This is a genomic window from Bacillus sp. FSL M8-0049 (assembly GCF_038593355.1).
GTDB classification, from domain to species: domain Bacteria; phylum Bacillota; class Bacilli; order Bacillales; family Bacillaceae; genus Bacillus; species Bacillus safensis.
On sequence record NZ_CP151986.1, the window covers coordinates 2,989,263 to 3,219,948 of the forward strand.

Genomic DNA, 230,686 nt, shown 5'->3' on the forward strand with positions numbered 1-230,686 from the left:
TGGAACATATCCGAAGCTCAGACTAATCAAACGTCCAAAAAAAGAAGACCGGGCATATGCGTATCACTGTTTAGAAAAAGTCGGGATGCAGGACTTTGCCAAAAGACAAATCGGTGAGTTATCCGGCGGACAGCAGCAGCGTGTCTTCCTTGCAAGGGCACTTGCTCAAAACGCACAGCTCTTCTGTTTGGATGAACCATTTGTCGGGATTGATATGGCAAGTGAAGAAACGATGGTTCGCATTTTGAAGGAATTACGAGATGAAGGGAAAACCATTTTGGTTGTCCATCATGATTTGAGTAAGGCAGATGATTATTTCAGCCATCTTGTTCTGTTAAATAAAAAACTCATCAAAGCAGGGCCTGTACACGACATCCTTCGCCCAGAAATCATGCTGGAAGCATATGAAACACAGCTGCCATTCTTAAAATCAGCAGGAGGAGACGTGTAATGGAATTTTTAACCGGACTCTTTGAATATGCTTTTTTACAAAAAGCGCTATTTACATCTGTCATGGTAGGCATCATTTGCGGCGTTATCGGCTGCTTTATCATTTTACGCGGCATGGCCCTGATGGGAGACGCCATTTCACACGCCGTACTGCCAGGTGTCGCCATCTCTTATATGCTGGGAATTAACTTTTTCTTCGGGGCCGTTTTAACTGGGGTGTTAACAGCGATTGGGATCGGTTATGTGAGTCAAAACAGCCGCATAAAAAATGATTCTGCCATCGGCATTGTCTTCACAGCCTTTTTCTCAATCGGAATTATTTTGATCACATTTTTGAAAAGTTCAAGTGATCTATATCATATTCTATTTGGAAACGTTCTAGCTGTTCGATCATCTGATATGTGGATTACACTGGGAATCGGTATTTTTATTTTGCTAGCCGTCATAGTTTTCTACAAGGAATTGCTCATTAGTTCATTTGATCCGGTGATTTCTTCGGTTTACGGTTTGCCGAATCGTATGATTCATTATTTTCTCATGACCTTATTGACCCTTGTGACCGTTGCATCACTGCAAACCGTTGGGATTATTCTTGTTGTTGCCATGTTGATTACGCCGGCAGCCACCGCTTATCTCTTAACGGACCGGCTATGGATCATGATTTATTTATCTGCTTTTTTCGGTGCTGTTTCTGCTGTCGTAGGTCTAGGGCTTAGTTTTACGTATAACTTGTCATCAGGCGCTTCCATCGTGCTGGTCGCGACTATTTTATTCGGCAGTGCCTTTATCTTTTCACCAAAGCAAGGCATTCTATGGAGATCATTAAAATCTAAACGAAAACGAACGCACTTAAAAAAGGAAGCGTCTATGTAAAAGGAGGACATATATGAAGAAGGTATTTGCTATCCGTTTGACCGCAGTATTCATTGCCCTTATGATCATCGCAGGCTGTTCAACCCAGCAAAGTAATTCCGGTAAAGATGACGGCACATTAAAAGTTGTCACGACCTACTCCATTCTTTATGACATTGTGAAGGAAGTAGGCGGGCAGCATGTCTCTATTCACAGCATTGTTCCCATTGGTACAGATCCACACGAATTTGACCCGCTGCCAAAGGATGTTCAGTATACGACGGATGCAGACCTTGTTCTATATAATGGCTTGAACCTTGAAACAGGAAACGGCTGGTTTCAAAAGCTGCTTGAATCGAGCGGCAAGGACGGGGATGATGCACCTGTAGCCGAGCTGAGTAAAGGCGTCAAAGTGAAGCATTTGTCATCAAAAGGCCTTGAAAGCCAGCAGGATCCGCACGCATGGCTGAATGTCGAGAACGGGATCATTTATGCCCAAAATGCCCGAGATGCGCTCATTCAAGCAGACCCTGAGCATAAAGAGGATTACGAAAAAAATGCAGAAGCCTATATCAAAAAGCTTCAAGCGCTTCACGATGAAGCAAAAGACAAGTTTGATCAGCTGCCAAAAGATAAAAAGCTCCTTGTCACAAGTGAAGGGGCATTCAAGTATTTTGCAGAGGCGTATGGATTGAAAGCCGGCTATATTTGGGAGATCAACACAGAAAGTGAAGGAACACCAGGACAAATGAAGCGCATTATTCATTTTGTCAAAGATCATCAAGTTCCTGCGCTCTTTCTTGAAACAAGTGTTGATAAACGCAGCCTTGAAAGCCTCTCTGAGGAAACCGGGGTTCCGATCAAAGGAAAAGTCTTCACTGACTCTATTGGAAAAGAAGGTGAAGATGGAGACAGCTACTATAAGATGATGAAATGGAATATCGACACCATTTACAAAGGGCTGTCATCATAAGAAAAGACAGGTGGAGTAAATCCGCCTGTCTTTTTTGTCAGCCTGTTATATTTTCTGGATGTTTTTTCGGCCAAATGACGTAGCTGATGCTAATGATGAAATCAATAGTTAAGATCATCCCCCATGTATTGACAAGCTGCATCAGTGCTTCCGTCCGCTCTGGTGCTTGGATGAGATAGGTTAATCCATATAACAGCCCCGCTCCAATAACATAAGAAATGAAATGCCGCGCCCAGCCGACCATTTCATAAACAGACCGCTCTTTCCCGTACTTTGGTTTTCCCTTTGGCTTAGGACCTCCTGCAAATCGATAGGCAAACCTAGCATCTGCCCATTTCACCATTTGATGTCCGAAGGCAAGGCTCACACCAATATAAACAGCCGCAAGCCCGTGGATGACACTCGCCACAGCCCCTTGCCTTAAATCTATATAAGTAGCCGCAAGAAGTATGAGATCCAAAACCGGCGTACAGACAAGAAAAAAAGCACCCCACTTTTTCTGTTTAAACACATAACGCAGCGTTAAGCCCATTAGAATAAACAGCCAAAAACCAATTTCACATGCCACAATCAATAAACCGACCAATTTCTCCACATCCTTTTTAATACGATTGTATTAAATAAAAAATAACACAGATGTGTTAAAAAAACAACAGCTATGCTAAAATCAATGTATGCCAAAAATCGTCGATCACCATAAACAAAAACAAAAGGTCGCTCAAGCTGCAATGAGAGTGATTAAACAAGAGGGATTGGAAAGCGCTTCTGTACGAAAAATAGCAGTCGAAGCTGGAATTTCAGCCGGCTCTATGCGTCATTATTTTTCCACACAGCAAGAGTTATTTCTATTCTCTATGAATTTAATTCAAGAAAGAGTCAAGGAGCGGATTACAGGGCTTTCATTAAACGGTTCAACGGAGGAAAATGTCCTCACTTTATTGGAGCAGCTTCTTCCACTTGATGAAGAAAGAAAATTTGAAATGGAGGTGTGGCAGGCTTTTGCAATCAAGGCGCTGACTGAACCAGATCTACAGCCGCTCAATGCAAAGATGTATGACGAGCTTTTCCAAACGGTCCAATATTGTTTAATGAAATTGAAAGAGGATGAGCTGCTGCTAAATGATATCGATCTTTTATTAGAAACCGAACGGCTTTATGCGGTCATCAATGGGCTTGCATTGAATGGAATCGTGCAGCCCGAACGTATACCGCCTCAGCTCATACGCTCCGTACTGCAGATGCACCTGCAATCCATCACAAAAAAAGACATGTCTCCTTAATTGGAGAGCATGTCTTTTTTTAATCTTCCATAAAAATACGTTTCGCTTCGTAGTAAAGCACCTGCACAAATTTCTTCACATTGATGCGGGTGTGTTCTTCTCTTCCGCTCATCTCTTTCGTCAATTCGCTCATTTTCTTTCGTACGATGGTGAAATCGAAAAATTTAGATGCGTAATTTTCAAACGTTGGATGGGAAAAATCGGTAAGCCCAAGTGATGCGATGTGTTTCAATGATTGATTGATCGCACGCCTTACCCGCTGTTCGGCTGCCTTTGCTTCTCTTGCGATGTCTGCCGATGTGTAGGGCTCACTTAACTTATCCTCCGTAATCCCAGTGAAAATGATCTTTAAAGAAGGAAAGGAATCATGATGATCAGCATGCAGCGCTAAATACTGGTCTGTAAACAGAATCATATCTAATAAATCTTTAGACCCCTTCTCACCAACAATACCAAGCTCCGCCAGCAAAAACTGACCTGCCTCTGCAAGACTTTTCCCCCGCTGCTTCGTTTTCGTCTGACCGCGCTGCTGAAATTGCATGACTGATTTGAGTGAGTGCTGAATATTTTCAATTGAATGCTCTAAATGAAGACGTTCAATCATCAGATGGAGGACACTTAAGACCTCTACACGATTGATCGGCTTTGTCACATAATATTCGACGCCAAGCGTATACGCCTGTCCGATTAATTCCTTTGTTTCAACCTGTGACAGCATTAAGTATTTCCCATGAAACTCATCCTTGATCGCTCGAATCGTTTCAAGCCCGTCCCTTTCCGGCATCAATAGATCAATACATAAGATATCAATGTGCAAATCATTTAAGTAGCTGGCTGTTAACTCTGCGCCATCCTCTGCTTCCCCGGCCACAATGCCAAGCTCTTCATCTTCAATGAGCTGAGCCAGTGAAGAACGAACGGCTTCATCATCATCAACTATAAAAAATCTCATCTCCCAATCCCCTCTTTTCTACTGACTTGATCTACTGGTATCGTTAATGTGAAAATCGTTTGTTTATTTGGGATACTCTTCATCTCAACACTTCCGCCAAGCTTCTCCGCTGTATCCTTTACATAGGCAAGCCCGATACCGCTAGATGGATTCCCAGCCTGGTCGTATTTCAAAGTGAAGCCCGGTTTAAAAATCACATGATGATTACGTTCTTTTATGCCAGGCCCGTTGTCGCTGATCTGAAAAATCACGTGGTTTTCTTTCTGTGAAATAGAAAGTGACACCTCTCCATCTACAGGAATGGCTTCAACAGCGTTGGATACGATGTTATTTAACAAAGATAGAATGGTATACACGTGATAGGCGGGATGCTTCCCATCTTCATCATAATGAAAGACGATGTTTTTTTTAAGAGATTCTGCGTAATTTTCATGAATGCGAATGACAAGCCCAGCGATATGAGAAGGACTCTCATAAGCCTGGAAGTTTTCTTCATGAATCAGCTTTGATAAGGCAGAAAAAATCCGCTGGTTATCCTTTTTGATTTCATGCACCTCTCCTGCAATTTGCAAGGCGGTTTTACCGAGCTTTTTCAAATCCAATGATTCCGCATCCTTTGCGTGGTGAAGGGATTGATACAATTGATAGGATGTAGCCGTAATGTGCTCGGCATGTGCGAGTGTTTTATGAAAATATGTAGATTCCGTGTAAAGGTTGGACAGGAGCATCAGCAAATGTTCCTTTTCCTTTTTCATCTGACGCTCTCTCGCCTGCTCTTCATATAAGCGAATCATTGTATAACAAGCCAACACGAAAAAGCTTCTGAAAATCGCTAAAACAAATAATTGAAACAGCGTCCGCACCGTTAACATTTCATCCATCGTGCCTCGAAGTGCGATGATCTCAACAACGCTTGCGCACAGCTCCATGACGATGCCTGTTGCGCCAATCAGCCATGGCTGATCGCGGAAACGTCTGACCTTCAATAAATAAAAGAGTGTGCCATAGACAACATAATAAAGCAGGGAAGGAAATCTTAATGAAACTGCCTCTTCAAGCGGAAGATGCCCTGTCACAGCTGTATCAAGCAGCACGCGAAACGCAAAAACAGATATCCCAGCGATGATGCCGCTTGCCCATGCCGGAAATCTTTTCATTTGAAGCAGGATAAAGAAAAAGACAACGGTTCCAAAGCTGACCCGAAAGCTGTCCTCAAATGGATAAAATTTAAACTCTCCGCCAATCGGCGTCAGTACAATGAGCAGCACAATTAAATAAGGCTCTGTATTCAGCCATTTTTTCAGTAGATTCAAACGCAGTCACATCCCTAATAATTTACGATAGTATACTATGTGAGCTAAAGAAAAACAAACCTCCATGAAAAAGCGCACACCGGAACTTTGCCGGTGTGCGCTTCTCATGATGCCGCTTAATCTTCTAAACGATCCTTTTCTAAAAGTGATGCACCAGCAATACCTGGTTTTGTCATTTCAAAAGGATTTAAGATGACATCAAGCTCTTCCTCTGTTAACACATCATTTTGCAGACAAAGCTCACGTACAGATGCACCTGTAAGGATGGCTTCTCTTGCAATTCGTGCAGCCGCTTCATAACCAATGTGCGGGTTCACCGCCGTCATGACACCGGCACTCTTTTCTACATATTCTTTTAATCTAGATTCATCTGCTTTTAGGTCACGCAAGCAGTTGTCCACGAAGGACTCGAATACATTTTTCATCATGCTGAGAGATTGAAGCAGGTTGAACACTAACACTGGTTCCATAACGTTTAGTTCAAGCTGGCCAGCCTCTGATGCAAGACAGATTGTGTGATCGTTCCCAATAACTTGGAATGCCACTTGGTTCATGACCTCAGGCATAACTGGGTTGACTTTTCCTGGCATGATGGATGAACCTGGCTGTCTCGGCGGCAGGTGCAGCTCACCAAAGCCCGCTCTTGGACCTGAAGCCATTAGACGAATATCGTTCGCCATTTTGGACATGTTCATCATACATACTTTAAGCGCAGCCGATACTTCTGTATAAGCATCCGTATTTTGCGTTGCATCGACTAAGTCTTCAGCACCAACTAACGGTAATCCGCTAATGTCAGATAGGTAGCCAACCACTTGGCGAATATACTTAGGATCTGCATTCAATCCAGTTCCGACTGCTGTTGCACCCATATTGACTTCATATAAATGCTGTCTAGACTGCTTGATACGTTTAATATCACGAGCAAGAACTTTTGCATAAGCACTAAACTCTTGTCCAAGTCTGATTGGAACAGCGTCCTGAAGATGCGTGCGTCCCATTTTGATGACATGATCGAATTCCTGCGCTTTTTCGGTCATGACTTGATGCATGTTTTCCATCGTATAAAGTAGTTTTTCAATCATATTCAATGTTGAAATATGAATCGCTGTTGGGAAAACGTCGTTTGTTGACTGCGACATGTTCACATGCGTGTTTGGACTTAGCTCAGTATAAGCGCCTTTTTCCTTTCCTAGTAGTTCAAGCGCTCTGTTTGCAATGACTTCATTGGCATTCATATTCATTGAAGTGCCAGCCCCGCCTTGAATTGGATCGACAATAAATTGATTGTTCCATTTTCCTTCGATGACCTCATCTGCGGCTTGAACAATTTTTTCTCCAAGACCAGAATATAGTCGCTGTGTATCCATATTTGCAAGTGCGGCTGCCTTTTTGACAATCCCTAATGCTTTGATGAGTTCCTCATGAATACGGTAGCCTGTAATTGGAAAGTTCTCCACTGCACGTAATGTTTGAATTCCATAATATGCTTGAGTGTCTACTTCCTTTTCACCTAGAAAGTCTCGTTCGATTCGAACTTGCTTGTCCTGTAGCTTCGTCATTTGAAAAGATCTCCTTTTTTACGCTGCTTTTGTTTGTTGTTTTAATTCCTCAATATACTTCTTCGATTTCTCTTGATCAAATACTTTTTCCCACTTAGACATGACAATGGCTGCAAGTGAGTTACCAAATACGTTCACTGTTGTACGAACCATGTCAAGAAGTCGGTCGATCCCAACGATGAAGGCAAGTCCTTCAAGCGGCAGTCCCATGGCACCAAGAGTTGTGATGACAACAACGATCGATGCACCTGGTACACCAGCCATTCCTTTAGATGTCAGCATTAAAATTAATAGTAACGTAATTTGCTCATAGATGGAAAGCGGCATGCCGTACATTTGTGCAACAAATATCGCAGCAATGGATTGATAGATGGCACTTCCATCTAAGTTAAAGGTGTAGCCTGTTGGAATAACGAACGACGTGATCGCTTTCGGGCAGCCGAACTTCTCCATTTTGTCCATTAATCTAGGCAGTACAGCTTCTGAACTTGCTGTTGAGAATGCAAGAATGATTTCTTCTTTTAATACTTTAAATAGTGTAAAGACGCTTGTTCCAGCCATTTTCGCAATAATGCCAAGTACAACAATGACGAAGAATGCCATTGTACCGTAAACGACAAGTACCAGTTTGCCTAGCGGGAGAAGCGCTCCGACCCCGAATTTGATCACCGTCACACTGATGAGCGCGAATACACCAAATGGTGCAAACTTCATCACTTTATTGGTTACCCAGAACATGGCTTCGAGTATACCCTCAAAGAATCCTAATACTGGTTTTCCTTTGTCTCCAACTGCGGCAATTCCTAATCCGAATAAGACTGTAAAGAAGATGGTTGGTAATAGATCACCTTCTGCAATGGATTGGAAAACGTTTGTCGGTACAAGATGCACCAACGTTTCTGAGAAAGTCGCTTTTTCAGAAGAAGCCTTAGATGTCTCTTCATATTTAGAGATATCGCCTTTCTCCATGTTGCTCATATCAATTCCTGTACCAGGATGGAACAAGTTTGCTGCAAGCAGTCCAACTGCTAATGCAATCGTTGTCACAATCTCGAAGTACAGAATGGTTTTTCCGCCGAGTCTTCCGATCGTTTTCATATCTCCAACACCTGCAACTGCTACAATCAATGCAGCAATAACAATTGGAAGAACGATCATTTTAATTAAATGGATGAATATATCGCCAATCGGCGTTAACACATTAATAACGGTTTCATTTTGATAAAACAGCGCTCCCACGACAACACCCAGAACAAGTGCAATGAGTATTTGAGAAGCTAACCCTAACTTTTTCATACGTGAACCCCCTTTTATTGATAACGCTTTCTTTGTTGCTTAATCGCATCTTAACGACGAACCTACAAAAAACGACAAAAAAGAACAAAAAGAAGTGAATTTTTTATGAAAAATCTTTAAAAAGGTGGGTTTTTCCACAATATTGTTAAAAAAAGACTTTGCTTTTGGCGAAGTCTTAATGATTTTGCATCTGTTCACTTGGTGTATTTTGATTTTGATAAAATTCGTCATAAATCGCATATCCAATAAGTACAAGAGCAACATAGAGCAATGCACTAACGGTCCAAACCCATTTAACATTCATCTTCATTCTGCCACTCCCTCTCTGACTGGCTTCAATCGCTGCAATCTGAGCGCATTCAGCACAACGGACACGGAGCTAAAGGCCATTGCCGCTCCTGCAAGCCATGGCGCAAGGAAACCAAATGCAGCGATCGGTATCCCAATACAGTTATAGGCAAGCGCCCAAAATAGGTTTTGTTTAATGTTTCTCATCGTTTTTTTACTAAATTCCAGCGCATCTGCAATGGCATGGAGATTTCCTGTCATGAGCGTAATATCTGCCGCCTCCATGGCTACGTCTGTCCCTGTTCCAACCGCCATCCCAATATTCGCTGTTGCCAGGGCTGGGGCATCATTGATACCGTCTCCGACCATGGCGACTTTTTTTCCTTGTTCCTTAAGTGCCGTAATGTGAGCCGCTTTTTCTTCAGGAAGCACTTCAGCAATGACATGATCAATGCCCGCCTGTTTCGCAATCGCCTCTGCTGTCAGCTTGTTATCACCTGTCATCATCACAACGTGAATCCCCTGCTCTTTCAGACGAGCGATGGCTTGAGGAGAGGATGATTTGATCGTATCTGCCACTGCTACAATGCCGGCGACTTCTCCGTCAATCGCAACGAGCATAGCCGTTTTTCCTTGCTCCTCCAGCGTTGTGACAGATGCTTCGACTTGATCATATTGGATATGATGTTTCTGTAATAGCTTCCGTGTACCAATGAAAAGCTTGTGCCCAGCGGCTATTGCTTCAATTCCATGACCAGGATCTGCTTGGAAGGCTTCAACTTCGACCGCTTCAAGACCTTGTTCTTTCATACCGTTTGTGATCGCTTGGGCAAGCGGGTGTTCCGACTGCTGTTCTGCCGATCCTGCTAGCTGCAGCAGCTCATCTTCTGTCCGATTGGCATATGCGAGCACATCTGTCAGACTAGGCTCCCCTTTTGTCACAGTCCCTGTTTTATCTAACACCACCGTATCGAGTGATTGAGTCACTTCTAAATGCTCTCCGCCTTTAAACAGAATACCTGATTCAGCCGCACGGCCGCTGCCAGCCATAATAGAGGTTGGTGTGGCAAGACCGAGCGCACACGGACATGCGATGACAATGACAGCTATAAAGGTTTCAAGTGCTGACGTTACATTTCCTGGGTCAACAAAGAAAAACCATATCAGGAATGTGAGCACAGCAATTCCTACAACAATGGGAACGAATATTCCTGATATTTGATCTGCCATTCTTTGAATGGGTGCTTTTGAGCCCTGCGCTTGTTCTACGACTCGGATAATCTGTGAAAGAGCGGTCTCTTTCCCGACTTTCATCGCTTTTATTTTGATAAATCCATTTTTATTCATCGTTGCCCCGATGACCATATCTCCTGCTGTTTTATCAACAGGCAGACTTTCTCCTGTAATCATAGACTCATCTATCGCCGTTGTCCCCTCTATGATCTCTCCATCTACCGGCACTTTTTCTCCGGGTTTGACAAACACAAGATCATTCACTTTCACGTCAGAAATAGGCACAGTCATCTGTTTGCCATCACGCTCGATAACCGCTTCTTTCGCTTGTAAGCCCATCAGCTTTTGAATCGCTTCTGATGATCTTCCTTTTGCTCTTGCTTCCATTAATTTTCCGAGCACGATCAACGTAATGAGAACAGCACTTGTTTCATAATAGAGGGCCGCCTCATGTGTCCCTTGAACCGCTGACTGAATGCTTTCATATAAACTATAGAAAAACGCGGCAGATGTCCCAAGAGCGACGAGAACATCCATATTGGCACTTTTATTTCTTAAAGCCTTATACGCCCCTACATAAAAGGGCCAGCCGACAATGAACTGCACAGGCGCTGCCAACGCCAGCTGTACCCATGGATTCATAAACGCTTCAGGCAGCCAAATAAAGGACGTAATAGAAAAATGGCTGACCATTGCCCAAAGAAGCGGCAGTGACAAAATCATCGAGAATAAAAAGCGTGCCGTTTGCTTCTCTATTGCTGCTTGGCGGTGATCTTTCTTTCCTTCCTCTGCTTGATCTGCGGCTGGTTCAATTAAAGAATACCCAATAGACTGCACCGCATCTTTTATGTCATTTGTAGACGTTTGGCCCGGATGATATGTGACCTGAAGTGTCTCAAGTGCAAAATTTACAGACCCGTGATCGACACCGTCCATTCGGTTAATTTTTTTCTCGATTCGGTTTGCACAAGCCGCACACGTCATTCCCTCTATATCAAATTCTGCTTGCTCCATCACCACATCATAGCCAAGCGATTGAACTTTTCGCTTTAAATCATCTGGTGTTAGTTTCTCTGTTTCATAGACAATATGGGAAGTGTCAAGCGCCAAATTCACACTGGCATCCTCCACACCTTCCAGCCTGTTCAATCCCTTTTCGATACGGCCTGCACAAGCAGCACAGGTCATCCCCGTAATTTGAAAGTCAATTTCCTTTTTCATTGATCTCACCTCTCCATATACTCCATGGGGGTATTATTTTTTGAAAAAAATACGTGCTGTACTGCAGCACGTATACTTATTTATACGACATCATATCCCTGTTCTTCAATCACATCAGAAATACGGTGTAACGTGACTTGATCCGGATGAAATGAAACCTCCACCTGTCCTTTGTCTAAATGGACTTTCACAGATTCCACACCTGCTAATTCTCCTACATTTCCTTCGACTGCTTTCACGCAATGTCCGCAAGACATGCCCTGCACTTGAAGTGTTGCTTGTTCCACTTCTCATCGCCTCCATCAATCATTTTCTACAATTTACTATACCCTAGTAGGGTATGGATGTAAACATAAATGCTACGATTTTGTCAGTTTCGTAAAGACCGTCATTAACTCTTCAATGGCTTCATCCCCATTGCCGCTCTTGATAGCATCTGCAACACAATGATGTGTATGCTTTTCCATCAAATGAAGACTGACTTTTTTCAAAGCCGCATTGACTGCAGAGATTTGATTCACAACATCTATACAGTAACGATCGTTTTCAATCATTTGCTGGATCCCGCGAACTTGTCCTTCCACTCGTTTCAAGCGATTGATCAATTGGTCTTTTTCCTTTTCGGCTCTAGGCGAAGCCATATGTCTTTCTTCATGTTCTGTCATGTGATCACCTTTTTTTCATTATGACTTGTCTTTACCTAAATTAAAGCATATCTCCACCGAAAAAGGCAAAGATATGCTGAGCACCGCATATAAAGCTGTTTGTCCTAATTTGTTAATTGTTCGATATCCTGCAAAAGATTGACGGATTGCTGAAGCTGTTTCATCAATCCCTGCTGATCCTCCAGTATGGCGGCAACATCGATATCGCCTGCTTTCAATTGCTGTATATATGTTTGGATCTCCTCTGACAGCACTTTATTTTTTTCAATGATTTGTGCATGAAGGTCTTCTGCCATTTTTGGCGCTGTGACTTCATTAAAATCTTGAATGTCTGCCTTCAACGATTCAAGCTGCTGCGTTAATTCCGCCTTTTTGGCGGCGTTTTGCACAGCTTCTTCAGCGAGCTTTGGAAATTCCTCTGTAAATTGCTGAATGTCCGTCACATAGTCATTTGCCTCAGTGACATATGTCGTTGTATCGTTGACCTGATCAAGCAAGCCGGAGCAACCGCTTAATACAAGCGTGCCTGAAAATAGACAAGCCATCACGTATTTTTTCAAGATCGATCATCCTTTCATCTGTAGGATTAAAAGCATCATTTGTTCCGCTTCCCTATCACACAGATGCAAAAAGACCTTAAAAATAGCCAGACCTTTGCCTCATGTGTGATAGGCAAAGGTCTGGCTAACATTGTTCATGCCGGAATGGCCGAGAAACAACGAATGTTTCTGTAGTGACGACCAAAACCGTAAAAGCTACTCCCCTTTAGGAAACCGTTCAAATGTTATGTTTATCATATCGAATGTCAGGACAACAGTCAATGAGGAAGATCCTGCTCTTGATACAGCACATGGCCCTTACCAGTGGATGCATAAATCCGGTTCCGTCCTTGGCGTTTTGACATATACAAGGCCTGATCCGCTTCAAATAGAAGTGTCTCTAATACACAAGGATCATTGGCTGTGTGAGCAATTCCAAAGCTCGCTGTCACTCGCACTTTTTCCTTATCATTCGTAAAGAAACTTGCTTCAAACGAATGTCTTATTTGTTCCGCGATATGACATGCCTCTTTAAATGACTGATGAGGCAGACAAATGGCAAACTCTTCTCCCCCATATCGTCCAAATAAATCATCCATTTGTAAATGCTCCTGACAAATAGAGACAACATGACGCAGCGCTTCATCCCCGATATGATGTCCGTGTGTGTCATTGATTTGTTTAAAGAAATCAATATCAAACAGCATAACAGCGGTATCCTGCGCATCCTCTTCAAGGATCAACTGCGTTCGTTCGATGAAAGAAGATCGATTGAAAATATTCGTCAAACCATCGATATACGCACGACGCTCCAGCTCTTCCTGCAGCAAACGCTGCTCTGTAACATCACTGATCACTATTTGCCTGCCCTCAATCTCTCCTCTTCTATTAAATAGAGAGGAAGCGGTCAGATGATAATAATAGGACTGGTCTTTTTCTTTTTTCCACATTAAATCATATTGCGAATGATCCTGCGGAGAGCGCAGCCATTGAATGAACGCTGAATCTTTGATGATTACTGAGAAAATATCGTCGATCTTATAGCCAATTCCCTTTTTATTCGCAAGTGCTGGAATGATCGATGCAGCAGCGGGATTGTAATCAATGAGTGTCCGATATCGATCTAAAATCAAAACCCCTTCAGACATATGCTCAAACACACGCTCCATTGCAATGGGAGACAGCTTAAACAGCTGGAACGACATAATTGCCCATAAATAGAGTGCGTTGGTAATAAACATCACCACAGGAACCGGATCAATATGCAGGGGTGTAACGCCTAATAAATAAATAAAAGAAGTCAAAATTGGTAAGGACATTCCCACTAACAGTATCAGAATCTGCTTTAAATATTCTTTTTTTGTGACACGTAAAAACCAAAGCAGCATAAAAATAGCAAGCATCGAACAGCCAAACGTATAAACGCCATGAATGATATACCAATAGCCAATCGTAAAATCAGCCAATAAAAACCCATCTACTGGATTCATCGTGATGCTTCGATAAAAGAGTGAATGTAAAGAGTTGGTGAACACCATAATGGTTGTGAGAGTTGGAATCAATAAGATGAGAAGCACGCGGCGCTTTGTGAAATATTGATGGAACCCCGTAAATTGCAGCACAATCAGCAGACTGAGCGGTGCGATAAACGGAAGACCTATGTATTGAAAACAAACCCAGAACATGATTTCTTCAGGGGTACGAGCCAATAATTCAAACGTATGCCCAAAGATATAAATCGCAGTTGCTCCAGACATGTACATAAACAATTGACAGCCAATATACCGGTGGCGGTTCGCATGAGCAATGATTGATAATATCACGGACAGAATGCCAGAAACACTCATGATCACAATAAAATGTAAAACAATCGAATCCATGTAAACGCCCCAATTTCAGTTATTTAGAACTAGTCTAATCTTACTATATATGAGGACGTCTCAAATGGGAAGATGTGATTTTGAATTGGTTGGAGGTTTTTTGTAAAATTTCAGGCGTTATCTGTTTGTGATCCCTTATATTTTCACTACTTTTTGCTTAATTTGAGGGAGAAGTATGTTGCGTCTGTAGAAATATCTGTACAATGTGGAGATCAATGGAGAGGAGACTCGAAAGGAATATGACTTTTTGGATGATTATGACGGGGCTGTTTATGTTGATTCTTTTAGAAAAACCGTTTGAAAAGAGAAGTTCTGGATTGTTATTTTTGATCAGTTATTTACTGCTGATTGCGGTTTATGTGATTCAGACAACGTTTGTGGAACTTGTGCCGGATGGATTTTTGATGATGCTTGCGGTGGTTGTCGTTTTTCCTTTGTTTGTTCGGTTGGTGCAGTCTTCTTTGAGAAACCGTACATAAGAAAAGAGATGCCAGATGCGGCATCTCTTTTTCTGCTGTGAACCAAGTTCGGTGTATTCCCCTTAAAAGTTTCAGCATTATTTTTCTAAATCAAGGTTTTGATTTGTCCTTTGGTATATCTTTAGCTTTCTCATCTTCAATTTTACTAACTTCTGTTTTTGCATGGTCCATTTCTTCTAATTCTTTCTTCATTCTAGAATTTATAAAATTTAAATCTTTATCTACAACTTTAATTTGCTTTGTAACCTTTAAGATATCTTTTAAAAGCGGTTCGGCGTGACTGATCTTGAAAGGAAGCTTACCGAATCATCTATAGTTTGAGGCAGTTAGATGGATGAACTAAAACGGAAAACTGGTAAGGATGAGCCGACGATCCTAAAGGTGTTAAAAATCTTGTGTCAAGAAATGAATTTAGAATGGGATAAAGAGAAGAAGGAATGGTGGCTTAAGTAATGTAAAAAAGCCGCCCAGGTTGACGGCCAATTTCACATAATAATTTTATTCATATTGAGCAGGAGCAATTTTGGCTACTGGTGCACCACAAAACAGCATGAACGCGAATAATACGGGCGGCTTAATTGCAATATTCATAACTGCAAGAGCACCTAATACAGCTATCCAATCTCCTTTTTCAATTGATTTTTGTAGGTGCTTTAATGTGCCCTTAGCGACACCAATTGCATCCTCGACACAGCGAGTTACCGTGTTACTTTTCGTGGTCACTTCTTGATTCATTAATTTTGCAAAAGCGATCATTCCATCTTTCACTTCAGCCGAATAAGGTGACTTCGCAAGCTCTTTCTCATTAATGACGAAACCTTTTTTTTCAGAAACAATAATCTTTGTGAAGATATATTCAATTTCTTTTAATGACTTCTCAATTTGCTCTTCTGTCAAACCTTCTAATCCCTTTGTGCTTTGTGTCTTTGCAGCAGCAGCTGGCGCAAATGCAGTTACAGCCAAGACTAATGCTAACATTAAAAATAATAATCTCTTCATTTTAAAACCCCCTTTAAGTTTTCAAAATAACTTTATCATACAAATATAGAAAATAAAGGGTTTTAAGTGAGAGTTAAAGTCTTCTTACAAATATCGACATATTGTGACACTAACCCCACATAAATAGAAGGAAAAATGATAGCGCCCAAGCATATATACCAAGCATTACAAAAACTTTCAGGAAACTCTCGTACTTTGTAAGAGGACGTTCCTTTTTTAATTTCGACAATCGCCGGTGAAGAGCATAACCAGAGAACAAAAGAATTAATTGACCAATTCTTGATACGTTTTCTAATATATCTATACCATTCATTATAGTTCACCTCCCAAATCAGAGAAAAATCAAACATTCTACACATCTACTTTTCATGTATATCTAAGGTAATTTCAATTTATTATCTCAAATTTCCTTTCACCTTCCAACATTTATGTAAAAATAAGTAATAAGAAGCATTAAACAAGATAGATGTCTCTACGTGTTTTTTTATATTCTAAAAATACGGATGATAAATAGGTGGACATGAAGTAACTGAATTAACACAAAAAAGCCCCTCCAAAAATATGGAGGAGTTCTCATTTTACTTTTGTTTTACCTGAACATATTTTGATGAAGCAGTGATGAATAATCCTGATTTAAGTTTAAACATTTTCGATCCGTTAACCGTCACAGTCTTATCAATCTGTGTTTCGCTGATCAATTGGACTTATCGTAAACCATGTGTAATATTTAATAAATAAAAAATACAAGGCACTCAGGTGTTGCAGAAACACTAAACACTTATAGCCACCTATACACTTCCAAACAAAAGGAAGTTGTAGCTTTCATGGAAGAAGAAATTTTCTAAAATGATGCCAAAATGTTGCCAGACACGCACCAAGGGCTTTCAAACCCTTGATACGACTGCATTCTAAAAGTTTTGATGGAGACGGTGGGAGTCGAACCCACGTCCAGAGACATCGATTACTTAAGCGTCTACGAGCGTAGTCAACATATTTACGTGTTCACTCATCCTCATGCCTGCTGACGGGCGCTTGGAGAGCTAGTCTGATGGATCTCTTCTTACGTCCTCAGACGGAAACGTAAGCGTAGCCTACTTCATTGGGCTCCTCACAGACACATAGGCGATGTCAGGAAGAGCTCGCTGCGCTTATTAGGCAGCTAGTGCTAAGTTTTGGTTAAAACTTTTAGTTTTGCCAGTTACATTTAAGTGCGTGTTAACGAGATCGCCTCTCGGCTCGCAGCCTAAGCTCGAACCATCCCTGTCGAATCCGTAACGTCCCCTTGTAAAAGGGATATACGGGATGGAAGTTCAGCTTCACTGCTTCCGTATATAACTATTATAACAATCTCATCGCTTGAAACAACTGGTGGTTTCTGTAAAAAAAGCGGTGGTTGTTTACTGCATAACATATTGTAGCATAATGCTTCCGCTCTCAGCAAGCCATCTGCATCAGGCTAGAATTGCTTTTGACGATCGCGGAAGGCACGTTCGATTTCACGTTTTGCATCTTTTTTCTTCAGATCTTCACGTTTATCGTATTTCTTCTTCCCTTTTCCGATTCCGATCAGCACTTTGGCAAAGCCATTTTTCAAATAAAGTTTCAGAGGCACAAGTGAGTAGCCTTCTTCCTTTGTCGCACCAATCAATTTGCTGATTTGCTTGCGATGAAGCAGCAGCTTTCTCGTTCTCAGCGGATCATGGTTATAACGGTTCCCCTGTTCGTATGGGCTCACGTGCATATTATGAAGAAACACTTCTCCTCGTTCGATTTTGGCAAAAGAATCTTTTAAATTCACTTTTCCAGCACGAATCGATTTGATTTCAGTTCCTTGTAATACTAGGCCAGCTTCGTATGTTTCTTCTATAAAGTAATCATGATTTGCTTTTTTGTTTTGGGAAACAACTTTTCCCTCTCCCTTTGGCATTGGCGTACACCCTCCTTTTGACACAAACACGGTCCAAATCGTACGGATTATTTTATCAAACAATCCAGCTTTCGACAATGCTGACGCCATGTGGTCAAAAAGCAAATAGAGCGGGATGCCCTATTTGCTTTTTGGCACGTTACTTTTTCTTTTTGCGTTTTTGTTTCGGTGCGTTTTCAAATACGCGTTTTTTCTTTTTCTTCTTTTTACGGTTTGTGAACCAGTCACTTCCGCTTTTATCCTCTTTGCCTTTTTCCCCAGAGGCTTTTTGACCTCCACGCCCTTTTTTCGCTGGTGGATCTGTCCGTTTTTTGAACTTGAAATCTTTTGGAGATTTACGGCGAGTGCCCTTCATCCCGACGATTTCAAAATCAATTGAGTGCTCATCTTTATTAACATTAACAACTTTGACAGTGATTTCGTCACCGATACGGTAGACATTCCCTGTACGTTCACCGATCATGGCAAAGTGCTGTTCATCAAAGCGATAATAGTCGTCTGTCATGTAGCTGACATGGACAAGACCTTCTATCGTATTAGGCAGTTCAACGAATAGTCCGAAGTTCGTCACGGAACTAATCATGCCATCAAACTCTTCACCGATTTTATCTAGCATAAACTCTGCCTTCTTCAGATCATCTGTTTCACGCTCTGCATCGACTGAGCGGCGCTCCATTGTGGACGCATGATCTGCGATTTCAGGCAGCAGCTGGCCCCACTTTTCTAAGGTCGCTTCATCTGTCTTTTTCTGAATCAAATAGGTTCTAATCAGTCTATGCACGATTAAATCCGGGTAACGGCGGATCGGTGATGTGAAGTGTGTATAGAATTCCGTTGATAATCCAAAATGGCCAATGCTTTCTGGATCATACTTCGCCTGTTTCATAGAGCGAAGCATCACAGTTTGAATGACGACTTCTTCTGGTTGATCCCTGACAGCATCGAGGACACTTTGAAGTGCGCGCGGGTGAATGTTCGTTGACGTCCCTTTCACAATGTAACCAAACGTCGTTACGAACTCTAAAAAGCGCTGAAGCTTCTCAGGGTTTGGTTCTTCGTGAATTCGGTAAATGAACGGAACATTCATCCAGTGGAAATGCTCTGCAACCGTTTCGTTTGCAACAAGCATGAATTCTTCAATTAATTTCTCTGCAACGGAACGCTCACGAATGACAACGTCTTTCGCTGCGCCTTCATCATCTACAAGTACTTTTGCTTCCTTGAAATCAAAGTCTACAGCTCCGCGCTCCATTCGTTTGTCACGAAGAATCTCTGCAAGCTTCTCCATCTCTTGAAACATCGGCACTAGCGGCTCATATTTGTTTAAAAGCTCTTCGTCTTGGTCGACTAAAATCTTATTCACATCAGAATAGGTCATTCTCTCCGTCGTTTTGATCACACTTTGGAAAATCTCGTGTTTGACGACTTTTCCGTTTCGATCAATGACCATTTCACAAGACAGTGTGAGACGATCGACCTTTGGATTTAATGAACAAATACCGTTTGACAAACGATGAGGAATCATTGGGATGACGCGGTCGACGAGATACACACTCGTTCCACGTTCATAAGCTTCCTGATCAATCGGCGAATTCTCTGTGACATAATGAGAAACGTCTGCAATGTGCACGCCAAGCTTATATTTGCCATCATCCAGCTTTTGCACAGTTACAGCATCATCTAAGTCCTTCGCATCTGCACCGTCAATCGTCACAATCGTTTCATTGCGCAAGTCGCGTCTGCCTTCAAGGTCTTTTTCATCAATCGTTTCAGGTGTGTCTGCTGCCTGCTGAAGTGCTTCTTCTGGGAACTCACCTGGCAGACCGTGTTTATGAATGATCGACAAAATATCAATGCCAGGGTCATTTTTATGACCGAGGATTTCAGTCACTTCACCTTCTGCACTCATTCTTCCTTCAGGGTAGCTTGTCAGCGTCACAACGACTTTATGACCTTCGACCGCACCGTTTTTAGCGGATTTCGGAATGAAGATATCGTTTGTGATTTTTTTATCATCAGGAATGACAAAGCCAAAGCTTTTCGTTTCTGTGTAGGTACCGACAACCGTCTGAGTATTACGCTCGAGAATACGGATAACAGTTCCTTCTTTTTTCGTGCCGTTTGATTTGTGGCTGACACGAACCATGACGGTATCTCCATTCATCGCTGTGCCTAACTCATTTGGCGGGATGAAAATATCATCCTGTCCAAACTCTTCAGGCGTTACAAATGCAAATCCTTTTGCATGAGCAGACAGCTTTCCTTTTACCAAATTCATTTTTTCTGGTACACCGTAACGGTCGCTGCGCGTGCGAACGATGAGTCCTTGATCCTCCAGCGTCACAAGTGCTTTGACGAGCTCTTTATAATCATCAGGATTGGTAATCTCCATCATGACTTCCAGCTCTTGAACGGTTAACGGTTTATACGCTTCTTCTTTCATAAAAGCGAGTAATTCATCCATAAATTCTTCTTTTTGCACACTCTAACCCCCTATATATTTAAATTGACCAATCAAGTGATTCTAAGAATGCATAGACATCCTGATGAACCTTCTCCCGCTCTTTATCAAGCGTGATGACATGGCCTGATTCTTCATACCATTTCAAATGCTTATCATCTGTCTCTACTTCGTTATAAATGATATTCGCACTGTCTGTATTAATCATATGATCGTGACGTGCCTGCACAACAAAAGTAGGTGAATAGATCATGTCGACATTGTTTCTAACATCTGCAATCAGTTCTTGCAGGCTCCTCAGTGTATCCATTGGTGTTTTCTTGAACGATTCCATTTCTTGTTCAATTTGGTCCTCTGACTTACCCTCAAATTTCTTATAGTTACGGGCATAATCTAGTACACCCTGGTACATGACTTCTTCACTTTTTATGTACATAGGTGCACACATAGGTACAATTCCCTTTACAGGTACAGTGTAACCTAATTTTAATGAAAAAACTCCTCCGAGGGATAGTCCGCAAACTGCAATCTCCTCATAACCCTCATCTTTTAAGAATTGATAGCCTTCTTCAACATCTTTCCACCAGTCAGCCGGGCCTGTATGGACAAGCTCTTCTGGCGGCACACCGTGTCCTTTATATTGAGGTGCATGGCATGTATATCCTCTATCGTTCAAATAACGGCCAAGCATTCGAACATCGGCTGTATTCCCAGTAAAACCGTGAAGAAGAAGCACCGCCTTTTCTCCACCTTTAAACGTGAATGGTTTTGGTGTAACAACTTTCATGATGTGACTTCCTTTCCTTCTGGTATGGTTTATATTTTCCACTTGTATGTATGAAACAAACACAAAAGAGTGCTGATAATAAAAAAAGGTCTGAAAAAAGATCAGACCTTCTGTTACTCGCGCTTTACACGCCTAAATATGCCAATGCAAGTGTTAAGATGAAGAAAAGCACTGACAAAATAACCGTTAAACGGTGAAGAATCAAGTCAAGGCCTCTCGCTTTTTGCTTACCGAAAAGCTGCTCGGCTCCACCTGAAATAGCGCCTGACAGTCCAGCACTTTTACTTGATTGTAGTAATACAACGATGATAAGTGCGATACTGACAATTACGAGTAATGTGATAACAAATGCGTGCATGAAAACACCTCCAGACAAACTGGTACACATAACTTTATTTTACATGAAAACAAGGTGCATGTCACGAAACATCAAAATAAAGATTTCCTATATATTGTCGACTTGATTCGTTATTTTGATACAATTTCGTTCCAAAGTGCTGATTGCAGCATTTTTATATGAAATTTTTCGGTTAAAAACACATTTTAATGAGTTGCTTCTTCCTTCAATAGCTGTTTTAATTCTACTAACAAACGTTCAGCTCCTTCAGGACTCAGCATCACGTTCCCATTTCCATAGCTTTTGTTGTACTTCGTCACTTGTCCCGTTAACAGGCAGCTCTTATCTGCATCATATTTTTTCAGCATAATGGTTTGATCTTCAATGAAAATTTCTAACAGCTGCTCTTCTTTAATATTGAGTACCTTGCGCATTTCTGAGGGCAGTACAATTCTGCCGAGAGAATCAATGTGTCTGACCATCCCAGTCCTTTTCAATGACATTTCCTCCTTGATGATGATATGATGATATCACTCATTGACTTTTGTCAACATTTTCATAGTAAAATAGATCTTCAAATTTTTTATCAAAGTAATGAATCATTTTGCCAATGACAAGCTGTCCCGGTTTTCGGTGACCATTTAATACCCTGCTAAGTGTGGCAGGAGAGATGCCAATTTCATCAGCGAGCTGATTTAACGACATATCGTTCTCGATCATATACTGCATGACAAAAGCCCGCCTGATCTGAATCTTTTCGACCATCATTACAACCTCCTATGGAATCATTATGTACAACATGTAAGACTTTCACATCAAGCAGATTCATTAACTTATGTCAACACTTTTACCCCTCTGCTATTTCCTTTGGTCAATGATCATACTAAAATAAGTCATATACTGAAATGTGAGGTTCGATGTCATGAATCACTTTGGTGAACAATTACGCATTTTAAGAGAAAATAGAAAAATGTCGGTCAATCAGCTTGCCATGTATTCAGGTGTCAGCGCTGCTGGTATTTCTCGTATTGAAAATGGAAAGCGCGGTGTGCCAAAGCCTTTAACCATAAAAAAATTAGCACACGCTTTGAAGGTGCCTTATGAGGATTTAATGCTGCTTGCCGGTCATATTGAACAGGAACAAGTTCATGAAATGAAACCGAAATATGAGTCCATGTTAAAAATCTATCAAACGGCGCTTCAAAAGGATGTAGAACATCTCCCCATTTTTGACGGGGACAAATGGGAAAGGCTCTCCGCACAAGACATCAGCCAGCTGAATGAATACTTTCTCACGCTCATCAACCAAAAAAGGTGAACAAATAGCGGGGCATAAACCTAATGTACATCCACCATTAACTAATGTCAATATTTTCATGGTGCACTTATTGCCAATAGTCAACAAATCAAGTAAAATAGACATATCTAATCTATAACCATGTGAGGTTTTGCGTTAATGAACTTTGGTGCATATTTAAGAGCATTACGTGAGGAAAAGAAGCTGTCGGTGAACCAATTAGCGATGTATTCTGAGGTCAGCGCTGCCGGTATATCTCGTATTGAAAACGGGAAACGCGGCATTCCGAAACCTCCTACGATTAAAAAGTTAGCTGGTGCGTTAAAGGTACCTTATGAAGACATGATGCAGGCTGCGGGCTATATTGAGGAAGCCGCTTCTGTCCAACAGCTTAGGGAAGATGATCTTGCTTTATCCAAAATAAAGGAAGCCGCAGCGCAATATGAACTTGGTGATCTCGAAATATTTGATGGTGACATATGGTCAACCCTTTCGAAAAAAGAAATAGAGGACCTCAACCGCTATTTGTTATTTATGTTAAACAGCCGTTCGTCCTCATAAATGTTTAAGCTTTTTGCGCCGATTTATGACAGATTTACGGTATAATGGGTTCAGATTGGAGTGAAGAAAGATGAATCAATCTGACATGTGCCCGCGGTTTGAAAAAGCAGTTGAGTTATTGAGTAAACGCTGGGTGGCACTGATTGTTTTTCAGCTTCTCTCAGGTCAGCAGCGCTTTAGTGAAATTGAGGCGGCTCTGACAAATTTAAGCGGAAGAGTATTATCTGAGAGATTAAAAGAGCTGGAAGCAGCAGGTATTGTAAAACGGGAGGTTTTTGCTGAAACACCCGTGCGCATTGAGTATTCTTTAACAGATATGGGGCGTTCACTTGCACCCGTTTTTGAGGAAATTGCGAAGTGGTCCTCTGAATGGATCACGCTTGAATCATAAACCAGCATTCGAACCGCCTGATCATCATAAAACAACCTCCCTTACAGCGATGTAAGGGAGGTTTTGTCTTTTCAACTGCTTAAGCAGATGTGATGTTTTTTTCAGCTAACGCTTTTCTTTCTTTTTTCTTGTTTGTCGGGCTTAAATAGCGTTCGAGCCAGCCCATGACAAGGTCAGCGATAATAGCCATAAGTGCAGTTGGAATCGCACCTGCTAAAATGATGGCTGTTCCGTTTGTGGCGTTTGACCCTCTGATGATGATATCACCAAGACCTCCCGCGCCCACAAATGTTCCAATCGCTGTAATTCCGATGGCAATGACCAGTGCGGTTCTTAAACCAGCCATAATGACTGATAAAGCAAGCGGTAGTTCAACCATTCTCAGCACTTGCCATTTCGTCATGCCCATCGCTTTACCTGATTCTAAATAGGCATGTTCAATGCTGACAATGCCTGTATACGTGTTTCTGATGATCGGCAGAAGCGAATACAGAAAGAGTGATAGGATGACTGTATTTGCGCCAAGTCCTAATACAAGCATCAACACGGAAAGCATCGCTAATGCCGGTATCGTTTGGATGACGTTGGTAATGGCAAAGACCCAATTGCTCAGCTTGCGGTAATGCGCGACAAAGATGCCTACTGGAATCCCGACAATCGCCGCAAACAACACCCCATACGCCGACATGAGAAAATGCCGATAAAATTCTTCTAACACATATGACCCGTTCTGCTGATAATACGTCCATAATTGCTGCAGTGTGTCCATCAGCCGTGACACCTCCCCATCTTACTCAAAGTAATTGTGTTTTTTCAGGAAATTCTTCGCAACGGTTGCTGGTTCTTGAAGCTCTCCGTCGACTTGATAGTTCAGCTCTTGCATTTGTTCTGTATCGATTTTTCCGATCAGCCTGTTGATCACCTTATCAAGCCCTGGATTTTCTTTTAAGACTTTCTCCGGGACTACTGGCGATGCATCATATGGCGGGAAGAACCGTTTATCATCTTTTAAGATTTTGAGATTATAGGCTTTGATTCGTCCATCTGTTGAATAGGCAAGTACAATATCCATTTTTTCATTTTTTAATGCATCATAGACTAAACCAATCTGCATCGGATATGTGCTGCCAAATTTGATTCCGTATGTTTTCACAAATCCGTCATAGCCGTCGCCTTTCTTTTTGAGCCATATGTTATCGACCCCAAATCGGTAATTGGTCGCATTCTTTTTCAAATCAGAGACCGTTTCTAAATTATTTTCCTTCGCCATCTTCTGCGTTACGGCAAAGGCATACGTATTATCAAATCCATAAGAATCAAACCATTTGTAATCATAGCGTTTTTTAAATTCTTTTTGGACGATCTCCATCGCCCGCTCCGGGTCTTTTTCCGCATCCATTCCAAGCGTGCTTGTTAAATCTGTGCCTGAATATCTTGTGGCAGAAATGTCGACATCTCCGTTTTCCATTGCTTTCTGCTGCACAGTGTTGGAGCCTAGGTTTTTCACAATGGTCGTCTTTTTATCTGTGTAATGTTCAATCATATCGCCAACCATATAGGCCATAATTTCTGATTCGGTAAAGTTTTGTGCTCCAATTCGCAGTGTGCCCCCTGAGGAGCCGGCTAGTCCAGGAAGTGAACAGCCGCTTATCAATAGCAAGCATCCGGCAAGCAGTGCACTGATCCATTTTGTTTTTCGATTCTTCACATAAGCCAACTCCTTATGAAACTTCCTTCAATCCTTTTAAGCCTTCAGGTGTTACTTTTTTCTCCAGCTTCATTAATGATAGGTCGATGATGACTGCTAAAATTGTGACTGGGATCGCACCCGCAATAATGAATTCCGGCTGATACAGCTGAAGTCCAATCAAAATGTAGTCACCTAGACCGCCTCCACCAATAAAGGCTGCAAGTGTTGTCCAGCCAATCAAATAAATCGTTGACGTTCTAACACCTGCCATAATGACCGGTACAGCAAGCGGGAGTTCAACAAGACGAATTTGTTCCCATGTTGTCATCCCGATTCCTTTACCGGATTCAAGCAAGTTTTTGTTCACACCTTGTACCCCGGCATACGTATTTCTTAAAATAGGTAAAACCGAATAGAAAAAGAGAGCAACGATTGCAGGTATTTTCCCAACCCCCAAAATAGGAATAAAAAAGGCAAGAATCGCTAAACTAGGGAGTGTTTGAAAGATATTCACGATACCGATGATAAAACCTGCGCCTCGCTTCATTCGTGTGAGTACCACGCCTAAAGGAACGGCAACAAGAATACCGAGCACAACTGCAATTAAGGAAATATATAAATGCTCCCACATTTTTGTGAGGAGTTCCCCGCCATTTTTCTCTAGAAAGTCGATGATTTGATCCATGTGTACACCTCCCTTACTTCATTTCAGTGACAGCTGCTGGCGTATCGTCTCCCCAAATGGAGTCGTACACAACATCTACAAGACTTGCACGTGTCACAATGCCTTTTAAGTGCCCTTCTGCATCCACAACCGGTACATATTTAATGCCGCGTATTAAGATTTTCCGGACAGTGTCTCTTAGAAGTGCGCCTTCTTGTACGGTATAGAACTCTGTATTTAAAATATCACCAACGAAAGCTGCTTTTCTGCGGTTCGCATCAATTGTTTCAATATCGATATAGCCTTTTAGCACATGATGTTCATCTACTACAAGCAAGGAATCGACCCGCTTTTCTCTCATGATGTAGATGGCATCTGTTAATGTTTTTTCAACTGTAACGGTGACTGGTGACGTGTTCATCATTTGTTCTACACGTTCCATATTCGGATTTGATTGAAGCAGACGTTCTTTGCCGATGAATTCTTCTACGAATTCATTGGCTGGGTTTCGCAGAATATCGTCAGGCGTACCTACTTGGACAATCTCTCCATCTTTTAAAATCACAATTCGATCAGCTAGTTTAATAGCTTCGTCCATGTCATGTGTGACGAATACGATGGTTTTATTTAACGTTTTTTGCAGTTTCTTAAATTCTTCCTGCAATGAATCTCGTGTGATTGGATCAAGTGCGCCAAACGGTTCATCCATGAGGATCAGAGGGGGTTCCGCTGCTAGTGCGCGAAGAACACCAATACGCTGCTGCTGTCCTCCGCTGAGTTCATGAGGATAGCGCTCTAAATATTCCGGTCCCATGTCGACAAGCTTCAGCAGTTCACGCGCCCGTTCTTTTCGTTTTTCTTCCGGCCATTTTAACAGCTTCGGAACAAGTGAAATGTTTTGTGCGATGGTCATATGGGGGAACAGTCCAATTTGCTGAATCACATAGCCAATTTCTCTTCTTAATTGAACTGGATCTTTTTTCATAATGTTTTCTCCCTCGATGAAGATTTTTCCTGAGGAAGGTTCGATGAGTCGGTTGATCATCTTCATGGTTGTTGTCTTACCACAGCCACTCGGTCCAATAAAACAAATAAATTCTCCTTTTGCTATTTCTAAATCAATATTTTTGACAGCTTTTTTTCCGCCTTTATACGTCTTAGATACATTCTCTAGTTTCAGCAAATGAGACACCTCCAATTAGTCGGATCAATATTTTCAGAAAATTTACACCTTATTTATTATAGTGCAAACTTTATAAAATAAAAAGTTTACGATGTGTTTGTATTGCATAACATTTATTTAAAATTTTCAGTTAACGGCCCGATAGATAGAGATCTCTCCTTTTTCCTCCAAATTACGAGCAAATACTCAATATTTATTGTTTTCATCAACAAACAGGTATATGATATATTGTGTTACAAATTGTCAGTCGTGAAGGGATGAATCGGGGAGTGGACAAGCTAGCGTTAGGCGCCATTCAAAAAGCACAGGATCATTATATTGAAAAAGCTGCCGAGAACATGAATGCCTTTGGTCTTTCTTCTACAGTGGGTAGAGTGCTTGGTATCATTCACATGAACCGTAAACCAATGACGCTTGGGGAGCTATCAGAGGCGACAGGCATGAGCAAAACGAGAATGAGTCAAGTCGTTCGAGAAATGCTTGATTTGAATATTGCGGAAAAGGTTTATGAAAAAGGAATACGTAAAGATCTATATGACGTTGAGCAAGATCAATATCAAACGTTTATTTCCTTGTTTGCAGCCAATTGGTCCCGAGTTGTCAGCAAAAACCGCAAGGCACATAAGAAAACGTGCAAGGAATTGCTGGAGCTGCTTGAACAGGACGACCTGCCAGAAGAGACAGAGGATAAAATCAATCTGCTTCTTTCAGAAATCAAGGAAAGTCTTGATTACTATGATTGGATTAGCCGCTTAATTGAATTCTTTGAAAGTGAAGAAGTGTTTAAGCATGTGCCGAAACCTTAAAAAAAGCTGTTTTATTTTACATCATTGTAGAAAAAACAGCTTTTTTATATACACTTATTGCATAAACATTGGAAACATCCCTTTTAAGCCTGCGCCGATCATCTCAACTGCCACTACAGCAAGAATTAATCCCATTAACCGCGTCACGACATTCATCTCTGTTTTCCCCATTTTCCGCATAATGAAACTTGAATAATGAAAGGCATAAAAGGTCATTGCCAGAACGATGACAATGCCAATTACAATGGCAAACATGTGAAGCATCACTTGACTTCCCGGGGTTAAGCTCATCACTGTAGCGATTGTACCAGGACCAGCGATGATCGGGATCGCCAGCGGCGTAACGGAGACATCCGCTTTCTCTTTGCTTTCTGCCTTTTCTTCAGAATGTGGATTTTGGACATGTGACTCCTTTGCATTCAGTAAATTGTAAGCGATACCAAAAATAAAAATACCTCCAGCGATGCGGAGTGCATGAATATCGATCCCAAACAATTTGAAAATAAGCCTTCCTGCCAATAGAAAGGCAATCAGAATGATGAAAGAGACCACAATGGCTTTTTTGGCTGTCTGGGAGCGTTCTTTCTCTGTATATCCCTCTGTTAAGGTGATAAAAAGAGGCACGTTTCCAATGGGATTTGATACAGCAAATAATGAGACCACGACATGAATCATAAAGGAAATCAACAGACACCCTCCTTTTTTCATAGTGTCTGCCAATCTGATGTGAATATTCCCTTGTGATGTTAAAACCTGTATATATTTAACCGATGTTAATAGAGGTTTTATTGAAAGGGGAATCACACATGAAGAAAACAATCACTATCGTCCTTCTATCTGTTGCGGTTTTAGGCGCAGCCGGCTGGATGGTTTGGCAGCAGCAGACCATCAAAGCAGCAGAGGAAAAACATCAGCAAGAAAGCAAAACGAACACTGAGCAGCTTTCGCAGTTGAAATCAGATCAAGCGGATATGAAGCATGAAAACGAAGATCAAAAAAAGAAACTGTCGACCATGTCGAAAAAGCTCAAAAACGAAAAGAAAGCCTATCAAAAAGAAGTCAAGCAGCGTAAAGCGCTTGAGGCAAAAATTGACCAGCTTCAAAAAGAGCTGACAGCAGCGAAAGCCACTGCTCAAGCGAATAAGCAGAGAGCACAGGCTGCAAGGAAACCAACTGTCAAAAAAGATCCAAATGTCACCCACAATCCGCCCTCACAATGGGTACAGGATCAATATGATTGGGGTGTGAAACAAGGGTATATTAAAGAATAGAAAGGATGAAAAAACATGATACACGTTCAGCCATTGTCAGGTGATCAATCTGTCCCTATGGATCTTTTACTCTTAGCTGATCCTTCCAAGGAAAAGGTTCTTACTTATGTGCAATCCGGCTCTTGTTATGCCGCGTATCATGATCAGGACGTGATTGGCGTCTATGTGCTTTTATCTCTGTCTCAGCAGACAGTCGAAATCATTAATGTCGCCGTGAAGGAATCATGGCAAGGAAAAGGAATTGGGAAGCAGCTGATCCGCCATGCCATTGCTGAAGCGAAAGCCGCCGGATTTCACACAGTTGAAATCGGCACAGGCAACTCGAGCATTCAGCAGCTCGCACTTTATCAGAAATGCGGCTTCCGCATGACATCTATTGACCACGATTTCTTTCTAAAGCATTATGATGAACCGATTTTTGAAAATGGCATTCAGTGTATGGATATGGTACGGCTGTCACTCACTTTGCAAGCAGACTGATGTTTTGTTCCGTCTGCTTTTTTATGTTCTGCGCTTTTTTACCACATGCTTCACATATTGAATGAAGAAATAAAGGACGGCGCCAGCTAAAAAACAGACCACACATCCAAAGAGCGTCGCCTCTGAGCTGAATTGATACTCTTCAATTTTCATGATATAAAATGGCATGCCAAACAATGTTGGGCTTGATTCAACATGATTGACCTCTAGCAGCAGTAAAAAAACAGGGGTCATAAACACAGCAAATACATACAGCATCGCAAGTGTTATACCGCTGGAAAACGAATGAAATACTTTGATCATCTCTTTCTCTCCTTCATCTCTTTTAAACTGGCTGTGATATTTTTCCCGTCTGGACAAGCTGGATGCAGCATCACCGTATTTAGTAAAGAAAAAAACAGCAGCTGATGACTGACCGGATGCTTCCATATCATAAAAAGCACAATCGAACAAAGCACCGGAAAGAGCGGCCCTGCAAGTGCCACCATCATATTGAAGCTCGGCCGGCCAAACGTTTCATGGACGACCGCCACATGCTTCCAATCAATCGTGACCACAAAATCAAAGAGCGGCCTTTTTTCGATTTTGTTACACAACATGACCATCAGTATATGACCGAGTTCATGTATCACCACAACCGCTAGGAAACTGCACACAAGCTCTATCATCGCAAAACAGGCCTCTTTAACATGACAGCATATATACAGATAAAGAATGCAAGTGAACCTAGCAGATAGGCGGTGGCGAGAAGATACACATCTGATGAAAGCCACCTCAATAAAAGCATATCGATGAAGCTGAATACAGCAATCATCATCACGATGACAAACAGTTTATTAAACTCACTGATCTTCACGATAAACCCTGTACAGGCCGCCATGGCAGTGATCAACAAAATGGACAAACTTGCGAGGCCATGCCCTTCACTTTCAATGCCTATCACCATAGATGCAAGCCAAATAAACACAAAATATGTTAACAAATTAATAGCGTAATAAAATAAAATTCTCGACAATAAATAAGCACTCTTTGATGTATTTAACATAAAAATGGCCCTTTGATTCATATGATATTCTCTGCCAATCATCAGCGGAAGCATGATCAATATTTCCTTTAATGCATACTGCACAATAAAGGCATACATCCAGCCGGTTTCTACCGGTGTAAAAACAATAGGCAGCCCCGCCGTCAAACAAATGAGAAATAAAAACAAAATGCCCTGTTCTTTAAAAACAGCTGACCGGCTGAAATAGACCAATTCCTGCTGCAGGTGCGTCAGAAAGGAAGATTGCGTTCTGATTTTCTTGTAAGAAAACGACTTCACCTCTGTTTTCAGCTGCAAAAACATCCGATGGACATAAGAAGCCGCTACCCCCTTCAGCCAAAGCCAGCCAGCGCTTAGAAGGATCACCAGAAATATGAGATAGACTGATGGCCATACACGGATCATCTCCATTGCTTTTTTCAAAAGGAGAAACACCAATAGATTCAGCACCGCAAAGCCTAGCGTTTGCAGCAGCAAATGCTCTTTTGTTTTAGATACGAAATGGCTCACAGCAATCCGCATCACCATCCAAGAAGCAAGTGCAAGCAGCGCCAGTACACAGCAAGTCATGCATACAGCCGTTATCCAATACAAAGATGGCGTAACACCGCTGATCAAAAGGCCTAAGACAATCGGTAAAAAAAGCAGTCCTACCATGAGAAAACAAAAGAGCATCGGAAAGAAATACACACAAAGGACAAATGGCACACTTTGTATCGCACTATTCAAAAAGTAGAATTGATATTCCTGTCGCTTTAATTTATTGCGGGATAACAAAATAGCTGCACCTAAAAGTAAAAGCGTCATTTTCATCAATTGGAGGTATAGAGCAGCCGGCTCACTTTCTCCTGCCTGCATGAAAAAACGCAGGCTGATAACGACGTATATCGCGTACATGAGCAAGAAAAAAGCCGCGGCTGCGAGAAGCTGTATAGGGTACTTTTTTGCGAGCTGCTTTCCTTTCGTTGTCAGCATTCCCCATTCTATTTTATGAAGAACGTGTCGTGTCCAGATCATTGAGTAACCTCTCCACCTGCATATAGTAATCTCGATTCACTTCTTTATAAATCTCTTCAAGTGCCTGATGAGGAAATGTCTGATTCGTTTCTTGGCGAGACATATCCAGTTTGACGTCCCCATTTCTTAAGATCATGAGATGGTCATAAAGCGTATCACCAAAGCTCAAATGATGGGTTGAAATGAGAATGCCAGCGCCTTGATCTCTCAGCTTCATGAGCACCTTTTTTAAGATGATCATCATATCTGGATCAAGTCCGTTCGTTGGCTCGTCGAACACATAATAATCACATGGCCTGAGGAGCTGGGAAATGATCTGCGTTTTCTTTTGATTGCCATGAGACAGCTGAGCGATAGGCTGATCCATATATGAACCCAGCTCAAACAGTTCGATGAACGTCTCCTCCCGTGTGACATCTTGCTCATTTGGCAGCTGAAGTAATTGAAAGTATTCCCTCGGTGATAAATAATCGAACAACGAATGCTCGTCAGGAATATAGGAAACATGTTTTTTCAACAAGGAGATGTGTTCTGAGGATTGAAGGTTCAGCTGTTTACCGTGTAAAGTGACGCATCCTATAAATGGTGTCAGCCCAAACATGGATTGGATCATCGTCGTCTTTCCCGCACCATTATGCCCCAAAAGCAGCAGCATCTGCCCTTTCTCGACATTCATTTGAATATTACGGAGAGAGAAGGTGCGGCTATATGTTTTTTCTTTTAATTGTATTGTCAGCATCATATCCCTCCGTTTGTTTCAGATAGAACAGATGACCTTGCATCTGTTCTCATCCCTGTTAAAAACCGCACTGGATTTTAACGTACATGCCTAATAATTTGAACTCTCCTAAAAATTTCGAGCCCCGTCCAAAGGTCTTGCATGCCCAAATCAATGCTCCGAGTGAAATAATGCCTAATATAGCGGCAAGGACATAAATCCAAAATGCGTTTTTCTGTACATTCTTAGAAGTTAAAATTCGTTGCTTCCTTTCATCATATGCCGCCAATAGGTGAAGGACATACATATACACACCTACTGGAAAACGAAGGCTAAAAGGATTCAGCATCTCATCACCCCCTAATATATGTAAAATGATACCACCTCCTTACAGAAAGCATAAGTTCATTTCAGATCATATTTTTAGTCGATTTTTCATGATTTAGTGCTTATAAATGGAGAGGATTTTGGCTTCTTCTCTAACTGAAGGAGGATTTTTTACAGAAATAGGATAAGCCAAATGAATTAGCCACCGGATTTTCGCTCAACACAAAAAAAACGCTGCGTCCCGCTCTCATGAAAGAGCGGAACGCAGCGCATAGCTGACATTATTTATTCAAGTTATAGAATGTTGCAATGCCGTGATATTGTGCTGTTTCAGCCAATTGATCTTCGATGCGAAGTAATTGGTTGTATTTCGCCACACGGTCCGTACGAGACGGAGCACCTGTTTTGATTTGTCCAGCGTTTGTTGCCACAGCGATGTCTGCAATTGTGCTGTCTTCTGTTTCACCAGAACGGTGAGAGATAACAGCTGTGTATCCTGCGCGTTTTGCCATTTCGATTGCATCAAATGTTTCAGTTAATGTACCGATTTGGTTTACTTTGATCAGGATTGAGTTACCAACGCCGTTTTTGATTCCTTCAGAAAGCTTCTTCGTATTTGTAACGAACAAGTCGTCTCCTACTAGCTGAACCTTGCTGCCAAGGCGCTCAGTTAATAGTTTGTGACCTTCCCAGTCGTTTTCATCAAGGCCGTCTTCGATAGAGATGATTGGGTATTTCGATACCATATCTTCATACCAGTCAACCATTTCAGCAGATGTTTTCACAACACCTTCGCCTGATAAATGATATTTACCGTCTTCTTTGTTGTAGAACTCAGAAGATGCAGCATCCATTGCAAGTTTCACTTCTTCACCTGGTTTGAAGCCAGCTTTTTCGATCGCTTCAACGATTGTTTGAAGTGCTTCTTCGTTAGAACCAAGGTTTGGAGCGAATCCACCTTCGTCACCTACAGCTGTGTTTAAGCCTTTTGCGCTTAATACAGATTTCAGGCTATGGAAGATTTGAGCGCCCATGCGAAGTGCTTCACGGAAGTTCGGTGCACCTACAGGCATGATCATGAATTCTTGAATGTCTACGTTGTTATCCGCATGCTCTCCGCCGTTGACGATGTTCATCATTGGTACTGGAAGCGTTTTGGAGTTGAAGCCACCAAGGTATTGATACAGTGGAATTTGTAAGAAATCAGCAGCCGCACGTGCTACAGCGATAGATACGCCAAGGATTGCGTTTGCGCCTAATTTCCCTTTGTTTTCTGTTCCATCAAGTTCGATTAACATTTTGTCAATCGCTACTTGTTCTGTTACATCAAAGCCTAAAAGCTCTGGTGCAATGATTTCATTTACGTTGTTTACAGCTGTCAGAACACCTTTTCCAAGGTAACGGTCTTTGTCTCCGTCACGTAGTTCTACTGCTTCATATTCACCAGTAGAAGCACCACTTGGAACAAGCGCACGGCCAAAGCCGCCAGATTCTGTGTAAACTTCTACTTCAACTGTTGGGTTACCGCGAGAGTCTAATACTTCGCGTGCATATACGTCAACAATGTATGGCATGTTTAATTTCTCTCCTTTTGAATCAATTTTTTTATTTCTGAATTAATGATGTTCCTGTCATCTCTTTTGGTTTTTCAAGACCAAGTAAGTCTAAAAGCGTTGGAGATAGATCGGCTAAAATACCGCCTTCTCTAAGCGTCGCACCTTTTTTCGTCACGATGACTGGTACAGGATTCGTTGTATGTGCAGTATGCGGCTTTCCTTCTTCGGTAATGAGCACGTCTGCGTTACCGTGGTCTGCCGTGATGATGGCATGTCCGCCTTTTGCCAGGATTGCGTCGACTACAGCTCCTAAGCACTCATCTACTGCTTCAATAGCTTTGATTGTTGGCTCAAGCATACCTGAATGACCAACCATATCCGGGTTAGCAAAGTTCAGGATGATCGCATCATGCTTGTCAGCATTGATGTCTGCAACAAGTGCATCCTTTACCTCATAAGCGCTCATTTCCGGCTTGAGGTCATAGGTTGCCACATCTGGTGAATTGATTAAGATGCGGTCTTCACCAGGAAATTCTTCTTCACGTCCACCACTCATAAAGAACGTCACGTGAGGATATTTCTCTGTTTCAGCAATCCGCAGCTGTTTCAATCCGTTTTGAGAAAGCACTTCTCCTACTGTGTTATCCAAATTCACTGGTTTGAAGGCAACATAACCATCAACCGTTTCACTGAAGTGTGTGAAGCAGACGAAGTGTAAATTCTTCGGATGAGCTTCTCCGCGGTCAAACGAGCGGAAATCTGCATTTGTGAAAGTGTTCGAGATTTGGATGGCACGGTCTGGACGGAAGTTATAGAAAATCACAGAGTCACCGTCGTTTACTTTGGCAACCGGCTCACCATTTTCTCTCGTAATGACAGATGGAATAACGAATTCATCGTAGATTCCATTTTCATAGGAGTCATCAACGACATCATAAATGTTTTGATAACTTGGGCCTTCACCATATGCCATCGCGCGGTACGCTTTCTCCACACGATCCCAGCGTTTGTCACGGTCCATTGAGTAATAGCGTCCAGAAAGTGTTGCCACTTCACCGACACCGATTTCTTTGATTTGATCTTCCAGCTGTTTCAAGTACACTTTGGCTGTCTTCTGACCAACATCACGTCCGTCCAAGAAGCCATGAATGTATACCTTTGTTAAGCCTTCTTTTTTCGCCAGCTTCAGCAGGGCAAAAAGATGCTGGATGTGACTGTGCACACCGCCGTCTGACAAGAGTCCAAATAAATGAAGCGCCTTGTCATTCTCTTTTGCATAAGTCATTGCATCTAGGAACGTTTCGTTTTTCTCAAATTCCCCTTCACGGATGGCAACATTCACCCTTGTTAAGCTTTGATACACAATACGTCCTGCACCGATGTTCAAATGCCCAACTTCAGAGTTTCCCATTTGACCTTCTGGGAGGCCTACTGCCTCACCTGAAGCCGTTAAGGTTTGATGCGGAAATTCATTCCAGTAGCGGTCAAAGTTCGGTTTTTTTGCTTGTGCGACAGCGTTACCGACTGTTTCGCCTCTTAAACCGAACCCGTCTAAGATGATTAATGCAGCTGGTTTCTTACTCATATTGACCTTCCTCCAATAATTGAACGAAAGACTGAGGTTCTAAGCTTGCGCCGCCTACCAAAGCACCGTCAATATCGGATTCTGCCATATATTCTTTAATATTTGCCGGCTTCACGCTTCCGCCATATTGAATGCGAAGGCTGTCTGCCGCTTCTTGACCAAATTCGCTTGCAACGGTTTGGCGGATGTGTGCGCAAACGTCGTTTGCATCTTTCGCTGTAGAAGATTTTCCTGTACCGATCGCCCAGATTGGCTCATATGCAATCACAGATTCAGCGACTTGCTGCTTCGTTAAACCAGCTAGTGCTTTCTTCACTTGATCAGCGACAAGTTCATTTGTTTTGCCAGCTTCACGCTCTTCAAGCGTTTCACCTACACAAATGATTGGAACGATGCCATGCTTGAATGCAGCATGTGCTTTTTTGTTCACTGTTTCATCTGTTTCAGCAAAGAATTCACGGCGCTCTGAATGCCCAATCACTGAATAGCCGATGCCTAAATCTTTTAGAGCAGCAGGGCTGATTTCACCAGTGAATGCACCATTTTCTTCAAAGTGCATGTTTTGTGCACCAATTTTAAGGTCTGTTCCGTTTGAAAGGCTGTTTAACTTTTCAAGGAAAAGAGCTGGCGCACAGACAATGGATTCCACTTTGTCAGGAGATGGAATAGATGACTTGACTTCTTCAACGAAGCTGACTGCTTCGCCAAGTGTTTTGTTCATTTTCCAGTTCCCAGCTATAATTGGTTTTCTCATGATTGACACTTCCTTATAGCAGTTTTGGTCTTATTTATCGTTTAATGCAGTAACACCAGGAAGTTCTTTGCCTTCCATAAATTCAAGTGAAGCGCCGCCGCCTGTAGAAATATGGCTCATCTGATCGGCAAGACCAAATTTCTCAACAGCTGCTGCTGAATCTCCACCGCCAATGACAGAATATGTATCTTTTGCTTCTGCCAGTGCTTCTGCGATAGCTTTTGTTCCTTTAGCGAATGCATCGATTTCAAATACACCCATTGGTCCGTTCCAGACAACAAGTTTGCTGTTTTTAATAACGTCAGCATACTTTTCTCTTGTCTCTGTTCCAATATCAAGTGCTTCTAGATCACTTGGAATTTCAGAGATTGGCACAATGCTTGTATTCGCATCATTTGAAAAGTCGTCGGCTACCAGAACATCTGTTGGAATCAGGAAGTTCACGCCTTTTTCTTTTGCACGGTCCATAAAGGATTTCGCTAAATCTACTTTGTCTTCTTCTAATAGAGATTTCCCTACTTCGTGGCCTAATGCTTTCACAAATGTGTAAGCAAGTCCGCCGCCGATGATGAGGTTGTCCACTTTATCAAGAAGACTTTCAATCACACCGATTTTATCCTTTACTTTTGCGCCGCCGATAATCGCTGTAAATGGGCGATCAGGGTTTGAAATGGCTTTTCCTAAAACCTCAAGCTCTTTTTGCATGAGGAAGCCTGAAACAGCCGGAAGATAAGCTGCAATACCAGCTGTCGATGCATGTGCACGGTGTGCAGCACCGAACGCATCATTGACATACACATCGGCTAAATCAGCAAATGCTTTTGATAATTCAGGATCGTTCTTTTCTTCACCAGGATAGAAACGAACGTTTTCAAGCACTAGCACATCTCCTTCTTTTAAGTCAGAGATTTGCTTTTTCACGTTGTCGCCGTAAGCTTCATCTGCTTTTTTCACTTCTTTTCCAAGAAGCTCTTGCAGACGTTTTGCCACAGGTGTCAGACGCAGTTCTTCAGTAACTTGACCCTTCGGACGACCCAAATGACTAGCTAGCAGTACCTTTGCGCCTTGTCCTGTTAAATACTCAATTGTTGGTAATGCTGCGCGGATACGAGTATCATCCGTCACTTCTCCGTCCTTCATCGGAACGTTAAAATCTACGCGGCAGAACACAACTTTACCTTTTACGTCAATGTCTTTTACTGATTTCTTATTCATGCTCGTCAGGAGATCCTCCTTTATTCTGGTTTCCTTACGCATTGGACAAGACTCTCTTTATCCTTTTCCCATTTTGCCCTCATCAAAACGAGAAATCGTGCAGAACGGATAAAAACAGAGAAAAAGGGAAAGGGATGCTTCCCCTTCCCTTGTCCGTCTTCATTATATCGTGTCTCTAGGAAAGAACCAAGTGAGTTCCTTCAGTGTGAGAAATTAAAGACCTTGTTTTGCAATGTAAGCTGCAAGGTCAACAACGCGGTGAGAATATCCGCTCTCGTTATCGTACCAAGAAATCACTTTCACCATGCTGCCTTCCATTACCATTGTAGAAAGAGCATCGATTGTTGAAGAGTTTGCATTACCATTGTAGTCACCAGATACTAATGGCTCTTCGCTGTAGCCAAGGATTCCTTTAAGTTCTCCTTCAGCTGCTTCTTTAAGTGCTGCATTTACGTCTTCAGCTGTTACATCTTGGTTTAATTCAGCCACAAGGTCAACTAAAGAAACGTTAGGTGTTGGAACACGCATAGCGCCGCCGTTTAATTTACCTTTAAGTTCAGGCAATACAAGTGAAACAGCTTTCGCAGCACCTGTAGAAGTTGGGATGATGTTTTCCGCAGCTGCACGAGCACGACGGTAGTCTTTGTGCGGAAGATCAAGAATTTGCTGGTCATTTGTGTATGAGTGAACAGTTGTCATCATACCGCGTTTGATACCAAATTTATCGTTAAGTACTTTTGCAAATGGAGCTAAGCAGTTTGTCGTACAAGACGCATTAGAGATGACATCGTGGCTAGCTGCATCGTATTTGTCTTCGTTTACACCCATAACGATTGTGATATCTTCTTCGTTAGCAGGAGCAGAGATGATGACTTTTTTAGCGCCAGCTTCTAAGTGTTTCGCAGCGTCTGCACGTTTTGTGAAGAATCCAGTAGATTCAACAACGATTTCTACGCCTTGTTTACCCCAGCTTAATTTCGCAGGGTCACGCTCAGCTGATACTTCGATTGTTTTACCGTTCACTACTAAGTTTGTACCGTCTACAGAAACCTCTGCATCTAGTTTTCCGTGAACAGAGTCATATTGTAAAAGGTGTGCAAGCATGTTAGCATCTGTTAGATCGTTAACCGCTACTACCTCAACTTCAGGATTATTTAATGCTGCACGAAATACGTTACGTCCAATACGTCCAAATCCGTTAATACCGACTTTTACTGCCATGATGTTTCCTCCTTTTATAGGTCACAATGTTTTATATTGAGGGATCAATTGACTCCCTTAATAACTCTTTTGCGGCTCCTTCGTCTGTGACGAGAACCGTTCGGCGCGGTTTCTTGAAATAAGCTTCAATCGCCCCCGCCTTTGATGATCCACCTGCAACAGCAATGATGTGTGGAATGCTTTCTAGATCATCTAGCTGCATACCGACGGAGTGCACTTTGTGTACGACCTCACCATCACGATTAAAGTAATAGCCAAAGGCCTCTGTCACTGCGTCATGCTCATCAATCTTTTTTAAATCTTCAGCTGGTGTATTTCGTCTCATCGCCATTGTTTTTGCTTCACCAATACCATGAATAAGCATCGTGGACGATTTAATCGTTTGAAGCACTTCTTTGACGGACGGCTCTTCAATAATGGAAGAGTAAGCACCTTCTGACAGCTGCCCTGGAACAAACAGCAGTTTGTAAGTACCGGAAGCTTTTTCAGCCATGTGGGCACAAATGGTGTTTGCCTGATTTTTTACATTCTCCCCAAGACCGCCTCTCGCAGGGACAAACATCATATCGCGGTTTTTGGCATCAGGGGTCATCATTTCGGCAACGGCTTCCATCGTCGTTCCGCCAGTGACGGCGACGATATTATTTCCAGTAAACCTTTTTTTCATGCATTGGACAGCAGCTCTTCCCATTTCTTGCTTCACCCACGGGGATTCGTCACTGTCACCAGAAACGATCATGACTTCTTCCAGGCCTAACTTTCTCTTTAATGTATTTTCCAAAAAGGTTAAACCTAAAACGTCCTTCATCATTCCTTCAAGCATTTCAAGCAAAGCGTGACCCTCACTCGTCAGCATCATGCCGCTCGTTTTGACATCCAGCAGATTTTGTTCTTTTAAAAACTGAACTTCAGCACGTAAGATGCGCTCGCTGAGACCAAGACTCGTCGCAAGGCTTCTGCGGCCAATTGGTTCAGCTAATCTGATGTACTGCAAAATGTCGTAGCGTTTTTGCATAACAATGAGAAGATCTGGCAATAATTTTTTTTGAGCTTCCAATAAATGATTCATGGCTAACGACCCTTTCTTTTCACGTTGGACCAAAAACGTCCCACTGTGACAAAAAACGTCCCGCCACAGCCAAAAAAATCAATCCCTGCTTTCTTTAATTATTTTAACAGGATAATCTTGCATTTTCAACTCTTACAAACACATTTAGACAAAAAATAGACACATTTTCACCGATAACCTGCTTGTCATCAAGGTTCTTGCTATGATATTTCTTTTCAAAATATTTATTTTCTTTTATATAGAATGTATTCACGATGCAAAATGTGCATGCTGGTGAGATCAGCATGCACATTTTTTTCAGGATTTGCTTATGTTTTTGTGATGGTTCCAAACTGTTTTGCCTCTTCTTTCGGTTTGATTTTGAGATAATAAATGATGTAACAGGCAGCCATGAACGGAATTCCGCAATAAAGACCGATCCGCTGATCCTCGATAAAAAACAAGCTGATGAGGACAATGCCAAATGCGATAAAGCCTGCTAATGGGACAAATGGATAGAGCGGTGTTCGGAAGACGAGATCCTTTACATCTCCGCCCGCCTTTATGAATTGTTTTCTAAAGAAATACTGGGACAAGCAAATAGACATCCACACCACAACAAGAACCATACCAGAAATAGAAATGAGCCACACATACACCGTTTTTGGTGCCACAACACTTGTCAGCAGAGATAGTGCAGATACGCCCATTGTGACCAATAGTGCATTGATCGGAATTTTACGCTTGGACAGCTTTTTCGTAAAGTCAGGTCCTTTCCCGTCTTTCGACAGTGCCCAAAGCATACGTGATGATGCATATAATCCAGAGTTTGCTACAGATAAGACCGCTGTGATGATGATAAAATTCATGATATCTGCAGCATACGGTATACCGACCTTGTCCAGCACGACGACAAACGGGCTGTCGACGGTGCCTGCTGTCTGCCACGGAAGAAGTGCGGCCAGAACCGCAATGGATAAAACGAAAAAGACCATCGTTCTCCAAATAATATTTCGTATAGATCGCGGCAATGTTTTTTCAGGGCTTTCACTCTCTCCTGCGGCAATCCCTACAAGTTCTGTTCCTTGAAAGGAGAAATTGACCGTGACCATGGTTAATAAAATAGCAAAAACGCCGTTAGGAAATAGTCCGCCATGATCCGTCAAATGACGAAATAGAGGAGCTGGTTCTCCATCTTTCAAATGAATCATTCCGAAAATTGCGCCAATTCCAATGATAATAAATAATAGGATGGCAGCGACCTTAATGGCTGAAAACCAAAACTCGGTTTCAGCGAAGCTGCGAGCTGAGATGGCATTCACGGCAAATAAAATCACGCTAAACGCAAGACACCACAGCCAAACAGGGATATCTGGGAACCACCTTTGGAGCAAAATGCCTGCTGACGTAAACTCCAGTCCTATTGTACATGCCCAGCTAAACCAATAAAGCCAGCCGATCATAAAGCCTGTGGACGGACCTATATATTTGGTTGCATACTCCTGAAAGGAACCCGCTGTCGGCATCGCCACTGCTAATTCTCCAAGACAGAGCATCACCAAATACATTAACAATCCGCCAATGATAAAGGATAGAATGGCTCCCCCGGGTCCAGCCTGATGGATAATGAGTCCTGACCCAAGGAAAAGACCAGTACCAATGACGCCGCCTAAGGCAATCATAAAGAGATGCCTGCTTTTCATGGAACGTTCTAGTTCATTATGCTGTTCTTGGTTCAAATCCGCTTCCCCACTTTCACTCTTCTATTCATCATCCTTTGACAAAATTCGCTGTTCGTTGAAAGAGAAAGGGAGAAAGTGAAGGTTTCTCCCCCTTTGACATTTATGCTTGAAATAATGCTTCAATATGACCAATCGCCCAGTCTAAATCTTCTTTAGATATCGTGAGAGGCGGTGCAAAGCGGATGACGGTCTCATGGGTTTCCTTACATAACAGCCCTGCTTGTTTCAGCTTTTCACAATAAGGTCTCGCTGCCTCTGTCAGCTCCATGCCGATAAATAATCCGCGGCCGCGCACTTCTTTGATGACAGGACTTTGAATGCGCGTGAGTTTGTCTTTTAAGTATTCGCCAAGCTCCATAGAACGCGCTGCAAGGTTTTCGTCGATTAAGACATCCAGTGCAGCCAGCGATACCGCACACGCAAGAGGATTTCCGCCGAAGGTAGAGCCGTGAGATCCAGGGTTAAACACACCTAATATATCGCGGTTTGCGACCACACACGAGATTGGGAATACACCGCCGCCTAAAGCTTTCCCTAGAATCAGCATATCTGGCTCAATGTCTTCCCAGTCACATGCAAACATCTTTCCTGTTCGCGCTAATCCAACCTGAATTTCATCCGCAATGAACAGCACATGTTCCTTTTCACAAAGCGCCTTCGCTTCCTTCAAGAAGCCTTCTGGCGGCATGACAATTCCCGCTTCTCCTTGAATAGGTTCGATCAGAAAAGCCGCAGTTTGTGGTGTGATGGCTTCACGTAACGCTTCAATATCTCCATAAGGAATCAATTTAATGCCTGGAAGCATTGGACCGAAACCTCTTTGATATTCTGCTTCAGAAGAAAGGGAAACAGCCGTCATCGTTCTGCCATGGAAGTTACCGACGCACGCAATGATTTCTGCGCGATTGTCTTCGATTCCCTTGACGTCATAGCCCCAGCGTCTTGCTGCTTTGACAGCTGTTTCTACAGCCTCAGCTCCAGTATTCATCGGGAGTGCCATCTCTTTATTCGTCAGTTGACAAATTTTCTCATACCAAGGACCAAGCTGATCATTGTGAAAAGCTCTTGAGGTCAGTGTTACCCGGTCTGCCTGTTTTTTGAGCGCCTCAATAATGCGGGGATGGCGATGCCCTTGGTTCACTGCGGAATATGCACTCAGCATATCCATATATCGATTGCCTTCAGGGTCTGTCACCCAAACCCCTTCAGCCTCTGAAATCACAATTGGCAGCGGATGATAGTTTGCCGCACCGTATTGTTCGGTTTGTTGAATCAATTCATTTGTCTGTGTCATCGTCTATTCCTCCTTCTATAAGCTAGCCTCTTTTTCATTAGGTTCATCTACACACATATGATATGCAAGGATCGTGCCAACTTTCTGCCTGCATTATGGCGGTGATTGATCTGGTTTTTTATGCAAAATATTTTTGCATCTGCCAAATTTTTTAGAGGAAACCGCAAAATTTTTCATGTAAAATAGAGGTAACGTCTGGAGGTGGCGCAATGAAAGAAGATTCGTATACTGCAAAGCTCGAAAATGAGATTGATCTGTATAAACAAATGCTCGATTTAATTGATGTCGGGGTTCATGCAATTGACGAGAATGGCAACACTGTTGTCTATAATAAAAAAATGATGGAGATTGAGTCTTTGAAACGCTCTGATGTTCTCCATAAAAATGTATTAGACCTCTTCGTCTTCCAAGACGACATGCACAGTACGCTTGTCCAAGCGCTGCGTACTGGGAAACAAACCGTTCATGCAAAGCAGACGTATCATAATTACAACGGAAAAGAAATCACAACGATTAATCATACATACCCGCTCGTTCGAGACGGCCTCATCCAAGGAGCGGTTGAAATTTCGAATGATGTGACCAAGCTGGAACGGCTGATCCACCACAATATGAAGAAAAAAGGAAGCACACGCTTTACCTTTGATTCCATTATTGGACAAAGTCCTGCGTTTTTAGAGGTGATTGAGCATGCAAAACGAGCGACACGCACCTCTTCCTATGTGCTCATTGTTGGAGAAACAGGGACAGGAAAAGAACTATTTGCGCAAAGCATTCATAACGGCAGCAGCCGGTCATCTGGACCATTTATTACCCAGAATTGCGCGGCACTGCCTGATAATCTCATTGAAAGTCTGCTCTTTGGTACACAAAAAGGGGCTTTTACAGGCGCAGCTGATCAGCCCGGCTTATTTGAACAGGCGCAGGGAGGTACACTGCTGCTTGATGAGATCAACTCATTAAATCCTGGTCTTCAAGCAAAACTGCTGCGTGTTTTACAGGAGAAGCGTGTGAGAAGGCTTGGCAGCACAAAAGAAATCGCTGTTGATGTAAGAGTCATTGCCAATATGAATGAGGATCCTGTAGATGCAATCGCAGGCGGACGCATGCGCAAGGATTTATTTTATCGGCTGGGTATTGTCACATTATTTATTCCGCCGCTTTCTGAGCGAAAAGAAGACATTCCTACGTTTGTCAGTCATTTTATTCAAAAATATAATGAGCTGTTTCAAATGAAGGTGAAAGCGGCTGACGAAGAGGTACTAGCCCTTTTTCAAGCGTATGATTGGCCGGGTAATGTACGAGAACTGGAGCATGTGATTGAAGCGGGGATGAATATGATGATGGATGAGGATTACTTAAGCCTGCATCACCTTCCATATCATTTTAGATTTAAGCATGGGGAAGGGCGCCCTGCAGCGCAATTACAGACGAATCCTTTGCAGCATACCGCAGCAGCTGACACGTTTATTTATACAAGCCAAGAACATACGACTGATTTTCAAACCCAAATGGAACGATTCGAAAAACAATACATCGTCCATTACTTAGAAAAAATGGACGATAATATTTCACAGACTGCAAAGATACTGGGCATGAGCAGGCAAAGTCTGCAATATCGCATGAAAAAGCTGCATATTTCTCGTTAATAATAGAGCTGTGCCCTTATTCGGCACAGCTTACTGTGGTTCTGACTCTTCTGCCGGTTCTTGAATCACGTCACTCAGCAGTTTTTCTACATTTTTTAAATGCGTGAGCATCGCTCTTTCTGCTTCTTCTGGCTGTCTTGCCAAGACGGCTTTGTAAATGTGTTCATGTTCTTTGTAAAGCTGCCGAATGGAGGCTTTTTTTGAAAACAAGACGGCTTTTCTCGTCTCACGCATCGTTTCTACCAGCAAGGTGGAGACCTGATTCATTAATGCTTTTAATAAATCATTCTTTGAGGCTGTGGCTATGGCGAGATGGAAGGAGAGGTCTGCCTCTTCACCAGTTTCTTTATGTGCTTCTGCGAGTTTCATTTGTTCGAGTGCCTCACGCAGCTGATGAAGGTCATCGTCCGTTCGGAGCAGCGCTGCCTTTTTGACAGCACCCGTCTCAATAATGGTCCTTAATTCAAGGAGCTGCGTGACATCATGCTGCTTCATCAAAAATGCAGGAGACAGACTAAATGTGAGCTGTTCAGGATCGAACTGCTTCACATATGTACCTTCCCCTTGCTTCATCTCTATTAATCCGATCGCTTTGAGAGCAGACAGCGCCTCTCTTACAGCAGAACGGCTGACTTGAAAGCTTTCTGAGAGCGCTTGAACCGAATCTAATTTTTCCCCCGGAAGAAGCTCACCTGTACGAATGGATTCAATTAATGCATCCGCAATTTCTTCATATATTTTTTTCGTTTTGATTTGTTTATATTTCAATTGGTCTCACCTCATCACTGTTGTCTAACCCTATCGGCTCATGCCCTATCTTATACTTTACCCCAAAATTTCCGATCACACGTCTCCCCTCTTTAATTTTCAAGAAATCTTCGGGCTGCCTTGCTTTCAACAAAAAAAGAAGCACGTGCCATGTTCTGGCAAGTACTTCTTTTTAATCGTATCGCTTCCGCAGCGTAGAGGACGGAAGATTCATTTGTTCGCGATATTTTGCAATGGTTCTGCGTGACGCCCGGATGCCAAAGGTTTGCTGAAGCAGCGTCATGATTTGCTGATCTGAATACGGTTTTTTCTTATTTTCCGTTTGGATGAGTTCTGCAATGTGCGTTTTGACAGTGTAGCTGGACGCCTCTTCTAGTGAATGCCCTTCTAATTTTGCTTGGAAAAATTGTTTCATTTCCATGAGACCATAAGGGGTTTGCACCATTTTCCCTTTTACAGTCCGGCTGACTGTTGACTCATGCACTTGCAGTATATCTGCGATCCGCTTCATCGTAAGCGGTTTCATTTTATGTTTCCCTGTTAGGAAAAAATCTGTCTGATGTGAGATAATCTCACGAACGACATGAGTCATCGTTTGCTTTCTTTGCTTCAGCGCTTGGACAAGCCAATTGTACTGCTGCTCTTTTTCCTTTAAATACGTGTATGCTTCATGCCGCTTTTGTTCTTGAATCATGGCGAAGTAGCCTTCATTCATTTCAACGTCTGGAAAAGCGCGCTGATTCAGCTCAAATGTGATGTGATCCTGCATCACAGTAATCGTCACATCAGGCTCTATATACAGATGCTCTTCATCATATGAGAAATGAAGGCCTGGTCTTGGTTCAAGCTGAGACACTACATCTTGTACCGCTTGGAGTGTTTTCATTGAAACACCTGTTTTCGCCGCAATTTCCTTCCAAGCCTTTCTGGCAAAAAGAAAGAAATGCTCTTCGATGATCAGCTCGGCTTCATACCAGCGTTCCTTTTTTCTTCTCAGTTGAAGGAGGATACATTCCTGCAATGATCTTGCGCCAATACCGGCAGGCTCTAGGGATTGCAGCTGATGAAGGACGGCTTCTACTTCTTCAGCTGGGACCTCTAAGACAGCTGCCATTGCGTCAATCGGTTCATTTAGATAGCCATTGGAATCAATGGACTCAATCATAAAGTAAAAGATTCTTTGATTCTTTTCACTTAAATTTAAATCAATCGCCTGTCTCTTTAAAAACATTTGCAGGCTTTCTTTTTGATGCGTTCGATACGGCTCTGTCATTCGATCGTGTGATTTTTTATGATAAACTGGTTGGTAGCTGTCCGTGTCTTTCCGCTCAATCAGAGGGTTCTCAAGTGCTAACTGGTCAAGATACTCGCCGAGCTCTGTGCAATTCAGCTGCAGCAGCGTAATGGCCTGCCTGAGTTCTGGTGTGAGCACCTGCTTTAATACCTGTTCTTGTTGCAGTTTAAGGCTCATTGTCTCCCCTCCCTCTCATCATTTTACATGAAGATTGACGGACCGTATATACGAAATAGGAGTGATTTCTATGTCTGAACTTTTTTCCGTTCCATACTTTGTCGACAACTTGAAGCAGCACATCGCCATGAACCAAAATGAAGACAAGGTTCATGCCATGAATGCCTATTACCGCTCAGTGGTGTCAACGCTTGTTCAAGACCAGCTGACCAAAAATGCGGTTGTATTGAAGCGAATTCAGCATCTTGATGAAGCCTATCAAAAGGTGAAAAAAGAAAGCGAATGAACGAAAAAGAACACCCTTTGTCAAGATGGCAAAGGGTGTTTATCATATGCGAAAAGTTTCTGATCCAGCCTCGATTTATACATCATCAAAAAACCAGACCGCCCGACAGTATAAATGATAAAGGCAAACCATAGGCCATGATTGTGCCAAAGGGGCGTGACTGCGGTTTGAACGACGATAAACAAAATCATCGCAAACAGCATCGAATTTCTAACAGGGGCAATTTCTGTCGCACCTGTAAATACGCCGTAAATGACCAAACCGAAACAAGCCGCAAACGGATAAAGAACGAGCCAGTCTGCATAGCGTAATGTCACATCAAGCAGATGAGGGAGATTGGTAAACAAGCTCAATATCGGCTCTTTTAATAGAAAATAAACCGCCGCAATGACACATGCCATGACAAGTGCCCACTGCCTTGAAAGGGTTAAGGTTCTTTCATAGAGGGTGCGGTCATTTGCACCAACTGATCGACCAACAAGGATGCTGGACGCATTGGCAAAACCATCGAACAAATAAGCCATGATGTAGTGAATTTGAAATAAGATGGCATTGGCTGCCAGCAGCTCTGTACCAAAAGAAGCACCTTTTGCGGTAAACATGTTGATGACCACTAGCAGACAGATCGTACGAATAAACAAATCCTTATTCACATGAAACATTTTCTGCACTGCCTGTGTATCCATGATTTTCTTAATGGAAGGCATCTGGAATCCGTTTGACGATTGCTTCATGATGATCCATGCCCCTAACACAAAAGCGGTTAGTTCAGATATCAATGTCGCAGCCGCAACTCCTTTGACTGCAAACGAAAACACATGAACAAGCAGAAATGCGAGCGCCATATTCATGACATTGATCAAGATTTGTAATGAAAGAGCTTCTTTCATTTTTGCCATCCCCATCAGCCAGCCCAATATGACATAATTCATTAAAGTAAATGGCGCTCCCCAAATGCGAATATGAAAATAGTCTGCGGCAAATTGACGGACATCAGCATCAGGAGAGATGACTAGAAAAGCAGATTGAATGATCGGCCATTGCAGAGCAATAAAACAAAGTCCGACGATGACGGCGACGAAAAAAGGTCTTAGAAAAGCAAGAACGCCAAGTTCCTCATTCTGCGCTCCGTTTGCCTGGGCGGCAAAAGCAGATGTACTGACCCGCAAAAAACCAAACAGCCAATATAATGTACTGAAAATGAGACTGCCGACCGCAACGCCTCCAATGTAAGCGGGATTTGCGAGCTGACCGACAACCGCTGTATCAACAGCTCCAAGTAATGGAGTGGTCATCGTTGAAATTGTTAAAGGAATGGCCAAAGCCAAATACGCTCGATGGTTCATCGCTGCCGCCTGCCTTTCATGAAAAATAGCCTCTTTCCTAAAAGAGGCGCAGATTGCCTGCAAAGGGCTAAAATCTTTCTTTTCGCCCTTTGTCTTTTTTTCAGCTTGAGACCTACACGCTGAGGTATTGATAAAATGAAGTTTACCGAACCGGTCTGCCAATCGTTCGTGACAAAGGATGGTCTGCGAGCATTGCATTTCTCATTTTCCGCACCGCTTCCTTTTCTGATGAAAAAAAATCATCCTTTGATTGAAACTGGGCAGCAAGCTCTCCTTGATCAAGAATCGCCAATTGATCACATAAGTGATAGGCTGCTGTTATATCATGTGTAATAAATAAGTAAGCCACACCCAGCTCCTTCTTTAATTCTACTAATAAATCTAAAATGACAGCCTGCGTCACCATGTCTAAGCTGCTGACAGATTCATCAAGCACAATGAGCTTTGGCTGGAGCAATAAGGCTCTAGCGATGTTGATCCTTTGCAGCTGGCCGCCGCTGAATTGGTGCGGATATTTAGACAAATCCTTTTCACCGAGCCCGACTCTTTCCAGCCAGTGAATCAGTATGTTTTTACGTTCCTTCCGGCTCATAGATTCATAGTTTTCAAGCGGCTCAGATAAAATTTGTTCGACTGTCCACCTTGGATTTACCGCCGAATAGGAATCCTGAAACACCGCTTGCACATGCCGGCGAAAATGCTTACGTGTTGGCTGATCTGCACGATAGACATCCTGACCTTCAAAAAGAACCTGTCCAGCTCTTGGTTTCTCTAAACCAAGTATGATGCGGCCAAGTGTACTTTTTCCTGCACCGCTTTGTCCCAGCAGCCCAAGGCAGGTGCCTTCTTCAATAGTTAAATCGACGCTTTTCAGAACAGGGGCTGCGCCTTTTTTTCTCACTAGAAATGACCGGCTGTTGTATGCATGACTGACTGCTTTCACTTCTAATAAATGCAAGGGACTTCTCACCTCAAATCGGACAAACAGCTGGGATGGATGGACGAGCTGCTAATAGTTTTTTTGTATAATCATGCTTTGGTTGTTCAAAAAGTTCAAGAACTCCCGCCTTTTCAACTATTTCTCCTTGTTTCATGACGACAACTTGATCTGCCATTTCAGCAATGACACCAAGATCGTGGGTAATGAGTAAAATGGCCGTTCCATGTTCATGACGAATTTGGTTCAGATGCTGAAGCACCCGTTTCTGATTGTGTACATCTAATGCGGTTGTCGGCTCATCTGCAATGATGAGGGGCGGGTGCATACAGGCAGCCATGGCAATCATGACACGCTGCAGCATCCCTCCGCTTAATTCAAAAGGATACTTATTGAACAGCTGGTCTGGCTGCGGCAGATTCATTTTCGCTAACGCATCTATTGCCTGTGATCGTGCCTTCCTTTTACTGACAGCAGTATGCCGGCGGATGGTTTCAACCAGCTGATGGCCGATTGTCCATACCGGCGTAAAGCTGTTCATTGGATTTTGCATAATATACGAGATGTCTTTGCCCCGAATGGAACGCATATCCTTTTCACTTATACCGATCAATTCTCGTCCCTGTAATGTGATACTGCCAGTGACTTCAGTTGTTTTTCGATCAAGCATCCGTAAGATCGACATACTTGTTACTGTTTTCCCGCAGCCGCTCTCACCGATTAATCCAAGAATTTGACCACGCCCTACTTCAAACGAGACTTCTTGAATAAGAGGGGTTGTCCCTTGAGGTGTTTTCGTCTGCACATGCAGGTTCTCTATTTGTAAAATGGACTCTTGCACATTGATCATTCCTTTACACACGGCGTTTGATGCCATATTTCTCTGAAAGGGCTTCTCCTAGTAAATTAAACAGAACCACCACAGCCATGATCACAAGACCTGGGTACAGCATTAACTGAGGATTCGTTTGAATGTACGACTTTCCTTCATGAATCATCGCTCCCCATTCAGGCATAGGAGGCTGAACGCCTAATCCGAGAAAGGACATCGCTGATATGTCCATAATCGCCCAGCCCATTTCAAGTGTTCCAATGACTGCTAATGGCGGCAGAACATTGGGAATCATATGCTTTCTCATAATGTTCCAGTGCGAGGTTCCACTGATCTTCGCAGCTGCAATAAAGTTCTGTTCTTTTAAACTGAGCACCATTCCTCGGAAGACGCGGGCATAATACACCCATTGCACAAGCATCAAGGCAAGTACGACTTGAGAAAGTCCCGGACCGAAGATGCCGACTAATCCAAGGATCAGCACAAGGTTTGGAAATGCCATGACGCCGTCACAGATTCTCATCAATACGTGATCGATCCAGCCGCCTTTGTATCCTGAAAACAGGCCGACAATTAAACCAATGAATAACGAAGAAAGAAAGATTAATAGCGCACAGCCGAGCGAAACGCGCGCACCATATAAAATACGAGATAAATTGCACCGCCCTAATTGATCTGTCCCAAGAGGATACTCCCACGAAGACCCCTTTAGCTTCATCGCTAGATTGACAGCTGCCGGATCATGTGGAGCGATCCATGGTGCACATATTGTCACAATCAGCAGGAGACCGAGCAGCAAAGCGCAGATCGAGATCATCTTTTGATGAGAGAAGAGATGTTTTACTTTTGTCATCATTGCTGGCGGCCTTCCTTTCTAGAAATACGGGGGTCAATGATCAGCTGAACTAAGTCAACGATCAAGCTGCTCAAGATAAAAATACAGGCTGACATGAGGACATAAAATTGAATGACAGGCAGATCCCGGTTAAAGATCGCTTCAATAAAAAAGCGGCCAAACCCCGGCCATGAGAAAACAGCCTCTACAATAATGGTTCCGGTCAAGAGCTTGCCAAGGTTCACACCAAGTCCGGTCAGCATCGGCGATATCGCCATTCTGAACACATGCTTGAACATGATCGATTGTTCCTTCAATCCTCTAATTCTCGCATATTGAACGAAAGGCTCTTGAAGCGCCTCACTCACACTTGACCGTAACAGCCTTGTATACGTAGCAATTAAAGGAACTGCCAGTGTGATCGACGGCAGAATGAGATGCTCCCATGTTCCAATCCCTTCAACTGGTAAGAGGTCAAGCTTCACTGAAAAAAAGAAGATGAGCAAATACCCCAAGACAAACGTCGGGATAGATGCTCCTAAGAAAGAAATAAGCCGGCTCACATGATCCACGGCACCATTTTTCCTCATGCCGCTGAAAAAGCCGAGCGGAATGCTGACACAAATAGCGATCAGCAGACTGGTAAGCGCCAATTGAATTGTCGCCGGTATTCGATAAATCACCTCATCAACGACAGGCTGATTGGACATATACGACTGGCCGAAATCAAGGTGAATGACTTTTTCAATGGTATGAAGATACTGCATATAAAATGGCTCATCTAAGCCGAATTCACTTCGTTTTTGCGCTAATATTTCATCCGTAGGCTGAATATGAGCCGCTGCTAAATATGCCTCAGCCGGGTCAACTGGCGAGAGGTGAATCATACCAGTTGTGAGCAGTGTGGCTAATAAAAATACAGGAATAATTGATAGCACTCGTTTGACGATATAGCGGCCCATTTCCTTACCTTCCTTCTGTTACTTCAGCTTAATGCCTGTGAAAGGATGTTCATCACGATTTGCAGGGAATTCAAAGTCCTTCACAGCTTTTTGATAAACGGCTGTCTTTTTAAAATAAGAGATTGGCACAATTGCCCCTTGATCCTGTAAAGAGGATAAGACGGACGAATACAGTACTTTGCGTTTCTTTTCATTTGTTGTGGATGGAATTTCCGTCATTTCTTTGATCAGCTTTTCCTTATTTGGGTAGGCTGAAATGGCTTCTTTGAATCCAAAACCATCTGATGAGAGAACGTTCATAAATGTATGCGGATCATACGGCGCTCCGTAGTTGCTAAAGAAGTTCATATCAAACTTATTGGCTTTAAAGCGCTGAACCTGTGTTGCCAAATCCACACCCTCAAGCTTAACGCCGACACCAACGGCTGCCCATTCTGCTTGCAGCGTTTCTGCCATCGCTTTTTGAATTGATTCCGCTGAGTCATACATCATACTAAACTCAAGCTTTTTCCCATCTTTTTCACGAACCGATTTTCCTTTTGGAAGTGTCCAGCCCGCTTCATCCAGCAATGCTTTGGCTTTGTCCACATCATATTTGAAAGACTTCACTTGAATGTGTGACGTATACGGCATGTTAGTCGGCAGGATGTGATCTGCTTCATCCTCTAAACCTGAGGTGACCCCTTCTACCATTGATTTTTTATTGAAGGCATATTGAAGGGCATGTCGCACTTTCTCATCTGACAGCTGATCCACTTTTGTGTTCATAACAAGCTGTCTCGTTGCAACAGGCTCTGACATTTTCGTTTCATACTTGCCGCTTGCCTCAAGCTGTTTGTAGGAATCAAGGCTAATGGTTCCTTCTCCGTAAAGTAAATCCACATCACCTTTTTCAAATGCCATGACTCTCGTTTCCGCATCTGGGATGACCTTTACCTTGATTTCTTTTACCTTTGGTTTTTCTCCCCAATAATGATCGTTTCGTTCGAAAATGGCATAATCATCTTTCTTATATGTTTTTAAAACCCAAGGGCCTGTCCCCACTGGTTTTTCAATTCCTTTTGACGTATCTCCGTTTTTAGGGAAACCTGCTTCACCTAAGAAACGAACTGGACGAACAACGGCTAATTCTTGCACAGTTGGATAATATGGTGCTGTTAATGTGAGTTTAAATGTCTTTTTATCAACGGCTTCTGTCTTTTTGATTTTCTTAATGACACCTAACCAGCTATGTAAATCTTTATTTTTTAAAATCGTATCGAAGTTCTTTTTGACAATGTCCGCATTAAATTTAGAGCCGTCTGAGAATGTCACTCCGTCTCTTAAATGGAACGTATACACCTTGCCATCCTTTGAAACATCCCATGATTTCGCTAATTCAGGTTTCAGCTTACCATTCTTTTGATAGCTGACCAATGGCTCATAAATCATTGATTGCGCAAATAATTGTGATGGGTTGTATACGTGTGGATTCATTTCACCAATATCTCTTGGCCACGCCATTGTGATCATATCAGGATGATCCTTATTGCCTTCTGCTCCATTGTTTGTTTGAGAGCATCCTACTAGTAAAAAGAAAATAAGCAGGAATGGTAATGTTGAATTTATTTTAATTTTCGGAAAATTTCTCCAAATAGACATAAGTTGTTCCTCCTAATTGATGCTGATAATCATTTTCATTTTAAGGAGGAAGGCACCTGTTGTCAATATCATATTTGATACGAAATGACAATGATTATTCCTATTTATTCCATAAATTGAGGAATTTGATAGAAAGAGAGGCAGGCTGCTTACGAATGAGCAGCCTGTGAAGAGGTAAATGTTTTTTCTCGCAGCATGTCATGGAGTATATGGATGATACGCTCCTGATCTGCATCTGTCATGCTCGTTCCAGACGGAAGACAAAGCCCCCGCTCAAATAACTGCTCAGATACAGGAGTGCCTTTTTCCGCAGTATAAAAAAGGCAATGACGAAAGAGCGGCTGCTGGTGCAGCGGCTTCCATACACGCCTTGCTTCGATTTGTTCTTTTTCTAAAGCACCAATGATATCTGCTGGAGACAATTGTGTGTCACGTTCAATGGTCAAGGCCGTCAGCCAGCGGTTGGATTTCGTTTCTTGATATTCTGGCATCAAATGAAGACCCTCTGATTTTGATAAAGCGTCCTGATAACGCTGGAAAATGCGACGCTTTTGTTCAACACGCTCGTCCAGCACTTCCATTTGAGCAATCCCGGCCCCTGCTAAGAGGTTGCTCATGCGATAGTTGTATCCCATCTCTTGATGCTCATAGTGCATCGCTTGTTCTCTGGCCTGTGAAGCAAGAAAGCGGCATCGTTCAATCGCAGCTTCATCATCACTCACAAGCATTCCGCCCCCTGATGTTGTAATGATTTTATTTCCATTAAAAGAATAGATACCGAACCTGCCCATTGAGCCGCTTTTTCTTCCTTTATAAAGCGCGCCTAACGATTCAGCCGCATCCTCAATGACTGGTACATCATATGCTTCACACAAAGCCATGATCTCGTCCATTTTTGCACTTTGCCCATATAAATGGACAACGATGACCGCGCGAGGTTTTTTACCAAGACGTTTTGATTCAACAAAGGCTTTCTCTAAAGCAAGCGGGCACATATTCCATGTCTCCCTTTCAGAATCAACAAAAACGGGCTCAGCTTGTTCATATAAAATCGGATTTGCCGTTGCAACAAACGTGAGGGTGGAACAAAAGACAATGTCTCCTTTTTGTACACCTATCAGCTTTAAAGCAAGGTGAATCGCTGCTGTTCCTGAGGATAAAGCAGCTCCTGACTTCACTCCTGCATAGTCCGCCACTGCCTGTTCAAATTCATTCACAAGCGGTCCAAGCGGCGCAATCCAGTTGCTCTTGAAGGCTTCCTCTATTTTGAGAGACTCTTTTCCGCTCATATGCGGAGGAGATAAGTAAATTCGTTTCCTTTCTTTCATCACTTCCCACCTTCTCTCCGGTCTTTGATTTCAATTGCAGGAATTCCTACAGCGACCTTATGATCATGTATATCTCTTGTCACTGCCGCTCCAGCGCCAATGACCGTCCAGCTTCCGATCGTTGTTCCGGGTGTCACCACGGCACCAGCCCCAATATGGGCACCTTCCCGCACGGAAACACCGCCAGTCAGCACCGCGCCTGGTGACAGGTGCACAAACGATTCGAGTTTGCAGTCATGCTCGACGATAGACCCTGTATTTATAATCGTATGCTCACCGATGGCTGCATCTGCTTGAACCACTGCCCTTGCCATCACGACAGTCCCCCTTCCAATGACAGCTGACGGACTCATCACCGCCTCTGGGTGAATGAGTGTGGCAAATGCTGTATCTTCAAATGAGAGGCGTTCCTTGATGAGCTGTCTGATCTCATTTTGTCCGATCGCAATCAGCCATTTCATATGAGGCATTGTCTCTCTCAGCTGCTCACTCATGGAGATCGGTCCATACAAAATCCCGCTTTGAGTGACCGCCTCTTCAAATTGATCATCTAACACCGCACATAATGAGTAATCGGCATGTGCAAAAATGAGATCTTGGATGACTTTGCTATGTCCTCCGGCCCCAATTAAACCAATGGTTTTCTTCTTATATATCGGTTCCTTTGAATTTTTCAGCTGTGGCATGATCCGGCTGCTGCACCCCCTCTGTTTTCATGACCTTCAGCAAGGTCATCCATAAAATTTTCATATCGAGCCAAAACGATTGATGCTCGACATACCAAAGATCATAGGTGAATTTCTCCTCCCAGGTAAGCTTGTTCCGGCCGTTCACCTGTGCCCATCCTGTTATGCCTGGCTTCACAAGATGACGCCTTGCTTGTTCTTCTGTATACATAGGCAAATACTCCATCAAAAGCGGTCTTGGCCCTACAAGACTAAGCTCTCCTTTGAGTACATTGACAAGCTGCGGCAATTCATCAAGACTAAGCTTTCGAATCAAGGCGCCGGTTTTTGTTAATCGCAGATGATCTGGTAGCAGCACCCCATGTTCATCGCGTTCATCGGTCATCGTCCGAAATTTATATAGCATAAAAGGCCGGCCATACAGACCAGGCCGCTTCTGCCGAAACACCACAGGCGTTCCAATTTTCCATCTAATCAGTCCATAGATGAGAAGAAAAAGAAGACTGCCTGCGATGAGCAGCGTCAATGCCACCGTCACATCTATCATTCTTTTCATCATTGCATCTCCTTTTCATATTAGCGGGAGACCGCATGTTTTACCTTACGCATCAGCTGCATCCGCTCTCGTTTCGTTCCTGCAAACAGATACAAGTAGCCCATATAGAGAATGAAACAAAGCCCGCCAATACAAAACAGCTCCCACCATGAAGTCACGTTATATACCGCCTGAATCCCCGCACAGATACCCCAAATAAATAGCCCTCCAGCAAGTGGAACCAGTGTATGCTTGTAAAAGATAGTGCGTTTCTGATTCGTGATCCTGGCTGTATAAAATGGCAGAAACACAATATTTTTAATCAATAAAACCATTGCCCCCGCTGATGCAATGCCATATAAACCAAGCTGCAGCATATGAGTCAATCCATAGGCAAAAAGCACATTAGAGACACCTAATATAAGGGTGACAACTGCAGGAACTTTCAATCGATTAAACACAGTCGGCACATATGTGAGCGGTAAAAACATCAAGGTCAAACATAAATAAGCCGCATGAATCATAAGAAGCCATTTCAGCTCTTCAAAGTCAGGCCCAAGCCATAAAAGCATGAGCGGACCAGCGAGACCTCCTAGAAGTGCGGCTGGGAACGCAACAAATAAGCCGCTCCACTTAATGGCGTTTGCAGCATATTGAATGAGTCCCTCTTTGTCCTGATTCGAATAAAATTTCGTGATCGTTGGTGCAAACACAACGGCCAGTGTCCCTGCCAGTGTGCGTAATAATAATGGGAACTGTAAAATTGCCGCATACTGGCCCGTCGCTTCCGCTCCAATGAGCAAGTTGGTCATCAATAAATCAATTTGTAAAAACAACAATATCCCCATTTGCTCAAATGAATGCCAGACCCCTGATCGAACAAGAGTGAGACTAGACGATAATGAGACGTGCCGCCACTTGAACGAAAACCAAGGGATGAGTTTCTTAAAATAATAGATACCGATTCCCATAGCCGCTAAGCTTCCAATAACGGCCGCAAGCGGGATATGCCAAATGGCTGGTGTCGTCCATGTAAACAGGATGACAATCATCAGCGCCCTCAAAAACATTTGAATCGCCTGTCCAACACTTGATACATAGAGCTTATTTGCATAAAACGGTGCAGCCCCAATGCCAGACATGACGAAATTGAGCATAAATAAAAGACCCCCTAAAATAAAGGCGGTCTGTGTGTCTTTCGCGAGATGAACAGGCACATGAAGCCACTCAACCAGCTGTTGAGACATGAAAAGACAAAGCAAAAAGAGACTGATCGATAGTAAAAACGAACTGACGAAATAGGAAGCGAGATAGCGCTGCGCCTTCTCCATCTCTCCTTTATGAGCCGCCACAGAAAAAAATCGCACAACAACCGCACTTAACGAAGCCGTAATGACCGATAAATAGTTGATCATATTTTGCGTCAGATGGATTAAGCCGAATGCTTCCACCCCAAGCGTATGAACAATATAAGGTGTTAAACAAACAGACATGAGCATCATTAGAACAAACGTAATTAAGTTCGCACTGGCATTGTAAAGAAACGCCCGATTCATTGTGCTTTCACGCAGCGTTTAAGAGCCCTCATCCAGCTTCCTCTCCCTTTTGACCGCTTGTTTTCATCAGCTGATGAACGGCCTCTTTCACAGCTACCTCATTTGGTTCTTTTAAAAGGGTCATAAACGGAAGGTGAGCCACCCACTCAAATCCCTCCATCACCTTATGATCAAACGATCTAAGGACAACACACGGTGTATGAGTGATCGCACAAAAGATCATGCCATGCAGACGATCTGTCACGACGACCTGCGCTTGTTTTAACTCCGTCCACAAAGACGTTAACTCCTCCAAGCGAGTCGTTCGATCGACTCGTCTGCCAATTGTCGTTGTGATCAAACCGACTTGATCATATGTCTCTTGGATATGCTGCTGCAGCTGCTGGCGCTCCTTCTTTGTGAGATACGCTTCTTGATCCTCACGCAGACAAAGCAGAACCCCTTCACGTGTTTCATCCTTTGATGATTCGTCTAATGACAGCACCATATCAGGCTGTTTCCACACATCTTGATCAGGAAAATGAAGCTTCATCCATTCATAGGTTGTTTGATCTCTTGCCATGAGAAGCATTCTTGGATGCTGACTATACGTGTGAATGGCGCGGCGCTCCTCTCGTTTCCCTCTCTTTGTTTCTGTAAAATGTACAGTAGCAGGCAGCTGGATCATGGGATAGGACTTGAAGGTCTTGATGATAAATTGTCTCGTCCATTCTTCGTACCGGTATAAATCCCCCATATTGCCCCCGCCGATCATACAGACGATGTCTTCTGGATGCCGGCTGCGCTTTAGCGGACGGGCAAGGCGATAGATATCCTTCATGTCCACTTCTATGATGTCATAGGCTGGAAAGTGTTTCTTTAAAAAACAATAACTCGCATAGGCAATCGCATGATCCCCTAAATTATCATGGCCCGGCAGCAGCGTGAGAATGATTTTCTTCTGATGACTCAGCTCTGGCAGCCTTTGGCGGCTCAGTCTATACTCAAGCGGATATTTGACCTTTAAAAGCAGCCACTCTGCGGTTTTTGCCTTCAATTGCTGCACTGTCAATCCCATCACCCCTATTTCCTTGTCTGATATTCGATCCATTTTTGATAGCTAGAAGCCGCGGCAGAAAGCGGATAAACCAATCGGCACTTAGCAAGAAATAAAATCATTCGCTTTCGAACCGTGAGCTTCGATAGTTCCACCTGTTTGACGGCATGCTGAAAAGCATCATGTGTGATCATTTCACGCATGTGATCAAGCTTTTCCTGAATAGAGAGATCATTTTGGCTCTTCCATTCGTTGAGCATACAATGAAGCGTATGATTGACGATAAAAAAGTCTAATGCTTTCTCATACAGAGAGATGTCATCATGCTCTTTTAAAAAAGAGCGCTGTGCATGATAAAAGCTCAGTCCATGATGAAAATACTGCTTCTGATATCGCTGCACAATAGATGACAGATGAACCCTGTAATAATAAAGGGGCTCATGAACAAAAGCGATGCTGCGTGATAAAGAAAAACAGCGCAGCGTCACATATTGATCTTCAATGTTCTCAAGTTCACCCCGCAGCGGAAATCGAATGTGGTGTTCCTCCATAAAGGCACGCCGATACAGCTTATTCCATGAGAATCCAGTCAAGTCTCCGTGTAATAACGCTTTGATTAAATCCGTTTTTTCGGCTGAGCGCTTGTCTAACAGCGTCGTTCCTATCGTTCGCTTTGACTGTTCAAATTGAATCCAATACTCGCTCACAATAAGATCTGCCCCGGTCATTTCGGCTTTTTCATACATAGCTTCACAGTAATGAGGAGCGAGAATATCATCTGAATCCACAAAGGCGAGATACGTCCCCTTCGCTTCCTCGATGCCCCGGTTTCTCACAGCGCCTAACCCTTGATTGGGTTGATGGATTACCCGGAAACGCTCATCACGCTCAGCAAATGCTTCAAGCCATTCACCGCTGCGGTCGGTCGATCCATCATTGATAAGAATGACTTCTATATCAGAAAAGCTTTGATCTGCAATTGATTGAAGACATTGCTCCACATATTGACTCGTATTGTAAACTGCGACCAATAGACTGATAGCTGGCATTACAGCATGCCCCACCTTTCTTCAAATCTACTTTGTAAATATCGTTCTATACGGCAAAACCGAAGAATCAAACGGCATCAGCATGATGCTGTACAGAATATAGCAAACAGCAATCCCTACATACATAAACACATTAGACCGCTGATCAAAAATGCGTGTGAAATATGGCAGTAAAATGAGCTGATACAAGCCAAAATAAATATGAAATCTTGCATAAATGACATCCTTCGTTGCAAGGATGCCAAACAAGAAACCAAGCAAACAAAAATTCACAATGTAATCACTCTCAGGCGTCAGCTCACGAAGTCGTTTTCGATAAAAAAAAGCAAGCAGAAGCGGCAAAATCAAGACACCGATTTTTGTCACATTCATTCCATTCGTATTCGTTGTGAGCCATTCCTCGTAATGACCATATGAACTGCCTTGCAGCATCACGACAAACACTGAGACAAAACGGTCATAAAGAGCGGTTAAGCCTAAGAACACCAGGCATAAGACCAGCATCATCCAAGACCAAGCCTTTGTTCTCACAATAAAATACACAGGAATCATGATGAGAGCGGATGAATGAAACAATGAACATACAAGGACGAGCGGAAAATACAATTTCCACTGTCCATTGATCACCAACCGGACGGCATAAAAAAGAATCGCTGCCACCATATACTGACGCATGCCATTAAATGACGCATAATAATGAAAGGTCCCAAGAAAAAGCAGCATACTCAGCTCAAATGGACGGCCATATTGAATAAGCGTCTTGATGATAAAAAAATAAGTAATGGCCCCGACTGAGATATACATGATTTGCGGATCATGAGACAGTTGATTAAGCATCCATAAAATAAACGTAAACCCTGGATCCGTTGCGGCCTTATCCACACCGAATCCAAATATATGCCAAGGCTTTTCGTAATTGATGGAGAACTCATACATCTGGCCATATGTGACAAAATCGGTTCCTACTTTATACCGAATACCAGCTACGATACAAAGAAACAGAAACGGAAAAAACACCAGAAGCTTATTAGGCCGCCATCCGCTTTGAATGGTATCATCACGCCTGCCGTAGAATGCGGCAAAGCTCGACCATAAATAGACCATGATCATGTTCACCAAATAAACCGCCATCTGCTCTTCCTTCCTTACAGTCCGTATAGATTCATCACACGTGTAATATTCTGTTTCACATCAAATCCTCTTTTTTCAAGCTGAGAGGTAATGGTCTCTTGAAGAGGAGGTTCTGCATGATATGCTTCAAGCACCGCCTTCATCCATTCATGCGCGGAATCTCGCAGCGACTTCCTTTTCACAAGCCCGCAGCCTAAATCTACTTCCTCTGTAATATGATCTGAAATCACACAAGGCAGACCAGACGCCTGGGCTTCCACTAATACAAGCGGAAGACCTTCAAACAAGGAAGGCATCACAAATACATCAAATGCTTTCATATACTGCGGAACGTCTGATACGACGCCTGTAAAGACAACGTCATCCATCAAGCCTGCCTTCTCTGCATACGATTCGACTACTTGCTTCAGCGGTCCATCTCCTACGAGGACAAGCTGAAATGAAACCCCTTGCTTCTTTAAGGTCTGTGCCAGCTCCATAAAAAAAACATGATTTTTTTGCTCATGGAACCGTCCAATATGACCAATGACCATGTTTTTTTCGCGAAGATGGAGGTGCTTTTTGATCTCCGCCTTTTCTTCTGGATTGGGCTGAAAAAAAAGGGATAAATCAATCCCATTTGGCAGCACCTCAACCTGCCCGTTCTGCATTTTTTTCTGTCCAAATAAAAAGACACCGGCATCCTCGCCGCATGCAACAAGCTGTGTAGAGAATGTAAAGATCAGCTGGCGAAACCCTTTGAGCATCATATGATCCAGCCAGTTTGGCGACGGCTTCCACGCTGTATTATGTGAATGGCAAATGCGCACCTTCACCCCCGCTAGTTTGGCAGCAAGTGCGGAGAAGCCTGTCTGAAAATCCGTATGTGCATGCACTGCCTGATAGGGCCCTGTTTGCCTAATTGTCTTGGTCAATGTTTTCACAAAAGCAACCGGAGAGGACGCCCCAATACTTGGGACGTAAAAGATGCGTCCCCCAAGCCGGCGAATTTCCTCATCATAATCACAGACGTCCTGCCGGTGGGTAATGAAATCAAATTGAAGGACATTCCTGTCGAGTGCACGATAAATGTTCATAATCATCGTTTCAGCTCCGCCGCGGTTCATCCCGCCCACAATATGAAGCACGCGCTTTGGCTCACTCATCCCGAACCGCCCTCCTCTTCAGCATAGACGACGCCAGCTTCCGGCGATGATAAAGCTTCATGATCTTCGGTGACAAGAAGGCACGGACCACCGGCTTTAGAGCAAATAAATAGTCAAGCGGCGACAGCTTTAATAGCCAGCATGCTTTCAAAACGAGCCAGGCATTATCTATCGAATATCGAAACTTCCGCCGCTGAAAAGCCGCATCATCCTCTCTCACCAGATATAACGGCTCTTGTAAATTAAAGCCTTTTCTCCCAGCAGCAAAAAAGCGGATCCAAAGATCGATATCTTCCATCCGCCTTGTTGTTTTCACAGAGCGATATCCATGTAAAGCCTTGTAAGCAGAAGCCCTCATCATAATGGTCCCATGACAAAAAGGAGTCCCTCTTGCCATCACCTTCCGATCGGGCTCTGAAACAAGTGCCCGTACACCCTTTGTTCCCGATTCATCAAAAACTGTCATCGCCGTACCAACCACATCATATTCAGGATATGTATCGAGGAAATGAACCTGTTTTTCTAAACGAACAGGCACAGAAATGTCGTCGCCATCCTGCCTTGCAATCAACTCTCCCCTCGCTTCAGCCAGGCAGCGATTGAGACTGGCAGCGAGTCTTTGATTTTGTTTATTGCGGATCAGGCGGATTCTTTCAGGATGTCGTTTTGTATAAGACAGCACTTTCTCATAAGTGCCATCTGTTGATGCGTCATCACATATGATGAGCTCCCAGTTTTCATATGTTTGATGAAGAATAGATTCAATGCTTTCTTCTACTGTCTCTTGGCAATTGTAGACGCCCATGATCATAGACACCTTTGGTTTATGCATGCTGTATCACCTTCTCTGCTTGATCCATATAGATTGTATAAATTTCTTCCATTGCACTTACCGTCTGCTCCTGTGCAAATGCATGAGCCATAGAGCGTCCCGCTTTTCCCATGAGAGGCAGCTGATCTTTTTTGTCGTAGAGCTGCTGCAAGTAATCAGCTAAACTATTCACATCTTGCGGTTTAACTAAAAAACCATTGACGCCATGTTTGACAAGCTCACAATGTCCTCTATTCTCCGTTGCAACCACAGGTTTTTCTGCCGACATCGCTTCAAGCAGGTTCATTCCGAGCCCTTCTCTCAAGCTGGTGGAAACACATACATCGCTCATATGCATCCATTCCTCTATTTGTTTGCAAAACCCAGCAAAGTGGACATGATTTTCAAGATGGAGCTGGCGGGTAAGCTTTTCATAGTTCGGCCTCATTGTCCCTTCCCCGGCAAACACAATCTTTATATTTGGTATTTTCCTAGACAGCTGCGCACATGCTTTGATGAGCATCCCTTGATTTTTATTCGTATTTAATTCACCAGCACACAGCACGATAAAATCTTCCGAGGAAAAGCCATAGGCTGCGCGAAGGCGCTGCTTCTCTTTTTCATCGACAGGTGCGAACCGCTTCATATCCACACCCATACCGGGCACATAATATACAGATGTCCGCTCTTTTGATAGACGGTCGGCTCTTTTAAAATCTTCTCCATTAATGGTGATCAGAGCGTCTGTATAGCGGGCTAGAAATCTCTCTATTGGATAATAGAGCAGCCAGTTTTGAAGCGGCGCCCCCTGCCAAAAGTGAAAGCCATGTGCCGTGTAGAGAACCTTCGTTCCTTTTTTGCGCGTACCTTTGGCTGCGAGCCTGCCAATGACACTTCCCATTGGTGTGTGGCAATGGATGAAATCATAGTGCTCTTTCGCTAACAGGTTCTTCAGTTCTACATACGCAAGCCGGTTGCGTACATGAAAAGGAGAGCGCTGAATCGGAATTGAGTGAGCTTGATTCACATAGGGCAGCTCCAGCTGGCCGTTTGCCGCTGTATGCACTTCCCATCCTTGTTCCTGAAACCACCGGAAATACGGAAGATGAAAGGCTTTAAAGTGATAATCAACCGTTGCGCAAAACAAGACTTTTTTCTTCATTGACAAGCGGCTCCTCCTCTCGTTTCATCTGTTCGGACAACATATCATGTGACTCAATGGCAGCAAATAATGCTTGTCTCATTTGCTCTTCGCTCATCATGTCAAATTCATGGATAAAGCGGTTCAGCACATATGGGTCACCATCCAGCGCATGGCCGATGTGAATTTTCGGGAAGATTTGCTCCTGTGCTTTTTCATGCTGGTTGAGTAATTCCTCGTACATTTTCTCTCCAGGACGAATGCCTGTGAAAGTGATTGGAATCTGGTCTGTGGTGTAGCCTGAGAGGTGAATGAGGTTTTCTGCGAGGTCCACGATTTTCACTGGCTCCCCCATATCTAAAACAAAAATCTGTCTTCCTTCTGCCAGTGCACCTGCCTGAATCACAAGCCTTGATGCTTCTGGGATGGTCATAAAATATCTTGTCATGGCTGGGTGCGTGACCGTCACCGGCCCGCCTTGCTCGATTTGTTTCTTAAAAATAGGGATGACGCTCCCTCTGCTTCCGAGTACATTTCCAAATCGAACGGCGACAAATTTTGTTTCACTGCTTGCCCCCATTTGCATGATCAGCATTTCAGCAAACCGCTTAGTAGCTCCCATCACATTAGCAGGGTTGACCGCTTTGTCAGATGAGATGAGGACGAATGTTTCAATACCGTGCTCGTGTGCGGCTTCTGCGACATTTTTTGTCCCGATAATATTGTTTTTCACGGCTTCTTTCGGACTGATCTCCATGAGCGGAACATGCTTATGTGCCGCAGCATGATAAATCATATCCGGCTGAAATTGACCAACGATTTCACTCATTTTCTGTTTATCTTGAATATCCGCAATTTGTGGATAGAGTCTGATGCTGCCTCCATACAATTCTTTCAGCTCTAGTAAAATAGAATGAATGCTAAATTCTCCATGTCCCACAAGTACAATCGCTTGAGGAGCAAACACACAAATTTGACGGCAGATTTCTGATCCAATCGATCCGCCTGCCCCTGTGACCATGATCGTTTTTCCCTTTAAATGAGCAGATAGACGGCTCGTATCTAATTGAATCGGTTCTCTCCCTAGTAAATCCTCTGGCTGTACATCCCGTAATTGATTCAGCGCATGGGTTCCTTTTAAAATCTGCTCCATTTCCGGCATGATCTGTGTTTTGACCCCGGTCGCGACACATTCCTTATACAGCCCTTTTAAGGTGTGGCTGCTTTTGGACGGAATGGCGATGATGATCTTCTGAATATCCATCATGACGACAGCCGTTTGAATTTGTTCTTTTCCTCCTATGACAGGCAGACCCATAATTTCAAGCCGATGTTTCGTCTTGTCATCATCGATGAAGGCGACTGGCTCAATATGTACATCACTCGATTGCTGAAGCTGACGAACGAGCATGGTCCCCGCTGATCCGGCGCCAATAATTAATGCCCGCTCTTTTTCTGCTTGAAGCCGTTTTGCCCCGTCATGAAATAGCCTAGAGGCCATACGAGATGCACCGATGAATAAGATATGAAAAAGCCACACGATGAATAAAAACCGAAATGGCCATGTCTGCACGAAAAGGTACAGCATCGTCATCGAAAATAAAAAAGAACACACAAAGGTCTTCATTAAAGAAAATAACTCTCTTACTCCTGTATAAGCCCATACTTGCTTGTACACATGAAACATGCAGGCAAATATATGGTGCCCAATGAGCAGACTGAGTGAAGAAATGGCGAGCATTTCAAATGTATAAACGGTTAAAGCCGCCTCTTGGACAAATTGAAAACCAAAAAAGACGGCAACTAAGATGAGATATGAATCTAGTGCTACGATGATTGATAATCTTTGGGCGTAAGTCAACGCTCCTCCCCCTTTTTAAAGCATCACTATTCTTACGTAACATGGGCATCAAACCCGTCCTCACATCCCACTACTGATGACGAGCATCTAAGGCACCGGTTATGCCCACAGCAGGATCGAGTGCCTCCATTGTTAAAGATTAGGAGACATCACCTATCAATCTTTTTAATACATATACAGCCTGCCCTTTTTCTCTTTCTTGCCATTTAGCATAGCTCCAAGCAGTTTACTTGTTGTTCCTTCTAATACTTCTTTTGATTTCTTCACAGCAGCAATCTTTGTTTTGCCGCTTAAGACAACGAGAATGCTCCCATCCGTCCGGTTCGCCAAGATCTTTGCATCTGCAACTGGCAGAAGCGGCGTGGAATCAACAATCACCATGTCATATTGCTGTTCAATCTCATAAAAGAGCTGCTTCATCACAGAAGAGGAGAGCAGCTCAGCTGGATTCGGCGGAATGGTTCCACTCGGAAGCAGCTCTAAATGCTCGATCGGTGTCGGTAAAATGGCTTCTTCCAAGCTGCAATTATTTAATAGCACATTCGTCAAACCGGTATGATGACTCAGATCAAAATATTCATGGACGGCCGGCTTTCGCAAATCAGCGTCCATGAGCAGTACCCGCTTGTTCTGCTGTGCAAAAACAGCTGCTAAGTTTGCAGCCGTAAATGATTTCCCTTCCTTCGGTAAGGAGGAGGTCACTAATATCGATTTCAGCCTTGTTTGGATCGATGTGAATTCGATGTTTGTTCGGATCGTACGGAATTGTTCCGCAATGACAGAGTGAGGATTTAATACAGAAATACAGGATAAATCTCTCTTTTCTCTTTTCTTCCTCTTAAAGATCAATGTTCTGTCCTCCCGTTATGACGGACTGCTTGTCTTTTTTGGCCCTCCTGTCTGCCTGCATCTGATAGACACTGCCAAGCGACGGCAATCCGATCTCTTCTCTTATTTGATGTGTTCGTTTTACAGTATCATCGAGTAAATTCATTAAGAAAATGAGTGTCATGCCTCCTAATAAAGAGGCGCCTAGTGCCAGAACGATATGAACGAATTTCCTTGAATTCATCAGAATCGTGTTGGACAGCTTGGCTTCAGACAAAACATTAATGCGATCCATATTCATTGTTTTTTTGATTTCTTCTTGCAGCACCTCTGTTGCGGTATTCGCAATGGCGACTGCCTTCGCGCGATCCTCATCTTGTACAGAAATATTGATGACCTCAGACTCATTTTCTGTACTTGTGGCAATTTTGTGCTTTAGTCCTTCAGCTGATTCTGTGAGATGGAGTGTTTCTTTTACTTTTTCAATGACGATTGGGCTTTTTAATAAAACTTGAAAGGTACGTGTATATTGAAGGTTCATCTGAATATCGTTTAAATCTGCTTGTGCGTCATTGCTGCGTTTATGAACAAGAATTTGAGTGGTTGCCTGATATACAGGAGTCGAGACATAGAACTGATAATAGGCTGAAATGCCCGTTACGATCAGGACAATCAGGATCAGAAGGGCCATTTTCTCTTTAATGACAGAAAACAGCTGCTTAAAACCTATATTCTCATTCATAGATACCTCCCGATTTCATCATAAAAAGGTTATATATGGTTTCTTTTTGTTAATGATTGGATTATAAAAGATAATACCCGCAAAGAAAAATGTCATAATAGGTCTTATAGTTCTTTTTAAAGAACGAAATCGTTCGTTTTCTTTTGTTTACTTCCTGATTCTTACGTTTTTGAATTTTATAAAGAACAATTTATTTCTTATAATGAACGAAAAGGTCGCAGAACTATTCGCCGGGGAGAAGGGAGATCATTGATCGAATGATAGGCAAGGTGATACGCATTTACCGAAAGAGAAAAGGATACTCGATTCAGCAGCTGGCTGAGGATGCTCATGTCTCTAAGTCATATTTGAGCAAAATTGAGCGTGGTGTCCACAGAAATCCATCTGTCCAGTTCTTAAAAAAGGTATCCTCTTCATTAGAGATCGATTTACAAGAGCTGTTTGATGCAGAGACGATGATGTTTCATTACGCTGAGGGTGGTGAACACGAATGGCGGGAGCATATTGTGAGTGCCGTCCAATCAGGCATGCCTAAAGAAGAGCTCTATCAGCTGCTCCAAACGTACCGAAAGGAGCAGGAAGAGAAGTCGTTACATGTCACCCATAGAAAGCTGACCGATTCAAATATCGCAGAGTGGAAGCGTCTAATGAGTGAAGCGAAGGCAATTGGTTTAAGCATTGAGGAAGTAAAAGCTTTCCTCAACAACATGGGAGAACGCCGGGCGTAAGCCTTTCAGGAAGAATGATTGCGGGGAGAGGCGTTTGACGCTTCGATGAAAAAGAGCCTTTGATTCATGAAAGGCTCTTTTTTCTTTTATTCTTCTTTTTTTGTTCGTGCTTTTTTCGTTATATCATTGTTTTTCCAATAGGCCCATAGTGATGTAATTCCCAGAAAAGCCAGCGTGATGAATTGCTGAACGCCTTCTTCATCAATAGGAATTGGGCTTTTTCCCGCAGCGGTTAGCGCACTGTTAACAAGCGCCAGTAAAAGCAGCACAAGCCTTGCAATTGTACCTGCACTAATTTTTTGAACCTCCAACTGTAACCCCTCCCTTTCCTCTTCTTACGGGCGGTATTGCTTGTTCTCTCTCATATGTATGCAGCCGCCGAATGAATAGAAGAACGAATCAAAAAAAGAGACATCATTCCTATATGCGGAATGATGCCTGATTTCATTTGCTATTATTTAGAGAACATCTCTTTTGCTTCATCCAATGCCATTTTATTGCCTAGAGCTGAATAATCGAGCCACGGCTGATCGGCAATCGGATAGACTTGGTTTTTCTTCACTGCTTTTAGACCCTTCCAAATCGGAGTCTTTTCTAATTGCTTGAATGCCTGCTGCGCTTTATCATCACGGTTGACAACGACAAAGATCGCATCAGCATCATAATCAGGAAGAACCTCTTGAGAAATCACTTCAAATGGGCGCTTGCTGTCCAGCTTTTTCACACCATCGACAGGTGTCAGGCCTAAATCCTCGTATAAAATAGGACCCATTGGGCGCTTCATGCTAAATACACGAAGCTCCTTTGCTGTCACACGGATGGCCATGACTTTTCCGTTTCCAATCTTTTTCTTGATGAGCGATTTGACTTCTTTTGCTTCTTGATTGTAATTCTTAATATATTGATCCGCTTCTTTTTCTTTATTGACGTGTTTGGCGATTTTTTTCAAATGATCCCGCCATGTGCCATCATTTAAATTAAACACTTCTGTTTTAGCGATCTTTTTATATTTCGATAAGTCTTGTCCGGCTAATTCTTCATCAACATAAATGACATCTGGTTGTAACGCAAGCAGTGATTCCATATCTGGATCAGCTGCAATGCCGAGCTTCTTCGTCTGACTCAGCTGCTTTTTCGCATGTGGAAGGAAATCTTTTAAGTCTCCTCCTACAACAGAGCCCGCCGGCTTGATACCTAGTGCTAATAAGTCATTTGTTAAATGAATAGACAAGGAAGCAATCTTTGGTGTTCCATTGGTCTTTTCATTTGTTGTATTCTTTGTTTCCTGTTGTCCGCCGCAAGCGGCAAGCAGCAAGAAACAGAGCGTTAATCCAAACACTAGTAATTTTTTCATGATGAGTTCCTCTTTCGTGTTTATTTCGTTTTAGTTAATAAATAAAGAAAATATGGGGCACCGATAAAGGCCACGACCACACCCGCCGGTATCGCATTTGGAGCAAAGATGGAACGTCCGATTGTATCGGCACTGACCAAAATCAACAAGCCAAGCAGCGCACTAACTGGTAAAAAATACTGATGCAATGAACCGACAAGTCGTCTAGCCAAATGCGGGGCGACGAGGCCTATAAAGCCAATACCGCCTGTCATTGAAACACTTGCACTCGCGAGGCCTACCGCTAAGGTCAGCAAAAGGAGACGTTTACGCTGGACACGTACACCTACACTTGAGGCGACAGCATCTCCTAATGTCAATGCATTGAGCGTGTTTGACTGCATCAGCGTAAGCGGCACAAGGCATACAATCCAAGGCAGAAGCGCCAGCACATGAATCCAGTCTCTCCCCCATACATTGCCCACTAGCCATCTTGAAGCAAACGTATATGTATCTTCATCCAGCTTCAATGACAAATATAAGGTGAGTGCACTAAATCCCGCAGCAACCGCAATGCCAACTAAGATCAGCCGGATAGGAACAAGCCCTTCATGCCGGTCATATGCAAGAAGCACGATGACCGCTGCCGCGAGCAGTCCGCCGCCAAACGTAAAGAGCGGAATAAGAAGAGACGGATTGCCTTCAAGTGCGTGAAAATATGTCACAAACACAATTAAGCCAAATGCCGCCCCTGCATTCAGTCCAATTATCCCAGGATCGGCCAGCGGGTTACGGGATAAGCTCTGCAAAATGCCGCCAGCAATGCCAAGACCAATACCAGCTAACATCGTCACCACAATTCGAGGCAGACGATAGTCAAACAGCACCGTTTCACTTTGAAAATCTCCAAAGCCAAATAACGTCTTGACGACCATGACAGGGTTTAGTTTCAGCGTACCGGTATTTAAACTATACAGCACAACAGCCGCACTCAGGCAAAGCAAAACGACTGTCACGACAAGAGCACGCTGTTTCTCTCTCATGACAGGTTCCTCCCTTCTTTTCTGGCAATGTATAAGAAGAAAGGAACACCAACAAGTGCCACCATCACGCCAATGGCAAGCTCTCTTGGCGGATTGACTGTACGGCTGGCAAGGTCTGCAAAGACAAGCAGCATGGCGCCTAATATCGCTGACATTGGAATGACGAAACGATAGTCTACACCAACAAGCTTTCGTGCAATATGCGGGATGACGAGACCGACAAATCCAATCGATCCAACTGCTGATACAGAAACCCCTGCTAATAACACAGCAGCGGCCATTCCTAGTATTCGCACTTGTCGTGTTTTCACCCCTAAATTTGCCGCTGTATCTTCACCGAGCGATAGTAAGGAAAGTGACCGGCCTAATAGCATGGCCCATACGATCACAATCAGAATAACCGGGACGAGAATCGTCAGCTGCGGCCATTTCACACCAGCTACCCCGCCTGCATACCAAAAAGCCAGATCCTGACTCAGGTCAAAATAAATCGCGATCCCAGAGCTGAGCGCATGAAGCAATGCAGCTACAACCGCTCCTGCTACAGTGAGGCGCAGCGGTGTCAATACGCCGCCAGCCGCTCCAATCGCAAAGATCAGCAGCGTACTGAGCACAGCACCAATAAAGGAAAAAAACATCAGTGCTGAATAAGGCATTCCTGGGAAAAAAGCAAAACAGAGAGCGACCACAAACATCGCACCGCCATTAATGCCCAAAATCCCCGCATCTGCCAGTGGATTTCTTGTGATGCCCTGCATAAGAGCACCCGCTACGGCAAACGCCGCTCCCACTAGAGCTGCCCCTAAAACACGTGGAAGTCTTAATTCATGGATGATCTGCTGCTCTGTGACATTTGACTGGTAGTCAAATACAGCTGTCCAAACCGTTTGCAGAGACAATGTTTTTGCACCGTATGACACAGCAAAAAACATGGCAGCCGCTAAACCAATGACGGCGAGAAAAAATATCAAAAAGAACAGAATATGTGATGATCGTTTTTGTTGAGGTTTTCGCTTATCCTGCAAAATCGGTGTCATCCTTTTCTTCATTAAAAGTCAGTTTGAAAATGAGAATCATAATCAACAAAATTATAGCCGTCAGCCTCTAAAAAATCAATGTACACCCCTTTTTTTAATTAATGAAGGTATGTCATCGAGGTGGGAGGTTCTTTTTGCCGCTCAGTACGGCCTATCATTTTTTCTCATAGTTTAATAGGAAAATAGTTGACAGTTCGCATGAATATCCCCTAAAATTACAAAAGTAAGTCAAATGTTATAAAAATATTACAAACAGATGTCAAACTAATAAAGAATGACCCGTCATGAGAGGAGATTTGAAAGTTGTGTCAGTAAAGGGAAAATGGAGTATCGTCCTATTTGCGCTTGCAGTCGTCATTGGAGCAGTTGCTTTCTTTCAAAATCAACAAGCAAGCGGTACAGAGAAAAAAAATGTAAAGCAGGATACGAACTATAAAGACGTAGAAATTGTCACTCTCGTAAATGACGGGAAATTTATGAGATATGCAGTCAACTATCCTCTTTTTCATCAAAAAGAGCTAGATGACAAGATTCAAAGCTATGCCAATTCAGCATTAGAGCATTTCAAAAAAACATTCAGTGAAGCAAAGGATATTGATGAAAATAAACGCTATGAACTGAATATTGATTATGAAATGGTGCATTATGCGAAGCAGTCTGCTGCCATTCGCTTTACGACCTATACGTATACTGGCCAGCAAAGTGGAACCACCAATCATCTCACGATTAACTTTGATTTTCAGAAAAAAACCTTTCTTGACACCAAAGATTTATTTCTGCCTAAAACCAATTATTTAAAGAAATTATCCTATATTACATATACAGAGCTTCGGAAGGACAAAACCTTATCTAAGGATCAGCCTCTCCTTCAGAAAGGAACAGCCCCTGATGCTCAAAACTTCAGTCAATTTGCCTTGAAAGACAAATATGTAGAATTTTATTTCCCTGCATCTCAAGTAGCCGCAGAGGATCTTGGTCCGCAAACACTCGCAATCAAAAAGACATTGCTGAAGGACATATTAAAGCCAAAATATATGGATAAACTCAAAAATAAAAATGAAATGAAAGAACCGAATCCAAAAAGAAAAGCCGTCAAGCTGCCGCAAAAATCAAAGCTTGACCCGAATAAAAAAGCCATCGCACTCACATTTGATGATGGACCGAATCCAGCGACAACCTCAAAAATTTTAGATGCGCTGAAGGCAAATAAAGGACATGCTACCTTTTTCGTATTAGGCAGCAGGGTGCAATATTATCCTGGAATGCTTGCCGATATTTTAAAAGGCGGGAATGAGATCGGAAACCATTCCTACAATCACCCTTTATTAACAAGACTGCCTTTAGAAGAAGCGGTGAAACAAGTGAAGGACACCCAGCAGCTGATTGAGAAAGCGAGCGGATATACACCTACGCACTTTAGACCACCATATGGCGGTACAAATCAAGATATCAATCATGCAATTGGGATGAAGGTCACTTTGTGGGATGTTGATCCTGAGGATTGGAAAATCCGCAACAGCCAGCAGATCACAAACCGCGTTCTCTCACATGCAGCCGATGGCAGAACAGTGTTAATGCACGATATTTATGAAAGCTCAGCCCAAGCAGCCGTAAAGATCATCCATGAACTCACCAAACAAGGCTACCAGCTCGTCACAGTGAGTGAACTTGAACAATTAAAAAAAGAACGACATGAACAAACCCCTGTAGAGTAAAAAGGGGTCTCAGATTGTTGACAAAGGGCTAAAATGATCTTTATTTTAGCCCTTTGTCTTCTTTTCAGCGTGATGGAAAACCTTTGAAGTCTAGGAAGGACGAGTACCGGAGCGGAGCGAATTGTACATTCGTGAGCACCGGCACGCAGGACTGACAAAGAATGCGAGGGTTTGTCCGCGCGCTGAAACCCCTGTAGAGTAAACAGGGGTTTTCTTTTATGACTCCAAAGACTTTTTTTGTTTCAATAATGCTTGAAATGTCTCTTCAAGCTCTTGCGACGGCTCAATACTTAAACGGCTGAGCACTTCAGACAGCTGCATATCAATTAACAGAAGCTCCTCTTCTCTATTTGTCACAGCTGGTTTTTCTTCCTTTTGTTTATAGGCTTCATATGTGCCGTCAAATGCTTCAATACGTTCCTCATGAATATGGAAAATACGAGTGGCAACCTCTTCAATCAGCCTGCGATCGTGGGAAACAAACACAACGGTACCTGGGTAATCCTTCAATAGACCTTCAAGTGCTTCAACTGCCGCCAGATCTAAAAAGTTCGTCGGTTCATCCAGCATGAGAACATTGGCATCACTGACGAGTAAGGACGCAAGCATCGTCTTCACCCGTTCTCCCCCGCTTAATACCTCAACAGGCTTGTGCACATCATCCCCTTTAAATCCTAGTCTCGCCAAAACCGTTCGAACCACTGTCTCATCTTGAACCGCCTCTTTGAGCGCATTTTGTAAAATCGATTCATTTGCCTTCAGTCCTGAAAGATCCTGACGAAAATAGGCTAGCTTGACAGCCTCTGAACGAGTAACTCCGGGGTGTCCATTCACTAACATGCGGAGAAATGTCGTTTTGCCGCTCCCGTTCTTTCCGATAATGGCAACCTTGTCTCCACCCCTCACTTCCACATTCGCCTGCTTCCAAAGCACTTTATCGCCCGCCTTGCCATCTACATTTTCCACTCGCAAAATGGTACGGCTTGCTACTTCCTTCATCGTATGCTGAGACATTTGAATCGGCTGAATGTCCTTTACCCTCTCCACCTTTTCTAATTTCTCCATCCTTGTTTCAATGGATTTGGCTGTTTTTTGCAGCTTTTTTTGCTTATTTGCATAGTAGGGCTTTGCAATTTTAGGCCCTGAGGATTTCACCTTTTGGGAGGGCTTTGTCGCTTTGTCCGCCTTTTTCTTTTTCTTTTCCAGTGCATGCTCTAACTGTTTTTTCTTTTGTGTATAGGCTTCATACGCTTCCACCTGCTGACGATGTGCCAGCTCTTTTTGCTGTGCAAAATGTGTGTAATTGCCTTTGTAATGATGAAGCTTCCCATGATCCAGCTCCCAAATCTCCGTACATATTGCATCTAAAAAAGCACGATCATGTGAAACAACAATGAGAGCTCCTTGATAATGACGCAGCTTATCTTCCAGCCACTCAATATGCTCCGTATCCAAATGAGTGGTCGGTTCATCTGCTAATAAAAGGGCAGACGGCCGGCTTAATGCTCTTTCAATATAAGTCTGGGTCATTTCACCGCCACTCTGTCTGCCGTCTCCTTGTTTCAATTGAGGAAGCAGCGTACAGACCGCTGTGGCGGCAACCGTGCCGCTGTCTGGTGTTTCCTGCCCCGCCAGCACATGCAATAAAGTCGTTTTTCCGCTGCCATTTGTCCCTACAAGACCAATGCGATCACCTTGATGGATGGCGAGCTCCTCAATATCAAATAACAAGCGATCTTTTCGAAATACCTTTAACTGATTGGCTTTTAATAACATCCAATCCTCTCCTTTCATATTCAGGAGACATGAAAAAGCCTCCCATTCTCAGAATAGGAGGCAAAATGGTGTACAAAAATAAGCGGATTGATCCAGTATGGAGTGCTGTTCCTATTTGAACACACACATCCCGCGTATCAATCACTTCATTTTTTGATTCCCAAGCTGTACCATCCTATTCCGAAGCTAAAAAATGAAAACGCAGCAAACATGGCAAACGGATCGTTTGCTCACTGCCTTCGTTCGTTCATTTTGCTTACAGGTCATAGGATTAGTACTTCATTGCATTGGGTCACCCTTCCGTCGTTTGTTACGTATACGATAAAAGATTGGTTATTTTTTGTCAAGCTGAAATGGCATAAGTGAGTCAATTAACTGGAGTGTAAATGGATGGGACACTTCAAACAGTTCGTCCTTTTTGCATTCTTCCACTAGGCTTCCTTCATGTAAAAATAGGAGGCGGTCACATAGATACACCGCTGCTTCTACATCATGAGTAATGAGAAGCATGGTCATGTCTAACTCTTGTTTTAATGTCTCAAGCAGCTCCAATATTTGTACTTGAACAGAGACATCCAGTGAGCTCAAGACTTCATCTAGTATGAGAATGGCTGGATGCGTCGATATGGCTCGTGCGATGCACACTCGCTGGAGCTGACCGCCGCTTAGCTGATGAGCATATTGATTCAGTACAGACGAGGGCAGCCTGACTTGCTCAAGTAATGACAAAACCTTCTGATCCAGATTCTGATTCTGCTTTAACAAACGCATCGGCTCTGCTATGATCTCTTTCACGGTAAAGGAAGGATGAACAGAAGATAGATAATCTTGAAAGACAACACTCATTTTCCCCCGATTCACCCTCCGCCATTTGTCAGCTGTCATACCATCAATCTGTACCTCTCCTCCATCTATTTTTTCTAAACCGAGCAGGATACGTGCCAATGTACTTTTGCCACTGCCGCTCTCACCGACTAATCCGGCACATTGTCCTTTTTCGATTTGAAACGAAACATTTGATATGCGGTCTTTTGGTTTCTTTTGTTTTGAAAAAAGACCTTTCTTCTCACCGTGTTTGACTAGATCGATAGCTGTGATCAACATGGAAACGCCTCCACTCTCTTCTGCTGCCGCAGTGCTTCAGTAGGGGCAGATAATCGAAGCCTCGTCTCAAGTAAATGCTTTGTTTGGGGATGCTCGGGTGATGTGAACACTTCCTTGGCTGACCCATGCTCAAGCATTACTCCTTGGTGCATAACCATCAATTCATCAGCGATTTCCTGAACGATGCCTAGATCATGCGTTATGACGATTAAGGTAACACCCGTTTCTTCCTTTAAACTGTGTAATTGTCTGATGACTTCACGCCGATTAAAGGCATCAAGTGATGCAGTTGGCTCGTCTGCAATGATCACATCTGGAGAAAGCATCATCGTGATGCCAATCATCACACGCTGAAGCATTCCTCCAGACAGTTCATACGGATATTTTTTCATCAAATCATATGGATTTTTTAAATGGACACGTGTAAGCCCAGCCATAGCATGTGCTTTCCCTTCTTTCCCTCGTAAGCCCAAATGCTGCTGAAATGTTTCCACCATTTGATGACCAATCGTTTCGATAGGGTTGAATGCATTCATGACATCCTGTGAGATGAAACCTATTCGTTTCCCCCGCCATTGATGCGCTTCTTGATTTGTTAATGTTTTGCCGTCAAAAATGATCGTTCCTTCCACTTCTAGCGAAGGAGCGACAAGATCAATTAACGCTTTGGCGACAGTTGATTTTCCACTGCCACTTTCCCCAATGATGGCTAAACAGCGTTGTTGATGTAAAGAAAATGTGATATTCGTCACTATATTCTTTTGCTGCTGTGGATCATGTACGGACAGATTTTTTACGGCGATTAAAGGCAAATGGCCTCACCCCTTTCTTTCTGGTATGATGCATGGCAGGATTCGCGGCATGCTGAAGGCTGTCTCCTAAAAAGCTCAACGCCATGACCACAAACAAGATGGCAAGTCCAGGCGCAAGCATATGAGCTGGATGTGTCACCATGACATTCTTCGCCTCGTTGAGCATCATGCCCCATTCTGGTGTAGGTGCACTCACACCTAATCCAAGAAAAGACAGTGCTGATATATTTAAGATCACCCAGCCCGCATCAAGTGTCGCAAAAACAGCCATTTCTCCTGAGATGCGAGGAAATAGATGTCTCCTCAATATGTAAAGGGGTTTGCCGCCTGTCACCTTTGCAAATTGAACAGAAGGTTCATTCGCATATTGAAGGACAGACGACCGAATCATTCTTGTATACCAGGCCCATTTCGCTAGGACATTGGCCAAAATAATATTGAATAGTCCAGGTCCGAGTATTCCCACAACCGCAAGAATCATCACCTCTGCTGGAAAGGACAGCATGACATCACACAGCCTCATCAAAACCCCATCCACCTTTCCTCGAAAGAAGCCTGCCATGAGTCCAAGTGCGCTGCCAATGAGCATCGTGATACACATCGTCAGCATAGCCGCAAGCATTGTTGTCCGAATGCCATATAAAAGCCGCGATAATACACATCTCCCCAGATGATCCGTTCCGAGTGGGTAAGTAAGACTGATACCGGCATATTTTTGAAGAATGTTCGTATTTGTTGGGTCATGTGGTGCTAACATTGGAGCAAACAGTCCAGCTAATGCGACAAGCGCTAACAGCCAGATTGAAAGAATCGCCATACGGTCTTTTCTTAATTGATGCCACCCTATCATTGTTGTCATACCTCCTTTCGCAATTGCGGATTCATGGTCATTTGCATCATATCAGCGATGAGATTGCACATAACAAACAGGAACCCCATCACAAACAAATAGGCTTGAATAATAGGGAAGTCAGCATGGAAAATAGCCGTTACACACAACCGGCCAACCCCTGGCCAAGCAAAAAGGTTCTCAATAATGACGGTTCCCGCAATGAGCTTTGGAATAGACATGCCAAGTGCTGTTACCGCTAATTGCAGGGCATGCCTCATGACTTTCAGTTGAACGGTTCGTTCCTTTAAACCACGTGCTCTTGCATAAAAAACAAAGGGCTCGTGCTGAAATTTTAGAATTTGATTACGTATGAGTCTCACATAGGTCGATAAGTAGCCTAATGATAATGTGACAGCTGGAAGAAGAATCGATTTGAACCCTTCCATTCCACTCGTATTAACCCAATTGAATTTGACAGAAAAAAGCCAAATCAACAAAATTCCCAGCCAAAAACTAGGCATTGAAGCGGCGATAAACACAAAGGCTCTCAATAAACGGTCCACCCAAGTGTGAGCAGCATATGCACAGATCCCCCCGAACAATAAACTGAGCACTATGATAAAAAAGAGCGCTGCTCCTGCAAGCTGCAATGTCGCAGGCAGCGCCTCCATGATAAGATCAAAAACGGGCTCCTGCGTGACATAGCTCCTGCCAAAATCACCTGTTAATCCATTTTTAAGCCATGTCGCATATCGGATGAAAAATGGCTGGTCTAAGCCTAACTCCTGCCGCATCGATTCAATCATTTCTTCTGTTGGAGTGACTTGATTCACCCGCAAAGCGACCTCTGCTGGATCACTTGCCCGCATCGTCAGCAGTACAAAAGCAAAGAAGGTGATGAAGATCATAAGCGGGAAAAGCATCATTATTCGTTTTAAGAGATAGCGAGTCATGTCTCTACCTCCGTTTTATGACGCAAAATACATACGGTCAAATGGGATTTCATACTGAGACACATGAAAACCTACGCCTTTCAGGCGCTTATTATAAACAGCCTTTGTCACAGAATAAGAGATTGGGAGGTAGACATTTTCATCATGGATATACGTTAATATTTCTTGATACATTTGTTTCCGCTTTTGCTCATCTGGTTCTACTAATACTTCCGTAATCGTCTCGTCCAGCCACTTTTTCTTTTTCAGTCCTAATTGAGCTTGATAATCAGCATGGGATGCTACACGGAATGAAGAGACATAAGTTTGTGGATCATAAGGAAGCCCCCAAGACAGCGAGTACATCAGATCGAACTTTCCTGTTTTTTGGCGATCTAAGAATGCCTGTTTTTCTTCTCCTCTAATATCCAGCTTGATCCCCACCTGCTTGAAGTCTTGTTGAATCGATTCACTGATCGTTCTTTCCCCTGCATTATCGGAATTATAGTAAATAGCCACACTCAGCAGTTTGCCATTTTTATAGCGATACCCGTCTTCTTTCATCCTCCAGCCTGCCTCATCCAATATTGCCTCTGCTTTCTTCTTTTGATAAGTTTTCTTTTTCAGTGGAATATCTGCGTAAGGGACAGAAGGAGCAAGCAATGTGTGTGCCACCTTTTCCGTTCCATTTAAAATGCCTTCAGTGATCATGTCCTTTTGAATGGCGTATTGAAAAGCTTCTCTTATTTTCGGATCTTTTGTGATTGTCTGGTTTGAATTAATCACAATCGATCTTGAACCAACAGGAGGGCTCATGGTGACACCATATTGCCCTGCTTCTTTTAAAGCCTGGAATGAGTCTCCATCAATCATGTCACCATCTGCTCCAAATAAAAGATCAATCTCTCCTTTTTGAAGCGCAAGTAAGATGGTTTGGTGATCCGGCATGACTTTCCATTTCACAGTTGAAATTTTCGGCTTTTGCCCCCAATAGTGGTCATTCATTTCAAAAACGGCATATTGATTTTTCTTATGTTCCTTTAGTACATAAGGACCTGTACCTGCATAGCTTTTAACTCCTTTTGCAGTCGTTCCATCAATGAAGCTTTTTGGAGAAATAAAACGGAAGGGGCGTGTTAAGCCCAGCTCTTCTAACGTAGGATAATAAGGCTCTTTCAACGTGAGAACAAATGTATCGTCATCTACCGCCTTTGTGGATTTGATTTCAGATACGAGATTAAGCCAAGCGTTCTTTTCAATATTTTTGACGACAGCATCAATATTCAATTTCACTGCCTTTGCATTAAAAGGCTCACCATCTGAAAAAGTCACACCTTTTCGAAGATGAAAGGTGTAGGTCCTTCCATCCTTTGATATGTCCCAGCTTTTCGCTAAGGCAGGCTGAACGCCCTTCTCTGTATTGACGACAAGCGATTCAAACACCATATTTTGAGCAGCCATCTCTCCACCGTATAGATGGGGATTGATGTCCCTGATATCTTTTGTACTTGCATACACGAGCTCATCTTCTTCTCTATCATTGCTGGAAGATGCTTTGTTTTCAGAGCATGATGCCAATAAAAAACAAGCCATCACTGAAAACAGCATCAAGGTGTATGTCACATAGGGATGCCTTTTCTCATATTTCTTTTTTATGTAAACAGGTTGATCCTTCATATGTACTTCCCCCAATTCAACATTATCGTAATCATTACGATTATTAATCGAAATGATTACGAATTGAATATTAGCATACAGAAATGGGAAATACAACGTCTTTTCATAAAAAAACAGACTCATGATTGAGTCTGTTTCGCTTGTATAAATTGGTCGATCACCTTTAATGCTTTTTCTGTTCCACCTGCCGCTTGGAAGCTTTCTTCAATTTTCTCAATCCCCGCACGGTACGTGTCACTGCCTAAAACCTTCTCAACAGTTTCTCTTAGCTGCTTTGGTGTCAGCTGATCTTTATCAAGTGTACAGGCAGCAGATAATTCGGTCAGTCTTTGTGCCACCATCGGCTGATCTTTATCGACTGGAATGACAACCATCGGAACGTGGTAATGAATACCTTCATTGACACTATTCATCCCGCCGTGCGTTATAAACACATCTGTCAGTTCGAGCACTTCAAGCTGCGGCACATAAGGCTCGATCAGAAAATGAGCAGGCGCCTCTTTTAAGAGAGAACGATCTACTTTTTCACCTGTTGCGATAATCACTTTTCCGTCAAAGTCTTCGAAAGCATCTATACACATATTAAAAAATGCTTCTGTATCCCCAAGAACGGTGCCCATGGAAATGAAAACGACTTTTTCTTGCTCAAGTGCTTCCAGCGGGAAATCATGCTGGTCGGCTCTTTTTAGAAAGCTCGGTCCAATGAAAACAAACGAATCGTTCAATGAATCAACAGAAGGCTGGAAATATTCACTTGTATAGACGATATTCAGTTCTCCACGGTTTTTCATAAATTGCATCAAACGCGTTGGCTGAACGCCAAAACGCTCTTGTATTTTTTCTAACAGATGATCGGCTTTCTCATCCTTTCTGTATAGCGGTGTATCAAAATGCGCCTCTTGCAGCACAAAAGATGGGTTGGAACCGATGCTTGGAATGTGCAAATAATCTCGAACAAGCTCCCCTGCCCCAAACATATCAAAATAGACCAAATCAAATGAATGCTTCTCAGAAAGTGTTTCCACCACCTCTAAAATATCATAGGATGTTTGCAGCATGGCATGAAAGAACGGCTGCATAGAATCTAAATCTCCTTCTTCCACATGTAATGTCCGAATATAGTCTGGATGTATATGTACGTGAGCGCCTAAGCGTTTGATTCGTTCCTCATAATGTACAGTTGTGACCGCATGCACTTCATCGCCTCGATCAGCCCATGCTTTAATCATTCCTAACATAGGGTTCACATGTCCTTCAGCTGGAAACGTAATCAATAAAATCTTCGCCACAAGAAATTCCTCCTCATTGTCAATTCCCTTCCATGTTAATCATATACAGCAAGCCGGCTCAACAAATACGCCTGAAAAGGGAAAAAATGAGGCTTACGTCCAGTATTTCATGGAGGGACATGAACATAACGCCTTCTCATGAGCAAACATCCAATATAACCCGTTATTATTTATTTTTGTATAATTAGTCATAATATTATTTTCAGCTTCATATTGGAGGGATATTTTGTGAAAGACTTGGAGAAATACAGTTATTTAATCATCATTCTTTGTCTGGCAGCAATGATTGTGACAAATTTCACCGTGAATGACAATACAATAAAAAATACTGTATCAGTGATCGGAAGTATCATCGTTCTTCTAACAATTATACCTGCGGCTATTTACAGGAAAGGCCAGAAAGGCAGGTAACTCCTTTATAGCAATAACCCCCATTCTTATGTTAAGAGTGGGGGTTATTTTATTATATTCGGATAGATGTTGCTGGCATGCAATCAGATCATTTTTTCACTTCCCTCACCCTAGTGAACGATAAACCCGAATGAAAACAAAAAAACCTCTCTCCATATGAAGAGGGGTTCATGAAAGACCTTTAACATCGTAAGCAAGGTCAAGTACGCGCTCGGAGGGATTCGAACCCCCGGCAGACGTGGTACCGGAAACCACCGCTCTATCCAACTGAGCTACGAGCGCACGATATGTTTTTTGAACGTCAGCATATCAAATTATAAGGGAAATGCTGCAAGAAAGCAATGATTAATCATTCGTCTTGATGATGTATTTTCTTCTTTTGGATACATAGAATAATATGCTGGTTTGAAGTGGAATGATTTTGGGGAAAATGGATAGGGGTATTTGAATTTAGGTCAGCGTTTTGTTTGACCTTTATTGACCAAAAATGTATCATTGAATTACATACTTACCTAAAAGGTGAAGGAGGAACATTATGAATTTAATACCTACAGTCATTGAGCAAACAAATCGTGGGGAAAGAGCTTACGACATTTATTCTCGTCTTTTAAAAGACCGTATTATCATGCTTGGTTCTGCGATCGATGACAATGTTGCCAACTCCATCGTGTCACAGCTGCTTTTCTTAGAAGCTGAAGATCCAGAAAAAGATATTTCTATCTACATTAACAGCCCTGGCGGTTCAATTACAGCTGGTATGGCCATTTACGATACGATGCAATTTATTAAACCAAAGGTATCAACTATTTGTATTGGTATGGCTGCATCTATGGGTGCGTTCCTGCTTGCTGCTGGTGAAAAAGGTAAGCGTTATGCTCTTCCAAACAGTGAAGTCATGATTCACCAACCACTCGGCGGTGCCCAAGGTCAAGCAACTGAAATTGAAATTGCGGCAAAACGAATCCTTTCTTTACGCGATAAACTGAACCAAGTACTTGCTGAACGTACTGGTCAGCCAATTGAAGTCATTGAGCGCGATACAGATCGTGACAACTTCAAAACAGCGGAAGAAGCACTTCAATACGGACTCATTGACAAAGTCTTGACCCGTAATACAGAAGACCAAAAATAATCATCACAACACAAACCGTCTGTTCCTGAACAGACGGTTTTTTGTTTTCATCATACTTTAAGACAGCTCCGTCCATTTCTGCTGAAGAGACGGTGTTTGATAAGAAGCCATCTGCGTGATTAGTTCCTCCGGTTCACTCGAAGCATGTAACAATTGAAGGTGTGATTCATTCGAAAACCCTTCCTGTACACTGAATTTCACCATGTCTATGAGCGGATTGAAGTAGTCATTCACTTGATACAATCCAATCGGCTTTTGATGGATGCCGATTTGTGCCCAGCACAGCACCTCAAATAATTCTTCATATGTACCAAAGCCGCCTGGCATCGCAATAAACCCATCGGCCAGCTCGCTCATTTTCGCTTTTCGTTCATGCATGCCTGTTACCTCAATTAGCTCTGTCAGCTCGTGATGCACGACTTCTCCTCTAAAAAGTCCCTTAGGCATGACCCCGATCACTTGCCCGCCATGTCTCATGACCTCATCGGCAATCGCGCCCATTAACCCAATACGCGATCCGCCGTAAACAAGACGAATGCCCTGCTTCGCCATATAAGCACCCAGCTCTACAGCCTTTTGTTTGTAGACATCATTTACACCTGGATTCGAACCAGCAAACACACAAATCGTTTTCATCAAAACAGCTCCATCTCTCTCTATGATTTCTTCACCCACTCATTCTACTATAATGATTTGTAAAGAAACAGCCGTTTCTTCTATATATAGTGTAAAATCAAAAGAGTGAACACCATATAAGGAGCTGTATAGAGAGAATGCAAACAACTGAGATGGAGAAGTGGATCAAGGATTTTTATCAAACGAGAAACTGGACAGAATACGGACCGTTTATCCGGTTAGGCTTCTTAATGGAAGAAACGGGAGAACTCGCTCGCGCTGTTAGAGCAATAGAAATCGGACGAGACCGGCCTGATGAGCAGAGACAGGAATCATCTGAGCTTAAGAAAGAACTCATTGAAGAAATGGGAGATGTTTTAGCAAATCTCCTCATTTTAGCGGATCAATATGATGTCACAGTAGAAGAGGTCTTCAGCGCTCATCAACAAAAACTCAACAAACGCTTTTCTGGAGAAAAAGAGCCAGTAAAAAACACGTGACCAAGCTGTCACGTGTTTTTTACGCCTTAAAGATGCTGTGGTGAGATGTCATCCGTTCGTTCAAAGAAATGCTGTTTTCCGATATGATGGAATAGACCCGTTCGATGCAAAAGCTCCTTAGGCTGTGATTGAAGTCCAACGATCATCAGCTTTCCATTATGATGCTTTAACCGATTGGAGATATTCATTAGAACCGCTTCTGCCGATGTGTCCATATAATTGACTTTATTCATAAGCAGAATGAGCGTTTTCGGTTTTGTTTGGACATGATCCAATATCGAATTTTCTAATGAATCTGTTGTTCCGAAAAAGAGCGGCCCTTCAATGGAATACATACTGATCCCTTTCTCCTCTGTCTGTTTTTCTAAAGCAGCTGCTGTTTCCATTTGAGGAACAGCGACATTGGTATGAATATTGGTCGTCTGGCTCATTTTTTTGATAAAGGCGATAAACGCTAAAATGAGACCAGCAGTGACGCCAATAATCAAATCACCGATGACTGTGAGCAGGAAGGTCACGACCAGTACAAGCGAATCAGCATTTTTCACTTTCAAAATATTGATAAACTCTTTTCTCTCACTCATATTCCAAGCAACAAACATTAAAATCGGTGCCATTGCAGCAAGTGGAATCATCGACGCATACGGCGCAAATACCATTAAGATCAGCAAGACGACAACGCCATGCACCACACCAGAAATCGGACTTGCCCCGCCATTTTTTATGTTCGTGGCCGTTCGGGCAATAGCTCCCGTCGCTGGAATTCCTCCGAAAAGCGGTGCCGCCATATTGGCAATTCCTTGCCCCACAAGCTCTTTATTGCTGTCATGCTTAGAGCCTTTCATATTATCAGCGACCATTGCGGATAAAATCGATTCCACGCCGCCTAAAAGCGCAATGACAATTGCTGGAGGCAGGAGGTATATCATTTTTTCAATCGTCAATTCAGGAAAAGCGAAGGTTGGCAGCTGACGAGGGATTTCACCATATGCAGAGCCAATCGTTTCAACTTGTCCTTGAAAAAAGAGAACGGCTAGAAACGTAGAAGCCAATAGACCTAATAGAGCACCAGGTATTTTGGGAATGTATTTTTGTGCCGCCAAAATCACGATGAGCCCGATGACGGCTGTGATGATGGCGAGACTGTTTGAGGTCCCAAGATGGACCACGATTTCTCTCATATTGAGGAAAAAGCTTTCATGTTTTTCAACACCCTTTAATCCGAGGAAGTTGGCAATCTGTCCTGAAAAAATAATGACAGCAATGCCAGCAGTAAAACCGATGATAACCGGACGAGGAATAAATTTCATGAGCTTTCCTAGTTTGAATATTCCGAATAATACAAGCATACAGCCTGCCATAAAACCGGCAATGAGCAAGTTTTCAATACCGTACTGGCTGACGATCCCGAATAAAATGGGAACAAACGCCCCGGTCGGCCCGCCGATCTGATACTTTGAACCACCAAACAATGAAATCAAAATGCCGGCAACGATGACTGTATATAATCCATATTCTGGTCCGACACCAGATGCTATGGCAAATGCCATGCCTAAAGGAATTGCCACAACCCCCACGACAAGCCCAGCGATTAAATCGCGTCTAAACTTTGATGAATTGTACCCTTCAAATCTTCCATAAAAACGCATGGTATGTGTTGGCCTCCTTCAAGTATGTGTAGATGATTTAGATATACTGCGGGTCAATCAGTTTATCTTTCACAACGACATCCAGCTTTCCTGTTGCTGGGTGAATCACCAGTCCATGAACAGCCACATCACTTGGCATCAGTGGATGCTCTTTCACTAATTTCACACTTTGGGCCACGCTCTCTTCAACTGAATCAAAGCCTGTCAGCCAGCCCTTTAAATCAACTCCTGAGTTTTTCACAATGCTTAAGCATTTCTCTTCGATTCCGCGTGCTTTCGCCTTTTCAAGTAAAGGGTCCGCCGCAAGACCTGCCATTCCGCATTCATGATGCCCTACAATGCATACTTCCTCTGCCTTTAGTTCATAGATGGCTAGCAGGATACTCCGCATCACACTGCCGAACGGATGTGTCACGATGGCGCCTGCATTCTTAATGATTTTTGCATCCCCGTTGCGCAGTCCCATAGATTGCGGCAATAATTCCAAAAGACGGGTATCCATGCACGTTAAAATAACCAGTTTTTTCTCAGGAAATTTCCCCGCTTTGTAAGGCTCATAATGTCTCTTATTCACAAACTCTGAATTGTGCCGAAGAATCTGTTCTAATTTTGACTCCATTTTGCCATCTCCCATCTTTTTTTAAGTAACGTAAGCTCGTGCCTGTCCTCCTTTTCTTTCTTGTGTTCTCAAGAATAGAGAAGAAAAATGATAGAAAAAAAAGAAAAAAATGAGAAAACGATGAGAAGAAATATCATCATTTTCTCTATTTTACGCTGCATCCCAACGGCTTCGCGGGTTTGTTTTCAATCTATTGTTCTCATCACACCAAAAGACAATAAAATGGTTTAGTAGAAAATGACCATCCCGTTTAATACATTTCAAATATAATAAATTTTCTACCAAAAAGTCTCGATCTATTTTCCAGTTTGTCAGATAATCTCTCGTAAAATTTTGCAATTTCACATGTATCATCTACTATCAGCTTATTTTTATATAGATAAAAAATGCATCAGATGGCATAAGAATCTACTTTTTCACTAAGAAAATGTCTTTCTTTACCGTTATTTCAGTATATTAAATATTGAGCTGCTAACATTCAAACGTGTTCTGCCGAAATCGTTGCTATATAATAAAAGGAGTAAGATGACCATGTGAAAGGAGCGAATTGACTGTGACACCACACATTTTTGTCGCCAAACCCTTACCTGCCTCTTTTGAAGAAATGCTAAAGGAACATTGTACATACGAGATATGGCAATCCAAAGACCCTATTCCAAGAGACATTTTGTTTGAGAAGCTGCAGCACGCTGATGGTCTTTTAACGTCTGGAACAAAAATCGATCAAGAGCTGTTAGATCACGCACCAAAACTCAAGGTGGTGAGTAATAACTCTGTCGGCTATGACAATTTCGATATAGAAGCGATGAGGCAAAGAGGCGTGATTGGTACGCACACTCCTTATACCCTCGATCATACCGTGGCTGACCTTGCCTTTTCGCTCATTCTCTCCTCTGCGCGAAGAATCGCCGAGCTTGACCGTTTTATCCGTGAAGGAAAATGGACGAAATTCGTACAGGAGGAAGAGATCTTTGGCATCGACGTACATCACCAAACGCTCGGTATTATTGGCATGGGACGTATAGGAGAACAAGTGGCCAAACGGGCAGCACATGGTTTTGATATGAACGTTCTTTATCATAACCGAAGCCGGAATGAAAAGGCTGAAACGGCGTATGGCGCTGTCTATTGTGCACTTGATGATCTTTTAAAACAAGCTGATATCATCGTGTTGATTACACCGCTGACCGAGGAAACATATCATATGATAGGGAAACGAGAATTGAAGTTAATGAAGCAAACGGCTTTATTTGTAAACATTTCCCGCGGGAAAACAGTGGATGAAAAAAGCCTCATTCAAGCACTTCAGGAGGGATGGATCAAAGGCGCTGGTCTTGATGTGTATGAGCAGGAACCGCTTCAAGAGGATCATCCTTTCAAAGAGATGAATAATGTCACCTTAGCCCCTCACATCGGTTCCGCTACTGAAACAACAAGGGATCTCATGCTGAAACGAGCCATTCATAATGTGATTCATGGAATAGATGGGAAGGCGCCTGTTGATGTTGTGAAGGAGCTTGCTTCATCTTGAACAGATAAGACGCAGAAACTGCGTCTTTCAGATTGTTGACAAAGGGCTAAAATGATCTTTATTTTAGCTCTTTGTCTTCTTTTCAGCGTGATAGAAAACCTTTGCAGTCTAGGAAGGACGGCTACTTTTGCGGAGCGAATTTGACATTCGTGAGCACCAGCGCGCAGGACTGACAAAGAATGCGAGGGTTTGTCTACACGCTGAAAGACGCAGAAACTGCGTCTTTTTATTTATTTCTTTTAGGAGACATCAGGAGAAAAGACTCATTTTAGCAAATATCCTGATTCTTTACATTTCCTTTATGTTCGGGTGCTATAATATGAGCTAGACAAGCATCAAGAGGACGGCATCCGATTTCCTTAATAGGAGGATGAAGATGAAAAGATTAAGTTCGATTTTTACTATGTTCGCTCTGATCGCTGCTATTCTGTTTTCTGGATTTGTCCCGCAGCAAGCTCATGCAGAAACACCTCTTACACCAACAGCCACAACTGAAACTGCTTCTATTCAGCTCACGCCGGATGTGCGTACCCTTGCCGTCATTAATACATTTGATGGTGTAGCAGATTATTTAATTCGCTACAAACGACTGCCTGATAACTACATTACAAAATCACAAGCAAGTGCTCTCGGATGGGTGGCATCTAAGGGAAATCTAGCCGAGGTGGCTCCAGGTAAAAGCATTGGTGGAGATATTTTCTCAAACCGGGAGGGACGTCTTCCTTCAGCAAGCGGCCGAACATGGCGTGAGGCAGACATCAACTACGTTTCAGGCTTCCGCAATGCTGACCGTCTTGTGTATTCAAGCGACTGGCTCATTTACAAAACAACAGACCATTACGCGACTTTCACACGTATTCGATAATCAATAAAAAAGACAGCCCCGTTTGATCTAGGGCTGTCTTTTCGTATGGTGGTTTACGGTATAAGCTTTTTCACATAATCCTCAAAAGGAATCGGAAGCGGCTTTTTCGACACTTCTTCATGCTCATGTGTGGTGACATGATCCTCAGTAACGACCACACGTCCTGTTGGCGTGAGCTTTGAGGCAAGCGGTCTTTTGTTAAAAGTAGAGGATTCATTTTCATAAATCTCGTGTCTCAATTGGCACAATGCATCCTCATCCACCTCGTTCAAAGTGAACGCATAGCCTGTTTCAGCGCCATCTCCTTTATCTAATTGGAGCAGATGTGTCCCTTTTTCGGTTTCCTTTGCTTTGACGCGAAACCGAATAGACGGTCCTTCCACCCAATCTTCTGTAAAAGGCACAGGCTGGAGAGGTAAATTCACACCAAATCCCGCATCAATGAGAAAGCGTTCGTTGTGATGCTTCAACATGATGGCTACATGCGTGCCATCAATGGCCCACGTATCCGCTTCTTTGATATACACTGTTCCTTGAAGAAGCTGTACAGAGAGCCCAGCCTCTTTTAACACATAGTATAAGAGAGGATTGAGATCGTAACAAAGACCTCCTCTGTTTCCTTCAAGTAGATGCTGCTTCAACCCTTCTTGATTCAAAGCGTAGGATTGTTTGTTCAGAACAGCTCTATTTTCAAACGGAAAGGTAAAGGCCATTTTTTTTAATACTACAGGCAAGTCATCAAAGGTGATGGACTGGCCTTCATATTCGATCTTCTGTAAAAAAGCTGATTGAATCATGACATTCCCTCCTAAAAAAACTGAGCCTTTGAAGAGACTCAGTTTTCTTGATTGATAAAATCCGTTAACGCCTCAATGGCTTCTTGCTCATCCGCACCATCTGCAATCAGTGTGACAGTAACCCCAGAGCTGATCGCAAGACTCATGAGACCCATAATGCTTTTCGCATTGACTTTTTTCCCATCTTTCTCTAGAAAAATATCAGCACCAAAGCGATTGGCTTCTTGTACGAACAAAGCAGCTGGACGTGCCTGCAAGCCTGTTTTCAGCTGGATGGTGACCGTTTTTTCCACCATATGATCTGCCTCCCTTTTTCATTCTCCTATTTGAGTGTAACAGCTTGTCCGTTTCGTAATTGTTCTGCGATTTGATCTAGCTTTCTTAAACGGTGGTTAATCCCTGACTTGCTGATCTTTCCGCTTTCTACCATTTCTCCAAGTTCCTTCAGCGTGACCTCTTGATAGTCGACTCGCAGTTTGGCAATTTCACGAAGCTTTTCCGGCAGGGCATCAAGTCCAATTTTTTCATCAATGAATTGAATGTTCTCGACCTGACGCAGTGATGCACCAATCGTTTTATTCAAGTTTGCTGTTTCACAATTGACGAGCCGGTTGACGGAGTTCCTCATATCTCGGACGATCCGCACATCTTCAAAGCGGAGCAGTGAGTTATGAGCGCCCACAACACTTAAGAATTCCGTGATTTTTTCTGCTTCCTTCATGTACGTAATGTACCCTTTTTTGCGCTCAAGTGTTTTACTATTGAGATGAAATTGATTCATCAGCTCACAAAGGGCATCATTATGTTCTTTATATAGTGAAAAAATCTCAAGGTGATAGGAGGACGTTTCTGGGTTATTCACAGAACCGCCTGCTAAAAAAGCACCTCTCATATAGGAGCGCTTGCAGCATCTTTTCTTCACAAGCTCTTCTGAAATATTGCGCTCAAATACAAATTGCTCACCTAATATTTTTAAATCCTCTAAAATGGTTCTCGCTCGTTCTACCAGTCTGACAATATACACGTTATTCTTTTTCAATCTCATTTTTTTACGGACGAGCAGTTCGACTGTCACATCGTATTTCTTCTTGAGCAGCGTATAAATCCGTCTTGCAATGGCTGCGTTCTCTGTCTGTATATCTAAAATCAATTTTCGATTAGAGAAAGATAATGAACCGTTCATACGGATGAGGGCAGAAAGCTCTGCTTTTGTGCAGCAGTCCTTCACGTCCAGATTAGTCAGCTCTTTTTTTGTTTCGGATGCAAATGACATCCTTGCCACCCCCATTCCTATTTTTTCTGATGCAGCAGGTCGACAAGCAGCGAGGCTACTTTCAGCGTGTCATGACGAATGACATGCTGGTCATATGTAATGATTTCTCCAGGAATCACTTCTAGTCCCATTGCTTTCAGTGCATCTGTGTCGAATTGGACAGGCTGTGCCTGTTCTTCTGCATATTTTGCTTTGATTTCTTCTGGAATTTCTTTATTGTTCACAAAAATCGTATCGATAAATGGACGATCCATATGATCATTTAATGCCTGAACATGATCAGCTGCACTGTAGGAAAGCGTTTCCCCCGGCTGCGTCATGACATTGCAAATATATACTTTTTTCGCCTTAGAGCGAATCACTTCTTCTCCAATATGCGGGACAAGCAAGTTTGGTAAAATACTTGTATACAGGCTGCCGGGCCCAATGACGATCAAATCCGCCTCCCGAATGACTTGAATGGATTCTGGCAGCGGTTCAATCGTATCGGGTGTGAGGAACACTCGTTTGATTCGCTCACCATAGGTGGGAATTTTCGATTCTCCTGTCACCATTTGCCCATTTTCTAATTCAGCATGAAGAACAACACTTGAATTTGCTGCTGGCAATACTTTTCCTCTCACATTTAAAACCTTACTCATTTCAGTGACGGCATGAAAAAAATCACCGGTTATATTTGTCATGGCCGCAAGAATGAGGTTGCCGAGTGAGTGGCCTGTTAAGTCATTCCCTTTGTTAAAACGGTGCTGAAATAGATCTTCTACTAGCGGTTCCACATCAGAGAGAGCCGCAAGGACGTTTCGAATATCTCCTGGAGGGGGAATATTCAAATCATGCCGCAGTCTGCCTGAGCTGCCTCCGTCGTCAGCAACCGTTACAATAGCGGTAATGTCCACTGGCTTCGTTTTAAGCCCTCTGAGCAAAACAGATAAGCCAGTGCCCCCGCCAAGAATGACCACCTTTGGTAGTGTCGTCATCTATTTTCTGCTTCTCTTTTCAATGTCCCGGTGAGTGACATGTGTATAGTAATCGTTTTTAAAATACTCCGATAAATAGTTGGCCAGTGTCACAGATCGATGCTGTCCGCCTGTACAGCCGATGGCAATCACAAGCTGGCTTTTTCCTTCCCGTTTATAGGACGGAAGCATAAAGCTGAGGAGATCGATTAATTTCTCTGTGAATTTTTGCGTTTCACTCCATTTCATCACATAGGAGCGCACTTCTTCATCGTTTCCAGTCTGTGGACGCATGCTCTCAATATAGTAAGGATTCGGCAGGAATCTCACGTCAAAGACAAGATCAGCATCAATCGGCAGGCCGTATTTAAAACCAAAGGACATCACATTTACTGTAAACACCTGTCCTTGATTGGTGGCAAAATGCGTGACAATTTTTTCTCGCAGCTGTTTCGGTTTTAAATCCGATGTATCAAAAATCATTTGAGACCGGCCTTTTAGCTCCTCTAACAGCTCGCGCTCCATTTCAATTCCTTCGAGCGGCAAACCTGTTGTCGCAAGGGGATGCGAACGTCTCGTTTCTTTGTATCTTGAGACAAGCACCTTATCATTTGCATCTAAAAATAGAATTCTTGGCGTGATCCAGTCAAGATCACTCATTTCATCTAAGGCGGCAATTAAGCTGTCAAAAAATTCGCGTCCGCGCAAATCCATCACAAGAGCGACCTTGCTCATCTTGGAATTCGATTCCTTCATGAGCTCTAAGAACTTCGGTAAAAGTGATGGCGGCAGGTTATCAACACAAAAGTAGCCTAAATCTTCAAAGCTTTGAATGGCGACGGTTTTCCCCGCACCTGACATTCCTGTAATAATCACAAGCTGAATATCTTCTTGTTTGTGTGTATTCATGCCTGCTTCCTCTCCTTCTTTATGAAAACGGTTCATGTATTATTCTCCCTGAGGATCTAACCGATAAGCAATCAGCTCAAAGTCGGGTGTATACGTAAAAGTGCCGTGCAGTAGTCCTTTTCCTTTAAGCATGAAATCAAGAATATGGGAATCTCCTGGGGCCATCGGCAAATCAGGCACATCCTTTACGTCATGCCATTTTAAAACGCCTTCCTCTGACTCTGTTACGTTTTTTCCGGTAAATGAATCTGCCATGAAGGTGAACATCATCCACTCTTGAACGATTTGATCGCCTTCTTTTATGATAAAGGTAAAAACACCTTTCAGCTGCGGATTTAAAATATAAATACCTGTTTCTTCTCTATATTCTCGAACGACTGAATCCTTGACCGATTCTCCGCTTTCCATTTTACCGCCCGGTGCTACCCACCAGCCCCGTCTTGGCTTTTGCAGCAAGAGAACTTGATCTTCGTGATGCAGCACACAATTGGTTACTCGTTGCATCAGCTGTCACCTACTCTTTTATGTCTTTAACTTATTATACAGGTTCAACCTGACTCCCACAATGAACATGCCCGTTCTTCCCCGAAAACAGACCGGTTTTCGTTTGAATCGTGTAACGGGCAATTTCTCTACTCTTTATTTTACAGCATCTAATGGTTCTCCATGCGTCATTTGTGAACATCTCGTGAATTTCTGATTTCAGGCAAAAAAAAGGACACGGATTCACATCCGTGCCAAACATGTATTCCTTATAAAAGGGGGTCAATTACTAGTTTCATCATAACGGAAAATTATTTCACCCGTGTTACATTCCAGTTAAAAGCCCATGACGCTATATTAAGGATTTACGACAGCCTTTTATTTCGTTGCTTTGAGTTTTTCAGCAAGCTCTTCTACATAATGCTGTGCGCTTTGTGCTGCAATACTTCCGTCACCTGTTGCTGTCACAATTTGACGAAGTGTTTTTTCACGAATGTCACCAGCTGCGAAAATACCTTCCACTCTTGTTTCCATTCTTTCGTTTGTCTCGATGTAGCCTTCTTTATTTGTAATGCCGAGATTTTCAAATGGTTTAGACAGCGGCAGCATTCCGATATAGATGAAGGCACCGTCTGTTTTAAACTCTTCTTCTTCACCAGTCACCGTATCAACCAATGTCACACTGCCGACTTTCCCGTTTTCTTCATTGATCTGTTTGACGGTTTTGTTCCACTTGAAGTCAATTTTTTCATTATCAAAGGCACGCGCTTGTAAAATGCTTTGTGCACGAAGTTTATCGCGTCTATGGATAATCGTTACTTTAGAAGCGAAGCGTGTGAGATACACACCCTCTTCTACCGCAGAATCACCGCCGCCAATGACGACAAGCTCTTTGTTTTTAAAGAAAGCCCCGTCACATACTGCACAATATGATACGCCGCGGCCGCCAAGTTCTTTTTCACCTGGTGCCCCGATTTTTTTGTATTCAGCCCCTGCCGCGATAATGACAGAGCGTCCTTTGTATTCTTTTGAGGCGGCTTTGACGATTTTGTATTCTTCACCGTTCACGATTTCTTTAATATCGCCATATGCATACTCTGCACCGAATTTCTTCGCATGCTCAAACATTTTATTTGAAAGTTCCGGCCCCAAAATGCTTTCAAAGCCAGGATAGTTCTCGACATCTTCCGTATTCGCCATTTGTCCGCCTGGAATTCCTCTTTCAATCATTAATGTTGAAAGATTTCCCCGTGATGTATAAACAGCGGCTGTCATTCCGGCAGGACCCGCTCCAATGATGATCGTATCGTAGATTTTTTCTTCTGACACAACTGTCACTCCCTCTTCAATTGCTGCTCGCATTTCTTATTAGAATGCCCTTGGGTGATGCTTCCATTCATGACAGAGAGCATCATTTCCACTCTTAGCTTTTATTCCTTACCCATATCCTATTAAATCTGCGGGGAATAAGCGAATCATTTGCTCATATCTTCAAAAAAAGAAAAAGCTTCCTTAAACTGCTGTTTAAGGAAGCCTGTTTACGGTTATATAAAAAGTAATGATTTATTCAACGACTCTTCTTACAACGCCATTGAAAGCTTTTTTCCAGTATACGTTGTTCATTGAGTCAACTGAAACACCGCGAGAGCTGTTGTCGTTCAAGAATGAACCGTTTCCTAAGTAAATACCAACGTGTCCATTTACTTTATACGTATCAAAGAACACAAGGTCTCCGCGTTTCATGTCAGATGCACTTACAGCTCTTCCTTTACCTACAAGCGTATCTGTTGTTGTACCGCCAACTGGTCCAAGGTTGATGCCTGCTGATGCAAATGCCCAGCGAACGAATGAAGAACAGTCAAAACGACGTGCGTCAATATCGGCTTGTGATCTGCCGCCGCCCCATTTATATGGAGATTGTCCAACAATCGTAGAACCTGTGCTGATCGCACCTTCAATTCCGCCTACGTTACTGCTGACAGGTGATCCACCGCCAGAAGATGGCTTCTTGCTTGGTGAACTGCTGTTGCTGTTATTGTTGTCATTAGATGATCCACTGTTACTTGAAGACGGGCTGCTATCGTTATTTGAGCTGTTGTCTTCCGCTTGAACACTAGCTTGACGCTGCTGCTGTTGTCTTTGCGCTTTTTCTTCTTTTGCTTTTTGAGCTGCTTCTCTTGCTTCTTTTTCAGCTTGTTTTTGAGCAGCGATTGTTGCGTCTTTTTCAGATGCAATGCTGTTAGCCTCACTGTTTAACTCGCTGATTTCAGAAAAAGCACTTCCTTTTTGCTTTTTCACTTGCTTGAATAGCTTGTCTTTTTCATCAAGCTGTTTATTCAAGTCTGATTGAAGCGTTTCAAGCTTTGCAAGTGTGTTTTGCACATTTTCAAGCTTTGTGTTTAATTCGTTTTCAGACTTTTGAAGTTCTGCTTTGTCTTTTTCCTGCTCTTTAATGATTTCACTGTCTGCGTTGATCAATGTAGATACTGCACCTGCACGACTGATGAAATCGCTAAAGCTTTTTGCTCCTAGTAATACATCTATGTATTTCGTAGAACCGCCGCTCTCTTGGAGTGCACGTACACGCTTTTTCAAGAATTTGTTTCTATCCTCAATACGTTTTTCTGTATCAGCAATTTCTTTTTTCAATGCTTTGATTTCTTTTTTTGTTTTTTCATTTTCTTTTTGTTTTTCTTCGATTTGATCACTTGTTTTTAAAGCTTTCTCATCAATATCTTTAAGCTTTTGTGCAAGTGCCTCTTGTTTTGCTTCAAGCTTTGAAAGCTCTTCTTTTTTCTTTTGAAGATTCTTGTTTACCTCAGACTGCTTGCTGTCTAGTTCTTGTTTCTTTTGTTCAAAGTTCTGTGCGTTTGCTTCATGCGTAAATGGAATAAATAAACCGCTCGCTCCGATCACCGAAGCTAAACCGAAAGTAATAAACTTTTTCACGAATAGTTCCTCCTTTGACAATTTCCCAAGCGACATTAGAAAGCAGCAAATTCTCTGCGACCAATCTGTGCTCTCTATGTCTTTCTTCCTGATTGTTCAGTCAGATGTTGACCAGATTGTTTCTATCACTAGGTGTTTCATTATGTATAGTAAAATATTTAAATATCTATCTTTGTTTTATCCACGAGTTTCATTATACATGAGACATCGACAAAATGAGCTAATATTTTTATTACATTTATGTTTCAAAAACATGTCGTGATTGTCATACTTCGCCAATTCCTTGCAAATCCCACCTTTTTATCCAAGAAAAAAGCATGACCTTTTCGGCCATGCTGCGATGTTCTGAATCTATTTACCTAATTTAATCGATTAACGTACAGATCTCTCGTTCGTATTTAGACAGTGTTTGAACACTGATCTGAAAAGCGGACGCAACATCTTTTTTGCTGAGAGCTGCTTCTTGTTCATTCATCCATAGATAATAAGATGCTGCTGCCCAGGCAGGTGCATTTTTCTTATCAATACCAGAAGCACGTGCCTGCTGAATAATATGGAATAACCAAAAATAAGGCATATGGCTGTCAGGCTGAACCGCTTCCTCCAGACTGGATGCCGCTTGTTTTGCAAAAACTGCATCTTCTGAAAAAGACTTTTCTTTCATTTCATCTTCATACAAAAGCAGTTCTATAAATTGCTGTTCAAAGGCTGTTTTGGCTGCGCGTGCATCAAGGACAGACTGCAGAACGTCACGTTCCCCTTTTTGTTTACTGACATAGTACGCAGTCAGCCGTTCCTCAATCGAGACCATTGGCTCAGTCTCCTCAGGTTTATCCTGCCACGGCTTGATTTCATCTGCGTCGATATCTTCTTCAACCATCTTATCCCAAACCGTTTGGGCGAGCGTTTTGTGGCCTGTATGATAGGCTGCGCTTGCAAGCCAGTATAAAAATGTACTATCTCCCTGAAAACCTGTTTTGTACAAAGAATAAAGCCATTTAAAGGCCCATTCAAATTCTCCCACAAGGGCAAATGTTGCGCCAAGCTTATAACGCTGTTCACTTAGTATTGGATACACGTGCGTTAATTGCTTCGCTAACATGTTGACCTTCTCTTCTTCTTTCTCATAATGGTAGAAGACAAGCTGATTGCAAAGGGCATGCAGATTACCGGGATTTTCAAGAAGGACCCGGTTCAACATTTCTTTCGCCTGATGGATTCGGCCAGAATAAAAATAGGCCAAAGCAAGATTATTATACGCTGACCAAAATTCTGGATACTCAACAATCATCTGTTCCAGCATCTCAATGGCTTCATCGAGTCTGCCGCTTTCTAGCAAATGGTTTGCTTGATCCTGCTTCATAATCAGGTCATCCTGATCATAAGGAAAATCTTCGTCCTCTTCGTCGCTCATATCGAGCAGGTCAAGAAGGTCTTCATTTTCATCCGCAAATTCCCCGTTCTCTTCCAGCGCGGCATAAGCAGTAGCTGATTTATATGCCTCTTGAAACAGTCCGAGATTCGCATAATTATTGGCTTTAAAATAGTGGCACTCAGACATGTTTTCATCGATGTGTTCAAGGATAAAATCAAGCAGTTCGTTTGATTGCTGGTAATGACCCATTTCAGTATAGATAATGGCAAGCTGTGACAGCATTTCTACATTTTCAGGCTCAAGTACGATGGCCCGCTGTATCAGCTTACTTGCTCTGGACAGATTTCTTTCTCTATATGCTTTAAGACCTTTATGAAAAAAGTAATGCCCATCTTGAAATAGCTGGACGACTTGTGTGTGATTATTTTGAGAAGTGTATTTACTCACCGATACCCTCCATTTCGAACAGTGTACCGTGTGTAGTATAACATACTTCACCAGTCGTCACATAGAACAAAAAGAAAGGAAGGATTTGTTTTTCATTTAAAATAAAAAAGCCAGGGATATCCCCCGGCTTTTCATTCACCTTGATGACGTTTTTTTAATACCTTTAATACATCATCAAGCGGCAATTGCTGTTCGCGTAATAATACAAGAAGATGATAGAGGAGGTCAGCAGTTTCCCATTTCAATTCTTCTTGATCCCGGTTTTTCGCTGCAATGATCACCTCGGATGCTTCTTCCCCTACCTTTTTCAGGATTTTATCAACCCCTTTTTCAAATAGATAGGTTGTATAAGCCCCTTCTGGCATTTCCGCCTGACGCTTTGCAATGACCTGTTCAAGTTCATTTAATATCGCAAAACGATCCTGCTCTTCGCTTTGGCGCTTCACGCCTTCTTCCGAAAAACAGCTATAGCTGCCAGTATGGCAGGCTGGGCCGCTTGGCGCGACAAGGACAAGCAGAGCGTCCTTGTCACAGTCATATCGAATAGAAATCACTTGCTGGGTATGTCCCGAGGTGGCGCCTTTGTGCCAAAGCTCGTTTCTCGACCGGCTATAAAACCATGTTTCACCTGTCTCCAGCGTTTTTTCATAGGATTCTTGATTCATATACGCAAGCGTCAATACTTCCTTACTTTGAGCATCCTGTACAATCGCAGGAATCAGGCCTGCCTCATTAAAGGTTAATTCATTTGCCTGTTTCATCTGACCTTCACCCCGTGTTCTCTCAAATATGTCTTCACCTCATGAATGGAGGTTTCTTTATAATGGAAAATAGATGCTGCTAATGCTGCATCAGCTTCTCCTTTTGTAAAGGCCTCGAGCATATGCTGGGCATTGCCAGCGCCGCCAGAAGCAATAACTGGCACATTGACTGCCTCTGATACAAGCTTTGTCAATCGATGATCAAAGCCTGTCTTTTCACCATCGGCATCCATACTTGTCAGCAAAATCTCTCCTGCCCCTCTTTGCACAGCTTCCTTCGCCCAGTCGCTGACCTCTAAATCTGTTTGACGGCGTCCTCCGTGTGTATAGACCATGTATGCTTTTTTCTCTTCATCGTATTTTGCATCAATTGCAACAACGATACACTGGGAGCCAAAAAAGTCAGCACCTTCTGAAATCAGTTCCGGCCTTAACACAGCTGCTGTGTTGACAGATACTTTATCTGCACCCGCTCTTAATATACGCTTCATGTCATCAAGGTGGTTAATCCCGCCTCCCACCGTAAATGGTATCGCAAGAGTGGACGCGACTTGTTTGACCACATCCACCATCGTTTTCCGGCCTTCATGAGAAGCGGAAATATCAAGGAAGACAAGTTCATCCGCCCCTTCCTCATCATAGGTCTGCGCTAATTCGACCGGATCACCAGCATCCTTTAAGCCTAGGAATTGCACCCCTTTGACAACACGCCCTTCCTTCACATCAAGACATGGGATGATTCGTTTTGTCATCATATGCGGTCAAGCCCTTCAAATGCTTCTGCTAAAGTAAACTGCTTTGTGTAAAGTGCTTTTCCAACGATCGCACCAGACACACCAGACTGTTTTTGCGCTGACAGCTTTTGAAGATCAGCTACTGCGCTGACACCACCTGAAGCAATCACTTGTTTGCCGGTTGCTTCTGCTAAGCGAACCGTGCTTTCTACATTGGGACCAGACAGCATGCCATCCATTTGAATATCGGTGAAAATAAAGACCTCTGCGCCTTCCTTTGCCAATTCCCTGCCGAGTTCCTCTGCCTTCACTTTAGACGTTTCAAGCCATCCTTCAGTCGATACAAAGCCATTTCGCGCATCAATCCCAATTGCGATTTTCTCTCCATATTGCGCCAGCATTTTTTTCACAAAGACTGGGTTCGAAACAGCTGAGCTGCCGAGAATCACTCTATCTACGCCGCTCTTTAAATAAAAGGCAACGTCTTCTTCCGACCGAATACCGCCGCCGATTTGTACCTTCACATCTAAGGAGGAAGCAATCGCCAGCACATGCTCATGATTGACACGTTTCCCTGCTTTTGCACCATCTAGATCGACAAGATGAATCCATTTAGCTCCTTCTTTTACAAATTGCGCGGCCATGTCGAGCGGTGAATCTCCATAAATGGTTTCTTGATCATAATCTCCTTGCACAAGACGTACACATTTGCCATTTCTCATATCAATCGCTGGATATAATGTAAACTCACTCATTTGTTCACCCTCTGTTCGTTTGCTAATTGAATAAATTGTTTGAGCAGCGCCATTCCCGTTGTACTGCTTTTTTCAGGGTGAAACTGTGCTCCAAGCACATTTCCCTTGCCAACAACAGCTGGTACTTGAACACCATAGTCCGCGCTTGCTAATTGCTCATCTGGATTCATATCACTCACATAATAAGAGTGAACAAAATACGCAAATCCTTCTGGCACACCGTCAAACAATGGGGCGGGCTGATGAAACGTGAGCTCATTCCACCCCATATGAGGTACCTTTAGCCTTTGCCCGTCCTGATCACGATCCTTTAAAAGAACGACACGCCCTTTTAACAGACCCAATCCTTTTGTGTGTCCTGCCTCTTCGCTTTCTTCAAATAACAGCTGCATGCCAAGGCAAATGCCGAATAACAGCTTTCCTTCCTCTACGACTTGATGGATAAACGCCTCAAGTCCAGTCTCTTTTAACAGCTGCATTGCATCATGAAACGAACCGACCCCAGGCAAAATATAAGCATCTGCTTTTTTCAGCTCCTCTACATCAGAGGAGACGATATAGCGGGCACCTGCTCGTTCCAGTGCTTTTGATACGCTGAACAAATTTCCCATTCCGTAATCAATGACTCCGATCATTAGAGCATCCCCTTTGTTGAAGGAATTCCTTTCACACGTGGATCAATGGTTGTTGCTTCATCTAAGGCACGTGCCATCGCTTTAAAAATGGCTTCAATTATATGATGTGTATTGGTTCCGTAGTGAACAATGACATGAAGGTTGATCCGGGCTTCAAGTGCAAATTTCCACAGAAACTCATGCACTAGCTCTGTATCAAAGGTACCAACCTTTTGACTTGGAAAGGCCGCTCTCATTTCCAAATGAGGACGATTGCTTAAGTCGACCACGACCTGGGCAAGTGTTTCATCCATCGGAACAAAGCTTGATCCATACCGCTTAATTCCCTTTTTATCGCCTAACGCTTCCTTAAACATTTGCCCAAGTACAATGCCGATATCTTCTGTTGTGTGGTGATCATCAACATCCGTATCTCCTTTCGCATCGACGGTCAAATTAAAGTGTCCATGCTTCGTAAATAAATCGAGCATGTGCGTCATAAAAGGGACATCTGTTTGAATATCCGCTTTTCCTTCTCCATCAATTTCTAGCGCTAATGAAATGTTCGTTTCATTAGTTTTTCTCGATGTTTTCGCCTGTCTCATTACGATTCCTCCCGCTTTCTCGCTTCAATCGACCTTGCATGTGCTTCAAGCCCTTCTAATCTGGCAAAAGCCGCAATGCTTTCCCGGTGTGTTTCAAAGGCTTCTTGACTATATGAAATAATGCTCGTTTTCTTTTGAAAATCAGTCACACCAAGCGGACTGGAGAATCGAGCTGTTCCGTTTGTTGGCAGCACATGATTCGGTCCTGCAAAATAATCGCCCACCGGCTCTGGACTATAGCGTCCCAAGAAAATTGCGCCAGCATGCTTGATTTGACCAAGAAGTGCTTCTGGGTATGCTGTCAGCACCTCTAAGTGCTCTGGTGCTAATTGATTGATGACGTCTACTGCACGATCGATTGATTCTGTCACGTAAATACGGCCATGATCTTGTATAGATTTTGCTGCGATTGATTTTCTCGGTAAACTATCAAGCTGCTTTCTTACTTCAGCCTGCACGCTTTCAGCAAGTGTCTTAGACGGTGTCACCAAAATACTAGATGCCAGCGCATCATGCTCTGCCTGCGAAAGTAAATCCGCCGCTACCTCATGCGCGACTGCTGTTTCGTCTGCTAGAACTGCAATTTCACTTGGACCTGCAATCATATCAATATCTACCTGACCAAATACTTCCCGCTTTGCCAGTGCGACATAAATGTTGCCTGGACCTGTGATTTTATCAACAGGCTTGATGCCTTCCGTTCCATAGGCAAGTGCCGCAACCGCCTGTGCACCGCCCATTTTATACATTTCAGAAATACCAAGCTCCTTCGCCGCAGCTAAGACAGCGTCAGAGAGACGGCCATCTTTCCCAGGGGGAGTCACAAGTACGATTCGTTCAACGCCTGCGACTAGCGCAGGGATCACATTCATTAATACAGATGATGGATAGGCAGCTGTTCCACCGGGGACATACACACCTACCGCATCAAGCGGTGTTACTTTTTGACCAAGCATTGAACCATCCTTTTGGTGATAAAACCAAGAAGAGGTCAGCTGGCGCTCGTGGTATGTGCGAATATGCTTGATAGCCGTTTGGATAATCAGAATCATCTCTTTGTCCAAGCGGTCACAGGCTTTTGTCATTTCCTCCTCTGTAACAAGTGGATCTTCAATCAATACCCCGTCAAATTGCTTTGTAAAAGACCGTACAGCTTCATCACCATTTGTTCTCACTTCTTGTATAATGCGCTGAACAGCCTGACGCTGCTCTTCTGTTCCTGTATCTAAAGACCGTTTGAGTGAGAGAGTATCTGTCTCACCTTCTTGTATGCAGGTGATGTTCATGATGATTCCTCCCCTTCTCCTTCAATGATTCTTGCAAGACGCTGCGCCATTTCATCGATCACCTTATCCTTCATCCTATAGCTCACAGGATTCACAATAAAACGTGACGTGATATCACAAATATGCTCCGTTTCCACAAGGCCATTTTCCTTTAGTGTTTGACCTGTGGAGACAATGTCCACAATGCGATCGGCAAGCCCAATGAGCGGTGCTAATTCAATGGAACCATTCAGCTTAATGATCTCCACCTGCTCCCCTTGCTCTCTAAAATAGGACGATGCAACATTTGGGTACTTTGTCGCCACACGCGGTGCGACACCCCCCCAGCTCGCTCCTGGCAAGCCAGCAACAGCTAAATGACATTTACTGATGTTTAAATCGAGCACTTCGTACACATCACGAGCTTCTTCAAGCATGACATCCTTCCCTGCAATGCCAACATCCGCCACGCCGTGCTCTACGTAGGTGGTCACATCCATTGGCTTGGCTAAAATAAAGCGGAGGTTTTCTTCTGGTACATCAATGATTAATTTTCTTGAATCCTCGAATTCCTCTGGCAGCTGGTACCCCGCCTGTCTTAACAGCCCTGCTGCTTCTTCAAATATCCGGCCCTTTGGCATCGCCATCGTCAACACTTTACCCATTTTGCTCTTCCTTTCTAGCGCCGATAAAATAAGTCACCTGCTCAAATGCCTTGGTCATCGCGTCAATATTTTCAATCCCCGCTAAGTCTTGCAGGACGATCTTTTTCCCTTTTGACCGCTCCTTTTCTGCAAAAGCAAAAGCTTCCAGTCTTTGTTCTTTGCTAAAAATCACAGCCTCCTGCGGCTCAACAATTTCTTTTGCATCGAGCGCTTCAAGAAGACGGTCTAGTCGAAGTCCGAACCCTGTAGCTGGTGCAGGTGCATCAAAATGAGCAAGCAATTGATCATATCTCCCGCCGCTTCCGATGACCGACCCAACATGATCTGCAAATACTTCAAACAAAATACCCGTATAATAGCTCATATGACTCACCATGCTTAAATCTAAACGGATATATTCTGTACAGCCGTAATCTTCAAGTGTCTCCCAAAGCGACTTTAACTGTGCGAGCACTTCTTTTCCTTCTTGTGAAACGACGATTTCCTCTGCCCGCCCTATAACCTCTTGGCCGCCTCTTAACTCTAAAAGCTGTAACAGCCTCGTTTTATCGATGGAGGAGAGCGGTAATTGTTTCACATGCTGACGGTATCCCACATAATTCTTTTCATATAAGAAGCGGCGAAGGACATTTGCACGCTCTGTATTTCCGAGTACATCGACAAATAACGTCTCTGCTAAAGCGACATGCCCGATCGCAATTTTGAAGGACCTTAGCCCGGCATTTTTTAAGGCAAATACGGCAAGCGCGATGACTTCAGCATCTGCACTAATCGAACCATCACCAATCAATTCAATTCCGACCTGCTCAAATTCTGACGGCCTTCCGCCTTCTCTTTCCTGCGCCCGGAACACGTTGGCTGCATACCCAACACGAAGCGGATACGCCTGCTGGTGAAGCTTGGAAGCCGCCACTCTTGCAATCGGACCCGTCATATCAGGTCTCAGTACAAGGGTTTGCCCGTTTTGATCAAGCAGCTTAAAGAGCTGTGTATCTGTAATCGCCGATTGAACACCGACTGTATCGTAAAATTCAAGCGTTGGTGTCTCCATCAAACGGAAACCCCAACCAGTCATGACCTCTGTTAAAGAATGTCTCACTTTTTTCTTCGTCTCATACAATCCAGGTAATGAATCTCGCATACCATATGGTTTTTCAAACATAAACATGTTCTTCCGCACCTCCAACACATTAAAACAAAAAATTCCGAATCCTTTAGTTCGCTAATATGATAATATGCTAACAAAATAAAGCGATTAAATCAATCATTTTTATTTCCCCCTATTTTCATCAACATATTCTGGAATTATTACATTCAAGTGACACCTGTGCCTTTTCTGTATGTTCGAAGAAAGAACGTGCTATAATACTTAAAAATATTGAATAACACAGGAGATTAACAGTGAAGTTCATCCAGACATTCATCTTAACTTTGTTGTGCGCATGTCTTGTTTATTTCGGCTTTATATACGTTTCGCAAATCGATCAAGTCAAGAAAACAGCTTCGCCGCAAAAAGCAGCAAAAGAAAACGATACGGCACTTGCAGCTGAAGAAACTCGTTCAACGAAAAAAGCAGAAACCACACATCATTCATTAAAAGGAAGCAAAAAAGCCATGGACGTCATCCTCTACAATCAAATGGATGCGCCAAGGCTTTATAACGGATGCGAAGTCACGAGCTTAGCGATGCTGCTTCATTACAGCGGCTATGAGCATGTAACGAAAAACAAGTTGGCAAATGAAGTAAAACGAGTTCCGCTCAATTATGAAAATGGCTTAAAAGGAGACCCTCATGACGGGTTTGTAGGCGATATGGAGAATGGGCCGGGTCTTGGTGTTTACCACGAACCGATTTATCAGCTTGCGAAAAAATATGCAGGCGATCAAGTTGTCGACTTAACCGGAAAGCCTGTTAAAAAGGCCATCTATCAATCACTTGAAAAGGGCTATCCTGTCTGGGTGATTACGACATCCACCTTTGACAAAACAGATAACATCGAAACTTGGAATACACCGAATGGCAAAATAAATGTAAGCTTTAATATGCATAGCGTGGTCATCACAGGCTATGACAAGGAGCATGTCTACTTGAATAACCCCTATGGAGAAAAGAATCAAAAAGTCGACCGTGATCAGTTTGAAGATTCTTGGGAACAGATGGGCAGTCAGGCGATTATCATTAAAGCGTAAAAAAACAACCTCTATCCGCATAGAGGTTGTTTTTGAATGATTTATTTTTCTAATAATTCCTTCAGGCGGTCTTCAAGCTTTTCAGCTGTCATCGCACCTCCGCCCAGGCTGAAGTATTCTTCCCCTCTTTTTAATAAAAGTGTAGGATAGCCGTTCACCTGAAGTTGATGAACCTTCGCAAAGTCGGCATACGCATCATTCATCGCTTCTTTTGTTTTCATGCGTTCTATAACTGCGTCAGGATCAAGATGATGCGCCAAAGCGATCTCCCGATACGTTTCTTCATCGCTCAGGCTTTTTCCGTCTTGATAAAAAGCCTTTTGCATCGATGAAGCCAAGTGCAATGCGCGCTCAGGTGCGATGGATCTTAATGCAGAAAAACCAATGGCCGCAGCCTCAGAGTCTAAAAGAAACGTTCCGTTTGCTAGCAGCTCCTGATAACGTTCACCAAACTCGACACCAGTCAGCTGACGAATACGCTGATTTGCTTCTGAAATGTGTGGATAATCCTTTATTGGAAGACTTCTTTCCCCTACAAATAAACCACCCGACACAAGTGTTAATGATATCTCCGGATGATTTTCATGCAAAGTGCGGATACTGTTTGAAAATCCATAACACCAGCCACAATATGCATCCCATACATAGATGAAAGACAATTCTTGCTCATTCATACGTTAGACTCCCCATTTATCATTTTTAGGCGGTCATGAAACTGCTTATTCAGCTTCAGATACAACGGTAAAACGTTCTCCAACATGGGCTGCCTGCTCCACCTCATCAACCAGCGCAATGGCGTAGTCAGCATAGCTCACATAGCTGTCACCTTTAGAATTGACAATCAGATGGTCTTTCCCTTTCACGTAAGAACCTGTACGTTTGCCAGCTGGATTAAAGAATGCAGCTGGACTGAGGAAGGTCCATTTTAATCCCTCTGTCTGTTGAAGATCTTTTAGGTTTTCTCCTTGCTGTGAAGCCGTAGCAGCATATTCTTTAGGAAACTCTGGTGTGTCCACTAGTCTTGTTGTTTTCGCCTCATCTACAAATAGACTTCCTGCTCCGCCCACAACGATCAAACGAGTCTCAGGTGCCTCTTTTAAAATATCGATCAGCTTTTTCCCAGCTTCTACGTGCAGGTGCTCTTTTCCAGCAGGTGCGCCAAATGCATTTACAATCACATCAAAGCCTTTGATGTCTTCTGCTTGCAAGTGAAACACATCCTTCTCAAGAACAGCTAGTGATGAATCTGTCACCTTTTGTGCATCTCGGACGATCGCCGTTACTTCATGTCCTCTTGATTGAGCCTCTTTCACAATTTCTTGTCCTGCTTTACCTGTTGCGCCAATAATTCCAATTTTCATGTTAACTCCTCCTGCAATATGGTTTTATGTTGATAAAGAAAGGTGTAACTAATATGGTTACAACAGAGGTAAAAAAAATTGAATAGATCATCCAATTTTTTTGATTAGCACATGCGTTAGTTCACTTAATTTGATCTCAGCAAGTACTTGCTCCATCGCACTTTGAGCGCGGCATAAAATTAATTCAAGCACCGCTTGAATATTTGCACCGATCGGACAGTCAGGATTTGGGCTTTCATGAATTTGAAACAATTCTCCCTCATCCACGACTTCAACCGCTTTATACACATCGAGCAGTGTGATGTCGTCTTCACTGCGGTTCAGCTGAGAACCACCTTTGCCAAGACTCGTTGAGATTAGGCCTGCTTTTTTTAATTTACTCATAATGCGGCGGATGACCACTGGGTTTGTATTCACACTTCCTGCGATATCCTCCGATGTCTGTAATGATCCTTTTTCAAGTGATAGCAAGGCCAGAATATGGACAGCGACAGTAAATCTGCTGCTGATTTTCATGTTTTCTCACCTCTGTTGTAATCATTATAGTTACACCATGTCACATTGTCAACAAAAAAGTCTGCCGAGCTACTCAGCAGACGTAGATTGACGTGCTTCCATTTCTTCTTTCGTATAAATCATGCGCATTGGGTTTCCTCCAACAAATGAGCCTGCTGGCACATCCTTATGAACAAGTGTACCAGCCGATACGATCGCACCATCCCCAATGGTCACACCAGGTAAAATAGTTGAATTAGCTCCAATTAAAACTTCATCACCAATATAGACTTCCCCAAGTCTGTACTCTTTAATCAAATACTCATGGGACAAGATGGTCGTATTATAGCCGATCACACTATTTCGACCGACAGTGATTTTCTCAGGAAACATCAGATCAACCATCACCATTAAGGCGAACGCCGTATCCTCGCCGACCTTCATACGAAGAAAGGTTCGGTATATCCAATTTTTCATTCCCATAAAAGGCGTGTACCTTGCCATTTGAATAAAAATGAAGTTTTTCACCACTTTGAAAAAGGGAACTGTCCGATAGACTTGCCGCAGTGAATTGACCCCTTTTACAGGATAACGATCTGTTTTTCTCAACTTAATCAGCTCCAACAATCGCCAGGAGATCACTCATTTTCTTCAGCATGAAATCAGGGCGATGCTTTAAAAGCGCCTCTTCTCCCTTAATAGACCAAGCAACACCTGCCGTTTTTGTCCCTGCCGCTTGACCAGACAAAATATCGTGATAATTATCACCGACCATCACCGCTTCATGCGGATCACTGCCAAGCTTTGATAATGCCAGCTGAACAGGCTCCGGATGCGGCTTCTCATTTTGCACATCATCGAGCGTCACAATGACCTCAAAGAACGGCTCTAAACCGGTCAGCTTCAATCCCATTAAAACCGTATCCCGTATCTTCGTTGTGACAATACCGAGCTTAAATCCTCGATCCTGCAGGACTTTCAATGTGTCTATAACGGTCTCATATTCAGTCACAAGCAGATCATGCTGCTTATGATTAAACGTGCGGTACATCTGAATCATATCATCCGTCAAATCAGGGTCCATCGCAGAGAATGTATCAAACAAGGACGGACCAATGAAATGAAGAATATCCTCACGGCTGTACTGACCAGGGTAATAATGATCCAGCGTATGCTGAAATGAAGCAATAATTAATTCATTTGTATTGATTAATGTGCCATCTAAATCAAATAGCACTGTGTTGATCGTCGATTCGTTCATATGGCTTCCTTTCTAACAGCTGCAAGTTCCCGCTTCCGCCAAATATAGCTAATAGCAGCTGTCAATAAAATTGCAGAAATCAGGCGGATGACAAGAAGCGGCCATACTGGAATACCAAGTGGTATAAAAATCAGCGTATCTTCGACCACCGCATGGCAGGCAACGAGGAAAATAAAGGCAAGAGTTAAGTCCTTTTTACTCACACCGTCCTCTTCCACTGCCTTCATCATCACGCCGGCTCCGTACGCCAGACCAATCGTTAATCCAGCCACCATCGTCATAGATGTATTTTCTTTCATTCCAAGCATTCTAGTAAAAGGTGACAGCCACTTAGACAGTGTATGAAGCCACCCTAAATCTCTCATGAATTGAATGATGATCATGAGAGGGATGACGATACAGGCGAGCTGGAGCACACCGAGTACAGCTTTTTGTAAAGCAAGAAGGACGATCATGTACCAGCTGGAAGGCACATCAGCCGCCTGAGCTGCCGTCAGTAGTCCATATTGCGCCGGCTCCTCGCCTCCCTGCCAAACGAGATGAATGACAATAGCCGAAATAACAGCAAGACTGATTCTGACCAACAAAATCACAGACACTCTCAGTCCAACCTTTGCTGCCACTGTCGATTCGATGATCAGGTTATGGCAAAAGGACAGCATCACTGCCAAAATAAACACTTCCTTCACAGGAAGCTCTAATGTCAAAATGGCTGCAATCCCCGCATACAAGTTCAGCATATTTCCTAATACAAGCGGAATAGCCGCTTCTCCCGAAAGACCAAACACCCCCATAAATGGCCGAATGAATTGTATGATCCAACCCATTACAGGCGTATGCTGCAAGATACTGACGAGAATGGTAACTGGAAAGATGACTTTGCCAAGTGTCCAAGTTGTCGATAGCCCTGCCTTCAAGCCGTTTTTCCATGTCTCTCCCATCTCTTATGATCCCCCCTGCTTAATTCGATGAGTTGTTCTCTTTATACGGAATCGATGCGTATCCTTTCATTCTTCTAAAGAAAATCAGTAGAACAGCCACTACGAATATCGCAATCGAAATCATCTGTGCGATTCGAAGATGCTCTGTCAGCATTAAACTGTCTGTTCTCATCCCTTCTATGAAGAAACGGCCGATTGAATACCAAATTAAATAAGACAAGAAGATTTCGCCTCTGCGCAGCGATGTTCTGCGTAGTAAAATCAATATGACAACACCGGCAAGATTCCATAATGATTCGTATAAGAACGTCGGGTGATAATAGGTCCCATCAATATACATTTGATTAATGATAAACTCAGGCAGATGCAAATTTTCTAAAAAGGTTCTTGAAACCGCCTCACCGTGCGCTTCTTGGTTAATAAAGTTCCCCCAGCGCCCAATTGCCTGCGCTAGTAAAATACTAGGTGCTGCGACGTCAGCTATTTTCCAAAAGGATACCTTTCTCACTTTTGTAAAAACGATGGCTGTCAGCACGGCACCGATCAGCCCGCCGTGAATCGCAATTCCACCATTCCAAATTTTAATGATTTCGTTTGGGTGCTGCTGATAGTAATCCCATTCGAAGGATACATAATAAATTCGTGCACAAATAATCGCTATTGGAATGGCAAATAAGATTAAGTCAATAAACATATCTTTATCGATTCCTCTTTTTTCACATTCTCTCAGTGCGAGCCAGAGTCCAAGCAAGGCCCCGACCCCAATAATCACACCATACCAATGAACCGAAATAGGTCCAAGCTGAAAAGCAATCGGATCAATTGGCTGAATTGCTTCGTTCATATAGTCAACTCCTATTCATCCTGGCCATTGTCTTCAATGACATCGGCAAGTTTACTTGTAAATTGTTCTGCTGCATTATGTCCCATACGTTTCAGCCTGAAGTTCATCGCAGCCACCTCAATGATGACAGCTAAGTTTCGACCTGGCCGTACAGGGATCGTCAGCTTCGGCACATCTGTATCGATGATGCGCATTTTCTCTTCTTCAAGTCCTAAACGATCATACTGTTTGCCTTGTTCCCAAAGCTCAAGGTTCATTACAATCGTAATTCTCTTATAGCTTCTAACAGCGCCTGCTCCAAATAAGGTCATCACATTAATAATACCTAACCCGCGGATTTCCAAAAGATGTTCAATCAGCTCTGGTGCGCTCCCGACTAATGTATCCTGATCCTCTTGACGGATTTCCACGCAATCGTCTGCGACCAGCCGATGTCCCCTCTTCACTAATTCTAAGGCTGTTTCACTTTTTCCAACTCCGCTTTTCCCAATTAATAATACACCTACACCATATACATCTACGAGCACACCATGAATAGCAGTCGTTGGTGCAAGCTTACTTTCTAAAAAGTTGGTCAATCGACTCGAAAGTCTTGTCGTTTTTAGGCTAGATCGTAAAACGGGCACGCCATTTTCATTTGATGCTTCGATTAATTCCTTCGGGACATCACGATCTCGTGACAAAATAATGGCAGGGGTAATATCTGTACAAAGAGACATCATTCTCTGCTTTCGTTCGCGTTCTGGGAGCTGTTCAAAAAAAGAAAGCTCTGTTTTCCCTAAAAGTTGAACTCTTTCTTTTGGGTAATATGTAAAATAACCAGCCATTTCAATACCTGGTCTGGAAAGATCACTGATTGTAATGGGACGATTAATCCCTTCTTCCCCACTTACCAGTTCAAGATGAAATTGTTCCATTATGTCCTTCGTACGAACTTTCGGCACGCTTCTTCCTCCTTTTATCACAGGCGATTCAGAAATACAGCTCTATTTTATCACTTTCAATGATGAACCCAAAACAGTATTTTATCCTGTTCCTGTTTGACCGCCCTAACTGGTATAGACAACTATACTTAAAAAGAGTAAACTTAAAGTAAAGATAACGAATAAGGGGGCTCAAACATGAGCGGTTCTTTATTGCTCTCCAATATTCATATTGTGACAAAGACAAAGATCATTGAAAACGGTTTTGTCGGTTTACGCGATGGCAAGATTGACTATATTTCAACATCTCCACCGACAGGAAATTATGAAAAAGTATATATTTCCCGGGAAAACTTTTATTTACTCCCTGGAATGATTGATATTCACATCCATGGCGGATATGGTGCAGACATGATGGATGCGACAGCAGAAGCAATGAATACACTCGCTGACAACCTTCCGTCCGAAGGAACGACAAGTTTTTTAGCGACAACCATCACACAAAACCATCATGAGATTGAGCAGGCACTTAAAAATGTCGCTCAGTGGAAACAAAGTAATGAAGAACAAGCAGGAAGTCAGGCACAATGTATAGGAATCCACCTAGAAGGTCCATTTATTTCTAAAGATAAGGCAGGGGCACAGCCTGTTCAATGGATTAAACAGCCCGATATTCCGCTTTTTAAAAAATGGCTGGATGCTTCTGAACAGCTCATTCGAATTGTCACGTTTGCGCCTGAGGAAGACACAGATTTTGCTTTCCTTTCCATGTTACAGGAAATGAACATGATCCCTTCTATTGGACATACGAATGCCCATCATGACATGATGAATTTAGCAGCTAAGCATGGTGCACGCCATGTAACACACCTTTATAATGCACTGAGTTCGTTTCAGCATCGTGAACCGAATGCTGTAGGTGCTGCTCTTACGAATGAGAACCTTTATACCGAGCTGATCACAGATGGGATTCACTCCCACCCTCTTTCCATCAAGCTTGCGTATTTGGCAAAAGGAAGTGATCGTTTGATCATGATCACAGACTCAATGCGTGCAAAAGGTCTTGGGAATGGAACATACGAATTTGGCGGTCAGACGGTCACAGTCAGCGGCGAAAAAGCATTGCTGGACGATGGGACACTTGCAGGATCAATTTTGCGAATGAAAGATGGCGTCAAACGGATGAAACAGCTCACAAATTGTGAATGGACAGAGATTGCGAAGATGACCTCAACTAATGCAGCCGCTCAACTGGGTCTTGACCAACAGCTCGGTTCCATCGAAATTGGAAAAATAGCAGATTTGGTGATTTGGGATGAATCTGGTGAACTGATCATGACGATCTGCCATGGACAAATCGTCTTTGAAAAAAAGGAGGCCAACCACTCATGAACATCATCGAATTTGAAAGCAAAGATCAATTAGGAAAAGAAGCAGCTGCCATTATTGCAAGGACAATAGCTGCTAAACCCGATGCCGTACTCGGCCTAGCAACGGGCGGTACACCTATTGAAACTTACAAAGAGTTAATTCAACTTCATCAAGAGAATCAACTGTCTTTCAAGCAAACAAAAACAATCAATTTAGATGAATATGCAGGACTCAATCCAGAACACGAAAATAGTTATATGACCTACATGAAACGTCATTTATTTGACCATATTGATCTCCCTCAAGATCAGTATTTTCTTCCAAATGGCAAAGCAGCTCATTTAGAAAAGGAATGCTTAAGATATGACCAGCTCATTGAGGATGTAGGCGGCATCGATCTTCAGCTCCTTGGAATCGGTCAAAATGGGCATATCGGTTTTAACGAACCAGGTACCCCTTTCAACTCAAAGACTCATGTCGTGCAGTTAGATGAAAACACGAGACAGGCTAACGCAAGATTCTTTTCTTCTATTGATGAGGTACCTACACATGCCATCACAATGGGAATCGCGAGCATTCTTTCAAGTAAAAAGATTCTCCTTCTTGCTTCGGGAAAATCAAAAGCGAAAGTGATACAATATTTAGAACAGGCAGAGATTCATCCGGACTTCCCAGCGTCTGCACTGAAACTTCATGAAGATGTAACGGTTATGATTGATCGAGAAGCTGGATCACTACGCTAAAAACGAGAGGATTTTCACATGTTTATTGATAAGCAGTCACCTATTCCGATGTACCATCAGATTATGGAGAACTTGAAAAAGCAGATTGAGGATGGAACATTAGCACCTGATACACTCATTCCTTCTGAAAGAGAATATGCCGAACGCTTTGGTATTAGTCGAATGACTGTCAGACAAGCCTTATCGAATCTTGTGAACGAAGGATATTTGTATCGTCAAAAAGGAAAAGGCACCTTTGTTAGCCGGAAAAAATTTGAACAGCCGCTTCAAGGCTTAACAAGCTTTTCAGAGGATATGCGCCAGCGTGGGCTCAAAGCATCAAGCCAGCTAATTGACTTTAAAAAAACCGCATGTCCAGAGCACTTGCTGCCCGTCTTACAGCTGACTAATAGTGATGCTGTATTTGAACTAAAACGGATACGCCTTGCAAATGATGAACCGATGGCGATTGAAACGAGCTATATACCTGAAAGATTTGCAGGAGATTTAACAAAGGAACATTTAACTGGCTCTTTATATGAATATATTGAAACTCACACTGGCCATGTCATTGCTCATGCCAAACAGGAGCTTGAAGCCAATGTTGCCTCAAAGGAAGAAGCACACTTGCTGTCTATTCTAGCAGGAGACCCTGTGCTGTCCATAACAAGAACGACTTTTTTTCAACAAGACATTCCATTTGAGTATGTTGTTTCCGTTTATAGAGGGGATCGTTACAAGCTCATTCATACAATGGAAAGATAAACAGTGCCCCTGACACGGAGCACTGTTTTTTTATTTCCTAAGAAATTTTATTTCGTCATCATCTTTTGTATGAATTTTCCATATTGGTGAAATGGCTTTTCCTTGAAAACGATCTTTTGCTACAGTGTACCAATAATAATCTTCATTTGGCTTTAAGCCCTTCCACTCAAAGCTTGCTTTTTTGCCGCTTTTTATGCCTCGAGCCTCTCCTAGAAGAACATTCGTATACACATTGAGTTCAAAATAATTGGTTTTGACAGATTTCATTTTCGGTGTCAAATCCACATCGATTGAAAATTCATCTTGATCTCCATACGTTTTAGGATCATAAAAATGCTCTTGATTCAAGTAAGGTGAGTATGTCGTAAAGTGAAGCTGATTTTTTTCTTGATCGGCTGTTATCACCCTCATAAACCCTTGACCACCTTCAGGTCCTGACTGATAATCGGCGAGTATTTGATATACTTTCCTGTCTACTTTTCCATCATGGTCATCATCAAGCTCATCTACTTTCCTGCTTGCTCCATGATAATGGCCGCTAAATACGGCCACAATATTAGGATGGCGTTTCACCACTTGGTGGAAGATGAGGTCGCCAATCGGGCTTCGGTTGCCGCTCACTAACAAATACTCATGGAAATTTAAAATGACGATACGATCTGGATGCTCAGAAATGACACGGTTTAACCAATCAATTTCATCTTGCTTAATCCCCCAGCCCATGTACACCATCATATAATCATTGCCGCCGGCAGAGATGAGATCATAATGACCTTTATTGTTTCGATAGGATTCACCATAGTAAGGCTTATCCGCAAAGCGTTTTTCCCCGAAATATTTTCCGTATTCCGCATATAAACCATCCTTGTGTCTAACATCATGATTTCCTGCTAAAACACCATAGGGAATGTGATTCTCATCTAATACACGCATAAACGTATCAGCACGGTGCCATTGCTTATCCTTTGAATCATCCACAATATCGCCTGTATGGAACACATATTGAATGTTTAATTTTTCCCTTTGATCTCTGATCCATTCGACCATTTGTTTAAAGATATGAGGATAGCTCTTTGCATAATATTGAGTATCAGACATCCATATCATCTTATATGGCTTTTGCGATTTGCTGATTTCATCCTGTACTAGCAAATCAAACGTTTGATTCTTCATGTACTGTCTGACTGACAGCAGCCCTTTCAGGTAAAATTCCTTTTGATCCTTGGCAAAGTGATGAGTGATTTTATCCCACTTTTCCTGCTGGTGATTCCACGCGTACATTGTCACCTTTCTCCCTGACAAGGAACTCCCTTTCCATACAGCTTCGACGACATCCTTTTCACGTACATCATGATGAACCTTAATTTGAAAACGATGATAAGGAAAGCGCTGTAAATCCTTCGTTTCAACTGACTTCCCATCAACAAATGCAATGCGGTTCCTTTCTTGATCAGAAAAAATCATTTCTCCTTTTTGGAGATAACTCTTAGGCGGTTCTGTCTCTGCTGCATACTTAAAAATCTTCATTAAAGGATGCAGCGATGTATATTGATAGGCACGATAAAAAGAGTAATCTAACTTATCATTCGTTGGATCCTTGGTTAGCACAGTTTGTTTTGATGATTTCATTTTCGTCTTATCTGCCACCCGCTCTGGTGTTTCAGGATGCTCATGTACCGTCTTGAACTCTTTTTTCAACGTCGACATGTTCCCGGCAGCGTCTTTTGCTTTAATTGTAAACGTGTGCTTTCCAGGCTTTAATTCACTAGAGGACGTCTGATATGGCAAAGAAACTGGTTTGCCATCTACATATGCCTTCAACTCCTCTATGTCACTCCAGCGATCCGTTACTTTTGCTTTTAATGTAAAGGCGCCTTTATATTGATCCTTTGCTTGTACGTTGGTCTTAATTCTCGGCCCAGTGTTATCAACTTTCACACGTACTGAAGCGTGCTCGTCTGAGGTTTTGGCCTCAATCAGGTGCGGCCCTTCTTTCAGCCTTTTTGTGTCCCACTTTATATAGGTTGAAACATACGCCTCTTTCGGAATCTCAAATTGAAACGTTCTCACCTTTTTTGCGTTCCCGCTGTCTCCCATTCTCCATTCTTTTAGCGGCTTCGCATTGATTGGCGGAATTTGTGTTCCATTTGATAAGATCATCCTGACGTTTTTCAATTCAAAATCATCATGATTCTCTCCAGGCAGCCGGTCCACCGGAGAAGACTTTGTACCAGCGTGAAAAGAGATCGTTTGGAGACCTGCCTTTTTTATCTCTTCTTCGGGTATTGGCATTGTATAGGTACGGTACACTTTTGTCGAATCATCAAAAATAGAAAGTAAACGCCTACCTATAGACACACCATTTTTAAAATATAAATTTGTTCCTTTGACATCAAATGCGATATATGGATCTGCTTCAAGGGCAGAGGATACTTGCTGATTCCGTTTTCCATCTATCCGTAATTCGATGCTTTTTTTCTGATCAGACGTTGCCTTTAATGAAAATAAACCTGATACCGTATCTCCCTCTTCTACATTGAATCGCAGACCGTGGGCTTTACTGACCTGCTCCACATCAATCGTTTTTTTCAACGTCTTGGCTTCATTTTCGCCGTCTGACGCTTCAAGCTGATATTCCAATTGTTCTTTCCCAATCAACTCAGGTGAATAAATAATATGATGAAATAACCGGTCATTATGGTCTTTTTGCAGCAGTATTTCCTTAAACGGATCTTTTCGATTCGTTCGATAGCGCAGCTTGACGGTTTTTACAGCCTGATCATCTTGGACATCTGCTTTAATCTCTACACTTTCAGTGGGTTTCACCGGTTTCCTTACCGTCATATCTTCAATCACAGGTTTATGGATATCTTGAGAAATTTCCTTTTTTTCAGTTGGAATTTGTGCTTTTAGCACTTTACCTGGAGTGGGTTCTTCCTCAATTTTCGAAATCAGCTTCGTCTGCGTAGTACCATCCATTGGATACTTAAACAGCAAGGATTTATGCTCACTAAACCATGATGGCTTCAAACGAAATGCGGCAGAAGAAATCTCTTCACCTATATTTGTTGTGATCGAAACAAGACGAGATTTTGAGTTGGACAGCCCTTTGCTCTCGATAATGGATAGATGCTCGCCCTCTTTTAATTGGCTTTTGTACATGGCATTAAAGTCCGCTGCCGTTAAATGCTCCTGCCCTTTTTTTCTCAGCCAGAATACATAAGGTTTTCCAGGTGAAATGGTGACTGGATTTGTGTGAAAGGAATATACATCATCCATTTCAATTCCCTGTGCAGGATTGCGGTAGCGGAGCTGATAATGTTTAAGAGAGATAGGCGCCTGTGTCGTGTTATACACTTCGATAAACTCAAAAGCATCTTTGCCTTTTCGGTTTTTTGAATTGACGACAATTTCTGTGATGAATAAGTCCGGAATATGTGAAAGATCTTCTTCAAATCCATTTAAATGAACCGATTTCTCTGCCGTTTTGATGACTGATTTTTGCGTTAGGAACTCTGTATAGTAACGAACGGTTGGATTCCATAATTGATCTGGCGGAATTTTCGCTGTAAATTCTGGCTTCATCCCTGGCAGCCGTTCCATTGGAATCAAGCGGTACCCCAGTTCATCACTTTGTTTATAATACAAGTTCGCAGACAAAATCTGTTCTTGGTCACTAATGGACGCACGAAACTGTAGATCATGGCTTTTTCCTAGAACCGGGCGGACGTCCACATGAAATTGGTCAAAGTTAAAAGGCGAAAAAGGCTTGTCCGGTACATTCACTTCTGTTTGAAGAAAAGGTCCTGCTGAAGCAGGCTGACTGAAACAAAAAAGAATGATAAAAAAACATAAAAGCATGATTTGTCTGCTCACGTTCACCATCTTGCACCGCCTCCCTTCGGATATTGTGTCTCCTGAAGGTCGTTTTTATGTCAGATGGAACGGAGAAACGATGCAAATTTGCACAAAAAAACCGTTAGCTTTTTTTCGCTAACGGCTCTACAATTCCTTTTTGTATCAACAGATGGAAAATGGATAAAATGACAGCCATCCAAATGGCCGTTCCGAATCCATCAATGTTAAAGCTATCTCCCATAAAGCTCGATGTCATCATGAGTGTAATCGCATTGATGACAAATAAGAACAATCCTAGTGAAAGAACGGTCACTGGAAGCGTTAAAATGATCAAAAACGGCTTCACTAAAATATTGAGCAAGGACAAAATGATACTTGCCACAATGGCTGCGCCAAAACCTTCAATATACACGCTCCCGAGTCCAGGCAGAATGCCCGAATCAAAATATCCAGCAATGACGATTAAAAGTAATGCATTTACTAAAATACTGACGATCCATCTAAGCATTTATTTAGTGCCTTCTTCCGGAACAACAAAATACCAGATGAAGTAGATCAGGAAGATCGGCATAAATGCTGTCAAAAATCCGATGATGACGGTTAAAATGCGAAGCAGGGATGCATCCACACTTAAATATTCTGCAAGTCCACCAACAACACCCGCTATTTTTTTATCTGTTGCTGAACGATAAAGCTTCTTCATGTAGAATCACTCCTTGTCTGATTGGTGCTTTACTTGTATTGAGCCTGTTTTTGTTTCTGCAAAAATGGATATACTGTGCACCGCTTGTTGATTGGCTTTGATCATTTTCTCTTTTTGTAATGTTTCATTTTTCTCTTTAATCATCTCTGCATCAAGTAAATCGTGAGAGATAGACCCGAGATTGCTTTTCAGCTCAGCGGTCACTGCACAAGCACGCGGGATTTGAACGTCCACACTGCCTGTTGTCGTTTTCGCATAGATGGAACGGCACTTTTCATCTGACAGCTGAACAGCAATATTTCCATTAAAGCTTTGGGCATCAATTGATTCACTTTTCCCACGCAGGTCTATGAGCCCATTGATGGTTTCTACTTCAATCATACCACACTCATGATCTGCCAGTTTGATTTGTCCGTTTGCTGTTTCAATTCCGACTTTTTCTGCTTGTAACGAAGCAAAAGAGACAACCCCATTTGTCGTTTTCGCGGCAAGTTCTTTTGTCTTTAGCTTTTCCCCGCGAATCGGTCCATTAAACAGCTTGACCTTAATCTTATCGTATTGGATACGAGGTACGTATAATGTAACATTGACTTTCATCGTCTTCTTTTCGGTTCGAATAAAAAATTTATCTCCTTCAAGCCCGCAGTCCAATTGATTGAGAAATTGCTGTCTTGCCTGCTCTCCATCCTCTGCACGGTAGATTTTCGCATGGCACTCAGCTCGAATATCTCGATCGTCCCAAGGCATCACGTTGAGACTGCCGTTCGCCAATTGAATATCTAAATGAGAAAGCGATGCATCTTTGAACTGAAAAATGTGCTCAACATCAACGGACTGTCCAAAGTTCAAATCAAGATCCACGTCTTTTACCTTTTTCACCGCAGAATCTAACCAGCCAAACAGCTTTGCACCAAGATTTTCGGTGCCATTTCCTTTGCTATCTGCTCCAGCTTTTTCTTCATGAAAGGTGTGCTCAGCTGTAGACTTTTCTAATGAGACTGACTGACTTTCTTCTAGTTTTTCCAGCAGCGTAATTGCTTCTTTTGCTGATAATATCCCGTCTTCTACTAATTTTAAAATTCGTTCTTTTTCATTCATACAAAGCCCTCCTAAGATTTGATGGATTGAAGTACTTTAATACCTTGAATGATATTCCAAATGACAGAGATCAAAAAGCCAATAACTACTAAAAAAGACAAGATGAACACCGTCATGACTGGAATGAGCGAGTCGCCTGCCTGTGTCGCCAATAAAAATGGGATAGACCCAAAAACCAACAGAATGCACGCTGCGACTGGCAAAAGATGTGACCATAATGCCCGCATCGCGTGCCGCTTCGTTTCCTTTTGATCTACTACAAAAAACGCCACGATCGGTACGATAAACGGCATAAACAATACACTAAAATAACAAATAGAAGCAATAATCGACTGATCTCTATTCATATATATTCGCTCCTTCATAACGAAAATTCCTTTCTAACTCATACGTTTATTGCGTATAAAAAGTTTCAAAATCATTCGATTTACATATGACCTTAGACACAAATTATTTCTTTTTGCACCTAAGAGTAGATTCTTCACAGATTACCCTTTAAAATATGTTGAAAAGATGGTGATTATCATTATAGGGGGTAATTATTTTGACAGATCATCATAATTCAAACCACACGGCTCAAACGCTTTTAGACCTTATACAGAAACAGAAAAGCATGAACAGCGATATGATCAAGGAGCTTGAGACCATTCATCCGTCTCATCCAAAGTATGGTGATATCCGTTATTTAAAGGTACTGCTCGACAGCAGCAGCACCCATATTTTAAAGGATTTAACGCACCTCAGTAATTTAATGCCGAAGGAAGATGTGCAATAAAAGAAAACCCCTCTTATCGAGGGGTTTTCTTTATGAAGAAGTCACACTTTCCGTTTCTTTAACCAGTTGTTTCATGCGTTTACGGTCACGCTCTAAAATAGGCTTCAAGTATTGACCTGTGTAAGATGCTTCTTCTTTTGCAATGTGCTCAGGAGTGCCAGAGGCAATGATCGTTCCGCCGCCTGCACCGCCTTCTGGTCCGAGATCAACAAGGTAATCAGCAGCCTTGATAATATCAAGGTTGTGCTCAATGACCAACACCGTATCTCCATTTTCAACCAAACGCTGAAGCACTTTTAATAAACGGGCAATATCATCCACATGCAAACCTGTTGTCGGCTCGTCCAAAATATAAAGAGACCTTCCGTTTGAACGGCGGTGAAGCTCAGATGCCAATTTCACGCGCTGCGCCTCTCCTCCGGACAATGTCGTTGCAGGCTGTCCAAGTGTAATGTATCCTAGCCCCACATCATAAATCGTTTGAAGCTTCCGCTTAATTTTCGGGATATTCTCGAAAAATTGGAGTGCATCCTCTACGGTCATTTCAAGCACATCAGCAATGTTTTTCCCTTTATATGTGACCTCAAGTGTTTCGCGGTTATAACGTTTCCCGTGACACACTTCACAAGGCACATACACATCTGGCAAAAAGTGCATCTCAATTTTAATGATGCCATCCCCGCGGCACGCCTCACAGCGCCCGCCTTTAACGTTAAAACTGAATCTGCCCTTTTTATAGCCTCGTACCTTTGCTTCGTTGGTTTGTGCAAACACATCCCGCACATCATCAAAGACACCTGTATACGTGGCAGGGTTGGATCTTGGTGTACGGCCAATTGGAGATTGATCAATATCAATGACCTTATCTAAATGATCCATTCCTTTGATTTCTTTGTGCTGCCCTGGCTTCGCTTTCGCTCTGTGCAATTTTTGCGAAAGTGATTTTAATAGAATTTCATTCACAAGCGTACTTTTCCCTGAGCCGGATACTCCGGTCACAGCTGTAAAAACGCCAAGAGGAAACTTCGCATTCACGTTTTTCAGGTTGTTTTCTTTTGCACCTTTTATCTCAATATAGCGGCCGTCAGGCTTTCTTCTCTCAATTGGCAGCGGGATAAATTTCTCACCAGATAAATATTGTCCTGTCAATGATTTCGGGTCCTTCATGACTTCTTCTGGCGTTCCAGCTGAAATCACTTCTCCCCCATGAACTCCTGCTCCAGGTCCAATATCTATTAAATAATCAGCGGCTAGCATAGTATCTTCATCATGCTCCACGACAATCAGTGTGTTCCCGATGTCGCGCATGTTTTTCAACGTCCCGATCAACCGGTCATTATCGCGCTGATGCAGACCAATGGATGGTTCATCTAATATATAAAGAACACCTGTCAGCCTTGAGCCGATTTGAGTTGCCAAGCGAATCCGCTGCGCCTCTCCGCCTGATAGTGTGCCAGCGGACCGGCTCAAATTCAGATAATCTAATCCCACATTATTTAAGAAGGACAAACGCTCTTTGATTTCACGTAAAATGAGCTGGGCAATCTGCAAATCTTTCTCAGACAACTCAATTTTTTCATAGAAATCAAGGGCATCAGAGACAGACAAATCGGTGATTTCTCCGATATGCTTGCCATTGATGAGAACCGCCAGCGTTTCTTTTTTCAGACGATATCCTTTACATGTCGGACATGGCTGATTGGCCATATATTTTTCCATTTGTTCACGAATATAATCAGAGCTGGTTTCCTTATAACGCCGTTCAATATTACGAAGAACGCCTTCAAACTCAATTTCATTTTCACGTACCTGTCCAAAATCATTTTCGTATTTAAAATAAATCCGTTCAGATCCGCTTCCATATAAAATTTTATCAAATAAATGCGATGGGATATCTTTCACTGGAATGTCCATGTCGATGCCATAATGTGTACAAACAGCCTCAAGAAGCTGCGGATAGTATTGCGAGCTTTGCGGCTCCCATGGTGCAATGGCATGCTGCCGTAAAGTCAGATCCTTATTAGGAATGACAAGCTCAGGGTCGACTTCCAGTTTTGAACCGAGCCCATCACAGCTCGGGCAGGCACCAAAAGGACTATTAAATGAAAACATTCTCGGCTCAAGTTCACCAATAGAGAACCCGCAATGCGGACAAGCATGATGTTCGCTGAATAACAGCTCTTCTTGTCCAATCACATCAATCATCACTCGGCCTTCGCCCAGCCGCAGAGCCGTTTCAAGGGAGTCAGACAGCCGAGCAGCAACGCCTTCCTTCACGACAATTCGATCAATGACTACTTCAATGGAATGCTTCTTGTTCTTTTCAAGCTCGATATCTTCTGAAAGGTCTTCCATCTCTCCATCGACTCTCACTCGTACATAGCCCTGCTTCCGAATTTGATCAAGCACTTTCACATGTGTTCCTTTGCGGCCGGATACAACTGGCGCAAGCACTTGTAATTTCGTTCTTTCAGGATACTCTAAAATACGATCTGTCATCTGCTCAATCGTTTGTGACGTAATTTCAATCCCATGTATAGGACAAATAGGTTTTCCGACTCGAGCATACAAAAGACGCAAGTAATCATAAATTTCAGTAACAGTACCAACTGTTGATCTAGGGTTTCGGCTCGTCGTTTTCTGGTCAATACTAATCGCCGGAGAAAGACCTTCAATGGCATCTACATCTGGTTTATCCATCTGCCCAAGAAATTGGCGTGCATACGCTGAAAGAGATTCAACGTACCTGCGCTGACCTTCTGCATAAATCGTATCAAAGGCAAGCGACGATTTTCCTGAACCAGATAATCCCGTAATGACTACTAGCTGGTCACGCGGGATATTCACATCAATATTTTTAAGGTTGTGGGCTCTAGCACCTTTCACCTCTATTCGTTCCATAGCCATCAGGCAATCATCCTTCCGCTTTTAGCTCTAGCAATAGATCTCTTAATTCTGCTGCTTTTTCAAAATCAAGCGCTTTTGCTGCATCTTTCATTTCCATCTCGACTTTTTCGATCACTTTTTCTCGTTCTTTTTTGCTCATTTTCGAAAGTTTTGGTGCTGCTTTTGTTTCATATTCTTCCGAATCCTCATGTATCTTTGTTGCCTTAATGACATCTCGAATTTTCTTATGGATCGTTTGCGGGGTAATCCCGAATTTCTCGTTATATGCTTCTTGCTGTTCTCGTCTTCGCTTCGTTTCTTGAATCGCAATGTCCATCGATTTCGTCATATTGTCTGCATACATAATGACCCGGCCTTCTGCATTTCTCGCTGCACGGCCAATCGTCTGGATGAGGGATCTTTCAGAGCGCAAAAAGCCTTCTTTATCCGCATCTAAAATGGCCACGAGCGACACTTCTGGAATATCCAGTCCTTCACGAAGAAGGTTGATTCCAACAAGTACATCATATTTACCGAGACGCAGATCACGGATAATCTCAATCCGCTCAAGGGTCTTAATCTCTGAATGCAGGTAATTCACCTTGATTCCGATTTCTTTTAAGTAATCTGTGAGATCCTCAGACATTTTCTTCGTCAGTGTGGTCACGAGCACACGCTCATTTTTCTCAACTCGTGCATGAATTTCTCCAATTAAGTCATCAATTTGTCCTTCAATCGGACGAACTTCAATAATTGGATCAAGTAATCCTGTTGGACGGATAATTTGTTCCACAACCTCTGGTGTTTTCTCAAGCTCATACGGACCAGGCGTTGCTGATACATGGACAATATGATTGATATGCTTTTCAAACTCATCAAAGGTGAGCGGTCTGTTATCAAGTGCTGATGGCAGGCGGAATCCGTGATCAACCAACACTTGCTTTCTAGCTTGGTCCCCGTTGTACATGGCGCGGATTTGCGGAATCGTCACATGCGACTCATCGACAACAATCATAAAATCATCTGGGAAATAATCAAGCAGTGTGTAAGGTGTTGAACCAGGAGGACGCAAGGTCAGATGTCTTGAGTAGTTCTCAATTCCTGAACAAAAGCCCATCTCTCTCATCATCTCAAGGTCATATCTTGTCCGCTGCTCAAGGCGCTGCGCTTCAAGCAATTTTCCATTTTCACGAAGCTTTTCAAGCTGTTCTTCTAGCTCTTGTTCAATATTGATAATGGCTTTTTCCATTTTTTCTTCTCTTGTGACGAAGTGAGATGCTGGGAAAATCGCCACATGATCACGATCACCAAGTATTTCTCCAGTCAGCGCATCCACTTCACGAATACGTTCAATTTCATCACCGAAAAACTCCACTCTGATACAATGCTCATCTCGTGAAGCAGGAAAAATCTCAACGACGTCTCCTCGGACTCGGAAGGTTCCGCGCTGAAAATCTATATCATTACGAGAATACTGAATATCCACCAGCTTACGAAGAAGCTGATTGCGTTCAATCTCCATTTCAGTACGCAAAGACAGCACAAGCTCTCTGTATTCCTCTGGCGAACCTAAGCCATAAATACAGGACACACTGGCAATGATGATGACATCTCTTCTCTCAAATAACGAGGACGTAGCCGAGTGTCTCAGCTTATCAATCTCATCATTGATGCTGGCATCCTTCTCAATAAATGTATCGGTCTGAGGCACATATGCCTCTGGCTGATAATAATCATAGTAACTCACAAAATATTCAACAGCGTTATTAGGGAAAAATTCCTTGAATTCGCTGTATAACTGACCGGCAAGTGTCTTATTATGCGCAATGACAAGTGTCGGTTTGTTCACTTCTTTGATCAGGTTGGAGACAGTAAAGGTCTTTCCCGTACCTGTAGCACCTAACAGCGTTTGATGCTGTTTCCCCTGATGGATCCCCTCAACAAGCTTTTCAATCGCCTTTGGCTGATCTCCTTGGGGCTGATAGTTAGAAACTAATTCAAAGCGGTCACTCACATCAAAGCCTCCGTTTCGTTTACGAAATCTATCTAATGAATATATTATCATAAAAGAACACAAAAATACGAACTAAAGTTCGGCTCTTACTTGATTTTTATTTCCAATACAGTCATACCCTCTCTCCCATGGCAAATAACCCTCTTAAGAAAACCTTCCTTTCAGTATGGAACATTTTGGAGTGAGATATTCGATGGGCAGAAAAAGAAAGCTGCGCTTACTAGAAATCGTAAGCACAGCTCTTGTTTAAAACATGTCAATTTTCAGCCATCATGCTCTTGATGGCGATGACATCATTGATTTTTTTCAGCTTTCTCTCTTTTTTCGATTTCTTTCTTAGCCATAAACAAAGCCCCAGCTACTAAAGAAATAATATCTAATCCCACAATAAAGTAGGTTTCTGTATATCCCTTCATGTACGAAGCAAATAAAAGCGCTGCTGTTAACGCAATGCCCACGTAATGATTGTAAGTAACCTTTGAAAATAAAATAACGAGCAGGAAAGGAAAAACTAGTGCAAATATGGCTTTTGTAATCACAAAAACCCTCCCTCTTCATGGTCTACTTCCTTGATTATAGTAAAGATTGGCATATTGAACAATTCACAGTTTTCAATTTCGCCTTTTTTCTTCATGTTCGGAGACTTTTGTTGTAGAAGAAGAAGGAAATTAGTGAGATTGTCCCCTTTGTAAAGATAGGTCTTTCCGTCTTTGACAATAACATCCAATCAATTCTATGATTAAAATGATAGTGCGCACTATCATTTTGAAAAATAGAGAGACATACAAACCATTGGCTATTTGGATAAGGGGGCATTCCCATGTATTCAGTTTTATTTCATGCGGCTGAAGAATCCGCATCACTCGCAGGGGCAAAAGGCCTGAATTTAATCAAATTAAACAATCACGGCCTGCCAGTCCCAGATGGATTTATTATCAAAACCAACAGCTTTGCAAGCTTTCTTTCATATCACAATCTGCAGCCAGCAGAACAAAACCTTTCTCAAAAAATCAAAGAAGCATCTTTTCCTTTACAAATGGAAGCAGAGCTGCTTTCGTCCTTTCAATCCTTGCGGAAGACTTACCCCTCAGTTGCAGTCAGATCCTCTTCTGTTGCTGAAGATCTCGAAGGCGCCTCATTTGCAGGACAGTACGAGACCTATTTAAATATCAAAACAAATGAAGAGTTTTTACAGGCAGTCAAAGAATGCTGGTCTTCTTATTTTGCAGCGAGGGTCACAGAATATAAGGAAGAGATGAATGAAAACGAGGAAGAGATGCCGCTCATGGCCGTTGTCGTTCAAGGATTGATCCATTCTGACGTCTCCGGTGTCATCTTTAGTGAGAATCCCGTATCGGGGAAAACAAATGAAATGATGCTGACCGCAAGCTACGGATTGGGAGAAGCAATTGTCTCCGGTCTTGTGACACCAGACACGTTTATTGTAGATAAAGAGAACTTTTCAATTGAAAAAACACTTGGGGCGAAAGAGCTGCAAATTGTTCCTTTCCAAGAGGGTGTCATCGAGGAGCCAGTATCGGAGGAAATGGCTGGCCAGTTTTGCCTGAACGATGATCAATTGAAAGAAATCACACAAATCACGAAACAAGTAGAAGAACTTTACGGACATGGAGTCGATATCGAATTTGGAATTGCAGGTGGGTCGTTTTATTTACTTCAAGCAAGGCCGATTACTACAGCTCTTCCAAAAGCAGTAAATGAAACAGCAGGTGCTTCTTTTCAAATGAAACCAGAAGAGCTTCAGGATTTCTGGATTTCAATGGATGATCATATGCCTGGTCCAACGAGCCCTCTTTTCTCAAGTCTGATCATACCAGCCTTAAAAAGCGGGATGAAGAAAAATGGAGAAAAGTATCAAGTACCTGATATGAACATCAAAGATATTAAGCTTTACAGAGGCCACCTATACTCAGCACCGGATCTGCCACAAGCGGAAGAGGGAGCTGCACCCGTTTTTGATGAAAGTATATTTGAGTTATTTCCACATTTAAGTGAACGGATGTATGAGATTCTAGAGAAAAATTTCTTTCCATTTTACGAAAAACTCGATCGCCAAATGAATGAACCTATGACCATTGAAAAAGCCATCATTGGCTTTGAAGAATTAAAGGATTTTTATATCCAAGCATATGATGATCATTTTGATATCGTCATACCACAAGTCATTCTATCAGCCATCATTGAAGACATGCTTGTCACGTATACTGGTGACCAAACCCAAGTCGTCTTGCTTCATGAAATGATGATAGGTGTGATGAACAAATCTCTTGAAACAGACAAGGTGCTATCTGATATCGCAAAGGATGTCCTTCAAGATCCAGAACTTCACCAAGCATTTATTCATCATGAAAAGAACTCGGAGCTGTTACATGCGCTCAATCACTCGGAAAAAGGAAGGCATTTCATTTCGAAATTGGAGGGTTTTCTCCAAGTTTACGGCTGGCGATCTATTAAAAGTCATGACCTTACAGATGAGACTTGGGCAGAAAACCCAGAGTTTATATTAGATATCATCAGAAATAATATCCATTGCCATTGTGATTTTGATGAAGAATTTGCAAAAGCAGTTATCAAAAGACAAGAGACGTATAAACATTTTATCAATCAAGTGAAGGATGAATCGTTTAAAACAAAATTTGAGACGCTGTATCAATTTGCCCTTCAAGCAGCGAATATCCGAGATGACCACCACTTCTACATTGATGCGATGTTAGATGCAAAAGCCCGGGTATATCTATTAAAAATTGGTGAGCTTCTTGCACAAAAAGGAGCTATTCCTCATCAAGAAGATCTTTGGTATCTCTACGATGAAGAGGTACAAAAAGCGCTCACAACGTCTATCTCATTTAATTCGGTTATCCAGCAAAGAAAGATAGAAATGAAGGAAAATGAAGACATTCAACCACCGGCTTACATTGGCACACCAACTGAAGCTGAACTGCAGCAAGTAGAAAGAATGCTTGGTTCATTAAGAGAAAATGAAAACAACACACACGATGTGATCCATGGAATTGGCGCATCCAGCGGTATTGTTTCTGGAAGAGTAAAAGTCATTACATGTGCTGACGAATTCTCACAATTTCAAAAGGATGATATTTTAGTTTGTAAAACGACCACACCTTTATGGACGAGCTTATTTAGAGATGCAAAAGCAGTCATCACCGATGCTGGAGGCATTTTATCTCATTCAGCTATTATCGCAAGAGAGTATATGATACCAGCTGTCTTAGGTACTAGAATAGCAACTGAAACACTTCAATCCGGTGACCTTGTGACAGTAGATGGCAGCAATGGACGCATTCAGATTTTAAAGCAGCATTCGCGTGTATAAACTTATCATTTTGGATGATATTGGCGGTCATAGGTTTTATCGGTATACTTACTTTGTTGCAAACACATTCATAACCTGAGGTGAGTATGCTTGTTAAAATCTACAAATCAACGAATCATTCGCGCAACAATGGATTTATTAACTGAAAAGGGCTATCAAAAAACAACAACCAAAGAAATAGCGACAAAAGCGAATGTGAGTGAAGCAACTATTTTTCGCAACTTTAAAAACAAACGCGGCGTCATTGCTGCCATTATGAAAATGAAATCAACACCGACAAAAACCCTAGAAGCAGAATTCAAAGGCGATTTATACACCGATTTGAAGTTTCTCGGTACCTATTTCCTTGAAGATTTGACTTCCAAAAAAGAATTTATTTATATCAGCATGCGAGAACCGGCTATGTTTAAGGATTTAACCAGTCATGAAAAGATTTACCCTCAAGAATTGAGAGAAATGCTCATACAATATTTCAAAAAGATGGGTGCCCAGCATCATGTATTAAAAGGAAATGAAGACATTTATGCAGACATTTTCATTAGTACGTATTTCGGATTTTTCATTCAGCAGCTAGAGCAAGATTTTCAACTTGTTCTCACACAAAAAGAAGATTTTATTGAAACATGCACACACATTTTCATGAGAGGAATTTCTCCCGCTTAAAGGGTGGAATTCTTCTTTTTTACAAAAGGTGGTATACACATTGAGGTTAAAAAAAGAGAGTTTCATCATCTATTCTTTGTTGCTTGGCGCTATACTAGTTCCCGTCAATTCAACGATGATCGCTGTCGCTCTATCATCCATATCAACTTATTATGATCAATCTCTTGCAAACATCACTTGGGTTGTCACGATTTACCTTATTGTCATGGCAGTCACTCAACCTATTGCTGGTAAGTTAGGAGATATATACGGACACAGGCGAATGTATTTAATTGGGGTCATGCTCTTTTTAATTGGTTCGATTGGATGTGCTTTAGCACCTAATCTAGCTTTTCTCATCACTTTTCGTTCCATTCAAGCAGCTGGCGGTGCTATTTTAACACCGAATAGCATTGCATTGATTCGTGCAACAGTATCCCCCGAAAAACTGTCTAAAACAATGGGGTATTTTGGATTTGGAGCCGGTATTGGTGCCGCACTTGGACCTTTTATTGGTTCGATTCTTATTCAGAGTTTTGATTGGCACTCTATATTCTTTGTCAATATCCCATTCTTGTTCCTTACACTTGTTACCGGCGTATTACTCATTCCGAAAACAAAGCATACACGCTTACAAGCAAATGTAGACATCACTGGTTCAATATACTTAACCATCGGGATTGCCACACTCATTCTATGCACTAAAAGCCAATTGCTAAATGAATACTTGATCTATGGAATTCTAGCGTTGATCGTCATTCCTTTATTCTTTAAACATGTACGAAAAGTAAAGAATCCGATCATCGATTTGTCGCTTTTTAAAAACAGTTCATTTACAAATGCAAACCTGTCGATCATGCTGAGTAATTTTGTGATGTATGCCATTCTTCTAATTATGCCGCTGTTTATGGAACAACAACTTGCACTTTCTCATACACAAAGCGGTATTATTCTATCAGTATTTTCTCTTTGCATGTCTATTAGCGGCTTGTTAGGGGCAAGACTCCATCCGAAAAAAGGCGCGAAAAAAATGATTCGCTTTTCATTTCTCTGCCTCACTTTATCAGGCATCATGTTAATCACACTGAGTCAGTACCCTACCTTACCACTGCTTATCGTGACACTTGTCGCAGGTGGAATTTCATCAGGTATTGGGATGACCAGTATGCAGATGGCTTCTTTAACGTCTGTTGATCAAAGCTTATCTGGTTCAGCATCTGGCATTTTCTCTACCTTTCGATATTTTGGCAGTATCATTTCGTCTACATTGATTGGGATCATGAGTGGTTTTCAATCTTTATTTATTGTATTAATGGGTGCAGGCATTCTTGGTTTCTTTTTATCTCAACGTGTAAGAACCAAATCCACCTCCCCATCATCCGAACATTCCGCCTAATGACTCCCTTGCTCTATGTTTCTTTAGAGCGGGGAGTTTTCGTCATTTGTATCACTGTAAACTATAGCGAGTGCATCCATCAAATCCTGAAAATCATCTTTTAAGAAAGAAAAAATGGCATATGATCCAGACAAAAAAGGAACTTCAGGTACAAATGGTCTCCCTCACTTACCTAAAAGCTTTTTTTCATTCTTTCAGCATAGATAACTTCAATTTTTTTTCACAATTTTTGTGGTATGATTTTGAAAATAGAGAACGCAAAGGAGCGGAAGAATGGTACGTGTGAAATATGTTTTGATCTGTTTATCAGCTCTACTTTTATTCGTTACAGGCTGTGGAAAAGAACAGCAATTTACGCCGCCAGGCAGCTCTCAATCCATCGCTGTCATCTCTCAATTAAAAAAAGCCTCCTTTTCAATAGTTGATATACAAAAAAATAAAATGCTCTCTTCTGTGGATTTAAAACACCCACTCACTGATCTTATTCAAATCAATAAAGACGTCATCATCGCTACTAGTAAAGAGGGAGAATCCCTTATCGAAATTAATCTAAAACACGGGACAGCAACAGATTATATGAATGTGGATAAAGGACTGACTTCCCTTACATATGATGCAGCTTCTCATACATTAATCGCTGCCAACTCACAGAAAAATGTCGTTTATTTTATTGATACGGAGCGCAAAAAAATAAAATCGACTGTAAAAACTGGAAAATTACCTTCTTCTATGACTCTTTCTTCGTCAGGTATTTTATTTGTTTTAAATGCAGAAAGTCATACTGTCTCCGTCATAGATATTGAAAAGGAAAAAAATATACGTACGTTTTCTGTACTTGAACGGCCTTCTGGGATTCATTTTGATGGACAGTCCATTTGGATCGGCGGTCATGGTAAACAAGGCACCTTAAATAAGAGTATTTTTGCTTATGACCCTAAAACAGGCAAGAAACAGCGAGAAATAAAGCTAGGCGTTATGCCTGTTGCATTTTTTCCAGAGAAAAATTCTTCTACTTTATATGTACTATGTCATGGAGATCATACGCTATACAAAGTAGATACCAAAACAAATAAACAGCTTGCTTCTGTTGAAACTGGTCAAAATCCGAATTATATCACTGCTGATACGTCATCAATTTATGTGAGTAACTTGGATGACAACTCAGTATCCATCATCGATAAACACTCATTTATCATGAAAAATCAACTGAATGTCCCATCAGGACCTTACGCTATCGTGTTGGAGGAAAAGAAATGAAGGAACAAATGCGTATTTTAATCGTAGATGATGAGCTTGATATGCTTGAGTTAATCGGATCTTTTTTAAAGAGACATGGCTTTCACATTATCACTGCGAATAATGGAAAAGATGCCTTGCATCAGCTTGAAAAGGAATCTGTTGATCTTGTTGTATTAGATATCATGATGCCTGACATGGATGGATTTGAAGTCTGTCAGCGTATTCGACAAACATCTCAAATACCGATTTTATTTTTAACAGCAAGGAGTTATGAAGAGGACCGAATTAGAGGACTTGAAATTGGAGCGGATGACTACATCATGAAGCCTTTCAGTCTGCGTGAGCTTGCAGCAAGAATTGAAACAACCCTGAGACGAATTAGAGGTCTTTCGCTAAAGCGCAGCCGAATACAGATTGGTGACATGGAGATTGATCAAGATGGCAGACAAGTTTACCTCCATCAACAGCCCGTTAATTTAACAAGAAGAGAATTTGATTTACTCATGTTTCTTTTGCTCAACCAAGGACAAGTGTTTTCACGAGAACACCTTTATCAAAAATTGTGGGAATCACATTCAATGAGCGGCTCTTTAAGAACAGTCGATACACATATCAAAACGCTGCGACTAAAGTTAAAGGAAGCAGAACGATATATTAAAACCGTTTGGGGTGTCGGCTATAAGTTTGAGGAGGAAGAATGAAGCCATTATCGATTAAAAAGAAAGTACTCTTCTTAATTCTTGCAGTGATCGGAATCGTTGCAGCCTCAGCGCTTGCCCTTACCTTTTACTTATACCAGCACTTATATATTGATAAACAGATTGATTCCTTAAGTTTGCAAGGTAAGAAGCTGGCAGAAATCTATCACACACACGGGAAAGACAAGTATTTTACCGACAGAATGAAATGGGCAAATGACTCAAGTCAGGCGAACGTTATTTTCACAGATGATCCAATGGAGCTTTCAAGTGGTCTTCCTTTTGATACGAACACAAATGATAATCTCATTACGTTCAAGGAACGCCAAAAGCTCCTTCAAGGTGAAACCGTCGTGTTAATTAGAGAACACCCACAGTTTCACCAAGATATTCTTGGCATCGCCATCCCTGTTTTCTCAAGCAATGATGATCTATCGGGAACTATTTTCCTCTCCATGCCATTATCAGATGTATATGAACCCTTTGTCCAAATTAGATTGACGCTGGGTATATCCATCTCATTGATTCTGCTCCTGATATTTTTAATCGGATATAAGAGCTCCAGTCACATTGTACAGACAATAAATAAAATGAAAGAAATTGCAATGGAAATGGAATCTGGTGATTTCTCAAAACGTATGGCCGTAACTAAAAAAGGAGACGAGTTAAACCAGCTTAGCCGCTCCTTTAATAAACTGTCTTCAACCCTCGAAAAAGTTGAGCAGCACCGCAGGGAATTTCTTGCGAATGTCTCTCACGAACTTAGAACGCCTTTAAGTTATATGAAAGGCTATGCAGAAGGAATTGAAGAAGGGGTCATTGATCAAAAAAAGGGGATGCAAATCATCCAAGATGAGGCCACACGTTTAAGCCGGCTTGTGCACGACCTTTTAGATCTTGCACAGTTAGAAGGTGACTCTTATCCACTTACGATGGAGCCAGTCGTCTTTGCACAGCTCATCCACGATGTTCTTGATCAAATGGCATTCATCGCTGACAAAAAAAGCATTATTTTCAAACGAACGCTTGAAGAGGATTGTATTGTTTATGGTGATAGCGACCGTCTCCAACAAGTGATACGTAATTTACTGGACAATGCCATTCATTACACGCCATCTGGGAAATCAATATCGATTGAATTACAAGTTCACCAAGGTGTTGCTGAATTGAAAGTGACCGACGAAGGCAGCGGTATTCCAAAAGAAGATCTTCCACATGTTTCTGAGCGATTTTATCGTGTAAATAAAGCACGAACAAGAAAGGATGGCGGCTCTGGCCTTGGACTAGCCGTTGTCTATCAAATCATCAAAAAACATCATGGAACATTCGACATTCAATCTGAGCCTGGCATTGGTACGACAGCCATCATTCAGCTGCCAAATACTCCTTTCACTGAAGACGTGCCAACCAAATAACAAATGAGATGAAGACTACCTATGAGAATCAGCTGTCTACATTTGAACAGTCTTCTTAACAACCACTATTTTTAATCCCTTTTTCATCACATATTCTATTTTTCAAAAGGGAGAGCTGAATGCTTCATTCACGAAATACTATCACAAAAAAAGCGTGCAAGACCTTCTTGAGAACGTCCTGCACGCTTTTAAATCAAACAGCTGTTTCAAACCGCTTTCTGTTGATGAAGAAAGAAAGAGTAATAATCAGATAAATGCCCATCGTGACCATCGTTCGTACAATTGGAGTTGTTGACACAACGCCGATGAAAATGGCAATGATCGCAATCACAGAAAACCATGTTGTGAAAGGATACAGCTTCACGCGATATCCTCCTGGTTCTGCTACACTTCGAGATTTTAAATGACCGACAGCAATAATAAACCAAATGAATAAGACCGTATAGCTTAAAGATCCCATTAAATAATTAAAGGTATGACTTCCTACAAAAAGAGAAATCAATACAGCAGCATACAATGTAGATGTACACACTAGGATCGCTCTGACAGGCACCTGCTGTTTTGATAGCTTTGAGAAGCCCTTCCATACACGCCCATCCATCGCTTGCGTATAAAGTACCCTTGAGGATGCGTACAGCCCAGAGTTCATAGAAGACAAGATCGCTAATAAAATGATACCGTTCATGATGTCACTTGCGTATGGCACGCCAATCGTTGCAAACACGGTGACGAATGGACTCACTTGCTCATTGTTTACTTGATTCCAGGGAATCAAGCTGACGATGATGAAGAACGGCAGTACATAGAAACCGATGATTCGTACAAATGTACTTTGAATGGCCTTTGGGATGACTTTTTCAGGGTTTTTTGTTTCTGCTAATGTGACCCCGATCATTTCAGTCCCGCCATATGAATACACCACCACAAGCATGGCCGCAATTAAGCCGCCTGTTCCATTCGGGAAAAATCCTCCGTGGTCGGTTAAGTTGGATAATCCCGGTGCAGCATGCTGACCAAATGAGACAAACAGCATGGTTAACCCAATGATAATAAATAAAATAATGACAGCAATTTTAATAGAAGCTAACCAGTACTCCGTCTCAGCAAACATTTTAACAGAACAAACATTGATCAATGTCACAACAAGTGAAATGATTAACACAAGTATCCAAATCGGCACCTGTGGGAACCAGTACTGAATAAAGATCGCAGAAACGATTGCTTCTGCTGCAATGTTCAGCACCCACATTTTCCAGTATATCCAGTCTAAGAAATAAGCCGGATATTTCCCTAACACCGGTTCAATTAAATCACGGAATGTTCTTGCGCCAGGTCGTGCAACCGTCATTTCGGCAAGTCCTTGCATAATAAATAATAAAATAAGACCACCAATCATATATGCCAAAATGACAGCAGGACCTGCGATATCAATAGCAGAGCTGCTTCCTTTAAACAGACCAGCACCTATTGCACCACCAAGTGCGAGCATCATAATATGCCTTGACGTCATTGTTCGTTTTAACTGCACATGTTCCTTTTCCATTTTCTATAGCTCCTTTAAATTTGAATCTTCAGACAAATATAGGATAAAAACATATAAAAAGGCCAGTCATCTCCTTGAAGAGACGACTGACCTTGCAACCGCGTTACCACTCTAATTGATTCAGCCATAGCTGAATCCAACTTAAAACCCGTTAACGGAGGTCACACGTAAAGACTTACTATTCATTCAGTCTTACCGCTCTTTGAGCGAGTTCAATGATTCGTTTTACTGCGTTGCACCAACCCGCAGCTCTCTTAAAAAAACGGATGTTCATCTACTATTCTCAAGTCAAAGCGTTTATAGTCAATTTATATATTCATCAAAGATTTTATTTTTTAAATATACTGACTAACCACGCAATTGTCAACATCCTTTTTCAGACATTCTCTTTTAACGAATCCAAACAGCTACTTCATCCATCGGACGGCGCGTTTTGCCGCGCTTTGGCTCGGTGACACGATACCCAAAGGCTGCCATGACAGAAATATCATACTGACCATCCTCAAGCAGCCCTTCTTCATCTAGAATGCGATGAATCTCATCGTAGCTGAATCCCTCGACTGGGCATGAATCAATGCCAATTTGTGCAGCAGCTGTCATCATGTTTCCAAGGGCAATATACGTTTGTTTTGAAGCCCAGTCAAAGAGCGTACGTTCATTTTCTAACAAATGAAGATCATTCTCTTGGAATTCTTGGTAGCGTCCCTTCACCATCTCGAACGTTTCGTCTGACATTCCTTTGATTTGCTTGTTGATGTATTCTGCATATGCTGAATCATAACGGGCGTCTGTTCTTGCCAAGATGATCACAAAATGGCTGGCAGTAGGAAGCTGCTTTTGCGCTCCCCATGTATACTCTTTTAATTTTTCTCTAAATGCTTCATTTTGAACAACGAGGAACTTCCAAGGCTCAAACCCTACAGAGCTTGGGGAAAGTCTTCCTGTTTCTAAAATAAATGCAAAATCATCCTCTGATATTTTTTTCGTTGGATCAAACTCTTTTGTCGCATGGCGGAACTCATACGCCTCAATGATTTCTTTTTTTAATTGCTCTTTGTCTCGCATTGTATTCATCCTTTCTATTAACCAATTAGGGCGTTAGTTTCATCAATCCAATTTCTTTCCATTCTCATTTAGAAATTGTTATGATAAAAAAACAACAGCCCGAATGTGTGATGTGATATCTCTATGGTATAAGAAAAGCTTCGAGTGATTCAAGTACGCACATTTTTGTTCGTTAGTTACCATCTTGTTCGTGTATCACCAAATTTGTCTTAGAAAGGAGTGTTAAGATGAGTGCACCATCCAATCCAGTCAGTATTGTCAATCATGGCTGTCCCGTTTCAGTGACGACAAGTGTCATCGGAGGGAAATGGAAAGGAGTGATCCTTTATCATTTGACTTGCGGACCAAAACGCTACAATGAATTACGCCGGCTGCTGCCAAGAATTTCTCAGCGTGTCCTCACACTGCAATTGCGTGAGCTTGAACAAGACGGCGTTGTCCATAGAGAAGTCTATGAGGAGGTCCCCCCTCGTGTCGAATATTCCCTCACTTCTCTCGGAAATACATTAAAGCCTATCATCTTCGCCATGCGTGAATGGGGCGAATCCTACGGGAAAGAAGCGCGCCCAAAAGAAAAAAGCTGCCATCTCTAGCAGCTTTTTTTAAGATGAAATTGCCGTTGGTTCTTGCTGTGGATCATCCTTCACAAACAGGATGCCAAGCTGATGATGCTCCCCTTCGTAAGAAGCACGTTTCTCAAATCTTGTCTGACCATTTAAGCCAATGATCTCGAGCTTTGTTAGAGCACGATTGGTTTGAAGGGCTTCATAAAATTCCGAAACGGTTTTGACTTCAATTCCATTCACTTTTGTGATGACTTCTCCGATCTCAAGCTTTAAATCAGCCGCTGGTGTATTTGGAATAATCCCCAGCACCATCAGCCCTTGATTACGCTTAGAGAAGTAGAACGGAGCAGCATTGTCATTGACCCTCTGTTTCCATGAGAGAAAGGCTCTTCCTATCACCGCAATCAATACAGCTCCCCAAGCAATCGGTTCAAACCAAATACTTGCAGCACCTATTAAGGCGACAGCGAGTCCGAGCATGAGAATACGCCGCGCTGTAATTTGAATACTAACAATTGGCAGTGAGCCTTGAATTCTCTGACCGAATCCGATGATATATGGAATCAAAATAAATGAAAAGCTTTGATCATGTACTTGAAGCACCGGCCACCATGGCAGAGAAGAAGTGAATTCACCTGCCGGCATCAGCAAAACAAGCGGTAAAAGCCACAGACGGTTTGCCCGCTGCTGACCAATTAAAAGTCCTCTCGCACTCATCACCATAGCAGGCGATGTACGTAAATGCGCCGTTCGATAGGCTAGAATCCCCTCCGTCATTAATAGAAGTCCTAGCAGAATGACAACGGCTGATGCATTCATCATTGAGAGCTGCGGCAGCCAAGAATGACTCACTTGGAAATGCATCAGTCCAAGTGCCGCAATAAAACTGAAACCGAGTGTGTATGCAGACGAAAGCGCACTCGCCTTAAAGAATAAAGAGAAAACGATGGTCACCGCTGCAATCAGCACGATGAATCCAGGGGGGAGGGCAATCCCTAAGCCTACTGAAATAACGGATAGGCAAATCCCTAGAATCCATCCCTTTGAATATGTAAATTTAAGTTCATCGTATACATCTTCTATTCTTGTTTGAAACGCTTTTCTCTCCCGCTTTACGCGGATGTAGCCATGCAATAGGCTGATTAATATCATGAAATAAAAAAGAGGATGGATTAAAAACAGACCGACCGCTTTTAATCCAGCTCCCATCCACTCCGAGCTCATTATCGTTCACCGCCCAAGTCAAGCATTTTCTCTTATTCTATCAAATAAATCGATGCTTGACATCAGGTTTATTTCTCCTGATTCATCCAAAGTGTGACATTCGACAGTGAAAAATCTTTTAAGTAGTGATTGACATCTACATCTAGTATGCCGCCGAGCAGCTGCATCGACCTCTTGATGTCGGTTAAGTTTATACCAAGTCTCTTATGATTATCCATTAAATAATTGAAGTATATCTCAGCACAGTCTTCATCGATTTCGTCGACTGATTCTACCGTTGTGTAATTGACCAAGTACCTGCTTAACAGCATGAGCAGACTTAATGCCTTTGTAGCGGAAAACGTCACATCTTTCGTACGACTCTTAAGTTCCTCTACCAACTCGTAATATTTTTTCTCTCTCACAATACTTGCCCTTTTCAATTGTGTACCCCCATTTACTAGTTCTTTTAAGAAAAGCGCAAACCTCGGTACAGCTTCATGCTCAAGCTGAATATCCGCAAAAAATAAAATATTTAAAATGAGTGCTACTTTTTATTGTAAGAATTATTTATGTAACATACAACTTTCAAAAGTTTCATTTTCATGACATGTTTAAATCAACAGAAAGTCTCTTATATACATATGTTATCGGGTAAAATTGAAGGAATGTTATGTTTTTTGTAAAATAAATGAATATATTTCTCGATATAATTTATTTTTAATCATAAATTATTACATGTTCATGACACTTATGAACCAAAAAAAAGAGGCTATTATTCGCCTCTTTATTTTTTAAGATATAGTGCTTTTAGTGCAGTCTGTAATTGAAGGTCATTTTTTTCGTATGATTTCACTTCATCCACCATTTTGTTCATCATTTCCGCTGTTTTCAAATCAATGACACCTGATTTATCGAGATTGTATGTGCTTTGGAAGGCAAGTACGGCCTTTTTCGTTTCTTCATCAAAGTATCCATCTACTCTGCCAGGGTCAAATGACAATCCCTTTAACAGCGTCTGCGCTTGTCTCACTTCTTCATTGTTCATATCAAGCTGAAGCGGTTCTTTTAGCTGAAGCGGACCTGCGGTAAAGTAATCCGGCTGATGAATCGCAATTGTCGGTACGACGCCTTTTTTGTGAATCCAATTGCCTTTTGGCGTGAGCCATTTATACAGCGTTAATTTAATATTACTTCCATCTCCCATCGGAACCGCCTGCTGCACAGTTCCTTTTCCAAAGGAGACATCACCGACGACTTCATACTTTCCAGCTTCTTTCATGGCCCCAGCAAGTATTTCCGAAGCGGAAGCACTGCCTTTATCAATTAAGACATTGACTGGATAAGGCTTTTGTTCTTTCAGTTTTGAAAAATACCGTTTCCGGTCGCCATTCCGTTCTGCGATTTGAATATAAGGCTGGTCCTTCGTAATAAAATGCTTCAAAATATCTTCCACACTTTGCAGATAGCCGCCAGGGTTTCCTCTCACATCCAGTACAAGGCCTTCTATGCCCTTTTTCTCGAGCTGTTTCAAGCTTGAAGTGAAATCCTTCGCCGTATCTTCAGAGAAGCTGGAGATCGCAATGTAGCCTGTTTTAAGACCATTTACCTCTTTTACAGAGGAAGTCACTGTTTCAAGCGGGATTTCTTCTCGTTTGATATGGAACGTTAGCTCTTTTTCAATCCCGTTTCGTTTGATTGTTAAGGCGACAGACGTTCCTTTTTTTCCTCTTATTTTCAGTACAGCATCGTTTAAGCTTTTTTCTTTCATCGGCTCACCGTCTATGCTGATGACTTCATCTTTCGGCTTTAGACCTGCTTTTGCCGCAGGGGATTTTTTAAAGGCGGAGACAATAATGATCTTTCCTTCATCCATCCCCACTTCTGCCCCAATTCCCTCAAAGGAAGAATCAAGCGAATCAGAAAATTGCTTTGCGGTTTGCTTGTCCATGTATACTGAATACGGATCGTTTAACGTCGAAAGCATTCCTTGGATCGCGCCTTCAAGCAGCTTTTGCCGATCCACTTCCTCTACATATTCATTTGAAATAAGGTCATAGGCTTTCTCGATCTTTTCCATCCCATTCTCTTTCGCTTTATCACTTGATTGAGCTTGTCCAGCCATTACAGCTGCTGCTTGCGGTGACTCCGCATGAGTTCCCTCTTTATGCGTCATCACACCTGCACTTATTAAGAGAACGACACTTGCCATAATAGATGCGATTTGTTTTTTCATATTTGGCCTCCTTCTTCAACTCTTCCTGATGACCTGAGTTATTATATGCCAGAAGAAGGGATTTCATGTAAAGACATTCTCTCGTGAAGGCTTGACGAATCATTTTATTAGGTGTAATTTTTATTTTGTTATGATTGAGAAGGAGTCTTCGCTATGTATATTATCTTGACGATGCTTTTATTAGGAATTTTATTAGGTTTTGTAGGAGCAGGCGGGGCAGGATTTGTCATCGCATTGCTTACGTTAATTTTTGATATCCCTATCCATACAGCCCTCGGGACGTCATTAGCCGCTATGGCATTTACGACACTATCAGGTGCATACAGCCACTACCGGGAAGGGAACATTCAGCTGAAATCTGGTTTGATTGTCGGGGCACTTGCTTGTATCGCTTCTTTTGCTGGGGCTAAGGTTGCTCCTTTTATTCCAGAAGAGAGTCTGCACTATTTAACAGCAGGGATGCTTTTTTTATCCGCTGTTTTTATGATGATCAAACTATTTGTTCTTAATGAAGAGGCTGAGCAGCAGCCGCTTTCTTCTCGTCAGCTGATGACAAGAGGCATTATTTTAGGCCTTGTGTCTGGGATGCTGTCAGGCATGTTTGGTATCGGGTCTGCACCATTCATTCAAGTAGGACTTTTGATTTTACTGAAGCTGTCGATAAGGCAAGCCGTTGGCACGACCATGCTTGTCATTATTCCGATTTCCATCGGCGGTGGAATTGGATATATTTCAGAGGGCTATGTTGATTTTATCCTGCTGATCCAAATATTAATTGGCACCGTATTAGGCGCATTTATCGGCGCGAAATTCACACGCCTTGCACCGAAGCTCTTATTGAAATCAGCTGTTCTGTTAACACCTATTATTGCCGGATTACTGCTGTTATTTTAATTCTATCTAGGTCAAAAAAGCCGATAACATCATGTTATCGGCTTTTTGATTAGCGGATATATTGCGCTGGATTGACTGCATTTGATTTTGCGCCATTCCATAATCCTTTATGAATTTCAAAGTGAAGATGCTGACCATGCGATTGGCCGGTATTTCCCATATATCCAAGGAATTGTCCTTGTTCGACTCTCTGTCCTGTTGACACACTTCTTGTAGACAGGTGGGCGTATACAGTTTGATATGTCTGTCCATTGATATTGTGCGTAATGAACACAACATTTCCGTAGCTCGATGAGTAGCTGGAGTTCGTGACTGTTCCAGATGCTGCTGCATAGACAGGAACTGTACCTTTTGCTGCAATATCTAATCCGAAGTGGTTTCCGCCAGAACGTCCGCCAAAGCCAGATGAGAAACGCCCTGCCGCTGGTTTAATAAAGCCTGAGCTGCTTGCTGGTGTATCAGATACTTGATCTGAGCCGCCGCTGTGAGATGCAGGTGCATTTTTTTCAGCTGCTTGTTTTGCTTTCTTCGCTTCTTCCTTTTGTCGGCGTGCTTCCTCAGATTTCACAGCCGCTTTTTGATTCGCTAGGATTTCTTGTTCATTCTCAAGCTTGCCTAGTTCATCATGCGCATGATTTTTTTTATCTGTCACATCACCTAAAATGTGTTCTTTTTCTTTGTGCTTCTTAGATAAATCTTTTTTCAGTGCTTCTAGCTCTTTCAGAGATGTTTCAAGTCCGCTTAGCTGATTATTTAGCTCTGCTTCTTTTTGCTCCACCAGCTTTAAATCATTTTCATGTTCTGTAATCATGTCTTTGTCTGCTTCGACAATCGTTGTGACAGCCCCAACACGACCGACAAAATCACTAAAACTGCGAGCACCTAGCAGCACATCTAAATAGTTGATCGTACCGCCGCTTTTTTGCATTGAACGAATTCGGTCTTTGAAAATGGCTTTTCTTTTTTCAATTCGCTCATTGATGACTTGAATGTCTTTTTTTAGCTTCTTGATTTCTTGCTTCGTTTTTTTAACTTCTTTCTCTTTTTCAGCGACTTTTTCAGTTGCAGTACTTACCTTTTGGTCAATTTGTTCAATTTCTTTCTTGAGCTTTGATTCTTTCTTTTCAAGCTTTGCCAGCTCTGACTGCTTCTTCTTCAAGCTTGATTCAGTCTTCGATGTTTTCTCTTCGATTTGTTGACGTTTTTGATCTAGGTCTTCGTATGCGAATGCACGATTCTCGTTCCCTGGAATGTATAGCCACGTTGTTCCAATAAACGCTGCCATTCCAGCCATCATCAGCTTTCTTTTCAAAACGATATTCCCCTCCCATGACAACTGTCGACATGAAGAGCCGACCGGATGAATTGGATCAACCGGTCACATCTTCTATAGAATCCTCGAATGCTGCCATCAAAATATATTTATACTTTTAAGAATTTACGGATAGACGTTAAGCTTCCCCATACACCAATGATTGCACCGATCACTAGCAGGACCAGTGATACTTGATAGACAAACGGATTGTATGGAAGCATTGAAATAAATGAGCCTTGTACTCTCGGTGCGACCCAGCCAACTGCATATTGATACGTGCCAAGCAATAGGGCAATTGGTATAATGGAACCAAATACACCAAGCAATAATCCTTCAATGAAGAATGGCCAGCGGATAAACCAGTTCGTTGCACCTACCAGCTTCATAATCTCAATTTCTTTACGTCTAGCAAAAATCGTAATTTTGATCGTATTGGAGATTAAGAACATAGCTGTAAATAACAGCCCAATAATGAGCACAATGCCGACATTACGCGCTACTCCAACTACATTGAAGAGTCGGCTGACCTCTTCTTTCCCATAGGTTACTTTATATGTACCCTTTAGGTTTTCTAATTTCTTCGCTACTTTTGGTGTATCGTGAGGATCTGTTGTTTTCACAATAAACGCATCGTTTAATGGATTTTCTTGATCAACAAGTCCCATGGATTGTCCATTTTCTCCAAAGCTTTTAATCAGCGCTTTCAGTTCGTCATCCTTAGATGAGTACTTCACATTACTGATTTCAGGAATCTTTTCAATTTCTGCTTTTAATTCATCCTGCTGCTTTTGATTCGCCGTTAATTCGATTAATACTTTTACTTCTACTTCTTTTTCAGCGTTCGATGCCATGTTATTCAAGTTGAGCATAATCACAAGGAAAACCCCAACTAAAATCAATGTGACAGTAACCGCACTAATTGATGCAAATGTCATCCACGTGTTTCTTCCAAGTGAACGGAAGCTCTCACGTAAATGCCGCGAGAGAGTTTTAATCATAAATTCCGTACTCCCCTCTTGCTTCGTCACGCACAATCATTCCATCTTCGATTGCGATGACGCGTTTCTTCATGGTGTTTACAATTTCTTTGTTGTGTGTCGCCATAACCACTGTTGTTCCGCGGTTATTAATCTCTTCGAGCGTCTTCATGATTTCCCAAGAAGTGTCTGGATCAAGGTTTCCTGTCGGCTCATCTGCAATGACGACCTCAGGGCTATTAACAATCGAGCGGGCGATAGACACACGCTGCTGTTCACCGCCGGACAGCTGATCAGGAAATTGACGCGCTCTGTGCTTTAGCTGAACCAGATCGAGAACATCAAGCACTTTTTTCTTAATGATATGAGGCTGTTCACCAATCACTTCAAGAGCAAATGCTACGTTCTCAAACACAGTAAGAGTTGGGAGCAGCTTGAAATCTTGGAATACTACGCCAATTTCTCTTCTTACGTAAGGAATTTCTTTTTCCTTCATTGAGCCTAAATCTTTGTTATTAATTAAGATTTGCCCTTTGGTTGGCTTCTCTTCACGATACATCATTTTGATGAAAGTGGATTTACCAGCACCGCTGGGACCAACAACATACACAAACTCTCCTGGATGGATAGAGACATTGATTCCATTGATCGCCTTTACGCCATTAGGATAGATCTTGTAGACTTCCTTCATTTGAATCATGTAATCACCTAATCTTTTCTTATTCGCTGACTAACAGCTTATCATGATGTTTTGACACTTCTCGTCAAAAAACGTTATGTATGGTCACGCACATACCCTTCGATACTTACTAACAATTTATGTCCTTTTCATCCAAAAAGATGAAATAATTGAATCGTCTAAATTTCAACAACTCCAATTATACGTCATGAATCGACGCAATGGTATTACATTTATATTTCAAAACTTATAAATAAAAGGTAAATAGAACAATCAAAACCGAAAAATATGCCTTTATACCCTTATTTTTTAAATAAAATTTAATATAATTCGTTTTCATACTATCCAAAAGTCTTTTTCTACATATAAAAAAACAAAAAAACCTTGTCGATTAGACAAAGGTTTTATTTTTTCTCTGCAAGCCATTTTGCTACTTCTTTTGCCTGCTTCTCATCTACCATACCGCTTGGCATAGAGCCTTTACCGTTTTGCGCAATATCTGCGATTTGGCTTTCATTATATTTCTTCCCTACTTCCTTCAGGCTTGGACCGCCTCCGCCAGATAGGTCTTTCCCATGACAGCCGATACAGTTTTGCTGATAGATCTCCTCACCACTGCTCACAGATGATGCACTTTTGCTGCCTTCTTTGTCGCTGCTGCTTGAATTTCCTCCACAAGCCGCGAGAACAAGAAGCATCGCTGCAAACAGCATCGTTAATCCGCTTTTTTTCATCTATTTCCCTCCCTTACAATCATTTGGTCAACGCTATTATATCCTTGTTTATGCCCTTTTAAAACCCTCACCAAGCACCTCTTTTGCATCCATCACAATGACAAATGCTGATGCATCGATTGCTTTCACCACTTGTTTCAACTTTGTGAATTGTGACTGTCCAACGACACACATCAAAATCGGGCGGTCATGATCGGTATATCCTCCGACTGCTGAGATTTTTGTCACACCGCGGTCAATTTGATCAAAAACCGCCTGTCTGACCTCATCTTCATGCCCTGTAATGATCATTGCCATTTTTGAATGACTGAAGCCAGCCTGTACCACATCAATCGTTTTACTAGAAATAAACACACCAATGACCGCGTACAGCCCCTCTTCGATTCCAAAGACCGTCATCGCAGCCAGAACAATCAAGCCGTCCATCATCGCTAAACAGGTGCCTAGCGTGAGTCCTGTGTACTTATTGATGATTTTGGCAGCGAGTGCTGTTCCACCCGTTGATCCATTCCCAAGGAACACGAGCCCTATTCCGATCCCAATGACCACACCGCCAAATATAGCCGCCAGCAGTGCTTCATGTGTGACAGGTGCAATATGTCTTGTGACAAACACCATGAAAGGTAAAAAAATCGAGCCAACGAGTGTTTTCACTCCAAATGTACCGCCTAATAAATAAAAGCCAGCGATAAACAGGGGAATATTAAGCCCCCATTGCACATACGCCGCTTCAAAGCCGAATGACTGCATAATGGTACTAATGCCGCTCACACCGCCTGCTGCAATCTGATTCGGTAATAATAACGTATTAAAACCAATCGCCACGATGGCAGATCCGATTAAAATGAACAAATAATTTTTCACTTCGATCCAAAATTGTGAATGTCCCTGCTTCATGTCTTTCTTCCTCCGTTACTTCTGAATGCACACCTATTTTAATCCCTCTTAAAACGATTGTAAATAACAGCCAAATGCAGTGCTAATGGATTAATACTTTATCACACAGACGGAATAGCGTACTTGCCGGTTGGCATAGGATGAATTGATGGTATATTTAATATGTACATGAGAAAGAAGGGGCATGCGATGAAGAAAATACTGAAGATAACAGGTATGACATTACTTGCACTGATCATCTTAGCTTTTGGTGCTTTCTATACATGGAGCCGCTTTACATATGGACCATCAGAAGCATTAAAAAAACAAGTAAACATGGAGCAAGTGGAACATAAAAACAATGTTTATACATTTGAAGCATCAAAAAGTGATACTGGCATCATTCTCTATCCTGGGGCAAAGGTGGAACCACTTGCGTATGCCTATATCGGGGATACGCTGATGAAAAAAGGCTACTCTGTCTTTATCCCTGACATGCCATTTTCCTTTGCGATCTTCAATCCAAACAAAGCGCAGGACATCATCAAAGATCACCAATCGATCAAACACTGGTATATTGGCGGACATTCACTTGGCGGGGCAGCTGCCGCTATGTTTGCAGAAAAAAATCAGAGCAAGCTCGATGGACTCTTTTTCCTAGCATCTTATCCAGCATCAGATGACCTGAAACAATCGTCACTAAAAATCCTCTCTATTTCAGGTGAAAAGGATGGGCTGGCAACACAAGAAAAAATCAAAAAATCGAAAACAAATCTGCCGTCTCAAACCGTTTTTCATGAAATAAAAGGCGGAAATCATGCGCAGTTTGGCATGTATGGCAAACAAAAAGGGGATCAGCCAGCGGACATTCCAGCCCTGTCGCAGCAAAATGATCTCATCCAGACAATGCTTGACTGGCTGAAGCCAGCAAAAAAGCTCCCATAATAGGAGCTTTTCATTTTTTATTTTTTTGTCACCTCTAAAAATTCTTCAGCATCTGCTACAGCCAAACGAATGGCTTCTTCCCAAAATGCTTTTTGGGTAAGGTCAACGCCTAGATGCTTTTTGGCTAAATCTTCTACTGTCATTGAAGCAGTATCCTTTAATAATGCAATGTATTTCTCTTCAAACGATGTACCAGCCTGCAATGCTTTTGCGTAAATTCCTAACGAGAACATGTATCCAAAGGTGTATGGAAAATTATAAAATGGAACATTCGTGATATGGAAATGCAGCTTAGAAGCCCAGAAATGCGGATGGTATTCATCTAATGAGTCACCGAACGCTTCCTTCTGCGCTTCGACCATCAATTCATTCAATCTGTCAGCCGGCACTTCTCCTTGTTTACGCTCTTCATAAAAGCGCTGTTCAAATAAGAAACGAGATTGAATGTTCATGAAGAAAGCTACACTGCGCTGCAGCTTATCCTCTAACAGGCTGAGCCGCTCCTCTTCATTTGCGGCTTCTTTTAATGAGGCATCAGCTACAATCATTTCTGCGAATGTCGACGCTGTTTCAGCTACATTCATTGCGTATTTGCGATTCAGTATGCGAACATCCTGCATCACTTCCTGATGGAACGAATGACCAAGCTCATGCGCTAGTGTCGCCACATTGGATGGACTTCCTGAGAAAGTCATAAAAATACGTGATTCTCCGCTGTCAGGGAAATTTGTACAAAAGCCGCCTACCCGTTTGTTTGGACGGTCCTCAGCTTCTACCCAGCGTTCATTAAAGGCTTTTTCTGTAAAAGCAGCGAGCTCTTCTCCAAATCCTGCGAAATGTTTCACAATAAAAGCAGCTGCTTCTTGATAAGGATAGATTTTGGTCTCACTGCCGATAGGAGCCCCAACATCGAACCAGCTCAGTTTATCCACTCCAAGCATGTCAGCTTTTCGGTGTAAATAATCAATGAATGGCTGCTTATGTTCATCAATCACAGACCACATTGCATCAAGGGTTTCTTGTTTCATCCGGCAAATTTCAAGCGGTTCTTTTAAAATGTGATCCCAGCCCCTTGCTTCATACACTTGCAAACGAAAACCAGCAAGGTGATTGAGCGTGCTAGCAAATAAATGTTCATCCTGCGTCCATGCATGCTCTAGGTTGTGATAAACGGCCTTTCTGACTTCACGATCTGAATCATCCATAGCATTTTCTGCTTGGCCTACAGAGATCATCTGCGTTTCTCCATGCTGTTCAAACGGAATGGTAATTTTATTCACTAAGCTGGAATAAAGCTCATCCCACGCATGGTACCCATCTACAGCCAGCTTTTGAATCAGCGTTTCTTGTTCAACAGGTAATTGATCCTTCACACGGTCTCTTCGCTCATTTAATATGTAGCGGACATCTGAAAAGGCTGCTGAATTCATCAATTCTTCCCACTTGTTTGCAGGGATAGCAGCTAGCGCTTGATCAAACAGTGCAAGGATGGTTCCTAAATCAGCTTCTAGGTTGGCAATCGTACCTCGAAGGCTGCCTGCCTTCATATCCTTCGTATTTTGAGCTTGTAGGCAGGATACAAATGAACCTGCTTGAGACAATTTTTTATATGTAGTTTCATACGCGTCAAGGACAGACGTTAATTGGCTTTCAATGTGTGTATTTTCTTTTGAAAAGGCCTCCACCTTTTGTCGTAATTCATCTAGTAGCTGCTGAATGTTTTGCAGGTATGTCTTAAATTCTGGTGAAGAACTGCCTCCTTTAAAAAAGGCATCTAAATCCCACGTTTCTTGCAATGGTGTTAATCCCAAAATATTTCCCCCTTTATTTGCTAATTTCATCATACAAAGGATATAGAATCAGTATGTCGTATATATACCTTTATATTCATTATATTTTCTCACAATTAAAAAAACCCGGCAAGAAGCCGAGTTTTTATGATAATTTCGAACGTAGGTACGCATCGATAAATGAATCTAAATCTCCATCCATCACCGCTTGAACATTTCCCATCTCCGTATTGGTTCGATGGTCTTTCACAAGAGAATAAGGGTGGAATACATAAGAGCGGATTTGGCTTCCCCAGCCAATTTCTTTCTGCTCTCCTCTGATTTCATCCAATTCTGCCTGCTGTTCTTCGATCCGTTTTTGATAAAGTTTCGATTTCAGCATTTTCATCGCACGTTCTCTGTTTTTAATTTGTGATCTTTCTGTTTGGCACGTCACGACGACATTCGTTGGAATGTGTGTGATACGAACAGCAGAGTCCGTCGTATTAACGTGCTGGCCACCTGCTCCGCTTGCACGGTACGTATCTACCTTGATATCCTCTGTCCGAATATCAATATCAATTTCTTCATTGAATTCCGGCATGACATCACAGGAAACGAAGGATGTATGTCTGCGGCCAGAAGAATCAAAAGGAGAAATACGAACCAAACGATGGACACCTTTTTCAGCTTTTAAGTAACCGTACGCGTTATGCCCTTTGATGAGCAAAGTCACAGACTTAATCCCTGCCTCATCACCTGGAAGGTAATCAAGCGTTTCGACCTTAAAGCCTCTGCGCTCTGCCCAGCGAGTGTACATTCGCAGAAGCATAGAACCCCAGTCCTGAGATTCAGTTCCGCCTGCACCTGGGTGAAGCTCCAGAATGGCATTGTTTTTATCATAAGGTTCGCTTAAGAGAAGCTGCAGCTCAAATTCGTTAAACTGCTTCGTTAAGTTCTTCAGCTCTTTTTCAAGCTCTGCATGAAGCTCCTCGTCATAATCTTCCTTTAATAAGTCATGCGTCATTTGCAGCTCTTCATGTGATTCACTGAGCTCATGGTAGGAATTCACAGAATCCTTCAGTGCATTGGCTTCATTGATAACGCCTTGAGCCTTTTGCTGATCATTCCAAAAATCAGCCTCTGACATCGTCGCTTCAAGCTCTGCGATTTTGGCCTCTTTTGTTTCTAAGTCAAAGAGACCCCCTAAAATCAGCTAGCCTGCTAGCCATATTTTCAAGCTCTTGTCTAATTTCTACTAATTCCATATCCTTCACCTCATAGATGTATGGGGGCTGACATGAATAGAAAGAGGTTTTCACCTCTTTCCATTACTTATTCTGTCTTCCCATGACAATTTTTGTATTTCTTGCCGCTTCCGCAGTGACATGGGGAGTTTCGTCCAATGTCTACGACTTTACGTACCGGCTTCTTCTTCACTGTCTTCTCCTCATCGCCCTCTTGCGGCTGATGAGCCGTTGTTTGACCTTGAACCACTTCTTCACGTTCTAGGTTGTTTTGGATTTCTGATTTCAAGACATACTTGGCCACGTCATCTTCAATTGAAGCAACCATATGCTCAAACATCGCAAATCCTTCCATTTGGTATTCACGAAGCGGATTCGTTTGTGCGTACGCACGTAAATGAATACCTTGACGCAGCTGATCCATTGCATCGATATGGTCCATCCACTTCGAATCCACCGCACGAAGAACGATGACTTTTTCAAATTCACGCATTTGTTCTTCGCCAAATGTTTCTTCTTTTGCATCGTATTTTTCTTTAATACGATCCATGATAAAGGTTGTGATTTCATCTGCTTCTTTACCGAAGATATCTTTGACCGTAATGGCACCTTCGTCTAAATAGTTCGTGTTGATTAATTCAACAAGACCATCTAGTTTCCATTCTTCAGGCAGCTCCTCTTTTGGCGTATAAGATCCCACCGCACGCTCAATTGAAGATTGGATCATATTGATGACAATTGATTTTAAGTTGTCAGAATCGATGACTTCAAAACGCTGTTTGTAGATTACTTCACGCTGTTGACGAAGCACATCGTCATATTGCAGAAGCTGCTTACGGGAATCAAAGTTGTTCCCCTCTACACGTTTTTGAGATGATTCAACGGCTTTAGACACCATTTTACTTTGGATTGGTGTAGAATCATCCATGCCAAAGCGGTCAAGCATCGCCATCGTCCGCTCTGCACCAAATCGGCGCATCAATTCATCTTCCATGGAGAGATAGAATTGGGTAATCCCTGGGTCTCCTTGACGTCCAGAACGTCCGCGAAGCTGGTTATCAATACGACGGGATTCATGACGCTCTGTCCCGATAACAGCCAGACCTCCAAGTTCTTTTACACCTTCGCCAAGCTTGATGTCTGTACCACGTCCTGCCATGTTTGTCGCAATGGTCACAGCACCTTTTTGACCAGCCTCTTCAATAATTTGTGCTTCACGCTCATGGTTTTTTGCGTTTAACACTTGATGAGGAATGCCTTTATTTTTAAGCAGCTTAGAAATAAGCTCAGATGTCTCAACTGCAACTGTTCCGACAAGAACTGGCTGCCCTGTCATATAGCGCTGCGCAACATCCTCAGCCACTGCTTTAAATTTACCATCCATTGTGCGGTAAATTAAATCAGGTCTGTCATCACGAACAACTGGCTGGTTGGTCGGGATTGAGACAACCTGCATGTTGTAAATGTTACGGAATTCTTCTTCTTCCGTTTTTGCTGTACCAGTCATACCAGATAATTTTTCATACATACGGAAGTAGTTCTGGAACGTAATTGTTGCTAGTGTCATGCTTTCGTTCTGCACTTCAAGACCTTCTTTTGCCTCGATGGCTTGATGCAGACCTTCACTATAACGGCGTCCTTTCATTAAACGTCCTGTGAAGGAGTCAACGATGACTACTTGGCCTTCTTCTACTACATAATCCACGTCTTTTTGCATCGCAACATGTGCCTTCAGCGCCTGAGCGATGTGATGGTTCAGCGCTACATGTTTGACATCAAACAGGTTCTCAATGCCGAATGCTTTTTCCGCCTTCGTCATTCCGCTTTCAGTCAGCTGCACACTTTTTGTTTTAATATCATACGTGAAATCATCTTCGATTTTTAATGTGCGGACAAATGCATTGGCTTGTACATAAAGCTTTGTTGATTTCGCAGCTTGACCTGAAATAATAAGAGGTGTTCTCGCTTCATCAATTAAAATGGAGTCAACCTCATCGATCACGGCATAATGAAGCGGTCTCTGAACCATTTGCTCTTTGTAAAGCACCATGTTATCTCGTAAATAGTCAAAGCCGAGTTCATTGTTTGTTGAATACGTGATATCAGCGGCATACGCTTCTCTTTTTTCATCTTTGTCTAAGCTGTTTAAGTTTAAGCCGACTGTTAAACCAAGAAACTCAAAAATTTTGCCCATTTCCTGCGCATCACGGCTTGCCAAATATTCGTTGACTGTCACGATGTGGACGCCTTTTCCAGAAAGAGCATTTAAATAAACAGGCATTGTTGATGTCAATGTTTTACCTTCACCTGTTTTCATTTCAGCGATGTTACCTTCGTGAAGCGCGATCCCCCCCATGAGCTGCACCTTAAATGGGAACATTCCTGTTACGCGGCGGGATGCCTCGCGAACCGTTGCAAATGCTTCAACCAGCAGGTCATCCACCGATTGTCCTTTTTCAAGTTTTTCTTTAAATTCAATCGTTTTATTTCGTAAAGCCTCGTCAGATAATTTTTCAAAATCTTGAGCGAGAGCTTCGATTTCATTTGCCTTTTTTTCATATCGGCTGATCGTACGTTTCGTAGGATCAAACACTTTGTTTAAGATTCCAAGCATATAATAACGCTCCTCTATTTCATGCAATTTTTCGGCATGTCCAAAAGTTTGACAGGTCCATATTTACCTGCATTTATCATACCATACCTTCTTTCATTTCCAAAGAATTTGCCATAATTTCGCACAAAAAACCCGCCCCTTATGAAGGGAACGGGTTTACTTTATTTAGGTTGTTTTTGAATCAGCATCAACTGATATTTAAGCGTTTGGCTCAATGAGTCCATATTTACCGTCATTTCGGCGATAAACCACATTGGTCAAATTCGTCTCAGCATTTGTGAAAACGAAGAAACTATGACCTAACATGTTCATTTGGAGAATGGCCTCTTCACTATCCATTGGCTTTAAGTTGAAACGTTTTTGTCTGACGATTTCTGTTTCATCAATCTCTTCGTCATCTTGAACTGCTACTTCAGCCGTACCATTTCCTCCAGCAAATAAGTGCTTTTTGGCACCTTGCTCGCGGAATTTACGGTTTACTTTTGTTTTGTGCTTTCTAATTTGACGTTCTAATTTACTGGCTGCTAGGTCTACTGCATTGTACATATCCTCATTATGCACCTCAGCTCGAAGTGCTAGATCAGTCATTGGAATGGTAACCTCAACTTTAGATTCTTGATCGTTGTAAAACTTCAAGTTCACGTTGACTGAAGCATCTACATCTGTCTCAAAATAACGCTCCAGCTTTCCAATTTTTTTCTCGACATGATCTCTTAGTGCAGGTGTTACGTCGATGTTTTCTCCTCTGACATTGTAATTCATGTAAAGAACGCCTCCTTTAAAATTAAGGATATGTAAACCTATTTCTACTTTTCCCTCCTTTTCTCCTGCTCAAACGTAAAAAAAATGTGAATATTTATTGAAATTTGTCGAATTTTGCGGTGCTTCAACTGTTGCTTGATAGGTGATGAATATATATTCGGCTGATTCTTGAAAAAGACCAGCGTACATTAAATGGTAAAAGATGAAATCGATGTTTTCAGCGATTGAGATAAGGATTTTAGATCCTCCGCAGCCGCTTTCATCTCTTCATTGGCCGCTAATGATTCTTCAACAGCAGCAGACATGTACTCTGTTTCTTCTGAGTTTCGTTTCGCACCTTCTTCAATGAAACCAACCGTTTGAGAAATTTCCTCTGTACTAGCAGAAATTTGTTCTGCAGTGGCTGACAGCTCTTCTGCTTTCATTGAAATATCACGAATAGATTCCAATATTTCATGGAAGCTTTGTTCAGATAATTGTGATACTTTTACACCCTCTGCTACATCCCGCTCAACCTTCGTCATCGATTGTGATGACCTTTCTGTATCTTTGTTCACGTTCTCGAGTAATTGACTAATTTGATCTGTCAACTGACTAGATTCTTCTGCCAGTTTCCTCACTTCATCTGCTACAACTGCAAAGCCTCTTCCATGTTCTCCCGCTCTTGCTGCTTCTATAGCTGCGTTTAAAGCAAGCAAATTCGTCTGGTCAGCAATGGCATGGATATGACCTAACAGATCTTGAATGCCTGTAAACTGCGCTTGCACATGGGCCATTGTGGAATGGTGTTCATTCACAGACTCTTTAATAGAACTCATTTGTTGCACAAATTGTTGAATAAGGGCGGCACCCTCTTCAGCCTTTTCAGTCACTGAAATTGAGTGACCCGAAACATCGGACGTGTGTACAGCTGCATTTTGCATGCCAGTCGACACTTCCTGAATGGCGGATGCCACTTTTCCGACCGCATCTGATTGTTCACGTGAAGCTTCACTGACCTGTTCAATCGAGCTAGATGTCTGCTCACTAGCCGATATCGTTTGACTGATGGTTTCCTCAAATTGAGCAGCAGAATCAGCAAGCTGTCTTGATCCGCTTTGCACCTGCAAAATAAGCTGACGCAAATGAGCCGTCATTTGATTAAAGGCTGTGCCGAGTTGACCAATCTCATTTTTAGAGGTCACTTCAATCTCTTCAAGGGTAAGATCACCATCTGCCATCCTTTTTGCGGCATTTGTGACAGAAACAATTGGTTTTGTCATGCGATGAACAAATCTGATCCCAATCACCAAAAGGCCAACAATAATCGCTGCACTGACCAAAATGAGTGTAAGCAATAATTGATTACTATCTTGATTGAGCTGATTGATTTTTTGATCACGTTGTTTTAGCTGATTTTGAGCGAATTCTTTTGTAAAGGTATGTATTTCTTGTTCGATAGGTTGTAATTCTTGACTAAGGCGGGTGTTGAATTCTTTTTGGTTTTGCATATTTAATGAATTAAATAATCGATTTGTTGAGGTGTAGTAGAGATAATTTTTTTCTGAGATTTGATCTAATAGATTTTTTGCTTGTTTGACCGTACTCATTTTAGAAGCTTCTGCTGTTTTCTTATTAATATCTTCATATGTTTGCTCAATTTTCTGTAAATTTTCAGCATCTTGCACGACGACATATGTTTTAATCTGTGCTTCCTGCTTTTGCAGAAGAGTTTCTAATTCCAGCGATGTCTGATAAAGCTTCACTTCCTTGCTTAATAGCGCTTTATAGGATTGATCTGTTTTGTAATAGAGAAAGCTTGAGAATCCTAACATACTGACAAACAATACACATATGACAATAAGCCCAAATAAAAATTGATTTTTTAGTCTCATAATTTCCTCCGAATGGTCTGAATTGGACAAAAATTAATGAATGACATACGGCCTCATACAGGCATGTATTTCATCCATCCACTTTCTATATTCAGGTATAAAGTATGTTTTCAGGAATGATTGGAAGTGATTTGAAGGGAATGTATAGAAAGCTAGTACATCAAAACTTAAAAATATTTGATCAAACGAACGAATCGTTTTGGCAAAGTGTTCATTTTCAATAATTGAAAGCAGAAGAGGATGTGTTGTGTCTAAATGAAAGAAGGCATGGATCAGATCATTAAAGATCCGATCCCCTTCTGTTTTGTCAAAATCCTTCTCAATTTCATCTAAATAGTTTAGACTCTCTTCTATCGTGTATAGAAGTTCATAATATGTGGTTAATAAAATATAGTCATTTGAACGATACGCCACAGGTCTCACCTATTTATTTCCGTTTATCGTAGTATACGCCGTCACTTGTTATGGGCTGGTATGGATTTTGATAATTCAGCTGTTTTGTTTTCTTTTTTTGTATGGCTTGAATATCTGCCTTTATTCCATTTTGGATAACCGTTAATTGCTTCGCCATCTGTTGATCTGTTTGGATGATTTCGCGGATTTTCTCTTTTTCTTGATCCGTCAATTCATGCTGTATATCTCTCATTAATTCGTCTCTCTCAATTAAAAAGGCATCAAAGTCTTCAACAAGTGTCTCACTTTGCGGATTTTCCGCTATTTCGGCTGCCATTTTTAATGTTTGATCATGCAGCTGGTCCACAATACTCATAGAGAGCCCCCGATAGAGTGGTGACGGCCTTTTCGATCGGTTTGAATGACTTCCTTCCACGCATCACGAAAATCAGTTACGTACTCTTCTACTTCATTCAATATCTCTTCGTCATTTTGAAGATTGGCTTCTATCAGTCTGCGATAAATGTAATCATACATACTTGCCATACTCTTTGATACGTCATAGGAACGATTTAAGGTGACATTTAATTCTTGAATGATGTTTTGAGCCTTTTTCAGGTTCAAGTTTCTCGTTTCTGCATCCTCTTTTTGAATGGCATGCTTCGCTATTCTGATGAACTTTAAGCAGCCTTCATAAAGCATAAGCGTCAACTCGGCAGGTGTTGCGGTCTCAATAGAATTTTTTTGATAGGCGGCATAAGGGTTCTGTATTGCCATATGTTATAAACCTCCAATTATTGTCCAAGCAGTTGAGAAAGGTAGCCAGATTGGTTGTTTAGCTTTTGAATTGCACTATCCATGGCGTTAAACTTTTTGTAGTAACGGGCTTCAACCATTTTTAAACGATCTTGGAATGTACTCATTCGTTTTGTCAAAGAATCAAGGTCCTTACCAAGTCCGTATTCCTTTGATTCCATTGTTATGCTGCCAGCCTTTTTTTGAATGCTCTTCGAAAAGTCTGATAAGGAATTTTTGATACGATAGATGATTCCTTGTTCTTGATATTGCTGCTGCGCTTTGTCTTTATCCTTTGAATCCACATTTAAACTACCCGAGATGAACATTTGTCTGACCTTCTCCGGGTCTTCTTCAATGGCTTTTTTTAATTTCTCTACTCCATCACTATCCTTAATAAATTCAAGCTTCCCACCATCTTTATAGCTGGATGATGTCGAAATACCGATTTGTGTGAGTTGGATTTTATTCGCATCACTTGTCGTAATATTAGCATACAAATCACTTCTTATTTTAGAGGCACCAGATCGTAAAATGGAATCACTTCTCAGCAAGCCAGACTTCGCGGTCGTTTCCCATAGCTCTATTTCTTTTTCAGACATCGCTTTTTTCTCTTCAGCCGTTAATGGATGATAGTCTCTGTTTTTCTTTTCATTGACTTTTCCATTAATCTGCTCAACGAGTTCATTATATTTATCAACAAATTGTTTAATTTTATCATATATTGCATCCACATCTGTTGAAACGTTTAAGCTGACGGGCTTATCTGTGGTTGCTTTAAGCTCGTACGTAATATCAGCCTGCGTGAATGTATTGTTGTTATTTTCCATTTTCAGACCATTAATCTCGTATTGCGCCTTCTGTCCTTGAGTGGTCGCAACTAATTTGTTATCTCCATCTACTTGGAAGCCTAATTGCGTTAAAAATGAAGCCGAATTGCCATCAGCTGCTTTAATACTGACGCCTTCACCCGTTGTTCGAGAAGTAAGAGCGATGGTATCCACGTAGTTAGTGCCATCAGAGATTTGGCCTTTGTAAGCCGTCACACCTAATTGCGCGCTGTTCAGCTTTTTCACGATGTCATCAATTGTATCGGTATCAGAAGTATTGATTGTCACCGTTTTTGGTTTTGTCGAATCTGGTGTCGTCACTTCAAACGTAAACGTTCCGTTTGTTGGTGTAAATCCAGATGTACCAGAGGATTTGAAGACGGAAGCTGTCGCTAGCTGAGTGACATGAATAGAGCCAGAGGTCGCATTTGTTGATCCAGTTGCTGTGACAGCAGATTCATTAGAGCTTGTCACCTTTTTGGCGCCATATGTACTTGGACGCGTTAAGTTTAAACTGTTAATCAAATCATCTAATTCTTTAATTTTCGAGTTAACCTCGCGATAGCTGTCTCTTTGCCATTCAAGCGTTTGTTTCTGACGCGTCATTGTATCAAGTGGTGCTTGCTCCGTTTTCATCAGCTTTGATACGATTTCATCAATATCGAACACATTTGAAAATCCAGTAATACGATTGACCATTATTTATGTTCTCCCTTCATTTACATTCTTTTATCTACAAATAAACCGACAATTTCTGTCATTGCTGCATAGAAATCAAGCCATTCCTTGGAAGGAATTTCTCTAATGACTTCATCTGTTTGGTTATCTACGACTTTGACATAATATTCGTTGAGTTTTTCATGTAATTCAAATTGAAGATGAAATTGAGTAGGTTCAATCAGCTTGTTTGCCCCTTGAAGCGTTTTTTCAATTTCTTCTTTTGAAACAGCCCTGCCATTTGCTTGTGAGTCAGAGTTTACATTGTCATTCTGGTTATTAGAAACACGGGTTTGAAATGCATCGATAATTGGCTCTAGCGATGTCAACTTACCAACAGACATAGTTATTCAGCTCCTGTGCTTTAATCTATCTTTTATATCGGCTTTGAATTTGCAAATTAAATATAGATGGACCGATTTGTTAAAGTTTCCTATAGATCATGAACATCTGTATCGAAACGCTTTCACACGGAGAAGGACAGCTGAATGCGATAAAAAAATCCTCACTTTTTTTGTGAGGATAATTGAGAGAGGAGATCTAAGGATAAACTCGCAGCACGATTGTTCTCTTCTTGAATTGACAGGTACACTTCTTTCCTGTGAATATCGATGTGCTTAGGAGCCTCAATCCCGACTTTCACTTGATCGCCTTCGATTGAAATAATCTTGACTTCAATATCATCGCCTATTTGAATCGACTGGTTTAATTTACGAGACAGCACTAACATGAGGATGCCACCTCTAACAAATGTTTTGTATGATAGGCTGAATCATGCAAAATCACCTGCTTGGCTTTCATGTTTTTCCGGTTCACAATAATAGGCGCTCTTAAATTGGCTGTTGTTTTTTCAATAGATGATTCCATTGTTAAAATAACCATTACTTCCACATCATTAGCATCTTCTACTTCCAGAATGTCTACAACCGTTTCGTCTAAATCAAATTCGTATTGATTGAAGAATAAAAACGGGCTGCTGACGATAAAACCTAATGCCGAGTTATTTAATGATTGAAGAACTAAAAATGGAGACTCTTCTGATAAAGGCAAAATGACAAACTGTTTTTGATCCAGAAATCCTGGTATCCCGTTAGAGAAGTGAATGATTTGCTCCTCTTTGATTGTCACTTCACCATGGTATTTTGTTTGAATGATCATAATTCACGACCTTTTTCATTTTTCTTAACTATACCTTATCACCATTTTGGCCCGTTTCGTCAACTTCTATTTTTAATTCTGGGTATTGTAACATATCAATATTGACCTTACCTGGCTGGTAGTTAACGATTGGTTTATGAGGTGTGGCCTCTATGATAGCTTTTTGCGGCTCCACATCAATTTGAAGCTCAGAAGGCTGATAGTGAATTTTCACACTAAAGAATGAAGGTATCACACCAATGGTGAATTGTTTTGCTGGGGGACTGCCATTGATTTTGGCAAACTCAGCAATCGCATTCCCACCATTCTCGATCTTGATGAGTTCACTTCCTTCTTCCGCTCTTCGACCCATTCCTTCTCCAACAGCACGCTTCCCCTCAGCTGCCCATTCCTCAGAACGTCTAAAAATTGACTTGATGTCCATATCGGCAAATGCCTCGGTTTGATCAATGGTTAATTTCGACGGTGTCCTTTTGATATTCATGACAGCTCGTGGCTGCTGAATCTCAAGATCAGCTTGTGGCTGCTCTACTTCTTGCCGGGAAGGAGTTGTCGACATTTGAAGCTTTGCATAGGTTTGCTGCATTAACAATCTAGGGATTTGCATATGTTCACCTCCATGATGCAAAAAAGCACCCATCGGATGCTTTTTATTATCTTAAGAAATCTACAAGGGATGGCTGAATGACTTTCGCTGTTGTCGCTAAAGCAGCTCTATTCACCGTCTCTTGTTGAAGAAGATCAAGAATTGCCTTTTCACTTTCAACATCTTCATTATCTGATTTAGCATTTTTCAGTACTTGAAATTGTGAAGTCAAACGACTTCCTACTAAGTCAACACGATTCGAACGCGCTCCTAGGTCAGATCGCTCAGCACTCATTACTTCTTTAAACTGATCGATACTTCCTAATGCATCATCAGAATTCGCAAACGTTCCATTTTTCAATGAGTTTTCTAAATCAGTCAGCATTTCAATGACATTTTGACCGTTAGCCTGTCCGCCAAACGCTGAGATTGGATTTGAGTTTACATTTAAAGTGATACCATCAGAAATATTCGCTTGAACAGCATTCGCATCTGTATAATTTTCGAAGTTAAATGTATACGTTCCGTCTGCATTCTCAACAACTGGTTTAACATTTGTATTTGTCCCATTAAATACGAACTTACCTAGCATTTGAGTGTTCATTGCATCAATGATTTGATTCTTCATCTGGCCAATTTCCACTCCGATAGCTGCTAAATCTTCGGGCTGCTTTGTTCCATTTGCCGCATCAAGCACTTTATCTCGTATATTTGACATAATATCAATGATTTCAGTGACACTTGTTTCAGATGTATCAATCCAGTTTTGTGCTTCATTTAAGTTATTTTTATATTGTTCATTTCGGAACAAGGCAGTACTATATTGAAGGCTTTTTACTGCTGCAACAGGATCATCAGACGTTTTTGTAAAACGTTTGCCTGTTTGTGCCTGCTCATTAATTTTAGAAAGTTTTTCATAACTTTTACTAATATTTCGAAGTGAGTTTTGAGAAATCATACCTTGTGTGACTCGCATCCGTTATCCCTACCTTCCTACGACACCCATGCCGTTTATGACCTTATCCAATACTTCATCTTGTAATGTCATAATTCTCGCAGCCGCATTATATGCATGCTGAAATTGGATCATATTCGTCATTTCTTCATCAATGGAGACAGCGCTAGTCGACATTCTACGTTCATTGGCTGAATTGACAAGAGCAGCTGAACTGCTTTCAAGCGTCATGTTCTTTTTCCCTTGTACCCCCATCTCAGCAATCACATTTTGGTAATAATCCTGAATTGTCGTTGTATTTCCGCCGATTGGTAACTTTAAGTCTTGTATATTAGCTAATTTCGTAGCATTCGAACCGTCACCTTGTGTTTGATTGAGAGATGCAGCAATATTATCTGTTGATGCTAAAATGACATCGCTCACTTTAATACGAGCTGCCAAACCTTTATTCAACTCATTGTTATTTTCGATATCAAAAAAGTCTTGTCCACTTGCACCATTTAACGTGTACCCCTGCTTATGTACATCGTTAAATGTATCCATGAATACTTTTGCTACTTCATCCAGCTCTGCAAGCATATCTGGATACATGCCTTTTTCAGCACCGTTTGACATGTAGCCATAAGCTTCAACAAGTGCTTTTACTTTACCGTTCACTTGTAATTGATCCGCTGCAATTGTTGTTGTTCCGAATTGAAGTGAGTTAACAAGTCCCGTTGTATTATCGTAAGAGATTTGCAGTTCAGACTTTTCGTTCGTAATACCATTCAAAATGTTTCCAGCAGATTGTCCATTTGCACCGATAATGTCGATGTTGACAGTTCCTTCAGCAATTTTGAGTGCATTACCACCAGGTGGATTGTAGCTGACCTTAATATCAACAAGTGAGGATAATTGGTCGACCAAAGTATCACGTGTATCATAAAGATCATTTGGAAGATATCCATTTGGCTCAACTGCTGCAATTTGTTTGTTCACTTCATCTATTTGAGATAAAAGAGTGTTTACATCTTTGGCTGTTGAATCGAGTTCCGTTTTTAAATTCTTTTGTATCGTTGTTAAAGAAGAATTGAGCAGACGGAATTGGTCAACTAAAGCCTGTGCACTTGTTTTAACAACTGTACGTGCAGAAGCCGTATCAGCATTTTTTGATTCCGATAAGACCTGTAATGATTTCCATAGATTATCAAAAGCTCTGTTCAAGCCCTCATCCGTCAAATCATTCATAACCCCTTCCATCTGTGAAAGGGCATCTGACTTCGTTGAGTAGTAAGATAAGTTATTATTATGATCTCTGTATTGTAGATCTAAAAAGCTGTCTCGAATTCTTTCAACGGTTCCAACTTGTACACCTGTCCCCATTTGGCCATACGTTTTGCCGTCATAAACAGAAATGACTGGATAAGGATTTTCTGCTTTAAAGGTCACTCTTTGTCTTGAGTAGCCCTCCGTATTTGCATTGGAGACGTTGTTTGATGTGACATAAAGCCCTGCACGCTGGGCTGTGATGCCTCTTTTTGCCGTTTCTAGTCCCATGAATGTAGAACCCATTGGTATCCTCCTTGTTTACGCCTTTGAATCAAACAAAGCCCTTTGCTGTTTAGGCTTTGAACTCTCAAGACCATTTTGTCCGTAATTCATATTTTCTTTATTAGGGTTAACGAGATCGAATGTCAGTGAAATAAATTGAAGTGACTGCTGAATAAGCTGCTTGTTCAGTTCATTTACATCTTTTAGTTCCACCATGATGTCATTTAGTTTCTCATATAATGAAATGAGCTCTTCTTGATCTGTACCTTCAGCCTTTTCGATACATGCAGTGATGGTTGGTGATTGATCACTTTGTAAAAATTGAACGGTCGCTTCAATTCGTTTTTCTTCTAATTGAGAAATGGCCTGAATATACTTTTGCTCTAAATTCAGGACCTCTGAAAGAGCATCAATCTCATTGCTTTTCAGCATTTCTGTTTTATCCTTAGACAACTTTAAAAGCTGTTCATGCAATCCATAGAGACGATGCAGTTCTTCAATAATTATTTTAACTGACATTCACGCTGCTCCCTTTTGTTATTGTTGTTTATAAAAATTCAGCATTTTATCTGCAATGCCTTTTGTATCTACTTGATATGTTCCGGCTTCAATGCTTTTTTTAATTTGGTCAATTTTATCTTGGCGTTCTCTCATAATATTCGGCACCTTTTGCATTTCGATTGCCTTTTTAGAAATTTCGACTTTATCAGTTGATTTAGCTTGATTCGATTGCAACGTTTGTTTCTCATATGTTTTCTTGTAAGGATTTACTGGTTGTGTTCCATATCGATTAATTTTCACGGGATTCCTCTCGCTTTCCGTTACAGTCTGTCTTGATTCTATCCATTTTATCGACCAAACTGCAACTTAGTTTAGGGAATCAGTCGTTTTTAGGATTAATGGCATAATAGGTGTCTTTTTTCCTAGATCCAATCTCCCTTTTACGCTCCTCTTCTTGGTTCATTTGGCTGATTTGCGAATGAATATCCTGTTCACATTGGCTGCATAGCTTGTTTTTCCTGATCGCTTTGCCACATCTTTCACAAGGATAATTAATATTTGGAAATTGACTAATTTGCAGTCTTTTCAAACGAATAAATTTCAAGATTAATTCTTCATCAACGTCTGTTGCTTCTACTATTTCAGCAATAGTTGATTGTCTATTACTTTGTTTTCTCAAGAATTTATATACGATATCAAAAGAACGTTCTTCTTCTTCAAAGCATTTGTTACAAACCGTTTGGATGGTGGTTTTTAAAAATAGCTGATTACATTGTGGACAGTTTGCCAATTGATTCATAACCAAAACCCCTTACGTTATTTTCTTTTCTTATTATCGGTTAATTATCATGATTTTTAACTACGTATCAACGTAAAAGAAGAAACACTTTTAGCACCTGCGTCTTTCAAAATTCTTGCCGCATCATAGATGGTTGCTCCCGTTGTATAGATATCATCAACTAATATAATATCCCTTTGAACAACCGCATCTGTTTGCTTGATTTGAAACAATCCTTTTTGATCTAGGCGTTCATTTTTCTTTTTTTTAGACTGCTTACTTTGATGTATTTTCACGAGTGGCTGCAATATTGGCTTATCTAGCAAAGAAGCGATTATCACGGACTGATTAAATCCTCTTTCTTTTAGTCTTTCATGACTTAAAGGGATCGGTATCAGCAATGGGTCTTTTATGCAGAAGGAATGTTTAAATGCTGCTTGTACATCTCTTTTAAACAGCTCAGCTAAAGCCGTATCACCCCGAAATTTAAAGCGGGCAAGGACATCTTTCATCAACTCGCTGTAAGTATAAACTGACCTATTTTTTACAAGGACTTTAATAGAATCAGAGCGTTCATTCCAACTATTACAGTCCTGGCATAATTGGTCATTTGACTGCGCCCTTCCGCATGTTGGACAAATAGGACGTTCAATCTTTACTAAGTGATTCTTACATGCTACACAAAGACGATCATCATTTAATAGTAGGAATGATTTCCATGTAAAAGCAGGCACAAAATGTCCCTCGCAAATTTGACAAATCAATTGGTTTCCTTGTTCAGCAGCAGACGATTTTCACACCTTGGAAATGCGGAAACCTTGGAAGCTGCTTCTGTCAGAATGACCAGCATCGCAGTATTCTTCTGTTTATCCACCATCTCAGATTTACTGTAAGATATTTTATCGATATCTGTTATATATTGTGGTTTCACTTGATTCAGTGAAATCGCTAATACATCTTCCATACACTTTTCACAATGACAAATCATGTTTAATTGGTTGAGATATTGATTGAGAATTTCCTTGAGTAGTATTTCTTTTGCATTGAGTAGCATATTTGTCTCTCCTGCCATTTGTGTATTGTGAATATAATGTACCATGATTTAGTTGAACCCACACTGTTTTTCAGAAAACTCTTTTGCAGCCGTATCATTCATTTTTGCGATATGCTTCTTTGCTTGTTTCATACTTCTCGTTAAACCAAAATGAAAAAGGAAAACATCTCCTGTACAATAATCCGGATGTCTGCCTACCCGTCCAGAAATCTGAACAAGTGCACTCTCTGTAAAAATAGTAGATTCCGAACCTAGTACCCCCACTTGAACATTTGGAATGGTTACGCCTCTTTCTAGAATAGTGGTTGTAACTAGTACATCGTATACGTAATCTCTAAAGTGCTGAACCTTTTGTTTCCTATCCGGATCATCGGCAGATACTCCCTCCACGTTTAAGGATTGTTCTCGAAGAATCTTCGTTACCTTCTTCATGACAGCAATTGAAGGAACAAAAAGTAATATTCTTCTCTTATTTGCAATATGTCTCTGCATCCAATTCATCACTTTAGGGGGCAGTTGGTTCTTTTTTAATTTCTTTTTCCAATGTCCGATCCAATGAAAGGTCGGTACGGGTAATGGGTGCTCGTGAAAACGCAAAGGAATTTTTATCGCTTCCAGTTTTCCGCGAGAAACCTCTCTCGTCATTTTTTTAGAGGGTGTCGCACTTAAATAAATCCTAACCCCTCCGTTCTTTCTCATCGCCTTTAGAACAGCAAATTGGAGTCGCTCATCCATTGAATAAGGGAAGGCATCGACTTCATCTACAATGAGCACATCAAAAGCATTTTTGTATCTCATCAGCTGGTGGGTTGTGGTGATCACAAGCGGTGCTATTTGAAACCTTTGAGAACTGCCTCCATAAAGTACGGTAATTATCACCCCTTGAAATGCTTTTCTAAGCCGCGGTTCGAGTTCAAGCACAACATCTGTTCTAGGTGTCGCAATACAGACACTCATTCCTTGATTTAATGCATATTCGATTCCGTGAAAAAGCACTTCCGTTTTCCCTGCTCCGCAAACCGCCCAAACAAGTAGATCAAATTTGTTTTTAATAGCTTCAATCATTCTTTCTGACGCTCTTTTTTGTCCTTTAGACAGCTCTCCCTGCCATGTTAATTCGGCTCGACCTGTTTCTACCATTTGTGGACCTGTCCATTCATAAAGAAACCCACATTCTGCTGCTTTTCCCATCATGATGCATGATCTACAGTACACACAATCCTTTTGACACACTTCACATGGAGAATGAGCGAAATACCGCTTGTGTGATACACCGCACCGGCAGCATGTAAAACCATTTGCTTTCCTCTCAATGGCTGGAGACCGATTGACTAAGCCCTTCTCCTCCAGCCAATCTAAATTGGACTGCGGGCACTTTGTTTCAACGGTGAGCAGATGGCGTGAATGCAGCTGCCCCATTAGTTCCATTGCTTTGTCCATATTCATCTTCACCAAACACCTTTCAATTGATGTTTGGCTATTATGCGCAAAGACATGACCTTTCGTCCAACAGTTAAAATCAAAAAACAAAACCTCTTTTCCATACGAAAAGAGGTTTTTTAGGAATTATCTAATCACCCAGCCAAGGGCTAAAGAGCCTTCACCTAGATGGGTGCCGATTACGGCACCAAAGTAGCTTTTATAAAATTCAACATGAGGATATTTTTCTGATAAGTGCGCAATTAATTCTTCTGCTTCTTCTTCTCTATTACCATGTATCAGTGTTGCTCTCATCGGAACACCACGTGATGCATCTTCATCAAATAATTCAAAAATACGTGAAATGGCTTTTTTACGTGTGCGAATCTTCTCAAAAGGAACAATTAGCTTGTTGTCAAAATGCAAAATAGGCTTTACCTTTAAGAGGCTTCCAATAAAAGCCTGAGCACCATTTAATCTGCCGCCTCTTTGCAAATGAGTTAAATCGTCTACCATAAAATACGCCCGCTGACTTTCTTTCAGGTAATTTAGATGTGCTAACACTTCTTCTAAAGAAGCACCTTCTTGGATTTTTTCAGCAGCTTCTAACACATAAAAACCTTGTGCCATACAGCTTGTTTCTGTATCAAACGGGTAAATATCAATCCCGTCAACTAGATCATTCGCTGAGACCGCACTATTATACGTTCCACTAATTCCACTTGAAAGGTGGATACTAATCACGGCGTCGTATGTTTCACTTAGTTTTTCATATAAGGCTATTAATTCACCAAAAGCAGGCTGAGAGGTTGTTGGAAGATCTTTGTGTTTTTTGATTTCTTCATAATATGTCTTCCAGTCCATTTCTATTTCTTCACGGTATGATTCACTGCCGAAGATGACGTTAAGGGGGATCATATGAATATTATGTTTATCACGCAGCTCTTGTGGTAGATAAGCAGTACTGTCTGTTACAACGGCTATTTTCATTCTTAAATACCTTCCTTATTCGTTAAGTTACTCTTTTTTATTTTAAAAGAATGATCATTTTTTCATTAGATTTATAATAGTAATCAAAAAAGCCTGCCTAATCAATAGGCAAGCCCTCTATATCCGAAAAAGAATCCTTACCCTGTCTATCATTTCCCTTCACCTAAAATGTGAGAGAATAAAAACAGGCGAAAAAGGAGTACTTGTCCGGAACACTATCTCATTTCTACCCAGCCGTTTTTAATAGCTACAACAACAGCTTGTGTACGGTCGTTTACATTCATTTTTTGCAAAATGTTACTCACGTGGTTTTTAACTGTTTTCTCACTAATAAAGAGCGATTCACCGATTCCTCTGTTGCTCTTTCCGTCAGCTAACATTTGAAGAACTTCACATTCACGTCTAGTTAAGATATGAAGTGGTCTGCGAATTTCAGGATATACCTCATGCTGTGGATGTGCTGAAACGCCGCTAGTCGCTAGGCGTCGGAATTCATTTACTAAGTTATGAGTGACTTTCGGGTGTAAATAAGAGCCTCCGTCAGCTACAACTTTCACTGCTTCGATGAGTGTGTCTGCATCCATTTCTTTTAACAGGTAGCCTCTCGCCCCTGTTTTCAATGCATGTGTTACATAGTTTTCATCGTCATGAATAGATAGAATAATGACTTTTGATTCGGGATAAAGCTCAACAAGCTGCTTTGTAGCCTCAACACCATTTACATTCGGCATATTAATGTCCATAATGACAACATCCGGATGATAGTGTTCTACGATACGTGCAGCTTCGTCACCGTCGTCTCCTTCTGCAACTACTTCAAAAGTAGGTTCAAAATCTAAAATCCGTTTGACACCTTCACGGAATAATTGGTGGTCATCAATAATTACAATATTTACTTTAGTCACAAGCTACGCCTCCCCATGTTTATTGTTCTACACCTGAACTTTATGGTCAATATGTCTTTTGACTCTATTTTACAATTTTATTTTGCAATGTTAATGGCACGCGAATCATGATGAATGTCCCTAGACCTATTTTTGAGTCTATGGTCATTTTACCTTCCAGTAAGTCTACGCGTTCTTTCATGCCAAGTAAACCGAAGGATTTGTTTTTGTTTGTTTTCACATCTTTCATATCAAAGCCTTTTCCATCATCTTTAATAATTAAGGTCACAAAGTCTTTCGTTACTTCTACTTTGACAGAGATTTCTTCAGCTTCAGAATGTTTTAATGAATTTGTGACAGCTTCTTGGGCTAGTCTAAACAGTGCTACTTCAAATTGAGAAGCAATTCTTTCGCTTTCTGTATCACCTAGGCATTGGAACGTAATTTTGGTTTTTCCATCATATTCTTCAATTGTGTTTAAGTATTTTCTCAGTGTCGGAATCAGTCCCAAATCATCTAAAGCCATCGGTCTTAAATCATAAATGATTCTTCTCACTTCGTACAGTGCATTTCGCACATTCTGTCTGAGACTTCTAATTTCTTTAAAACCTTCTTCTGTACCGCGGTCTCTAAAAATCCGTTCAATTAATTCGGAACGCATCATCACGTTTGCCAGCATTTGAGCAGGGCCGTCATGAATTTCTCGAGACACTCTTTTGCGTTCTTCTTCTTGGGCTTCAATAATTCTGAGACCAAAATCTTGTTTTGCCTGAGCATCTTCAAGTAAAACGCCGACCTGGCGTAAATCCTGGTTGAGATAGTTGAGAACCACTGTAATCTGACTCACAAGCGTTTCAGAGCGTTCAATGACGTCTTGTAAACTTAATAACCGTCTTTCCAAATCGTCTCTTCTTTCTCTCAGCTGCTTCTCGCGCTGCTGAATCATGGTGAGTTCCACTTGCAAGTTATGTGCTTTTTCGTAGGCCTCACGTATTTCTTCTTCGCTGAATTTGTTGAAGTTTCTGCTGACCTCAGATAAGCGGTTTCTAGCATGTCTTGTATGGACTTCCAGCTTATCCCCAAAATCAATTACTTCGTTTACTTGCTGTTTGATTTGCTTCAGCTCTTCTACTAGGCTTTCATATTGTTGACGGGACTGTTCGCCTATTCTAAATACTTCGTCCTTGCTGCCATCAACTGTACTTAGCATTTTCATGATGATTGAATCCAATAATTTCGGATCCATTTTGGGTGTTGTCATGGCTTTTCCCTCCCGTAACAGTGATGTCATCTTTTTTTATTATAAATGTCATTGATCTGCATTTTATGTCGAATTATAATGAAAGAATGCGTATAATCATGAAGTTTTTATGACGACCCTTTTTCCGCTCCTATCATCATAACAAAATACGCTGTAAAATTCTAAAACCAATGCAAATTTTCACTAGTCTTACAATTTGCTTGTCAGGAGGGTATGTCTTTTGCTGAATCGCTATCTTACAGTAAAAAGTCGTGGCGAGCATGAGATCGTCATTGAAAAATCACGTTTTATTTGTCATATACAGCGTGCTGTCTCAGAAGAAGAAGCACAAGCATTTATACAATCCATTAAAAAACAACATTGGAATGCCACACATAATTGTTCAGCCTATCTCATTGGTGAACATGACCTGATTCAAAAGGCGAATGATGATGGTGAACCAAGCGGTACAGCAGGTGTGCCAATGCTTGAAGTGCTAAAAAAACGGAAGCTGAAAGATACAGTCGTTGTGGTCACTCGTTATTTCGGCGGTATCAAGCTTGGTGCCGGTGGATTGATTCGTGCCTACGGAAAATCTGTATCAGAAGCTATCAACCATGTTGGAATGGTAGAGCGCTGTTTAATGCGTACAATGCACACAACAATAGATTATACATGGCTTGGAAAGGTAGAGAATGAGCTTAGAGCCTCATCTTTTCAGCTAAAAGAAATCCATTATGCAGAAGATGTTATTTTTGAGACATATGTCGAAGAAACACAAACAGAGCAGTTCATTGAGTGGATGACTGAGCTGACAAATGGAAAGAGTGTTACAAAAGAAGGCGAACTGATTTATTTAGAAAAGGACATTGGTCCGATAAAGGAGACAGATGAATGGCACAACGAGTAAAAGTGCGTGTACGAAAGAAAAAGAGTAAGAAGAAGAGAATTATCAAACGTATTCTGGTCTTATTTTTGCTTCTTATCATCTGCATGGGCGGATTTGCAGTATATAAAATCGTCAATACTCTTCAAGCTGCTGACAAAACATATGATGAACTAAACCGTGGAGAGAAATCGAATCTTCGTGATGCTGTCATTGATATTAAGAAAAAACCTTTCTCTGTACTATTTGTCGGAATTGAGGATTATGCCACAAAGGGTGATCATGGCCGTTCAGATTCACTCATTGTTGCAACGATTAACCCCCAAGACAAAACGATGAAAATGGTTAGTATCCCTCGTGACACACGCGTACAGCTTGCAAGTGATACAACAGGAAGTAAAGAAAAGATCAATGCAGCATTTGCTAAAGGTGGTAAAGACGAAACGATCGAAACTGTCGAACAATTCTTGCATATTCCGATTGATAAGTATGCAACCGTTGATTTTGACGGATTCAAGGATGTCATTGATGAAGTCGGCGGAATTGATATCGATGTTCCATTTGACTTCAATGAAAAAAGTGATGTTAAAAAATCGAAAAAGATTTACTTCAAAAAAGGCAATATGCATTTAAACGGGGAAGAAGCACTTGCTTACGCACGGATGAGAAAACAAGATCCACGCGGTGATTTCGGACGTAACGATCGTCAGAAACAAATTTTACGTGCAATGATTGATCAAATGGCGAAGCCAAATAACATTGCGAACGTCGATAACATTGCGAAAGAAGTCAGTGATCACATTACGACCAATTTCCGTATCACAGAAGGTCTTGCCCTTCAGCAAATCTACAGCGGATTTAAAGGAGACGACACAGAAACTCTTTCTATTAAGGGATCAGACCTTTATTTAGGGCCAAATCGCACGTATTACTTTGAGCCAGATCCGACCAATTTAGCTAACGTCCAAAATGAATTACGCACGCATTTAAAGCTTCCTGCTGAATCTTCAACAGAAACAGATTCACAAACCAATCCGTCCTCTGGTGAAACGGGGACAAGTGATACACCTAACTCATCGACCAGCACACCTGGACAATAATAAAAACAGCCCAGTTCCTAGGAACGGGCTGTTTTTTTACTGTCTTTTGACCATTCGTTTATAAAATTTCGTAAATGGTTTAAACTCTTCATTCACCAAGCCTGTGACTTCTGCAATCACTTGCATGAACATGACCAGTAAAAAGATAATAATCAGTGATAACCAAATGGTGGCGCTCGTCAGCAAAATGGCACTTAAGCTAAAGACTAAGCCAATCATATAAATCACGATGACAGCCATGCGATGAGACAAGCCAAAGGCCATCAGTCTATGATGAATATGAGATTTGTCAGGTGCTGAAATCGGCTGTTTGTTTAATATTCGTCTAATGATGGCAAAAGTGGTATCGAAAATAGGGACACCTAAGATGATCACTGGGACAACAACACTAAACAAAGTGACACTTTTGTACAGCCCTAATAGTGACAGTACCGAAATCATATAGCCTAAAAAAAGCGAACCGGTGTCACCCATAAAAATCTTCGCTGGATGAAAGTTGTAAAAGAGAAAGCCGATGGTACTGCCAATGACAACAAGGGATAATGAAAGAATCAAAATTTTATCAGCTGAAAATGCCATCACGGCAATAGTTGATAAACCGATGACAGAAATACCGGCAGCCAGTCCATCAAGGCCGTCAATTAAATTAATGGCATTTGTGATTCCGACAATCCATAACACGGTTAGGGGATATGCCATCCAGCCTAACTCAATTCGATCTGTTAAGAAAGGAACAGAGAAAAAGTCCATTTTTAAGCCTGTGCTTACAATCAGACAAGCAACAAGAACTTGTACGAGAAATTTAAATCTTGCACTTAAATTATATTTATCATCAAATATACCTAGAATGACGATAAGTACGGCACCAACTGAAATTGCTGTAATTTTATTATGTAGAAACAGCCCGCCTGCTAATGCTCCAGCCGCTACCCCAATAAAAATTGCCAAACCGCCCATTCGAGGCATTACTTTATCATGAACTTTTCGTTTATTCGGCTGGTCCACTGCACCAATCTTAATTGCAAACTTTTTGACGATTGGTGTCACAATTAAAACTGTAGCCAGAGAGACAAAAAACGCTAATAAGGCGCGTTCGTAATCCATAGGTCAGTCTCCTTCTAAATTGAAATCTGTATTTTGTATATTGGCCGCTCTTTCCATTATACAATTGAATAGAGGATGATCACAAGCTCCCCCTGTGAAGAAGAAACAAATAAAAACGCACAATCCCTGATGAATTATGCGTTTTCTTTAATATTCGTTAGTTCCACCATGTTTGTGAACAGCGCGTGCCAATCTTTTTTCTTCGCACGGCTTTGTCTTAGATGTCTATAGGTCATGTCGTCTTTTTTGCTGATCACTTTTTGGCAGGCTTCTACGAAGAGCGCAGGATCCTCGCCTTCTAAATATTCATACACATCATTCTCTTTTAGCCTTTCCGTTGACGGAAGATTTAAACCTACAACCGGTATTCCTGCGGCTAAAAATTCATATAGCTTGAGCGGAAACACAGCTTGATTGTAAGGAGATTGTTTGTATGGCATCATGCCTACATCAATCAGCTTCATATACGCAGGCACTTCTTCTGGTGCAACAGCACCTGTCCAAATCACATTCGGCAGTTTAAGTGCATGCTGAAAAGATGGATCACCATTTGTGCCATCCGGACCGACAAATAAAAATGTCCAATCAGGCTGCATGCGGGCAGCTTCTGCTATCATGTCAAAATCGAGCTTCGGCTTGATGCCTCCAATAAAACCAAGAACAGTTCCTTCTCTACCTTGCAGCACATCCTCCTTACATGGAAGATTGCTTTTTGCAAACACATCGTACTCGACGCCATTTTCAACTGTAAAGACATCTTTCGGTTCACCCATGAGACGCTTTTTGATTTGATCGTGTAAGTATTGAGAAGAACATGTAATGCTGTGTGCGTATTTGATGATTCGATTTTCTGCTTTCACAATGACACGCTGCCTCATATAAGAAAGCAAATTATTTTTGCCGCTTATCGGCTCTCCCCACAGGTCACTGCAATCATAGACAATATGTTTCCATTCAAATAAAGAAGATAAGAGCGGAAAACCCGGAAACGTATACCATAAGCAAACAGCGATTCCCTTCTTTTCCTCCTGCCGCAAATGCTCAAGAAGAGGGGACAATTTATGAATATAGAACATGTCTTGATATCGGCCAAAGCGGAAAAATTTGCTCTTGAGCACATCAGGAATGGTCAATTGCTTCATTCGATCGGTTATGGGCTGAAAGGGAGCTGTGTGACGGGATGCAGATGGACATACCCAGATAACCTCTTTCGTTTCTGGATCAGATGCTAGAAATTCCGCCAGTCGATGCCGTCTGTACCTCAGGCCGTCCTGTCCCCATTCTCCCGTCGCTACGATAACATGTATGATCGAGTCTGCTTTCACCTTTATCACCTTTTTTCCCTTCTGTTTATAAGCGCTTCTTCACAGCATTTGTCGCATAGTGCATAAAACACCAAGATGCTTTGACAAAATGAAGCTGCTCAATTTCTCTGTAGACGAACCACGTTTTTTTCGCTGCTTTCCACTTGTTACTAGAGATCGAGTTTCCAACGATGCGGTATTCACTGAGCGGTTCACTCATTCCATAGGCTGTAAATCCTCTTTTTAATATGGACAGCCATGTAGCTAAATCCTGTCTTGTGCGGATGTTCGGCATTTCTATATGTCCTATCTTCTGTACATCAAGCATCACCGTTAAACAGCCGATAATGGTATTTTTCAAAGCTTCATCATAAGTTAATCTTGCTGGTGCAGTGACGGTTTTTTCTAACGGTTCTCCATTTTCTGCAATGATGTCATATGCCGTGAATGTAAAGGCATAATCGTTTGTCAGCATGAAGTCTACCTGCTTTTCGAGTTTCGTCTCTTTCCACTTATCATCACTGTCTAAAAAAGCGATAAAGCGGCCTTTTGCCTGTTTGATGGCTGCGTTTCTGGCGATGGCAGCTCCCCCATTTTGCTCTAAATAAATGACGTTGATTCTGTCGTCTGCTTCACTTAAGTCCCCAAGCAGCTTCCTTGTTCCATCTGTTGAACAATCATCTGCGATGATCAGTTCCCAATTAGAATAGGTTTGGGCAAGGACGGAATGAACTGTATCCGTTAAATAACGTTCCGCATTATAGGCCGGTGTAATGATTGATACTAACGGTTGATTGTTCACCTAAGACTCATCTCCAGTTCATCATTAAGATTCTTTGAACACTTCGGGTAAGACCACAAACATGAGCGAGATGCTAAAGCCAATGACTAGTCCAAGCAGTGCCCGCTTTTTCGCTGACATGCCTTTATTGCCTTCATCAAGAACTTGGGCAGGGTCAACAATCTTCGCCTGCTTCATTCCAAGCTTTGTAGACTCCAATTCATATAAAAATCGTTCTTTATCTACTTTGGAATCGTTGCTGACAGATTCGTCTTCTAGAGCAGATAATCTACTTTCAATCACCTGCTGCCTTTTTGTAAATAATGCTTTGTCTTGCTTCAGAAATGTATCCGACACCTGCTTCACGACAGCTAAAGCATGATCCTTATCAGCATCTGTGAAAGACAGCTGTAATTGTGTATCTGATTGATTGGTGAGGATGAGGCGGCTTTTCACATCCTGCCTTTCTTCTTCTTTAACATCACTGAGTGCTTCATTCAAAAATGCATCGCTTTTTAATAGAGATGTCACTTCTGCGATATTGTTATACACTCCGTCATCATATTTACCAAGTGTGAGGGTAACGGCAGCTGTGTAACTAGACTGCTGCGCTGTTCCTTTGGCAAAAAAGAATCCAAAAGCGCCTAATACGACAGGCAGCAGCACGAGCCATACGATATACTTTTTGATTCGCTTCCCTATTCTAGATATGAAACCAGACATGTTCATTCTCCCAACATTGACGTATTTGCTTTTTCATTAGTGTAGCCATACCAGCGCAGCATCACACACGGTTTACCAAGAGCTGTTTGTTTTTCAACATATTCACCGCTGCGATTACGAGCCCTAAAAAGACCCAGTGGAAATATAAATTCGAGACCGAACTAGGACTGATACTTGAAACGAGAAAGCTCAGCATGGCAGCAAACAAACCTTCAATGATCATTTTTGCCGATCTTGTGTCAGCCCATTGGTATTGTTTATACAGCGTGAACATGAGATAAGCGTAGACGGAAATATAGCCCAGCATGACCGCAAATCCAAAGTTCGTCATCACTTCCAGCAGCCAATTGTGCACTTCAACGACTTGATCTGTATCAAAGATCGAAAAGTGGGCTAAGTAGTAAGACACATTACCCGCTCCGACACCGAACCCGTATGAATCCGTAAAGAAATGCCATGCATTTTTGATCAAATTCGCTCTCGCAATGTTGGATGGGAGTGGTTCACTAAAAGAATGCGCGACCTGAGAAGCGAGAAACAAGTCATAAAAGACCGAATAAATCTTGGCTGAAAAAACAGCGATACAGATGACACCAAGTCCGCCTGCTGCGATGAGTGACCACTTTTTGAGAAAGCGCGGCATGAGCAGCCACACATAGATGGCCGCTCCTGCAAATATGCCAAGCAGGCTCGCGCGGGATTCTGTTAACAAAATGAGATACAGTGCTGCGATGGCGCCAAATAATCCAAATGCTTTGATATAACCATTTTTCATTTGCCGCATACACGCTAAATACAAGAAAAAGCTAATCGATAAAAACGTCGCAAAGTCATTTTGATTAAAAAAGACAGCTGTAGGATAGTGCTGTTTATACGCCGGCCCAAGATACAGTGAAGTATTCGGTAAATGGTTCAAAGTTAAGTGATTATAAAACCCTATCCCCATGACAAATACAGTCATGACGAGCCAAATGCTATAAAAGGTGACCACTTGATCCATTCGCTGAATGTACATGACCACAAGAAAGACAAAACCCATCCCCATAGCAAGCAGGGACATATATTTGAGACCGTCTGTCACCGAATGAGCCCACAGCAGTGAGATGAGCCCGTAAAGAAACCATGCAGCGAAAAAACCAAGAATGCCTTTTACACGAATCTGCTGCCACTGCGATATGTACGTTCCCTTATCTCTCATCCGCCATATAAATAAAGCAAAGGCGGCAATGAGCATGATACGGTAGAGAAAAAGACTAAAGAACCCGGCACTAATTGAAAAGAAAGCGTTGTTGAGAAAGGTCAATGCAATTAAAAGATATATGGCTGACATGAACACTTGCTCACCGTTCATGTATAGCTTCATCAACACGAGAAAAGCTGTCAGAACCAAAAGCAGGACCGGAATGGCGACGATCTTTTTTAACCCGGCGGGCTGCGCAGACGCCATTTGTACAAGTCCTAGCCCTGCTGCAAATAATATACAACCGATCATGATTTGCCATGCTGTTTGTTTCACACTCATACCCATTTTCCTCCTAAGCAACCCATCCGATTTGAGGGATTAAGCCTTGACTTCCTGTTTATAGTAGGAAATGGTACGAGCCAAACCTTCCTGTAAACTCACAACAGGCTCCCATGCTAAGACTTGTTTCGTTTCCTCATTTGCCAATGTACTATGCACGATATCTCCTGCACGCTGCGGCTTGTAAATCGGTTCAAGCTGTGATCTCGTTACCCGTTTCATCGTTTGAAACAGTTCATTTACAGTGATGGAATCACCACACGAGATATTTAAACAAACGTTTGATTGGGCTGTTAAAGCCGCAACATTCGCTGCCGCTAGATCACCCACATAGATGAAGTCTCTTGTTTGTTCCCCATCTCCAAAGATAAAAGGGGCCTCATCCTTTGCAAACTTATCAGAGAAAATAGAGACAACACCGCCTTCTCCAAGTGCGTCTTGGCGCGGACCATATACATTGCTGTATCTGAGAATACAATAGTCCACATCATAGAGTGATTTTGCCATTTCTAAATAGCGCTCTACTGTCAGTTTTGCTAAGCCATATGGTGAACCAGGCTTCAGCCGGTGAGCGGTGTCCACTGGCAGATACACCGGGTCTCCATAGACAGCTGCTGATGAGGCAAAGATCACTTTCTCCACTCCTGCTTCAGCCGCGGCTTTTATGACGTGCAGAGATCCTTTTATATTAACTTCTTCGTCATATACGAAATCCTGAACGGAAACGGCTACACTTACTTGTGCTGCAAGGTGAATGATATAATCCGGTGCGATTTGTTTGATCAAATCAATCGTCGCTGGCTTTGTAACATCTGCCTCCATGCATTGCACGGAAAGATGGGCAATATTTTCTCGAGATCCAGTTGAAAAGTTATCAAGAACGATGGGCTCATAGCCATTTTCTAGTAAAGCCTCTACCGTATGTGATCCAATAAATCCGCTTCCCCCAGTAACCAATACTTTCTTCATCCAAGCTCCCCCTGTTATTGTGCCTTCGATACCAATTCTGCTTCCCATACACTCGGGCGGCCGATAGACTGGTAAATAAATCCTCTCTCTTTCATTTCTGCTGGATCAAACAAATTCCTTCCATCAATTACAATCGGTGAACGAAGCAGCTGCTTGATCTGGTCTTTATCCATCTTCTGTACGTCATCCCATTCTGTTAGGATGAGACAGGCATCCGTATCTTTTACTGTTTCATACAGATCATTGCTGAAGATCGCCTGCGGGCCAAGCTCACGTTCAGCTTCTACATAAGCAATCGGATCATAGGCTTTCACAAAAGCCCCCAGCTCTCTCAGCATTGGGATAATATCTAGTGCAGGCGCTGAACGCATATCATTCGTATTCGGTTTAAAGGCGAGGCCTAAGACAGAAATGGTTTTTCCTTTAATATCACCGAACACACTCATCAATTTGCTGACAAGGTGGGCTCTTTGGTTGTTGTTCGTTTCAATGACAGATTCGATCAGCTTAAAACGATACCCGGATGTTTCGGCAATTTTGAGTAGAGCCATCGTGTCTTTCGGGAAACAAGAACCCCCAAATCCAATGCCTGCTTTTAAAAATTTATGCCCGATGCGGCTGTCTAATCCAACTCCTTCACTGACTTTTTCAACGTCAGCGCCTACCCTTTCGCAAATATTTGCAATGTCATTAATAAATGAGATTTTTGTGGCAAGCATGGCATTTGCAGCATACTTAATCATTTCAGCACTTTCTAAGTTGGTCTCTACAACCTCTGTTTGAAACGGATCATGCAGTCTTTTGATGATGGTAGAGGCATGAGTGCTAGTCGAACCAATGACCGCCCGCTCCATATTCATCGTGTCTTGAATCGCTGAGCCTTCTCGGAGAAACTCTGGATTGGATACGACGTCAAAAGGATATTTGCTGCGCGATGCCTTTTCCACAATGGCTTGAACGAGACGGCCTGTTCCAACGGGAACTGTGCTTTTATTGACGATGATTTTATATCCATTCATGTGTTCACCGATCGTTTGAGCGACAGCCTTCACATACGTTAAATCTGCTTCCCCCTGTGGTGTCATCGGTGTCCCTACGGCAATATAGATAATCTCTGATTCCCTAATAGCGGCAGGAATATTCGTTGTAAAAAACAATCTTCCTTCTTCTGTATTCTTTTCAATCAATTCCTTTAAACCTGGTTCATAAATGGGAACGACACCACTTTTTAAGCTGTTGATTTTTGATTCATCAATGTCACAGCAGATGACACGATTTCCGATATCAGCAAAACAAGTACCCGATACTAACCCGACATAACCTGTTCCAATCACAGCAATTTTCTTCAACATTTTTCATCCTCTCAGTAAAAGCATATTGTCCGTTCCAAGCTGTTTATCTATCTATCATTCTTTGCACATTTCATCTTGTTTAAACGATGGATGTTGATTGATTGAGCACCTTCTCATATTGCTGGATGAGATGCTTCGCATTATGTTCTGATGAATATTCTGTATGAACTATTTCATGAAGAACGTTCTTCACTTCTTCATTCCAGCTGTTTTCATAAAGGCAGGCGTGAATCGCCTCTTTCAGCTGACGCGTCGAACGCGGTTCAACGAGCAGGTGTTGATAGGTTGAAAATAAGGATGGGAGACCACCAACCCTTGTTGCAATGACAGGTACCTTTAAAGCGAGCGCTTCTAGAACGACGGTTGGCATTCCTTCACTGTAGGAAGGGAGTGCAAACAGATCAGCTGCCATTAAGTAGTCTCTCACCTGCTCATTCGGCACCTGGCCTGGGAGTATAATAGATGCTCCCGCCCGTTCTGTGAGCTCCATTGCAAGGGGGCCTTTTCCAACAAAGACTGCTTTCACCCCATCCATGCTGCTGACAGCATCAGCTAATTCAAGCAAGCCCTTCTCTTTCACTAAACGCCCGACGAAAACAACGAGCTTATCTTGAAGCGGTAAACCTAAGTGCTTTCTGATGCCTTCTTGACCTTCTTCCGTTCTGGAAAATGATCGGAGCGGAATACCAAGCGGAAGACATTTTGCTTCTACCTTCGTCATCTCATTTGTCTTTTTAGCCAGCTCCTCACTCACTGTCAGAACAGCAGATGCCTGCCTCACCGCCGTTTCAAAGGCTGCCTTCGCCCCTTTGCTATAGTTCGGATATACGTTCACATCACTGCCGTGCAAGGTCAGAAGATAAGGGATTTTCGTTTCTTTCTGAATAACAGCCGCCGCTCCGCCAGACGGCATGGCAAAGTGCGCATGGATAAAATCTGGTAACAGCTGATGACGCTGCATTGCTCTGAGAACGGAAGCCGCTATTCGTTTACTCGGCTGCGCCCATTTCAGCTGTCCTGGGAGCGCTGGATAAGGCGGTCTGTAAACTGTGACTCCGCTTCTCACTTCCTGTTCAGGCAGATCCCTTTTCTGCCGATAGGATGCCTTCAGCATCCGTAAAACCGGCGGATTCACTGGATTTGGGCAAATGACAGTCACTTCTATTCCTTGTTTGAGCAGCTCCTGCACTTGCGTTTCATGAAACACGCCCTCACTCGGATGTTTTTCACTAGGATATACACTTGTCAGCCATAGCACCTTCATGACGAACGACCTCTTCTCAATAATTTGCCTGCAGCCTGCGGATACATTTTGATGAGCAGCAAGCCATACAATGCAGCACTGACACAAACAGTCAGTAGTAATTGAAGTGAAATATCTGCTGTCGTCAGCTTCATCCCTTGATGTAAAGCTACCGCACAGACAGCCATGAGCAGCGTCATGACAGCAGGTTTTCCAAGTGATTTTAAATACACCTTCATATCAAGCTGAATGACATATGCCATGAGCCATCTGCCGACAATAAAGTTGAGCAGGCTGACACCTGAGTAGATCCAAGCTACTGTGAGCAGACTGCCTGTAGTGACACCTGCATATAATGCGCAGCCATATACGACAAGCATCCCCGTATCCCAATAAAAGGCTAAGTCCGCTCTCCCTTTTGCAAGAAGTATTGAACCGTTTGGATTCATCAGCACACGCAGCAGGCCGACAATGCACAATATATTTAGAACCGGAACCGCTACTAGCCATTTCTCTCCAAACACGACTTCAATAAAGCTGTCTGATACGGCAGCAAGGCCGATTAATAATGGAAAACTAACCAATGCGAGCATATTCGTCATACTTAGGAAGCCCTCTCGCAGCATGGAGTGATCCCGCTGACTTTTTGCGAAAACCGGGAAAGCCACTCTCGTCACAATCGGATTTATCTTCAGCACGGGTATTGTTACAATTTGATACGCCAAGCTGTAAATACCTAACGCTTCCGCTCCAAGAAACCGGCCGATTAAAATCATGTCGATGTTCGATCCTGCTCGGTTGACCAGTCTGGAAGCGAGCTGGAAGGCACCGAATGAGAAAAATTCCTTCACCTCTCCTAATGCAAAAACAGGTGCTGGACGCCACTTCTTCCAATAAGCCGCTGCATACATGAGACCTTTTCCTGATTGCAGCAGCACTTGAGAAATGACATAGGCGATAATCGGATTCATGAAGAAGGCGAAAACGAGTAAAACGAGCAGCGATATGATGGTCGCAATGGCTTCAATGGTGCTTAATGTTTTAAAGGCTAAGTCTTTTTGCATCATATACTGGTACTGCTGGCCAATCGGTGCGATTAGAAACATGATCGATAATAGCTTGAGCAGACCCTCTAGCTCTGGCCGGTTATAAAAAGCGGCTATCATTGGGCTTAGCAGAATGAGCAGACAAAACAAGATAATCCCTGTGAGCAGGTTAATCCAATATAATGTAGATAATTGACGTTCTGTCGTTTGTTCCTTTTGAATGATTGCTGCCCCAATTCCTAGATCTAGTAAAATCTGCGTAAATATTGTGACAGTTGTGATCATGCCAACAAGTCCAAACTCCTTGAGTGTCATCACGTTCCCTAAAAAGGCGAACTGTGCGATTTGGATAATGGTGATGATCAATGCGGACAAGCTTGTCCATCTTGCCCCGCCTAGCATGCGTTTTTTCATACTTGCCATTTCTCTTCCCTACTTTACTTATCTGGCTCCGTCACCAGTCATGATGACTTTTAACGTTTTTACCATAATCTTCGTGTCGAGAGAAAATGTCAAGTTTTGAATATACTGTAAGTCATGTGTTAATTTTTCACTTGGACTCATTTCATATCCGCCATTTACTTGAGCAAGACCTGTCAGCCCCGGCTTTACCGCCAACCTTTTTGTGAAGCCTGGAATCGTCCGATTAAATTCTGCGGTAAACATCGGTCTTTCTGGACGAGGGCCTACGATACTCATTTCTCCTTTTAACACGTTGATAAATTGCGGAAGTTCATCAATTCTTGTTTTACGGATGAATGCCCCCACTTTGGTGATACGCGGGTCATTTTTTTGAGCCCATTTCGCTCCTCCGCTTTCTGCGTCAGTTCTCATCGATCTGAGCTTCCATAATTTAAAGTAAACACCGTCTTTCCCGACCCTTTCCTGCATATAAAAGGCTGGCCCTGGTGTTTCCAGCTTAATCAAAAGAGCAAACAGCAAAATGATTGGCGTACTCAACATCAATCCGATGAACGAGAACATTAAATCTATGAAACGTTTTGCAAATAAATAACGAACCATATGTTCTGTTAAGGCAAAAGAGTGATTTCGTCTCACTTCATATTCTCTGTAAAGATTCATCGCTTTCTCTGCACTCACTGACCTGCACCTCACCATTCAAAGTAGTTGTTGTGTAAAGAGATGTTCTATGAAAGTCAGTTTAGCAGAGCAACATTAAGCAAATGTAAATGCGCTGTTAAGTCTTGTAAAACTGTGTTAAGAATATGCACTTATATCAAGTTATGCCCTTTTGAACGTAAAAAAGACCCGCAATTCTGCGGGTCTCCGGGTCTTTTCTTTATTTTGCTTTTACAGATTCGATCGTTTTTAATCGAAGTGTTCCGTTTGCATCTTTTGTATAGGTTACTTTCACTTTTGATTCTTCTTTTAAGCTGTTCACTTGTTTAGAAAATGTATTTCCGAATTGAATAGCTACTTCTTTGCCGTCAATGTTGACAGCAATTGTATGTCCATCAGCCAAACCGACATATGTGCCTTCTTTGGTGATTTCATTTTTCTTACTAGCCGTTGATTCTTTCTTTGTTTTAGAGTCACCTTTTGAGTCAGCTTTTGATTGGTCTTTAGCAGGTTCTTCTTTTGTAATTTCTTTGCTTGAGCTGTCTTTTGCCTCTTCATCAGATTGACTTGCCGGCTCTTCTTTTTGAGCAGCTGTTTCTTTACTTTGATCATCTGCTTTTTCATTTGATGATTGATCTTCTGATTTTTCGTCCGCAGCCTTATCTTTGTTTTGATCGGCTGCTTCAGTTGTTTCTTTTTTGCTGTCATCCTTTTTGTTATCGCTTGATTGATTTGTTGTGCCGCACGCTGTGAGCAATACTCCTAGAAGCAATACTAGAAACGGCATTGTGATTAATTTTTTCAAGATCGTCACCTCTTCATGATTTGTCGGTTTGCTGTCGTTTGAAGATTTATGTGTAAACCATTCACCTTCTATGTTTCAATTATAACAAACATAACCAAAAATGAAATGTATTTTTAACTTGACACATCATTCATGATTCATTTTACGTCAAAGTAGTTGGACACACCCGTTGCAATTCCAGAAGACAGCCGATCCTTTGCAGCGGTAGATTTTAAAATACTCGCATCGATTGGACTTGTTACAAAGCCGGTTTCTAGCAAAATACTCGGCATTCTAGAATATTTGATGACGTAGAACCCTGCTGTTTTCACTCCGCGATCTTTTGTTCCAAGGGCACTGACCATTCGGGGCTGCACCTGTTGTGCCAGCTTGACACTATGAGCAGCCGCATATGTTGTATCATAATACGTCTCTGTTCCATTCGCACCGCTGTTATCATTTGCGTTGGCGTGGATACTGATGAATATATCAGCACTTGCCTGGGCTCCTTTACTGACACGTGTCTGCAAGGAGTCAAATGTATCAGAAGTTCTCGACATGACAATAAGGGCACCCGCCTGGTGAAGCCTTGACCGCAGCTTTAATGCTACTTCTAAATTGATGTTCTTTTCAAGCAGCCCATTCCCTATCGCTCCAGCATCTTGCGCACCATGACCTGGATCAATAAAAATTGTTTCGCCTAACACCGCATTTTTCAACTGTGTGATGACATTTGATTGAATGGCTGATGTTCCGCCTACCACAGAAAATGCTGACATCTGTTTGGCCCCAATGACTTTTCTGATAGCATCCGGCACCGTTTGAGCATCTGTGAGAAGAAGGGTTTGTCCCTGTTTCGCTGCTATACTTGCCGCAGCGGCTGCATCTGCATAGGCATACCCATGACTCATAAATGTGTGACTTGTCTTCATTGGATACGTTTTAGCAATTTGGGCAGCCACCTCATACCGATTGGCTCCGCTTATTCTGACTGGTGAGGGAAGCTTTTGAAAAGCAGTTTTATTGATACTTGCTTCTCCGCCGATCACAATGGTCCGCTTGACCGCTTTGTTTTTTAATAGATTAGCTGTTTCTTGGCGCAATCCTTTTTCATCTGTTAATAAAATGGGATAGCCTTGTTTGGCAGTGTACGGAGCAATCGCGACAGCATCAGCATAAGCAGAACCATTCACGACGACAGCTGCACTAGCACTCTTCATGTGCTTAGCCACATTTGCCGCCAATTCATAGCGGTTCTTTCCTTGAATACGGGAAACGGATAGATTCATCGCTTTTAACTGCTTCACGACTTTTTCAGAAATACTCGCAGTCCCGCCAAGAATCGTTACACGCTTCGTTTTCAGCTGCTGCAACCCTGTCTTTACAGCACCTGAAAGACTGCCAGCATTCGTTAACAGGACTGGGGCCCCTTGCTGGTAAGCATAAGGCACAGCACTCAGGGCATCTGCATAAGCATCACCGCCCACAAGAACAACGGCAGGCGCTTCCTGCCAGCCCCTTTTCGCGGTATTTACAGCCACCTCATATCGATTGCTTCCTTCTATCCTCGTTACAGCGTGCTGGGCAAAAACGGATGGTGTATATAAACATAGTGAAACAGCAATCAGTAACATACATTTGATATCAAAACGCATGAAGTCAACCTCCTTGGTTTGAACCCTTCTTCACCCAGGAGCTTCATGAACTTTTGAAAAAAGGCTGCCGAGTACGTTCTCGAGCAGCCTATCTGAGGCACCCCTCAGTTTTGTGTTTTCTTATCTAAAATAACCTGACACACCGCTTGAAATACCTGACGCTAATCGATCTTTATACGTAGCAGATTTCAAGATGTTTGAATCAACTGGACTGGAAACAAAACCAGTTTCTAAAAGAACGCTCGGCATCTTAGAATATTTAATGACGTAGAAGCCAGCTGTTTTCACACCACGGTCTCTTGTACCTAGTGCGCTGACCATTTTAGGCTGGATGTTTTGCGCCAGCTTCAGGCTGTTTGCAGCCGCATAGGTTTTGTCATAATACGTTTCTGTTCCATTTGCACTGCTGTTATCATTTGAGTTCGCATGGACACTGATAAAGATATCTGCATTTGCTGACGCACCTTTGCTCACTCGTGTTTGAAGACTATCAAATGTGTCTGATGTTCTTGACATGGCCACAAGTGCACCAGCGTTGTTTAATTTCGTATTTAAACGCTTTGCTACATCTAAATTCAAATTCTTTTCATATAATCCGTATCCTACAGCTCCTGAATCATGCGCACCATGACCTGGATCAATGAATACTTTTTTACCAACAGCCGGGTTTTTCAGCTGGTTCACAACAGTTGGTGTCACTGTATTTGTACTGCCTACGACAGTAAATTTGGTGATTTTCTTACTGCTCACTGTTGCTCTCGTTACTTTTGGCAGCGTCTTTTCATTCGTTAGAAGCAATGCTTTGTTTTGCTTCGCTGCAATGCCTGCAGCAGAAGATGAAGTGGCGTAACCAAATCCTCTTCCTACATAGGTATTATTGACACTCATATTGTACTTTTTCACAATATTTGCCGCGACATCATAACGAGTCGAGCCTTTGATCCGCGTTGGTGATTTCAATTGGTTATAAGCTGCTTTTGTGACGTAATTCTCTCCGCCGACTACAATGGTTTGTTTCACATTGCTTGCTTTTGCAACAGAAGCGATTTCAGAACGAAGTCCCTTTTTATCTGTGTATAGAATTGGGAATCCTTTTTGAGCTGCTACAGGTGCAATCGCAATCCCATGTGCATAGAAAGAACCCTCAACGACAACGACGCCTGCTGGCTTTTTCATTTTTTTCGCGATATTGGCAGATAGCTCATATCGGTTTTTTCCTGAAATACGCTGTGTGGAGATGCCCATTTTCTTCACTTGGTTGACCACGTTGTTTGACACACTTGATGTGCTGCCTAAAACGATTACCGTCTTTGTTTTTAATGAAGTTAAGGCTTTTTTTGTATCACCCGAAAGGCTTTTACTGTTTGTGTAAAGAACTGGTCCATTTTTTTGGTATGCAAGTGGAATTCCTGCTGTTGCATCTGCATACGCAGTTTTCCCTACTAAAACGACTGTACTTGCAGTTCCCCATCCTTTTTTCGCTACGTTTGCCGCTACAGCATATCTGCTCCCGCCATCAATTCGTGAGACTGAATTGTCTGCCAATGCTGTTGGAACGATAACGAAAATGGCGATGAGGCTGAGGATGGCTGTTTTCATCAATGAGCGCATCTTCTATGTCCTCCTTTTACCTTTTAATAGTTTGTTAGTTTTGTACCTGGATAGTAGAACGAGAGTATGGAAGAATACGAGTTTCCAGATTCCGCTCTCGCTTTGGCTCCGTATTGGCTCATACCAATGCCGTGGCCATATCCTTTTCCTGAAATCGTGAAGTCATTTGTATTGTTTTTGACTGACGCAAACGTGCTTTTCACCTTTGTTGCGCCCATGACTGATCGAAACTCGGTCATCTTCATACTTGCCGTTGTGCTTTTGTTTACCGAATATGTGCCTGTTTTATTTTTCAAATGGTATGTCAGTTTGATCGATACCGTCTTCGCACGCTGGCCTTTTGTTTTCCCTGAGAACGTCAGGCTTGAGATCGATGCGATTTTCATATCAGATGCAGCGGTTTCTTTGTTTTTGAGCAGCCATGATTTCAGGCCGGCAAGGTCAGCTGCATTTGTCTCTTTTGCTTTAGACCACTCAGATGCTGCTGTGCTGGCAGTCAATGTCGTGCCCAGCTGTTTCTTAGAGAGTTTCAGTGTCCATGGATTGACTGGATCTTTTGGATCCTTTTTGGCCACTAAGTATGGCAGTGCATTTCCCCATACTTCTTCACTCGCCTCTGTATAACCGCCATTGCTAGAGTAATAGGTTGCTGAAATAAGCTGATTGTTGTATTTCAGAACCTTTCCTTTTGTGGCATCGACAGCTTTTGTCGAATTTGTGTACCAGTTATATCCTCCATATACTTGGAAGGCTGTTGTATCAGGGACGACTTTTCCAATACTTTTCACCGAATACGTTCTAGCGGCAACCGCCTGTGCTTTTAACGCTTCAACATTCCAGCTTGCAGGCATTTCATTTGGCACTACACCTTTTAAATAGTCTTCAAATGGAATATTTTCGAGAGTCGGCCTGATATACCCTGATTCAATTGCAAAGTTTACGCTGCCTAAATACGGCTTTCCTGCAATTTGAAGGACATTTTTTGTTGAATATTTCTCAGGAACAACTCTTACTGTGTTATACGTCTTTATGCCTTTTAATGAAATTTTTCCGTTAGAAATATTCAATTGGTAGTTTTGATTTTTTTTCAGATAGACTTGTTTGGCTAATGAATTTTTCAAGCTATCTTTAATTGCACTTGTGCTGCCAGCAAGATGATAAGCATATGTACCTTTTTCCTTCAGCAGTGCTTTTAAAGACGCTGTGACAGAATCGGGTTTCACATACACAACCGTACTGTTAGATTTTGCAGCCAATTGCGACAGCGGCATCGCATAAATATAGCTAGAGGCTTTTGCCAAATAAACTTTATCTGCATTAATATTTAATTTCTTTATAATATTCACAGATAATTCATAGCGATTGGCCCCGCTGATTCTTGTCACCTGTGAGGTTTTTTTGATTTGATTTTCAACTTTTTGTCCAGTACTTTTCGTACTGCCGATGATGATCACTTTACTTGGCATTCTATAAGACGGAATGGAATCTTTTTTTGTTAACAGGATAGGGTATCCCTTTCTCGATGCGTAGGATGCAATGGCAATCCCATTCATAAATGAGTTCCCGCCGACAACGACAGCTTGCTTATAGTTACCCATTTCTTTTGCGATTTTTTGGGAGATTTCAAACTTATCTTTTCCACTAATACGTCTGACTTTGCCATACTTTTTAATAGACTTCTCAGCAGCTGTTGAAATGCTTTTCGTATTTCCGACAATCAGAATGTTATCCGGCTTCATTTTCTTCAGCTGGTTTTCTGTTGTTTTCGTCAGTTTTTCAATATTCGTATACAAAATAGGTGCGCCCAGTTTGTATGCTAACGGCGATACAGAAATTGCATGATCAAATGCATCACGACTGACAATGACAACAGTTGATGGGTTTTTCCAGCCAGCAGAAGCGATGCTGTTGGCTACTTCGTATCTATTTTTGCCGTCATATCTTTTTGTCACAGCAACATTTGATCCTGATAGCTTGTATTCCCCAGTTGTTGAGATATCCATACTTGTTTTGTTTCCGATATAATTAGACAATTTCACTGAAATTGCCGAGCTTGCCATGGCAGACTGAAAGGGTGCAACTAGTAGAGTCAGTATCATGAGAACGATTAGTGTAACGCCTGTTTTCTTCAATTTTGTTCATCCCGCCCATCTTTTTTACTTCTGTTTTTCAATCTTCTGGATTTCCTTTTGACCACTGTCATTAATAAAGTAAGAGATTTCTACTGTGTCTCCTGGCTTAAATTCATTTAACACATCTTTAAAATTATCCGTAAATTCATAGCTTAGGGTCGTATTCACTTTTTTCACTTCGACTGTATGTGCATCAGCCATTCCAATAAATTCAGCTTTCTCTTCCAGTACCTGAGGAGTTGAACTGCTTGTCTTGTTTTCTCCTGAGGACTGCTCGGCCGTTCCACATGCTGTGAGCACGATACCTAGTAGCAGTATTAAGAACGGTAAAACGACGATTTTCTTCATTTTTTTCACCTCATGTCTTTGTATCGTCTTATAAGTTATTATTTTAAGGTAAATTTAAGGTTTTTTGAAACCTTTTTTTTGTTACAACGTCTATATCTAGGTTCAGAGTAAAAAAATAACTTGTTTATCAAGATTCGTAAACCTATAATCATGGAAGAATCATAGAAAAGGTGAGGGACATTATGAGAGCTGAAAGAAAAAGAAAGAAGAAAAAGGTTCTTTGGATTGTTTTATCGATTATTGGCTTATTCGTATTAGCAACTGGCGGATACGCATATCATCTTTGGAACACAGCAGCATCGACCGTCGCAGGCATTCAAGAAAATTTAAAGAAGTCAGATAAGCGTGACAAAGATGTCGATTTAAGTAAGAAAGACCCGATTTCTATTTTAGTCATGGGTGTCGATGAACGAAAAAATGACCGAGGCCGTGCAGATACATTAATATACATGACAGTAAATCCGAAAACAAAAACGACCGAGATGGTGAGCATCCCGCGTGATACGTATACGAAGATTGTCGGAAAAGGCACAATGGATAAAATCAACCACTCCTATGCATTTGGCGGTACACAAATGGCAGCAGATACTGTAGAGGAACTGCTTGATGTACCTGTTGATTACTTCGTTAAAGTCAATATGGAAAGCTTCAAGGATATTGTTGATACACTTGGCGGTATTACAGTAAATAGCACGTTTGCATTTAGCTATGACGGCCATTCATTTGGTACAGGAGAAATTAACCTGAATGGCGATCAAGCCCTTGCCTACACAAGAATGAGAAAGCAAGATCCAAAGGGTGACTTCGGACGTCAGCAAAGACAGCGCCAGGTCATTGAAGGCATCATTGCAAAAGGTGCCAACATTTCATCTATTACGAAATTCGGCGATATGTTCAAAGTCGTGGAAAATAATATGAAGACAAACATGTCATTTGACGATATGTGGATGATGATGAATGATTATCGTGATGCAAGACAGCATGTGGAGCAGCACGAGCTGAAAGGATCAGGCACACGTATCAATAACATTTATTACTACCAGCTTGATGACAACAGTCTTGCGAATGTGAAGAAGGAATTGAAGGAAAGTTTGGAGCAGTAAAAAAGAAGACTACAGAAATGTAGTCTTCTTTTTTTATGATTGAAATGGAACTGGTTTTTCTTCACTTAATCCAAAACGATGGAGAAGCTCTTCGACAATTCGTTTTGACGCTTGTCCATCACCATATGGATTAGACGCCTTCGACATGTTGTCGTACTCTTTCTGATCGACTAACAGCTGTTTTGCCATGTTGTAAATGGTCTCTTCATCTGTACCAGCGAGCTTCAGCGTGCCAGCTTTCACACCTTCAGGGCGTTCTGTTGTATCGCGCAGAACTAATACTGGCTTCCCTAGAGAAGGCGCCTCCTCTTGGACACCCCCAGAATCCGTTAATATAAAGTGTGAGGCAGCAGCGAAGTTATGGAAATCAACGACTTCAAGCGGCTCAATTAAGTGCACACGATCAAGATCACTGAATTCTGTTTGAGCCGCATCACGAACGGCAGGATTTAAATGTACAGGATATACAACCTGAACATCTTCAAACTCTTCTACAATACGTCTAATCGCTCTAAACATGTTTTTCATCGGCTGGCCGAGATTTTCTCTGCGATGAGCCGTTAACAAGATCATTTTATCTGTGCCTATTTTCTCTAAAATAGGGTGTTGATACTGCTCGGTAACCGTTGTTTGCAATGCATCAATTGCAGTATTCCCCGTCACACAAATCGTCTCTTCTTTTTTATTTTCAATTAAAAGATTCTGCTTTGCCTCATTTGTAGGAGCAAAATGAATATCGGCAATCGTGCCTGTCATTTGTCGGTTCAATTCCTCAGGGAACGGCGAGTATTTATTGTGTGTTCTTAAACCCGCTTCAACGTGACCGACTGAAATTTGGTGGTAGAATGCGGCCAAGCTTCCTGCAAAGGTTGTTGTTGTGTCTCCATGAACAAGGACAATATCAGGTTTTTCCTCTTGAAATAGTTGATCTAGTTTCAAGAGTGCATTTGATGTGATTTCAGATAATGTCTGACGTTCTTTCATAATATTTAAATCATGATCCGGACGAATGTTAAAGGCTTTCAACACTTGATCAAGCATTTGCCGATGCTGTGCAGTCACAGTGACTGAGGATTTGATTTGCGGATGTTTTTTCAACTCAAGGACAAGGGGTGCCATTTTAATCGCTTCAGGCCTCGTCCCGAATACAGTCATTACATGTAATGTTTTCAATAGTCGATGCCTCTTTCCTTCTCATTTATCATAAGTGTATTATACAAAAGAATAGGAACGAATCCTAATCATTCTATTTTCAATTTTTACATCGCCTTTACTCTTTTCAACATAAAAATTTACACAAACTCTTTAGAATAGATAATGAATCAAATCATGCATTTATCGTAAATCATTTGTCATTTCTATCATTTGTAAGTTACACTTTATGAAAGATGAAAAATGAAGCCAAATCATTTTTTCTATATGTAAGGAAGGTGCAAAGTTCATTGAAAAAAGTACGTAAAGCCATAATACCAGCTGCAGGTCTTGGGACACGTTTCCTCCCTGCAACAAAAGCAATGCCTAAAGAAATGCTCCCAATCGTTGATAAACCAACCATTCAATATATTATTGAAGAAGCTGTTGAATCAGGAATTGAAGATATTATTATCGTCACCGGAAAAGGAAAAAGAGCCATTGAGGATCATTTTGATTTTGCACCAGAGTTAGAGCGCAACCTTGAGGAAAAAGGAAAGAGCGAGCTTTTAGAAAAAGTGAGAAAATCCTCTAACATTGCTGACATTCATTACATACGTCAAAAAGAGCCTAAAGGACTCGGACACGCCGTTTGGTGCGCACGCAACTTTATCGGCGATGAGCCTTTTGCTGTTTTATTAGGTGATGACATTGTGCAAGCCGAAACGCCTGGGCTTCGCCAGCTGATGGATGAATACGAAAAAACCCTTTCATCTGTCATCGGTGTTCAGCAAGTAGCTGACAGCGATACACATCGCTATGGGATCATCGACCCTCTTACACAAGAAGGACGCCGCTACCAAGTCAAAAACTTTGTTGAAAAGCCGCCGCAAGGAACAGCACCATCAAACCTAGCCATCTTAGGGCGCTACATTTTCACACCAGAGATTTTTATGTACCTAGATCAACAAGAGATTGGTGCAGGCGGAGAAATTCAGCTGACAGATGCCATTCAAAAGCTAAATGACATCCAGCGCGTATTCGCCTATGATTTCGAAGGGAAACGATACGATGTCGGCGAGAAGCAAGGCTTCATCGAAACGACGCTTGAGTTTGCTCTTCAGGATGAAGAATTGAAAAAGAAACTCATTCCATTTATGAAACAGCTTCTCGAAAAAGAGGAAGTGAATTAAAAAAAGCTGCCGGCATCGGCAGCTTTTTTATTTAATGACTGAAATAGTCAGTGTATGCTGTTCATTATCAATGACAAACAGGTTGTTTTCGCCCTTCACTGCGAACTTTGTTCGTTTCTCATTCATCCAGACATTTTGTTCCGTCAGCCCAAGTGTGGAAGGAGAGATTGGCATAATGCCGCGAAACATAATCGTGTTTGCCTGACCATTTTGAATGACATAGTCGGTTTTCTCTGTGGTCAATCGCTCAATCGTATCTCCTTGGTCATTTTTCACTGAACTCAGCGTCTGCATTCTCTGTTTCAGCACAGATTCTTCTTTTCCAAGGAAAGAAAGTAAATACTCATACGAACCTGCCGATGCAGGCGATACATAGGAATTAAACTGTCCTGGTCCAATGGATAATGACTTTAAATCCTCTGCATTTTGAAGCGCATCGGGTTTGACAAAATACGTTTCTGACGCTGTTTTAATTTGAACGGTTTGTTTATTTTCAGCCACAGCCTGTACTTCTTGTCCAAATGGCAAAGTGACATCGGCCTTTTTTTTCATGGCTTGGTCTTTGTAAACCTTGAGTGGATCAGCCGTGACAATCGCCTGTTGATCCACCTTTTTCATATCAGGCGATCCTTTGGTCTGCGGGTTCTTCGACTGAGGCGCTTCTGTCTTATCTGATGGGATTGCACCAAATGTCGCCAATGTACGAAGCGGGCGATCTGAAAACATCGATAAGGCTAGCAATAGCGTTAAGACCGCTAAAACTGTCACTTGAAATGCGGGTCCTAACAATGAGCGGCGGTTTCCGTTCTCTTGATAACGAGACACCTTCTCTGTCTTTTGTACGCCTTTTCTACCTTCTTTATGTTCCATTTGGTATTTTTGTTTCTCTTTCTTGGAAAGCTTGTTAAACCACTCAACAAACTCCTTATATTCCTTCACGACCTTTTTCGTATCATCAAACATACGAAGTTCACCATAATGCATCCAAGCCACCCGATCACAGATTTTTTGGATTTGGCTAATGGAGTGACTGACAAAAAAGATCGTCTTTCCTTGTTCCTTGAATTCTGTAATGCGGTCCACACATTTTTGATAGAAGGTTTGGTCTCCAACAGACAGTGCTTCATCAATAATCAGGATATCTGGATCGATATGCGCTGAAATGGCAAAGCCAAGGCGTGATTTCATTCCGCTTGAATAGCTCTTAACCGGCTGGTCAATAAAGTCACCAATATCCGCAAACTCTACGATTTTTTCATAAAGCTCGTCTATCTCTTTATTCGTCAGCCCCATCATTAAGCACTTTAAACGAATGTTGTCTTTCCCGCTTAATTGGTTGTTCAGCCCGGCAGCAATGGCAATTAACGAAGGCTGGCCGTCCATATCAATTTCGCCACTTGTCGGTGGAATGATTTTCGCTAGAAGGTTCGACATTGTCGATTTTCCAGACCCGTTAATCCCGACAAAACCAATTGTCTCGCCTTCATAGACATCAAAGGACACATCACGAACAGCAAAGAAACCTTTTTCATTTTTATTAGGTAAAAACAGCCCTTTAATCTTATCCGACTGTTTTTTATATAGGACGTATTGCTTGGATACGTTTCGAAACGAAACCTTTAGTTTCATCGTATAATCTCCTTACTTTTTAAAGAAAATCGACAAATTTATCCCTAAATTTCATATGAAGCAATGAACCGACTGTTAAAAGAAGAAGCGTGATCAGCCAAAAATAAAGTGTGTATTTGACATCATGGAAGAACCATTCTCCCTTTAATAAGCTATTTCTGAAACCATCAATAATGTAGAAAAGAGGATTCAGTCTTAATATGTCCCCAATCCACGCTTTGTCTCCAGTGAGCTTCTCTGAGATATTCCAAAAAATCGGCAGCAAAAAGAAAAGTAATCGTGTCACAGATTGTAAAAGAAATTGATAGTCTCTCACAAGTACACTAATCGTGGAATTAAACAAACTAAACGAAAACATAAACGCGATCATACAAATAAGATAGTATATATATTGCAGCCAATGCGCGTCAGGATAGATGCCATAGGAAATCAGCACAATCAGATAGACACCCATCATAACAAAGTAGCTGAACAAGTTTGACATAATCACCACAGACGGCAGCGCACTAATCGGAAAATTCATCTTCGATACCATATTAATGCGTTTAAACACACTGTTTGATCCATCAAGAATGGTCGGACTAATGAAGAACCAAGGGATTAAACCGGCAAGCATCCAGATGATAAATGGAACCTCCATGTCTCCAATGGCAATTGGCTGTCCTCCGCGAATGCCCATACCAAAAACAAACCAGTAAGCGAGCATCTGCATTAATGGATTTAAAAACTGCCACAAAACACCCAAATAATTCATCTGATATTTTGATTTTGTTTCATAAACAGCAAGTCGCATAATCAGCGGAAGTGAGCTGATTTGCTCTCTTAATATTGTAAACAATGCGTTCATTCTAATCTTCCTTAGATATAAGTTTTTGGGATTGCCTCTTTAAAAAAATCACCGCTCATAATTGTAACAGATGTTGAGAAATATTTCACTTTTCAAATCGAATGAGTATATTAAATAGTAGGGAATTTTGATCAAAATAAACACTGGTATATTCAGCTATTCTAGGTTACTAATTACCTTATTATATCATTGCTTTATAATTGTCATTAGAATATAATTATCAGGATAATTGCATTTCCAAAATAAATATCATTTTCCTATTATATATATTACATGAAGGGGCTTAACATTAATGAGAATCAAGCAATTCAAAAAAATCGTTACAAGAAAGATTAAATTTATTTTAAATCCACTAATTGAGTTTTCCAGAGATTCACGACTTCGTATTAGAAGTAAATACACCTCCTATTTAGAGAAAAATCCGGTTAGAAGTAATTATATTCTATATGAAGCTTATCATGGCAAAAGTATTTCTGGAAATTGTTACGCAATTTTTCTAGGCTTGATGAAAGATAGTACTTTTAAAGATTTACATCATGTTTGGGTCATTAATGATTTCAATGATCCAATGATTGCAGAATTAAAGCAGAAAACTTCTAATATTTCCTTTGTTAAAGTTGATAGCAATGAATATCTAAAATATTTAGCAACTTCAAAATATTTAGTTAATGATACGTCATTTCCTTTTTACTTTATTAAAAGAGAAGAGCAAGTTTATATCAATACATGGCATGGAACTCCTTTAAAAACTTTAGGGAAGGATATTAATAAAAGATCAATGTCTGGTCATAAAAATATCCAAAGAAATTTGCTTCATTGTGATTACCTTATTAGCCCGAATACTTTTACGTATGAAAAATTACTAAAATCAAATGATGTATTTGGGATATTTGCCGGGGAAATTGCAAATATCGGTTATCCTAGAGTAGATTTAACATTAAACACTAACAGTGAAAGTGTTAAAGAAAGATTAGACTTACCTTTTAATAAAAAAATTGTACTTTATGCTCCAACATGGAGAGGAACAATAGGGGCCGAAGAGGATACTTGCTATACATTGCATAGTGAAGTGGTGAAAATTCAGCAGGCGCTTGGTGATGATTACTTAGTACTTTTAAAATCTCATTACTTTTCTTATAAATTTTTTAAACAGAGTGGTCTTGAACATCTTTGTGTTCCAAACTGGATTGATACAAATGAACTTTTATCAGCTATAGACATTTTGATTACAGATTATTCAAGTATCTTTTTCGATTTCCTACCTTTAAAAAGACCTGTCTTTTTCTATATGCCTGACTTACGTGAATATGAATCAGAAAGAGGTTTTTATTTAGATATAACAAAACTTCCAGGACCTATCTGTGAAAATATAGTTGATTTAATTGACAGCTTAGGCCAACTAAACAGTTTAAATAACTTCAATAAACAGTTTGAAAGTCAATACAAAGAGTTTTTAGATGAATACTGCTCTTATGATGACGGAAATGCTACTAATCGACTCATTGACATAATATTTAAAGGGAAAAATCAAGATGAATTAATCAAGGTTGAAAGCAATAAACAAAAATTACTTTTTTATTGTGGGGGCTTCTACAATAATGGTATAACCGTTTCAGCGACTAATTTATTTGATCAGATTGATTACAACAAATATGAAGTTGTCGTCATTGATAACTCAAATTATCATAAAGATAAATGGATGAACATACAAAAGCTTCATCCTAATGTTCATATTATTTATAGACCAGGTTTTGTTAATAGAACATTAAAAGAAACATATAAACAGAATCTAATTTTCCGCCGTGGTTTATACAATAACAAAATGTTAAAATACACTCCAGTAAACTCATACAAGAGAGAATTAAAGAGAATTATTGGTAATACGAAGTTTGATGTAGGAATAGATTTTGGAGGGTATAACAAATTTTGGACTCTTCTTTTCGCATTCGGAGATTTTAAAGTCAAAAGTATTTTCCTGCATGCCGACATGATGAAAGAGTATAACAAGAAAGTGAATCACAAATATAAACATCGTGGTAACCTAAAAGTAATTTTCTCACTGTACAAGTTCTTCGATAGAATTGTTTCAGTTGCCGAATCGACTAACATAGAAAATCACTTGAACTTAAGCCCTTATATTCCTAATGCTTTAGAGAAAATGGTTTTTGTTAATAATGTAATCTCGCCTAACAAAGTCCTTCAAATGAAAGAAAATAAAGAGATTATAGAATTTAATAATGAGAGATATTTAATTACTTATCAAAATGATAAAAACGAATCCATCGGTCTTAATCTATCTGCGATTCCACTTCCAAATAAGGAGTACATCAACTTTATTACTGTAGGAAGATTATCTCCTGAAAAAGGGCAAAAGAAATTAATTTCTGCTTTCTCACAATTACACAAGCAATACCCAAAAGCTGTATTGTATATTGTGGGTGAAGGGCCTTTAAAAAGAGAATTAAAGGATCACACAAAAAAGTTACATCTAGAACATTGCGTGTTTTTTGTTGGACAACTCGAAAATCCATTTTCTTTACTAGATGAATGTGATTGTTTTGTCTTATCTTCAGATTATGAAGGGCAAGGCTTGGTTCTCATGGAAGCAATGATTTTAAAGAAACCAATTATAGCTACCGATGTAACTGGAGTACATTCCGTCTTAGAGGGTGGATATGGATTATTAGTTGATAATAATGAAACTGCGCTATTTAATGGTATGTCTGATTTTATCCAGAATAGTATGGAACAAAAATCCTTTGATTACGAAAAGTATAATAGCGAGGCGCTAGACCTCTTCTACAAAAATGTCTGTACAAAAACTAATTAACCACTTATATATAGAATAAAATTATATGTATTAAAAAACACCTTTGGATATTGGTCAAGTATTGAACTTGATACCTTCCAAAGGTGTTTTTCCATCTATAAGAAAACAATCAAAAGCGTTGCGAATTAAAAACTACTTCAACCACCCGCTTCGATGACGCCCCGCTCTCTAAGTAACAGAATTTTTCATAAAACGGTGCAAATGATTCTGGTAGTGTAAAGTCTGACTGTTCTGTTTCTCTCACCCAGTCAATGACACTTGCTGTCTCTTTCACAAGTGGTCCAGGTGCTTCTTGTTCAAAGTCGAAGTAGAAGCCTCTGAGCTTGTCACGATATGTTTCAATGTCTGGCACATAGAACAGCATCGGACGTTTGAGGTTTGCATAATCAAAGAACACAGATGAGTAATCTGTGATGAGCAGATCTGAAATCATATAAAGGTCTCTAATGTCTTCGTAATGAGAGAAGTCATAGGCAAAGCCTTCATAAGGCCCTAAATCAAAGTTTTCAGCAACTAGATAGTGCATACGCAGAATGATAATATACTCATCTCCGATAGCAGCTCTCATCTCATGCAGATCAAGGTCTAAATCAAATTTGTACTGCCCTTTTTTATAAAATTGATCGTCTCTCCATGTCGGTGCATATAAGATCAATTTTTTATCGAGCGGCAGGTTCATTTTTTGTTTCAGTGCTCTCATCGTTTCTTCATTGTTTTGATTATGAAGGAAGTCATTTCTCGGATATCCTGACTCAATCATGGTCTTTTGAAATTGGAATGCACGTGTAAAGATTTCAGTCGAGTAGGCATTTGGAGAAATGAGATAATCCCAATTCGATGCTTCTTTTGTGAAATTCTTTTTGTATTTCTTCGTGTTTGTTCCAGGCATATGCACCTCGTCCATGTCCATTGCCAGCCGTTTTAACGGCGTACCGTGCCAAGTCTGCAAGTATGTTGTGTGATCTGGCTTGGGGACCCATAGCGGCAAACGGCTGTTTACGACCCAATACTCGGCTCTTGCCATCGCAAATATCCATTTCAATGACAGACGATTGATATAGTAGATGCCTTTTTCCTTAAACGGTGCTTCATGACCCTTTTTAACGCTCCAGATCAGCGTATATTCAGGGTGATGTTCTTTCATATACTCATAAATCCCACGCGGGTTACAACTAAATTGTTTTCCATTAAAGCTTTCAAAAACAACCGTTTTCTTTTTCACAGACAGCTTACTCGCCAGTTTAAAGGTCGTTTTAAACGTTCTTGTCACAAGGCGGTTACGGACTTTTTTGATTTTACTGATCTTCTTTTTGAATTTCTTCCACTTGCTTTTGACGTAATACTTGGCACGTGTTTTCATTGTGTAATCATTAATACGGATGCCAAGCGTTTGTCTTTTTTTCTTTCGGTACACTTCATATCGAATCGGTACATCGTTTCGTTTATGAATTTGAACAAGTCCTTTGAGTTTGTTCGAGCGGTCTCCAAGCACTAAAGAAGTGGTTGTTAATGTTTCCTCTGCTCCGTTTACATCACAGATAAATTCAAGATAGAAGCGATATACAAAGCGTTTGTTTAATGAATAGGTCAATTCCTCTAAAGGGACTTCTGCTAAAAATTGATAAAGCTGTGGTACATGTTGATCATCACGGTATTCGATCACTTCGTCTTTTATATGGGTGATATTGACCGGAAAACGATGTTCAATTGGTTCTTCACCATTTTTCTTCAATAGAAGCTTTGCTTCTTTGATCTCATACGGATGTTCTGCACTTAGTACACCTGCATACCCGGATAAAGATAACATACACCCTTTGTTGAGCTCGATATGATTGAATTTCACAACCTTTAGCTCACGCTTGATTTTCAAAGAAGCATTCCCTTTGTCTGTACGGTATGGAATGATACACAGCATGGCGTCTTTATTTTCTAAAAAAGTCAGCTCAGGCTTTTCTATTTCCATTTTTAAGCGGCGTTTATAGTTTGACGTTTTCTCTTCAGATTCAATATCTGTATTGATATCCGCTTCTTTTACTTCTTCTTCCTCTTCTTCGGAATCAGAATCATAAGCTGAGTCCTCAAGCTCGTCCTCATCCTCTTCTTTGTTTGTGCTCAAATAGTCCGTGACATACAAGTTATATGTCTGGCCTTGCTCTAACGCAAGCGGCAGCGATGCTTCATTCAATACCAATTTGAATAGATTCTCTTCTTGATGAACAAGCGGAAGGAAAAGTTCTTGTTTCGAAACTCTCTCCCTCATAAACAAATAAAATTCTCTATCTGTTAATGGCATGTCATCGTTGATGCGAATCAGCATTTCTAGTTTCTCATGGTGATTTTTTAACCTTTCAACGACACTCTTCTTATGAATTCCCTCTTCAATCATTAATCGTTAATCTCCTCTGTTCAGAAATCTTACCGTTGTGTTATATCACTATTTTACTTTCCATGAATAGTTTCCTTGTTTCGTTTGATATGACCATCCATCGATCGAAGATGGTTTATTCGTAAGCAGCTCACCTTCTATTTCTAGACGCTGCAAAACCTCTTGAAGTTCTTCTGTTTTAAAACGAATGTAAAAATCCACAAATTTCGTTTGGTTGATTTCAATGTTTTTCTTTGTTTGAAAATGGCCGATTGGGAAGCTGACTTGATGGTTCTCATCGATTGTTTGAGAGATGATTTCAGCTCCATTCACTCGATCATATCCTGCGAAATCAATTTGCACATGATCCGCATGACTCATTTCATCTTTTAACTCGAGTTGAAGGTGAAGAACATGATGCTCAGAGCTTAGATCACGCAAGACCCATTTCATGCTGTCAACGATCCCTCTCAGTTCATCTTTATGCTCACGATTTTCGAGCATATGATGAATCGCCGTATTCCAAACAGTCTCTTCGTCAGAAGGAACAAGATAAAAATAGGCTTGTTCTCCCAATAGTTTTTCGACATCTTCTTTATGTTTAGTATCCCCAAAAAAGACAGCGTCCACTTGCTGTTTTCTTATTTGTTTAAATAATTCTCCATATTGAGAATTGACTTGATGCAGATCTTCTTCATAATGTGCGTGATGCACAAATGCAGCGTAATAAGTTGTTTCAGGCTGCTCAATTTTAAACAGGTGGCGGTCTTGATCACGGTCCTCTGTGATCATCAGTTTCAAACGGTCATTTTGTGATTGAATGCTGGATAGCCATAATTGTTTAATATCGGTCTTCTTTGTAAATGTTTGAATTCCTGTTTTTTTATACCAATTAATATGTCGCACTGGATTCTTTTTTACATCTCCATGGTAGATGAACTCCATATAAATACTGCCATCGTCATTGATCAATTCCTCTAAGTATAGTGCACCTGTATGGGGAACAAAGCTTTGTACTCTGCATAAAACGCCCTGCCAATTATATTCTTCCCTTTTCACCAATTGCTGCTCTTCATTATATTGTTCAATATAACAAATGGGAGAAGAAGATCGTTCATATCTCGTCACCTGAATCGTGGATTCATCTGCCGGAATCACTGCTTCATTGATCGAATGCGATGATTCACCGACAATAAATTCCGAGTAACGTCTCTTACTACCACTTTCCGGTAGAATATAGTGTTCATATACATTCAAGATGTCAATCTCAGAAGAAAAGATCTCTTCCATGCGGTGAATACGTTCCTTCACATTTGCATCATAATTCAAAGTTAAAATTGCAGTACGTTTATGTTGATCAGCCAAAGGCTTAATTTTTGTCTTTAAAGATTTTGTTAAGCTCTCATCCTGTTTTGGCACATCACCCATAATAAAGTAATAGTCCATATCAGGCACGTCCATTGATGCCATTGTTTCATGTTGTTCAGATTGATCCAATGTGTCTTCAACTTTTTTCTTCATCCAATTTTGAAACAAAGGAAGCTCTCCTTCATAATATTGATTGCTTACTCATTGTATTTTACATGAAAAAGTACTTCTTACCAAAAGATAAGAAGTACTTTTTTGATCTATTAAAGTCCAGCAATTTCTTCTTTAATTTGTGTTGTCGAGATACCTTCTGTTCTTTTCAAGTATACGACTTCGCAATGTTCTTTTAAAAAATCGAATTTGCCTTCCCAGTCATCTCCCATAACAAACACATCGATATCATGCTCTTGCACATCATGGACTTTTTGATCCCAGCTGTTTTCTGGAATGACTTCGTCAACATAACGAATGGTTTCAAGAATCAGCTTTCTATGTTCGTAACTGTGATAAGCTTTTTTAGATTTTTGTAAGTTAAACTCGTCTGTAGAGATGGCCACCACTAAGTAATCTCCGAGCTGCTTTGCACGTTCTAGCAGCTTAATGTGCCCCCAGTGTAATAAATCAAATGTACCGTAAGTAATAACTTTCTTCATTGCAAACATAAACTCCTTTCTTTCATCCTTATTCGTCTGCTTCAAGCAGTAATGTTATCCGTAATCTTATTATCATCGATCATTTTTCGCTCTTCGGAATTTCATTATATCACAACGCCTATGAAAGGTTAAGAAAATGTAAAGACAAACTATTTCCAATTTATTGGGCGCAGGAGGAAAAGTCCGAAGAATCAATGTTTCACAAAGGATCGTCGAGATGAAATGATGAAAATGTCATGAAATTTAAAGGTTTGTAAAGTTATTGTTAATATTTCGTGGAGCATCTGTGATAAAATGATGAGTAGGCGAAGAATGAATTTACAATGAACGTTCATAGATAACAAGTTAAAAAGGAGGTCTAAACAATGCAAACAGAAGTGGTCTCTAACCTTTCTTATGTAAACGGCGACTTAGATGAATTTATCAGCTATATGAACCAGCATCATATTTCTCAGAGAAGAGGCGCCATGATTGCGACTGTCAATCCAGAGATAGGCTATGCCGTCATGAAGGATCATGCGTACCATCAAGTCGTCTCATCTGCGGATTATGTACTGCCGGATGGCGTAGGCGTCGTATTGATGTCCCGCATGACCCAAAGTCCGCTTAAGTCAAGAATTGCCGGCTTTGATGTCTTCATGTCTATGCTTGACCTAGCAAACAAGCAGTCTAAAAGAATCTTTTTATATGGTGCGAAAAAAGAAGTGCTTGAGGCTGTGAAACAGCGAATTGATACGGAATATCCAAATGTGGTCCTCGCCGGAAGCTGTGACGGCTATCAAGCCGATAAACGTTTCGTAGCGAAGCAAATCGCGCGCTCGAAACCTGATATGGTGTTCGTTGCATTAGGTTATCCAAACCAAGAGAACTTTATTTACGAATACCGCCATTTATTCCCGCAGGCTGTTTGCATCGGTTTAGGCGGAAGCTTTGATGTATTTAGCGGAACGGTGAAGCGTGCACCACGCTGGATGATTAAGACAAATACAGAATGGCTGTACAGATTGATTGTGAATCCATGGAGATGGAAACGAATGCTCAATATTCCTAAGTACGCTTTTGCCGTATTGAAAGAAAGCAAAGGAAAAAAACGTTACTATCCTGAGCAGGTAAAGGATCAGACGAAGCAGCTGTGAGAGACTGATAAATGATGAATATACGCTCAATGATGATTTCATGTTACGCAGCTTTTATTTCTTTCATTGGATGGCTAATGAGCGGCGTGAAACCTCGTGAAAACCAGGTGACGCTGCTTGTTTCATTTCAAGAGAATGCGGCTGCTCTCATTCATACTTATCAACAACAGGCGAACATGACAATGAAGCTCACTATCCTCTATACGAAGCATGCTTCTGCGATAGAAAAGGACGGGCCTCATCTGTCATTTCGCTATTTTCATGAAAAAAATCCTCTCCATCTCATTCAATGTATATATACGATGTTTAAAAGCAAGGTTGTCGTGACGGATAATTACTTTCTCATGACGAGTGTGCTAAGAAAACGGCCTTCTACAACTTGTATTCAAGTTTGGCATGCCAATGGGGCTTTGAAAAAGTTCGGGCTTGAAGATGCTTCAAATTCTGACCGGAGTCCACGTGATATCAAACGCTTCAAACGCGTCTATGCGTCTTTCGATTACATCGTGACAGGCTCAGATCACATGCGTGAGATTTTCAAGACCTCGTTTGGGGTCAAAGATGAACGCTTTTTACCAACTGGTGTACCACTGACGGATGTGTACTATGAACAGCACCAGCCTTCCTTGAAGCTGCATGATGTTCCAAAAGGGAAAAAGATCCTACTCTATGCACCGACCTATCGAGACTTTGCAATGGACGGTCTTGTGCTGCCTTTTTCAAAAGAGCAGCTGCAAACTGAGCTGAATGGCGATTACATTCTGCTCGTCAAGCTTCATCCTGCGGTCAAACATTTAGCGAAAGCAGAAACTGACGGTGAATGGATATTTGATGTGTCCGATCAGCCGCTCTATCCATTGCTTTGTGCTTGTGATGTCCTGGTGACAGATTATTCGTCCATTGTGTTTGAGTATGCACTGCTCGAAAAGCCTGTCTTGTTCTTCACTTATGACTTAGACACTTATCGGGAGAAACGCGGCTTAGTCGACCGGTATGAAGACATCATTCCTGGTAAGGCTTGCGTCACTCAAGACATGCTCTTGCAGGAGCTTTTGCACCTAAACGCATTAAACAATAAAGAACGAATCAAAACCTTTGCTGAGGAATGGAACCAATATTCAAAGGGACAATCAAGTCAGCAGCTCCTCTCATTCATTGAACAGCAGCTGCTCCTACACAAAAAACGTCCGGCTTCTCATTAGAAAGCACGGACGTTTTTTTATTTGTTATACACCGGGATATCGTAATACAGCGTATAGTCATCAAGCAGGTTATACAAACTATACATGCGAGTGACTTGCTTAGAAGCCCAGCCAATATCTGTTGCATATTGATGAGTCGCTGCAGCCGACCAGCGCATTTTATAAATTGTATCTTGCTTGTATGTGGCATTATTGATATAGCTGTTGCCAATGAATTTTGCTCCGCCAATAATGGCAGCCTCTGGCGTGAACCATTGCTGTTCATACGCATACTTTGCACCAAGATAATTCGGATTGCTGTCATATGCGCCAATGCCATACATGTTATAAACTTTCTTTCCATTATACATTGTACCATTCGCTAAAATGGAACTTCCGTTACCCGTTTCAAGCAACGCATGAGAAATAAGATAAATTTCGTTGATATGATACGTTTTTGCTGCTGTAATAAAGGCCTGTCCTTTACCCGCAAGAATCCCTTTTCCTGCTAAAATCTTTGAATTGACCTCTGCTGGATTGAGATTCGCAGCTTCAGAGAGTTTCAGAAATTGAAAATAAGATTGCGTGCCTTCTGCAATATTAGCTGGATCTACATATTTTTGCACCTCTGCTGCACTTGCATTTCTCCAGCCGAGGTTGATCCTGATCCAGTTCCCTTCTTTCCCAAGCTGTTTTACTTTTGCTCCTTTATTGAGCTGTGCCACAATGTTGCTTGCAGAGCTCGAATCAGGTGTAGAACGGACATTTAAGCCATCCGTATTCACTGTCGATGTTGCTTCGTCTACATATGCTGCATAGACATAGGCCGCACCATCTGTCTGTGGCGACACCTTCATTTGTTTGTTGACCATCTCATTGACAGTAAGGTTGTAGTTCGTTTGCATAACCATTGGGCCATTTTTAATTTTTACGGCTGTGGCGGTCCAGCCATATTGGCTTTTCACAAAAGCAATGGCTTCATTTACAGTTGGTAATCCTGTAAATTGCTGCGTAATGTTGATTTTGTAAGCTGGTTTCGTTGTGGTTGTATACGCAGCGGTTTCATTCCGTTTTTTGAAAAATGCCATACCTTGATCACGCAGTGCAGCGGTTGAGATGGCACCTGTTTTGATCTGATATTGAGCATAATCGGCTGCGCCTGTTTTTTGTGCAGCGGCCTTCATTTTTTGTTTCGTCAAATAGCTGAGTGCTTGATTCAGTTTTGTCTGATTCACTGTCGGCTTTGTCGTGATACGGTATTGCTTGACCGCTTCTGTCAGCGTTTTTGTACTGCTGGCAACGCCATTTTTCTTGATAATCTCTTGAGCCTGCTTCACTTTACTTTGTTCATATACAGGTGTTGTCTTGAGACTATACGTTTTGCTGACAGCCTGTCCCTTACTTGTGGTTATGCTGCTTGTCAGCTGCTGCGTTTTTAAGTAGGCGGCCCCTTTATTCACTTTCGCTTGGTCCACTGCTTGATTGACGACGAGTCGATACGTGCTGTCTGATACCTTGCCAGTTTTTTTCGTTGTCGCAGATACTTTTTTCTTTTGGAAGAAAGCCGCTGCTTTTTTGACTTGGTCATCTCCTAAAAGGTTTCCCGTCACGACTTGATATGGCTGTGTAGAAGAAATCTTTTTGGACGTGTAGCGCCATTTCTTTTTCTTGAAAAAGGCTACCGTTTTGGCGTAAGCTGTATCGTTCAGTTGATTGAGCTTCACGATATAATTTTTTGTTTTTCCCACGCGCTGCACAGTACCTGCAGCACCGGTTTGTTTCTTAATCTGAGCTGCAGCTGAAGCTGCTTGTTTGTTGTCTTTAAAATAGCCTGATTCCAAGCTGTAGACATTTTTTAAAGCACCTGTCTTTTGAATCTTCCCGCTGATCTTTGCTTCCTTTTGCAGTTGAGTAAGAAGCGTCTGTGCTTTCGACTGGTTCGCTTGTGCAGCGGATGTGACGATGTAATACGGCTTACCTGCTGTCACCGTTTGAAGCACTGCTGTTAAGCCGGATGCCTTTTGAAAGCCTTGCAGAATGGTATTCGCCTTACTTTGTCCAACAATACCGCTTGAAATCAGCTGATACACAGTGCCAGCTTTCGTTTCGGTTTGGTATGTACTGGTGACGCCTGCCTGCTTTTGCAGCTCGGTTTGAATATTTTTCACTTTCGTTTCAGAATCAATGGCTCCTGATATGACCTGATAAGAAGGTTTGCTTTGATTGATGACTTCATAGGAGCTATTGAGCCCTGATGTTTTCGTTAGTTCGAGTGAAAGCTTTTTCGCCTGACTTTCATCATTAACTGGATCAGATACGACCTTTTGTAAAGGAAGGCGGTCACCTACTGGAGACACCGTACCGCTCATGCCTACTTCTTTTTTTAATGCAGCTGCACTTGCATTCGCTGCTGCTTGCGAATCATATCCTGAAGCAGTGAGCTGATAGGTCGACGTATTTCCTGAGGTTTGATAAGTGGCTGTCCACTTTTTGTCTTTCTTCAGTGTTTCCACTGCTTTTTTCACTTCTGCTTCTGTTGTAAATACTTTTGAGGTGTTCATCGTATAAATGGATTGATCGACATAGGAGGCTGCTTGCGCTTCTTTACCCGTGTGTAATGTCATACCAAAGGCAGCTGCGAGTAACATAATCTTGATGGTTTTTTTCACGTTCCCTGTCCCTCTCTTAACTTTGCATAATAGTCTACTAATCTCTTTATCGACAAAAACAAGTACTCTTTCAAGTCATTTATGCAATAGAAAAATAGAGGACCCCCTCGAAGTCCTCTTTTCCTTATATATGCGACACAATCAGTTCACAAGATCCTTCAATTGAGAAGCTTCCTGTTTCAGCCGGCAGAATAAAATGAGCGCCCTTTGGCAGTGGATATGTGTTTCCGTCATGCTCTAAAGACCCTTCTCCATGAATCACACTGCATAGCAAAAACGGATAATCCTGCGAAAGCTCTACTTTTTGATCAATTTCCCATTTATACACAGAGAAATATTCTGCTTCGACAAATGTACGAATGGTCACTCCCCGGCGTGTTTCAACTGATTCATCTGCATACCCGTCTACATGAGGAACCGTTGTGACATCAATCGCTTGCGCAAAATGAAGTTCACGTTCATTGCCATCCTGATCTTTTCGTTCATAATCATATACGCGATAAGTTGTATCTGAGCTTTGCTGCGTTTCAAGGACAAGCGTTCCTTCGCAAAGCGCATGAATGGTACCGCTTGGCACATAATAAAAATCACCAGGCTTAATCTTCACCCGCCGCAAAAGACCTTCCCAATCTCCACTATTCATCATGGTGACAAGCTCAGTTCTTGTTCTTGCATTGTGCCCATAGATCATTTCTGCTCCTTCTTTGCAGTCAATGATATACCAGCACTCTGTTTTTCCAAGCTCGCCATTTTCATGTCTTTCCGCATAATCATCATCTGGATGTACTTGCACGGACAAGTCTTGGTTTGCATCTAAAATTTTGGTTAACAGCGGGAATCGGTCGCCTTCTATCCCCCCGAACAATTCTCTATGATTGTCCCAGAGTTCGATCAGCGTTTTCCCTTTATATGGACCGTCTTGCACGACACTTGGCCCGTTTGGATGAGCAGAAATTGCCCAGCATTCTCCCGTTTGATCAGAAGGAATATCATAGCCAAATTGATCCCTTAAGGCTGTACCTCCCCATATTCTCTCCTTCAATTCAGGCAGTAAAAAAATTGGTGACTGCTTCATTCAGGATGACTCCTCCCTTTGCTACCCTTTGATAATCCTTACCTAGCTTGATGAAAACTAGTAAGTCTCAACTTTTATTATGACGCTATCTAAAGAGAAGTCAATCCTTTCAGTACACCGAATGAAAACGATAACACAAAAAATATTTTACCCTTTGACAGAGCCTGCGAGAAGCCCTTTGACAAAGTATTTTCCAAGAAGTATATAGACGAGCAGGGTCGGCAGCGCAGCCAATATCGCCCCTGCCATTTGGACGTTCCATTGCACAATTTGACTGCCTGATAGGTTTTGCAAGGCTACCATTACCGGCTGATGCTCCGCAGTGGTCATCGTAACCGCAAATAAGAATTCATTCCACACATTTGTGAACTGCCAAATGGCCACCACAACAAATCCTGTGATCGAAAGCGGCAGAATCATATGTCTGAAAATCCCGATAAACCCTGCGCCATCCATTTTCGCCGATTCAATCATTTCATCTGGGATGCTCACATAGAAATTTCGGAACATGAGTGTTGTGATCGGAAGCCCGTATACGACATGGACAAGCACAAGCCCTGGAATTGAATTATACAATCCGACTTCACGCAAAAATTGAATGAGCGGGATCAGAATACTTTGATATGGAATAAACATCCCAAACAGCATCAGCGTAAAGACGACTTCTGATCCTTTGAAACGCCATTTTGATAATACATAGCCATTCATTGCACCTAATACAGCTGACAATAAAGTAGCAGGAATGACAAGATAAAAAGAATTCATTAAATTGGGCGCCAGCTTTTCAAACGCGATTTGATAGCTTGAAAAATCAATAGTAGATGGCAGCGACCACATTCGCTCAAGGGTGACTTCACCTAATGGCTTCAAGCTTGTGACGAGCATGACATAAACAGGCATCAGAAAAAAGAGACTGCACAAAATCAATAAAGCATAAAGAACTGGACGGACAAACCATCTGGCTGTCATGATGATGCCCCCTTCCGGCTCGACAGGAGATATGGCACGATAAAGACCGCAACAGAGATCAGCATGACAACCGCAATGGCGGCACCGCCTGCATAATGGTTTCCTCTAAAGGTCATTTCAAACATATACACGCCTGGTACATCCGTGACAAAGTTCGCACCCGGCCCTGTCATCGAGTAAATCAAATCGAAGATCTTTAAAGAAATGTGAGCCATGATGATGACAACACTTGCAGTAATCGGTTTTAAAAGAGGGAAAATGATTTTCCAGTAAATCTGCCACTCCGTTGCACCATCCATTCTAGCAGCCTCTCTTACTTCCTCTGGAATTCCTCGCAGACCCGCCAAATACATCGCCAGAGAGAAGCCTGTCATTTGCCAAACAGCTGCAATCACAACAGCAATCATGGCCGCAGGTACACCAAACTCAATTTTCCCCCAGACAAATCCGGCCAATATATTCGTATCCGTATACCACTTAGGCTGGATACCAAGCGTTTTCAAAAATAAATTTACCCCAGTTGACGGGTTTAAAATCCATTGCCATACGACTCCTGTGACAACGAAGGAAAGGGCCATCGGAAAGAAGAATAAATTCCGAAAAAGAGATTCCCCCTTGATCTTCTGATCTAGTAAAATCGCAAGTGCAAGACCAGAGATAATGACAGCCCCAATAAAAAATAAAGTGAAAAAGACCGTGTTTCGAAGATCTGATTGAAAGCGGAAATCTTGAAACAGCATGACATAATTGCGAAGACCTGCGAAAGAGAAATCAGGAACAAGCGTGGTCCAGTTTGATAATGACACATATCCTGTCCAGCCGATAAAACCGTAAACAAAGATGAATAATAATACTGCTGACGGGGCTAAAAAGAGCAGCGCCAGCAGCTGGTCTCCATTCCGTTTTTTCCGCATACGTTTAACTTTGGGCACAGGTGTTTTTGCCATCGGCGATGTGTCTATGCGCATGAAGCTACACTCCTTTTTAAAAAAGAGGCGGTGCCTAGCCGCCGCCTCCTTCGTCTTTATTTCATTGCATCTTTTAATGATGAAACAAACTGACTGCTGTCTTTTTGTGTCACGAAGATATTGACGGCTTGATTCGCTTTTGTCACAAACCCTTCTTCAGCAGCTGAGCCATGAGCAAGAGACGGCGCCAGTTTTGACTCTTTAAATGCCTTCATCGCCGATTTTCCGTATTCATCATATTTTGATACATCTGCATCCACACGTGCTGGAATCGATCCTTTTAGCGGATTAAACGCATCCTGTCCTTCAACAGATCCTAAAACAGATAAGAATTTCTTCACGTTTTCTGGCTGTTTCACACCCTTTGGCAGTCCAAATGTATCGGTGATCACCATAAAGCTTCCTTCCGTTCCAGGAGTCGCCGCGTATCCAAAGTCTTGATTCACCTTCAAATCAAGATCATTCACAAAGTACCCCTTCGCCCAGTCGCCCATGACATTCATTGCCGCTTCTCCTTTTGCCACGAGCTGTGAGGCATCCTGCCAGTTACGTGAACTGTGATCGTCATTGACGTATTCGAGCATACGTCCAAAGATGTCTGCCGCTTCCTTCACTTTCGGGTCATCCATTTTCATCTCGCCAGCCCAAAGTTTTTGATAACCATCTGCCCCTAATACACCCAGCAAAACACTTTCAAACAAATGAGTCGCTGCCCAAGGCTCCTTATCTCCAAGTGCAAGTGGTGTGATTCCTTTTTTCTTTAATGCATCTGCTGTTTTGAAAAATTCATCAAATGTCGTTGGCGGCTCTAAGCCTGCATCATCAAATACTTTCTTGTTATACCAAAGCACATTGCCCCTGTGAATGTTCACTGGCACGGAATAGATTTTCCCATCTTTGCTGACAAGATCAATCAGTGATTTTGGAAATTTGTCTTTCCAGCCTTCTTTTTCATATAAATCATCCAGAGGCTCCATTTTGCCTGCCGCGACCCAGCTCTCATTCAGCTCCGCCCCGCCATGCACTTGAAACGTAGCAGGCGGATCATTTCCCTGCATCCGGCTAGTCAGGACAGCCTTTGCATTTGTACCAGCACCACCTGCAACGGCTGCATTTTCAATTGGAATGTCTTTATTCTCCTCTTCAAACAATTGAATGAGTGCCTTCAGCCCGTCTTCCTCACCCGCTCCTGTCCACCAAGAGAAAATTTCGAGCTTCTCCGCTCCGCCTTCTTTTTTTGCCTCTGAGTTCGTCGATGAGCTGCAGGCAGTGACGATAAGCATACAGAGTGCCAGCAGTGTAAAGCCTAATTTGAACTTCATAATTGATCCCCCTATCCCCATTTTGTGAGCGTTATCAAAATAAGTATAATGGCAGATCCTTGCTTATTTTCAGGCAAACTTCTTCACTTTTTTATGAAATTCTTCATTTTTTTACGGCCTGTTTTCGATATTCCTTCGGTGAACAGCCGACCATCTTCTTAAACACACGGCTGACGTAATTAGGATCTGTATATCCTGCCTGATAGGTAATTTCTTTTAAGCTAAGCGTGCTGTCTTTGAGGAGCTTTTTGATTTTATCCAGCCGGCAGGCTGTCACATACTCTTTAAATGTCAGACCCGTCTCGTCTTTAAATCGTTTTGTGAAATAGGTTGGACTTAAATCAACATAAGCGGCCGTTTGCTCAAGCGTGATCTGTTCACAATAATGCGTTTTGATGTAACGTTTTGCCCGCTCGATGTCATTGATGGTCTGTGTTCTCGCTTCATACACGTCAAATAGGTGTTCACAGCACTGGCGGCATTCAGCAGCGGTGCTGATTGTCAATATCGATAGGTCTGTACGGAGGCGTGATTTGAAGAGAATCAGCAGTTCTTTTACCTGCGAAATCGCCGCCCCCTCTAATTCAAAGGCATCAAATAAAGCCAGCGCATCCTCTCTTCTCCCTTCCTCGAGCGCCTGCATCATGCTGTCTGCAAGCTCCGGCAGATGAATCAATGGGCGGGGCTTCACTTCTGTTTGGTAAAAGCCATAACGAACAACGCCGCCACTCTTTTTTCGCTGATAATAGGAAAGCTTCGCCTCTGCTGCACTTTTCTGAAGATGAAGCGGGTTTGAGACTGGATGCCCTATGCCAACGACAGGTGAAGGCTGACCGTTTGTCATGGCAGCTCGAATGGCTTGCAGCACCTCTGCCTTTAGCTGACCTGGTCCCTGCTGACTATAAATGAGACATGTAAACAGTTCTCCCCCCATCTGAATCGGCACCGTATGAAATCGTGCAGATTTCTGTAAATCGATCAACAGCTGATCTCCTTCTGTCCGTTGCACAGCAATGATAAGACCTGCTTCATATTCGGAAAATAGTTGTTGAAACTCCATTTCGGTATAAGATTGACCGTTCATGACATGCGCTTCAAGCCACTTTGACTGCTGATCGGCCGCTGCCTCCTGCCGTAGAGACGCCTCCTGCTGAATCTCTGCTGCTACAAATCGAATGGCTGCGATGGTTTCATCCTTGTCAGCTGGTTTGACGAGGTATTGTTTCACCCCTTCCTGCATCGCTTGCTTGGCGTAATCGAATGTATCGTAGGCTGTCAGCATAATGAATTTTGTATGAGGACTGCTTGCTTTGATCTGTTTGATCGCTGTCAGTCCATCCATGCCAGGCATCTGAATATCCATGAGCACAAGATGAATGGGCTCAGACCGCACGAATTCAACCGCCTTCTTTCCATTTTCCGCTTCTCCTGCTATATGACACTCTGGAAGCCATTCGGTTAAGAACTTCCGCATCGCTAGCCGTTCTATTTTTTCATCATCGACAATCAGCACGTTCAGCATGCCGGTCCCTCCTTTATCGGAATAGCCAATTGTATGGTGGTGCCTTCGTTTGGCTTTGAATCAATTTGAAGGGCATCTTGCACCCCGTAAAACAAGCGCAGTCTTGACATTACATTTCGAAGACCGATTCCTGTCGAGTGGCCTTTACTCAGTATGTTCGGATCTTCCTCTTCTTTTTCTGACAGCAATCTTCTTTTCTCCTGTTCATTGATGCCCATTCCATTGTCCTGAATCTGAATCATCACATAGCCGCCTTCTTGATAGATCGAGAGCTCAACAAGTCCCTCTTCCTCCTTTGGTTCAACGCCATGAATGAAGGCATTTTCGACAAGCGGCTGTAAGGTAAGACTTGGGATATGCACAGATAAACATGATTCATCGATGGAGGTTTTGCACGTAATACGATCGGCAAATCTCGTTTCTTGTATATGAAAATATTCTTTCACCACTTTCACTTCTTGTTCCAATGTAACGGATGTACTTAGAGCAGACAGCGAATACCGCATCAGCGTGGAAACGGATTGAATCAACCTCGATGTGGCTTCTGCTGATTCTAAGTAAGCCATCCGTGAAACGATGTTTAATGTGTTAAATAAAAAATGCGGGTTCATTTGGTTTTGCAGCGTTTTTAGCTTCATGTCTTTGATTTTTTGATCTAATGCTGCCTTTTGTTTGATCTCTTCAATCATCATTTTCATCTCTTGCCGCATTCGCTGAAAGGCTTCATTTAAAACAGAGATTTCATCCTTTGTGGTAACATGCAAATTCGCTCCATCAAAATTTCCTTCTGATACTTCTTTTACACTTCGGGACAGATGAACGATGGGTCTTGAGATCCCGCCAGCAATCATATACGCCATCCATAAGGCGACCCCGATTGATAACGTAAACAGGCATAAGGTAAAGAGCGCATAGGTTTGATGCCTTTTTTGAAGAGATTGATAGAGTATCTGATACTCAGATAATTCATCATCAAGCAGGGTCATCGTCTGCTCTTGTATATAGGAGGAGACGGTTCTCACTTCCTTCACACTTGCAGCATATTCTTCGATTTTCCCTGCTTTCACATGTGTCATGGTCGCATCACTTTCATTGATGAGCGTCCGCATCATATATTGATATTTTTCAATAGAAGGAATTGCCGCATGAAGACCGGCATCCTTTCGCAGCGCTTGATCGTATGATTTCATTTTCTGTTTTGACGTAAGATATTCTTTGGCAAACTTCCGATCCTTTTCAATGGCATAGGCATTGACCTTTTCATACATCGTTTTCGCCTCTGTTGATATATCATTGAGCAAGAGAAAAGAACGGAAGCTCCGGCTATATTCTGATGTGATTTTTGAACTGCTCCAGTAGACAAAAAAAGCGGCTACGTTGCCAAGAAGCACAAGGATTAAAAATGCTAATAACAGCTTACTTCGAATCTTTCTCATGGCTGCATCCCCTGCTTTCTGTCTGTTTGCTGAAGAGGCAGATCCCCGCGCCGGATCACACTCGTTCCCGTGTACTGGAGCGGTTCTTCTTTTTCACCTTTCTGCAAACGAACAAGCGATTCAACCGCTTGATAGCCCATTTCATAAGGATGCTGCACGACGACGGCATCAATTGTCCCATCATCAAGCGCCTGAATCGTATCAGGCAATGTGTCAAATGCAAGCACATAAAAATCAGTGGATGATCGATACTGTGCAATTGCTTGGATGATGCCTGCACCATCTAATGCACTTGTGCCATAAAATGAGGTGAGCTTTGCATGATCGTTTAATAGTTTATAAGCGGCACCTGAGGCACCTGACTTCGTAATGGCTGATTCTTCTATTCCAGCAATATGAATGCGTTTTTCAGCAGAGACGGCATCTCGAAAGCCCTTGACGCGCAGCTTTTGATGAATGGCATCCAGCCTGCCTGTGACAATTCCTACATACTGTTCACCTTTTGTATCTGCGATGAGTGCCTGTCCTGCGATAAAACCTGAATAATAATTGTCCGTCCCTACATACACTTGACGCTTGCTCCCCTCTGCATCCGTATCGACGGTGACGACATCAATGCCTTTTTCCCTCGCCTTCTGAAAAAGCGGTTTGTATTTCTTAGCATCAAGTCCCTGCGTCATAATGCCATCAACATGCCCAGCGATCGCCATATCAATGGTTTTCAGATGATCGTCTACATCCGCCTGTTTTGGGCCCAAATATTCTAGATATACGTGATGAACGTCTGCCGCATCCGCAGCTCCCTTTTGTACAAGCTGCCAATATTCGTTATCAAGTTCCTCCGGTACAAGAACAAAATGGTATTGATACGTTGACGCCGTTTCATCGGAAGCGCTTTCAATTTTAAATAAATCTTGACCTAATAACGTTAAGAAGATGACAGATACCACACAAAATGTGAGAAATGCGCTCATTCCGATCCACTTAGATAATTTCACCGTGTCCTCCTCCTTCCCACTATTTCCGCATAAAAAAAAGAGCTGCTTATAAGCATACTCTCTCGACCTCTATAATTCCTTTGTCATAAATAAACTGTTTGGATCTTCTTGATATGTACCAAAAGGCGGACAATACTGAAATCCAGCGCTCTCATATAGTTTTCTTGCTGGTTCAAAGAAAGCCATTGCCCCTGTCTCTAAGCTGACACGTGTATACCCGCGCCGTTTTGCCTCTTGGAGAAGATGATTCAGCATATACCTCGCTACACCTTTTCGCATATGGAGGGCTGCGGTTCTCATCGATTTGATTTCCCCATGTTCACTTGACAGTTCCTTTAACGCTCCGCAGCCAAGAAGCTCCTCTCCATCCCGCACACTCCACACGGTGACATCCTGTTTTTTTAAATCAGTTAATGGAAGGGCATGAATGCTTTCTGGCGGCGAATGCTCCTTCATCTCTTCTATATGTGCGGTGATCAGCTGGTCAATTCGTCCATCTGTAAGTTCATCTTGTAGAATATACATTTTCAATCACTCCTTCACGAACATTGTACGTGAAGAGTTGAAATTTCATCTGCTGTTATGTCAGATAAACGAACAAACAACCGGCATCAACGAGCCAGTTGTTTGTTCGTTTGACAAGTATTTATGAAGAAAGAACTGCTTGTAATTCCTCTGCTGTACTGCTTTCAAGCTGACTTCCGACACCGACAGCCACCGCGCCTGCTTTGAGCCACTTTGGAACATCAGCTGGATGAATGCCGCCCGTAGGAATAAATTCAATCTCTGGAAATGGACCTTGCAGGTTTTTCATATAGGATAAACCGAAGGAGCCGCTTGGAAATAGCTTGAGCAAGCAGTAGCCATCTGCTTTCGCCTGCATGATTTCACTTGGGGTGAGGACACCTGGTACATAGAGTGTGTCGTAAAATGAGAGATGTTCACCAATCATAGGAAGATATCCTGGACTAACGATAAACTGTGAGCCTGCCTCAATGGCTGATTGTGCCTGCTCCAGCGTCGTAATTGTTCCCGCTCCTACAATGATGTCCTGCTCCTCTTGGAAGGATGCGATGATGCGTTCAGCATTTGGCGTGGTATACGTCACTTCAATGGCACGGACTCCTTTTTTCTTTAAACGCTCAATCATTTCAATACCTTCTGCTTCACTATCCGCTCTCACAACTGCGATCAATTTACAAGACGCTAGCTGCTTTTTAACGCTCAAACTTGCTGACTTTCCCATATCTCTCATCCCCTTTCATGTACTCCCGCCTTTGATATCGCTTGGCTTCTTTCATAAAAGCCTGAAGCTCCTCCCGGGTAGGCAGTCCATCCTTATCGCCCGGTGACATCACTGCAAGTGCCCCAACCGCATTGCCTCTTGTCACAGATTTTTCATCTGATAAGCCGTCAAGCAAGCCGCTGATGACCCCCACTGCAAATCCATCACCAGCTCCAACTGTGTCTACGACATCCTGCACATAAAAGCCATTCACAATTCCCTGACCGGCTGCACTTTTATAAAAGGCGCCTTCTGCCCCTAGCTTAATGACCACTAGCTTGACACCTTTTTGCAAATAAACATCTGCAATCTCTTCTGGCTCTTGATAACCCGTGAGCCTTTGCCCTTCTGCAAGCCCTGGAAAAAACCAATCCACTTGCGAAGCGATATGATTCACCGTATGAATCATATCTTCCTCCTCTTCCCACAGCTGAAGCCGAAGATTTGGATCAAATGAAATGGTTTTGCCCGCTTCTTTCATTTCTTGAAGGACACGAAAAGAAAACGCTCTCATTCCACTGGATAGGGCAGGTGGAATACCAGTCATATGAAGATGGCCTGCCTGTTTGAAATAGGCGGCGGGAAAGTCGCTTGGACTCATTGTGCTCGCAGCAGAGCCTTTTCGATAATACGTGACGTCAGGATCTCCATCCATCACTTTTGATTTAAGTAAGATTCCCGTTTGAGACCCATCATTTGAACGGAGTACTGCACTTGTATCGACTCCCTCTTTTTGAAGCTCTTCTAAAATAAATGTGCCAAGTGAATCTGCTCCAACTTTGCTCATCCATCCCACATGAAAGCCCAGCCTCGCCAAGCCGACAGCCACGTTACTCTCTGCACCAGCAAGCGCCTTTTGGAATGTATGCACTTGATGAAGCTCTCCGGCTTCCTCTGCATAAAACATCGCCATTGATTCCCCAAATGTGACCGCATCCAATGCTTTCACTCATTTCTCCCCTTCCTCGGTACCGGTTTCAAATCAGTTGAAAAAGAGAGAGCATGCACGTATGTATACTCTTCTCTGCCTATCGTTTATAAAGATTTCCTCACAATGATTTCTCCATCAAGCTGAATGGTTTGGGGCGCACTTTCATCCCCTTCTAGCCGTGTCTTGATTTTTTGCATGGCTGCTTTCCCCATTTCATGAGATGGCTGGGCAACCGTTGTGATTCCAGGTCCAATCAGCTTATACCATTCTGTATCATCAAACCCTGCAATGCCTATCTCTTTAGGAATCTTCACCCCAAGCTCTACAAGTTCACTAATCAGCTTCAGCATGAGTAATCCATTACCGGCTAAAATCGCTTTTTTCTGTTCGTTTGATTGTAAAAAACGGACAATCTCTTCGCGCATTTGTTCCTTTTGCTTTAAATCAATCTCTGCAATGATCGGCTTCTTCTGTTTACTCAAAGCTGTCTGTTCATATGCTTCCTTTCGTTCTTCACGAGGGCTGATTCCATCGACAGGCTCAGTAAAGAAAGCGATATGATCATAGCCTTTCTCATACATTTGTTGAAGCAGCCGGATGGTGATATCACGGTTATTCGTGGTCACTGTGTCGACTTTCAGTTCAGGCAGCTTCCGGTCCACAAGAACAATCGGCACACCATTTTTCTGAAAATCCTCCAGAATGTCATTGTTCTGTCCTGTCGTATTGATGATGAGCCCTTCAATATAATGTGCATTCAGCTTTAGGAGCATTTCCCGTTCTTTTTCTGGACGATTATCTGTGTTGCACACCATAATGCTGTATCCATATTCATCACAAATCTCTTCGACCCCGCGAAGTGTTGCCACAGAGAATGGATTCGTAATGTCGGCTACAATAAACCCAATGACCTTGCTTTTTCTGACTTTCAATCCTTGAGCAAGCTGACTCGGACGATAATGGAGTTCCTCAATGGCTTTCTTGATTTTTTTTACCTTTTCTGAAGAAATTTCATTTGTTCTGCCATTGATATATCTGGATACAGTTGATTTTGAGACCCCTGCATAAGCTGCAACTTCATTAATGGTGACTTTCGTTTGCTTTTTCTCTTTCATTCAAAAAAACTCCCACAATTGATCTTCTCATTTGGTTCGAAACCGATTTCAAATAAACTTAAAAAAAGCATATCATAATTGAATGCATTTCAGAAGATTTTTTTGCATGATGATGGCAAAAATTTGTCTAACCAGAGAAAAAGAAAGCGATTTCAAATTAACGGTTGACGGCGCTCTCTTTTTCCTCTAGAATTTTCCTTGAAACCGATACCAAATAAATATCAATATTTGTTTCAGATGGAAAGGGAGGCTTATCCAAATGGAAAATCGTTATGCTGTACATCCTGAGCAGGTCAAACGTTTTACAACAGAGGAACTTCGTCGTCATTTTCATATTCCTACGCTGTTTGTCAGTGGTGAATTAAAGCTCTATTACTCGCATGAGGACCGCGTGGTGATTGGCGGAGCGATGCCGGCAGCAGAGCCGATCACACTAGATGCCGGAGACTTTTTAAGGACGGAGTATTTTCTTGAAAGACGAGAAATCGGGATTGTGAATGTCGGCGGACAAGGAACGGTCACTGTTGATGGTGAGGCCTTTGTGCTGGAGCATAAAGATTTCTTATATATTGGCCTTGGTCACGAAGATGTACAGTTCGCTAGTTCATCAGGCAAGCAGGCCAAGTTCTATTTAGTATCAGCCACGGCTCACAGGGCGTACCCTACGCAAAAAGCAGCCATCGCTGAATTAACACCAAACCACTTAGGAGAAGCAGCTGCTTCCAACGTACGAAACCTGTATCAAGTCATTCATGCAGACGGCATCCAAAGCTGTCAGCTCATGATGGGCATCACTCAGCTTGAAACCAATAATACATGGAACACGATGCCCGCTCATATTCATGATCGCCGGATGGAAGTGTACTTATATCTTGATATCGAAGAGGATGCACGGGTTTTTCATTTTATGGGGGAGCCATCTGAAACGAGACATCTTGTGGTGGCAAATGAGGAAGCAGTCATTTCACCTGCCTGGTCCATTCATTCTGGCTCAGGAACAGCGAATTATTCATTTATTTGGGCAATGGCGGGCGAAAACTATACGTTCAAAGATATGGACTTTGTCCCAATGGATCAGCTGAGGTAGCGAGGGTGATGACAACTTCATATGCAGCGTCCCTCTTTTCTCTTGAAGGAAAAACAGCCCTTGTGACAGGCCCTGGAACCGGCATTGGGCAAGGCATTGCCGTGGCGCTTGCCAAATCAGGTGCAGATATCATCGGTACGTACCATCACACACCGCTTGAAGAAACAAAGGCGCTAGTCGAACAGGCAGGCCGATCATTTCATGCGGTTCAGGTTGACTTTTCTAATCCTCAGTCTGCAAAGCAGGCTGTCGATGCCATATTAAAGAAGCATACGATTGATATTTTAATCAATAATGCTGGAACCATTAAAAGAGAGCAGGCGGCTCACTATTCAGAGGAAGATTGGCATACGGTCATGGATGTGAATATCAACAGTCTCTTTTTCCTCACGCAAAAGGTTGGACAGCAGATGCTGAAAAATGGGCAAGGGAAAATCGTCAATATCGCCTCCCTTCTATCATTTCAAGGCGGCGTCTTTGTTCCCGCCTATACAGCAAGTAAGCATGCTGTCGCAGGGCTGACGAAAGCTTTTGCAAACGAATGGGCGCAGCAGCATATTCAGGTGAATGCGATTGCGCCTGGGTATATTGCGACCAATAACACACAAGCCATTCGTGACGATGAAAATCGAAATGAAGAGATTCTCAAACGAATCCCGGCTGGGCGCTGGGGAAAGCCTGAGGATCTAGCCGGTGCGGCTGTTTTCCTTAGCTCACCAGCTTCTGATTATATGAACGGCCACATTTTAGCCGTTGATGGCGGCTGGCTTGCAAGATAAATATACGAGAGAATTCCTATTAGGGGATTCTCTTTTTTCTATTTGCATAATTCTCCACCTTCCGAGTCACTCTATAAAAAACATGTGATGAGGGTGAGGTATTATGAAAAGTCGTATTGAACAAGATATAGCGTCCGTCATTAAGCGTGTCAAAAGCTTTGCCGGAAGAAGTGATGATATCGTGTTCCACTCTTTTTCATTTGGTCCTTCCACTATTTCTGCATGTCTCGTGTATGTTGAAGGACTCACAGAATTTGAGATGCTTTCTAAGCAAATCATTTCACCTATGCAAAAGGAACTCGACATCACCGAGGTTGGTTCTACTACACTTTCCTCCCTTTCAAAAACGTTCTTTGGCATTCAAAGTGATGTGCTGGATGATATGAACCTTGCCATCGAGCAGTTATATAGCGGCAGGGCTATTTTATTTGTAGATGGAGCGGCTCAAGCGCTTGCGCTCCATACGAATCTTTTTCAATTTAGAGAAGTAGAAGAGCCGCAATCTGAAGTTCTTGTAAGAGGACCGCGGATCGGTTTTATTGAAAATCTTGAAAAAAACACGGCTTTACTCCGTGAGCGGGCAAACGACCCTCACCTTGTAATTCAAAAGGTGAGTATAGGTACTCGAAATAAAAAATCCGCTGCTCTTGTGTATGTTCGTGATATTGCTGATCCTAAACTAGTAGAAGATGTGCTATCACGCATGACCGAAATCAAAATGGATGACATCCCTGAAACCGGCTATATTGAACAGCTGATTGAGGACAGTCATATCTCCATTTTTCCACAGATACAAAACACAGAACGTCCAGACCGAGTGATTGCATCTGTACTTGAAGGCAAAGTCTCGATTTTGCTCGATGGAACTCCTTTTGCCCTCATTTTACCTATGACAATTACAGCTTTGATGCAATCTCCGGAGGATTATTATCAGAGGTGGACTAGCGCAACTCTTTTACGTTTACTCCGTTATATCGCTGTTTTGCTCACGATTTTTTTACCCGGGCTTTACATTGCACTTGTCTCTTATCACCCAGGCTTATTACCAACACGAATGGCACTCACCATCGCAGGCAGCCGGCAGAATGTTCCCTTCCCTCCTGTTGTGGAAGCCATTCTCATGTCTTTTACGATAGAGCTGCTGCGGGAAGCTGGACTACGGCTTCCAAGAGCCATCGGACAGACAATTGGGCTCATTGGCGGCGTTATTATTGGTCAGGCGGCTGTCCAAGCCAATATCGTCAGTGCCTTAATGGTGATTATTGTGTCACTGACTGCATTGGCTGACTTCACGGCACCGTCATATGACTTTAGTTTTCCACTGCGTATTTTGCGGTTTATGGCGATTTTTAGTTCAGCATTGTTTGGATTATACGGTTTAATCATGTGTTATTTATTTGTGCTTTGCCACCTGATGCAGTTAAAGACCTTTGGTTTTGACTATTTCACACCAGTGCTTTCTTCACCGTTTTCAGATTTAAAGGATACGTACGTTCGTTTACCAATCGGGCTATTTAAAACTAGACCGAAAACAGCAAAAATAAAAAATCTCAAAAGACAAGGAGATTAAACGATGTACAGACCTGAAAAGCTATCATTGTTACAAGTCACCATTCTGTGCAGCTCTACAATGATAGGCGCTGGAATTTTAACCATTCCACGCAGTTCCGCCCATTCAGGAGTCCCTGATGGCTGGATCATTGTATTAATACAGGGAGTCATCTTTGCTTTCGTTGCTTTTTTGTTGGGCTGGATTGCTGAAAAGAATGCACCAGACACCATTTTTGAGTCAAATACAAAAGGAGCAGGGGCATTCTTTGGCACAATCTTTAATTTAATGCTAATTGCTTATCTTCTAGGAATTGTCGGCTTTGAAGCGCGTGTCCTCGGGGAAGTGGTTCAATTTTTCCTGCTGCAATCGACTCCCATGGCAGTGATTGTGATGATTTTTTTACTCGTAGCGATCTATCATTTGAAAAGCGGTATCTTTCCAGTTGTCAAAATGGTGACCTATATTTATCCAATCACCATGGTCATTTACATAGCGCTCATGCTGTTTTGTTTGAAAATATTTGATTTTGATTATTTGCGTCCTGTGATGGCGCATGGTTTTGAAGATTTTAGTAACCTGTTCTCTCAAACCTTTATTCAATTTACAGGCTTTGAAGTGATTTTGTTTGTCGTGCCGCTCATTTATAAAGACAAATGGTCGAAGGCAAAATGGGCAGCTGCCATCGGCGTTGGCATTACGTCTCTCGTGTACTCTCTCACACTCTTTATAGTGATTGGCTCCATGACCGTGGGTGAAACGAAATCTCTCACCTGGCCAACGGTTTCCCTCATTCAAGCGCTTGAACTTGAAGGGGTGTTTATCGAACGATTTGATATTTTCTTACTGACGATTTGGACCTGCCAGCAGTTCATTTGTATGCTGGGCTTTTTCCAATTTGCGATTAAAGGCTGCTTCACCGTTTTTAAAACGACCAATATAACGAGACTGCTCTGGCTGTTATTTTTAATTACATCAGCACTCTCACTTTTTCCAAGAAATATCAATGAAGTCTTTTACTACTCTACTTTACTTGGCTACTCATTGTTCGCGGTTTTAGCCATTCCTTTTATTACAGCTGTCCTGCTGATGATACGCAAAAAATGGGGAGGTCGTTCTGCATGAGAGGAAGACGTGTACTTTTATTCTTTTTGTCCTGCTTTCTTTTCCTTCTATCAGCAGGATGCTGGGACTTAAAGGATATTGAAAAACTATCGTTTGTACGCGGTGTTGGCATAGATGAGGAAGAAGAGAATAGAGTTAAGCTGACCTACCAAAACCTTGTACCGAAAACGGGCGGAACCCAAGAAGTCGATTCTCCCGGCTATGTGAATGTCGTCTCGAAGGGAAAAAATGTGCTGGAGGCTGTCAGTAATGTCGCCTTGAAGGACCCGCCGATCTATAGTGATCACCTGAAAATCTTCTTGTTCGGCAAAACCCAGGCGGAGCATCACGATATTCAAGGAACACTCAATCATTTTATTCGAGATGATGAGGTTCGGCGCAGCAGCTATCTCCTCGTGACACGAGGTGATGCGTCAAAAGTCATCAATCAAAAATTGAAATCACAGCAAAAGGTACCGGTTGAACATATCTTCGAAACATCCAAAAACCGAAGCTTTAACGGAAAGATTGCACTTCCAACACGTATTGGCCGGGCGTCTGATTACTTTCAGATGGGCGTTAGCTTTCTTGTGCAAAGTGTAGATGCGGTAGACGGTGAACTTATTTATGATGGGGCAGGTATCATTCACGGAAAAACAAGAAAGCTGATCGGTTTCATCTCTGCACAGGATGTACAATATTTAAACTGGGTGATGGACCGTATCGCAGGCGGCGTTGTACCTGCCACCTATAAAGGCTTTCCAATTACGTATGAAATTAAGAAAGCCAAAACCAAAATTGAACCCTACCTGAAAGACGGAAAGATTTCATTTAACGTTAGAGTACAAACAAATGGAAAATTGTCAGAGGATCAATATCCCCCTGAAAACTCATACGATGAACAGTACATTAAACGATTTGAGAAGATTTTTTCTCATAAAATTAAAGAGCGCATACAAAAAACGGTCAGTCATATGCAACATGAAGTAGGTGTTGATCCTATTTTTTTTAGCCGGCAGTTTCGTATTAAGTATCCTGAATATTGGGATCAGCATCGAGATGAATGGGACAAACTATTTCAAGAAGCAGACATAACGTATGACATAAAAGTGAGCATCTTGAATTTTGGTGCAGAAGGCGCAACGAAAAGCTTCAGATGGTAATGCAAAAAGGCGGTTATCCCAAAAGAGAGCCGCCTTTTTTACGTACGACAATGAGAAGCTGATACAAAGTCACTTGATCAGACAACGCTTTTGTTTGAAAGCCAAGTGATGCTCCTATTCTTGCCACCTCGTCAAAAAACAATTGGACGTTTTGATCAATCTGTACATTGATCCGCTGCTCGATCACGCGTTCAAATAATTGGTCTGGGAAAAGCGCACGCATGGTGTTTGGTGTGAAGAACCGTATATGGGTTCGGTCTAAGATTCCTACATCTTGATAAGTAAAATCACCTGTCATCAAAGGAAGAAGCACCTCTGCATGCATCATGTTAGGCAGGCAGCAAATGATGACGCCGCCTGGCTTTAAAGAGGCGTGCGCTTGCTCAATGATGTGCCAAGGATCTGACACATGCTCTAAAACATCCGAAAAAATGACCGCATCAAAAAAGGCCTCTTTTTCTGACCATGGGTATTCATCTGCATTTGCCTCGATGACTTCTTCATAATACGCCTTTGCGACCGCTGCTTTTAATGTATCTGCCTCTACCCCGTACATGTGTACAGACTGCCGATTCATCAGTTCAAGCCCAGTTGCGCCAGCTCCGCACCCAACATCCAGCACGTGTGCAGCGTCCTCAGGGAGTAATTCCGCAAAATACGGATGAGGAGTGATCAAATTTAGATCTATGCCCCACTTATCTAAAAATCGAAGTCTATTCTCAGTAAACAGTGTAGAGATGTTCGTATCTTGATTGGCATTGAAGGTAGCATGACCATGATGATGCACAAAGGAATCATGCACAATTTGCAGCTGATATCCTTTTAATAATGACCGCAAACATAGATCGTCATCCTCAAATGATCCATATACAAACCGCTCATCAAATAATCCCACATCCTCGATCAGCTTTCTTTTCACGAGCAAGCAAAACCCTACAAGCCGGTGCACATAAGTTCTCTGACCTTTTCTCTTAGACGTATACTCCTTAGCAAAGGCTGGGAGCTCCTTCACATCTGTATACGATGGCTGGACCATCTGAGGGCCGCTTACATAATTAGAGACGGGCCCCACCATCCCAATCTGTTCTGAAGCGAATAGCGCCTCTTTTAATGGAGGAAGCCAATTTTCCGTCACGATCGTGTCATTATTTAAAAAGAGAATGCTGTCTCCTGAAGCTTTTTTTGCCCCTTGATTACATCCCTTTGCAAAACCTTCATTCTCTTCATTATCAATGAAAATCACATCATCCAGCTCTCTTACATATTCCTTCGTGCCATCAGTTGACGCATTATCGACGACGATGAGTTCATATTGGCCGCTGTTCGTATGCTGTTTCATGCTCTCGATACATGTTTTCGTCAAATGCAGTTCATTGTACGTCAGCATGACAATGCTTGTTTTCCCTTTCATCTCATTTCCACCTTTCACCCGCCTGTTCCATATGTATGTGATAGGCAGCACGTTCAGAAGATGAGGGAATGTCCTTTCTTGATTAAACGTTTGTTTAACATAGAAAAACCAGCTGCACACGGCAGCTGGCCATCGTTCATACCGTTTTTCCTTCGCCACTTGTGACGGCACGATTTCTCTTTTTTAAATCTTCTTCAATTTCTTCAAGACTTTTCCCCTTCGTTTCGGTCACCAAGTATTTTACAAATAAGAAGGCGACTACGCCAATGACCGCATAAATGAGGAAGAGATTACTGATGCCAATCGCGCTTAATAAAGCTGGGAATGTCAGCGAGATGATTAAATTTCCTGTATGAAGAAGGAAGGTCGAGACACCTGTACCGATTCCCCTGACATGTACTGGGAACAGCTCTGGAAGCATCACCCAAACGACAGGACCCCAGCTGACAGCAAAGATGACGATAAAGAGACCCAAACAAATAACGGTTGTCCATCCTGCTGCTGTTGATCCTTCAAAAAATCGGTTGATCACTGACAGGACAATTAAACTAAGGACCATTCCTGCATTCCCAAATAGGAGCAGCGCTTTACGCCCTACACGGTCAATGATTTTAATGGCAACAAACGTCATGATGACATTCACTGCACCAATTCCGACAGTTCCTAAAATCGCTGCTGAATTCCCAAAGCCAACACTTGTGAATGTTTTTGGTGCATAGTAAATGATCGTATTTGTACCGATAAACTGCTGCAGAAAGGCAAGGCCGACACCAGCAATCAATGCTGGGCGTACCCATGGCTCAAATAATTCCTTAAAACCGCCTTTCTCTTCACTTTCCGCCTTTTGAATATCTGAAATTTCTTCTGCCACTTCTTGCTTACTTTTTCTGAGTTTAGATAATATCTCCTTCGCACGGTCAGCCTGTCCGTGGACAAACAGCCAGCGGGGACTTTCCGGCATAAACAAAATCCCGAATAATAAAAGAACAGAAGGAACAACCGCAATTCCAAGCATCAAGCGCCATGCCTCTGCATCCGCTAAAGCGTAGTTCACAATATAGGCAAGAAGAATACCAAATGTGATCATGAGCTGGTTTAAAGAGGACAGTGCCCCTCGTGATTCCTTTGGCGCAAGTTCAGATAAATATAATGGAACAATCGTTGTCGAGCACCCGACAGCGAGCCCTAGTACAATTCGGAATAAGATCATCACTTCCGTATTCGGGGCGAGAGCTGTACCAAATCCACCGATAATAAACAAAATAGCTGCGGCGATGATGGCTTTTTTCCGCCCAAATTGGTCTGTCAGCTTTCCAGAAAGAGAGGAACCAAGCATCGCCCCGATTAAAATCGAGCTGACGACAAGCCCCTCTGTAAACGCATTTAAACCTAAATCTTCTTTCATAAATAAGATGGCGCCAGAGATGACACCTGTATCATAGCCATATAAGGCACCGCCAAGGGCGCCGAAGAAATAAAGCCATCCATTCCGATTTTTCATATACATAACCCCACTTTTGTCTCTGTACTCTATGAAAAGTCATTTTCCTCACTTCCTGTCATTTCAAACATTTCGATGTTTTATGACAAATATATTTCATTTGTGTATCTTTGAAACTTTTTACGAGAAGGAAACGTCAATTAAGCGTTAGTGAAAAAAATGTCGCACTATATCCCGTTTTAAGGTATATTTGTTTTAGTTTGTAAGCAGAAAGAAGGACATCTTTACTATAAAATCATAGCGAGGGTTTAAAATATATGGATCAATCACGAAGTAAACGCAAAGGAAAAAAGCGTTTAAAACCATGGGTGAAAGTCACTCTTTTTATCATTAGTATTCTTTTACTGACAACGGCTTCAGTCACAGGCTATGCCTACTATAAAATAACCAATGCTGCTAAAAAGGCTCAAGTATCTCTTGATCGCGGCGCACAATCTGTGAAACGAATTGAAGCATTCGATCCAGGAAAAGACAGTTTTTCTGTCTTGCTGCTTGGAATTGACAGCAGACCGGGCGAAACAGTGAAACAAGCACGAAGTGACGCAATGGTGTTGGCAACCATTAACCGCACAAATAAAACCGTTAAATTATTAAGCATTCCTAGGGACTCATACGTTAATATTCCAGGCCACGGTTTTGATAAAATTACTCACGCACACGCATTTGGCGGTGCAGATTTAACAGTGAGCACAGTTGAAGATTTACTAGATATTCCGGTCGATTTTGTCATCCAAAGTAATTTCGTAGCGTTTAAAGAAATCGTCAACGAATTAAACGGTGTTCCTATTAACATCAAGGATGAGTATCTTGTGAAACAGATTAAAAAGGATACAAAAGGCAAGGTTGTGCTTCAAACTGGAACTCATACACTAGATGGTGATCAAGCGCTCGCATATGTGAGAACGAGAAAAGCAGATAGTGACTTAATGCGTGGACAGCGACAAATGGAAGTATTAAAAGCCATTTTTGATAAATCAAAATCATTAACATCTATTCCGTCATACGACAATATCATTGATACACTCGGTGATAATGTGTCAACCACCCTTTCTATGAAGGAGTTAGTCGGTCTTTTCCCGCTTCTGACTTCATTGAAATCGGTTGATACCATTCAGCTTAAAGGATCGGATTACCAGCCAAACGGCGTTTATTATTTCCAATTGGATCAAAACCAGCTGAACGAAGTAAAAACAGAATTGAAGAAGCAGCTTGAATTATCATAAATAAAAGCGTCCCTTTGGGGCGCTTTTAGATTGTTGACAAAGGGCTAAAATGATCTTGATTTTAGCCCTTTGTCTTATTTCCTTGATCATTCACTCATTTTTGTTTAGCCTTGATAGAGAGGAATCAACCTTCCTTTTTTATGAGAATGAAGAAAATCGTACATACTTTGAAGAGGCTATTGCATGAATGAAGGAGGATTTGACAGCGATGAAAAAAATGATTGCAATTGATTTAGACGGTACACTCTTAAATACAAAAAGTGAAATATCCGCTCAAAACCGTGAGGCATTGATTCGTGCAAAGGAAGCTGGATATATTGTGACCATCTGTACAGGGCGGGCAACTTTTGATGTAAAGGAGCTGCTTGGCGATTTGGACATCCCCATTATTGCGGCAAACGGCGGGACTGTCCATACAGAAGGATACGAGCTCTTCAGCCGTATCACATTGGACCAAGAAGCGGGCAATCGGGCTGCAAAGGCATTAGTGGAACGAAACATTTACTTTGAAGTCTATACAGATGATGCTCTTCTCTCTCCTTTTGATGGAAAAGAGAAGCTGAAAGCAGAATTTGATCTGATCAAAAGCGCAAACCCAAATGAGGATCTCGCTGATCTATGGGAAGGAGCCATGACGCAATTTAAACAATTTGGCATCAAACCAGTAGATGATATCCGTGAGATTTTTGAGTCGAACGAACCGACCTATAAATTACTCTGCTTCTCTTTTGATATGAACAAACTGAACGAAGCACGAAATCTTCTGGCAGACATGCCCGAGCTTTCATTGACCTCGTCTGGAAAGCATATTATTGAGGTGCTGCCAAAAGAGTCTGGAAAAGGACATGCCCTGAAAAAGCTCGCAGCCCATTATGGTGTAGAGCGCTCACATATTTATGCAATTGGTGACAGCCCAAACGACCTTTCTATGTTTGAAGAAGCAGGCCACCGCATTGCAATGGGGAATGCTGTTGATGTCATTAAAGAAAAGAGCACCTTCATCACAAAAGGAAATCATGAAGACGGTGTCGCTTATTTTATTGATCTTCTTTTACAAAATCAATTCCATGAAAAAAAGACGCTTGTCTGATCAGCGCCTAGAGAGAAGTCCAGAAGTCCGATACAAGTATTGATCGGGCTTTTTCTTTATTTTTTGATTCTAACAGCCGTTTCATATTTGTCCTTCCAGTACGTACTTGTTTTCATATTGGTTAAGACAACACCGTTTGAGACAGTCACATGAATGACTTGATTGGATCCTGCATATATCGCCGGCATCAATGATGTTCCGCTGAAGAAGAC

Annotated in this window: 223 protein-coding genes, 1 tRNA gene, 1 other RNA gene and 1 other annotated feature (2 of these 226 only partly in view); of the genes, 48 read left to right on the forward strand and 177 right to left on the reverse strand. The window is 41.9% G+C overall.

Annotated elements, in window-relative coordinates:
* The 3 genes in view from NSU13_RS15505 to NSU13_RS15515 are tightly spaced (at most 13 nt apart) and all read left to right on the forward strand, a layout consistent with a single transcriptional unit that may run on beyond the window.
* A protein-coding gene (locus NSU13_RS15505) for a metal ABC transporter ATP-binding protein (protein ID WP_342489615.1) crosses the window boundary here: on the forward strand, positions 1-451 show its 3' portion. Its footprint begins 293 nt before the window's first position; only the last 451 of its 744 coding nucleotides appear in the window; its start codon lies off the left edge, out of view; its stop codon occupies positions 449-451.
* The gene (locus tag NSU13_RS15510; RefSeq protein ID WP_024423468.1) at positions 451-1,323 is read left to right on the forward strand and encodes a metal ABC transporter permease; all 873 of its coding nucleotides are present in this window, start codon (positions 451-453) and stop codon (positions 1,321-1,323) included. Before NSU13_RS15505 ends, NSU13_RS15510 begins: the two co-directional genes overlap by 1 nt.
* Before the next feature lie 13 nt (positions 1,324-1,336).
* Entirely contained in the window at positions 1,337-2,275 is a 939-nt protein-coding gene (locus NSU13_RS15515; RefSeq protein ID WP_034280913.1) for a metal ABC transporter substrate-binding protein, read from the forward strand.
* A gap of 37 nt (positions 2,276-2,312) precedes the next feature.
* On the opposite strand, the gene NSU13_RS15520 is transcribed toward NSU13_RS15515, so the two are convergent.
* Positions 2,313-2,861 (reverse strand): hypothetical protein, encoded by a 549-nt coding sequence (locus NSU13_RS15520; protein WP_041108485.1) that lies wholly within the window; start codon positions 2,859-2,861, stop codon positions 2,313-2,315.
* An 88-nt stretch (positions 2,862-2,949) separates the two neighbouring features.
* Between NSU13_RS15520 and NSU13_RS15525 the strand changes: the two genes are divergently transcribed.
* The gene (locus NSU13_RS15525) at positions 2,950-3,555 is read left to right on the forward strand and encodes a TetR/AcrR family transcriptional regulator (RefSeq protein WP_342489616.1); all 606 of its coding nucleotides are present in this window, start codon (positions 2,950-2,952) and stop codon (positions 3,553-3,555) included.
* Between the two features lie 19 nt (positions 3,556-3,574).
* Here the strand turns inward: NSU13_RS15525 and NSU13_RS15530 are convergent, their stop codons facing one another.
* From NSU13_RS15530 to NSU13_RS15575, 10 genes are all read right to left on the reverse strand, one after another.
* Positions 3,575-4,507, reverse strand: coding sequence for a response regulator (locus NSU13_RS15530; RefSeq protein WP_034280916.1), 933 nt, complete (start codon positions 4,505-4,507; stop codon positions 3,575-3,577).
* On the reverse strand, positions 4,504-5,820 hold the full coding sequence (locus NSU13_RS15535; protein WP_034280917.1) for a sensor histidine kinase: 1,317 nt from the start codon (positions 5,818-5,820) through the stop codon (positions 4,504-4,506). The genes NSU13_RS15530 and NSU13_RS15535 overlap by 4 nt, the downstream gene beginning before the upstream one ends.
* A gap of 116 nt (positions 5,821-5,936) precedes the next feature.
* Positions 5,937-7,382, reverse strand: a complete 1,446-nt coding sequence (aspA, locus tag NSU13_RS15540) for an aspartate ammonia-lyase (RefSeq protein ID WP_024426050.1) — start codon at positions 7,380-7,382, stop codon at positions 5,937-5,939.
* Between the two features lie 18 nt (positions 7,383-7,400).
* Positions 7,401-8,678 carry a cation:dicarboxylase symporter family transporter gene (locus NSU13_RS15545; protein WP_024426051.1) on the reverse strand — a complete coding sequence of 426 codons (1,278 nt, stop codon included), beginning with the start codon at positions 8,676-8,678 and terminating at the stop codon, positions 7,401-7,403.
* 175 nt (positions 8,679-8,853) lie between these two features.
* Positions 8,854-8,988 (reverse strand): hypothetical protein, encoded by a 135-nt coding sequence (locus NSU13_RS15550; RefSeq protein ID WP_342489617.1) that lies wholly within the window; start codon positions 8,986-8,988, stop codon positions 8,854-8,856.
* Complete coding sequence (locus NSU13_RS15555; protein WP_342489618.1) at positions 8,985-11,420, reverse strand: heavy metal translocating P-type ATPase; 2,436 nt, start codon at positions 11,418-11,420, stop codon at positions 8,985-8,987. Before NSU13_RS15555 ends, NSU13_RS15550 begins: the two co-directional genes overlap by 4 nt.
* A gap of 80 nt (positions 11,421-11,500) precedes the next feature.
* Entirely contained in the window at positions 11,501-11,707 is a 207-nt protein-coding gene (gene copZ / locus NSU13_RS15560; protein ID WP_024423475.1) for a copper chaperone CopZ, read from the reverse strand.
* Positions 11,708-11,779: 72 nt separating this feature from the next.
* Complete coding sequence (locus NSU13_RS15565) at positions 11,780-12,085, reverse strand: metal-sensing transcriptional repressor (protein ID WP_012011272.1); 306 nt, start codon at positions 12,083-12,085, stop codon at positions 11,780-11,782.
* 104 nt (positions 12,086-12,189) lie between these two features.
* Entirely contained in the window at positions 12,190-12,645 is a 456-nt protein-coding gene (locus tag NSU13_RS15570) for a DUF6376 family protein (RefSeq protein ID WP_034280921.1), read from the reverse strand.
* Between the two features lie 257 nt (positions 12,646-12,902).
* The gene (locus NSU13_RS15575; protein ID WP_327827495.1) at positions 12,903-14,504 is read right to left on the reverse strand and encodes a histidine kinase N-terminal 7TM domain-containing protein; all 1,602 of its coding nucleotides are present in this window, start codon (positions 14,502-14,504) and stop codon (positions 12,903-12,905) included.
* A 239-nt stretch (positions 14,505-14,743) separates the two neighbouring features.
* Between NSU13_RS15575 and NSU13_RS15580 the strand changes: the two genes are divergently transcribed.
* Both NSU13_RS15580 and NSU13_RS15585 read left to right on the forward strand, forming a co-directional pair.
* The gene (locus NSU13_RS15580; RefSeq protein WP_034280923.1) at positions 14,744-14,983 is read left to right on the forward strand and encodes a hypothetical protein; all 240 of its coding nucleotides are present in this window, start codon (positions 14,744-14,746) and stop codon (positions 14,981-14,983) included.
* Between the two features lie 330 nt (positions 14,984-15,313).
* Entirely contained in the window at positions 15,314-15,436 is a 123-nt protein-coding gene (locus tag NSU13_RS15585; RefSeq protein WP_326135281.1) for a hypothetical protein, read from the forward strand.
* 45 nt (positions 15,437-15,481) lie between these two features.
* Here NSU13_RS15585 and NSU13_RS15590 read toward each other — a convergent pair whose 3' ends face one another.
* The 9 genes from NSU13_RS15590 to NSU13_RS15630 form a co-directional block, all read right to left on the reverse strand.
* Entirely contained in the window at positions 15,482-15,982 is a 501-nt protein-coding gene (locus NSU13_RS15590; RefSeq protein ID WP_327827496.1) for a hypothetical protein, read from the reverse strand.
* 109 nt (positions 15,983-16,091) lie between these two features.
* Positions 16,092-16,295, reverse strand: a complete 204-nt coding sequence (locus tag NSU13_RS15595) for a hypothetical protein (RefSeq protein WP_075621765.1) — start codon at positions 16,293-16,295, stop codon at positions 16,092-16,094.
* Positions 16,296-16,900: 605 nt separating this feature from the next.
* Positions 16,901-17,264, reverse strand: a transfer-messenger RNA (tmRNA) gene (gene ssrA / locus NSU13_RS15600).
* Between the two features lie 174 nt (positions 17,265-17,438).
* Positions 17,439-17,909: an SsrA-binding protein SmpB gene (smpB, locus tag NSU13_RS15605; RefSeq protein ID WP_012011279.1), complete on the reverse strand. Its 471-nt coding sequence runs from the start codon at positions 17,907-17,909 to the stop codon at positions 17,439-17,441.
* Positions 17,910-18,048: 139 nt separating this feature from the next.
* Entirely contained in the window at positions 18,049-20,391 is a 2,343-nt protein-coding gene (gene rnr / locus NSU13_RS15610) for a ribonuclease R (protein ID WP_041115651.1), read from the reverse strand.
* A 19-nt stretch (positions 20,392-20,410) separates the two neighbouring features.
* A complete protein-coding gene (locus NSU13_RS15615) occupies positions 20,411-21,157 on the reverse strand; it encodes a carboxylesterase (protein ID WP_034280925.1) in 747 nt (248 codons plus the stop codon).
* A 124-nt stretch (positions 21,158-21,281) separates the two neighbouring features.
* Entirely contained in the window at positions 21,282-21,515 is a 234-nt protein-coding gene (secG, locus tag NSU13_RS15620) for a preprotein translocase subunit SecG (RefSeq protein WP_003212746.1), read from the reverse strand.
* A gap of 185 nt (positions 21,516-21,700) precedes the next feature.
* Positions 21,701-21,991 (reverse strand): AbrB/MazE/SpoVT family DNA-binding domain-containing protein, encoded by a 291-nt coding sequence (locus NSU13_RS15625; RefSeq protein WP_024423481.1) that lies wholly within the window; start codon positions 21,989-21,991, stop codon positions 21,701-21,703.
* Between the two features lie 37 nt (positions 21,992-22,028).
* Complete coding sequence (locus NSU13_RS15630) at positions 22,029-22,262, reverse strand: helix-turn-helix transcriptional regulator (RefSeq protein ID WP_024719830.1); 234 nt, start codon at positions 22,260-22,262, stop codon at positions 22,029-22,031.
* 154 nt (positions 22,263-22,416) lie between these two features.
* Here NSU13_RS15630 and NSU13_RS15635 point away from each other — a divergent pair, with 154 nt between their 5' ends.
* The 3 genes from NSU13_RS15635 (at position 22,417) to NSU13_RS15645 (ending at position 23,743) form a co-directional block, all read left to right on the forward strand.
* On the forward strand, positions 22,417-22,812 hold the full coding sequence (locus tag NSU13_RS15635; RefSeq protein WP_034280928.1) for a helix-turn-helix transcriptional regulator: 396 nt from the start codon (positions 22,417-22,419) through the stop codon (positions 22,810-22,812).
* Between the two features lie 138 nt (positions 22,813-22,950).
* Entirely contained in the window at positions 22,951-23,352 is a 402-nt protein-coding gene (locus NSU13_RS15640; protein ID WP_034280930.1) for a transcriptional regulator, read from the forward strand.
* Positions 23,353-23,422: 70 nt separating this feature from the next.
* Positions 23,423-23,743, forward strand: coding sequence for a helix-turn-helix domain-containing protein (locus tag NSU13_RS15645; RefSeq protein ID WP_024423485.1), 321 nt, complete (start codon positions 23,423-23,425; stop codon positions 23,741-23,743).
* 79 nt (positions 23,744-23,822) lie between these two features.
* Here the strand turns inward: NSU13_RS15645 and NSU13_RS15650 are convergent, their stop codons facing one another.
* Genes NSU13_RS15650 through NSU13_RS15665 form a run of 4 tightly spaced genes read right to left on the reverse strand, consistent with a single transcriptional unit; the run spans position 23,823 to position 27,280 of the window.
* Positions 23,823-24,512: an ABC transporter permease gene (locus NSU13_RS15650; protein WP_034280931.1), complete on the reverse strand. Its 690-nt coding sequence runs from the start codon at positions 24,510-24,512 to the stop codon at positions 23,823-23,825.
* A 21-nt stretch (positions 24,513-24,533) separates the two neighbouring features.
* Positions 24,534-25,451, reverse strand: a complete 918-nt coding sequence (locus NSU13_RS15655; protein ID WP_120207697.1) for an osmoprotectant ABC transporter substrate-binding protein — start codon at positions 25,449-25,451, stop codon at positions 24,534-24,536.
* 13 nt (positions 25,452-25,464) lie between these two features.
* On the reverse strand, positions 25,465-26,118 hold the full coding sequence (locus NSU13_RS15660) for an ABC transporter permease (protein WP_034280933.1): 654 nt from the start codon (positions 26,116-26,118) through the stop codon (positions 25,465-25,467).
* 13 nt (positions 26,119-26,131) lie between these two features.
* On the reverse strand, positions 26,132-27,280 hold the full coding sequence (locus tag NSU13_RS15665) for a betaine/proline/choline family ABC transporter ATP-binding protein (RefSeq protein WP_025094044.1): 1,149 nt from the start codon (positions 27,278-27,280) through the stop codon (positions 26,132-26,134).
* A 269-nt stretch (positions 27,281-27,549) separates the two neighbouring features.
* On the opposite strand from NSU13_RS15665, the gene NSU13_RS15670 reads away from it, so the two are divergent.
* Positions 27,550-28,086, forward strand: a complete 537-nt coding sequence (locus NSU13_RS15670; RefSeq protein ID WP_034280936.1) for a GbsR/MarR family transcriptional regulator — start codon at positions 27,550-27,552, stop codon at positions 28,084-28,086.
* Positions 28,087-28,140: 54 nt separating this feature from the next.
* Here NSU13_RS15670 and NSU13_RS15675 read toward each other — a convergent pair whose 3' ends face one another.
* Positions 28,141-28,773: an NAAT family transporter gene (locus tag NSU13_RS15675; protein WP_034280938.1), complete on the reverse strand. Its 633-nt coding sequence runs from the start codon at positions 28,771-28,773 to the stop codon at positions 28,141-28,143.
* Between the two features lie 119 nt (positions 28,774-28,892).
* On the opposite strand from NSU13_RS15675, the gene NSU13_RS15680 reads away from it, so the two are divergent.
* Both NSU13_RS15680 and NSU13_RS15685 read left to right on the forward strand, forming a co-directional pair.
* Positions 28,893-29,357 (forward strand): hypothetical protein, encoded by a 465-nt coding sequence (locus tag NSU13_RS15680; RefSeq protein ID WP_041115645.1) that lies wholly within the window; start codon positions 28,893-28,895, stop codon positions 29,355-29,357.
* A 15-nt stretch (positions 29,358-29,372) separates the two neighbouring features.
* Positions 29,373-29,837 carry a GNAT family N-acetyltransferase gene (locus NSU13_RS15685; RefSeq protein WP_211043494.1) on the forward strand — a complete coding sequence of 155 codons (465 nt, stop codon included), beginning with the start codon at positions 29,373-29,375 and terminating at the stop codon, positions 29,835-29,837.
* A gap of 21 nt (positions 29,838-29,858) precedes the next feature.
* On the opposite strand, the gene NSU13_RS15690 is transcribed toward NSU13_RS15685, so the two are convergent.
* The 13 genes from NSU13_RS15690 to NSU13_RS15750 all read right to left on the reverse strand — a co-directional run bounded on the left by NSU13_RS15690 (position 29,859) and on the right by NSU13_RS15750 (position 43,359).
* A complete protein-coding gene (locus tag NSU13_RS15690; protein WP_024426069.1) occupies positions 29,859-30,140 on the reverse strand; it encodes a hypothetical protein in 282 nt (93 codons plus the stop codon).
* Positions 30,137-30,505: a metalloprotease family protein gene (locus NSU13_RS15695; protein WP_144496383.1), complete on the reverse strand. Its 369-nt coding sequence runs from the start codon at positions 30,503-30,505 to the stop codon at positions 30,137-30,139. Before NSU13_RS15695 ends, NSU13_RS15690 begins: the two co-directional genes overlap by 4 nt.
* A complete protein-coding gene (locus NSU13_RS15700) occupies positions 30,502-31,899 on the reverse strand; it encodes a hypothetical protein (protein WP_211043497.1) in 1,398 nt (465 codons plus the stop codon). Before NSU13_RS15700 ends, NSU13_RS15695 begins: the two co-directional genes overlap by 4 nt.
* Positions 31,871-32,638, reverse strand: a complete 768-nt coding sequence (locus NSU13_RS15705) for an ABC transporter ATP-binding protein (RefSeq protein ID WP_342489619.1) — start codon at positions 32,636-32,638, stop codon at positions 31,871-31,873. The genes NSU13_RS15700 and NSU13_RS15705 overlap by 29 nt, the downstream gene beginning before the upstream one ends.
* Positions 32,639-32,696: 58 nt before the next feature.
* Entirely contained in the window at positions 32,697-32,966 is a 270-nt protein-coding gene (locus NSU13_RS15710; protein ID WP_024423498.1) for a hypothetical protein, read from the reverse strand.
* Positions 32,967-33,225: 259 nt separating this feature from the next.
* Positions 33,226-34,518, reverse strand: a complete 1,293-nt coding sequence (gene eno, locus NSU13_RS15715) for a phosphopyruvate hydratase (RefSeq protein ID WP_003212752.1) — start codon at positions 34,516-34,518, stop codon at positions 33,226-33,228.
* Between the two features lie 31 nt (positions 34,519-34,549).
* Positions 34,550-36,085 carry a 2,3-bisphosphoglycerate-independent phosphoglycerate mutase gene (gene gpmI, locus NSU13_RS15720; protein WP_034280952.1) on the reverse strand — a complete coding sequence of 512 codons (1,536 nt, stop codon included), beginning with the start codon at positions 36,083-36,085 and terminating at the stop codon, positions 34,550-34,552.
* Positions 36,078-36,839 carry a triose-phosphate isomerase gene (gene tpiA / locus NSU13_RS15725; protein ID WP_017359213.1) on the reverse strand — a complete coding sequence of 254 codons (762 nt, stop codon included), beginning with the start codon at positions 36,837-36,839 and terminating at the stop codon, positions 36,078-36,080. Before tpiA ends, gpmI begins: the two co-directional genes overlap by 8 nt.
* A gap of 30 nt (positions 36,840-36,869) precedes the next feature.
* Positions 36,870-38,054, reverse strand: coding sequence for a phosphoglycerate kinase (locus tag NSU13_RS15730; RefSeq protein ID WP_024426073.1), 1,185 nt, complete (start codon positions 38,052-38,054; stop codon positions 36,870-36,872).
* 213 nt (positions 38,055-38,267) lie between these two features.
* Positions 38,268-39,275 (reverse strand): type I glyceraldehyde-3-phosphate dehydrogenase, encoded by a 1,008-nt coding sequence (gene gap, locus NSU13_RS15735; protein ID WP_007500174.1) that lies wholly within the window; start codon positions 39,273-39,275, stop codon positions 38,268-38,270.
* A gap of 31 nt (positions 39,276-39,306) precedes the next feature.
* Positions 39,307-40,344 (reverse strand): sugar-binding transcriptional regulator, encoded by a 1,038-nt coding sequence (locus tag NSU13_RS15740; protein ID WP_034280955.1) that lies wholly within the window; start codon positions 40,342-40,344, stop codon positions 39,307-39,309.
* Positions 40,345-40,652: 308 nt separating this feature from the next.
* A complete protein-coding gene (locus tag NSU13_RS15745) occupies positions 40,653-42,026 on the reverse strand; it encodes an amino acid permease (protein ID WP_051149965.1) in 1,374 nt (457 codons plus the stop codon).
* 139 nt (positions 42,027-42,165) lie between these two features.
* The gene (locus NSU13_RS15750) at positions 42,166-43,359 is read right to left on the reverse strand and encodes an ornithine--oxo-acid transaminase (protein ID WP_034280960.1); all 1,194 of its coding nucleotides are present in this window, start codon (positions 43,357-43,359) and stop codon (positions 42,166-42,168) included.
* Between the two features lie 209 nt (positions 43,360-43,568).
* Between NSU13_RS15750 and NSU13_RS15755 the strand changes: the two genes are divergently transcribed.
* Complete coding sequence (locus NSU13_RS15755) at positions 43,569-45,008, forward strand: sigma 54-interacting transcriptional regulator (RefSeq protein ID WP_120207715.1); 1,440 nt, start codon at positions 43,569-43,571, stop codon at positions 45,006-45,008.
* 30 nt (positions 45,009-45,038) lie between these two features.
* On the opposite strand, the gene NSU13_RS15760 is transcribed toward NSU13_RS15755, so the two are convergent.
* A complete protein-coding gene (locus tag NSU13_RS15760) occupies positions 45,039-45,776 on the reverse strand; it encodes a FadR/GntR family transcriptional regulator (RefSeq protein ID WP_046313158.1) in 738 nt (245 codons plus the stop codon).
* A gap of 172 nt (positions 45,777-45,948) precedes the next feature.
* On the reverse strand, positions 45,949-47,247 hold the full coding sequence (rpoN, locus tag NSU13_RS15765) for an RNA polymerase factor sigma-54 (RefSeq protein WP_111926754.1): 1,299 nt from the start codon (positions 47,245-47,247) through the stop codon (positions 45,949-45,951).
* Between the two features lie 70 nt (positions 47,248-47,317).
* Here rpoN and yvfG point away from each other — a divergent pair, with 70 nt between their 5' ends.
* Positions 47,318-47,533: a protein YvfG gene (gene yvfG, locus NSU13_RS15770; RefSeq protein ID WP_024423509.1), complete on the forward strand. Its 216-nt coding sequence runs from the start codon at positions 47,318-47,320 to the stop codon at positions 47,531-47,533.
* A gap of 20 nt (positions 47,534-47,553) precedes the next feature.
* Here the strand turns inward: yvfG and NSU13_RS15775 are convergent, their stop codons facing one another.
* The 19 genes from NSU13_RS15775 to NSU13_RS15865 form a co-directional block, all read right to left on the reverse strand.
* Positions 47,554-48,879 carry an MATE family efflux transporter gene (locus NSU13_RS15775; protein ID WP_342489620.1) on the reverse strand — a complete coding sequence of 442 codons (1,326 nt, stop codon included), beginning with the start codon at positions 48,877-48,879 and terminating at the stop codon, positions 47,554-47,556.
* A 142-nt stretch (positions 48,880-49,021) separates the two neighbouring features.
* Positions 49,022-49,837, reverse strand: coding sequence for a nickel import ATP-binding protein NikE (nikE, locus tag NSU13_RS15780; protein WP_034280968.1), 816 nt, complete (start codon positions 49,835-49,837; stop codon positions 49,022-49,024).
* Between the two features lie 13 nt (positions 49,838-49,850).
* Positions 49,851-50,666 carry a nickel import ATP-binding protein NikD gene (gene nikD, locus NSU13_RS15785; protein ID WP_183002022.1) on the reverse strand — a complete coding sequence of 272 codons (816 nt, stop codon included), beginning with the start codon at positions 50,664-50,666 and terminating at the stop codon, positions 49,851-49,853.
* Positions 50,667-50,670: 4 nt separating this feature from the next.
* A complete protein-coding gene (gene nikC, locus NSU13_RS15790) occupies positions 50,671-51,504 on the reverse strand; it encodes a nickel ABC transporter permease subunit NikC (protein WP_070326035.1) in 834 nt (277 codons plus the stop codon).
* Positions 51,501-52,445, reverse strand: a complete 945-nt coding sequence (gene nikB, locus NSU13_RS15795; protein ID WP_061110100.1) for a nickel ABC transporter permease subunit NikB — start codon at positions 52,443-52,445, stop codon at positions 51,501-51,503. The genes nikC and nikB overlap by 4 nt, the downstream gene beginning before the upstream one ends.
* Before the next feature lie 18 nt (positions 52,446-52,463).
* Positions 52,464-54,086: a nickel ABC transporter substrate-binding protein gene (nikA, locus tag NSU13_RS15800; protein ID WP_342489621.1), complete on the reverse strand. Its 1,623-nt coding sequence runs from the start codon at positions 54,084-54,086 to the stop codon at positions 52,464-52,466.
* A 149-nt stretch (positions 54,087-54,235) separates the two neighbouring features.
* Positions 54,236-55,414, reverse strand: coding sequence for an aminotransferase class I/II-fold pyridoxal phosphate-dependent enzyme (locus tag NSU13_RS15805; RefSeq protein WP_335370803.1), 1,179 nt, complete (start codon positions 55,412-55,414; stop codon positions 54,236-54,238).
* A complete protein-coding gene (locus NSU13_RS15810; RefSeq protein ID WP_081124855.1) occupies positions 55,414-56,100 on the reverse strand; it encodes an acetyltransferase in 687 nt (228 codons plus the stop codon). The genes NSU13_RS15805 and NSU13_RS15810 overlap by 1 nt, the downstream gene beginning before the upstream one ends.
* Entirely contained in the window at positions 56,063-56,656 is a 594-nt protein-coding gene (locus NSU13_RS15815) for a sugar transferase (protein WP_080943491.1), read from the reverse strand. The genes NSU13_RS15810 and NSU13_RS15815 overlap by 38 nt, the downstream gene beginning before the upstream one ends.
* A 20-nt stretch (positions 56,657-56,676) precedes the next feature.
* Complete coding sequence (locus NSU13_RS15820) at positions 56,677-58,191, reverse strand: MATE family efflux transporter (protein ID WP_342489622.1); 1,515 nt, start codon at positions 58,189-58,191, stop codon at positions 56,677-56,679.
* A 28-nt stretch (positions 58,192-58,219) separates the two neighbouring features.
* Positions 58,220-59,242 (reverse strand): polysaccharide pyruvyl transferase family protein, encoded by a 1,023-nt coding sequence (locus NSU13_RS15825; RefSeq protein ID WP_258521764.1) that lies wholly within the window; start codon positions 59,240-59,242, stop codon positions 58,220-58,222.
* An 11-nt stretch (positions 59,243-59,253) separates the two neighbouring features.
* Complete coding sequence (locus tag NSU13_RS15830) at positions 59,254-60,276, reverse strand: glycosyltransferase (protein WP_034280986.1); 1,023 nt, start codon at positions 60,274-60,276, stop codon at positions 59,254-59,256.
* A 27-nt stretch (positions 60,277-60,303) separates the two neighbouring features.
* On the reverse strand, positions 60,304-61,407 hold the full coding sequence (locus NSU13_RS15835; RefSeq protein ID WP_034280988.1) for an EpsG family protein: 1,104 nt from the start codon (positions 61,405-61,407) through the stop codon (positions 60,304-60,306).
* A gap of 14 nt (positions 61,408-61,421) precedes the next feature.
* Entirely contained in the window at positions 61,422-62,552 is a 1,131-nt protein-coding gene (locus NSU13_RS15840) for a glycosyltransferase family 1 protein (protein WP_041115625.1), read from the reverse strand.
* The gene (locus NSU13_RS15845) at positions 62,545-63,384 is read right to left on the reverse strand and encodes a glycosyltransferase (protein ID WP_034280992.1); all 840 of its coding nucleotides are present in this window, start codon (positions 63,382-63,384) and stop codon (positions 62,545-62,547) included. Before NSU13_RS15845 ends, NSU13_RS15840 begins: the two co-directional genes overlap by 8 nt.
* Entirely contained in the window at positions 63,377-64,525 is a 1,149-nt protein-coding gene (locus NSU13_RS15850; protein WP_327827507.1) for a glycosyltransferase family 4 protein, read from the reverse strand. The genes NSU13_RS15845 and NSU13_RS15850 overlap by 8 nt, the downstream gene beginning before the upstream one ends.
* A complete protein-coding gene (locus tag NSU13_RS15855; RefSeq protein ID WP_061110108.1) occupies positions 64,491-66,365 on the reverse strand; it encodes a nucleoside-diphosphate sugar epimerase/dehydratase in 1,875 nt (624 codons plus the stop codon). The genes NSU13_RS15850 and NSU13_RS15855 overlap by 35 nt, the downstream gene beginning before the upstream one ends.
* 165 nt (positions 66,366-66,530) lie before the next feature.
* Entirely contained in the window at positions 66,531-67,214 is a 684-nt protein-coding gene (locus NSU13_RS15860) for a CpsD/CapB family tyrosine-protein kinase (RefSeq protein ID WP_024423527.1), read from the reverse strand.
* Positions 67,204-67,935 carry a Wzz/FepE/Etk N-terminal domain-containing protein gene (locus tag NSU13_RS15865; protein WP_024423528.1) on the reverse strand — a complete coding sequence of 244 codons (732 nt, stop codon included), beginning with the start codon at positions 67,933-67,935 and terminating at the stop codon, positions 67,204-67,206. The genes NSU13_RS15860 and NSU13_RS15865 overlap by 11 nt, the downstream gene beginning before the upstream one ends.
* Before the next feature lie 257 nt (positions 67,936-68,192).
* Between NSU13_RS15865 and NSU13_RS15870 the strand changes: the two genes are divergently transcribed.
* Positions 68,193-68,663, forward strand: coding sequence for a helix-turn-helix domain-containing protein (locus NSU13_RS15870; RefSeq protein ID WP_024426096.1), 471 nt, complete (start codon positions 68,193-68,195; stop codon positions 68,661-68,663).
* Between the two features lie 86 nt (positions 68,664-68,749).
* Here the strand turns inward: NSU13_RS15870 and NSU13_RS15875 are convergent, their stop codons facing one another.
* From NSU13_RS15875 to NSU13_RS15890, 4 genes are all read right to left on the reverse strand, one after another.
* Complete coding sequence (locus NSU13_RS15875; protein ID WP_024423530.1) at positions 68,750-68,974, reverse strand: phage holin; 225 nt, start codon at positions 68,972-68,974, stop codon at positions 68,750-68,752.
* A 143-nt stretch (positions 68,975-69,117) separates the two neighbouring features.
* Entirely contained in the window at positions 69,118-70,017 is a 900-nt protein-coding gene (locus tag NSU13_RS15880) for an iron-hydroxamate ABC transporter substrate-binding protein (protein ID WP_080701164.1), read from the reverse strand.
* A 20-nt stretch (positions 70,018-70,037) separates the two neighbouring features.
* On the reverse strand, positions 70,038-71,039 hold the full coding sequence (locus tag NSU13_RS15885) for an iron ABC transporter permease (RefSeq protein WP_061110110.1): 1,002 nt from the start codon (positions 71,037-71,039) through the stop codon (positions 70,038-70,040).
* Positions 71,036-72,064, reverse strand: coding sequence for an iron ABC transporter permease (locus NSU13_RS15890; RefSeq protein ID WP_218012078.1), 1,029 nt, complete (start codon positions 72,062-72,064; stop codon positions 71,036-71,038). The genes NSU13_RS15885 and NSU13_RS15890 overlap by 4 nt, the downstream gene beginning before the upstream one ends.
* Positions 72,065-72,381: 317 nt before the next feature.
* On the opposite strand from NSU13_RS15890, the gene NSU13_RS15895 reads away from it, so the two are divergent.
* Complete coding sequence (locus NSU13_RS15895) at positions 72,382-73,791, forward strand: polysaccharide deacetylase family protein (protein ID WP_070326043.1); 1,410 nt, start codon at positions 72,382-72,384, stop codon at positions 73,789-73,791.
* A 216-nt stretch (positions 73,792-74,007) separates the two neighbouring features.
* On the opposite strand, the gene abc-f is transcribed toward NSU13_RS15895, so the two are convergent.
* The 8 genes from abc-f to NSU13_RS15935 all read right to left on the reverse strand — a co-directional run bounded on the left by abc-f (position 74,008) and on the right by NSU13_RS15935 (position 82,906).
* Positions 74,008-75,567 carry an ABC-F type ribosomal protection protein gene (gene abc-f / locus NSU13_RS15900; RefSeq protein ID WP_342489623.1) on the reverse strand — a complete coding sequence of 520 codons (1,560 nt, stop codon included), beginning with the start codon at positions 75,565-75,567 and terminating at the stop codon, positions 74,008-74,010.
* Positions 75,568-75,900: 333 nt separating this feature from the next.
* Positions 75,901-76,671: a dipeptide/oligopeptide/nickel ABC transporter ATP-binding protein gene (locus NSU13_RS15905; protein WP_061110113.1), complete on the reverse strand. Its 771-nt coding sequence runs from the start codon at positions 76,669-76,671 to the stop codon at positions 75,901-75,903.
* Positions 76,665-77,483, reverse strand: coding sequence for an ABC transporter ATP-binding protein (locus NSU13_RS15910; RefSeq protein WP_046313123.1), 819 nt, complete (start codon positions 77,481-77,483; stop codon positions 76,665-76,667). Before NSU13_RS15910 ends, NSU13_RS15905 begins: the two co-directional genes overlap by 7 nt.
* Entirely contained in the window at positions 77,446-78,333 is an 888-nt protein-coding gene (gene opp1C, locus NSU13_RS15915) for a nickel/cobalt ABC transporter permease (RefSeq protein WP_034281011.1), read from the reverse strand. The genes NSU13_RS15910 and opp1C overlap by 38 nt, the downstream gene beginning before the upstream one ends.
* Before the next feature lie 5 nt (positions 78,334-78,338).
* The gene (gene opp1B / locus NSU13_RS15920) at positions 78,339-79,268 is read right to left on the reverse strand and encodes a nickel/cobalt ABC transporter permease (protein ID WP_034281013.1); all 930 of its coding nucleotides are present in this window, start codon (positions 79,266-79,268) and stop codon (positions 78,339-78,341) included.
* Between the two features lie 15 nt (positions 79,269-79,283).
* On the reverse strand, positions 79,284-80,924 hold the full coding sequence (gene nikA, locus NSU13_RS15925) for a nickel ABC transporter substrate-binding protein (RefSeq protein ID WP_034281015.1): 1,641 nt from the start codon (positions 80,922-80,924) through the stop codon (positions 79,284-79,286).
* 119 nt (positions 80,925-81,043) lie between these two features.
* The gene (locus tag NSU13_RS15930; protein WP_070326049.1) at positions 81,044-82,213 is read right to left on the reverse strand and encodes a macrolide family glycosyltransferase; all 1,170 of its coding nucleotides are present in this window, start codon (positions 82,211-82,213) and stop codon (positions 81,044-81,046) included.
* A gap of 617 nt (positions 82,214-82,830) precedes the next feature.
* Positions 82,831-82,906 (reverse strand) — tRNA-Arg (locus tag NSU13_RS15935).
* A 253-nt stretch (positions 82,907-83,159) separates the two neighbouring features.
* Between NSU13_RS15935 and clpP the strand changes: the two genes are divergently transcribed.
* On the forward strand, positions 83,160-83,756 hold the full coding sequence (gene clpP, locus NSU13_RS15940; RefSeq protein ID WP_024427684.1) for an ATP-dependent Clp endopeptidase proteolytic subunit ClpP: 597 nt from the start codon (positions 83,160-83,162) through the stop codon (positions 83,754-83,756).
* Between the two features lie 57 nt (positions 83,757-83,813).
* Here clpP and NSU13_RS15945 read toward each other — a convergent pair whose 3' ends face one another.
* A complete protein-coding gene (locus NSU13_RS15945) occupies positions 83,814-84,392 on the reverse strand; it encodes a TIGR00730 family Rossman fold protein (RefSeq protein WP_034281020.1) in 579 nt (192 codons plus the stop codon).
* Positions 84,393-84,529: 137 nt separating this feature from the next.
* On the opposite strand from NSU13_RS15945, the gene NSU13_RS15950 reads away from it, so the two are divergent.
* Positions 84,530-84,871, forward strand: a complete 342-nt coding sequence (locus NSU13_RS15950; protein WP_034281021.1) for a MazG-like family protein — start codon at positions 84,530-84,532, stop codon at positions 84,869-84,871.
* A gap of 26 nt (positions 84,872-84,897) precedes the next feature.
* On the opposite strand, the gene NSU13_RS15955 is transcribed toward NSU13_RS15950, so the two are convergent.
* Together NSU13_RS15955 and NSU13_RS15960 are read right to left on the reverse strand one after the other, a co-directional pair.
* Positions 84,898-86,520 carry a SulP family inorganic anion transporter gene (locus NSU13_RS15955; RefSeq protein WP_034281022.1) on the reverse strand — a complete coding sequence of 541 codons (1,623 nt, stop codon included), beginning with the start codon at positions 86,518-86,520 and terminating at the stop codon, positions 84,898-84,900.
* 37 nt (positions 86,521-86,557) lie between these two features.
* Positions 86,558-87,139: a carbonic anhydrase gene (locus NSU13_RS15960; protein ID WP_034281442.1), complete on the reverse strand. Its 582-nt coding sequence runs from the start codon at positions 87,137-87,139 to the stop codon at positions 86,558-86,560.
* A 553-nt stretch (positions 87,140-87,692) separates the two neighbouring features.
* Here NSU13_RS15960 and NSU13_RS15965 point away from each other — a divergent pair.
* Entirely contained in the window at positions 87,693-88,670 is a 978-nt protein-coding gene (locus tag NSU13_RS15965) for a D-glycerate dehydrogenase (RefSeq protein ID WP_034281023.1), read from the forward strand.
* Positions 88,671-89,046: 376 nt separating this feature from the next.
* Positions 89,047-89,535, forward strand: coding sequence for a ribonuclease (locus tag NSU13_RS15970; RefSeq protein ID WP_041115611.1), 489 nt, complete (start codon positions 89,047-89,049; stop codon positions 89,533-89,535).
* A 53-nt stretch (positions 89,536-89,588) separates the two neighbouring features.
* On the opposite strand, the gene NSU13_RS15975 is transcribed toward NSU13_RS15970, so the two are convergent.
* The 17 genes from NSU13_RS15975 to NSU13_RS16055 all read right to left on the reverse strand — a co-directional run bounded on the left by NSU13_RS15975 (position 89,589) and on the right by NSU13_RS16055 (position 105,291).
* Positions 89,589-90,332: an arylamine N-acetyltransferase gene (locus NSU13_RS15975; protein WP_342489624.1), complete on the reverse strand. Its 744-nt coding sequence runs from the start codon at positions 90,330-90,332 to the stop codon at positions 89,589-89,591.
* A gap of 38 nt (positions 90,333-90,370) precedes the next feature.
* Positions 90,371-90,628, reverse strand: coding sequence for an HPr family phosphocarrier protein (locus tag NSU13_RS15980; protein ID WP_024423549.1), 258 nt, complete (start codon positions 90,626-90,628; stop codon positions 90,371-90,373).
* 26 nt (positions 90,629-90,654) lie between these two features.
* A complete protein-coding gene (whiA, locus tag NSU13_RS15985) occupies positions 90,655-91,605 on the reverse strand; it encodes a DNA-binding protein WhiA (protein WP_034281025.1) in 951 nt (316 codons plus the stop codon).
* A 17-nt stretch (positions 91,606-91,622) separates the two neighbouring features.
* The gene (locus tag NSU13_RS15990) at positions 91,623-92,582 is read right to left on the reverse strand and encodes a YvcK family protein (RefSeq protein ID WP_034281026.1); all 960 of its coding nucleotides are present in this window, start codon (positions 92,580-92,582) and stop codon (positions 91,623-91,625) included.
* Positions 92,583-93,470 (reverse strand): RNase adapter RapZ, encoded by an 888-nt coding sequence (gene rapZ, locus NSU13_RS15995; RefSeq protein ID WP_034281443.1) that lies wholly within the window; start codon positions 93,468-93,470, stop codon positions 92,583-92,585. It abuts the gene before it with no gap.
* Positions 93,471-93,509: 39 nt separating this feature from the next.
* Positions 93,510-93,974, reverse strand: coding sequence for an 8-oxo-dGTP diphosphatase (locus NSU13_RS16000; protein WP_034281027.1), 465 nt, complete (start codon positions 93,972-93,974; stop codon positions 93,510-93,512).
* Positions 93,975-94,331: 357 nt separating this feature from the next.
* A complete protein-coding gene (trxB, locus tag NSU13_RS16005; protein ID WP_342489625.1) occupies positions 94,332-95,282 on the reverse strand; it encodes a thioredoxin-disulfide reductase in 951 nt (316 codons plus the stop codon).
* A gap of 234 nt (positions 95,283-95,516) precedes the next feature.
* On the reverse strand, positions 95,517-96,902 hold the full coding sequence (locus NSU13_RS16010; protein WP_340890696.1) for an NlpC/P60 family protein: 1,386 nt from the start codon (positions 96,900-96,902) through the stop codon (positions 95,517-95,519).
* A 364-nt stretch (positions 96,903-97,266) separates the two neighbouring features.
* A complete protein-coding gene (locus NSU13_RS16015; RefSeq protein WP_342489626.1) occupies positions 97,267-98,724 on the reverse strand; it encodes a tetratricopeptide repeat protein in 1,458 nt (485 codons plus the stop codon).
* Positions 98,725-98,855: 131 nt separating this feature from the next.
* Positions 98,856-99,485 (reverse strand): bifunctional phosphoribosyl-AMP cyclohydrolase/phosphoribosyl-ATP diphosphatase HisIE, encoded by a 630-nt coding sequence (gene hisIE, locus NSU13_RS16020; protein WP_041115607.1) that lies wholly within the window; start codon positions 99,483-99,485, stop codon positions 98,856-98,858.
* Complete coding sequence (hisF, locus tag NSU13_RS16025; protein ID WP_070326053.1) at positions 99,482-100,240, reverse strand: imidazole glycerol phosphate synthase subunit HisF; 759 nt, start codon at positions 100,238-100,240, stop codon at positions 99,482-99,484. The genes hisIE and hisF overlap by 4 nt, the downstream gene beginning before the upstream one ends.
* Positions 100,237-100,974: a 1-(5-phosphoribosyl)-5-[(5-phosphoribosylamino)methylideneamino]imidazole-4-carboxamide isomerase gene (hisA, locus tag NSU13_RS16030; RefSeq protein WP_034281035.1), complete on the reverse strand. Its 738-nt coding sequence runs from the start codon at positions 100,972-100,974 to the stop codon at positions 100,237-100,239. Before hisA ends, hisF begins: the two co-directional genes overlap by 4 nt.
* Positions 100,971-101,609, reverse strand: coding sequence for an imidazole glycerol phosphate synthase subunit HisH (hisH, locus tag NSU13_RS16035; protein ID WP_041115605.1), 639 nt, complete (start codon positions 101,607-101,609; stop codon positions 100,971-100,973). Before hisH ends, hisA begins: the two co-directional genes overlap by 4 nt.
* Positions 101,609-102,193 carry an imidazoleglycerol-phosphate dehydratase HisB gene (hisB, locus tag NSU13_RS16040; protein WP_041115604.1) on the reverse strand — a complete coding sequence of 195 codons (585 nt, stop codon included), beginning with the start codon at positions 102,191-102,193 and terminating at the stop codon, positions 101,609-101,611. Before hisB ends, hisH begins: the two co-directional genes overlap by 1 nt.
* Complete coding sequence (hisD, locus tag NSU13_RS16045) at positions 102,193-103,479, reverse strand: histidinol dehydrogenase (protein ID WP_342489627.1); 1,287 nt, start codon at positions 103,477-103,479, stop codon at positions 102,193-102,195. The genes hisB and hisD overlap by 1 nt, the downstream gene beginning before the upstream one ends.
* The gene (gene hisG / locus NSU13_RS16050; protein ID WP_034281039.1) at positions 103,476-104,123 is read right to left on the reverse strand and encodes an ATP phosphoribosyltransferase; all 648 of its coding nucleotides are present in this window, start codon (positions 104,121-104,123) and stop codon (positions 103,476-103,478) included. The genes hisD and hisG overlap by 4 nt, the downstream gene beginning before the upstream one ends.
* Positions 104,116-105,291, reverse strand: a complete 1,176-nt coding sequence (locus NSU13_RS16055; RefSeq protein ID WP_034281040.1) for an ATP phosphoribosyltransferase regulatory subunit — start codon at positions 105,289-105,291, stop codon at positions 104,116-104,118. Before NSU13_RS16055 ends, hisG begins: the two co-directional genes overlap by 8 nt.
* 233 nt (positions 105,292-105,524) lie before the next feature.
* Between NSU13_RS16055 and NSU13_RS16060 the strand changes: the two genes are divergently transcribed.
* Positions 105,525-106,313 (forward strand): C39 family peptidase, encoded by a 789-nt coding sequence (locus NSU13_RS16060; RefSeq protein WP_034281042.1) that lies wholly within the window; start codon positions 105,525-105,527, stop codon positions 106,311-106,313.
* Between the two features lie 41 nt (positions 106,314-106,354).
* On the opposite strand, the gene NSU13_RS16065 is transcribed toward NSU13_RS16060, so the two are convergent.
* From NSU13_RS16065 to hprK, 8 genes are all read right to left on the reverse strand, one after another.
* Positions 106,355-106,987, reverse strand: a complete 633-nt coding sequence (locus tag NSU13_RS16065) for a DsbA family protein (RefSeq protein WP_342489628.1) — start codon at positions 106,985-106,987, stop codon at positions 106,355-106,357.
* 45 nt (positions 106,988-107,032) lie between these two features.
* Positions 107,033-107,674, reverse strand: a complete 642-nt coding sequence (locus NSU13_RS16070; protein WP_061110127.1) for an NAD(P)-dependent oxidoreductase — start codon at positions 107,672-107,674, stop codon at positions 107,033-107,035.
* Positions 107,675-107,761: 87 nt separating this feature from the next.
* The gene (locus tag NSU13_RS16075; RefSeq protein WP_024423567.1) at positions 107,762-108,190 is read right to left on the reverse strand and encodes an Rrf2 family transcriptional regulator; all 429 of its coding nucleotides are present in this window, start codon (positions 108,188-108,190) and stop codon (positions 107,762-107,764) included.
* Between the two features lie 69 nt (positions 108,191-108,259).
* Positions 108,260-108,778, reverse strand: a complete 519-nt coding sequence (locus tag NSU13_RS16080) for an acyltransferase (protein ID WP_024423568.1) — start codon at positions 108,776-108,778, stop codon at positions 108,260-108,262.
* A gap of 1 nt (position 108,779) precedes the next feature.
* Positions 108,780-109,430 carry a pyrophosphatase PpaX gene (ppaX, locus tag NSU13_RS16085; RefSeq protein ID WP_024423569.1) on the reverse strand — a complete coding sequence of 217 codons (651 nt, stop codon included), beginning with the start codon at positions 109,428-109,430 and terminating at the stop codon, positions 108,780-108,782.
* Positions 109,427-110,371: a nucleoside recognition domain-containing protein gene (locus NSU13_RS16090; RefSeq protein ID WP_070326061.1), complete on the reverse strand. Its 945-nt coding sequence runs from the start codon at positions 110,369-110,371 to the stop codon at positions 109,427-109,429. Before NSU13_RS16090 ends, ppaX begins: the two co-directional genes overlap by 4 nt.
* Positions 110,372-110,390: 19 nt before the next feature.
* On the reverse strand, positions 110,391-111,215 hold the full coding sequence (gene lgt, locus NSU13_RS16095) for a prolipoprotein diacylglyceryl transferase (protein ID WP_061110129.1): 825 nt from the start codon (positions 111,213-111,215) through the stop codon (positions 110,391-110,393).
* A gap of 11 nt (positions 111,216-111,226) precedes the next feature.
* Positions 111,227-112,159, reverse strand: coding sequence for an HPr(Ser) kinase/phosphatase (hprK, locus tag NSU13_RS16100; protein ID WP_024423572.1), 933 nt, complete (start codon positions 112,157-112,159; stop codon positions 111,227-111,229).
* A 177-nt stretch (positions 112,160-112,336) separates the two neighbouring features.
* Here hprK and nagA point away from each other — a divergent pair, with 177 nt between their 5' ends.
* The 3 genes from nagA to NSU13_RS16115 are packed head-to-tail and all read left to right on the forward strand — an operon-like array spanning position 112,337 to position 114,996.
* Positions 112,337-113,530 carry an N-acetylglucosamine-6-phosphate deacetylase gene (gene nagA / locus NSU13_RS16105; protein WP_061110130.1) on the forward strand — a complete coding sequence of 398 codons (1,194 nt, stop codon included), beginning with the start codon at positions 112,337-112,339 and terminating at the stop codon, positions 113,528-113,530.
* The gene (nagB, locus tag NSU13_RS16110) at positions 113,527-114,252 is read left to right on the forward strand and encodes a glucosamine-6-phosphate deaminase (protein WP_061110131.1); all 726 of its coding nucleotides are present in this window, start codon (positions 113,527-113,529) and stop codon (positions 114,250-114,252) included. The genes nagA and nagB overlap by 4 nt, the downstream gene beginning before the upstream one ends.
* 18 nt (positions 114,253-114,270) lie before the next feature.
* A complete protein-coding gene (locus tag NSU13_RS16115) occupies positions 114,271-114,996 on the forward strand; it encodes a GntR family transcriptional regulator (protein WP_061110132.1) in 726 nt (241 codons plus the stop codon).
* A gap of 30 nt (positions 114,997-115,026) precedes the next feature.
* Here NSU13_RS16115 and NSU13_RS16120 read toward each other — a convergent pair whose 3' ends face one another.
* The 5 genes from NSU13_RS16120 to NSU13_RS16140 form a co-directional block, all read right to left on the reverse strand.
* Positions 115,027-118,881 (reverse strand): metallophosphoesterase, encoded by a 3,855-nt coding sequence (locus tag NSU13_RS16120; RefSeq protein ID WP_342489629.1) that lies wholly within the window; start codon positions 118,879-118,881, stop codon positions 115,027-115,029.
* 94 nt (positions 118,882-118,975) lie between these two features.
* Positions 118,976-119,362 carry a phage holin family protein gene (locus NSU13_RS16125; RefSeq protein WP_024423577.1) on the reverse strand — a complete coding sequence of 129 codons (387 nt, stop codon included), beginning with the start codon at positions 119,360-119,362 and terminating at the stop codon, positions 118,976-118,978.
* Positions 119,363-119,557, reverse strand: coding sequence for a PspC domain-containing protein (locus NSU13_RS16130; protein ID WP_024423578.1), 195 nt, complete (start codon positions 119,555-119,557; stop codon positions 119,363-119,365).
* A gap of 6 nt (positions 119,558-119,563) precedes the next feature.
* The gene (locus NSU13_RS16135) at positions 119,564-120,655 is read right to left on the reverse strand and encodes a DUF4097 domain-containing protein (RefSeq protein ID WP_342489630.1); all 1,092 of its coding nucleotides are present in this window, start codon (positions 120,653-120,655) and stop codon (positions 119,564-119,566) included.
* Between the two features lie 11 nt (positions 120,656-120,666).
* Positions 120,667-121,002, reverse strand: coding sequence for a DUF4870 domain-containing protein (locus NSU13_RS16140; protein ID WP_081124890.1), 336 nt, complete (start codon positions 121,000-121,002; stop codon positions 120,667-120,669).
* A 197-nt stretch (positions 121,003-121,199) separates the two neighbouring features.
* Between NSU13_RS16140 and NSU13_RS16145 the strand changes: the two genes are divergently transcribed.
* On the forward strand, positions 121,200-121,430 hold the full coding sequence (locus tag NSU13_RS16145; RefSeq protein ID WP_034281058.1) for a hypothetical protein: 231 nt from the start codon (positions 121,200-121,202) through the stop codon (positions 121,428-121,430).
* Positions 121,431-121,460: 30 nt separating this feature from the next.
* On the opposite strand, the gene uvrA is transcribed toward NSU13_RS16145, so the two are convergent.
* The 3 genes from uvrA to NSU13_RS16160 all read right to left on the reverse strand — a co-directional run bounded on the left by uvrA (position 121,461) and on the right by NSU13_RS16160 (position 126,869).
* Positions 121,461-124,337: an excinuclease ABC subunit UvrA gene (uvrA, locus tag NSU13_RS16150; protein WP_034623782.1), complete on the reverse strand. Its 2,877-nt coding sequence runs from the start codon at positions 124,335-124,337 to the stop codon at positions 121,461-121,463.
* 7 nt (positions 124,338-124,344) lie between these two features.
* Positions 124,345-126,330, reverse strand: a complete 1,986-nt coding sequence (gene uvrB / locus NSU13_RS16155; protein WP_024423583.1) for an excinuclease ABC subunit UvrB — start codon at positions 126,328-126,330, stop codon at positions 124,345-124,347.
* A gap of 293 nt (positions 126,331-126,623) precedes the next feature.
* On the reverse strand, positions 126,624-126,869 hold the full coding sequence (locus tag NSU13_RS16160; RefSeq protein ID WP_034281059.1) for a CsbA family protein: 246 nt from the start codon (positions 126,867-126,869) through the stop codon (positions 126,624-126,626).
* 281 nt (positions 126,870-127,150) lie between these two features.
* Here NSU13_RS16160 and NSU13_RS16165 point away from each other — a divergent pair, with 281 nt between their 5' ends.
* From NSU13_RS16165 to NSU13_RS16190, 6 genes are all read left to right on the forward strand, one after another.
* Complete coding sequence (locus tag NSU13_RS16165; RefSeq protein ID WP_342489631.1) at positions 127,151-129,682, forward strand: PEP/pyruvate-binding domain-containing protein; 2,532 nt, start codon at positions 127,151-127,153, stop codon at positions 129,680-129,682.
* A 90-nt stretch (positions 129,683-129,772) separates the two neighbouring features.
* A complete protein-coding gene (locus tag NSU13_RS16170; RefSeq protein WP_046313085.1) occupies positions 129,773-130,345 on the forward strand; it encodes a TetR/AcrR family transcriptional regulator in 573 nt (190 codons plus the stop codon).
* A gap of 40 nt (positions 130,346-130,385) precedes the next feature.
* On the forward strand, positions 130,386-131,720 hold the full coding sequence (locus NSU13_RS16175; RefSeq protein WP_342489632.1) for an MFS transporter: 1,335 nt from the start codon (positions 130,386-130,388) through the stop codon (positions 131,718-131,720).
* Positions 131,721-131,993: 273 nt separating this feature from the next.
* Complete coding sequence (locus NSU13_RS16180) at positions 131,994-132,977, forward strand: YncE family protein (protein ID WP_034281067.1); 984 nt, start codon at positions 131,994-131,996, stop codon at positions 132,975-132,977.
* Positions 132,974-133,660, forward strand: coding sequence for a response regulator transcription factor (locus NSU13_RS16185; protein ID WP_034281069.1), 687 nt, complete (start codon positions 132,974-132,976; stop codon positions 133,658-133,660). The genes NSU13_RS16180 and NSU13_RS16185 overlap by 4 nt, the downstream gene beginning before the upstream one ends.
* Positions 133,657-135,072 (forward strand): ATP-binding protein, encoded by a 1,416-nt coding sequence (locus tag NSU13_RS16190; protein ID WP_342489633.1) that lies wholly within the window; start codon positions 133,657-133,659, stop codon positions 135,070-135,072. Before NSU13_RS16185 ends, NSU13_RS16190 begins: the two co-directional genes overlap by 4 nt.
* Positions 135,073-135,265: 193 nt before the next feature.
* Here the strand turns inward: NSU13_RS16190 and NSU13_RS16195 are convergent, their stop codons facing one another.
* The gene (locus NSU13_RS16195; protein WP_342489634.1) at positions 135,266-136,615 is read right to left on the reverse strand and encodes an amino acid permease; all 1,350 of its coding nucleotides are present in this window, start codon (positions 136,613-136,615) and stop codon (positions 135,266-135,268) included.
* Between the two features lie 75 nt (positions 136,616-136,690).
* Positions 136,691-136,916: a binding site (T-box leader), on the reverse strand.
* Between the two features lie 89 nt (positions 136,917-137,005).
* The gene (locus NSU13_RS16200; RefSeq protein WP_041107976.1) at positions 137,006-137,680 is read right to left on the reverse strand and encodes an NAD(P)H-dependent oxidoreductase; all 675 of its coding nucleotides are present in this window, start codon (positions 137,678-137,680) and stop codon (positions 137,006-137,008) included.
* 227 nt (positions 137,681-137,907) lie between these two features.
* On the opposite strand from NSU13_RS16200, the gene NSU13_RS16205 reads away from it, so the two are divergent.
* A complete protein-coding gene (locus NSU13_RS16205; protein WP_024423595.1) occupies positions 137,908-138,273 on the forward strand; it encodes a winged helix-turn-helix transcriptional regulator in 366 nt (121 codons plus the stop codon).
* Between the two features lie 9 nt (positions 138,274-138,282).
* Here the strand turns inward: NSU13_RS16205 and NSU13_RS16210 are convergent, their stop codons facing one another.
* From NSU13_RS16210 to NSU13_RS16220, 3 genes are all read right to left on the reverse strand, one after another.
* Positions 138,283-139,470: a PDZ domain-containing protein gene (locus tag NSU13_RS16210; RefSeq protein WP_342489635.1), complete on the reverse strand. Its 1,188-nt coding sequence runs from the start codon at positions 139,468-139,470 to the stop codon at positions 138,283-138,285.
* 68 nt (positions 139,471-139,538) lie between these two features.
* The gene (locus NSU13_RS16215) at positions 139,539-139,892 is read right to left on the reverse strand and encodes a swarming motility protein SwrAA (RefSeq protein ID WP_007500014.1); all 354 of its coding nucleotides are present in this window, start codon (positions 139,890-139,892) and stop codon (positions 139,539-139,541) included.
* 344 nt (positions 139,893-140,236) lie between these two features.
* Entirely contained in the window at positions 140,237-141,685 is a 1,449-nt protein-coding gene (locus NSU13_RS16220) for a S41 family peptidase (RefSeq protein WP_342489636.1), read from the reverse strand.
* 153 nt (positions 141,686-141,838) lie between these two features.
* Here NSU13_RS16220 and NSU13_RS16225 point away from each other — a divergent pair, with 153 nt between their 5' ends.
* Positions 141,839-142,579, forward strand: a complete 741-nt coding sequence (locus NSU13_RS16225; RefSeq protein ID WP_024423598.1) for a sulfite exporter TauE/SafE family protein — start codon at positions 141,839-141,841, stop codon at positions 142,577-142,579.
* A 49-nt stretch (positions 142,580-142,628) separates the two neighbouring features.
* On the opposite strand, the gene NSU13_RS16230 is transcribed toward NSU13_RS16225, so the two are convergent.
* The 5 genes from NSU13_RS16230 to NSU13_RS16250 all read right to left on the reverse strand — a co-directional run bounded on the left by NSU13_RS16230 (position 142,629) and on the right by NSU13_RS16250 (position 147,181).
* A complete protein-coding gene (locus NSU13_RS16230) occupies positions 142,629-143,891 on the reverse strand; it encodes a M23 family metallopeptidase (RefSeq protein WP_111926800.1) in 1,263 nt (420 codons plus the stop codon).
* A gap of 110 nt (positions 143,892-144,001) precedes the next feature.
* On the reverse strand, positions 144,002-144,892 hold the full coding sequence (gene ftsX, locus NSU13_RS16235; protein WP_034281079.1) for a permease-like cell division protein FtsX: 891 nt from the start codon (positions 144,890-144,892) through the stop codon (positions 144,002-144,004).
* Complete coding sequence (gene ftsE / locus NSU13_RS16240; RefSeq protein ID WP_024423601.1) at positions 144,885-145,571, reverse strand: cell division ATP-binding protein FtsE; 687 nt, start codon at positions 145,569-145,571, stop codon at positions 144,885-144,887. The genes ftsX and ftsE overlap by 8 nt, the downstream gene beginning before the upstream one ends.
* Before the next feature lie 383 nt (positions 145,572-145,954).
* Positions 145,955-146,284 carry a cytochrome c551 gene (cccB, locus tag NSU13_RS16245; protein ID WP_024423602.1) on the reverse strand — a complete coding sequence of 110 codons (330 nt, stop codon included), beginning with the start codon at positions 146,282-146,284 and terminating at the stop codon, positions 145,955-145,957.
* 48 nt (positions 146,285-146,332) lie between these two features.
* Complete coding sequence (locus tag NSU13_RS16250) at positions 146,333-147,181, reverse strand: YitT family protein (RefSeq protein ID WP_024426245.1); 849 nt, start codon at positions 147,179-147,181, stop codon at positions 146,333-146,335.
* A gap of 189 nt (positions 147,182-147,370) precedes the next feature.
* Between NSU13_RS16250 and NSU13_RS16255 the strand changes: the two genes are divergently transcribed.
* On the forward strand, positions 147,371-148,105 hold the full coding sequence (locus NSU13_RS16255; protein WP_326135848.1) for an alpha/beta fold hydrolase: 735 nt from the start codon (positions 147,371-147,373) through the stop codon (positions 148,103-148,105).
* Positions 148,106-148,122: 17 nt separating this feature from the next.
* Here the strand turns inward: NSU13_RS16255 and NSU13_RS16260 are convergent, their stop codons facing one another.
* The 24 genes from NSU13_RS16260 to NSU13_RS16375 all read right to left on the reverse strand — a co-directional run bounded on the left by NSU13_RS16260 (position 148,123) and on the right by NSU13_RS16375 (position 170,222).
* Entirely contained in the window at positions 148,123-149,916 is a 1,794-nt protein-coding gene (locus NSU13_RS16260; RefSeq protein ID WP_211043558.1) for a M3 family oligoendopeptidase, read from the reverse strand.
* 124 nt (positions 149,917-150,040) lie between these two features.
* Positions 150,041-151,142 (reverse strand): peptide chain release factor 2 gene (gene prfB / locus NSU13_RS16265; protein WP_098677688.1). Its coding sequence is split into 2 segments (ribosomal slippage): positions 150,041-151,069 and positions 151,071-151,142, totalling 1,101 coding nucleotides; the frame shifts between segments, so codons are not numbered across the junction.
* A 67-nt stretch (positions 151,143-151,209) separates the two neighbouring features.
* Complete coding sequence (gene secA / locus NSU13_RS16270; RefSeq protein ID WP_034281086.1) at positions 151,210-153,735, reverse strand: preprotein translocase subunit SecA; 2,526 nt, start codon at positions 153,733-153,735, stop codon at positions 151,210-151,212.
* 198 nt (positions 153,736-153,933) lie between these two features.
* Complete coding sequence (gene raiA / locus NSU13_RS16275) at positions 153,934-154,497, reverse strand: ribosome-associated translation inhibitor RaiA (RefSeq protein ID WP_024423608.1); 564 nt, start codon at positions 154,495-154,497, stop codon at positions 153,934-153,936.
* Positions 154,498-154,685: 188 nt separating this feature from the next.
* Positions 154,686-156,371, reverse strand: a complete 1,686-nt coding sequence (locus NSU13_RS16280) for a methyl-accepting chemotaxis protein (protein WP_046313069.1) — start codon at positions 156,369-156,371, stop codon at positions 154,686-154,688.
* Positions 156,372-156,404: 33 nt separating this feature from the next.
* The gene (locus NSU13_RS16285) at positions 156,405-156,785 is read right to left on the reverse strand and encodes a hypothetical protein (RefSeq protein WP_041115576.1); all 381 of its coding nucleotides are present in this window, start codon (positions 156,783-156,785) and stop codon (positions 156,405-156,407) included.
* 13 nt (positions 156,786-156,798) lie between these two features.
* Positions 156,799-157,140 carry a flagella biosynthesis regulatory protein FliT gene (gene fliT, locus NSU13_RS16290; protein WP_041115575.1) on the reverse strand — a complete coding sequence of 114 codons (342 nt, stop codon included), beginning with the start codon at positions 157,138-157,140 and terminating at the stop codon, positions 156,799-156,801.
* Complete coding sequence (gene fliS / locus NSU13_RS16295; protein ID WP_024423612.1) at positions 157,137-157,541, reverse strand: flagellar export chaperone FliS; 405 nt, start codon at positions 157,539-157,541, stop codon at positions 157,137-157,139. Before fliS ends, fliT begins: the two co-directional genes overlap by 4 nt.
* A 17-nt stretch (positions 157,542-157,558) precedes the next feature.
* Complete coding sequence (locus NSU13_RS16300) at positions 157,559-159,088, reverse strand: flagellar hook-associated protein 2 (protein ID WP_034281091.1); 1,530 nt, start codon at positions 159,086-159,088, stop codon at positions 157,559-157,561.
* Positions 159,089-159,108: 20 nt separating this feature from the next.
* The gene (gene flaG / locus NSU13_RS16305) at positions 159,109-159,450 is read right to left on the reverse strand and encodes a flagellar protein FlaG (RefSeq protein ID WP_034281093.1); all 342 of its coding nucleotides are present in this window, start codon (positions 159,448-159,450) and stop codon (positions 159,109-159,111) included.
* Positions 159,451-159,611: 161 nt separating this feature from the next.
* Positions 159,612-159,836, reverse strand: a complete 225-nt coding sequence (gene csrA / locus NSU13_RS16310) for a carbon storage regulator CsrA (protein WP_008360181.1) — start codon at positions 159,834-159,836, stop codon at positions 159,612-159,614.
* Positions 159,830-160,264, reverse strand: coding sequence for a flagellar assembly protein FliW (gene fliW, locus NSU13_RS16315; protein WP_024423615.1), 435 nt, complete (start codon positions 160,262-160,264; stop codon positions 159,830-159,832). Before fliW ends, csrA begins: the two co-directional genes overlap by 7 nt.
* A 28-nt stretch (positions 160,265-160,292) precedes the next feature.
* Positions 160,293-160,871 carry a DUF6470 family protein gene (locus tag NSU13_RS16320; protein WP_024426253.1) on the reverse strand — a complete coding sequence of 193 codons (579 nt, stop codon included), beginning with the start codon at positions 160,869-160,871 and terminating at the stop codon, positions 160,293-160,295.
* A gap of 46 nt (positions 160,872-160,917) precedes the next feature.
* Entirely contained in the window at positions 160,918-161,826 is a 909-nt protein-coding gene (gene flgL / locus NSU13_RS16325) for a flagellar hook-associated protein FlgL (protein ID WP_034281095.1), read from the reverse strand.
* A 9-nt stretch (positions 161,827-161,835) separates the two neighbouring features.
* The gene (flgK, locus tag NSU13_RS16330) at positions 161,836-163,356 is read right to left on the reverse strand and encodes a flagellar hook-associated protein FlgK (RefSeq protein ID WP_024423618.1); all 1,521 of its coding nucleotides are present in this window, start codon (positions 163,354-163,356) and stop codon (positions 161,836-161,838) included.
* Between the two features lie 15 nt (positions 163,357-163,371).
* Complete coding sequence (locus NSU13_RS16335; protein WP_024423619.1) at positions 163,372-163,854, reverse strand: flagellar protein FlgN; 483 nt, start codon at positions 163,852-163,854, stop codon at positions 163,372-163,374.
* An 18-nt stretch (positions 163,855-163,872) separates the two neighbouring features.
* A complete protein-coding gene (flgM, locus tag NSU13_RS16340; RefSeq protein ID WP_024423620.1) occupies positions 163,873-164,136 on the reverse strand; it encodes a flagellar biosynthesis anti-sigma factor FlgM in 264 nt (87 codons plus the stop codon).
* 79 nt (positions 164,137-164,215) lie between these two features.
* Complete coding sequence (locus tag NSU13_RS16345) at positions 164,216-164,635, reverse strand: TIGR03826 family flagellar region protein (protein ID WP_342489637.1); 420 nt, start codon at positions 164,633-164,635, stop codon at positions 164,216-164,218.
* Between the two features lie 56 nt (positions 164,636-164,691).
* Positions 164,692-165,348, reverse strand: coding sequence for a ComF family protein (locus NSU13_RS16350; protein WP_227001684.1), 657 nt, complete (start codon positions 165,346-165,348; stop codon positions 164,692-164,694).
* 26 nt (positions 165,349-165,374) lie between these two features.
* Complete coding sequence (locus tag NSU13_RS16355; RefSeq protein WP_024423623.1) at positions 165,375-165,668, reverse strand: competence protein ComFB; 294 nt, start codon at positions 165,666-165,668, stop codon at positions 165,375-165,377.
* A 48-nt stretch (positions 165,669-165,716) separates the two neighbouring features.
* Positions 165,717-167,114: a DEAD/DEAH box helicase gene (locus tag NSU13_RS16360; protein ID WP_254001458.1), complete on the reverse strand. Its 1,398-nt coding sequence runs from the start codon at positions 167,112-167,114 to the stop codon at positions 165,717-165,719.
* Between the two features lie 120 nt (positions 167,115-167,234).
* Positions 167,235-168,077 carry a DegV family protein gene (locus NSU13_RS16365; RefSeq protein ID WP_024423625.1) on the reverse strand — a complete coding sequence of 281 codons (843 nt, stop codon included), beginning with the start codon at positions 168,075-168,077 and terminating at the stop codon, positions 167,235-167,237.
* 215 nt (positions 168,078-168,292) lie between these two features.
* Complete coding sequence (gene degU, locus NSU13_RS16370; RefSeq protein ID WP_008348273.1) at positions 168,293-168,982, reverse strand: two-component system response regulator DegU; 690 nt, start codon at positions 168,980-168,982, stop codon at positions 168,293-168,295.
* 64 nt (positions 168,983-169,046) lie between these two features.
* A complete protein-coding gene (locus NSU13_RS16375; protein WP_003213166.1) occupies positions 169,047-170,222 on the reverse strand; it encodes a sensor histidine kinase in 1,176 nt (391 codons plus the stop codon).
* A gap of 220 nt (positions 170,223-170,442) precedes the next feature.
* On the opposite strand from NSU13_RS16375, the gene NSU13_RS16380 reads away from it, so the two are divergent.
* Complete coding sequence (locus tag NSU13_RS16380) at positions 170,443-171,111, forward strand: YigZ family protein (protein ID WP_012011434.1); 669 nt, start codon at positions 170,443-170,445, stop codon at positions 171,109-171,111.
* On the forward strand, positions 171,096-172,187 hold the full coding sequence (locus tag NSU13_RS16385) for an LCP family protein (RefSeq protein WP_034281103.1): 1,092 nt from the start codon (positions 171,096-171,098) through the stop codon (positions 172,185-172,187). The genes NSU13_RS16380 and NSU13_RS16385 overlap by 16 nt, the downstream gene beginning before the upstream one ends.
* A 36-nt stretch (positions 172,188-172,223) precedes the next feature.
* Here the strand turns inward: NSU13_RS16385 and NSU13_RS16390 are convergent, their stop codons facing one another.
* From NSU13_RS16390 to NSU13_RS16460, 15 genes are all read right to left on the reverse strand, one after another.
* A complete protein-coding gene (locus tag NSU13_RS16390; protein WP_024423627.1) occupies positions 172,224-173,291 on the reverse strand; it encodes an MraY family glycosyltransferase in 1,068 nt (355 codons plus the stop codon).
* Positions 173,292-173,425: 134 nt separating this feature from the next.
* Positions 173,426-174,622 carry a glycosyltransferase gene (locus tag NSU13_RS16395; RefSeq protein ID WP_041108506.1) on the reverse strand — a complete coding sequence of 399 codons (1,197 nt, stop codon included), beginning with the start codon at positions 174,620-174,622 and terminating at the stop codon, positions 173,426-173,428.
* A 19-nt stretch (positions 174,623-174,641) separates the two neighbouring features.
* A complete protein-coding gene (locus NSU13_RS16400; RefSeq protein ID WP_041115571.1) occupies positions 174,642-175,397 on the reverse strand; it encodes a glycosyltransferase family 2 protein in 756 nt (251 codons plus the stop codon).
* A 24-nt stretch (positions 175,398-175,421) separates the two neighbouring features.
* Positions 175,422-176,099, reverse strand: a complete 678-nt coding sequence (locus NSU13_RS16405; protein WP_048237565.1) for a hypothetical protein — start codon at positions 176,097-176,099, stop codon at positions 175,422-175,424.
* Between the two features lie 61 nt (positions 176,100-176,160).
* On the reverse strand, positions 176,161-177,621 hold the full coding sequence (locus NSU13_RS16410) for an O-antigen ligase family protein (RefSeq protein ID WP_252049849.1): 1,461 nt from the start codon (positions 177,619-177,621) through the stop codon (positions 176,161-176,163).
* 39 nt (positions 177,622-177,660) lie between these two features.
* The gene (locus NSU13_RS16415) at positions 177,661-178,590 is read right to left on the reverse strand and encodes an NAD-dependent epimerase/dehydratase family protein (protein ID WP_252049850.1); all 930 of its coding nucleotides are present in this window, start codon (positions 178,588-178,590) and stop codon (positions 177,661-177,663) included.
* 14 nt (positions 178,591-178,604) lie between these two features.
* Complete coding sequence (locus NSU13_RS16420; protein WP_034281112.1) at positions 178,605-179,942, reverse strand: UDP-glucose/GDP-mannose dehydrogenase family protein; 1,338 nt, start codon at positions 179,940-179,942, stop codon at positions 178,605-178,607.
* A 79-nt stretch (positions 179,943-180,021) separates the two neighbouring features.
* The gene (locus tag NSU13_RS16425; RefSeq protein WP_326483807.1) at positions 180,022-181,206 is read right to left on the reverse strand and encodes a glycosyltransferase; all 1,185 of its coding nucleotides are present in this window, start codon (positions 181,204-181,206) and stop codon (positions 180,022-180,024) included.
* The gene (locus NSU13_RS16430; RefSeq protein ID WP_342489638.1) at positions 181,203-182,654 is read right to left on the reverse strand and encodes an MOP flippase family protein; all 1,452 of its coding nucleotides are present in this window, start codon (positions 182,652-182,654) and stop codon (positions 181,203-181,205) included. Before NSU13_RS16430 ends, NSU13_RS16425 begins: the two co-directional genes overlap by 4 nt.
* Before the next feature lie 18 nt (positions 182,655-182,672).
* Positions 182,673-183,332 carry an exopolysaccharide biosynthesis polyprenyl glycosylphosphotransferase gene (locus NSU13_RS16435; RefSeq protein WP_034281119.1) on the reverse strand — a complete coding sequence of 220 codons (660 nt, stop codon included), beginning with the start codon at positions 183,330-183,332 and terminating at the stop codon, positions 182,673-182,675.
* Between the two features lie 199 nt (positions 183,333-183,531).
* Entirely contained in the window at positions 183,532-184,125 is a 594-nt protein-coding gene (locus NSU13_RS16440; RefSeq protein WP_231293933.1) for a hypothetical protein, read from the reverse strand.
* Positions 184,126-184,253: 128 nt separating this feature from the next.
* Positions 184,254-185,750, reverse strand: coding sequence for a cell wall-binding repeat-containing protein (locus NSU13_RS16445; RefSeq protein WP_342489639.1), 1,497 nt, complete (start codon positions 185,748-185,750; stop codon positions 184,254-184,256).
* A gap of 120 nt (positions 185,751-185,870) precedes the next feature.
* Complete coding sequence (locus tag NSU13_RS16450) at positions 185,871-187,361, reverse strand: N-acetylmuramoyl-L-alanine amidase (RefSeq protein WP_111926826.1); 1,491 nt, start codon at positions 187,359-187,361, stop codon at positions 185,871-185,873.
* A gap of 23 nt (positions 187,362-187,384) precedes the next feature.
* Positions 187,385-189,493 (reverse strand): SpoIID/LytB domain-containing protein, encoded by a 2,109-nt coding sequence (locus NSU13_RS16455; RefSeq protein WP_034281125.1) that lies wholly within the window; start codon positions 189,491-189,493, stop codon positions 187,385-187,387.
* Between the two features lie 24 nt (positions 189,494-189,517).
* Positions 189,518-189,841, reverse strand: a complete 324-nt coding sequence (locus NSU13_RS16460; protein ID WP_024423640.1) for a hypothetical protein — start codon at positions 189,839-189,841, stop codon at positions 189,518-189,520.
* Positions 189,842-190,023: 182 nt separating this feature from the next.
* Here NSU13_RS16460 and NSU13_RS16465 point away from each other — a divergent pair, with 182 nt between their 5' ends.
* Complete coding sequence (locus NSU13_RS16465) at positions 190,024-190,944, forward strand: LytR family transcriptional regulator (protein WP_070326081.1); 921 nt, start codon at positions 190,024-190,026, stop codon at positions 190,942-190,944.
* Positions 190,945-190,977: 33 nt separating this feature from the next.
* Here NSU13_RS16465 and wecB read toward each other — a convergent pair whose 3' ends face one another.
* Entirely contained in the window at positions 190,978-192,117 is a 1,140-nt protein-coding gene (wecB, locus tag NSU13_RS16470) for a UDP-N-acetylglucosamine 2-epimerase (non-hydrolyzing) (RefSeq protein ID WP_024423642.1), read from the reverse strand.
* 269 nt (positions 192,118-192,386) lie between these two features.
* On the opposite strand from wecB, the gene galU reads away from it, so the two are divergent.
* Positions 192,387-193,268 (forward strand): UTP--glucose-1-phosphate uridylyltransferase GalU, encoded by an 882-nt coding sequence (gene galU / locus NSU13_RS16475; protein WP_008343198.1) that lies wholly within the window; start codon positions 192,387-192,389, stop codon positions 193,266-193,268.
* Between the two features lie 27 nt (positions 193,269-193,295).
* Here the strand turns inward: galU and tagH are convergent, their stop codons facing one another.
* On the reverse strand, positions 193,296-194,897 hold the full coding sequence (tagH, locus tag NSU13_RS16480; protein WP_111926828.1) for a teichoic acids export ABC transporter ATP-binding subunit TagH: 1,602 nt from the start codon (positions 194,895-194,897) through the stop codon (positions 193,296-193,298).
* A 19-nt stretch (positions 194,898-194,916) separates the two neighbouring features.
* Positions 194,917-195,744 carry an ABC transporter permease gene (locus NSU13_RS16485; protein ID WP_034281130.1) on the reverse strand — a complete coding sequence of 276 codons (828 nt, stop codon included), beginning with the start codon at positions 195,742-195,744 and terminating at the stop codon, positions 194,917-194,919.
* A gap of 292 nt (positions 195,745-196,036) precedes the next feature.
* On the opposite strand from NSU13_RS16485, the gene NSU13_RS16490 reads away from it, so the two are divergent.
* Positions 196,037-198,574, forward strand: a complete 2,538-nt coding sequence (locus tag NSU13_RS16490; protein ID WP_034281132.1) for a glycosyltransferase — start codon at positions 196,037-196,039, stop codon at positions 198,572-198,574.
* A 109-nt stretch (positions 198,575-198,683) separates the two neighbouring features.
* Here NSU13_RS16490 and NSU13_RS16495 read toward each other — a convergent pair whose 3' ends face one another.
* The 3 genes from NSU13_RS16495 to tagD all read right to left on the reverse strand — a co-directional run bounded on the left by NSU13_RS16495 (position 198,684) and on the right by tagD (position 202,960).
* A complete protein-coding gene (locus NSU13_RS16495) occupies positions 198,684-200,960 on the reverse strand; it encodes a CDP-glycerol glycerophosphotransferase family protein (protein WP_342489640.1) in 2,277 nt (758 codons plus the stop codon).
* Between the two features lie 48 nt (positions 200,961-201,008).
* Positions 201,009-202,475: an alpha-glucosyltransferase N-terminal domain-containing protein gene (locus NSU13_RS16500; protein WP_034281135.1), complete on the reverse strand. Its 1,467-nt coding sequence runs from the start codon at positions 202,473-202,475 to the stop codon at positions 201,009-201,011.
* A 95-nt stretch (positions 202,476-202,570) separates the two neighbouring features.
* A complete protein-coding gene (gene tagD, locus NSU13_RS16505; RefSeq protein ID WP_034281137.1) occupies positions 202,571-202,960 on the reverse strand; it encodes a glycerol-3-phosphate cytidylyltransferase in 390 nt (129 codons plus the stop codon).
* A gap of 365 nt (positions 202,961-203,325) precedes the next feature.
* On the opposite strand from tagD, the gene NSU13_RS16510 reads away from it, so the two are divergent.
* Together NSU13_RS16510 and NSU13_RS16515 are read left to right on the forward strand one after the other, a co-directional pair.
* Positions 203,326-204,096, forward strand: coding sequence for a WecB/TagA/CpsF family glycosyltransferase (locus NSU13_RS16510; RefSeq protein ID WP_024426277.1), 771 nt, complete (start codon positions 203,326-203,328; stop codon positions 204,094-204,096).
* Between the two features lie 11 nt (positions 204,097-204,107).
* Positions 204,108-205,298, forward strand: coding sequence for a CDP-glycerol glycerophosphotransferase family protein (locus tag NSU13_RS16515; protein WP_274608052.1), 1,191 nt, complete (start codon positions 204,108-204,110; stop codon positions 205,296-205,298).
* 17 nt (positions 205,299-205,315) lie between these two features.
* On the opposite strand, the gene NSU13_RS16520 is transcribed toward NSU13_RS16515, so the two are convergent.
* The 12 genes from NSU13_RS16520 to NSU13_RS16575 all read right to left on the reverse strand — a co-directional run bounded on the left by NSU13_RS16520 (position 205,316) and on the right by NSU13_RS16575 (position 219,567).
* Complete coding sequence (locus NSU13_RS16520; RefSeq protein ID WP_342489641.1) at positions 205,316-207,946, reverse strand: N-acetylglucosaminidase; 2,631 nt, start codon at positions 207,944-207,946, stop codon at positions 205,316-205,318.
* A gap of 124 nt (positions 207,947-208,070) precedes the next feature.
* Positions 208,071-209,021 (reverse strand): mannose-6-phosphate isomerase, class I, encoded by a 951-nt coding sequence (manA, locus tag NSU13_RS16525; RefSeq protein ID WP_065214842.1) that lies wholly within the window; start codon positions 209,019-209,021, stop codon positions 208,071-208,073.
* Positions 209,022-209,168: 147 nt separating this feature from the next.
* Positions 209,169-209,990 (reverse strand): carbohydrate ABC transporter permease, encoded by an 822-nt coding sequence (locus NSU13_RS16530; protein WP_342489642.1) that lies wholly within the window; start codon positions 209,988-209,990, stop codon positions 209,169-209,171.
* Positions 209,987-210,958 (reverse strand): sugar ABC transporter permease, encoded by a 972-nt coding sequence (locus NSU13_RS16535; protein WP_326135865.1) that lies wholly within the window; start codon positions 210,956-210,958, stop codon positions 209,987-209,989. Before NSU13_RS16535 ends, NSU13_RS16530 begins: the two co-directional genes overlap by 4 nt.
* 56 nt (positions 210,959-211,014) lie before the next feature.
* Entirely contained in the window at positions 211,015-212,280 is a 1,266-nt protein-coding gene (locus tag NSU13_RS16540) for an ABC transporter substrate-binding protein (protein WP_326135866.1), read from the reverse strand.
* Positions 212,281-212,383: 103 nt separating this feature from the next.
* Positions 212,384-213,802: a response regulator gene (locus tag NSU13_RS16545; protein ID WP_252049858.1), complete on the reverse strand. Its 1,419-nt coding sequence runs from the start codon at positions 213,800-213,802 to the stop codon at positions 212,384-212,386.
* Positions 213,796-215,238: a sensor histidine kinase gene (locus NSU13_RS16550; protein ID WP_268412554.1), complete on the reverse strand. Its 1,443-nt coding sequence runs from the start codon at positions 215,236-215,238 to the stop codon at positions 213,796-213,798. Before NSU13_RS16550 ends, NSU13_RS16545 begins: the two co-directional genes overlap by 7 nt.
* Positions 215,235-216,236 (reverse strand): sugar-binding protein, encoded by a 1,002-nt coding sequence (locus NSU13_RS16555; RefSeq protein ID WP_034281148.1) that lies wholly within the window; start codon positions 216,234-216,236, stop codon positions 215,235-215,237. The genes NSU13_RS16550 and NSU13_RS16555 overlap by 4 nt, the downstream gene beginning before the upstream one ends.
* Positions 216,237-216,305: 69 nt before the next feature.
* Positions 216,306-216,761, reverse strand: a complete 456-nt coding sequence (locus tag NSU13_RS16560) for a GNAT family N-acetyltransferase (protein ID WP_024423655.1) — start codon at positions 216,759-216,761, stop codon at positions 216,306-216,308.
* A gap of 121 nt (positions 216,762-216,882) precedes the next feature.
* Entirely contained in the window at positions 216,883-217,482 is a 600-nt protein-coding gene (locus NSU13_RS16565; RefSeq protein WP_041115555.1) for a bifunctional 4-hydroxy-2-oxoglutarate aldolase/2-dehydro-3-deoxy-phosphogluconate aldolase, read from the reverse strand.
* Complete coding sequence (locus tag NSU13_RS16570) at positions 217,454-218,470, reverse strand: sugar kinase (RefSeq protein ID WP_211043573.1); 1,017 nt, start codon at positions 218,468-218,470, stop codon at positions 217,454-217,456. Before NSU13_RS16570 ends, NSU13_RS16565 begins: the two co-directional genes overlap by 29 nt.
* Positions 218,471-218,556: 86 nt before the next feature.
* Complete coding sequence (locus tag NSU13_RS16575) at positions 218,557-219,567, reverse strand: LacI family DNA-binding transcriptional regulator (protein WP_041115553.1); 1,011 nt, start codon at positions 219,565-219,567, stop codon at positions 218,557-218,559.
* 259 nt (positions 219,568-219,826) lie between these two features.
* Here NSU13_RS16575 and kduI point away from each other — a divergent pair, with 259 nt between their 5' ends.
* From kduI to NSU13_RS16600, 5 genes are all read left to right on the forward strand, one after another.
* Complete coding sequence (kduI, locus tag NSU13_RS16580; protein ID WP_342489643.1) at positions 219,827-220,654, forward strand: 5-dehydro-4-deoxy-D-glucuronate isomerase; 828 nt, start codon at positions 219,827-219,829, stop codon at positions 220,652-220,654.
* Positions 220,655-220,662: 8 nt separating this feature from the next.
* Entirely contained in the window at positions 220,663-221,433 is a 771-nt protein-coding gene (kduD, locus tag NSU13_RS16585) for a 2-dehydro-3-deoxy-D-gluconate 5-dehydrogenase KduD (protein ID WP_065214853.1), read from the forward strand.
* A 103-nt stretch (positions 221,434-221,536) separates the two neighbouring features.
* Entirely contained in the window at positions 221,537-223,003 is a 1,467-nt protein-coding gene (locus tag NSU13_RS16590; RefSeq protein WP_065214854.1) for a spore germination protein, read from the forward strand.
* A 3-nt stretch (positions 223,004-223,006) separates the two neighbouring features.
* Positions 223,007-224,107: a GerAB/ArcD/ProY family transporter gene (locus tag NSU13_RS16595; RefSeq protein ID WP_342489644.1), complete on the forward strand. Its 1,101-nt coding sequence runs from the start codon at positions 223,007-223,009 to the stop codon at positions 224,105-224,107.
* The gene (locus NSU13_RS16600; protein WP_041115549.1) at positions 224,104-225,249 is read left to right on the forward strand and encodes a Ger(x)C family spore germination protein; all 1,146 of its coding nucleotides are present in this window, start codon (positions 224,104-224,106) and stop codon (positions 225,247-225,249) included. Before NSU13_RS16595 ends, NSU13_RS16600 begins: the two co-directional genes overlap by 4 nt.
* 13 nt (positions 225,250-225,262) lie before the next feature.
* Here the strand turns inward: NSU13_RS16600 and NSU13_RS16605 are convergent, their stop codons facing one another.
* The gene (locus NSU13_RS16605; protein WP_041115548.1) at positions 225,263-226,660 is read right to left on the reverse strand and encodes a bifunctional glycosyltransferase family 2 protein/class I SAM-dependent methyltransferase; all 1,398 of its coding nucleotides are present in this window, start codon (positions 226,658-226,660) and stop codon (positions 225,263-225,265) included.
* Between the two features lie 136 nt (positions 226,661-226,796).
* Positions 226,797-228,161, reverse strand: a complete 1,365-nt coding sequence (locus NSU13_RS16610) for a sugar porter family MFS transporter (RefSeq protein WP_342489645.1) — start codon at positions 228,159-228,161, stop codon at positions 226,797-226,799.
* 257 nt (positions 228,162-228,418) lie between these two features.
* Here NSU13_RS16610 and NSU13_RS16615 point away from each other — a divergent pair, with 257 nt between their 5' ends.
* Both NSU13_RS16615 and NSU13_RS16620 read left to right on the forward strand, forming a co-directional pair.
* The gene (locus NSU13_RS16615; RefSeq protein ID WP_025093927.1) at positions 228,419-229,384 is read left to right on the forward strand and encodes an LCP family protein; all 966 of its coding nucleotides are present in this window, start codon (positions 228,419-228,421) and stop codon (positions 229,382-229,384) included.
* Positions 229,385-229,592: 208 nt separating this feature from the next.
* Positions 229,593-230,474: a Cof-type HAD-IIB family hydrolase gene (locus NSU13_RS16620; protein ID WP_200896496.1), complete on the forward strand. Its 882-nt coding sequence runs from the start codon at positions 229,593-229,595 to the stop codon at positions 230,472-230,474.
* 56 nt (positions 230,475-230,530) lie between these two features.
* On the opposite strand, the gene NSU13_RS16625 is transcribed toward NSU13_RS16620, so the two are convergent.
* Positions 230,531-230,686, reverse strand: the end of a protein-coding gene (locus tag NSU13_RS16625) for a C40 family peptidase (protein WP_046313026.1). The gene runs 1,068 nt beyond the window's last position; only the last 156 of its 1,224 coding nucleotides appear in the window; its start codon lies beyond the right edge, outside the window; its stop codon occupies positions 230,531-230,533.

Coding starts and splice junctions, on each gene's coding strand:
- NSU13_RS15575 (WP_327827495.1), bottom strand. CDS start 14,504: ATGGATTCGATTGTTTTACATTTTATTGTGATCATGAGTGTTTCTGGC.
- NSU13_RS16610 (WP_342489645.1), bottom strand. CDS start 228,161: ATGAAAAATCGGAATGGATGGCTTTATTTCTTCGGCGCCCTTGGCGGT.
- NSU13_RS15980 (WP_024423549.1), bottom strand. CDS start 90,628: ATGGTGGAAAAAACGGTCACCATCCAGCTGAAAACAGGCTTGCAGGCA.
- kduI (WP_342489643.1), top strand. CDS start 219,827: ATGGAAAATCGTTATGCTGTACATCCTGAGCAGGTCAAACGTTTTACA.
- NSU13_RS15950 (WP_034281021.1), top strand. CDS start 84,530: ATGCAAACAACTGAGATGGAGAAGTGGATCAAGGATTTTTATCAAACG.
- lgt (WP_061110129.1), bottom strand. CDS start 111,215: ATGAACGAAGCAATTCAGCCAATTGATCCGATTGCTTTTCAGCTTGGA.
- NSU13_RS15615 (WP_034280925.1), bottom strand. CDS start 21,157: ATGAAAGTTGTTACACCAAAACCATTCACGTTTAAAGGTGGAGAAAAG.
- NSU13_RS16550 (WP_268412554.1), bottom strand. CDS start 215,238: ATGAGAAAGATTCGAAGTAAGCTGTTATTAGCATTTTTAATCCTTGTG.
- NSU13_RS15640 (WP_034280930.1), top strand. CDS start 22,951: ATGAACTTTGGTGCATATTTAAGAGCATTACGTGAGGAAAAGAAGCTG.
- flaG (WP_034281093.1), bottom strand. CDS start 159,450: ATGTCTGTTGGTAAGTTGACATCGCTAGAGCCAATTATCGATGCATTT.
- NSU13_RS15955 (WP_034281022.1), bottom strand. CDS start 86,520: ATGCGTTTTTATGGAAGATTTGAAGGGTACAATTCATCAAAGTTTAGA.
- gap (WP_007500174.1), bottom strand. CDS start 39,275: ATGGCAGTAAAAGTCGGTATTAACGGATTTGGACGTATTGGACGTAAC.
- secG (WP_003212746.1), bottom strand. CDS start 21,515: ATGCACGCATTTGTTATCACATTACTCGTAATTGTCAGTATCGCACTT.
- NSU13_RS15835 (WP_034280988.1), bottom strand. CDS start 61,407: ATGGCGGTTTATTTGGTGAACATGATCATGGTCTATTTATGGTCGAGC.
- NSU13_RS15820 (WP_342489622.1), bottom strand. CDS start 58,191: ATGAATCGGGCGTTTCTTTACAATGCCAGTGCGAACTTAATTACGTTT.
- raiA (WP_024423608.1), bottom strand. CDS start 154,497: ATGAATTACAATGTCAGAGGAGAAAACATCGACGTAACACCTGCACTA.
- clpP (WP_024427684.1), top strand. CDS start 83,160: ATGAATTTAATACCTACAGTCATTGAGCAAACAAATCGTGGGGAAAGA.
- NSU13_RS15885 (WP_061110110.1), bottom strand. CDS start 71,039: ATGAGAGAGAAACAGCGTGCTCTTGTCGTGACAGTCGTTTTGCTTTGC.
- hisH (WP_041115605.1), bottom strand. CDS start 101,609: ATGATCGGAGTCATTGATTACGGAATGGGAAATTTGTTCAGCGTATCA.
- uvrA (WP_034623782.1), bottom strand. CDS start 124,337: ATGGCTATGGAACGAATAGAGGTGAAAGGTGCTAGAGCCCACAACCTT.
- NSU13_RS16460 (WP_024423640.1), bottom strand. CDS start 189,841: ATGAAGAAAATCGTCGTTTTACCGTTCTTAATACTGCTACTAGGTATC.
- eno (WP_003212752.1), bottom strand. CDS start 34,518: ATGCCATACATTGTTGACGTATATGCACGCGAAGTATTAGACTCTCGC.
- NSU13_RS16320 (WP_024426253.1), bottom strand. CDS start 160,871: ATGCAAATCCCTAGATTGTTAATGCAGCAAACCTATGCAAAGCTTCAA.
- NSU13_RS15580 (WP_034280923.1), top strand. CDS start 14,744: ATGACTTTTTGGATGATTATGACGGGGCTGTTTATGTTGATTCTTTTA.
- fliT (WP_041115575.1), bottom strand. CDS start 157,140: ATGAGTATTGTGGACCAGCTGCATGATCAAACATTAAAAATGGCAGCC.
- NSU13_RS16410 (WP_252049849.1), bottom strand. CDS start 177,621: ATGAGTGTGAAACAAACAGCATGGCAAATCATGATCGGTTGTATATTA.
- NSU13_RS15865 (WP_024423528.1), bottom strand. CDS start 67,935: ATGAATGAGAATATAGGTTTTAAGCAGCTGTTTTCTGTCATTAAAGAG.
- NSU13_RS16590 (WP_065214854.1), top strand. CDS start 221,537: ATGAAAAGTCGTATTGAACAAGATATAGCGTCCGTCATTAAGCGTGTC.
- whiA (WP_034281025.1), bottom strand. CDS start 91,605: ATGTCATTTGCATCCGAAACAAAAAAAGAGCTGACTAATCTGGACGTG.
- NSU13_RS15700 (WP_211043497.1), bottom strand. CDS start 31,899: ATGATCTGGACACGACACGTTCTTCATAAAATAGAATGGGGAATGCTG.
- nagB (WP_061110131.1), top strand. CDS start 113,527: ATGAACATCATCGAATTTGAAAGCAAAGATCAATTAGGAAAAGAAGCA.
- NSU13_RS15695 (WP_144496383.1), bottom strand. CDS start 30,505: ATGATAGAGCTTGTGTGCAGTTTCCTAGCGGTTGTGGTGATACATGAA.
- NSU13_RS16420 (WP_034281112.1), bottom strand. CDS start 179,942: ATGTTGAAGAAAATTGCTGTGATTGGAACAGGTTATGTCGGGTTAGTA.
- NSU13_RS15870 (WP_024426096.1), top strand. CDS start 68,193: ATGATAGGCAAGGTGATACGCATTTACCGAAAGAGAAAAGGATACTCG.
- NSU13_RS16200 (WP_041107976.1), bottom strand. CDS start 137,680: ATGCGAGACAAAGAGCAATTAAAAAAAGAAATCATTGAGGCGTATGAG.
- NSU13_RS16345 (WP_342489637.1), bottom strand. CDS start 164,635: ATGAATCAATTGGCAAACTGTCCACAATGTAATCAGCTATTTTTAAAA.
- NSU13_RS16120 (WP_342489629.1), bottom strand. CDS start 118,881: ATGGTGAACGTGAGCAGACAAATCATGCTTTTATGTTTTTTTATCATT.
- rpoN (WP_111926754.1), bottom strand. CDS start 47,247: ATGAGCCTTAAACTGCAACAAGAACAGGTATTAAAGCAGGTGCTCACA.
- NSU13_RS16530 (WP_342489642.1), bottom strand. CDS start 209,990: ATGACAGCCAGATGGTTTGTCCGTCCAGTTCTTTATGCTTTATTGATT.
- nikA (WP_034281015.1), bottom strand. CDS start 80,924: ATGAAGGATCAACCTGTTTACATAAAAAAGAAATATGAGAAAAGGCAT.
- NSU13_RS15750 (WP_034280960.1), bottom strand. CDS start 43,359: ATGACACAGACAAATGAATTGATTCAACAAACCGAACAATACGGTGCG.
- NSU13_RS16195 (WP_342489634.1), bottom strand. CDS start 136,615: ATGGAAAAGGAACATGTGCAGTTAAAACGAACAATGACGTCAAGGCAT.
- NSU13_RS15805 (WP_335370803.1), bottom strand. CDS start 55,414: ATGAAAGAAAGGAAACGAATTTACTTATCTCCTCCGCATATGAGCGGA.
- NSU13_RS15810 (WP_081124855.1), bottom strand. CDS start 56,100: ATGCCACAGCTGAAAAATTCAAAGGAACCGATATATAAGAAGAAAACC.
- nikB (WP_061110100.1), bottom strand. CDS start 52,445: ATGGGCCGCTATATCGTCAAACGAGTGCTATCAATTATTCCTGTATTT.
- NSU13_RS16360 (WP_254001458.1), bottom strand. CDS start 167,114: ATGAATATGGACAAAGCAATGGAACTAATGGGGCAGCTGCATTCACGC.
- manA (WP_065214842.1), bottom strand. CDS start 209,021: ATGAAGCAGTCACCAATTTTTTTACTGCCTGAATTGAAGGAGAGAATA.
- NSU13_RS16385 (WP_034281103.1), top strand. CDS start 171,096: ATGGCACAACGAGTAAAAGTGCGTGTACGAAAGAAAAAGAGTAAGAAG.
- opp1B (WP_034281013.1), bottom strand. CDS start 79,268: ATGACTCGCTATCTCTTAAAACGAATAATGATGCTTTTCCCGCTTATG.
- hisB (WP_041115604.1), bottom strand. CDS start 102,193: ATGAGACAGGCGAAAACATCGAGAAAAACTAATGAAACGAACATTTCA.
- NSU13_RS16560 (WP_024423655.1), bottom strand. CDS start 216,761: ATGTATATTCTACAAGATGAACTTACAGATGGACGAATTGACCAGCTG.
- flgL (WP_034281095.1), bottom strand. CDS start 161,826: ATGCGAGTCACACAAGGTATGATTTCTCAAAACTCACTTCGAAATATT.
- NSU13_RS16300 (WP_034281091.1), bottom strand. CDS start 159,088: ATGGTCAATCGTATTACTGGATTTTCAAATGTGTTCGATATTGATGAA.
- NSU13_RS16545 (WP_252049858.1), bottom strand. CDS start 213,802: ATGCTGAACGTGCTGATTGTCGATGATGAAAAAATAGAACGGCTAGCG.
- NSU13_RS15705 (WP_342489619.1), bottom strand. CDS start 32,638: ATGCTGACAATACAATTAAAAGAAAAAACATATAGCCGCACCTTCTCT.
- NSU13_RS16450 (WP_111926826.1), bottom strand. CDS start 187,361: ATGCGCTCATTGATGAAAACAGCCATCCTCAGCCTCATCGCCATTTTC.
- hisD (WP_342489627.1), bottom strand. CDS start 103,479: ATGAACATCACCTGCATACAAGAAGGTGAGACAGATACTCTCTCACTC.
- ftsX (WP_034281079.1), bottom strand. CDS start 144,892: ATGATTAAAACTCTCTCGCGGCATTTACGTGAGAGCTTCCGTTCACTT.
- NSU13_RS15630 (WP_024719830.1), bottom strand. CDS start 22,262: ATGATGGTCGAAAAGATTCAGATCAGGCGGGCTTTTGTCATGCAGTAT.
- NSU13_RS16365 (WP_024423625.1), bottom strand. CDS start 168,077: ATGAAAATAGCCGTTGTAACAGACAGTACTGCTTATCTACCACAAGAG.
- NSU13_RS16565 (WP_041115555.1), bottom strand. CDS start 217,482: ATGGGAAAGTCAGCAAGTTTGAGCGTTAAAAAGCAGCTAGCGTCTTGT.
- NSU13_RS15530 (WP_034280916.1), bottom strand. CDS start 4,507: ATGAGATTTTTTATAGTTGATGATGATGAAGCCGTTCGTTCTTCACTG.
- NSU13_RS16205 (WP_024423595.1), top strand. CDS start 137,908: ATGAGTGCACCATCCAATCCAGTCAGTATTGTCAATCATGGCTGTCCC.
- hisG (WP_034281039.1), bottom strand. CDS start 104,123: ATGGGTAAAGTGTTGACGATGGCGATGCCAAAGGGCCGGATATTTGAA.
- NSU13_RS16165 (WP_342489631.1), top strand. CDS start 127,151: ATGTATTCAGTTTTATTTCATGCGGCTGAAGAATCCGCATCACTCGCA.
- NSU13_RS15830 (WP_034280986.1), bottom strand. CDS start 60,276: ATGCCAGCTATCAGTCTATTGGTCGCAGTTTACAATACGAGTCAATAT.
- ppaX (WP_024423569.1), bottom strand. CDS start 109,430: ATGAACGAATCGACGATCAACACAGTGCTATTTGATTTAGATGGCACA.
- NSU13_RS16390 (WP_024423627.1), bottom strand. CDS start 173,291: ATGGATTACGAACGCGCCTTATTAGCGTTTTTTGTCTCTCTGGCTACA.
- NSU13_RS16535 (WP_326135865.1), bottom strand. CDS start 210,958: ATGCGCATAGACACATCGCCGATGGCAAAAACACCTGTGCCCAAAGTT.
- NSU13_RS15775 (WP_342489620.1), bottom strand. CDS start 48,879: ATGAACCATCGAGCGTATTTGGCTTTGGCCATTCCTTTAACAATTTCA.
- NSU13_RS15685 (WP_211043494.1), top strand. CDS start 29,373: ATGATACACGTTCAGCCATTGTCAGGTGATCAATCTGTCCCTATGGAT.
- NSU13_RS16190 (WP_342489633.1), top strand. CDS start 133,657: ATGAAGCCATTATCGATTAAAAAGAAAGTACTCTTCTTAATTCTTGCA.
- NSU13_RS15975 (WP_342489624.1), bottom strand. CDS start 90,332: ATGATTCAATCAGCTTTTTTACAGAAGATCGAATATGAAGGCCAGTCC.
- NSU13_RS15970 (WP_041115611.1), top strand. CDS start 89,047: ATGAAAAGATTAAGTTCGATTTTTACTATGTTCGCTCTGATCGCTGCT.
- NSU13_RS15905 (WP_061110113.1), bottom strand. CDS start 76,671: ATGTTGATCACAGCTATCGATCTAGTCAAACACGGTGAGAAGAAAGGT.
- NSU13_RS16605 (WP_041115548.1), bottom strand. CDS start 226,660: ATGAAAGGGAAAACAAGCATTGTCATGCTGACGTACAATGAACTGCAT.
- NSU13_RS16210 (WP_342489635.1), bottom strand. CDS start 139,470: ATGAGCTCGGAGTGGATGGGAGCTGGATTAAAAGCGGTCGGTCTGTTT.
- NSU13_RS16280 (WP_046313069.1), bottom strand. CDS start 156,371: ATGAGACTAAAAAATCAATTTTTATTTGGGCTTATTGTCATATGTGTA.
- NSU13_RS16220 (WP_342489636.1), bottom strand. CDS start 141,685: ATGAAAAAACAAATCGCATCTATTATGGCAAGTGTCGTTCTCTTAATA.
- NSU13_RS15755 (WP_120207715.1), top strand. CDS start 43,569: ATGAAAGAAGATTCGTATACTGCAAAGCTCGAAAATGAGATTGATCTG.
- NSU13_RS15745 (WP_051149965.1), bottom strand. CDS start 42,026: ATGAAAAGCAGGCATCTCTTTATGATTGCCTTAGGCGGCGTCATTGGT.
- nikD (WP_183002022.1), bottom strand. CDS start 50,666: ATGATCAATGTGCAAGAGTCCATTTTACAAATAGAGAACCTGCATGTG.
- NSU13_RS15690 (WP_024426069.1), bottom strand. CDS start 30,140: ATGATCAAAGTATTTCATTCGTTTTCCAGCGGTATAACACTTGCGATG.
- opp1C (WP_034281011.1), bottom strand. CDS start 78,333: ATGATAGGGTGGCATCAATTAAGAAAAGACCGTATGGCGATTCTTTCA.
- ftsE (WP_024423601.1), bottom strand. CDS start 145,571: ATGATTCAAATGAAGGAAGTCTACAAGATCTATCCTAATGGCGTAAAG.
- secA (WP_034281086.1), bottom strand. CDS start 153,735: ATGCTTGGAATCTTAAACAAAGTGTTTGATCCTACGAAACGTACGATC.
- NSU13_RS16515 (WP_274608052.1), top strand. CDS start 204,108: ATGATGAATATACGCTCAATGATGATTTCATGTTACGCAGCTTTTATT.
- NSU13_RS16375 (WP_003213166.1), bottom strand. CDS start 170,222: ATGACAACACCCAAAATGGATCCGAAATTATTGGATTCAATCATCATG.
- NSU13_RS15525 (WP_342489616.1), top strand. CDS start 2,950: ATGCCAAAAATCGTCGATCACCATAAACAAAAACAAAAGGTCGCTCAA.
- NSU13_RS16250 (WP_024426245.1), bottom strand. CDS start 147,181: ATGAAGCAGGGACATTCACAATTTTGGATCGAAGTGAAAAATTATTTG.
- NSU13_RS16485 (WP_034281130.1), bottom strand. CDS start 195,744: ATGAACGCATTGTTTACAATATTAAGAGAGCAAATCAGCTCACTTCCG.
- cccB (WP_024423602.1), bottom strand. CDS start 146,284: ATGAAAAAAAGCGGATTAACGATGCTGTTTGCAGCGATGCTTCTTGTT.
- NSU13_RS15990 (WP_034281026.1), bottom strand. CDS start 92,582: ATGACGACACTACCAAAGGTGGTCATTCTTGGCGGGGGCACTGGCTTA.
- NSU13_RS16615 (WP_025093927.1), top strand. CDS start 228,419: ATGGATCAATCACGAAGTAAACGCAAAGGAAAAAAGCGTTTAAAACCA.
- NSU13_RS16070 (WP_061110127.1), bottom strand. CDS start 107,674: ATGAAAATTGGAATTATTGGCGCAACAGGTAAAGCAGGACAAGAAATT.
- NSU13_RS15710 (WP_024423498.1), bottom strand. CDS start 32,966: ATGCTGAATCCTTTTAGCCTTCGTTTTCCAGTAGGTGTGTATATGTAT.
- NSU13_RS16135 (WP_342489630.1), bottom strand. CDS start 120,655: ATGAATGAAAAAGAACGAATTTTAAAATTAGTAGAAGACGGGATATTA.
- NSU13_RS15515 (WP_034280913.1), top strand. CDS start 1,337: ATGAAGAAGGTATTTGCTATCCGTTTGACCGCAGTATTCATTGCCCTT.
- NSU13_RS16490 (WP_034281132.1), top strand. CDS start 196,037: ATGAGAATCAAGCAATTCAAAAAAATCGTTACAAGAAAGATTAAATTT.
- NSU13_RS15680 (WP_041115645.1), top strand. CDS start 28,893: ATGAAGAAAACAATCACTATCGTCCTTCTATCTGTTGCGGTTTTAGGC.
- NSU13_RS16125 (WP_024423577.1), bottom strand. CDS start 119,362: ATGCTTAGATGGATCGTCAGTATTTTAGTAAATGCATTACTTTTAATC.
- nikC (WP_070326035.1), bottom strand. CDS start 51,504: ATGATGACAAAAGTAAAACATCTCTTCTCTCATCAAAAGATGATCTCG.
- NSU13_RS15585 (WP_326135281.1), top strand. CDS start 15,314: ATGGATGAACTAAAACGGAAAACTGGTAAGGATGAGCCGACGATCCTA.
- NSU13_RS15545 (WP_024426051.1), bottom strand. CDS start 8,678: ATGAAAAAGTTAGGGTTAGCTTCTCAAATACTCATTGCACTTGTTCTG.
- NSU13_RS15595 (WP_075621765.1), bottom strand. CDS start 16,295: ATGAATGGTATAGATATATTAGAAAACGTATCAAGAATTGGTCAATTA.
- NSU13_RS16425 (WP_326483807.1), bottom strand. CDS start 181,206: ATGAAGGTGCTATGGCTGACAAGTGTATATCCTAGTGAAAAACATCCG.
- NSU13_RS15880 (WP_080701164.1), bottom strand. CDS start 70,017: ATGAAAAAATTACTAGTGTTTGGATTAACGCTCTGTTTCTTGCTGCTT.
- NSU13_RS15840 (WP_041115625.1), bottom strand. CDS start 62,552: ATGAGTGAGCCAAAGCGCGTGCTTCATATTGTGGGCGGGATGAACCGC.
- NSU13_RS16445 (WP_342489639.1), bottom strand. CDS start 185,750: ATGCGTTTTGATATCAAATGTATGTTACTGATTGCTGTTTCACTATGT.
- tagD (WP_034281137.1), bottom strand. CDS start 202,960: ATGAAGAAAGTTATTACTTACGGTACATTTGATTTATTACACTGGGGG.
- NSU13_RS16415 (WP_252049850.1), bottom strand. CDS start 178,590: ATGAAGAAAGTATTGGTTACTGGGGGAAGCGGATTTATTGGATCACAT.
- NSU13_RS16495 (WP_342489640.1), bottom strand. CDS start 200,960: ATGATTGAAGAGGGAATTCATAAGAAGAGTGTCGTTGAAAGGTTAAAA.
- NSU13_RS15740 (WP_034280955.1), bottom strand. CDS start 40,344: ATGAATCATTTATTGGAAGCTCAAAAAAAATTATTGCCAGATCTTCTC.
- NSU13_RS15945 (WP_034281020.1), bottom strand. CDS start 84,392: ATGAAAACGATTTGTGTGTTTGCTGGTTCGAATCCAGGTGTAAATGAT.
- fliS (WP_024423612.1), bottom strand. CDS start 157,541: ATGGCAATACAGAACCCTTATGCCGCCTATCAAAAAAATTCTATTGAG.
- gpmI (WP_034280952.1), bottom strand. CDS start 36,085: ATGAGTAAGAAACCAGCTGCATTAATCATCTTAGACGGGTTCGGTTTA.
- NSU13_RS15510 (WP_024423468.1), top strand. CDS start 451: ATGGAATTTTTAACCGGACTCTTTGAATATGCTTTTTTACAAAAAGCG.
- hisIE (WP_041115607.1), bottom strand. CDS start 99,485: ATGAAACAGGCAAATGAATTAACCTTTAATGAGGCAGGCCTGATTCCT.
- hisF (WP_070326053.1), bottom strand. CDS start 100,240: ATGATGACAAAACGAATCATCCCATGTCTTGATGTGAAGGAAGGGCGT.
- NSU13_RS16595 (WP_342489644.1), top strand. CDS start 223,007: ATGTACAGACCTGAAAAGCTATCATTGTTACAAGTCACCATTCTGTGC.
- NSU13_RS16185 (WP_034281069.1), top strand. CDS start 132,974: ATGAAGGAACAAATGCGTATTTTAATCGTAGATGATGAGCTTGATATG.
- flgK (WP_024423618.1), bottom strand. CDS start 163,356: ATGGGTTCTACATTCATGGGACTAGAAACGGCAAAAAGAGGCATCACA.
- NSU13_RS16430 (WP_342489638.1), bottom strand. CDS start 182,654: ATGGCAAGTATGAAAAAACGCATGCTAGGCGGGGCAAGATGGACAAGC.
- NSU13_RS16510 (WP_024426277.1), top strand. CDS start 203,326: ATGCAAACAGAAGTGGTCTCTAACCTTTCTTATGTAAACGGCGACTTA.
- abc-f (WP_342489623.1), bottom strand. CDS start 75,567: ATGTTATTAAAAGCCAATCAGTTAAAGGTATTTCGAAAAGATCGCTTG.
- NSU13_RS15565 (WP_012011272.1), bottom strand. CDS start 12,085: ATGACAGAACATGAAGAAAGACATATGGCTTCGCCTAGAGCCGAAAAG.
- NSU13_RS16000 (WP_034281027.1), bottom strand. CDS start 93,974: ATGCAACGAGTAACCAATTGTGTGCTGCATCACGAAGATCAAGTTCTC.
- NSU13_RS15845 (WP_034280992.1), bottom strand. CDS start 63,384: ATGCATAAACCAAAGGTGTCTATGATCATGGGCGTCTACAATTGCCAA.
- NSU13_RS16255 (WP_326135848.1), top strand. CDS start 147,371: ATGAAGAAAATACTGAAGATAACAGGTATGACATTACTTGCACTGATC.
- NSU13_RS16465 (WP_070326081.1), top strand. CDS start 190,024: ATGAGAGCTGAAAGAAAAAGAAAGAAGAAAAAGGTTCTTTGGATTGTT.
- yvfG (WP_024423509.1), top strand. CDS start 47,318: ATGTCTGAACTTTTTTCCGTTCCATACTTTGTCGACAACTTGAAGCAG.
- NSU13_RS16065 (WP_342489628.1), bottom strand. CDS start 106,987: ATGAATGAGCAAGAATTGTCTTTCATCTATGTATGGGATGCATATTGT.
- NSU13_RS16075 (WP_024423567.1), bottom strand. CDS start 108,190: ATGAAAATCAGCAGCAGATTTACTGTCGCTGTCCATATTCTGGCCTTG.
- NSU13_RS16130 (WP_024423578.1), bottom strand. CDS start 119,557: ATGAAGAAGCTTTATCGTTCAGCAACAGATAAAAAAATAGCGGGTGTT.
- NSU13_RS15850 (WP_327827507.1), bottom strand. CDS start 64,525: ATGAAGAAAAAAGTCTTGTTTTGCGCAACGGTTGATTATCACTTTAAA.
- rapZ (WP_034281443.1), bottom strand. CDS start 93,470: ATGAATACACACAAACAAGAAGATATTCAGCTTGTGATTATTACAGGA.
- NSU13_RS16335 (WP_024423619.1), bottom strand. CDS start 163,854: ATGTCAGTTAAAATAATTATTGAAGAACTGCATCGTCTCTATGGATTG.
- NSU13_RS15645 (WP_024423485.1), top strand. CDS start 23,423: ATGAATCAATCTGACATGTGCCCGCGGTTTGAAAAAGCAGTTGAGTTA.
- NSU13_RS15650 (WP_034280931.1), bottom strand. CDS start 24,512: ATGGACACACTGCAGCAATTATGGACGTATTATCAGCAGAACGGGTCA.
- tpiA (WP_017359213.1), bottom strand. CDS start 36,839: ATGAGAAAACCAATTATAGCTGGGAACTGGAAAATGAACAAAACACTT.
- NSU13_RS16140 (WP_081124890.1), bottom strand. CDS start 121,002: ATGAATAGAGATCAGTCGATTATTGCTTCTATTTGTTATTTTAGTGTA.
- NSU13_RS15730 (WP_024426073.1), bottom strand. CDS start 38,054: ATGAATAAGAAATCAGTAAAAGACATTGACGTAAAAGGTAAAGTTGTG.
- NSU13_RS16180 (WP_034281067.1), top strand. CDS start 131,994: ATGGTACGTGTGAAATATGTTTTGATCTGTTTATCAGCTCTACTTTTA.
- fliW (WP_024423615.1), bottom strand. CDS start 160,264: ATGATCATTCAAACAAAATACCATGGTGAAGTGACAATCAAAGAGGAG.
- NSU13_RS15555 (WP_342489618.1), bottom strand. CDS start 11,420: ATGAAAAAGGAAATTGACTTTCAAATTACGGGGATGACCTGTGCTGCT.
- csrA (WP_008360181.1), bottom strand. CDS start 159,836: ATGTTAGTGCTGTCTCGTAAATTAAACCAGTCGATTCAAATAGGCGAT.
- NSU13_RS16115 (WP_061110132.1), top strand. CDS start 114,271: ATGTTTATTGATAAGCAGTCACCTATTCCGATGTACCATCAGATTATG.
- nagA (WP_061110130.1), top strand. CDS start 112,337: ATGAGCGGTTCTTTATTGCTCTCCAATATTCATATTGTGACAAAGACA.
- smpB (WP_012011279.1), bottom strand. CDS start 17,909: ATGCCAAAGGGAGAGGGAAAAGTTGTTTCCCAAAACAAAAAAGCAAAT.
- NSU13_RS15550 (WP_342489617.1), bottom strand. CDS start 8,988: ATGAAGATGAATGTTAAATGGGTTTGGACCGTTAGTGCATTGCTCTAT.
- NSU13_RS16090 (WP_070326061.1), bottom strand. CDS start 110,371: ATGGGAGAGACATGGAAAAACGGCTTGAAGGCAGGGCTATCGACAACT.
- NSU13_RS16575 (WP_041115553.1), bottom strand. CDS start 219,567: ATGAAAGAGAAAAAGCAAACGAAAGTCACCATTAATGAAGTTGCAGCT.
- NSU13_RS15590 (WP_327827496.1), bottom strand. CDS start 15,982: ATGAAGAGATTATTATTTTTAATGTTAGCATTAGTCTTGGCTGTAACT.
- kduD (WP_065214853.1), top strand. CDS start 220,663: ATGACAACTTCATATGCAGCGTCCCTCTTTTCTCTTGAAGGAAAAACA.
- NSU13_RS15815 (WP_080943491.1), bottom strand. CDS start 56,656: ATGAAAAGAATGATAGATGTGACGGTGGCATTGACGCTGCTCATCGCA.
- NSU13_RS16225 (WP_024423598.1), top strand. CDS start 141,839: ATGTATATTATCTTGACGATGCTTTTATTAGGAATTTTATTAGGTTTT.
- NSU13_RS16600 (WP_041115549.1), top strand. CDS start 224,104: ATGAGAGGAAGACGTGTACTTTTATTCTTTTTGTCCTGCTTTCTTTTC.
- NSU13_RS16055 (WP_034281040.1), bottom strand. CDS start 105,291: ATGTTTATGTTTGAAAAACCATATGGTATGCGAGATTCATTACCTGGA.
- hisA (WP_034281035.1), bottom strand. CDS start 100,974: ATGAGTGAGTTTACATTATATCCAGCGATTGATATGAGAAATGGCAAA.
- tagH (WP_111926828.1), bottom strand. CDS start 194,897: ATGAAACTAAAGGTTTCGTTTCGAAACGTATCCAAGCAATACGTCCTA.
- nikA (WP_342489621.1), bottom strand. CDS start 54,086: ATGTCTATTTGGAGAAATTTTCCGAAAATTAAAATAAATTCAACATTA.
- NSU13_RS15960 (WP_034281442.1), bottom strand. CDS start 87,139: ATGGAGTCAAAATTAGAACAGATTCTTCGGCACAATTCAGAGTTTGTG.
- NSU13_RS16355 (WP_024423623.1), bottom strand. CDS start 165,668: ATGCTACTCAATGCAAAAGAAATACTACTCAAGGAAATTCTCAATCAA.
- NSU13_RS16540 (WP_326135866.1), bottom strand. CDS start 212,280: ATGAAGTTCAAATTAGGCTTTACACTGCTGGCACTCTGTATGCTTATC.
- NSU13_RS15635 (WP_034280928.1), top strand. CDS start 22,417: ATGAATCACTTTGGTGAACAATTACGCATTTTAAGAGAAAATAGAAAA.
- NSU13_RS16405 (WP_048237565.1), bottom strand. CDS start 176,099: ATGTCTGGTTTCATATCTAGAATAGGGAAGCGAATCAAAAAGTATATC.
- NSU13_RS15660 (WP_034280933.1), bottom strand. CDS start 26,118: ATGGATCAAATCATCGACTTTCTAGAGAAAAATGGCGGGGAACTCCTC.
- aspA (WP_024426050.1), bottom strand. CDS start 7,382: ATGACGAAGCTACAGGACAAGCAAGTTCGAATCGAACGAGACTTTCTA.
- NSU13_RS16620 (WP_200896496.1), top strand. CDS start 229,593: ATGAAAAAAATGATTGCAATTGATTTAGACGGTACACTCTTAAATACA.